This window comes from Roseateles sp. T103, assembly GCF_057219915.1.
Map to the genome: position 1 here is coordinate 1,244,981 of NZ_JBXVVS010000001.1, position 208,325 is coordinate 1,453,305.

At 68.0% G+C, this 208,325-nt stretch carries 196 protein-coding genes and 3 tRNA genes (1 of these 199 cut by a window edge); 96 read left to right on the top strand and 103 right to left on the bottom strand.

Annotated features, from left to right (window positions below; translation table 11 throughout):
- A protein-coding gene (gene ompA, locus AC2EBS_RS05450; RefSeq protein ID WP_484727572.1) for an outer membrane protein OmpA crosses the window boundary here: on the bottom strand, positions 1–78 show its 5' portion. Its footprint begins 576 nt before the window's first position; 78 of the gene's 654 nt are visible here — the first part of the coding sequence; its start codon is at positions 76–78; the stop codon falls past the left edge of the window.
- A gap of 267 nt (positions 79–345) precedes the next feature.
- On the opposite strand from ompA, the gene gyrA reads away from it, so the two are divergent.
- The 12 genes from gyrA to AC2EBS_RS05510 all read left to right on the top strand — a co-directional run bounded on the left by gyrA (position 346) and on the right by AC2EBS_RS05510 (position 14,402).
- The gene (gyrA, locus tag AC2EBS_RS05455; RefSeq protein WP_484727344.1) at positions 346–2,985 is read left to right on the top strand and encodes a DNA gyrase subunit A; all 2,640 of its coding nucleotides are present in this window, start codon (positions 346–348) and stop codon (positions 2,983–2,985) included.
- A gap of 2 nt (positions 2,986–2,987) precedes the next feature.
- Positions 2,988–3,575, top strand: coding sequence for a DUF2059 domain-containing protein (locus tag AC2EBS_RS05460; RefSeq protein WP_484727345.1), 588 nt, complete (start codon positions 2,988–2,990; stop codon positions 3,573–3,575).
- Between the two features lie 54 nt (positions 3,576–3,629).
- Positions 3,630–4,745: a 3-phosphoserine/phosphohydroxythreonine transaminase gene (gene serC, locus AC2EBS_RS05465; RefSeq protein WP_484727346.1), complete on the top strand. Its 1,116-nt coding sequence runs from the start codon at positions 3,630–3,632 to the stop codon at positions 4,743–4,745.
- A complete protein-coding gene (pheA, locus tag AC2EBS_RS05470) occupies positions 4,738–5,856 on the top strand; it encodes a prephenate dehydratase (RefSeq protein WP_484727347.1) in 1,119 nt (372 codons plus the stop codon). The genes serC and pheA overlap by 8 nt, the downstream gene beginning before the upstream one ends.
- A gap of 25 nt (positions 5,857–5,881) precedes the next feature.
- The gene (locus tag AC2EBS_RS05475) at positions 5,882–6,772 is read left to right on the top strand and encodes a prephenate dehydrogenase (RefSeq protein WP_484727348.1); all 891 of its coding nucleotides are present in this window, start codon (positions 5,882–5,884) and stop codon (positions 6,770–6,772) included.
- Positions 6,773–6,821: 49 nt separating this feature from the next.
- Entirely contained in the window at positions 6,822–8,837 is a 2,016-nt protein-coding gene (locus tag AC2EBS_RS05480) for a bifunctional 3-phosphoshikimate 1-carboxyvinyltransferase/cytidylate kinase (protein ID WP_484727349.1), read from the top strand.
- Between the two features lie 171 nt (positions 8,838–9,008).
- Entirely contained in the window at positions 9,009–10,697 is a 1,689-nt protein-coding gene (gene rpsA / locus AC2EBS_RS05485) for a 30S ribosomal protein S1 (protein WP_484727350.1), read from the top strand.
- 139 nt (positions 10,698–10,836) lie between these two features.
- A complete protein-coding gene (locus AC2EBS_RS05490; RefSeq protein ID WP_484727351.1) occupies positions 10,837–11,157 on the top strand; it encodes an integration host factor subunit beta in 321 nt (106 codons plus the stop codon).
- A 40-nt stretch (positions 11,158–11,197) separates the two neighbouring features.
- Positions 11,198–11,491 carry a LapA family protein gene (locus tag AC2EBS_RS05495; protein WP_484727352.1) on the top strand — a complete coding sequence of 98 codons (294 nt, stop codon included), beginning with the start codon at positions 11,198–11,200 and terminating at the stop codon, positions 11,489–11,491.
- Positions 11,481–12,629 (top strand): lipopolysaccharide assembly protein LapB, encoded by a 1,149-nt coding sequence (gene lapB / locus AC2EBS_RS05500; protein WP_484727353.1) that lies wholly within the window; start codon positions 11,481–11,483, stop codon positions 12,627–12,629. The genes AC2EBS_RS05495 and lapB overlap by 11 nt, the downstream gene beginning before the upstream one ends.
- Positions 12,629–13,390: a glycosyltransferase gene (locus AC2EBS_RS05505; RefSeq protein ID WP_484727354.1), complete on the top strand. Its 762-nt coding sequence runs from the start codon at positions 12,629–12,631 to the stop codon at positions 13,388–13,390. The genes lapB and AC2EBS_RS05505 overlap by 1 nt, the downstream gene beginning before the upstream one ends.
- 4 nt (positions 13,391–13,394) lie before the next feature.
- Entirely contained in the window at positions 13,395–14,402 is a 1,008-nt protein-coding gene (locus AC2EBS_RS05510) for a glycosyltransferase family 2 protein (RefSeq protein ID WP_484727355.1), read from the top strand.
- Here the strand turns inward: AC2EBS_RS05510 and AC2EBS_RS05515 are convergent.
- Positions 14,360–15,154, bottom strand: coding sequence for a glycosyltransferase family 25 protein (locus tag AC2EBS_RS05515; protein ID WP_484727356.1), 795 nt, complete (start codon positions 15,152–15,154; stop codon positions 14,360–14,362). The two genes, AC2EBS_RS05510 and AC2EBS_RS05515, sit on opposite strands and share 43 nt — an antisense overlap.
- 301 nt (positions 15,155–15,455) lie before the next feature.
- Here AC2EBS_RS05515 and msbA point away from each other — a divergent pair, with 301 nt between their 5' ends.
- The 9 genes from msbA to AC2EBS_RS05560 all read left to right on the top strand — a co-directional run bounded on the left by msbA (position 15,456) and on the right by AC2EBS_RS05560 (position 27,437).
- Positions 15,456–17,192: a lipid A export permease/ATP-binding protein MsbA gene (msbA, locus tag AC2EBS_RS05520; RefSeq protein WP_484727357.1), complete on the top strand. Its 1,737-nt coding sequence runs from the start codon at positions 15,456–15,458 to the stop codon at positions 17,190–17,192.
- An 83-nt stretch (positions 17,193–17,275) separates the two neighbouring features.
- The gene (locus AC2EBS_RS05525; RefSeq protein WP_484727358.1) at positions 17,276–17,548 is read left to right on the top strand and encodes a helix-hairpin-helix domain-containing protein; all 273 of its coding nucleotides are present in this window, start codon (positions 17,276–17,278) and stop codon (positions 17,546–17,548) included.
- A 9-nt stretch (positions 17,549–17,557) separates the two neighbouring features.
- Entirely contained in the window at positions 17,558–18,280 is a 723-nt protein-coding gene (locus AC2EBS_RS05530) for a pseudouridine synthase (protein ID WP_484727359.1), read from the top strand.
- Positions 18,281–18,485: 205 nt separating this feature from the next.
- Complete coding sequence (locus tag AC2EBS_RS05535; protein WP_484727360.1) at positions 18,486–20,327, top strand: ATP-binding protein; 1,842 nt, start codon at positions 18,486–18,488, stop codon at positions 20,325–20,327.
- A gap of 30 nt (positions 20,328–20,357) precedes the next feature.
- Positions 20,358–21,380: a bifunctional riboflavin kinase/FAD synthetase gene (locus tag AC2EBS_RS05540; RefSeq protein ID WP_484727361.1), complete on the top strand. Its 1,023-nt coding sequence runs from the start codon at positions 20,358–20,360 to the stop codon at positions 21,378–21,380.
- A 105-nt stretch (positions 21,381–21,485) separates the two neighbouring features.
- On the top strand, positions 21,486–24,344 hold the full coding sequence (gene ileS, locus AC2EBS_RS05545; RefSeq protein WP_484727362.1) for an isoleucine--tRNA ligase: 2,859 nt from the start codon (positions 21,486–21,488) through the stop codon (positions 24,342–24,344).
- 2 nt (positions 24,345–24,346) lie between these two features.
- The gene (gene lspA, locus AC2EBS_RS05550) at positions 24,347–24,844 is read left to right on the top strand and encodes a signal peptidase II (RefSeq protein WP_484727363.1); all 498 of its coding nucleotides are present in this window, start codon (positions 24,347–24,349) and stop codon (positions 24,842–24,844) included.
- 75 nt (positions 24,845–24,919) lie between these two features.
- Complete coding sequence (locus tag AC2EBS_RS05555; RefSeq protein ID WP_484727364.1) at positions 24,920–25,768, top strand: DUF2189 domain-containing protein; 849 nt, start codon at positions 24,920–24,922, stop codon at positions 25,766–25,768.
- Between the two features lie 103 nt (positions 25,769–25,871).
- Positions 25,872–27,437 (top strand): sensor histidine kinase, encoded by a 1,566-nt coding sequence (locus tag AC2EBS_RS05560; RefSeq protein WP_484727365.1) that lies wholly within the window; start codon positions 25,872–25,874, stop codon positions 27,435–27,437.
- Here the strand turns inward: AC2EBS_RS05560 and AC2EBS_RS05565 are convergent.
- Positions 27,417–28,358, bottom strand: coding sequence for a quinone oxidoreductase family protein (locus AC2EBS_RS05565; RefSeq protein WP_484727573.1), 942 nt, complete (start codon positions 28,356–28,358; stop codon positions 27,417–27,419). The two genes, AC2EBS_RS05560 and AC2EBS_RS05565, sit on opposite strands and share 21 nt — an antisense overlap.
- A gap of 140 nt (positions 28,359–28,498) precedes the next feature.
- On the opposite strand from AC2EBS_RS05565, the gene AC2EBS_RS05570 reads away from it, so the two are divergent.
- The gene (locus tag AC2EBS_RS05570) at positions 28,499–29,404 is read left to right on the top strand and encodes a DMT family transporter (protein ID WP_484727366.1); all 906 of its coding nucleotides are present in this window, start codon (positions 28,499–28,501) and stop codon (positions 29,402–29,404) included.
- On the opposite strand, the gene AC2EBS_RS05575 is transcribed toward AC2EBS_RS05570, so the two are convergent.
- From AC2EBS_RS05575 to AC2EBS_RS05585, 3 genes are all read right to left on the bottom strand, one after another.
- Positions 29,379–31,739 (bottom strand): penicillin acylase family protein, encoded by a 2,361-nt coding sequence (locus AC2EBS_RS05575; RefSeq protein WP_484727367.1) that lies wholly within the window; start codon positions 31,737–31,739, stop codon positions 29,379–29,381. The two genes, AC2EBS_RS05570 and AC2EBS_RS05575, sit on opposite strands and share 26 nt — an antisense overlap.
- Before the next feature lie 115 nt (positions 31,740–31,854).
- Positions 31,855–32,643: an SDR family oxidoreductase gene (locus AC2EBS_RS05580; protein ID WP_484727368.1), complete on the bottom strand. Its 789-nt coding sequence runs from the start codon at positions 32,641–32,643 to the stop codon at positions 31,855–31,857.
- A gap of 12 nt (positions 32,644–32,655) precedes the next feature.
- On the bottom strand, positions 32,656–33,576 hold the full coding sequence (locus tag AC2EBS_RS05585; protein ID WP_484727369.1) for a DMT family transporter: 921 nt from the start codon (positions 33,574–33,576) through the stop codon (positions 32,656–32,658).
- Positions 33,577–33,745: 169 nt separating this feature from the next.
- On the opposite strand from AC2EBS_RS05585, the gene AC2EBS_RS05590 reads away from it, so the two are divergent.
- Positions 33,746–34,783 carry a GGDEF domain-containing protein gene (locus AC2EBS_RS05590; RefSeq protein WP_484727370.1) on the top strand — a complete coding sequence of 346 codons (1,038 nt, stop codon included), beginning with the start codon at positions 33,746–33,748 and terminating at the stop codon, positions 34,781–34,783.
- A 92-nt stretch (positions 34,784–34,875) separates the two neighbouring features.
- Positions 34,876–36,423 (top strand): sensor histidine kinase, encoded by a 1,548-nt coding sequence (locus AC2EBS_RS05595; protein WP_484727371.1) that lies wholly within the window; start codon positions 34,876–34,878, stop codon positions 36,421–36,423.
- Between the two features lie 32 nt (positions 36,424–36,455).
- On the opposite strand, the gene AC2EBS_RS05600 is transcribed toward AC2EBS_RS05595, so the two are convergent.
- The 10 genes from AC2EBS_RS05600 to AC2EBS_RS05645 form a co-directional block, all read right to left on the bottom strand.
- Positions 36,456–36,659, bottom strand: a complete 204-nt coding sequence (locus AC2EBS_RS05600; RefSeq protein ID WP_484727372.1) for a hypothetical protein — start codon at positions 36,657–36,659, stop codon at positions 36,456–36,458.
- Positions 36,660–36,737: 78 nt separating this feature from the next.
- Positions 36,738–37,655 carry a PfkB family carbohydrate kinase gene (locus tag AC2EBS_RS05605; RefSeq protein ID WP_484727373.1) on the bottom strand — a complete coding sequence of 306 codons (918 nt, stop codon included), beginning with the start codon at positions 37,653–37,655 and terminating at the stop codon, positions 36,738–36,740.
- A 110-nt stretch (positions 37,656–37,765) separates the two neighbouring features.
- A complete protein-coding gene (locus AC2EBS_RS05610) occupies positions 37,766–39,457 on the bottom strand; it encodes an MFS transporter (protein WP_484727374.1) in 1,692 nt (563 codons plus the stop codon).
- Positions 39,458–39,661: 204 nt separating this feature from the next.
- Positions 39,662–40,327, bottom strand: a complete 666-nt coding sequence (locus AC2EBS_RS05615) for a DsbA family protein (protein WP_484727375.1) — start codon at positions 40,325–40,327, stop codon at positions 39,662–39,664.
- Positions 40,324–40,569, bottom strand: coding sequence for a DUF1289 domain-containing protein (locus tag AC2EBS_RS05620; protein ID WP_484727376.1), 246 nt, complete (start codon positions 40,567–40,569; stop codon positions 40,324–40,326). The genes AC2EBS_RS05615 and AC2EBS_RS05620 overlap by 4 nt, the downstream gene beginning before the upstream one ends.
- Positions 40,566–41,108 carry a YbaK/EbsC family protein gene (locus AC2EBS_RS05625; RefSeq protein ID WP_484727377.1) on the bottom strand — a complete coding sequence of 181 codons (543 nt, stop codon included), beginning with the start codon at positions 41,106–41,108 and terminating at the stop codon, positions 40,566–40,568. The genes AC2EBS_RS05620 and AC2EBS_RS05625 overlap by 4 nt, the downstream gene beginning before the upstream one ends.
- A 55-nt stretch (positions 41,109–41,163) precedes the next feature.
- On the bottom strand, positions 41,164–41,634 hold the full coding sequence (locus AC2EBS_RS05630; protein WP_484727378.1) for a hypothetical protein: 471 nt from the start codon (positions 41,632–41,634) through the stop codon (positions 41,164–41,166).
- A gap of 69 nt (positions 41,635–41,703) precedes the next feature.
- On the bottom strand, positions 41,704–42,414 hold the full coding sequence (locus AC2EBS_RS05635) for a riboflavin synthase subunit alpha (RefSeq protein WP_484727574.1): 711 nt from the start codon (positions 42,412–42,414) through the stop codon (positions 41,704–41,706).
- Positions 42,415–42,504: 90 nt separating this feature from the next.
- The gene (locus AC2EBS_RS05640) at positions 42,505–43,707 is read right to left on the bottom strand and encodes an ammonium transporter (protein WP_484727379.1); all 1,203 of its coding nucleotides are present in this window, start codon (positions 43,705–43,707) and stop codon (positions 42,505–42,507) included.
- A 170-nt stretch (positions 43,708–43,877) separates the two neighbouring features.
- Positions 43,878–44,225, bottom strand: coding sequence for an ArsC family reductase (locus AC2EBS_RS05645; RefSeq protein ID WP_484727380.1), 348 nt, complete (start codon positions 44,223–44,225; stop codon positions 43,878–43,880).
- Between the two features lie 50 nt (positions 44,226–44,275).
- Here AC2EBS_RS05645 and aat point away from each other — a divergent pair, with 50 nt between their 5' ends.
- Positions 44,276–45,052 carry a leucyl/phenylalanyl-tRNA--protein transferase gene (gene aat / locus AC2EBS_RS05650; protein WP_484727381.1) on the top strand — a complete coding sequence of 259 codons (777 nt, stop codon included), beginning with the start codon at positions 44,276–44,278 and terminating at the stop codon, positions 45,050–45,052.
- A complete protein-coding gene (locus AC2EBS_RS05655; protein ID WP_484727382.1) occupies positions 45,049–45,801 on the top strand; it encodes an arginyltransferase in 753 nt (250 codons plus the stop codon). Before aat ends, AC2EBS_RS05655 begins: the two co-directional genes overlap by 4 nt.
- Before the next feature lie 33 nt (positions 45,802–45,834).
- Here the strand turns inward: AC2EBS_RS05655 and AC2EBS_RS05660 are convergent, their stop codons facing one another.
- Positions 45,835–46,965, bottom strand: coding sequence for an NAD(P)/FAD-dependent oxidoreductase (locus tag AC2EBS_RS05660; RefSeq protein ID WP_484727383.1), 1,131 nt, complete (start codon positions 46,963–46,965; stop codon positions 45,835–45,837).
- Between the two features lie 37 nt (positions 46,966–47,002).
- Positions 47,003–47,812: an NUDIX hydrolase gene (locus tag AC2EBS_RS05665; RefSeq protein ID WP_484727384.1), complete on the bottom strand. Its 810-nt coding sequence runs from the start codon at positions 47,810–47,812 to the stop codon at positions 47,003–47,005.
- Positions 47,813–47,895: 83 nt separating this feature from the next.
- On the opposite strand from AC2EBS_RS05665, the gene amrB reads away from it, so the two are divergent.
- On the top strand, positions 47,896–49,308 hold the full coding sequence (amrB, locus tag AC2EBS_RS05670; protein ID WP_484727385.1) for an AmmeMemoRadiSam system protein B: 1,413 nt from the start codon (positions 47,896–47,898) through the stop codon (positions 49,306–49,308).
- Positions 49,305–50,408: an AmmeMemoRadiSam system radical SAM enzyme gene (gene amrS / locus AC2EBS_RS05675; RefSeq protein WP_484727386.1), complete on the top strand. Its 1,104-nt coding sequence runs from the start codon at positions 49,305–49,307 to the stop codon at positions 50,406–50,408. The genes amrB and amrS overlap by 4 nt, the downstream gene beginning before the upstream one ends.
- 11 nt (positions 50,409–50,419) lie before the next feature.
- Here amrS and cysQ read toward each other — a convergent pair whose 3' ends face one another.
- From cysQ to AC2EBS_RS05705, 6 genes are all read right to left on the bottom strand, one after another.
- A complete protein-coding gene (cysQ, locus tag AC2EBS_RS05680; RefSeq protein WP_484727387.1) occupies positions 50,420–51,199 on the bottom strand; it encodes a 3'(2'),5'-bisphosphate nucleotidase CysQ in 780 nt (259 codons plus the stop codon).
- 94 nt (positions 51,200–51,293) lie between these two features.
- A tRNA-Val gene (locus AC2EBS_RS05685) sits at positions 51,294–51,368 on the bottom strand.
- Between the two features lie 35 nt (positions 51,369–51,403).
- A tRNA-Val gene (locus AC2EBS_RS05690) sits at positions 51,404–51,478 on the bottom strand.
- A 94-nt stretch (positions 51,479–51,572) separates the two neighbouring features.
- Positions 51,573–52,286 (bottom strand): DNA polymerase III subunit epsilon, encoded by a 714-nt coding sequence (gene dnaQ / locus AC2EBS_RS05695; RefSeq protein ID WP_484727388.1) that lies wholly within the window; start codon positions 52,284–52,286, stop codon positions 51,573–51,575.
- 1 nt (position 52,287) lies between these two features.
- A complete protein-coding gene (gene lgt / locus AC2EBS_RS05700; RefSeq protein ID WP_484727389.1) occupies positions 52,288–53,097 on the bottom strand; it encodes a prolipoprotein diacylglyceryl transferase in 810 nt (269 codons plus the stop codon).
- Between the two features lie 75 nt (positions 53,098–53,172).
- Positions 53,173–53,454 carry a TIGR04438 family Trp-rich protein gene (locus AC2EBS_RS05705; RefSeq protein ID WP_484727390.1) on the bottom strand — a complete coding sequence of 94 codons (282 nt, stop codon included), beginning with the start codon at positions 53,452–53,454 and terminating at the stop codon, positions 53,173–53,175.
- A 106-nt stretch (positions 53,455–53,560) separates the two neighbouring features.
- Here AC2EBS_RS05705 and AC2EBS_RS05710 point away from each other — a divergent pair, with 106 nt between their 5' ends.
- Positions 53,561–53,875: a c-type cytochrome gene (locus AC2EBS_RS05710; protein WP_484727391.1), complete on the top strand. Its 315-nt coding sequence runs from the start codon at positions 53,561–53,563 to the stop codon at positions 53,873–53,875.
- A 202-nt stretch (positions 53,876–54,077) separates the two neighbouring features.
- Here the strand turns inward: AC2EBS_RS05710 and acs are convergent, their stop codons facing one another.
- On the bottom strand, positions 54,078–56,039 hold the full coding sequence (acs, locus tag AC2EBS_RS05715; protein ID WP_484727392.1) for an acetate--CoA ligase: 1,962 nt from the start codon (positions 56,037–56,039) through the stop codon (positions 54,078–54,080).
- Between the two features lie 162 nt (positions 56,040–56,201).
- On the opposite strand from acs, the gene AC2EBS_RS05720 reads away from it, so the two are divergent.
- Positions 56,202–56,825, top strand: a complete 624-nt coding sequence (locus AC2EBS_RS05720) for a TIGR00645 family protein (protein ID WP_484727393.1) — start codon at positions 56,202–56,204, stop codon at positions 56,823–56,825.
- 29 nt (positions 56,826–56,854) lie between these two features.
- Here AC2EBS_RS05720 and AC2EBS_RS05725 read toward each other — a convergent pair whose 3' ends face one another.
- Genes AC2EBS_RS05725 through AC2EBS_RS05750 form a run of 6 tightly spaced genes read right to left on the bottom strand, consistent with a single transcriptional unit; the run spans position 56,855 to position 62,812 of the window.
- Positions 56,855–57,196 carry a Na+/H+ antiporter subunit G gene (locus AC2EBS_RS05725; RefSeq protein WP_484727394.1) on the bottom strand — a complete coding sequence of 114 codons (342 nt, stop codon included), beginning with the start codon at positions 57,194–57,196 and terminating at the stop codon, positions 56,855–56,857.
- A 7-nt stretch (positions 57,197–57,203) separates the two neighbouring features.
- Positions 57,204–57,494: a K+/H+ antiporter subunit F gene (locus AC2EBS_RS05730; RefSeq protein ID WP_484727395.1), complete on the bottom strand. Its 291-nt coding sequence runs from the start codon at positions 57,492–57,494 to the stop codon at positions 57,204–57,206.
- Positions 57,491–58,018, bottom strand: coding sequence for a Na+/H+ antiporter subunit E (locus tag AC2EBS_RS05735; protein WP_484727396.1), 528 nt, complete (start codon positions 58,016–58,018; stop codon positions 57,491–57,493). The genes AC2EBS_RS05730 and AC2EBS_RS05735 overlap by 4 nt, the downstream gene beginning before the upstream one ends.
- A gap of 2 nt (positions 58,019–58,020) precedes the next feature.
- On the bottom strand, positions 58,021–59,646 hold the full coding sequence (locus AC2EBS_RS05740; RefSeq protein WP_484727397.1) for a monovalent cation/H+ antiporter subunit D: 1,626 nt from the start codon (positions 59,644–59,646) through the stop codon (positions 58,021–58,023).
- A complete protein-coding gene (locus AC2EBS_RS05745) occupies positions 59,643–59,981 on the bottom strand; it encodes a Na+/H+ antiporter subunit C (RefSeq protein WP_484727575.1) in 339 nt (112 codons plus the stop codon). The genes AC2EBS_RS05740 and AC2EBS_RS05745 overlap by 4 nt, the downstream gene beginning before the upstream one ends.
- A gap of 8 nt (positions 59,982–59,989) precedes the next feature.
- Positions 59,990–62,812, bottom strand: coding sequence for a monovalent cation/H+ antiporter subunit A (locus AC2EBS_RS05750; protein WP_484727398.1), 2,823 nt, complete (start codon positions 62,810–62,812; stop codon positions 59,990–59,992).
- 192 nt (positions 62,813–63,004) lie between these two features.
- Between AC2EBS_RS05750 and AC2EBS_RS05755 the strand changes: the two genes are divergently transcribed.
- Both AC2EBS_RS05755 and ahr read left to right on the top strand, forming a co-directional pair.
- The gene (locus tag AC2EBS_RS05755; RefSeq protein WP_484727399.1) at positions 63,005–64,531 is read left to right on the top strand and encodes a fumarate hydratase; all 1,527 of its coding nucleotides are present in this window, start codon (positions 63,005–63,007) and stop codon (positions 64,529–64,531) included.
- Positions 64,532–64,658: 127 nt separating this feature from the next.
- Positions 64,659–65,687 carry an NADPH-dependent aldehyde reductase Ahr gene (gene ahr, locus AC2EBS_RS05760; protein ID WP_484727400.1) on the top strand — a complete coding sequence of 343 codons (1,029 nt, stop codon included), beginning with the start codon at positions 64,659–64,661 and terminating at the stop codon, positions 65,685–65,687.
- Positions 65,688–65,700: 13 nt separating this feature from the next.
- Here the strand turns inward: ahr and AC2EBS_RS05765 are convergent, their stop codons facing one another.
- From AC2EBS_RS05765 to AC2EBS_RS05775, 3 genes are read right to left on the bottom strand one after another with little or no spacing between them, the layout of a single operon-like run.
- Complete coding sequence (locus AC2EBS_RS05765; protein ID WP_484727401.1) at positions 65,701–67,224, bottom strand: methyl-accepting chemotaxis protein; 1,524 nt, start codon at positions 67,222–67,224, stop codon at positions 65,701–65,703.
- Between the two features lie 55 nt (positions 67,225–67,279).
- A complete protein-coding gene (locus tag AC2EBS_RS05770) occupies positions 67,280–68,566 on the bottom strand; it encodes a mechanosensitive ion channel family protein (RefSeq protein ID WP_484727402.1) in 1,287 nt (428 codons plus the stop codon).
- A complete protein-coding gene (locus AC2EBS_RS05775) occupies positions 68,567–69,502 on the bottom strand; it encodes a histone deacetylase family protein (protein ID WP_484727403.1) in 936 nt (311 codons plus the stop codon). It lies immediately after the preceding gene.
- A gap of 67 nt (positions 69,503–69,569) precedes the next feature.
- On the opposite strand from AC2EBS_RS05775, the gene AC2EBS_RS05780 reads away from it, so the two are divergent.
- From AC2EBS_RS05780 to AC2EBS_RS05795, 4 genes are all read left to right on the top strand, one after another.
- Positions 69,570–70,517 carry an AAA family ATPase gene (locus AC2EBS_RS05780; RefSeq protein ID WP_484727404.1) on the top strand — a complete coding sequence of 316 codons (948 nt, stop codon included), beginning with the start codon at positions 69,570–69,572 and terminating at the stop codon, positions 70,515–70,517.
- 6 nt (positions 70,518–70,523) lie between these two features.
- The gene (locus AC2EBS_RS05785) at positions 70,524–71,510 is read left to right on the top strand and encodes a DUF58 domain-containing protein (RefSeq protein WP_484727405.1); all 987 of its coding nucleotides are present in this window, start codon (positions 70,524–70,526) and stop codon (positions 71,508–71,510) included.
- A complete protein-coding gene (locus tag AC2EBS_RS05790) occupies positions 71,507–73,603 on the top strand; it encodes a transglutaminase TgpA family protein (RefSeq protein ID WP_484727406.1) in 2,097 nt (698 codons plus the stop codon). The genes AC2EBS_RS05785 and AC2EBS_RS05790 overlap by 4 nt, the downstream gene beginning before the upstream one ends.
- A 189-nt stretch (positions 73,604–73,792) precedes the next feature.
- The gene (locus AC2EBS_RS05795; protein ID WP_484727407.1) at positions 73,793–74,530 is read left to right on the top strand and encodes a PEP-CTERM sorting domain-containing protein; all 738 of its coding nucleotides are present in this window, start codon (positions 73,793–73,795) and stop codon (positions 74,528–74,530) included.
- Positions 74,531–74,686: 156 nt separating this feature from the next.
- Here AC2EBS_RS05795 and AC2EBS_RS05800 read toward each other — a convergent pair whose 3' ends face one another.
- Positions 74,687–75,556 (bottom strand): IclR family transcriptional regulator, encoded by an 870-nt coding sequence (locus AC2EBS_RS05800; protein ID WP_484727408.1) that lies wholly within the window; start codon positions 75,554–75,556, stop codon positions 74,687–74,689.
- Between the two features lie 215 nt (positions 75,557–75,771).
- Between AC2EBS_RS05800 and AC2EBS_RS05805 the strand changes: the two genes are divergently transcribed.
- The 7 genes from AC2EBS_RS05805 (at position 75,772) to mltB (ending at position 85,926) form a co-directional block, all read left to right on the top strand.
- Positions 75,772–78,006, top strand: coding sequence for a TonB-dependent receptor (locus AC2EBS_RS05805; protein ID WP_484727409.1), 2,235 nt, complete (start codon positions 75,772–75,774; stop codon positions 78,004–78,006).
- 30 nt (positions 78,007–78,036) lie between these two features.
- Positions 78,037–79,224, top strand: a complete 1,188-nt coding sequence (locus tag AC2EBS_RS05810) for a thiolase family protein (protein WP_484727410.1) — start codon at positions 78,037–78,039, stop codon at positions 79,222–79,224.
- Positions 79,221–80,204, top strand: a complete 984-nt coding sequence (locus tag AC2EBS_RS05815; RefSeq protein ID WP_484727411.1) for an NAD(P)H-dependent flavin oxidoreductase — start codon at positions 79,221–79,223, stop codon at positions 80,202–80,204. The genes AC2EBS_RS05810 and AC2EBS_RS05815 overlap by 4 nt, the downstream gene beginning before the upstream one ends.
- A gap of 52 nt (positions 80,205–80,256) precedes the next feature.
- On the top strand, positions 80,257–81,741 hold the full coding sequence (locus tag AC2EBS_RS05820; RefSeq protein ID WP_484727412.1) for a carotenoid oxygenase family protein: 1,485 nt from the start codon (positions 80,257–80,259) through the stop codon (positions 81,739–81,741).
- Positions 81,738–82,985 (top strand): acetyl-CoA acetyltransferase, encoded by a 1,248-nt coding sequence (locus AC2EBS_RS05825; RefSeq protein ID WP_484727413.1) that lies wholly within the window; start codon positions 81,738–81,740, stop codon positions 82,983–82,985. The genes AC2EBS_RS05820 and AC2EBS_RS05825 overlap by 4 nt, the downstream gene beginning before the upstream one ends.
- A complete protein-coding gene (locus AC2EBS_RS05830; RefSeq protein WP_484727414.1) occupies positions 82,982–84,697 on the top strand; it encodes a class I adenylate-forming enzyme family protein in 1,716 nt (571 codons plus the stop codon). The genes AC2EBS_RS05825 and AC2EBS_RS05830 overlap by 4 nt, the downstream gene beginning before the upstream one ends.
- Before the next feature lie 95 nt (positions 84,698–84,792).
- Complete coding sequence (gene mltB, locus AC2EBS_RS05835) at positions 84,793–85,926, top strand: lytic murein transglycosylase B (RefSeq protein WP_484727415.1); 1,134 nt, start codon at positions 84,793–84,795, stop codon at positions 85,924–85,926.
- 6 nt (positions 85,927–85,932) lie between these two features.
- Here the strand turns inward: mltB and AC2EBS_RS05840 are convergent, their stop codons facing one another.
- From AC2EBS_RS05840 to AC2EBS_RS05850, 3 genes are all read right to left on the bottom strand, one after another.
- The gene (locus AC2EBS_RS05840) at positions 85,933–86,739 is read right to left on the bottom strand and encodes a DUF2145 domain-containing protein (protein WP_484727416.1); all 807 of its coding nucleotides are present in this window, start codon (positions 86,737–86,739) and stop codon (positions 85,933–85,935) included.
- Positions 86,740–86,804: 65 nt separating this feature from the next.
- Positions 86,805–87,278: a hypothetical protein gene (locus AC2EBS_RS05845; RefSeq protein WP_484727417.1), complete on the bottom strand. Its 474-nt coding sequence runs from the start codon at positions 87,276–87,278 to the stop codon at positions 86,805–86,807.
- Between the two features lie 70 nt (positions 87,279–87,348).
- On the bottom strand, positions 87,349–89,874 hold the full coding sequence (locus AC2EBS_RS05850; protein WP_484727418.1) for a DNA internalization-related competence protein ComEC/Rec2: 2,526 nt from the start codon (positions 89,872–89,874) through the stop codon (positions 87,349–87,351).
- 126 nt (positions 89,875–90,000) lie between these two features.
- Between AC2EBS_RS05850 and AC2EBS_RS05855 the strand changes: the two genes are divergently transcribed.
- The 5 genes from AC2EBS_RS05855 to AC2EBS_RS05875 all read left to right on the top strand — a co-directional run bounded on the left by AC2EBS_RS05855 (position 90,001) and on the right by AC2EBS_RS05875 (position 95,165).
- Positions 90,001–90,477: a RidA family protein gene (locus AC2EBS_RS05855; protein ID WP_484727419.1), complete on the top strand. Its 477-nt coding sequence runs from the start codon at positions 90,001–90,003 to the stop codon at positions 90,475–90,477.
- Between the two features lie 36 nt (positions 90,478–90,513).
- Positions 90,514–91,017, top strand: coding sequence for a disulfide bond formation protein B (locus AC2EBS_RS05860; RefSeq protein WP_484727420.1), 504 nt, complete (start codon positions 90,514–90,516; stop codon positions 91,015–91,017).
- Between the two features lie 113 nt (positions 91,018–91,130).
- Positions 91,131–92,318 carry a 5-demethoxyubiquinol-8 5-hydroxylase UbiM gene (ubiM, locus tag AC2EBS_RS05865; protein WP_484727421.1) on the top strand — a complete coding sequence of 396 codons (1,188 nt, stop codon included), beginning with the start codon at positions 91,131–91,133 and terminating at the stop codon, positions 92,316–92,318.
- A 74-nt stretch (positions 92,319–92,392) separates the two neighbouring features.
- A complete protein-coding gene (locus AC2EBS_RS05870) occupies positions 92,393–93,019 on the top strand; it encodes a hypothetical protein (RefSeq protein WP_484727422.1) in 627 nt (208 codons plus the stop codon).
- A 91-nt stretch (positions 93,020–93,110) separates the two neighbouring features.
- Positions 93,111–95,165, top strand: coding sequence for a hypothetical protein (locus AC2EBS_RS05875; protein WP_484727423.1), 2,055 nt, complete (start codon positions 93,111–93,113; stop codon positions 95,163–95,165).
- Between the two features lie 10 nt (positions 95,166–95,175).
- Here AC2EBS_RS05875 and AC2EBS_RS05880 read toward each other — a convergent pair whose 3' ends face one another.
- From AC2EBS_RS05880 to AC2EBS_RS05895, 4 genes are all read right to left on the bottom strand, one after another.
- The gene (locus AC2EBS_RS05880) at positions 95,176–96,573 is read right to left on the bottom strand and encodes a DUF1501 domain-containing protein (protein ID WP_484727424.1); all 1,398 of its coding nucleotides are present in this window, start codon (positions 96,571–96,573) and stop codon (positions 95,176–95,178) included.
- The gene (locus tag AC2EBS_RS05885) at positions 96,570–98,288 is read right to left on the bottom strand and encodes a DUF1800 domain-containing protein (protein ID WP_484727425.1); all 1,719 of its coding nucleotides are present in this window, start codon (positions 98,286–98,288) and stop codon (positions 96,570–96,572) included. Before AC2EBS_RS05885 ends, AC2EBS_RS05880 begins: the two co-directional genes overlap by 4 nt.
- Before the next feature lie 174 nt (positions 98,289–98,462).
- Positions 98,463–99,101: a CoA transferase subunit B gene (locus AC2EBS_RS05890; protein WP_484727426.1), complete on the bottom strand. Its 639-nt coding sequence runs from the start codon at positions 99,099–99,101 to the stop codon at positions 98,463–98,465.
- Between the two features lie 18 nt (positions 99,102–99,119).
- The gene (locus AC2EBS_RS05895) at positions 99,120–99,824 is read right to left on the bottom strand and encodes a CoA transferase subunit A (protein ID WP_484727427.1); all 705 of its coding nucleotides are present in this window, start codon (positions 99,822–99,824) and stop codon (positions 99,120–99,122) included.
- 104 nt (positions 99,825–99,928) lie between these two features.
- Here AC2EBS_RS05895 and AC2EBS_RS05900 point away from each other — a divergent pair, with 104 nt between their 5' ends.
- The gene (locus AC2EBS_RS05900; RefSeq protein WP_484727428.1) at positions 99,929–100,336 is read left to right on the top strand and encodes a PaaI family thioesterase; all 408 of its coding nucleotides are present in this window, start codon (positions 99,929–99,931) and stop codon (positions 100,334–100,336) included.
- Between the two features lie 68 nt (positions 100,337–100,404).
- Positions 100,405–100,956: a helix-turn-helix transcriptional regulator gene (locus AC2EBS_RS05905; protein ID WP_484727429.1), complete on the top strand. Its 552-nt coding sequence runs from the start codon at positions 100,405–100,407 to the stop codon at positions 100,954–100,956.
- Positions 100,957–101,059: 103 nt separating this feature from the next.
- On the opposite strand, the gene AC2EBS_RS05910 is transcribed toward AC2EBS_RS05905, so the two are convergent.
- On the bottom strand, positions 101,060–101,344 hold the full coding sequence (locus AC2EBS_RS05910; protein WP_484727430.1) for a hypothetical protein: 285 nt from the start codon (positions 101,342–101,344) through the stop codon (positions 101,060–101,062).
- Between AC2EBS_RS05910 and AC2EBS_RS05915 the strand changes: the two genes are divergently transcribed.
- Positions 101,343–101,519: a hypothetical protein gene (locus AC2EBS_RS05915; RefSeq protein ID WP_484727431.1), complete on the top strand. Its 177-nt coding sequence runs from the start codon at positions 101,343–101,345 to the stop codon at positions 101,517–101,519. The two genes, AC2EBS_RS05910 and AC2EBS_RS05915, sit on opposite strands and share 2 nt — an antisense overlap.
- Here AC2EBS_RS05915 and AC2EBS_RS05920 read toward each other — a convergent pair.
- The 4 genes from AC2EBS_RS05920 to AC2EBS_RS05935 are packed head-to-tail and all read right to left on the bottom strand — an operon-like array spanning position 101,498 to position 104,660.
- Positions 101,498–102,739 carry a cyanophycinase gene (locus tag AC2EBS_RS05920; protein ID WP_484727432.1) on the bottom strand — a complete coding sequence of 414 codons (1,242 nt, stop codon included), beginning with the start codon at positions 102,737–102,739 and terminating at the stop codon, positions 101,498–101,500. The genes AC2EBS_RS05915 and AC2EBS_RS05920 overlap by 22 nt on opposite strands.
- Before the next feature lie 26 nt (positions 102,740–102,765).
- Positions 102,766–103,188: an acyl-CoA thioesterase gene (locus tag AC2EBS_RS05925; RefSeq protein WP_484727433.1), complete on the bottom strand. Its 423-nt coding sequence runs from the start codon at positions 103,186–103,188 to the stop codon at positions 102,766–102,768.
- Positions 103,185–103,865 (bottom strand): YceH family protein, encoded by a 681-nt coding sequence (locus tag AC2EBS_RS05930; protein ID WP_484727434.1) that lies wholly within the window; start codon positions 103,863–103,865, stop codon positions 103,185–103,187. Before AC2EBS_RS05930 ends, AC2EBS_RS05925 begins: the two co-directional genes overlap by 4 nt.
- Before the next feature lie 12 nt (positions 103,866–103,877).
- On the bottom strand, positions 103,878–104,660 hold the full coding sequence (locus AC2EBS_RS05935) for an SDR family oxidoreductase (protein ID WP_484727435.1): 783 nt from the start codon (positions 104,658–104,660) through the stop codon (positions 103,878–103,880).
- Between the two features lie 230 nt (positions 104,661–104,890).
- On the opposite strand from AC2EBS_RS05935, the gene AC2EBS_RS05940 reads away from it, so the two are divergent.
- Complete coding sequence (locus AC2EBS_RS05940; RefSeq protein WP_484727436.1) at positions 104,891–106,573, top strand: electron transfer flavoprotein-ubiquinone oxidoreductase; 1,683 nt, start codon at positions 104,891–104,893, stop codon at positions 106,571–106,573.
- Positions 106,574–106,647: 74 nt separating this feature from the next.
- Here AC2EBS_RS05940 and AC2EBS_RS05945 read toward each other — a convergent pair whose 3' ends face one another.
- The 8 genes from AC2EBS_RS05945 to cysS form a co-directional block, all read right to left on the bottom strand.
- Positions 106,648–107,280 carry an FMN-binding negative transcriptional regulator gene (locus AC2EBS_RS05945; protein ID WP_484727437.1) on the bottom strand — a complete coding sequence of 211 codons (633 nt, stop codon included), beginning with the start codon at positions 107,278–107,280 and terminating at the stop codon, positions 106,648–106,650.
- A gap of 54 nt (positions 107,281–107,334) precedes the next feature.
- Positions 107,335–108,405 carry an extracellular catalytic domain type 1 short-chain-length polyhydroxyalkanoate depolymerase gene (locus AC2EBS_RS05950; protein ID WP_484727438.1) on the bottom strand — a complete coding sequence of 357 codons (1,071 nt, stop codon included), beginning with the start codon at positions 108,403–108,405 and terminating at the stop codon, positions 107,335–107,337.
- Positions 108,406–108,566: 161 nt separating this feature from the next.
- Positions 108,567–108,659, bottom strand: a tRNA-Ser gene (locus AC2EBS_RS05955).
- A 71-nt stretch (positions 108,660–108,730) separates the two neighbouring features.
- Positions 108,731–110,002, bottom strand: coding sequence for an aspartate kinase (locus AC2EBS_RS05960; RefSeq protein ID WP_484727439.1), 1,272 nt, complete (start codon positions 110,000–110,002; stop codon positions 108,731–108,733).
- A gap of 98 nt (positions 110,003–110,100) precedes the next feature.
- Positions 110,101–111,468, bottom strand: a complete 1,368-nt coding sequence (tilS, locus tag AC2EBS_RS05965; RefSeq protein ID WP_484727440.1) for a tRNA lysidine(34) synthetase TilS — start codon at positions 111,466–111,468, stop codon at positions 110,101–110,103.
- A complete protein-coding gene (locus AC2EBS_RS05970) occupies positions 111,437–112,408 on the bottom strand; it encodes an acetyl-CoA carboxylase carboxyltransferase subunit alpha (RefSeq protein ID WP_484727441.1) in 972 nt (323 codons plus the stop codon). The genes tilS and AC2EBS_RS05970 overlap by 32 nt, the downstream gene beginning before the upstream one ends.
- Before the next feature lie 73 nt (positions 112,409–112,481).
- Entirely contained in the window at positions 112,482–113,138 is a 657-nt protein-coding gene (locus AC2EBS_RS05975; RefSeq protein WP_484727576.1) for a DNA-3-methyladenine glycosylase family protein, read from the bottom strand.
- Positions 113,135–114,523 carry a cysteine--tRNA ligase gene (gene cysS, locus AC2EBS_RS05980; protein WP_484727442.1) on the bottom strand — a complete coding sequence of 463 codons (1,389 nt, stop codon included), beginning with the start codon at positions 114,521–114,523 and terminating at the stop codon, positions 113,135–113,137. The genes AC2EBS_RS05975 and cysS overlap by 4 nt, the downstream gene beginning before the upstream one ends.
- 188 nt (positions 114,524–114,711) lie before the next feature.
- Between cysS and AC2EBS_RS05985 the strand changes: the two genes are divergently transcribed.
- The 5 genes from AC2EBS_RS05985 to AC2EBS_RS06005 are packed head-to-tail and all read left to right on the top strand — an operon-like array spanning position 114,712 to position 117,955.
- Positions 114,712–115,266 (top strand): tetratricopeptide repeat protein, encoded by a 555-nt coding sequence (locus AC2EBS_RS05985; RefSeq protein WP_484727443.1) that lies wholly within the window; start codon positions 114,712–114,714, stop codon positions 115,264–115,266.
- A gap of 44 nt (positions 115,267–115,310) precedes the next feature.
- Entirely contained in the window at positions 115,311–115,868 is a 558-nt protein-coding gene (locus tag AC2EBS_RS05990; RefSeq protein ID WP_484727577.1) for a peptidylprolyl isomerase, read from the top strand.
- Entirely contained in the window at positions 115,865–116,371 is a 507-nt protein-coding gene (locus tag AC2EBS_RS05995) for a peptidylprolyl isomerase (RefSeq protein WP_484727444.1), read from the top strand. Before AC2EBS_RS05990 ends, AC2EBS_RS05995 begins: the two co-directional genes overlap by 4 nt.
- Entirely contained in the window at positions 116,364–117,176 is an 813-nt protein-coding gene (locus tag AC2EBS_RS06000; RefSeq protein ID WP_484727445.1) for a UDP-2,3-diacylglucosamine diphosphatase, read from the top strand. The genes AC2EBS_RS05995 and AC2EBS_RS06000 overlap by 8 nt, the downstream gene beginning before the upstream one ends.
- Positions 117,170–117,955 (top strand): M90 family metallopeptidase, encoded by a 786-nt coding sequence (locus tag AC2EBS_RS06005; RefSeq protein WP_484727446.1) that lies wholly within the window; start codon positions 117,170–117,172, stop codon positions 117,953–117,955. The genes AC2EBS_RS06000 and AC2EBS_RS06005 overlap by 7 nt, the downstream gene beginning before the upstream one ends.
- 22 nt (positions 117,956–117,977) lie before the next feature.
- On the opposite strand, the gene AC2EBS_RS06010 is transcribed toward AC2EBS_RS06005, so the two are convergent.
- Both AC2EBS_RS06010 and AC2EBS_RS06015 read right to left on the bottom strand, forming a co-directional pair.
- Entirely contained in the window at positions 117,978–118,769 is a 792-nt protein-coding gene (locus AC2EBS_RS06010; protein ID WP_484727447.1) for a LytR/AlgR family response regulator transcription factor, read from the bottom strand.
- 40 nt (positions 118,770–118,809) lie between these two features.
- Positions 118,810–119,928 carry a sensor histidine kinase gene (locus AC2EBS_RS06015; RefSeq protein ID WP_484727448.1) on the bottom strand — a complete coding sequence of 373 codons (1,119 nt, stop codon included), beginning with the start codon at positions 119,926–119,928 and terminating at the stop codon, positions 118,810–118,812.
- 142 nt (positions 119,929–120,070) lie between these two features.
- On the opposite strand from AC2EBS_RS06015, the gene argH reads away from it, so the two are divergent.
- The 3 genes from argH to AC2EBS_RS06030 all read left to right on the top strand — a co-directional run bounded on the left by argH (position 120,071) and on the right by AC2EBS_RS06030 (position 123,111).
- Positions 120,071–121,501, top strand: coding sequence for an argininosuccinate lyase (gene argH, locus AC2EBS_RS06020; protein ID WP_484727449.1), 1,431 nt, complete (start codon positions 120,071–120,073; stop codon positions 121,499–121,501).
- A gap of 65 nt (positions 121,502–121,566) precedes the next feature.
- Positions 121,567–122,046 (top strand): bacteriohemerythrin, encoded by a 480-nt coding sequence (locus tag AC2EBS_RS06025; RefSeq protein WP_484727450.1) that lies wholly within the window; start codon positions 121,567–121,569, stop codon positions 122,044–122,046.
- A 75-nt stretch (positions 122,047–122,121) separates the two neighbouring features.
- Positions 122,122–123,111: a hypothetical protein gene (locus AC2EBS_RS06030; protein ID WP_484727451.1), complete on the top strand. Its 990-nt coding sequence runs from the start codon at positions 122,122–122,124 to the stop codon at positions 123,109–123,111.
- 87 nt (positions 123,112–123,198) lie between these two features.
- Here AC2EBS_RS06030 and AC2EBS_RS06035 read toward each other — a convergent pair whose 3' ends face one another.
- Entirely contained in the window at positions 123,199–123,660 is a 462-nt protein-coding gene (locus AC2EBS_RS06035) for an Lrp/AsnC family transcriptional regulator (protein WP_484727452.1), read from the bottom strand.
- Between the two features lie 120 nt (positions 123,661–123,780).
- Between AC2EBS_RS06035 and AC2EBS_RS06040 the strand changes: the two genes are divergently transcribed.
- Positions 123,781–125,343 carry an aminotransferase class V-fold PLP-dependent enzyme gene (locus tag AC2EBS_RS06040; protein ID WP_484727453.1) on the top strand — a complete coding sequence of 521 codons (1,563 nt, stop codon included), beginning with the start codon at positions 123,781–123,783 and terminating at the stop codon, positions 125,341–125,343.
- A gap of 9 nt (positions 125,344–125,352) precedes the next feature.
- On the opposite strand, the gene AC2EBS_RS06045 is transcribed toward AC2EBS_RS06040, so the two are convergent.
- Genes AC2EBS_RS06045 through AC2EBS_RS06060 form a run of 4 tightly spaced genes read right to left on the bottom strand, consistent with a single transcriptional unit; the run spans position 125,353 to position 129,717 of the window.
- On the bottom strand, positions 125,353–126,522 hold the full coding sequence (locus tag AC2EBS_RS06045) for an ABC transporter permease (protein WP_484727454.1): 1,170 nt from the start codon (positions 126,520–126,522) through the stop codon (positions 125,353–125,355).
- 21 nt (positions 126,523–126,543) lie between these two features.
- Positions 126,544–127,704 carry an ABC transporter permease gene (locus tag AC2EBS_RS06050; protein ID WP_484727455.1) on the bottom strand — a complete coding sequence of 387 codons (1,161 nt, stop codon included), beginning with the start codon at positions 127,702–127,704 and terminating at the stop codon, positions 126,544–126,546.
- A gap of 22 nt (positions 127,705–127,726) precedes the next feature.
- Positions 127,727–128,437 carry an ABC transporter ATP-binding protein gene (locus AC2EBS_RS06055; RefSeq protein ID WP_484727456.1) on the bottom strand — a complete coding sequence of 237 codons (711 nt, stop codon included), beginning with the start codon at positions 128,435–128,437 and terminating at the stop codon, positions 127,727–127,729.
- Positions 128,434–129,717 (bottom strand): efflux RND transporter periplasmic adaptor subunit, encoded by a 1,284-nt coding sequence (locus AC2EBS_RS06060; protein WP_484727457.1) that lies wholly within the window; start codon positions 129,715–129,717, stop codon positions 128,434–128,436. The genes AC2EBS_RS06055 and AC2EBS_RS06060 overlap by 4 nt, the downstream gene beginning before the upstream one ends.
- A gap of 134 nt (positions 129,718–129,851) precedes the next feature.
- Between AC2EBS_RS06060 and dinB the strand changes: the two genes are divergently transcribed.
- On the top strand, positions 129,852–131,105 hold the full coding sequence (gene dinB, locus AC2EBS_RS06065) for a DNA polymerase IV (RefSeq protein WP_484727458.1): 1,254 nt from the start codon (positions 129,852–129,854) through the stop codon (positions 131,103–131,105).
- A gap of 9 nt (positions 131,106–131,114) precedes the next feature.
- On the opposite strand, the gene AC2EBS_RS06070 is transcribed toward dinB, so the two are convergent.
- Complete coding sequence (locus AC2EBS_RS06070; protein ID WP_484727459.1) at positions 131,115–131,555, bottom strand: YbaN family protein; 441 nt, start codon at positions 131,553–131,555, stop codon at positions 131,115–131,117.
- Positions 131,556–131,651: 96 nt separating this feature from the next.
- Between AC2EBS_RS06070 and AC2EBS_RS06075 the strand changes: the two genes are divergently transcribed.
- Both AC2EBS_RS06075 and AC2EBS_RS06080 read left to right on the top strand, forming a co-directional pair.
- Entirely contained in the window at positions 131,652–132,587 is a 936-nt protein-coding gene (locus AC2EBS_RS06075; protein WP_484727460.1) for a LysR substrate-binding domain-containing protein, read from the top strand.
- A 203-nt stretch (positions 132,588–132,790) separates the two neighbouring features.
- Positions 132,791–133,945 carry an alpha-hydroxy acid oxidase gene (locus tag AC2EBS_RS06080; RefSeq protein ID WP_484727461.1) on the top strand — a complete coding sequence of 385 codons (1,155 nt, stop codon included), beginning with the start codon at positions 132,791–132,793 and terminating at the stop codon, positions 133,943–133,945.
- A 29-nt stretch (positions 133,946–133,974) separates the two neighbouring features.
- Here AC2EBS_RS06080 and AC2EBS_RS06085 read toward each other — a convergent pair whose 3' ends face one another.
- The 12 genes from AC2EBS_RS06085 to AC2EBS_RS06140 form a co-directional block, all read right to left on the bottom strand.
- The gene (locus AC2EBS_RS06085; protein WP_484727462.1) at positions 133,975–135,756 is read right to left on the bottom strand and encodes a GGDEF domain-containing protein; all 1,782 of its coding nucleotides are present in this window, start codon (positions 135,754–135,756) and stop codon (positions 133,975–133,977) included.
- 152 nt (positions 135,757–135,908) lie between these two features.
- Positions 135,909–137,972 (bottom strand): phenylacetic acid degradation bifunctional protein PaaZ, encoded by a 2,064-nt coding sequence (paaZ, locus tag AC2EBS_RS06090; protein WP_484727463.1) that lies wholly within the window; start codon positions 137,970–137,972, stop codon positions 135,909–135,911.
- A gap of 191 nt (positions 137,973–138,163) precedes the next feature.
- Positions 138,164–139,327, bottom strand: coding sequence for an ABC transporter substrate-binding protein (locus AC2EBS_RS06095; RefSeq protein WP_484727464.1), 1,164 nt, complete (start codon positions 139,325–139,327; stop codon positions 138,164–138,166).
- An 85-nt stretch (positions 139,328–139,412) separates the two neighbouring features.
- Positions 139,413–140,042, bottom strand: coding sequence for a TetR/AcrR family transcriptional regulator (locus AC2EBS_RS06100; protein ID WP_484727465.1), 630 nt, complete (start codon positions 140,040–140,042; stop codon positions 139,413–139,415).
- 7 nt (positions 140,043–140,049) lie between these two features.
- The gene (gene paaE / locus AC2EBS_RS06105; protein ID WP_484727466.1) at positions 140,050–141,129 is read right to left on the bottom strand and encodes a 1,2-phenylacetyl-CoA epoxidase subunit PaaE; all 1,080 of its coding nucleotides are present in this window, start codon (positions 141,127–141,129) and stop codon (positions 140,050–140,052) included.
- A gap of 12 nt (positions 141,130–141,141) precedes the next feature.
- Positions 141,142–141,663: a 1,2-phenylacetyl-CoA epoxidase subunit PaaD gene (paaD, locus tag AC2EBS_RS06110; RefSeq protein WP_484727467.1), complete on the bottom strand. Its 522-nt coding sequence runs from the start codon at positions 141,661–141,663 to the stop codon at positions 141,142–141,144.
- Between the two features lie 7 nt (positions 141,664–141,670).
- A complete protein-coding gene (paaC, locus tag AC2EBS_RS06115) occupies positions 141,671–142,471 on the bottom strand; it encodes a 1,2-phenylacetyl-CoA epoxidase subunit PaaC (protein WP_484727468.1) in 801 nt (266 codons plus the stop codon).
- A 17-nt stretch (positions 142,472–142,488) separates the two neighbouring features.
- Positions 142,489–142,782, bottom strand: coding sequence for a 1,2-phenylacetyl-CoA epoxidase subunit PaaB (gene paaB / locus AC2EBS_RS06120; RefSeq protein WP_484727469.1), 294 nt, complete (start codon positions 142,780–142,782; stop codon positions 142,489–142,491).
- 130 nt (positions 142,783–142,912) lie between these two features.
- Positions 142,913–143,914: a 1,2-phenylacetyl-CoA epoxidase subunit PaaA gene (gene paaA, locus AC2EBS_RS06125; RefSeq protein ID WP_484727470.1), complete on the bottom strand. Its 1,002-nt coding sequence runs from the start codon at positions 143,912–143,914 to the stop codon at positions 142,913–142,915.
- A gap of 13 nt (positions 143,915–143,927) precedes the next feature.
- Positions 143,928–145,241, bottom strand: a complete 1,314-nt coding sequence (gene paaK, locus AC2EBS_RS06130) for a phenylacetate--CoA ligase PaaK (RefSeq protein WP_484727471.1) — start codon at positions 145,239–145,241, stop codon at positions 143,928–143,930.
- Between the two features lie 3 nt (positions 145,242–145,244).
- A complete protein-coding gene (paaI, locus tag AC2EBS_RS06135; protein ID WP_484727472.1) occupies positions 145,245–145,691 on the bottom strand; it encodes a hydroxyphenylacetyl-CoA thioesterase PaaI in 447 nt (148 codons plus the stop codon).
- Position 145,692: 1 nt separating this feature from the next.
- A complete protein-coding gene (locus AC2EBS_RS06140; protein WP_484727473.1) occupies positions 145,693–146,505 on the bottom strand; it encodes an enoyl-CoA hydratase-related protein in 813 nt (270 codons plus the stop codon).
- Between the two features lie 170 nt (positions 146,506–146,675).
- Between AC2EBS_RS06140 and AC2EBS_RS06145 the strand changes: the two genes are divergently transcribed.
- The 6 genes from AC2EBS_RS06145 (at position 146,676) to AC2EBS_RS06170 (ending at position 151,535) form a co-directional block, all read left to right on the top strand.
- The gene (locus AC2EBS_RS06145; protein ID WP_484727474.1) at positions 146,676–147,287 is read left to right on the top strand and encodes a phenylacetic acid degradation protein PaaY; all 612 of its coding nucleotides are present in this window, start codon (positions 146,676–146,678) and stop codon (positions 147,285–147,287) included.
- 89 nt (positions 147,288–147,376) lie between these two features.
- The gene (moaA, locus tag AC2EBS_RS06150; protein WP_484727475.1) at positions 147,377–148,534 is read left to right on the top strand and encodes a GTP 3',8-cyclase MoaA; all 1,158 of its coding nucleotides are present in this window, start codon (positions 147,377–147,379) and stop codon (positions 148,532–148,534) included.
- 8 nt (positions 148,535–148,542) lie between these two features.
- Positions 148,543–148,899 carry a hypothetical protein gene (locus AC2EBS_RS06155; protein ID WP_484727476.1) on the top strand — a complete coding sequence of 119 codons (357 nt, stop codon included), beginning with the start codon at positions 148,543–148,545 and terminating at the stop codon, positions 148,897–148,899.
- Positions 148,886–149,509, top strand: coding sequence for a molybdenum cofactor guanylyltransferase MobA (mobA, locus tag AC2EBS_RS06160; protein WP_484727477.1), 624 nt, complete (start codon positions 148,886–148,888; stop codon positions 149,507–149,509). The genes AC2EBS_RS06155 and mobA overlap by 14 nt, the downstream gene beginning before the upstream one ends.
- A gap of 48 nt (positions 149,510–149,557) precedes the next feature.
- Positions 149,558–150,841 (top strand): molybdopterin molybdotransferase MoeA, encoded by a 1,284-nt coding sequence (gene moeA / locus AC2EBS_RS06165; protein WP_484727478.1) that lies wholly within the window; start codon positions 149,558–149,560, stop codon positions 150,839–150,841.
- Positions 150,842–150,920: 79 nt separating this feature from the next.
- Positions 150,921–151,535 (top strand): DUF2242 domain-containing protein, encoded by a 615-nt coding sequence (locus AC2EBS_RS06170; protein ID WP_484727479.1) that lies wholly within the window; start codon positions 150,921–150,923, stop codon positions 151,533–151,535.
- A 45-nt stretch (positions 151,536–151,580) separates the two neighbouring features.
- On the opposite strand, the gene ispD is transcribed toward AC2EBS_RS06170, so the two are convergent.
- Positions 151,581–152,297 (bottom strand): 2-C-methyl-D-erythritol 4-phosphate cytidylyltransferase, encoded by a 717-nt coding sequence (gene ispD, locus AC2EBS_RS06175; protein ID WP_484727480.1) that lies wholly within the window; start codon positions 152,295–152,297, stop codon positions 151,581–151,583.
- An 86-nt stretch (positions 152,298–152,383) separates the two neighbouring features.
- Between ispD and AC2EBS_RS06180 the strand changes: the two genes are divergently transcribed.
- Complete coding sequence (locus AC2EBS_RS06180; protein ID WP_484727481.1) at positions 152,384–153,436, top strand: RNA methyltransferase; 1,053 nt, start codon at positions 152,384–152,386, stop codon at positions 153,434–153,436.
- An 87-nt stretch (positions 153,437–153,523) separates the two neighbouring features.
- Positions 153,524–155,317, top strand: a complete 1,794-nt coding sequence (locus tag AC2EBS_RS06185; RefSeq protein ID WP_484727482.1) for a glutamine--tRNA ligase/YqeY domain fusion protein — start codon at positions 153,524–153,526, stop codon at positions 155,315–155,317.
- Positions 155,318–155,911: 594 nt separating this feature from the next.
- Here the strand turns inward: AC2EBS_RS06185 and dbpA are convergent.
- The 4 genes from dbpA to AC2EBS_RS06205 are packed head-to-tail and all read right to left on the bottom strand — an operon-like array spanning position 155,912 to position 159,496.
- Positions 155,912–157,342 (bottom strand): ATP-dependent RNA helicase DbpA, encoded by a 1,431-nt coding sequence (dbpA, locus tag AC2EBS_RS06190; protein WP_484727483.1) that lies wholly within the window; start codon positions 157,340–157,342, stop codon positions 155,912–155,914.
- Positions 157,343–157,364: 22 nt separating this feature from the next.
- The gene (locus tag AC2EBS_RS06195) at positions 157,365–158,318 is read right to left on the bottom strand and encodes a tRNA dihydrouridine synthase (RefSeq protein ID WP_484727484.1); all 954 of its coding nucleotides are present in this window, start codon (positions 158,316–158,318) and stop codon (positions 157,365–157,367) included.
- Positions 158,315–158,815 carry a M48 family metallopeptidase gene (locus tag AC2EBS_RS06200; RefSeq protein ID WP_484727485.1) on the bottom strand — a complete coding sequence of 167 codons (501 nt, stop codon included), beginning with the start codon at positions 158,813–158,815 and terminating at the stop codon, positions 158,315–158,317. The genes AC2EBS_RS06195 and AC2EBS_RS06200 overlap by 4 nt, the downstream gene beginning before the upstream one ends.
- Positions 158,816–158,818: 3 nt before the next feature.
- Positions 158,819–159,496, bottom strand: coding sequence for a DUF502 domain-containing protein (locus AC2EBS_RS06205; protein ID WP_484727486.1), 678 nt, complete (start codon positions 159,494–159,496; stop codon positions 158,819–158,821).
- A 43-nt stretch (positions 159,497–159,539) separates the two neighbouring features.
- On the opposite strand from AC2EBS_RS06205, the gene AC2EBS_RS06210 reads away from it, so the two are divergent.
- From AC2EBS_RS06210 to AC2EBS_RS06220, 3 genes are all read left to right on the top strand, one after another.
- Positions 159,540–159,920: a 2Fe-2S iron-sulfur cluster-binding protein gene (locus AC2EBS_RS06210; RefSeq protein ID WP_484727487.1), complete on the top strand. Its 381-nt coding sequence runs from the start codon at positions 159,540–159,542 to the stop codon at positions 159,918–159,920.
- Between the two features lie 94 nt (positions 159,921–160,014).
- On the top strand, positions 160,015–160,605 hold the full coding sequence (locus tag AC2EBS_RS06215; protein ID WP_484727488.1) for a 1-acyl-sn-glycerol-3-phosphate acyltransferase: 591 nt from the start codon (positions 160,015–160,017) through the stop codon (positions 160,603–160,605).
- On the top strand, positions 160,602–160,856 hold the full coding sequence (locus AC2EBS_RS06220; RefSeq protein ID WP_484727489.1) for a VF530 family protein: 255 nt from the start codon (positions 160,602–160,604) through the stop codon (positions 160,854–160,856). The genes AC2EBS_RS06215 and AC2EBS_RS06220 overlap by 4 nt, the downstream gene beginning before the upstream one ends.
- 34 nt (positions 160,857–160,890) lie before the next feature.
- Here the strand turns inward: AC2EBS_RS06220 and minE are convergent, their stop codons facing one another.
- The 3 genes from minE to minC all read right to left on the bottom strand — a co-directional run bounded on the left by minE (position 160,891) and on the right by minC (position 162,899).
- On the bottom strand, positions 160,891–161,151 hold the full coding sequence (minE, locus tag AC2EBS_RS06225; protein WP_484727490.1) for a cell division topological specificity factor MinE: 261 nt from the start codon (positions 161,149–161,151) through the stop codon (positions 160,891–160,893).
- 14 nt (positions 161,152–161,165) lie between these two features.
- Positions 161,166–161,981: a septum site-determining protein MinD gene (gene minD / locus AC2EBS_RS06230; RefSeq protein ID WP_484727491.1), complete on the bottom strand. Its 816-nt coding sequence runs from the start codon at positions 161,979–161,981 to the stop codon at positions 161,166–161,168.
- A gap of 84 nt (positions 161,982–162,065) precedes the next feature.
- A complete protein-coding gene (minC, locus tag AC2EBS_RS06235) occupies positions 162,066–162,899 on the bottom strand; it encodes a septum site-determining protein MinC (RefSeq protein ID WP_484727492.1) in 834 nt (277 codons plus the stop codon).
- Between the two features lie 696 nt (positions 162,900–163,595).
- Here minC and metG point away from each other — a divergent pair.
- Complete coding sequence (metG, locus tag AC2EBS_RS06240; RefSeq protein WP_484727493.1) at positions 163,596–165,641, top strand: methionine--tRNA ligase; 2,046 nt, start codon at positions 163,596–163,598, stop codon at positions 165,639–165,641.
- Between the two features lie 85 nt (positions 165,642–165,726).
- Here the strand turns inward: metG and AC2EBS_RS06245 are convergent, their stop codons facing one another.
- Positions 165,727–167,274, bottom strand: a complete 1,548-nt coding sequence (locus AC2EBS_RS06245) for a methyl-accepting chemotaxis protein (RefSeq protein ID WP_484727494.1) — start codon at positions 167,272–167,274, stop codon at positions 165,727–165,729.
- Positions 167,275–167,634: 360 nt separating this feature from the next.
- On the opposite strand from AC2EBS_RS06245, the gene AC2EBS_RS06250 reads away from it, so the two are divergent.
- Both AC2EBS_RS06250 and AC2EBS_RS06255 read left to right on the top strand, forming a co-directional pair.
- The gene (locus tag AC2EBS_RS06250; protein ID WP_484727495.1) at positions 167,635–167,838 is read left to right on the top strand and encodes a DUF3460 family protein; all 204 of its coding nucleotides are present in this window, start codon (positions 167,635–167,637) and stop codon (positions 167,836–167,838) included.
- An 89-nt stretch (positions 167,839–167,927) separates the two neighbouring features.
- Positions 167,928–168,725, top strand: a complete 798-nt coding sequence (locus AC2EBS_RS06255; protein WP_484727578.1) for a segregation and condensation protein A — start codon at positions 167,928–167,930, stop codon at positions 168,723–168,725.
- A 32-nt stretch (positions 168,726–168,757) separates the two neighbouring features.
- Here the strand turns inward: AC2EBS_RS06255 and AC2EBS_RS06260 are convergent, their stop codons facing one another.
- The 3 genes from AC2EBS_RS06260 to AC2EBS_RS06270 all read right to left on the bottom strand — a co-directional run bounded on the left by AC2EBS_RS06260 (position 168,758) and on the right by AC2EBS_RS06270 (position 170,731).
- Positions 168,758–169,507 carry a response regulator gene (locus AC2EBS_RS06260; RefSeq protein ID WP_484727496.1) on the bottom strand — a complete coding sequence of 250 codons (750 nt, stop codon included), beginning with the start codon at positions 169,505–169,507 and terminating at the stop codon, positions 168,758–168,760.
- A gap of 129 nt (positions 169,508–169,636) precedes the next feature.
- A complete protein-coding gene (locus tag AC2EBS_RS06265; protein WP_484727497.1) occupies positions 169,637–170,089 on the bottom strand; it encodes a MaoC family dehydratase in 453 nt (150 codons plus the stop codon).
- Between the two features lie 9 nt (positions 170,090–170,098).
- Positions 170,099–170,731, bottom strand: coding sequence for a ParA family protein (locus AC2EBS_RS06270; protein WP_484727498.1), 633 nt, complete (start codon positions 170,729–170,731; stop codon positions 170,099–170,101).
- Between the two features lie 88 nt (positions 170,732–170,819).
- On the opposite strand from AC2EBS_RS06270, the gene AC2EBS_RS06275 reads away from it, so the two are divergent.
- Complete coding sequence (locus AC2EBS_RS06275; RefSeq protein WP_484727499.1) at positions 170,820–171,251, top strand: DUF1841 family protein; 432 nt, start codon at positions 170,820–170,822, stop codon at positions 171,249–171,251.
- 84 nt (positions 171,252–171,335) lie between these two features.
- Here the strand turns inward: AC2EBS_RS06275 and AC2EBS_RS06280 are convergent, their stop codons facing one another.
- The 3 genes from AC2EBS_RS06280 to flgA all read right to left on the bottom strand — a co-directional run bounded on the left by AC2EBS_RS06280 (position 171,336) and on the right by flgA (position 173,038).
- The gene (locus AC2EBS_RS06280) at positions 171,336–171,749 is read right to left on the bottom strand and encodes a hypothetical protein (protein ID WP_484727500.1); all 414 of its coding nucleotides are present in this window, start codon (positions 171,747–171,749) and stop codon (positions 171,336–171,338) included.
- Between the two features lie 74 nt (positions 171,750–171,823).
- Complete coding sequence (gene flgM / locus AC2EBS_RS06285; RefSeq protein WP_484727501.1) at positions 171,824–172,153, bottom strand: flagellar biosynthesis anti-sigma factor FlgM; 330 nt, start codon at positions 172,151–172,153, stop codon at positions 171,824–171,826.
- A 141-nt stretch (positions 172,154–172,294) separates the two neighbouring features.
- Positions 172,295–173,038, bottom strand: a complete 744-nt coding sequence (gene flgA, locus AC2EBS_RS06290) for a flagellar basal body P-ring formation chaperone FlgA (RefSeq protein ID WP_484727502.1) — start codon at positions 173,036–173,038, stop codon at positions 172,295–172,297.
- Positions 173,039–173,222: 184 nt separating this feature from the next.
- Here flgA and flgB point away from each other — a divergent pair, with 184 nt between their 5' ends.
- From flgB to AC2EBS_RS06360, 14 genes are all read left to right on the top strand, one after another.
- Entirely contained in the window at positions 173,223–173,636 is a 414-nt protein-coding gene (gene flgB, locus AC2EBS_RS06295; RefSeq protein ID WP_484727503.1) for a flagellar basal body rod protein FlgB, read from the top strand.
- 20 nt (positions 173,637–173,656) lie between these two features.
- On the top strand, positions 173,657–174,073 hold the full coding sequence (gene flgC, locus AC2EBS_RS06300; protein WP_484727504.1) for a flagellar basal body rod protein FlgC: 417 nt from the start codon (positions 173,657–173,659) through the stop codon (positions 174,071–174,073).
- A gap of 28 nt (positions 174,074–174,101) precedes the next feature.
- Positions 174,102–174,761 (top strand): flagellar hook assembly protein FlgD, encoded by a 660-nt coding sequence (locus AC2EBS_RS06305; RefSeq protein ID WP_484727505.1) that lies wholly within the window; start codon positions 174,102–174,104, stop codon positions 174,759–174,761.
- A gap of 62 nt (positions 174,762–174,823) precedes the next feature.
- On the top strand, positions 174,824–176,200 hold the full coding sequence (gene flgE, locus AC2EBS_RS06310) for a flagellar hook protein FlgE (RefSeq protein ID WP_484727506.1): 1,377 nt from the start codon (positions 174,824–174,826) through the stop codon (positions 176,198–176,200).
- Between the two features lie 28 nt (positions 176,201–176,228).
- The gene (gene flgF / locus AC2EBS_RS06315) at positions 176,229–176,954 is read left to right on the top strand and encodes a flagellar basal-body rod protein FlgF (RefSeq protein WP_484727507.1); all 726 of its coding nucleotides are present in this window, start codon (positions 176,229–176,231) and stop codon (positions 176,952–176,954) included.
- A gap of 20 nt (positions 176,955–176,974) precedes the next feature.
- On the top strand, positions 176,975–177,757 hold the full coding sequence (gene flgG, locus AC2EBS_RS06320; RefSeq protein WP_484727508.1) for a flagellar basal-body rod protein FlgG: 783 nt from the start codon (positions 176,975–176,977) through the stop codon (positions 177,755–177,757).
- A 9-nt stretch (positions 177,758–177,766) separates the two neighbouring features.
- Positions 177,767–178,441 carry a flagellar basal body L-ring protein FlgH gene (locus tag AC2EBS_RS06325; protein ID WP_484727509.1) on the top strand — a complete coding sequence of 225 codons (675 nt, stop codon included), beginning with the start codon at positions 177,767–177,769 and terminating at the stop codon, positions 178,439–178,441.
- Positions 178,442–178,484: 43 nt separating this feature from the next.
- Positions 178,485–179,603 (top strand): flagellar basal body P-ring protein FlgI, encoded by a 1,119-nt coding sequence (locus tag AC2EBS_RS06330; protein ID WP_484727510.1) that lies wholly within the window; start codon positions 178,485–178,487, stop codon positions 179,601–179,603.
- A complete protein-coding gene (gene flgJ, locus AC2EBS_RS06335) occupies positions 179,603–180,484 on the top strand; it encodes a flagellar assembly peptidoglycan hydrolase FlgJ (RefSeq protein WP_484727511.1) in 882 nt (293 codons plus the stop codon). Before AC2EBS_RS06330 ends, flgJ begins: the two co-directional genes overlap by 1 nt.
- A 34-nt stretch (positions 180,485–180,518) precedes the next feature.
- Positions 180,519–182,528 (top strand): flagellar hook-associated protein FlgK, encoded by a 2,010-nt coding sequence (flgK, locus tag AC2EBS_RS06340; protein WP_484727512.1) that lies wholly within the window; start codon positions 180,519–180,521, stop codon positions 182,526–182,528.
- A gap of 34 nt (positions 182,529–182,562) precedes the next feature.
- Positions 182,563–183,774, top strand: coding sequence for a flagellar hook-associated protein FlgL (gene flgL, locus AC2EBS_RS06345; protein ID WP_484727513.1), 1,212 nt, complete (start codon positions 182,563–182,565; stop codon positions 183,772–183,774).
- 6 nt (positions 183,775–183,780) lie between these two features.
- Positions 183,781–184,965 (top strand): EAL and HDOD domain-containing protein, encoded by a 1,185-nt coding sequence (locus AC2EBS_RS06350; protein WP_484727514.1) that lies wholly within the window; start codon positions 183,781–183,783, stop codon positions 184,963–184,965.
- Positions 184,966–184,986: 21 nt separating this feature from the next.
- The gene (locus AC2EBS_RS06355; RefSeq protein WP_484727515.1) at positions 184,987–188,703 is read left to right on the top strand and encodes a PAS domain S-box protein; all 3,717 of its coding nucleotides are present in this window, start codon (positions 184,987–184,989) and stop codon (positions 188,701–188,703) included.
- 90 nt (positions 188,704–188,793) lie between these two features.
- The gene (locus tag AC2EBS_RS06360; RefSeq protein ID WP_484727516.1) at positions 188,794–189,396 is read left to right on the top strand and encodes an ANTAR domain-containing response regulator; all 603 of its coding nucleotides are present in this window, start codon (positions 188,794–188,796) and stop codon (positions 189,394–189,396) included.
- Between the two features lie 21 nt (positions 189,397–189,417).
- Here AC2EBS_RS06360 and AC2EBS_RS06365 read toward each other — a convergent pair whose 3' ends face one another.
- Complete coding sequence (locus tag AC2EBS_RS06365) at positions 189,418–191,136, bottom strand: sensor histidine kinase (protein WP_484727517.1); 1,719 nt, start codon at positions 191,134–191,136, stop codon at positions 189,418–189,420.
- Between the two features lie 186 nt (positions 191,137–191,322).
- Here AC2EBS_RS06365 and AC2EBS_RS06370 point away from each other — a divergent pair, with 186 nt between their 5' ends.
- The 3 genes from AC2EBS_RS06370 to AC2EBS_RS06380 are packed head-to-tail and all read left to right on the top strand — an operon-like array spanning position 191,323 to position 195,844.
- Positions 191,323–191,721, top strand: coding sequence for an Hpt domain-containing protein (locus tag AC2EBS_RS06370; protein WP_484727518.1), 399 nt, complete (start codon positions 191,323–191,325; stop codon positions 191,719–191,721).
- Positions 191,718–193,964: a putative bifunctional diguanylate cyclase/phosphodiesterase gene (locus AC2EBS_RS06375; RefSeq protein ID WP_484727519.1), complete on the top strand. Its 2,247-nt coding sequence runs from the start codon at positions 191,718–191,720 to the stop codon at positions 193,962–193,964. The genes AC2EBS_RS06370 and AC2EBS_RS06375 overlap by 4 nt, the downstream gene beginning before the upstream one ends.
- Positions 193,965–193,972: 8 nt before the next feature.
- Positions 193,973–195,844 carry a GGDEF domain-containing protein gene (locus AC2EBS_RS06380; protein ID WP_484727520.1) on the top strand — a complete coding sequence of 624 codons (1,872 nt, stop codon included), beginning with the start codon at positions 193,973–193,975 and terminating at the stop codon, positions 195,842–195,844.
- A gap of 141 nt (positions 195,845–195,985) precedes the next feature.
- Here AC2EBS_RS06380 and AC2EBS_RS06385 read toward each other — a convergent pair whose 3' ends face one another.
- The 12 genes from AC2EBS_RS06385 to AC2EBS_RS06440 all read right to left on the bottom strand — a co-directional run.
- Complete coding sequence (locus AC2EBS_RS06385) at positions 195,986–197,236, bottom strand: methyl-accepting chemotaxis protein (RefSeq protein ID WP_484727521.1); 1,251 nt, start codon at positions 197,234–197,236, stop codon at positions 195,986–195,988.
- A 164-nt stretch (positions 197,237–197,400) separates the two neighbouring features.
- Positions 197,401–198,114, bottom strand: a complete 714-nt coding sequence (locus tag AC2EBS_RS06390) for an RNA polymerase sigma factor FliA (RefSeq protein ID WP_484727522.1) — start codon at positions 198,112–198,114, stop codon at positions 197,401–197,403.
- Between the two features lie 20 nt (positions 198,115–198,134).
- Positions 198,135–198,941 (bottom strand): MinD/ParA family ATP-binding protein, encoded by an 807-nt coding sequence (locus AC2EBS_RS06395; RefSeq protein ID WP_484727523.1) that lies wholly within the window; start codon positions 198,939–198,941, stop codon positions 198,135–198,137.
- Between the two features lie 17 nt (positions 198,942–198,958).
- The gene (gene flhF / locus AC2EBS_RS06400; RefSeq protein ID WP_484727524.1) at positions 198,959–200,572 is read right to left on the bottom strand and encodes a flagellar biosynthesis GTPase FlhF; all 1,614 of its coding nucleotides are present in this window, start codon (positions 200,570–200,572) and stop codon (positions 198,959–198,961) included.
- Positions 200,569–202,674: a flagellar biosynthesis protein FlhA gene (gene flhA, locus AC2EBS_RS06405; protein ID WP_484727525.1), complete on the bottom strand. Its 2,106-nt coding sequence runs from the start codon at positions 202,672–202,674 to the stop codon at positions 200,569–200,571. The genes flhF and flhA overlap by 4 nt, the downstream gene beginning before the upstream one ends.
- Positions 202,671–203,858 carry a flagellar biosynthesis protein FlhB gene (gene flhB, locus AC2EBS_RS06410; RefSeq protein ID WP_484727526.1) on the bottom strand — a complete coding sequence of 396 codons (1,188 nt, stop codon included), beginning with the start codon at positions 203,856–203,858 and terminating at the stop codon, positions 202,671–202,673. The genes flhA and flhB overlap by 4 nt, the downstream gene beginning before the upstream one ends.
- Before the next feature lie 285 nt (positions 203,859–204,143).
- The gene (locus AC2EBS_RS06415) at positions 204,144–204,773 is read right to left on the bottom strand and encodes a protein phosphatase CheZ (RefSeq protein ID WP_484727579.1); all 630 of its coding nucleotides are present in this window, start codon (positions 204,771–204,773) and stop codon (positions 204,144–204,146) included.
- Positions 204,774–204,800: 27 nt separating this feature from the next.
- Positions 204,801–205,193, bottom strand: a complete 393-nt coding sequence (gene cheY, locus AC2EBS_RS06420; protein ID WP_484727527.1) for a chemotaxis response regulator CheY — start codon at positions 205,191–205,193, stop codon at positions 204,801–204,803.
- Positions 205,194–205,220: 27 nt separating this feature from the next.
- Positions 205,221–206,174, bottom strand: coding sequence for a flagellar motor protein MotB (motB, locus tag AC2EBS_RS06425; protein ID WP_484727528.1), 954 nt, complete (start codon positions 206,172–206,174; stop codon positions 205,221–205,223).
- 93 nt (positions 206,175–206,267) lie between these two features.
- Complete coding sequence (motA, locus tag AC2EBS_RS06430; protein WP_484727529.1) at positions 206,268–207,125, bottom strand: flagellar motor stator protein MotA; 858 nt, start codon at positions 207,123–207,125, stop codon at positions 206,268–206,270.
- A gap of 236 nt (positions 207,126–207,361) precedes the next feature.
- Positions 207,362–208,138 carry a class I SAM-dependent methyltransferase gene (locus AC2EBS_RS06435; protein WP_484727580.1) on the bottom strand — a complete coding sequence of 259 codons (777 nt, stop codon included), beginning with the start codon at positions 208,136–208,138 and terminating at the stop codon, positions 207,362–207,364.
- Positions 208,139–208,182: 44 nt separating this feature from the next.
- Positions 208,183–208,325: FlhC family transcriptional regulator (locus AC2EBS_RS06440; RefSeq protein ID WP_484727581.1), on the bottom strand; the 143-nt coding region annotated here is incomplete at its 5' end.

Genomic DNA, 208,325 nt, shown 5'->3' on the forward strand with positions numbered 1-208,325 from the left:
AACGGTCTGAGCAAAGGCGCCCGAAGCAGCAACAGCAGCGACTGCGAAGAGCGATGCCACACGATTCAGTTTCTTCATGATTCTCCTCTCGAGGAAGGCCGCAGTTGCCCTGCGAGTATCCAAAAACCGCAACAAAACCCTCAGATGAAATCTGTAGCGACTGCTCACCTGGGGACCAAATCATTGTGCCATAGGCCAACGGGACCGATGGATTCTCATCGCAGCGCAAGCGAGGCTCCGCCTCATTGTTGCGAAGGAACTACAAGCCGCGCCACTTAGAATTCACGCTTTCCGCACATCCGACGAGCCGGCCGTTCAGCCTGCGAGTCCAGACCACAGCGCAGCATGACCCAGTTCGCAAAAGAGACACTGCCAATCAGCCTCGAAGAGGAGATGCGCCGCTCCTACCTCGATTACGCGATGAGCGTGATCGTGGGTCGGGCCCTGCCGGACGCGCGCGACGGCCTCAAGCCGGTGCACCGTCGCGTGCTGTTCGCGATGCACGAGCTGAACAACGACTGGAACAGGCCGTACAAGAAGTCGGCACGTATCGTCGGCGACGTCATCGGCAAGTACCACCCGCACGGTGATACCGCGGTGTACGACACCATCGTGCGCATGGCCCAGGATTTCTCGCTGCGGCACATGCTGGTCGATGGTCAGGGCAATTTCGGCTCGATCGACGGCGACAACGCCGCGGCGATGCGGTACACAGAAATCCGCCTCGACAAGATCGCGCACGAAATGCTCGCCGATATCGACAAGGAAACCGTCGATTTCGGACCGAACTACGACGGTTCGGAAAAAGAACCGCTGGTACTGCCGACCAAGCTGCCGAATCTGTTGGTCAACGGCGCGGCGGGTATCGCCGTGGGTATGGCGACGAATATCCCGCCGCACAACCTCAACGAGGTGGTGGACGCTTGCCTGCACACGCTGAAGAACCCCGACTGCTCGATCGACGAGCTGATGGAGATCATTCCGGCGCCTGACTTCCCGACCGCCGGCATCATCTACGGGGTCTCGGGCGTGCGCGATGGCTACCGTACCGGTCGCGGCAAGGTGGTGATGCGTGCCAAGGTCCATTTCGAGGACATCGACCGCGGCCAGCGCCAGGCGATCATCGTCGACGAGATCCCCTACCAGGTGAACAAGAAGACCCTGCTGGAGCGGATCGCCGAACTGGTGCAGGAAAAGAAGATCGAAGGCATCAGCCACATCCAGGACGAGAGCGACAAGTCCGGCATGCGGGTGGTCATCGAGCTCAAGCGCGGTGAAGTGCCCGAGGTGGTGCTGAACAACCTGTACAAGCAGACGCAGCTGCAGGACACCTTCGGCATGAACATGGTGGCGCTGATCGACGGTCAGCCCAAGCTTTGCAATCTGAAGGAACTGGTCACGGTCTTCCTGGAGCATCGCCGCGAGGTGGTGACCCGACGTACCGTGTTCGAGCTGCGCAAGGCCCGCGAGCGCGGCCATGTGCTGGAAGGCCTGGCCGTCGCGCTGGCCAACATCGACGAGTTCATCGAGACGATCAAGAGCTCGCCCACGCCGCCGGTGGCCAAGGCGGCGCTGATGAACAAGAGCTGGGACAGCTCGCTGGTGCGCGAGATGCTGTCGCGCGCCGAGGGCGGCGCCCAGGCCTACCGCCCCGAAGGCCTGTCGCCGAATCTGGGCCTGCAGCCCGATGGTCTCTACCGCCTGTCTGAAGACCAGGCCGGAGAGATCCTGCAGATGCGCCTGCAGCGCCTGACCGGCCTGGAGCAGGACAAGATCGTCGGCGAGTACAAGGACGTGATGGCGCAGATCGCCGACCTGCTGGACATCCTGTCCAAGCCCGAGCGCGTCACCGTCATCATTGGCGAGGAACTGCTCGCGCTGAAGCAGGAGTTCGGCCAGACCAAGCTCGGCGCGCGCCGCAGCCTGATCGAGCACAACGCGCAGGAGCTCGGCACAGAGGATCTGATCACGCCCACCGACATGGTCGTGACGCTCTCGCACACCGGCTACATCAAGAGCCAGGCGCTCAGCGAATACCGCGCGCAGCGCCGCGGCGGCCGCGGCAAGCAGGCCACGCAGACCAAGGAAGACGACTGGATCGACCAGCTCTTCATCGCCAACACGCACGACTGGATCCTGTGCTTCTCCAACCGCGGCCGCGTCTACTGGCTCAAGGTCTGGGAAGTGCCGCAGGGCTCGCGCGCTTCGCGCGGCAAGCCCATCGTCAACATGTTCCCGCTGCAGCAGGACGAGAAGATCACCGTCGTGCTGCCGCTGACGGGCGAGTTCCGCGCCTTCCCCGAGGATCACTACATCTTCATGGCTACGGCCCTTGGCACGGTCAAGAAGACCTCGCTGAAGGACTTCAGCAACCCGCGCAAGGCCGGCATCATCGCGGTGGACCTGGACGAAGGCGACTACCTGATCGGCGCCGCACTGACCGACGGCAAGCACGACGTCATGCTGTTCAGCGACGGCGGCAAGGCGGTGCGCTTCGATGAAGACGACGTGCGGCCGATGGGCCGCCAGGCGCGCGGCGTGCGCGGCATGATGCTCGAGCCCGACCAGAGCGTGATCGCGATGCTGGTCGCCGAGGACGAGACGCAGAGCGTGCTCACCGCCACCGAGAACGGCTACGGCAAGCGCACCTCCATCGTCGAGTACACCCGTCACGGCCGCGGCACCAAGGGCATGATCGCCATCCAGCAGAGCGAGCGCAACGGCAAGGTCGTCGCCGCGACGCTGGTGCGACCCGAGGACGAGATCATGCTGATCACCGACAAGGGCGTGCTGGTGCGCACCCGTGTGGCCGAGATCCGCGAGCTCGGCCGCGCCACCCAGGGCGTGACGTTGATCGCGCTGGATGACGGCGCCAAGCTTTCCGGCCTGCAGCGCATCGTCGAGAACGACGCCAACGACAGCAGCGCCGGCGAAGCGGCGAACGCCGATCCCAGCAATGACGGCGATGCAGCCGCGAAGGAGTGATCTTGAACATCCGCACCATGATCGCCGCAGCCGCACTGCTGGCTGGCAGTCAGGCCGCCCTGGCGCAAGCCGCTGCTCCGGCGGCCAGTAGCAGCCCGGCGAAGAAGGAGCTGGTTGCCAAGTTGGTGCAGTTGCATCAGCCCCTCTTCGATGGCATGGGGCGCGGTCTGCTGCAGGCGCCCGTTGGCAACCTGATGCAGGCGGCGGTGCAAGCGCTGCAGCAGTTGCCGCCCGACAAGCGCGAGGCAACAGCAAAGGCGATCGAGGCAGACATCAAGAAGTTCGTCGACGAGACCGCACCGGTCATCTCGGCCCGCGCCACCAAGGTCGGCCCGGATACCGCCGCCAAGCTATTCGACGAGCGCTTCAGCGAGGACGAACTGCGGCAATTGCTGACCTGGCTGGAGTCGCCGGTGAACAAGAAGTACGCCCAGTTCGGCAGCGAGTTGCAGAAGCAGGTCACCGAGAAAGTGGTTACCGACAACCGCAGCATGATCGAGCAGCGGCTGCGCACCCTGGAGCAGTCCGTGAGGAAGCACCTGGGCATCCAGCCTCCTGCAGCGCCGGCAGCCGAGCCAGGCAAGAAGTAGGCTCAAGTTCACAACTCACCCCAGTTCCACGCCAGCCGCCAGTCGCCCAGTTTCATGCAGCGCCCATTCAATTTCTCGGCCGGACCGGCCGCCCTGCCCGAAGAAGTGCTGCGTCAGGTCGCGGCGGAGATGCTGGACTGGCACGGCTCGGGCATGAGCGTGATGGAGATGAGCCACCGCGGCAAGGAGTTCATCTCCATCGCCGAGGCGGCCGAGGCCGATCTGCGCGAACTGCTGCAGGTGCCCAAGGAGTTCCACATCCTGTTCATGCAAGGCGGCGGGCTGGCCGAGAACGCCATCGTGCCGATGAACCTGGCCGGCCGTGGCGGACACGGCAAGGTGGATGTGGTGGTCACCGGCTCCTGGTCGCGCAAGAGCGCGCAGGAAGCCAAACGCTATGCCGACGTGCACATCGCTGCCGATGGCGCGGGCGATCGCTACACCCGCCTGCCCGATCCCGCGAGCTGGAAGCTGAGCAAGGACGCGGCCTATGTGCACATCTGCAGCAACGAGACCATCGACGGTGTGGAGTTCCACGCGCTGCCCGACCTGAAGGCGCTGGGCTGCGACGCGCCGCTGGTGGCCGACGTGTCCTCGCACCAGCTCTCGCGTCCGATCGACTGGAGCAAGCTTGGCCTGGCCTTCGGCGGCGCGCAGAAGAATATCGGCCCGGCCGGACTGACGCTGGTCTTCGTGCGCGAGGACCTGCTCGGCCATGCGCAGCCGGTCTGCCCCTCGGCCTTCGACTACAAGACCGTGGCCGCCGCGCAGTCCATGTACAACACGCCGCCGACCTTCGGCATCTATGTGGCCGGCCTGGTGTTCAAGTGGCTGAAGAAGTTCAGCTATGCCGGCAAGACCGGCCTGGCCGCGATCGAGCAGCGCAACGTCGATAAGGCGCGCCTGCTCTATGCCGCGCTGGACGAATCCAATCTCTTCGAGAACCGCGTCGCGGCCGACTGCCGCTCGCGCATGAACGTGCCCTTCTACCTGAAGGACGAGTCTCTCAACGACGCATTCCTGTCCGGCGCCAAGGAGCGCGGACTGCTGCAACTCAAAGGCCACAAGTCCGTTGGCGGCATGCGTGCATCGATCTACAACGCCATGTCGCTGGAGGGCGTGCAAGCCCTCGTGGCATACCTGAAGGACTTTGAGGCGCAATATGGCTGATGGAGCCCCGTTGACTCCACCCCCTGTCGACCCGGCGCTGCTGGCGCTGCGCGACCAGATCGACGCAGTCGACCGCGAACTGCTGGACCTGCTGAACCGCCGCGCGGCGCTGGCCGGCGAGGTCGGCGAGATCAAGAAGAAGGAAGGCTCGGTGGTTTTCCGCCCCGAGCGCGAAGCCCAGGTCATCGACGGTCTGAAGGCGCGCAACCCCGGACCGCTGAAGAACGACAGCGTCGCGCCGATCTGGCGCGAGATCATGTCGGCCTGCCGCGCGCTGGAGACGCCCACACGCGTGGCCTACCTGGGCCCGGCCGGCACCTTCAGCGAACTGGCCGCGTTGGGCTTCTTCGGCAGCTCCATCGTGCAAGTGCCCTGCGCCAGCATCGACGAGGTGTTCCGCGTCACCAGCACCGGTGCGGCCGACTTCGGCGTCGTGCCGGTGGAGAACTCGACCGAAGGCGTGGTCGCGCGCTCGCTGGACCTGTTCCTGACCACGCCGCTGTTCATCATCGGCGAGACCAGCCTGTTCGTGCGCCACAACCTGCTACGCCGCGAGAACTCGCTGGACGACATCCAGGCCGTCTGCGCGCATCCGCAGGCGCTGGCGCAATGCCATGGTTGGCTGTCCAACCACTTGCCGCATGCCGAGCGCCGCCCGGTGGCGAGCAACGCCGAAGGTGCGCGCCTGGCCTCGCTGGACAAGCGCCTGGCGGCCATCGCCAGCGAGCGCGCCGGCAGCGAGTACGGCCTGCATGTGGTGGCGCCGGCCATCCAGGACGATGCGCACAACCGCACGCGCTTTGCCATCGTCACCCATCCGGACCGCCATCCTGCACCGGGCGCTTCGGGCCACGACTGCACCAGCCTGGTCGTCTCGGTGATCAACAAGCCGGGCGCAGTGCACGACATGCTGGTGCCGCTGAAGGTGCACGGCGTATCGATGACGCGTTTCGAGTCGCGCCCGGCGCGTTCGGGCCAGTGGGAGTACTACTTCTTCATCGACCTGCAGGGCCATCCGGACGAGCCGCATGTGGCCCAGGCCATGCGCGAACTGCGCAGCGTCTGCGCCTTCTTCAAGGTGCTGGGCACCTATCCGCTGGACACCCACTGAGCTGTTGGCAGGAAGGCAGCAAGCGATGTTCAATCAACTCGGCGTGATCGGCTGCGGCCTGATGGGCGGCTCCTTCGCGCTGGCGCTGAAGAAGGCCGGCCTGGTCAAGCGCGTGGTCGGCTACAGCAAGTCCCCGTCCACCACCGAGACCGCCAAGCGCCTGGGCGTGATCGACCAGGCGGCGGAGTCCGCGCTGCTCGCCGTGTCCGGCTCAGACATCGTGTTGCTCGCGGTGCCGGTGGCGGCGACCGAAGCCACACTGAAAGCGGTGCGCCATCTGGTCTCGCCGGACGTGCTGTTCATGGACGTGGGTTCGACCAAGTGCGACGTGGTCGATGCCGCCAGGCGCACGCTGCGCGATCGGCTGCCCAGCTTCGTGCCGGCCCATCCGATCGCGGGCAAGGAGTCCAGCGGCGTGCAGCACGCCGATGCCGCGCTCTACCAGGGCAAGCAGGTCATCCTCACGCCGCTGCCCGAGACCAACGGCACGCTGGTGCAGCGTGCCACCGATGTCTGGTCGGCGCTGGGCGCCCGGGTGTTGAAGATGACGCCGGAAAACCATGACGCGGCGTTTGCCGCGGTCAGCCATCTGCCGCATCTGCTGGCCTTCGCTTTCTTCGAGGGCGTCGCCAGGCAGCCCGCCGGCCGCGACTATCTGAGCCTGGCCGGCCCGGGCTTTCGCGACTTCACGCGCATCGCCGCCAGCGACGCGGCGATCTGGCGCGACATCCTCGTCGCCAACAAGGCCGAGGTGCTGGCGCAGTCGCAGCTCTTCCGAGCAGCGCTCGACGAACTCGAGGCCCTGGTGCGCGACGGCGATGCTGCCGGCCTCGAAGAGCGTCTGCGCAGCATCGCCGAAGGCCGCGCGCACTGGCATATGGGTCACCCTGGCGGCACGACGCGCACAAGGCGCTGACCTTCTCGACTGACCGCCGCCTCGCCCAGCGCCCTTATTCCTGCCCTCGATGTTCAAGATCCCCTTCCTCGACCTGCCGCCGCTGCGCGAAGCCGCCGGCATCGTGCGCCTGCCCGGCTCCAAGAGCATCTCCAACCGCGTGCTGCTGCTCGCCGGTCTGTCCGAAGGCCAGACCCTGGTGCACGACCTGCTGGACTCCGACGACACCGCGGTGATGCTCGCCGCGCTGAAGGAACTCGGCTGCACGCTGGAGCAGCAGCCTGGTGGCGCGCTGAAGGTCACCGGCATCGGCGCGCGCCTGGGCCGCAAGCAAGCCAAGCTCTTCCTCGGCAACGCCGGCACGGCGATGCGCCCGCTGACCGCGGCGCTGGCGCTGCTTGCCGCCACGCAGGGGGGCGAGTTCGAGCTCAGCGGCGTGCCACGCATGCACGAGCGGCCGATCGGCGACCTGGTCGATGCGCTGCGCGGCCTGGGCTGCGCCATCGACTGCCTGGGCAACGAGGGCTACCCGCCGTTGCTTTTGCGCGGTCCTGCGGCGCTGAAGCTCGACGAGCCGGTGCGCGTTCGCGGCGATGTCTCCAGCCAGTTCCTCACGGCGCTATTGCTCGCACTTCCCTTGGTCGCCGAGCGGGATGTCGTGATCGAGGTCGTCGGCGAGCTGATCTCCAAGCCCTACGTGCACATCACGCTGGAGCTGCTCGCGCGCTTCGGCATCACGGTGGTCAACGACGGCTGGCAGCGCTTCACCATCCCCGCCGGCAGCCGCTACCGCTCGCCGGGCGAGGTGCATGTCGAGGGCGATGCCTCCTCGGCCAGCTATTTCGTCGCGCTGGGCGCGATCGCCGGCGTCGATGCCCCGGTGCGTATCGAAGGCTGCGGCTCGGCCTCGGTGCAGGGCGATGTGCGCTTCGTCGATGCCGCCATCGCGATGGGCGCCCGGGTCGAGATGGGTCCGAACTGGATCGCGGTGCGTCGCGGCGCCTGGCCGCTGAAGGCGCTGGATCTGGACTGCAATCACATCCCCGACGCCGCGATGACGCTGGCGGTGATGGCGCTCTATGCCGACGGCCCGACGACGCTGCGCAACATTGCCAGCTGGCGCGTTAAGGAGACCGACCGCATCGCTGCCATGGCCTGCGAGCTCCGCAAGCTCAGTGCCGACGTCGAGGAAGGCCCGGACTGGCTGCGCGTGCATCCGCTGCGCGCCTGGCAGGCTGCAGCAATCCATACCTACGACGACCACCGCGTGGCGATGTGCTTCTCGCTGGCGGCCTTCAACGGCCTGCTCGGCACCCCTGCTGTGGGCGTGCGCATCCTCGACCCCGGCTGCGTGGCCAAGACCTTCCCCGATTACTTCGAGACCCTGTTCGATGTGGTCAGCGCCCGCGTCGAGGACATCCCGGTGATCACCATCGACGGCCCGACCGCCTCCGGCAAGGGCACCTTGGCCGACGAAGTCGCCAAGCAACTGGGCTACCACGTGCTCGACTCCGGCGCGCTCTACCGTGCCACCGGCCTAGCCGCGAGCCGGCAAGGCATCGACCTCGACGATGCGACTGCCGTCGCGCGTGTCGCCGCGACGCTGGAGCTGCGCTTTGCCGATGGCCGGGCGTACCTGGCCGGCGAGGACATCAGCGACGCGCTGCGCGAGGAAGCCACCGGGCTGATGGCTTCGCAGGTGGCAGCCCATGGCGCGGTGCGCCATGCCCTGCACCAGCTGCAGCTCGACTTCCGCCGCCTGCCGGGCCTGGTCGCCGACGGGCGCGACATGGGCTCCACGGTCTTTCCCTCGGCAGCGCTGAAGGTGTTTCTCACCGCCAGTGCCGCCACGCGCGCGGAACGGCGCTATAAGCAATTGATTTCCAAGGGAAAACCGGCTAATATCGCGGACTTGCGTGCGGATCTTGAAGCGCGCGACGCTCGCGACAAGGGTCGCACCGCGTCGCCTCTGCAGGCCGCCGCAGATGCGCAGCTGCTCGACAACTCGGCGCAGACCATCGAGGAATCTCGTGATCTGGTGCTGTCTTGGTGGGCAGAACGCGGGCCGCTGAACGATCGGCGTTGATCGGAAAGCGGTCCAGGATCTCTGGGCCTGCCTGGAGTTCCGCATGGGCCCGCCGCCCTTCCCTCCGGACGTCAGTCCATCGAGGGTGGCGATCTCTACAACCTAACCCCGCAAGCTTGCTTGCAACACCGCCGCTCAGTGAACGCCACGCCGACCGGTACAGGAATCACCATGTCCCAAGAATCTTTCGCCGCCCTCTTTGAGGAATCGCTGCAGCGCTCCGACATGCGCGCCGGCGAGGTCATCTCTGCTGAAGTCGTTCGCATCGAGCACAACTTTGTCGTCGTGAACGCCGGCCTCAAGTCCGAGGCTTATGTGCCCATCGACGAGTTCAAGAACGACCAGGGCGAAGTGGAAGTTCAGGTCGGCGACTTCGTGTCGGTGGCCATCGACGCCATCGAAAACGGCTACGGCGACACCATCCTGTCGCGCGACAAGGCCAAGCGCCTGGCCTCGTGGCTGGCTCTGGAGAACGCGCTGGAGTCCGGCGAGTTCGTCACCGGCACCGTGTCGGGCAAGGTCAAGGGCGGCCTGACCGTGCTGGTCAACGGCATCCGCGCCTTCCTGCCGGGTTCCCTGCTGGACACACGTCCGGTCAAGGACATGAGCCCGTTCGAGGGCAAGACCATGGAGTTCAAGGTCATCAAGCTGGACCGCAAGCGCAACAACGTCGTGCTGTCGCGCCGTGCTGTGGTCGAGGCTTCGATGGGCGAAGAGCGCGCCAAGCTGCTGGAAACGCTGTCGGAAGGCGCGATCGTCCACGGTGTGGTCAAGAACATCACCGAGTACGGTGCCTTCGTTGACCTCGGCGGCATCGACGGCCTGCTGCACATCACCGACATGGCATGGCGCCGTGTCCGTCACCCGAGCGAAGTGGTGACGGTGGGTCAGGAACTGACGGCCAAGGTGCTGAAGTTCGACGCCGAGAAGAACCGCGTCTCGCTGGGCCTGAAGCAACTGGGCGACGACCCCTGGTTCGGCGTTTCGCGTCGCTACCCGGCCAACACCCGCCTGTTCGGCAAGGTCACCAACATCGCCGATTACGGTGCCTTCGTCGAGATCGAGCCGGGCATCGAAGGTCTGGTGCACGTCTCCGAGATGGACTGGACCAACAAGAACATCGCCCCCAGCAAGATCGTCTCGCTGGGCGACGAAGTCGAGGTCATGGTGCTGGAGATCGACGAAGAGAAGCGTCGCATCTCGCTGGGCATGAAGCAGTGCAAGGCCAACCCCTGGGAAGAGTTCGCCGAGAACGTCAAGCGCGGCGACAAGGTCAAGGGCCCGGTCAAGTCCATCACCGACTTCGGCGTGTTCGTGGGCCTGGCCCAGGGCATCGACGGTCTGGTGCACCTGTCCGACCTGAGCTGGAACGAGCCGGGCGAGACTGCCGTGCGCAACTACAAGAAGGGCCAGGAAGTCGAAGCCATCGTGCTGGCCGTGGATGTCGAGCGCGAGCGCATCTCGCTGGGCATCAAGCAACTGGACGCCGACCCGTTCACCAGCTACACCTCGATCAACGATCGTGGCCAGACCGTGACCGGCAAGGTCAAGACGGTTGACGCCCGCGGCGCGGAGATCGAGCTGGCTGACGACGTCACCGGCTACCTGCGCGCTTCGGAAATCTCCCGTGACCGCGTGGAAGACGCCCGCAACGTGCTGAAGGAAGGCGACGAAGTCACCGCGATGATCGTCAACGTCGACCGCAAGACGCGCAACATCCAGCTGTCGATCAAGGCCAAGGACAGCGCTGACCAGCAGGAAGCCATGCAGCGCCTGTCGGCATCGAGCGAGCGTGAGAACGCTGGCACGACCAGCCTGGGCGCCCTGCTGCGTGCCAAGCTGGACAACCAGCAAGGCTGATAGCTCAGGAGGCGCGCGCAACGCGCCGCCTCCAGGGTCCGGCGCCCGTGGCGTCCGGACTACAGTGGCAGGCTCGCTACTCTACCGGGGGCGAGCCTGTTCTACTCTCTGCCACTAGAACATCAAGAATTCCCACGTCATGACCCGCTCCGACCTCGTTGCCCGGCTCGCCGAACGTTTCGGCCAGCTCAACCAGCGCGACACCGAGTTCGCGGTCAAGACCATCCTCGACGCGATGTCGGATGCGCTCGCACGCGGCCACCGCATCGAGATTCGCGGCTTCGGCAGCTTTTCGATCAACCGCCGTCCGCCCCGCATGGGCCGCAATCCGCGCAGCGGCGCGCAGGTGCTGATCCCCGAGAAACTCGTGCCGCACTTCAAGCCCGGCAAGGCGCTGCGCGAGGCTGTCGATGCGCAGTTGCCGGTGAGCGACGACGCGCCGGCAAGCCGGCCCGAGTGAGGCCGCGCGCCGCTCGGCTCGCAGCCTAGAATCCGCGCTGATGCGCCTCCTCGTCTGGCTCTTCCGGGCCTTCCTCTTCTTTGCCCTCTTCGCCTTCGCGCTGAACAACAGCCAGGAGGTGCAGGTGCGCTGGTTCTTCGGCCACGACTGGCGGGCGCCGCTGGTCATCGTCGTGCTGATCGCCTTTGGCCTCGGTTGCGCACTCGGCGTGCTGGCCATGGTGCCGGCCTGGTGGAAGCACCGCCGCGATGCGCAGCGCCTGAGCGACCCGCAATTGCCGGCCAAGGCAGCCGACCCCGCCGTGCCCGCCAACCCGATACGCGATGGACTTTGAGCTGAGCTGGTTGCTGATCGCCCTGCCGATGGCCTTCGCCCTCGGCTGGCTGGCCTCGAAACTGGACGCGCGGCAGTGGAAGCGCGAGCAGCGCGATGCACCCAAGGCCTACTTCAAGGGTTTGAACCTGCTGCTCAACGAACAGCAGGACAAGGCCATCGACGCTTTCATTGAGGCGGTACAGGCCGACCCCGACACCTCCGAGCTGCACTTCGCGCTGGGCAATCTGTTCCGCCGCCGTGGCGAATACGAGCGTGCGGTGCGCGTGCACCAGCATCTGCTGCAGCGCGGCGACCTGCCGCGTCGAGAACGCGAGCGCGCCCAGCATGCGTTGGCGCAGGACTTCTACAAGGCCGGCCTCTTCGACCGTGCCGAAGAGGCCTTCGCCCAGCTGCGCGGCAGCGCCTTCGAGAGCGAAGCCGAGCTGGCACTGCTCAATCTCTACGAGCGCACCCGCGACTGGGCCAAGGCCGCCGAAGTGGCGCGGCATTTGGAATCCTCCGGCACCGGCTCCTTCGCGACTCGCATTGCCCACTACCTGTGCGAGCAGGCGCTGGAAGCACAGGCCCGCGACAAGCCCGAGGACGCGCTACGCCTGCTCGCCGAGGCGCGGCAAACCGCGCCGCAGGCCGCGCGAGCCCATGTGCTGAGCGGCCAGATGCTCGCCCGCCAGGGCCGACACGAGGCCGCGATGGCCGCCTACGCCGAACTGCTGGCGCAGCAGCCCGAAGCCTTCAACCTGGTCGCCAAGGACTATGCCGAGGCGGCCCGCGCGTGCGGCGCCACCGCCAAGGCGCTACAGACGCTGCAGGCACAGTACCAGCGCAGCCCCGGCATGCACCTGATCCTGGCGATGGCTCAGCTCGAGACCGAGGCCGATGCCCAGCGCCAGCGCCTGCTCGATCATCTGCGCCAGGAGCCCAGCCTGTCGGCCACGCGATTGCTGCTCGGGCAGAACAAGTGCCCGCTGGGCGAGGACGAGGCCAAGCTGGTCAATGCCGCGCTGGACCGCGCGGTGCGCCCGCTTCAGCGTTACCGCTGCGCGGCCTGCGGCTTCGAGGCGCAGCACTATTTCTGGCAATGCCCCGGCTGCCTGGGCTGGGACACCTATCCGCCTCGCCATGTCGAGGAACTCTGATGAACCTTGAAGCAGCTCGCCAGGCCGGCGCGGACGACGATCGCGTCATCCTTTGCATGAAGTGGGGCACGAAGTACGGCCCCGAATACGTCAACCGCCTCTATGCGATGGTCGCGCGCCATCTGCGCGGCCCCTTCCGCTTCGTCTGCCTGACCGACCGCAGCGAAGGCATCCGCCCCGAGGTGCAATGCCTGCCGATCCCGCCGCTGGCGCTGCCGCCAGGCATCCCTGAGCGCGGCTGGACCAAGCTGACCACCTTCGAGGCTGACCTGCACGGCCTGAAAGGCACGGCGCTGTTCCTCGACCTGGACGTGGTCATCGTCGACGACATCACACCTTTCTTCGAGGTGCCGGGCGAGTTCCTCATCATCCACGACTGGAAGCGCCCCTGGCGCATCACCGGCAACTCCTCGGTCTATCGCTTCCGCATCGGCGCGCATGCCGACGTGCTGGCCAAGTTCCGCCGCGAGTTCGAGAGCATCCGCGGCCAGTTCCGCAATGAACAGGCCTATCTCTCCGACGAGATGCACAAGAAGGGCCTGCTGAAGTACTGGGACGCCCAATGGTGCGCCAGCTACAAGTACCACTGCATCCCGACCTGGCCGACGAACTACTGGCGCGATCCGATCATTCCCAAGGGTGCGCGCATCCTGATCTTCCACGGCGTGATGAACCCGCCCGACGCGCTGGTGGGTCGCAGCAATGGCAACTGGCGTTATGCGAAACCGGCGCGCTGGATCGCGGAGCACTGGCAGGAATGAACTGATGCAATCGCCTTGGCTGTCGATTTGCATTCCGGTCTACAACGTCCGGCAGTACTTGGAGGCCTGCATCGAGTCGGTCCTGAGTCAGCCCCTGCAAGGCGTAGAAGTCCTGCTGCTGGACGACTGCTCAACGGACGGCAGTGCAACCGTCGCCGAGCAATTCGCAAGCCAGTACTCGGCAAACCTGCGCCTGTTGCGCCACCCGCGCAACCAGGGCATCTCGGCCGTACGCAACTCTCTGCTCGACGCGGCGACGGGCACCTATGTCTGGTTCCTGGACAGTGACGACATCCTGATGCCGGGGGCCATCAAGGGCTTGGCCGAGACCGTCGAGCGCCACAGGCCGGATCTTGTGCTCTGCGACTTCTACGACATGCGCGACAAGGTGCGGCTCAAACACCGGCTGCGTCGCGAACATCACCGTCGCACCTTTCCAGGGCCGGCCAACACGCTTTTGCATGACCGAAATGCGCTCTGGGATGGACTGCTCCGCCAGGGACACATGCACGTCTGGAGCAAGATCGCCCGGCGCGAACTCTGGGGCACCGATCTCCGATTCCCGGTGGGCAGGACCTTCGAAGACATGGCAGTAGCGCCATTTCTTGCCCTGCGGGCACGCAGCTACGTCTACGTCGACCGGATCTGGATCGGCTATCGCAAGCGTCCTGGCAGCATCGTCGCGTCACAAAGCGAGGGCAAGCTCGACGATATGCAGGCAGCCACAGCATCTTTGCCCGCGCTGACCGCCAACCTCACACCAGCGCTGAGCGCAACCGGCCGCTTCTATGCGTCCTGGATGGCAGCGAAGAACTTCATCGCCGCCGCACGTTTCGATGTGAGTCAGGGAAAGAACCTGCGACTGGCTCAGCGACTGGCAGTGTTCGAGCGCAGTTGCCTGATTCCGCCGCGAGATGTCGTCGCCGGCTGCGTCAGGCGCGGCTGGCTGTGGCGTGCGCTCAAGCTGAGCTACTGGCTGCGACGCTCAAGGAACCACTCCCTCAGACCGTAGGCAACGCGGTTCAGCTCATTGACGATGCGGAATCCATAGGCAGGAAACCTGCGAAGCCAGAAGAACTTTCGCGAAGGCGCATTCGCGGCATGGTTGATCGTAGAGGGCGCTTCGTGATGATCGCAGGGCGGCGGCGTCAGCAGCCGCACCTTGATGCCGAAGTTCCAGCCCTGATCGAATACATGGTCGTAGGGCAGGCGCATTGGCAGCAGCCCCTGCGCATAGGACGAAGCTGCTCGCCGGTTGATCAGATATGCACTGGAGCCGGTGCACTTGCTCAACATCACTGACAGCCACTGCCCCGGCGACACCTCCAGATAGCGCTGCGGCGTCCCGGAGTGCACGGCGGACAACTTGACCATGTCCCAGCGCGACGGATGGCGCATCAGTCCCGCAAGCGCGGCAGGCAAGCGATCCGAGAGAACCACGTCGTCCTCCAGCACCAACGCAGCCTCAGCCTTGCTCGCGTGGAAGCGGCGAATGACCTCCACATGGGAGAGGTAGCAGCCCAGTTCACCCGGCAAGGACGTCATGCCATGCCGCCGCCTGAAGCCTGCCTCATCCAGCAGCGCCAGCTGTGCCTCGGTCAGGGCACGAGCGTCAACCGCGGGCAGACGCTCGAAGCAGAGGTTCAGGGATTGCAGACGTGCGCTGATCGCGGCCCAACGCTCGGGCGACCTGTCGAGGTTGATAACCCAGATACAGAGTCCCTCGGGATTGCCGGCGGGCTGAGAATTGGACGGGAATGACATCGGGGCGCAAGTATATTGGAGGGTATCGAGCACGATCCGAGCCCCGGCAGCTCGTCAGCGCGTACGCCGCTCTCCAGCCATTGCGCTCGGCAGCGACCCGGCCCGTCTCTGCCATCGCCACATGCCAAGGGCGGTCGGCAGTGCAGCGAACAGCTGGCGCAGCGGCACGGACAACCCTGCTCGCCACCCACAGCGCTTGAGCGGAGCGCCTCATCGGGCAGGCCTGCGCCGCGTACCAGGACCCCATCTGACAGACAAAGGCTGACAATCGGACGCTGCCAGCCAGAAGAAGAACACAACCGTGACTGAAACCCTGCCGGATCTCAAGACCACCGCACGCCGCGTGCTGCGCTTCGTGCGCCCGCACCGCTGGGGCGTGGTGTTCACCCTGCTGGCCTATCTTGGCGCGGCGGCTACCGAGCCGCTGATCCCGCAACTGATCCGCACCGTGTTCGGCGACGGCTTCAAGCCGGATGCCTTCGCGGTCTGGTGGGTTCCCGTGGTGCTGATCACGCTGTTCGCGCTGCGCGGCCTGTTCAGCTTCCTGGGTCAGTACCTGCTGAACTGGACCAGCTCGCGCACCGTGCTCGACATGCGCCGCGCCCTGCTCGATGCGCTGCTCAAGGCCGATGCCTCGGTCTTCACCAGTCTGCAACCCGGCACCGCGGTGAGCAAGGTCGTCAACGACCCGCAGCAGGCGATGCAGCAGCTGTCCGGCACGCTGATCGTGCTGCTGCGCGACGGCCTGCCGGCCGCGGCCATGCTGGGCTACCTGCTCTACCTGAACTGGCAGCTGACGCTGCTGTCCATGGTCACCACGCCGCTGCTGGCCTTCGTCGTCAAGCGCATCAACCGCCGCGTGCAGCGCATCGGCACGCGCAGCTACGACGCGCAGATGGCGCTGTCCGCCAAGGTGGACGACCTCACCCGCGCCTGGCGCGTGGTGCGCAGCTTCGACGCCGGCGACTACGAGCGCGAGCGCTTCGGCCATCTGACCAAGGAGGCCCAGCGTCAGGCGCTGAAGACCGCCGCCACCAACGCCATGATGCAACCGCTGTCGCAGTTGGTGGCCAGCCTGGGTCTGTCGCTGATCATCACGCTGGCGCTGCTGCAGGCCCGCCAGAACAACACCGGCGTCGGCGAGTTCGCCGCCTTCGTCACCGCGCTGCTGCTGCTGACCTCGCGGCTGCGTCACCTCACCGAGCTGTCGCAGCCCATCATCAACGGGCTGGTGGTGGCGCGTGGGTGCTTCCAGCTGCTGGACCTGCCACAGGAGCCCGACCCTGGACAACACGAGCTGCACAGCTGCCGCGGCGACATCGCGCTCGAGGCGGTCACGCTGCGCTATCCCGGCGCCGAGACCGATGCGCTTCAGCAGCTCAGCCTGCGCATCGCCGCCGGCCAGACCACCGCGCTGGTCGGTGCCTCAGGCTCCGGCAAGAGCTCCATCGTCAGCCTGCTGCTGGCCTTCGCACGGCCGCAGTCGGGCCGCATCACGCTCGATGGCGAGCCGATCGACGGCTTCACCCGCGCCGCGCTGCGCCAGCAGTTCGCCGTGGTCTCGCAGGACATCGTGCTCTTCGACGCCTCGGTGGCCGACAACATCGCCTATGCCCAGCCGCGCGACGATGTGCGCGTCGAGAAGGTCTTGCGCGCCGCCCATCTGTGGGACTTCGTGCAGGGCCTGCCGCAGGGGCTGGACACCCATGTCGGCGCCAACGGTTCCCGGCTGTCCGGCGGCCAGCGCCAGCGCCTGGCCATCGCCCGCGCGCTCTACAAGGATGCGCCGGTCTGGGTGTTCGACGAAGCCACCTCGGCACTGGATACCGAGAGCGAACGGGCGGTGCAGCTGGCGCTGGAGGAGTGGCACGGCCGCAAGACGCTGATCATCATTGCGCACCGCCTCTCCACCGTGCGCAGCGCCGACACCATCCATGTGCTGCGCGAAGGCCGGCTGCTGGAGAGCGGCAGCCATGCCCAGCTGCTTGCCGCTGGTGGCGCCTATGCTGCGATGGTCCAGGCGCAGGCCGGTGAATGAGGCTCTCGGCTTGGTCAAGCATGAATAGGCGCGCGCTGCTCGCCCTGCTCCCGGTACTTGCAGCGCTGCCGCCGTGCCACGCCGTGGATGCCCGCCTGGAGCTCAACACCGCCAGTCGCGCCGAGCTGGAGTCACTGCCCGGCATCGGCCCTGATCTCGCAGCACGGCTGCTTGCCGCGCGCGCGCAAGCGCCCTTCGCGGACTGGACCGAACTGCGCCGGCGTGTCCAGGGCATAGGCGAGGCCAGCGCCCGCCGCCTCTCTGCGCATGGCCTGCGCATCCAGGGTCAAGCCTATGACCCGCTTGCACCGGCCATCGGCGCCAGTGCGCCGACCGCCTCATCTCAACGCCACTGATCCCCACCGATGCGTCTCGCCCAGATCCTCTTCTCCCAAGGCTTCGGCACCCGGCGGCTGTGCGCCGGCCTGATTCAGCATGGCGAAGTCCGCGTCGCCGGCGAGCGGGTCGACGATCCCGATGCCGACTTCGACACGGATGGCCTGGTGTTCGAAGTCTCCGGCAAGACCTGGCCCTATCACGAGAAGGCGCTGATCCTGCTCAACAAGCCGGCCGGGTACGAGTGCTCGCAAAAGCCCAAGCACCATCCCAGCGTGCTGAGCCTGCTGCCCGAACCGCTGCGCGAGCGCGGCGTCCAGCCTGTCGGTCGGCTGGACGAAGACACCACCGGCCTGTTACTGCTGACCGACGACGGCGCGTTGATCCACCGTCTCACCAGCCCCAAGCACCATGTGCCCAAGGTCTACGAGGCGCGCTGCAAGCACCCGTTGACTGCAGACCAGGTGCAGCGCCTGGTCGATGGCGTCGAGCTGCGCGAGCCAGAGCTGCCGGGCAAACGGCCTCGCCCGCCCGAGCTGGCCCGTGCGGAAGCTGCCGCGGCCCTCGGCGAGCACACGCTCAGCCTCACGCTGACCGAAGGCAAGTATCACCAGGTCAAGCGCATGATCGCCGCGGTCGGCAACCGCTGCGAAGCGCTGCATCGCTCGCAGATCGGCCAGTTGCACCTCCCGGCCGATCTGGCGCCCGGACAGTGGCGCTGGCTGGACGATCCGGCACAGGTCGGCGGCTGAGGCGCGGTGCCGAAGGCGCCGGCCCTGAGTCGGCTGGGCGCCACGTTTGCGGGTTGTTCCTAGGGCGATGGGCGGGCCGCAGCGCGCGACACTGCGCGCAACGCGGAGGAGGAGGCTGCTGGCCTCGATATCGCGCGAGAACAAAGAACCACACCGTCGTTGGAAGTCCAGCGGGCCGCGCACCTCGCCACGCGGCCCTCAACACATGATCACCGAGAGCCTATTGCCGGCCGGACCAGGCACGCATGGTCCCGACGCGGCCGTCACGGATGTGGCAGCCGAGGTGGCCGCCGCACGCCTGTCCATGCTGCATGAGGCCACCATGCTGCCCGCGGCGATCGGCCTGCTGTTCTGTCTGCTGCCGGTGGCGTTCCTGTGGTCGCAGGCGCCGCTGCTGGTGCTGCTGGGCTGGCTGGGCTTGCGGGCCCTGATGGTCGCGCTGCGTTGCATAGACACGCTCGACTACCGACGCCGCCCGCCGTCGCATGAGCACACCGCCCGCAGCGAGCGGCGCTATCTGGTGCTGCTGACGCTCGATGGCCTGAGCTGGGGCGGTATGGCGCTGCTGGCCGGCTTCACCAGCGCGCCAGGCTTCATTGGCAGCGTGTTGGCCACGCTGATCGGCGTCTGTGCCATCGCGCTGCTCACCTGCAACACCAGTGCCCGAGCCTATGCCCTGTTCGCCGCAGGCGTGCTGACGCCGCTGCTGCTGCAGCTGCTGAGCACCGACATGCCGCTGAAGGACTTCAGCATCCCCGGACTGCTGTTGTTCGGGCTGCTTTCGCTGCTCGAATCGCGCCGCATCGAGGGCCGCAGCCTCGAACTGCTTCGGCTGCGCTTCGAGTTCGCCCACCAGGCCGAGGCGCGCAGCGCAGCCTTGCAGCAGGCGCAGCGACTCGCCGAGGACAAGCGCCAGATCGTTGCGACGCTGAGCCACGAGATCCGCACGCCGCTCAATGGCATGCTGGGCATGGCGCAGCTGCTGGCCCGCTCCGATCTGAACGCCCAGCAGGCCAGCCAGCTGGCACTGATGCAGCGCTCCGGCCGCCATCTGCTCGATCTCGTCAACGACATGCTGGATCTCGCTCACATCGAGTCGGGCAAGCTGCGTATCGACCGGCAACCGCTGCCGCTGCGCGAGGCGATCGACGAGGTCTGCCAGCTGCTCGGCGGTCGGGCCGCCGAAAAGGGCCTGCGCTTCGAGCGCCAGCTGGCTCCGGACCTGCCGGGCTGCATCGTCGGCGACGCTGCGCGCATCAAGCAGGTGCTGCACAACCTCATCGGCAATGCGATCAAGTTCACCGACCTGGGCCATGTGCGGGTGAGCGTCGGCATCGATGCGCGAGCGCAGGCCTTGAGCATCGCCGTGCAGGACACCGGCCTGGGCATCGCGGCCCACGAGATCGAGCGCATCTTCATGCCCTTCGAGCAGGCAGGCGGCGAGCGCATGCGGCGGCGCGAAGGCACCGGACTGGGTCTCGCGATCTCACGCGAGCTGGCCCGTGCCATGGGCGGCGAACTCGGCTGCACATCGCTGCCTGGACAAGGCTCGGTCTTCACCTTTACCCTGCCCTGCATCCCCTGCGCGGTGCCCGACCCCGGCGCGATACCCGAGCCGCCGGCGCTGGCCCTGCTGCCCCAGCTGCAGGGCCGTGTGCTGCTGGTTGAGGACTGCCCGGTCAATATGCTGGTCGCCGCGACCATGCTGGAGCGCTGCGGCCTGCAGGTGACACGCGCCGAGGACGGCGCCCAGGCGGCGCAGCGTTTGGCTGCCGAGCGCTTCGACCTGATGCTGCTGGACTGCCAGCTGCCGGATGTCGATGGCCTGGAGCTGTGCCGGCGCTGGCGCGCCGAAGAACGACGGCTGGGCGCAACGCCGGCCTTGCCCATCGTCGCGCTGACCGGCAGCGTCGGCGCAGACGAACGTGCGCGCTGTCTGGCCGCCGGCATGAACGAGCATCTGCCCAAGCCCTTCGCACACGAGGACCTGCTGGCGACGGTGCAGCGCCATCTGCGCAGCACGATGCCCACAGCTGAGCCGCGCTAGCGCCGACGCGCGCCGGGGATAATGCCGGTCATGCAGGTCTTTCGCGGCTTCCACCATCCCGGCATCGCCAGCGCCTGTGCGCTGACCATCGGCAACTTCGACGGCGTGCATCGCGGCCACCAGGCCATGCTGGCGCTCTTGCGCTCGGAGGCCCGCCATCGCGGCCTGCCCTCCTGCGTACTGAGCTTCGAGCCGCATCCGCGCGACTACTTCGCCGCCAAACTGGGCAAGCCCGAGCTGGCGCCGGCGCGCATCGCCACGCTGCGCGACAAGCTTGGCGAACTGGAGCGCTGCGGCATCGACCAGGCGGTCGTGCTGCGCTTCGACGAGCGCTTCGCCGCGCAGACGCCGCAGCAGTTCATCGACCAGGTGCTGCGCCAAGGCCTGGGCGCGCGCTATGTGCTGGTCGGCGACGATTTCCGCTTTGGCGCCAAGCGCATGGGCGACTACGCCACGCTGGATGCCGCCGGCGCCCGCCACGGCTTCGACGTGGCGCGCATGATGAGCTACGAGGTGCACGGCCTGCGCGTCAGCAGTTCGGCGGTGCGCGAGGCGCTGGGCCAGGGCCGCATGGACGATGTGACCCGGCTGCTCGGCCGGCCCTACTCGATCTCCGGCCATGTGGTGCATGGCGCCAAGCTGGGCCGCAGCCTGGGTGAGAGCTCGGAAGGCAACGGCGACGGCTTCCGCACGCTGAACCTGCGCTTCCCGCACGACAAGCCGGCGGCGATGGGCATCTTCGCGGTACGCGTCTGGGGCCTGGGCGTTGAGCCGCTGGACGGCGTGGCCTCGCTGGGCAAGCGCCCCACGGTGGACGACAGCGGCCGCGTGCTGCTGGAGGTGCACTGCCTGGACTGGCCGGCCTCACTGGGCCGCGAGGGGGCCTACGGTAAACTCGTGCGCGTGGAACTGCTGCACAAACTTCGCGACGAAGCCCGCTACGACGGGCTAGACGCCCTGACGGCCGCGATCCGCCAGGACGTGGCCCAGGCGCGCGAGTACCTCTCCACCCACGCCGCACTGCGTCGCCAGACCACGCGCGACCGAATTTGAAGGGCTGAGCCCTGCCCTCAGCCCGGCGTGCCTGGAGCGCGCCGACCCTTTCTGCAGGCCACCGACATCCAAGCCGGTCTGCTGCTGCCTGAATTGCCGCCCGCCATGAGCAACGACACCAACAAGCCCGATTCTTCTGCGACGGACTACCGCGCCACGCTGAACCTGCCCGACACGCCCTTCCCGATGCGCGGCGACCTGCCCAAGCGCGAGCCGGGCTGGGTCAAAGAGTGGGAGCAGCACGGCGTCTACAAGAAGCTGCGCGATGCGCGCTGCGGCGCGCCGAAGTTCGTGCTGCACGACGGCCCGCCCTATGCCAATGGCCAGATCCACATCGGCCACGCGGCGAACAAGATCCTCAAGGACATGATCGTCAAGGCGCGCCAGCTCAAGGGCATGGACGCGGCCTATATCCCCGGCTGGGACTGCCACGGCCTGCCGATCGAGAACCAGATCGAGAAGACCCACGGCCGCGGCCTGCCGCGCGACGAGGTGCAGGCCAAGAGCCGTGCCTACGCCACCGAGCAGATCGCGCAGCAGATGGCCGACTTCAAGCGCCTGGGCGTGCTCGGCGAGTGGGACCATCCCTACAAGACGATGAATTTCGCCAACGAGGCCGGCGAGATCCGCGTGCTCAAGCGCCTGTTCGAGCGCGGTTTCGTCTACCGCGGCCTGAAGCCGGTCTACTGGTGCTTCGACTGCGGCTCCTCGCTGGCCGAGTTCGAGATCGAGTATGCGGACAAGCAGAGCCCGGCGGTGGACGTGGCCTTCCTGGCCGCCGATCCGGCCAAGCTGGCCGCGGCCTTCGGCCTGGGCTCGCTGGCCAAGGATGTGTTCACGGTGATCTGGACCACCACGCCCTGGACCATCCCGGCCAACCAGGCGCTCAACCTGAACCCGGCGCTGAGCTATGCGCTGGTCGACACCGACAAGGGCCTGTACGTCGTGGCCGAGGCCCTGGTTGAGAAGTGCCTGGCGCGCTGGAAGCTCGAAGGCCAGGTGATCGCCACCACGCTGGGCAAGCAGCTCGGCGGGCTGGAGTTCAAGCACCCGCTGGCCCATGTCGACGCGGCATATGACCGTGTGAGTCCGGTCTATCTGGCCGACTACGCCACCGCCGAGGATGGCACTGGCGTCGTGCACTCGGCGCCGGCCTATGGCCTGGACGACTTCCAGAGCTGCGTCTCGCACGGCCTGGCCTTCGACGACATCCTGAACCCGGTGCAGGGCAACGGCGCCTATGCGCAAGACCTGGCCCTGTTCGGCGGCCAGCACATCTGGAAGGCCAACCCGGTGGTCGCGCAGGCGCTGGACGACGCCGGCCGCCTGCTCTCGCATAACAAGATCACCCACAGCTATCCGCACTGCTGGCGCCACAAGACGCCGGTGATCTACCGCGCCGCCGCGCAGTGGTTCGTGCGCATGGACGAGGGCGTGGGCCTGTTCGCCACCGAGAAGCCCGCGCAGAGCCTGCGCCAGACCGCGCTGGCTGCAATCGACGCGACCGGTTTCTATCCCGAGAACGGCCGCGCCCGTCTGCGCGACATGATCGCCAACCGGCCCGACTGGTGCATCTCGCGCCAGCGCAGCTGGGGCGTGCCGCTGCCGATCTTCCTGCACAAGGATTCGGGCGAGCCACATCCCAACACGCTGGAGTTCATCGAGCGTGCCGCGCAGCTGGTCGAGGCCGGCGGCATCGAGGCCTGGGCCAAGCTGGACCCGGCTGAATGGCTGGGCGCCGAGGCCGCGAGCTACACCAAGGGCCAGGACATCCTCGACGTCTGGTTCGATTCGGGCTCGACCTTCCAGCACGTGCTCAAGGGCAGCCATGCCGGCGCCGCGCACGACAGCGGCCCCGAGGCCGACCTGTATCTCGAAGGCCATGACCAGCACCGCGGCTGGTTCCATTCCTCGCTGCTGATCTCCTGTGCGATCAACGACCGCGCGCCCTACCGCGGCCTGCTCACGCATGGCTTCGTCGTCGACGGCCAGGGCCGCAAGATGAGCAAGTCGGTCGGCAACGTCGTCGCACCGCAATCGGTCAGCGACAAGATGGGCGCCGAGATCCTGCGTCTGTGGACCGCGGCCACCGACTACTCGGGCGACCTGGGCATCGACGACAAGATCCTCGCCCGCGTGGTGGACGGCTACCGCCGCATCCGCAACACGCTGCGCTTCCTGCTCGCCAACGTCTCGGATTTCGATGCCAAGACGGATGCCGTGCCGGCCGAGCAGCTGCTCGAGGTGGACCGCTACGCGCTGGCCCGCGCCGCCGAGCTGCAGGCCGAGATCCTCGAGCACTTCGAGCGCTACGAGTTCCACCCGGTGGTGGCCAAGCTGCAGGTCTACTGCTCCGAGGACCTGGGCGCCTTCTATCTGGACGTGCTGAAGGACCGCCTCTACACCACCGCGCCGAAGAGCCTGGCGCGTCGCTCGGCGCAGACCGCGCTGTGGCAGATCACGAACGCGATGCTGCGCTGGATGGCGCCCTTCCTCAGCTTCACCGCCGAGGAGGCCTGGAAGGTCTTCGCTGGCGCCAAGCCCGGCGACAGCATCTTCACCGAGACCTACTGGCAGTTCGCCGCCCCCGATGCCGCCCTGCTCGCCAAGTGGGCGCGCGTGCGCGAAATCCGCGAGGCGGTCAACAAGGCGATCGAGGATGTGCGTGGCACGGGTGCCATCGGCGCCTCGCTGCAGGCCGAGGTGGACCTGGGCCTGCCCGCCGACGATCTGGCCCTGCTGCAGAGCCTGGGCGAGGACCTGCGCTTCGTGCTGATCACCTCGGCCGCCCGCATCGCGCCGGCGACCGAGCTGACGGTGAAGGTCAGCGCCTCGGCGCACCAGAAGTGCGAGCGCTGCTGGCATTACCGCGAGGATGTCGGCAGCGTTAGCGCCCATCCGACGATCTGCGGCCGCTGCGACAGCAATCTGCACGGCGCGGGCGAAACCCGCAAGGTGGCCTGAGCATGGGCGCTCGCAAAGGCAGCGGTGCCGGCCTGACGATGACGCAGTGGCTGCTGCTGGCCGCGCTGATCGTCATCGCCGACCAGTTCACCAAGGTGCTGATCCTCTCCAGCTTCAGCTACGGGGACAGTCGCTACGTCACCAGCTTCTTCAACCTCGTGCGCGTGCACAACACCGGCGCGGCCTTCAGCTTCCTGGCCGGGGCCTCGGGCTGGCAGCGCTGGTTCTTCATCGGACTGGCAGCGGCGGCGACCGTCTTCATCACCGTGATGCTGCGCCGCCACGGGCACCAGACGCTGTTCGCGCTGGCGCTGACGCTGATCCTCGGCGGTGCGGTGGGCAACGTCATCGACCGCCTGCTGCATGGTTATGTGGTCGATTTCATCCAGCTGCACTGGCGCAACTGGTACTACCCGTCCTTCAACGTCGCCGACAGCGCAATCACCCTGGGCGCGATCCTGCTGATCTGGGACGAGCTGCGACGGGTCCGCCGCGGCTGACTGCCTGACAGCGGCCTGATCGAGGCTAAGGAAAGTCCGCTGTTGCTCGGCGCCAGACTGACCTAGTCTGGCGCCATGAGCGCCACACACAGCGATCGGGAGCATGAGCCCGGCATCGAGACGAGCAGCGCCGCGTCCTCGACCGACGCTGCCCCGCAGAACGCCAAGCCGCCCGAGAACCTCTCGGTCTTCGACATCAAGCTGCGCCCGCTGCGCTTTGCGCAGCCGCTGGGCTGGATCGCCGCCGGATGGCGCGACTTCCTGCGTGCGCCAGGCATTGGCATCTTCTACGGCCTGTGCTTCATGGCCATGGGCTGGGGGCTGCTGAAGGTCTACCAGAACGCGCCGGCCTACACGCTGGCCCTGTCGGCCGGCTTTCTGCTGATGGGGCCCTTCATGTGCCTGGGTCTCTATCAGGTCAGCATGCGGCTGGAGCGCGGCGAGAAGCCCGACCTGGGCGATTCGCTGACCGCCTGGGACACGCGCATGGGCCAGCTGGCCATCTTCGGCGCGGTGCTGCTGGTGCTGGAGATGCTGTGGGGCCGCGCCTCGCTGGTGGTGTTCGCGGTCAGCTTCGATGGCATGCCCGACTTCGGCGGCTCGCTGACCAAGCTGCTCGACCCCGAGAACATCGGCTTCATCGTCACCTATCTGGCGGTGGGCGCGGTGTTCGCCGGCCTGATCTTCGCCGTCAGCGTGATCTCCATCCCGATGCTGCTGGACAAACCCGTGGACGCGATCACCGCCGGCCTGACCAGCATGCGTCTGGTGCTGACGCAGACCGGCGTGATGCTCTTCTGGGGCTTCCTGATCACGCTGCTGGTGGTGCTGGCCCTGCTGCCCTGGTTCGTCGGGCTGCTCGTCGTGGGTCCGGTGCTGGGCCATGCCAGCTGGCATGCCTACCGCGCCGCAGTTGCCGACTAATGCATGGGCAGCGCCAAAATCTTCACGGGAACACGGGTCGGCCGAGCCAAAATGCCGGACTGAATTTCGCTCGCGGCACCCCGCCGACGCCCTGCGCCTGTCCATGCTCGACTATTCCTGCCTGACGCACTATGAGTGGCTCGATATGCCCGTCTGGGTGTTCGACCACGATCGTCGGCGCAATCTCTGGGCCAACTCCGCCGCGCTGAGTTTCTGGAAGGCGGAGAGCGCCGAGGAATTCCTCGCCTCCGAGCTGGCCGACATGAGCGAGATGGTGCGCGAGCGCCTGGCCGTCACCGCCGCCGACCATGCCCAGGGCAAGATCGTGCGCGAGCAGTGGACGCTGTTCCCCAAAGGCCAGCCGACCACGGTGATGCTGGCCTCGCGCGGCCTGCGCACGCCGGACCGGCGCCAGGTGATGCTGTTCGCTGTCGAGGGCCTGCGCGAAGGCGCCGACAAGTCCATGCTGCGTGGCGTGGAGGCGCTGCAGCACACCTCCGTGCGCATCATGGTCGTCAGCCTGAAGGATGGCAGCATCCTGATGCGCAATGCCGCGGCCTCGGCGGCCTTCGGCGTGCTCAGCGGCCGGCGCGGGCCCCACGACTGGCTGGCGATGTTCGCTGCGCCCGAACTGGCGCAGCGCATCCTGGCCCAGGTGCAGCGCGGTCAGACCTTCAGCGCCGACCTGGAGCTCAAGACCACCGCCGGTCAGCGCTGCCACGCGGTCGATGCGCGACCGATGCGCGACCCGGTGACCGGCGATCTGGTGATGCAGTTCAACGCCCGCGACATCGCCGACCTGAAGGCCACGCAGCTGGCCCTGGTCGCCGCGCGCGAGGCGGCCGAGGCCGCCAGCCAGGCCAAGAGCAGCTTCCTGGCCAATATGAGCCACGAGATCCGCACGCCGATGAACGGCGTGCTGGGCCTGACCGAGCTGGTGCTGCAGACCGAGCTCAGCGATCGGCAGCGCAAGTTCATCGAACTCGCGCACAAGTCGGCCAAGGGCCTGATGGTGATCATCAATGACCTGCTGGATGTGGCCAAGATCGAGGCCAACCGCGTGGTCATCGAGCAGATTCCCTTTGCGCTGCACGACTGCCTGCGCGAGGCGCTGCAGCCGCTGCTGCTGCATGCGCACGAGAAGGGCATCACCTTGCAGGCACGGGTGCAACCAGGCGTGCCGCTGCGCCTGGTCGGCGACCCCTTGCGTCTGCGCCAGGTGCTGGTGAATCTGGTCGGCAATGCGCTGAAGTTCACCGAGAAGGGCGAGGTGCGCCTGGAGGTGCAGCGCCTGGACGAGGGCGCCTCACAGGCCGGCGGGCCGGCACGGCTGCGCTTCTCGGTGCACGACACCGGCATCGGCATGACCAAGGAGCAGATCGCCCAGGTCTTCGCGCCCTTCACGCAGGCCGACGGCAGCATCACGCGCCGCTACGGCGGCACCGGGCTGGGGCTGACCATCGTGCAGCGCCTGGTCGCGCTGATGGGCGGCGAGGTGCGGGTGGAGAGCCAGCCCGGCACCGGCAGCTGCTTCAGCTTCGAACTCTTGCTCGAAGCTGCCCCGGAAGAAGCCGCGCCATCGCCCGCAACCGCAGCGCCGCAAGCCGCCGCAGCAGCGGCGACGGCCACCCCGGCCAGCGCAGCCGCCTCAGGGGATCAGCACGCTTGATCCGGTGGTGCGCCGCGACTCGAGGTCGCGGTGCGCCTGCGCCATTGCGGCGAGGCCTTCGTAGCGCTGGTCGACGCGGATCTTCACCTGGCCGCTGCTGACCATCGCGAACAGATCGTCCGCCATCGCCTGGCTGCTCTCGCGCGTGGCCAGGTGGGTGAACAGTGTCGGTCGGGTCAGATAGAGCGAACCCTTCGCCGCCAGCGTGCCCAGCGCCACCGGAGGCACCACGCCAGAGGCATTGCCGAAGCTGACCATCAGGCCCAGAGGCGCCAGGCTGTTCAGCGAGCCTTCCCAGGTGTCCTTGCCCACCGAGTCGTAGACCGCCTTCACGCCCTTGCCGCCGGTGATCTCGCGCACGCGCGCGGCGAAATCTTCCTTGCGGTAGTTGATCGCATGGCTGGCGCCGCTGGCCAGCGCCAGCGCGCATTTCTCGTCGCTGCCGGCAGTGGCGATCAGCTGCAGGCCCATGGCCTTGGCCCACTGGCAGGCAATGAGGCCGACGCCGCCAGCGGCGGCGTGCCAGAGCACGAAGTCGCCCGCGGCCAAGCCTCCCTGCGGCAGCGTGCGGCGCAGCAGGTACTGCACCGTCAGGCCCTTGAGCATCATCGCCGCGCCAGTCTCGAAGTCGATCGCGTCCGGCAATCGCACGACGCTGCGCGCCGGCATCACGCGTGCGGTGCAATAGGCGCCGGGCGGCTGGCTCGCATAAGCGGCACGGTCGCCGACCTGCAGATGCGAGACGCCCTCGCCGACCGCCTCGACGATGCCGGCGGCCTCCATGCCCAGCGCAGCGGGCAGCGGCAGCGGATAAGTGCCGTCGCGGTGGTAGACGTCGATGAAGTTGAGGCCCAGCGCCTGATGGCGGATGCGGATCTCGCCAGGGCCAGGCGCACCGACCTGGACCTCGACCACCTCCATCACGTCCGTCCCGCCCTGGGTGGCGATACGGATGGCGCGCTCGCTGCTGCTGCTCATGTCTGATGTCTCCTTCGTACAAGCGTTGACCGTGCAATTCCGCTATCGTGCCAGCCTTTGCGAATCGCTGCCCCCTGCGACCGATGCTGACACCACGCCTTGCCTTGCTGCTGACCCTGCCACCGCTGATGTGGGCGGGCAATGCCGTGGTGGGGCGCATGCTGGCACCCAGCGTGCCGCCGCTGCTGCTCAACGCGCTGCGCTGGACGCTGGCGCTGCTGATCCTGCTGCCGCTGGGGCGGCATCTGCTGGGCGATCTGCGCCCACTGCTGCGGCGCTGGCGCTACTTCGCGCTGATCGGCCTGCTCGGCATGGGTTGCTACAACGCGCTGCAGTACCAGGCACTGCGCTCGTCGAACGCGCTCAACGTCACGCTGATCGCCGCCAGCCTGCCGGTGTGGATGCTGGCCGTGGGCGCGCTGTTCTACAGGATCCAGCCGACCCGCCGCCAGCTGATCGGCGCCCTGCTCTCGCTGACCGGCGTGCTGTTTGTCATCGCGCGCGGCGACCCGGCCCTGCTCGCCCAGGTGCAGTTCGTGCCCGGTGATCTGCTGATGCTGCTGGCTGTGTTCAGCTGGGCGATCTACAGCTGGCTGCTCGCCAAGCCGCCCGCGCACATGCAGGGCGAGCAGCGGCCGCAGTGGAACTGGGCCGAGATGCTGCTCGCGCAGACCCTGTTCGGTCTGGCCTTCGCGCTGCCGATGGCCGGCATCGAGCAGGTCTACACCGCGCAGCCCGTGGTCTGGGGGCCAGGTCTTGCCCTGGCCCTGGTCTATGTGGCTGTCGGCCCCTCGCTGATCGCCTACCGCTGCTGGGGCCTGGGCGTCGCCGAGGCGGGCCCGACCGTGGCGTCCTTCTTCGGCAACCTCACACCGGTATTCGCTGCACTGATGTCGGCCGCGCTGCTCGGCGAATGGCCGGCCTGGTACCACGGCGTGGCCTTCGCGCTGATCGCGCTGGGCATCACCGTGTCGTCGCTGCGGCGTTGAGCGTCAGCGTCTGCACCGTCGCGCCAGGCAGGAAGGGCAGTGGCTCGCCCTTCAGCCAGGCCTCGTGATCGGCACGATAGTAGGGCGAGAGCGGATGGCCGCTCTGCCCGCCCGGCACGGCGAGGATGCCACGCGCCTCCTGCCCCGGCGCCACGACCATGCGCTGCGACTGGCCATGCACGCTGAGCTGCACGCGCGGCATGTGGCGGTCGCCGGCCAGCGGCGTGTCCGGCATGTCCAGCCAGCGTGCCAGCCAGGACGGCAGCGCACTGCTCAGCGGATGACGGATCGCCGCACGGTTCTGCTCGCCCCAGGCCAGCGACGCGATGCGCCCGTCAGGCGTGGTCTTCAGCAAGGCCTCGCGGCTGTCGAGCACGGCCTGCTGCAGCAGCGCCGGCCATGAGGCTGCGCCCTCCGGCAGCGTGTCGGCGCGGCGCGCCTGCAGCATGGCCCAGCCGGGCGTTTCGGTAGCGAGCTTCAGGTCGCGCAGCTTCAGCTGGCGCGCCTCCAGCTCGGCCGCCAGCGGCGCGAAGAGCCGCTCCAGCACGCGCTCGCGCCAGGCGCGCAGCAGCCGATAGCCCACCGCCTGCGGCGCGGCAGCATCGGCGCTGCGCTCTATGGCCTCGCGGTAGTCGGCCAGCCCATGCTGGCGCACGAAGTCCGGCGTCAGCACCTCGCTGAGCAGCAGCTTGCGCCAGCGCTGCAGGAAGAGCGCGCGATGGTCGAGCTGGATCTCGTGCAGCGCCGCCTCGTCGAAGCGCTGCCGTGCCAGCAGGCCGTCGCGGATCTGCTGGCCTCGTGCGCCGAGGTCGTAGCCGCCATCGCCGATCAGCGCCAAGGCCTCGCCGCCGACCGAACGCGCATTGGCGGTCCACAGGCGCCCGTCTACCGGTTGCGCGACGGTCGGCCAGGCCGGGTCGTCCGCCGACAGCCAGCCGGTCCAGCCCTGGCGGCCGTCGCTCCAGTCCTGTGGCAGGTCCAGGCTGGCGAGCTGCCGCTTCGGAATCGCGCCGATCAGCGTCCAGCCGATGCGGCCCTGCGCATCGCCGACCACCAGGTTCTGCGCCGGCATGCCCGCGCCGCGTGCCAGGCGCAGCGCCTGCTCGGTGCTGTCTGCGGACTCGAGGTCCAGCGTGCGCATGTTCAGCCCCTCGGGCGCATGCGCCACCCAGCGCAGCGCGTACTGCGCGAACGGCGGCTCCAGCAGCGGCCCCCACTCGGTCTCGCGCACCTCGTGCTCGACCGTGCTGCCGTCGGCCAGCTCGATGCGCTCGACATGGCGTTGCAGCGGCTGCTCGCCCTTGGGGCCGAGGTAGCGCTGGCCGTCGGCGCTCAGGCGCAGCTTGACCAGATCGGCCCAGTCCGCAGTGCTGTTGGTGAAGCCCCAGGCGACTCGCCCATTGCTGCCGGCCACCACCGTGGGCGTGCCGGGCAAGGTAACGCCGGCGACGCTGCGCGGCTGCCCCGCAGCATCTCGCCAGGACAGCCGGGCCTTGAACCAGGTGCCTGGCACGCGCAGGCCCAGATGCATATCGTCAGCGACGATGGCGGCGCCGCCAGCGGCGCTCAGGCTGCCGGCAACGGCGAAGTTGTTGCTGCCGCGGTCGCGGTGGCTCTCGTCAGCCTCGCCCGCCTCACGGCTGCCCAGCTGCGCGGTCTTCACGCGGCGCAGCGCCTCGGGCCACGCCGCATCAGGCAAGGGCCGAGGCTGTGCCTGGCTGCCGTCCAGCGCAGCCTGCCAGTCGGCGCTGTGCTGGGTCAGGAAGGCATACCAGTCCGGGCCGACCAGCTCGTGCAATGCCTGCATTGCCAGATCGTCGCGGCCCTGAGAGCTCTGCAGGTCCAGATACATGCTCAGCACCACCAGCAGCGAATCGCTCGGCTGCCAAGGCTTGGGTGACTGGCGCAGCATCCAGTACTCGAAGGGCCGCGAGCCCAGCGCATCCAGGCCGGCATTGACGCCGGCGGCATAGGCCTGCAGCAGCTCGCGATGCGCGGCGGGCAAGGCCGCCAGCGCCGCGTCGGCCCGCGTGCGGAAGCGGTGCAGGCGGCGCGACTTGTCCAGTGGCAGTGCCTTGGGCCCGACCAGCGCCGCGAGCTCGCCCGCGGCATTGCGCCGCAGCAGGTCCATCTGGAAGAAGCGTTCCTGCGCATGGGCAAAGCCCAGCGCGCGTGCTGCATCGGCGCGGCTGGCGGCCTCCACGCTGAGGTAGCCGCGCTCGTCGCGGCTCAGCGTCGCAGATGCACTCAGGCCCGGCAGCGCGCGTTCGCCTTCGTATTGCGGCAGGCTGCCGCGCAGGCCCAGCGTCGCCACCGCGGCGAGCAACAGCGTCAACAGCAGCAGCGCAAGGACAAGCCGCCGCGCCCATTTCCCAATCCTGCGAGCCATGCGCGCTCCCCGCGTGCAGTGATAACGCGGCGATTGTGGCGGCGAGTGGCGGCGCCGGGGCTCAGAAGGTTCCCGGGTAGGCGCCGCCGTCGAGCAGGATGTTCTGGCCGGTCAGATAGCCGGCCTGCGCGCTGCAGAGCATGGCGCAGATGGCGCCGAACTCCTCGGCCGTGCCGAAGCGCTGCGCCGGGATGCCGGCACGGCGCTTGGCGGCGATCTCGTCGATGCTGCCGCCACCCTTGGCTGCGCCGGCGGCCATGGTCTTCTGCAGGCGCTCGGTATCGAAGGCGCCGGGCAGCAGGTTGTTGATCGTCACATTGCTGGCGGCAATCGCGCGCTGGCGGGCCAGGCCGGCGACGAAGCCGGTCAGGCCGGTGCGCGCGCCGTTGGACAAGCCCAGCACGTCGATGGGCGCCTTCACCGCGCCGGAAGTGATGTTGACGATGCGGCCGAAGCCGCGCGCGGCCATGCCATCCACGGTCGCCTTGATCAGCTCGATCGGGGTCAGCATATTGGCGTCCAGCGCGGCGATCCAGTCCTCGCGGTTCCATTGGCGGAAGTCGCCAGGCGGCGGACCGCCGGCGTTGTTGACGAGGATGTCGACCTGCGGGCAGGCGGCCAGCGCGGCGGCGCGGCCTTCGGCCGTGGTGATGTCGCCGGCCACCGTGCGCACTTCGACGCCAGGATAGGCGGCACGGATCGCGGCGGCCGTGGCCTCCAACGTCTCGGCGCCGCGCGCGGTGATCACCACGTTGACGCCCTCTCCTGCCAACGCCTCGGCGCAGCCGCGACCCAACCCCTTGCTCGCCGCACAGACCAGCGCCCAACGGCCACGAAGTCCAAGATCCATTGCCATCTCCTTTTACCTGTAACGTGTCAGCAGCCAGACGCCGGCCAGCACCAGCGCGGTGCCAGCCAGCAAGGTGGGCGTGAAAGGCTCGTCCAGCAGCCACACGCCCATCAGAATCGTCGACATCGGCCCGATCATGCCGGTCTGCGCCGCCAGCGTGGCGCCCAGCCTCTCGATCGCCATCATCACCATCAGCACCGGCGCGAAGGTGCAGGCCGTCGCGTTGAGCAGCGACAGCCACAACACCGGGGTCGCCACCTCGGCCAGCGCGCCAATCGGCCGCAGCAGCAGGTACTGCGCGATACACAGCAGGCAGGCCACACTGGTGGCCAGGCCGGTCAGACGCAGCGCGCCCAGGCGCTTGACCTCCTCGCCGCTGTAGACGAGATACAGCGCGTAGCTGACCGCGCTGCCGAAGACCAGCGCCGCACCGAGCGCCACATCGGTGCCCTGCAGCTGCAGCTCATGGCCGAACACCACCAGCACGCCGGCGTAGCTGACGCTGAGCGCGCCGAGCTGACGCAGCGTCACCGGGCGGCCGAACAGCACCCGACCGAGCAAGAGCACCAGGGTCGGATTCAAGTAGAGGATCAGCCGCTCGAAGCTGGCCGAGACATAGGCCAGGCCGGCAAAGTCGAGAAAGCTGGCCAGGTAGTAGCCGCAGAAACCCAGGCCGCAGATCGCCAGCCAGTCGCGCCGCGTCAGTGCCGGCTGGCCCCGGCCCGCCCACCAGGACAACAGCAGGAACAGCGGCAGTGCGAAGAGCATGCGCAGCATGATCAGCGTCACCGCATCGACGCCATGACGGTAGGCAAGCTTGACGATGATGGCCTTGCCGGAGAACGCGATCGCCCCACCCATGGCAAGCAGCAATCCGGGCCAGAGCGGACGGCCGATGTCGGCGGACTGTGGGCTGAAAGCTGCATCGCTCATGGACCGACTCATTCTAGTTAGGGGGATACCCGCAGCGAAGCGTGAACAGTTGCCGGCAAAGCCTGTTCGCCGCATGCCGGTGCGCTCATCGCCCTGCAGCAGCAATGGTTTGCGCCGATAGCATGGCGGTCGAAATCCGACAAACAGCCGCGCGCAGAGAGAACTTCTGATGCAGTACCCGGAGAGCGTCGTCAAGAGTGCCGAATACCTGCGGCAGGCCCTGCCTTTGATGACGCGCCAGCGTGCAGCCCTGCATCCGCTGTCCTACGCGGTCTGGTACGAGCATGTGTCGGGCTGCAACGTCGCGCTGAGCCGCGAGATCCACGTGCTGACCGAGCGCGGCCAGACCTTGGACGACGCACAGACCCGCACCCTCTACAGCCGCCATATCGGCGACGCACGCTCCATCGACGAAGCCAGTGCCAGACGCATAGGCGATGCGCTGGCGACGCTGCTGCGCGACATGGCCGGCTCGGCCGATGAAGCCGGTGCTGCCAGCGATCGCTTCGGCGCAGTGCTGGAGAGCTGTGCGCGCGAACTGGCCGAACGCGGCGCCGGCCTGCCGCTGCGCGAGCTGCTGCTGGGCACGCAGGAGATGCGCGAGCAGATGCACAAGCTGCGCCGCCGGCTCGACACCAGCCAGCAGGAGATCGAGCAGCTGCGCGAACAGGTCGCCCAGGCACGCGGCGAGGCCCTGGTGGACGCACTGACCGGTCTGGCGAACCGGCGCGCCTTCGACCGCGAGTTGCAGCAGTGCCTGCAGCAGGAAGAAGCCGGCACGCCGACCAGCCCCTGCCTGATCTTCGGCGACATCGATCACTTCAAGCGCATCAACGACAGCCACGGCCACGCTGCCGGCGACGAGGTGCTGCGCATCGTGGCGCAGGCACTGCGTAGCGTGGCGCACAGCCACCATCTGGCCGCGCGCATCGGCGGCGAAGAGTTCGCCATCCTGATGCCCGGCGCAGGCTTGCACGAGGCGGTGATGCTTGCCGAGGCGCTGCGCGAGCGCGTCGCCGCACAGGACCTGCCCCCGACGGTGCGGCAGGCCGAACGCGTCACCATCTCGCTGGGTGTCACCCAGCTCGCCATCAGCGATGCGGTGCCGGAGTTCCTCGGCCGGGCCGACCAGGCGCTCTACAGTGCCAAGCATGGCGGACGCAACCGCGTCGTCGTGCTGCCGCCACCGCAACGCCGCGCCGCCTGAACCGGCGGCTGGCCGCCGGCCTTAGGCTACAGTTGGCGCAGGCTGTCGGCCCACACCGGCAGCGATAGGAAGTCCCTGCCCTGAAGACCTTCATGCTCCAGACCTCGCTTCGCGCCGCTGTTGTTGCGGCCCTCGCCCTGGGTCTGCTGGTCCCGACCGGCGCCTTGCTGCTCTACGAGGGCCAGCAGAACCGCCGCGTGGCCATGACAGAGCTGGAGCGCGACCTGCAGCGCATCAGCGAGGTACTGGCACTGTCGCTGTCCGAGCCGATCTGGCAGGTCTCGCCCGAGCTGGCCGAGCCGATGATCAAGGCGCAGATGGACGACCCGCGCTTCGTCTCGGTGCTCATCGTCGAGCCCGGCGCGGCGCGACCCTTCCTGGAGTTGCGTCGCCCTGTCGGGCAGGCCAGCCTGGTGCTGTCGCGGGTGCGGCCGGTGCTGCGCGACGGACGCGAGATCGCCACGCTACGACTCGAGATGAGTGCCGCACCGCTGATCGCCCAGCGCCAGGCGGACATGCTGCGCTCGCTGTGGCGTGCGGGACTGACGCTGACGCTGTCGGCACTGCTGATCCTGTTGGTGCTGCAGCGACGCGTGCTGCGCCCCATGGACAAGCTCAGCCAGGCGGCGGCACGGCTGGCCGCAGGGCAGTTCGACGTGCCCTTGAAGCTGGAAGCCGGCAATGACGAGATCGCTCAGGTCGGCCTGGCGATGGACCGCATGCGGCTGGCGCTGCTGAAAGCCTTCGAGGAACTGCGCGGGCATGCCAACACGCTGGAGTCGCAGGTGGCCGAGCGCACTGCCGAGCTCACCGCGGCCAATGCCGAGCTGACGCAGGCGCTGCAGACGCTCAGGACCGCACAGCGCGAACTGGTGGAGTCGGAGAAGTTGGCCTCGCTGGGCCGGCTCGTCGCCGGCGTGGCGCACGAGCTCAACACGCCGCTGGGCAACGCGCTGACCGTGGTTTCGGCCCTGGAAGATCGCTGGGGCGAGCTCGATGAGCTGCTGTCCTCGGCCACGCCGATGCGCCGCAGCGTGCTGGTGGAACTGGTGAAGGACACGCGTCGCGGGCAGGACATCCTGCATCGCAATGTCGCGCGTGCCGCCGAGCTGGTGCGCGACTTCAAGCAGGTGGCGATAGACCAGACCAGCGACACGCGCCGCGACTTCGATCTGGCGCGCGTCATCGAGGACGTGCTGACCATGGTCGAACCCAGCTACAAGCACACGCCCTATCAGGTCCACACCGAGCTGGAAACCGGCTTGGCGATGAACTCCTACCCCGGCGCACTAGGTCAGGTGCTGACCAATCTGCTGATGAATGCCCTGGTGCATGCCTTCGAAGATCGGCAGCAAGGCCAGGTTCGCGTGCGCTGCCGCTCGCTCGACGCGGATCAGGTCGAGCTCAGCGTCAGCGACGATGGCAAGGGCATGGACGAGAGCGTGCGCCGACGCATCTTCGACCCCTTCTTCACCACACGGCTGGGCACCGGCGGCTCCGGCCTGGGCATGCACATCGTGCACAACATCGTCACCCAGGTGCTAGGCGGCCAGATCGAGGTGACCAGCACCCCGGGTCAGGGCACGACGATGACGGTGCGCCTGCCGCGCGTGGCCCCGCAGGCAGCTGCGGCGGACTGAAGCGCCCGCCACGCTATATCGACTCCCGCGCTTTACTGCGACGCAGCCGATGCAGGCTGCACGGCCGATGCGGCAGAGGCCGACGGGGCAGCTGCGGAGGCTGCCGAGGCGGCATGATCGCTGCCATGCGAGGCGATGCCGTGCTGCTCACCGCCCATCTCGATATCGCCTCCGCGGCTGAGGATGAACAGCGCCAGCGCGGCGAAGACGAAGAAGCCCAGAAGCAGTTTCCACATGATGGCGTTATCTCCAAGATTGATGCCGGGCATTCTCGGGCGCCAGCCTGACGCGATGCTGGCGGCTGGGCCGCCGCGCTAACGGTGCAGCGCCGCGCGCCACGGCGCGTAGAAGCGATCTTCCGGCGGAACAGGCCCGCGCACACCGCAAATCGCCGCTGCAAAGCGGTTGGCCAGCGCCATCGCCGCGACCGGCGTCAGACCGCGCAGACTGGCGGCCAGCAGCATCGCAGTGAAGGCATCGCCTGCGCCTACGGTATCGACCAGCTCGGCTTGCGACAGCCCCGCCTCGTCGGCCAGGCACTCGCCAGCAGCACCGTAGGCGGCACTACCGCGCGAGCCACGCGTGAGGATCAGCCGCTGCAGGCCGAAGCGCCGCACCAGATCCGCCGGACCGCCCAGGCCGAAGCGATCGAGCAGCCAGGCGAGTTCCTCCTCGTTGACCTTGAGCCAGTCGGCCTGCTGCAGGCTCGGCAGCAGGCAGGACTCGACGGCGATGCCGGGGCGCAGATTGAGGTCCAGATAGCAGATCGTTTCCGGCGGGCAGCGCGCCAGCAGGGCTAGCACCGTCGCGCGCGATGCGGCGCAGCGCTGCGCCAGTGTGCCGAAGTACAGAAGAGCGGGGCCCTGGCTGCGCAGCAGCGCCTCGATCGGGTCGAACTCGAGCCAGTCCCAGGCCGCATCAGCAGCGATGCGGAAGCGGTGCTGCCCGGCATCGAGCTCCTCGATGCACACGCGTCCGGTCGGATGCAGTGCATCGCGCTGCACACCGCGCTCGTCCATGCCGAGCCGGCGCATCTCGGCCAGCAGCATCGCCGCACCCGCATCAGCTGCACCGATGCGGCTGAGCAGCAGGGCGCCCTGCCCCAGCGCCACCAGCGAGCGCGCCACGTTGAAGGGCGCACCACCCGGCACGGTGGCCGACGCGAATTCATCGAGCAAGGCCTCGCCGATCAGCCAGATGGACGGTGACGCGACGCTGGGTTCACTGGACATATGGCGGCGCATTGTGTCGCAGACAAAAAAAACGGCCCCATGCGGGGCCGTCCTCATCGTGCTCATCGGACTGAAGGGCAGGCGCGCCAGGCGCCCGCCCTGCTCGAGGATCAGTCGTGGGCGTAGATGTCGCGATCCTTGGTTTCGCGAACGAACAGCATGCCGATCACGAAGGTGATCGAAGCGATGATGATCGGGTACCACAGGCCGTAGTAGATGTTGCCGTTCTGGGCCACCATCGCGAAGGCGATCGTGGGCATCAGGCCACCGAACCAGCCGTTGCCGATGTGGTACGGCAGGCTCATCGAGGTGTAGCGGATGCGGGTCGGGAACAGCTCCACCAGCATGGCGGCGATCGGGCCGTAGACCATGGTCACGTAGATGACCAGGATCGACAGGATGGCGACGATCTTCCACCAGTTGGCCGACAGCGGCTTGATCGGATCAGCCTTGGCCGGATAGCCGGCGGCCTTCATCGACTCGGCAACTTCCTTCTTGAAGGCAGCGATCGCCTTGCCCGACGCTTCGTCGAACTTGTGGCCGCCAGCGGTCAGCACGCCGGTGGGCACGTCGATGACCTTCTCACCGATCTGCACCTTGGCGTTGGCGCCCGGCGTTGCCACGGTCTCGTAGCTGGCCGATTGCTGTGCCAGCGAACGCTTGGCGATGTCGCAGCTCGACGTGAAGTCCACGTCGCGCGAGATCGGGCTGCCCTGGAACGAGCACTGGGCCGGATCGACGGACACGGTGATCTTGGCGTTCACCTGCGCAGCAGCCAGCTTGGGGTTGGCAGCTTCGGTCAGCGCCTTGAACAGCGGGAAGTAGGTGACGATCGCCAGCAGCAGACCCGCCATGATGATGGGCTTGCGGCCGATCTTGTCCGACAGGGTGCCGAAGACCACGAAGAAAGGCGTGCCGATGATCAGCGAGACCGCCACCAGGATGTTGGCCGTGGGACCGTCAACCTTGAGCACGTTGGCCAGGAAGAACAGCGCATAGAACTGGCCCGAGTACCAGACCACGGCCTGACCGGCGACGAGACCGAACAGCGCCAGGATCACGATCTTCAGGTTCTTCCACTGACCAAAGGATTCGGACAGCGGCGCCTTGGAGGTCTTGCCCTCGGACTTCATCTTCTGGAAGGCGGGCGACTCGTTCATCGACAGGCGGATCCAGACGCTGATGGCCAGCAGCAGGATCGACACGATGAAGGGCACACGCCAGCCCCAGGCGGCGAATGCATCCTCGCCGATCAGGGTGCGGGTACCCAGAATCACCATCAGCGACAGGAACAGGCCCAGAGTCGCGGTGGTCTGGATCCACGCCGTGTAGGCGCCGCGGCGGCCATGCGGCGCATGCTCGGCCACATAGGTGGCGGCACCGCCGTACTCACCACCGAGAGCCAGGCCCTGCAGCATGCGCAGCACGATCAGGATCACCGGAGCGGCCACGCCGATCGACGCATAGGTCGGCAGGATACCGACGACGAAGGTCGACAGGCCCATCAGCAGGATGGTGACCAGGAAGGTGTACTTGCGGCCGATCATGTCGCCCAGACGACCGAACACCAGTGCACCGAAGGGGCGCACGATGAAGCCCGCGGCGAAGGCCAGCAGCGCGAAGATGAACGCCGCCTGAGGGTCAAGACCCGAGAAGAACTGCTTGGCGATGATCGCCGCCAAGGAACCATAGAGGTAGAAGTCGTACCACTCGAACACCGTACCGAGCGAGGAGGCGAAGATGACCTTCTTCTCCTCCGCGGTCATCGGCGTGTTAGCCGCCGCCGCAGTTGTTGTCGCCATTGCATGTCTCCGTCATTGCTGGGCTGACTGCATCGCCCGATGCAGCCTTCTGATGTGACTATCAAGGCGCGCTCTGACCAGGCTCTGACGCCAGACTGAACCCTGGCTGACAAACCCCGTGAGAACCCGCACAAGTGCTTTCTCATTGCGGGATTCGAGCGAGACAGAGGGAAAGCCCCAGTGGGCCGCCCGCCGGTGCCGTCCTCAGTGGCGACGCTGCACAGCGGGACGCCGCGCCGCGGCCGCCTCCCAGGCGCCGCTGGCGAACCACGGGTCGCCACGCAGATAGGCCGCCAGCATCGGCAGCGCATCCTGGCCCCAGAACAGATGACCATCGACCTCGATCGTGGGCACGCCGAACACGCCCCGCGTCAGCGCCTGCTCGGTCGCATCGCGCAGTTCCTGCTTGACGGCTTCGCTGCCCGGGTCGCGCACCGGCTTGAGCTGCGCGCTCAGCGCCTCCAGGCGGGCTGCATCGGTCGCATCGGCACCGCCGCTGCGCCAGACGAAGTCGAACAGCTGCTCGACCACATGGCGGCTCGGGGTGGCACCCGGCGCCTGCGCGGCCAGAGCCAGGCGCAGCAGCGGCAAGGGATTGAAGGGATGCTGAGCCGGCAGGTCCAGCGCAACGCCGGCCTGGTAGGCCAGCCAGCTCACCTGACGATAGGTCCAGGCTCGCTTGCCCGCGATCTCTGCGGGGCCCTTCTGGCCCAGCGCCTGCAAGAAGGCGGCAAACAGCACCGGCCGGTAGTCCACCACATAGCTCAGCCCGGACAGCGCCTCGGGCAGCTTGGCAAAGGCCAGCGCCGCATAGGGCGAGACCGGATCGAAATAGAACTGCAGGCGCTTGAGCGCCGGGGGCGAACTCATCCCAGTGTCTCCTCGCTGTTCAAGGCCAAGGCCGGACCGGCCCAGACGCCCAGCTCCCGCAGCTGTCGCCGACGTTGCGGCAGGCGCGCCAGCACGATTCGGCGCGCCGCGTCGTCGCTGCCGCCCCAGCTGGCAATCTCGTCGATGCTGCGTGCGCAGCCCTCGCACCAGCCAGTGCCGGCATGCATGCGGCACACATTGACACAGGGTGAGGCCACACCGCCACGTGCGCCGCCGCTCATGGCTGCTGCACCACGTCGATCACCGGCGCGCCGGTCAGCGTCACCAACTCGTCCGGCGCCATGCGAAACACACCGTTGGGATGGCCCGCCGCAGCCCAGATCAGCTCAAAGCGGAACAGCTCGCGATCGACGAAGAGCAGCGGCATCTGCTGTCCATCGGCCGGGGCGTAGCCCAGCGGCGAGACGCCACCGATCGAGAACCCGGTGCACGCCTTGACGTAGTCGGCATCGGCGCGTCCCAAGGGGCCGGTGTGCTCCTTGAGCCTTTTCTCGTCGATGCGGCGGTCGCCCGAGGCGATCACCAGCACCGCGCGATCATCAGCCTTGCGACGAAAGACCACCGATTTGGCGATCTGGCCCAGGCTGACACCCAGCGCGTCGGCCGCCTCCTGCGAGGTGCGGGCTGCCACCTCAAGCCACAGCGGCTGGTGCGGGTGGCCGCGCTCGGCCAGCGCGGCGCTGACGCGGCGAAAGCCCTCGGGGCGCCCGGCGCCCGGTGCGGCTGCAGCGCCCTCGGTCTCGATATCTTCTGTGTGCATGCCGCCATTTTCGCCCAGCGCAGCTGAGAAGGCCGATCAGGGTGCTCTTGCTCAGTCAGTCGCGGCCATGACCGTGGCCATGGCCGCGGCCGCGTTCATCGCGCCAGTCCTCACGGCGTCCGTCACGCCAGTCGTCCCGCCTGTCATGGCGATAGTCGGGATGACGGTGGTGGTAGTGCGGGACATAGACGCGTTGGTACCAGTCGTCACGCACGAAGTAGACCGGCCGGCCGCAGGCTTCGTAGCGGTGGCAGTGCTTGCGCCAGTGGCGCTCATGGCCAGGCGGCACGCGCAGATAGACCGGCTCGTAGATCACACGAGGCGGCGGCCGGCTGATGATCAGCGGCTCGGCGTAGATCAGCCGCGGGCGCGGCGCATCGCCGATATCGATGCGCCCGTAAAAGCCGGGCTGGCCGATCTGCACGGACACTCCGACATCAACATCTCGCGCCTGGGCAGGCTGCACCATGGCCGCAAGGGCGAGAGCGGCGGCAAGCGGCCAGCCCTTCATGCTCGTGTTCTTCATTGGCGGAAACTCCTTGACGTGCAAGTTCAACGTCAAGCCCGGCCGCCCGTGGACAGCCGTCACCAATGTTTACAAGCCGCGTGTCGTGCCGCTCGTTGAGGGAGGCGCGAGCAGGTCGACGCCCTGCTGGGCCAGCAGCTTCTCCAGCGCCGGCAGCAGCGGCCCCAGCTTCTCTTCCACCGCGTCACGCACCGTATCGACGAACACCTGCGTCTGCCGCTCGATCTCGATGTTCAGGCGCGCACCGACGTCCTTGTCGCCAAAGGTGGTCATGCGCAGCGTCTCGGGGATCAGCCAGACCTCGAACCAGCCGGCCTTGCGGTCGGCTTCGGCCACCGTGAGGCTGGCGCCGTTGATGGCGATATAGCCCTTGGCGAAGACATAGCGCATCCAGGGCTCGGGCACCTGGATGCGGATCACGTGGTTGTTCTCGGGGCGGCGAATCGCCGCCACCGTGGCGGTGAAGTCGATGTGGCCGGACAGCGGATGGCCGCCGATTTCGGCGCCGTCCTTGGCGGCACGTTCCACGTTGAGGCGGCTGCCCGCCTTCAGATCGCCCAGCGTGGTGAGCGCCAGGCTCTGCTGCATCACGTCGAAGTCTGCCTGCTCAGGCCCCTTGAGCGCCGTGACAGTCAGGCACACGCCATCGCAGGCCACGCTGGCGCCGATCTCCAGACCGGTGCAGAAACCTGGCGGGAACTGCAGCGTGAAGCTGCGCAGCCCCGGACGGTCGGTGATGGCGGCGACGGTGGCGACGCCCTGGACGATGCCTGTGAACATGGGCAAAAGAAAGACTGAAAGCTGGAATGTGGAAAGCAAAGAAGCGGCGCCCAGCGCCGCTTCTCTTGTCATGCGGTGTCGGTCCGCAGCTTACCAGCTGACCTCGCGGTCGGGCGTCGCGCCGATCTTGTGGATGCTCAGGTCGGCGCCTTCGTACTCCTCCTCGGGGCTCAGACGAAGGCCGGCCACCTTCTTGATCACGCCGTAGACGACGAAGCCACCCGTGAAGGCCCAGGCCACGCCAGCCAGCGTGCCCAGCAGTTGCGCCATGAAGCTCACGCCGCCGATGCCGCCCAGCGCCTGCTGGCCGAAGATGCCCGCGGCGATGCCGCCCCAGGCGCCGCACAGGCCGTGCAGCGGCCAGACACCCAGCACGTCGTCGATCTTCCAGCGGTTCTGCGTCAGCGTGAACATCAGGACGAAGATCGCGCCGGCCACACCACCGACCACCAGCGCGCCCACCGGATGCATCAGGTCCGAACCCGCGCACACAGCCACCAGGCCGGCCAGCGGGCCGTTGTAGGCAAAGCCGGGGTCGTTGCGGCCCATCAGCACCGCCACCAGCGTGCCGCCGACCATGGCCATCAGCGAATTCACCGCGACCAGGCCGGAGATCTTGTCCAGGGTCTGCGCGCTCATCACGTTGAAGCCGAACCAGCCCACCGCCAGCACCCAGGCGCCCAGCGCCAGGAAGGGAATGCTGGAGGGCGGATGCGCGCTCATGCCGCCATCCTTGCGGTAGCGGTTGTAGCGCGGGCCCAGCAGCAGCACTGCGGCCAGGCCGATCCAGCCACCCACCGCGTGGACCACCACGCTGCCGGCGAAGTCGTGGAACTCGGCGCCGAAGCTGGCCTTCAGCCAGGCCTGGAAGCCGAAGGCCTGGTTCCAGGTGAGGCCCTCGAACAGCGGGTAGATGAGGCCAACGATGACGGCAGTGGCCATCAGTTGCGGGCCGAAGCGCGCGCGCTCGGCGATGCCACCGGAGACGATGGCCGGAATGGCCGCCGCGAAGGTCAGCAGGAAGAAGAACTTGACCAGCTCGTAGCCGTTCTTTTGCGCCAGTGTCTCGGCACCGATGAAGAAGTGCGTGCCGTAGGCCACGCCGTAGCCCACCAGGAAATAGACGACGGTGGACACGGCGAAGTCCACCAGGATCTTCACCAGCGCATTGACCTGGTTCTTCTTGCGCACCGTGCCCAGCTCCAGGAAGGCGAAGCCGGCATGCATCGCCAGCACCATGATGGCGCCGAGCAGGATGAAGAGCGCATCGGCGCCCTGCTTGAGAGTCTCCATTGCAGTCCTTGAGAGTGTTCTCGGGCCGGGCCGCACCGCCCTGACCAACGACGCACCAGGATTGCAAGAAAGATGCCCACAAAAGGGCGCGACGCACCGGCATGGAACGCACCAAGGTGCGACCAACTGCACCACCTTGGCACAGCATGCGCACCAAGTCAGCTCAAAACTCAGGCCTGGGCCGCAAACAGCTCTGGCGAGAAGCCCACGCTCAATGCCCCGCTATCCCACTGCACTACCGGGCGCTTGATCACGCTGGGCTGGGCCTGCATCAGCGCGGCGGCACTGGCGGCGTCGACCACCGCAGCCTTCGTGGCATCGTCCAGCTTGCGCCAGGTCGTGCCGGCGCGGTTGAGCAGCTTCTCCCAGCCCAGCTCGGCCAGCCAGCGCTGCAGCTGCTCGGCCGGCACGCCGGCCTTCTTGAAATCGTGGAACTGGTAGGCGCGGCCCTGGCCGTCCAGCCAGGCGCGGGCGCGCTTGACGGTGTCGCAGTTGGGAATGCCGTAGACGGTGATCATCGTGAACTGGATCGAAATTTCTGAAGCGGCCGCCACGCTACCATGAGCCGATGATCGACTGGATCAACGAAGCTGCGCTGCTGTTCCCGCCCACCTCGCGCGCCCTGCCCGCAGGCAGCGAGGCGCCGGGGCTGCTGGCCGCCGGCGGCGACCTGAGCCCGGCGCGGCTGCGCGCCGCCTATTCGCGCGGCATCTTTCCCTGGTACAGCGAGGGCCAGCCCATCCTCTGGTGGTCGCCGGACCCGCGCATGGTGCTGCAGACACGGCACTTCAAGCTCAGCCGCTCGCTGCGCAAGACGATTGCCCGCTTCATCGCCACGCCCGGCTGCGAGATCCGCGTCGACAGCGCGCTGCACGAGGTGCTGAAGGCCTGCGCCAGCACGCCGCGCGAAGGCCAGTCCGGGACCTGGATCCTGCCCGAGATGCAGGCTGCCTACGAGCGCTGGGCCAAAGAGGGCGCGGTCCACAGCGTCGAGACCTGGATGGACGGCGAACTGGTCGGCGGGCTCTACGGCATCAACCTGGGCCGCATGTTCTTCGGCGAGTCGATGTTCATGCGCCGCAGCGATGCCTCCAAGATCGCGCTTGCGGCGCTGATCTGCCTGTGCCGCGAGCATGGCATCGAGTGGATCGACTGCCAGCAGAACACCCGCCATCTGGCCTCGCTGGGCGCTTTCGAGGTGCCGCGCGCCGAGTTCGAGGCGCACCTGTCGCGAACTGTGACGCAGCCTGCCCCGTCCGCTTGGGTTTTCCATCCCGGCCTGTGGCGGCATCTGCAGGCAGAATCGGCCACAGCACCGCAGCCCAGCCCAGACGCCCACCCGTGACCCACCCCAAAGAGCTTCCGCTAACCCAGCTGCAGTTCTATGCGACGGCGCCCTACCCCTGCAGCTATCTGCCGGATCGGATGGCGCGCTCGCAGGTGGCCACGCCCAGCCACCTGATCCATGCCGATGCCTACTCGGCGCTGGTCGACGCGGGCTTCCGGCGCAGCGGTATGTTCACCTACCGGCCCTATTGCGACGGCTGCCGTGCCTGCGTGCCGATGCGCATTCCAGTGGCGCGTTTCGAACCCAGCCGCAGCCAGCGCCGCGCCTGGCGCCAGCACGGCGATCTGCAGGCCCGCGTGATGCGGCTGGAGTACAGCAACGAGCACTACCAGCTCTACCTGCGCTACCAGGCCGGCCGCCATGCCGGCGGCGGCATGGACCAGGACAGCGTCGACCAGTACGCGCAGTTCCTGCTGCAGAGCCGGGTCAATTCGCGGCTGGTTGAGTTCCGCACACCGGCTCCCGATGGCGATTCGGGTGAACTGGGCACGCTCAAGATGGTCTCCATCCTGGATGTGCTCAGCGACGGGCTCTCGGCCGTCTACACCTTCTACGAGCCCGAGGACGGTGCCAGCTACGGCAGCTACAACGTGATGTGGCAGATCGAGCAGGCCCGCCAGGTGGGCCTGTCGCACCTCTACCTGGGCTATTGGATCGCGCAGAGCCCTAAGATGGCCTACAAGGCGCGCTTCCGGCCGCACCAGTTGCTGATCGACGGGGACTGGCGCGAGGTCGCGGCCGACTGAGGCGACAGAACAGGGCGGTCCAGGGCCGCCGGCTCACAAGGCGAGCCGTGCAGCTACCTCCTCGGCGATGGCCAGGCTGCTGGTCAGCCCCGGCGACTCGATACCCAGCAGATTCACCAGTCCAGCGATGCCATGCTCGGCCGGCCCGTCGATGCGGAAGTCCGGCGCCGGCTCGCCCGGCGCGTGGATCTTCGGCCGCACGCCGCTGTAGGCCGGCTGCAGCGATCCATCCGGCAATCCCGGCCAGTAGCGGCGCACATCGGCATAGAAGCCCTCGGCACGCGACGGGTCCACCTGGTAGTCGATCTGCGTTGGCTCGCTCACCTCGTCCAGCCACTGCGCATCGGGGCCGAAGCGCGCCTGCCCGCCCAGATCCAGCGTCAGGTGCACGCCAAGCCAAGCATCCTGCGGCAGCGGATAGACGAGACGCGAGAACGGCGCCCGGCCCGCCAGCGAGAAATAGCAGCCCTTGCTGAAGTGCGCCGTCGGCGCGAAGCGTGGCGCCAGCCCTTGCGTGGCGGCGGCGACAAAGGGTGCCCACAGCCCCGCAGCGTTGACCACATGGCGGGCGCGCAGCACCAGCTCGCTGCCCTCGCTGTCCACCACCACGCGCAGCGCATCGCCGGCAGGCACGATCTCGCGCACTGTCGAGGCCAGCGCCACCGCACCGCCGGCGGCCTCCAGATCGCCCTGCAGCGCCAGCATCAGGCCATGGCTGTCGACGATGCCGGTCGACGGCGAGAGCAGCGCCGCCTCGCAGGCCAGCTCCGGCTCCATCGCCAGCGCCTCCTCGCGGCTCAGCCAGCGCAGATCGTCCACGCCGTTGCGCGCCGCCTTGGCCGCCAGTGCCTTGAGTCCGTCGAGCTGTGCGGGCGAGGTGGCGACGATCAGCTTGCCGCAGCGCCGGTGATTGACGCCATGGCTTTCGCACAACGCATAAAGCAGCTGCTTGCCGCGTACGCACAGCCGCGCCTTCAGCGAGCCCTCGGGGTAGTAGATGCCGGCATGGATGACCTCGCTGTTGCGTGAACTCACGCCGGTGCCGATCGCGGTCTCGCGCTCCAGCACCAGGGTTTCCAGGCCGCGCTGCGCGAGCGCGCGCCCGACGGCGAGGCCGACGACACCGGCCCCGACGACGACTGCATCGACGGTTTCTTCTTGCATGCCGGCATTGTGGCGCGGGTCGCGCGCCAGCCCGGCGCTATGCGCCCGCGTGCCGGCTGCCTTGATCGAGTCCAAAGCGGATCACCGCCTCGGCATCGGGGCTGAATTCGCCGGCAGCGAGGCGCTGCTGCAGCTCGGCTGGTGCCAGACAGAGGAACTCGCTGACCTCGCCATCGCGGTTGGCCGGCATGAAGCCGTCCGGCAGCTGCAGCGCATAGATGTGCAGCACCTCGTCGTGCAGGCCTTCGGGCTCGATGCGCCGCGTGCGGATCGCGCCGCAGGGCTGCAGCGCGGCCGACAGCTCGGGCGGCACGCCGGCCTCTTCCCACAGCTCGCGCCGCGCGCAGTCCAGCAGATCCTCACCCGCCGGCAGGCCGCCGGCGGCCAGGTTGTCGAGCCGTCCGGGATCGGTGGCCTTGTGCAGCGCCCTGCGCCCGCAGCACATGCGGCCGTCAGGCAGCCAGGCGTTGATGTGCACCGCGCGGCTCATCAGACCGAAAGGCCGGAAGGCGGCGCGCTCCAGGCGAAACAGCTCCAGGCCGCGTTCGTTGCACGGGTCGGCCACCGGCTGCTCGCAGGCATAGGCCTCGTCGCGCCAGCCGTGGATCTCGCCCTGCTCGCGCAGCTGCTGCGCCGCCAGCCTGAGCTGCTCACCCAACAGCGATGCCGCACCCGGCCAACGCAGCGCGCCAGGCATTGGCTCCAGCTCGGGCAGCAGCGACGCCAGCCGCGCCGCCCGGGCCGGGCTCAGCCAGCCCAGGCCCAGCCCGCCGAGCCGCAGCGCCAGCCAGCCCTCGGCAGGCGCCGACGACGGCAGAAAAGGGCTTGGCGCGGCGAAACTAGACATGGCTCTCCATTGTCGCGACCCCGGCCTTGCAGTTCGGTGACATGCAGCCAAATAGGACGCTTGGAGACCGAGGAGGACCTGAGATGTCTGGAGTCCGCCCCGCTGCCGTCGCCGGCAGCTTCTATCCCGATGAGCCGCGCGCGCTGCAACGCAGCGTGGCCGACTACCTCGCGCAGGTGTCCGCTGCCGCGCAGCCCGGGCCCTGCCCCAAGATGCTCGTCGTGCCGCACGCGGGCTACATCTATTCCGGCCCGGTAGCCGCGCATGCCTATGCGCAGCTGGCGCCGCACCGCGCGCGCATCCGCCGCGTGGTGCTGCTCGGCCCGGTGCACCGCGTGCCGGTGCGCGGGCTGGCGGCGCCCAGCGTCGAGGCCTTCGACACTCCGCTGGGCCGCGTACAGCTGGATCGCGCCGCGCTGGCCGGTCTGGCCGATCTGCCGCAGCTGCTGGTCTCGGACCGTGCCCATGCGGTCGAGCATTCGCTGGAAGTACAACTGCCCTTCCTGCAGCAGGTGCTCGGCAGCGACTTCCGCCTGGTGCCGCTGGCCGTCGGCGACGCCAGTCCCGCTCAGGTCGAACAGGTGCTGGAGCGGCTCTGGGGCGGCGACGAGACGCTGATCGTGATCAGCTCCGATCTGTCCCACTACCTGCCCTATGCCCAGGCCCGCGAGCGCGATGCCGCGACGCTGGCGCGCATCGCCGGCTTCGCTACCGATCTGCATGGCGAGGAAGCCTGCGGCGCATCGCCGCTCAACGGGGCATTGCGCGCCGCGCGGCGTCATGGGCTGCAGCCGCGTGTGCTCGATGTGCGCAACTCCGGCGACACCGCCGGCAGCCGCGATCGCGTGGTCGGCTATGCATCGCTGGCCTTCCTGCCGCCCGAGACTGCCGACCGCGAACGTGATGCCGAAGGCGCGAACGAGGAGCCGTCATCCGGGTCGGCTTCAGCGCTGGGCAGCGCGCTGCTGGCCACCGCCCGCGCGTCGATTGCCGGCGCGCTGGGCCTGGCCGCACCGCGCGTGCCGGCGCATCCGACACTGCTTCAGCTCGGCGCGAGCTTCGTCACGCTGCACGACCTGAACCGCGAGCTGCGCGGCTGCATTGGCCAGCTGGAAGCGACGCGCCCGCTCGGCGAGGACGTGCACGCCAATGCCCGCGCCGCGGCCTTCCGCGACCCGCGCTTCGCGCCGGTCAGCGCCATCGAGTTCGACAGCCTGCAGTTGGAAGTCTCGGTCTTGAGTCCGATGCAGGCCTTGGCGCCCGCAGCCGACCTGACCAGCGCCGCCGCGCAGCTGCGCCCGGGCATAGACGGCGCGCTGCTGCATTGGCGCGGCCGGCGCGGCACTTTTTTGCCGCAGGTCTGGTCGCAGCTGCCGCAGCGCGAGGACTTCATGCGCGCGCTGCTGCGCAAGTCCGGGCTGCCGACCGACTTCTGGGCGGCCGACGTGCAGCTGTGGCGCTACCAGGTCCAGGCGTTCGAGGAGGCACCGGCATGAAGCGCGAGCCCTTGCCCACCGACAGCGGCACCGTGCCGGCACGCTGGTGGCACGCGCTGCCCGATGGTCGCCTGCAATGCGATCTCTGCCCGCGCGACTGCAAGCTGCACGAGGGCCAGCGCGGCCTGTGCTTCGTGCGCGCCCGCGAGGGCGATCGGATGGTCTTGACCACCTACGGTCGCAGCTCGGGCTTCGCAATCGACCCGATCGAGAAGAAGCCGCTGAACCACTTCCACCCGGGCTCGGGCGTGCTGTCCTTCGGTACGGCGGGCTGCAATCTGTCCTGCAAGTTCTGCCAGAACTGGGACATCTCCAAGAGCCGCGAGATGGACCGCCTACAGGACCAGGCCTCGCCCGAGGCGATCGCCGCGGCGGCGCGTGCCGCCGGCGCCGCCAGCGTGGCCTTCACCTACAACGACCCGGTGATCTTTGCCGAGTACGCGATGGATGCGGCCGATGCCTGCCATTCGCTGGGCGTGAAGACGGTGGCGGTGACGGCCGGCTATATGCATGCCGCGCCGCGCGCCGAGTTCTACGCCAAGATGGATGCGGCCAACGTCGACCTGAAGGCCTTCAGCGACAAGTTCTATGTCGAGCAGACCGCCTCGCATCTGGCGCCGGTGCTGGACACGCTGCAGTACATCGTCCACGAGACAGGCTGCTGGCTGGAGATCACCACGCTGCTGATCCCCGGGCTCAACGACAGCACGGCCGAGTTGGAGGCGATGTGCCGCTGGATCGCCGAGCAGCTGGGCACCGAGGTGCCGCTGCACTTCACTGCCTTCCACCCCGACTACAAGCTCATTGACACGCCGCGCACGCCGACCGAGACGCTGCAGCGCGCCTGCCGCATCGCCCGTGATGCCGGGCTGCGCCATGTCTACACCGGCAATGTGCACGACAGCGACGGCGGCACCACGCGCTGCACCGGCTGCGGCGAGGCGCTGATCGTGCGCGACTGGCATGCGCTGCTGCGCTACGAGCTCGACGCGCAAGGCGCCTGCCCGCACTGCCACACGCCGCTCGCTGGCCGCTACGGCGCGAAGCCCGAAGGCACGCTGGGCCGGCGCCGCATCCCGATGCGCGTGCGCATGGACTGATTGAGCGCGTTTCAGACCGTCGACGCGACGAAGTGCGGGTTGTCCAGGCCGGGCTTGCCGTAGCGCAGCTCCTCGCCGGCCAGCGTGCGCACATGGCCGCCGGCGGCGCGCAGCACCGCATGGCCGGCAGCAATGTCCCACTCCATCGTGCGGCCTAGACGCGGATAGAGGTCGGCCTGAGCGGCGGCCAGCAGGCACAGCTTCAGCGAGGAGCCAATCGCGACCGTTTCGGCCACCGGCTTGCCGGCCAGAAAGGCGTCCAGCGCGGCGGCATCGCCGTGCGAGCGGCTCGCTACCACGGTGAGGCCGGCTGACGGCACAGCGCGGCAGCGCAGCGGCAGGCGTGGTCCGCTGCCCTCGACGACGAAAGCCTCGGCGCCATCGTCGCCAATGCGCCCGGCATAGAGACGCTGCAGCGCCGGCGCCAGCACCACACCCAGCACCGGCAGGCCCTGCTCGATCAGCGCGATGTTGACGGTGAACTCGCCGTTGCGCGCGATGAACTCCTTGGTGCCGTCCAGCGGATCGACCAGCCAGAAGCGCTCGGTGACCGCCGGCACGCGGCCCTGGCTGGCCGCCTCTTCCGAGATCACCGGCACGCCGGGGCTGAAGCGGGCCAGCTCGGCGAGGATCAGCGCCTCGGCGCGCTCGTCGGCCTCGGTCACCGGCGACGCATCGTCCTTGCCGCGCACGGCAAAGTCGGTGGCATAGACCTCGAGGATGGTTTGGCCCGCCTGCGCTGCAGCAGCGATCACCTTTTCAAGCAATTCGGCGGTGGCGAGCGACTTCATGGACTGGCTCCTCCCGTGTGTCATTCAAGTGGCGATTTGGAGTGTAGAAACGAAAAACCCCGCGAAGCCTGCGCTTCGCGGGGTTTTCGTTTTCTGGTGGGCGGTGCAGGGTTCGAACCTGCGACCCCTGCCGTGTGAAGGCAGTGCTCTACCGCTGAGCTAACCGCCCGGTATCGGGACCGGGTCCACTATGTGCAGCAACCTTGGTGGGCGGTGCAGGGTTCGAACCTGCGACCCCTGCCGTGTGAAGGCAGTGCTCTACCGCTGAGCTAACCGCCCGGTCTGTCGGCTGCTGCGACGATCCATTTCTGAATCGCCAACCGGGAAGCCCGCGATTATGCCATCGTTTTTGGCCTCGCCAAGCCTTCGAGTGTCAGGCGTCCTGCCAGATGCGCTTGCCGCCGCTGGCCTTGTCGAGATCGGCCAGCGCGGCGGCATGCGCCGCGAGCTCGGCCTCGCCCGCGGCGATGACGGGCAGCACATAGCGGCTGAAGTCGATGCTCTCGACGGCGAGTTCGCTGCCGGCATTCGCGTTGCTGCTGCTCGAAGCCTCGTCGATCACCAGTGAGTCCTGGCCGCGCGTCAGCCGGATATAGACCTCGGCCAGCAACTCGGCATCGAGCAGCGCGCCGTGCAGCGTGCGGCTGGAGTTGTCGACCTCCAGGCGTTTGCACAGCGCGTCCAGCGAGTTCGCCTTGCCGGGGAACATGTCGCGCGCCATCAGCAGCGTGTCGCGCACGCCGCCGACGATGTGCGTGATCGGCGGATGGCCCAGGCGCTTCAGTTCGGCGTTCATGAAGCCGATGTCGAAGGCCGCGTTGTGGATCACCAGTTCGGCGTCGCGCAGGAAGGCGAGCAGCTCGTCGGCCACCTCGGCGAACTTGGGCTTGTCGGCGAGGAACTCGTCGGTTAGGCCGTGGATGCGCACCGCGTCCGGGTCGCTGGGCCGTTCCGGGTTCAGGTAGAGGTGCAGCTTGTTGCCGGTGAGCTGGCGGTTGACCATCTCCAGGCAACCGATCTCGATGATGCGGTCGCCGGCCTCGGCACGCAGGCCGGTGGTTTCGGTGTCGAAGAAGATCTGGCGCATGTCAGGACTTTGCGGTTGCGTGGCGCGATGCCAGCCACCAGATGAGCAGGCCCGCCGCGATCATCGGCAGGCTCAGCCACTGTCCCTGGCTGAGGCTCAGCGCGCGCAAGCCAAGGAAGCTGTCGGGCTCGCGGAAGTACTCGGCCGCGAAACGGAAGAAGCCATAGCCGATCAGGAACATGCCCGACACTTGGCCAGTCGCGCGTGGCTTGCGCGCATAGAACCACAACAGCACGAAAAGCAGCAGGCCCTCGCCGAGGAACTGGTAAAGCTGCGAAGGATGCCTCGCGATGCCGCCGTCCTGAGCCTGCGGAAACACCATCGCCCAGGGCAGGCTAGCGTCGGCAGGTCGCCCCCACAACTCACCGTTGATGAAGTTGCCGATGCGCCCGGCGGCCAGGCCCGTGGGCACGCAAGGCGCGATCAGATCGGTGACCTCGAAGAATCGCCGGCCGCGCAGGCGCGCAAAGAGCGCCATCGCGACGATCACGCCCAGCAGGCCGCCGTGAAAGGCCATGCCGCCCTGCCAGACCGCGAAGGCCTCCAACGGATGCTCCAGGAAATAGCCAGGCTTGTAGAACAGCACATAGCCCAGCCGGCCGCCCAGCACCACGCCGAGCACGCCAAAGAACAGCAGGTCGTCGACGTCACGCCGACTCCAGCCGGCAGCGGCATAGCTCGGCTGCGCGATGCGCTTGGTGGCCAGCCACATGAACAAGCCGAAGGCCGCCAGGTATGTCAGGCCATACCAATGCACGGCCAGCGGGCCGATCTGCAGCGCGATCGGATTGAACTGGGGGTGGACCCACATGAGGCTAGTCGCAGAGAAGTTCGAAGGCGCGCATCATAGTAGGCCGCTGCACCGAAGCCGCCTGGGCTGCGGCGCTCACTTGCGGCGCTGCTCGCCCTGCCCGAGCGCCTCCATCGCCTTCTTTCGCCTCTGCTCCTTGCGTTCGTCCAGGCGCTGCATGGCCTGGCGCTGGGTCAGGCCCGACTTGTCGGCCCAAGCCCACCACAGCACGGCCAAACCAAAGGGAATGAGCACGATGAACCAGCTCCAGCCCGCGACCGGCGCCACGCCGGCGAGCTTGAGCACCACCAACAGCGTGCCAATCAACACGAACCACATGCTTGCTTGCTCCTGTCTGATGCCGACGAATGCGGTCAACCGTACAATCCCGCGCAGCGTTGTCGCAGGGACTGCGCTTCATCGAATGTAGTGCAGTTTTTCTGTCCTCTCGTCGCTCTCCCACCTCTCGTCTCGAAAGGAAGTCATGAAGTCCTCCGCCGTGTTCGCCCTGGCCGCTCTGGCCGCCGCCTTCGCCGCCCCGGTCGCGCAAGCCAGCGCCGATCTGGCCCAGAAGAAGAACTGCATGGCTTGCCATGCCGTCGACAAGAAGCTGGTCGGCCCTTCGTACAAGGATGTCGCCGCCAAGTACGCCAAGGACAAGGATGCTGTCGCCAAGCTGGCCGACAAGATCGTCAAGGGTGGTTCGGGCGTCTGGGGTCCGGTGCCCATGCCGGCCAACCCGCAGGTCAGCGCCGACGAAGCCAAGCAATTGGCTGCCTGGGTGATGGCCACCAAGTAAGGCCCTCCGAAGCAGTCCGCTGCTTCACATAAAAGAACAGGCCCTGGGGGGCCTGTTCTTGTTTGAGGCGGCGCTTTAGCAAGCCTGCCGCAGCTGTTCAAGGATGGGCGGCTTCTGGTGCGCACGTCACGCCGCTGCTCGGCATGAATGCACCCAATATCCGGCCCGCGCCAAGTGGTTCAGCTGGCCGGCCCGATCTGGATCAGTAGGCTTGCCCCAGCTGTTCCAAGATCGCCGGATTTTCCAGCGTGCTGGTGTCCTGCGTAACGGCCTCGCCCTTGGCGACCGAGCGCAGCAGGCGGCGCATGATCTTGCCCGAGCGGGTCTTGGGCAGGTTGTCGCCGAAACGGATGTCCTTGGGCTTGGCGATCGGGCCGATCTCCTTGGCCACATGGTCGCGCAGCTGCTTGGCAATCGCCTTGGCCTCGTCGCCGGTGGGGCGCGGACGCTTGAGCACGACGAAGGCGCAAATCGCCTCACCGGTCGTGTCGTCGGGACGCCCCACCACCGCTGCTTCGGCCACCAGCTCGGTGCAGCTGACCAGGGCCGACTCGATCTCCATCGTGCCCATGCGGTGGCCGGAGACGTTCAGCACGTCGTCGATGCGGCCGGTGATGGTGAAGTAGCCGGTCTCGGCATCGCGGATCGCGCCGTCGCCCGCCAGGTAGTAGCCCTTGAGCTCGCTGGGGTAGTAGCTCTTCTTGAAGCGCTCCGGATCACCCCAGATGGTGCGGATCATCGACGGCCAGGGCTTCTTGACGACCAGGATGCCGCCCTGCCCGTTGGGCACGTCGTTACCCAGCTCATCGACGATGGCCGTGGTGATGCCCGGGAAAGGCAGCGTGCACGAGCCCGGCACCAGCGGCGTCGCGCCCGGCAGCGGCGTGATCATGTGGCCGCCGGTCTCGGTCTGCCAGAAGGTGTCGACGATGGGGCAGCGGCCGCCGCCCACATTCGCGTGGTACCACTCCCAGGCGGCCGGGTTGATCGGCTCGCCCACCGAGCCCAGCAAGCGCAGGCTGCTCAGGTCGTAGTTCTTCGGATGCACTGCCTCGTTGGTCTCGGCCGCCTTGATCAGCGAGCGGATTGCCGTCGGCGCGGTGTAGAAGATCGTGACCTTGTGCTTGGCGATCATCTGCCAGAAGCGGCCGGCATCCGGATAGGTCGGCACGCCTTCGAAGACGATCTCGGTGCCACCCAGCGCCAGCGGGCCGTAGGTGATGTAGGTGTGGCCGGTGACCCAGCCGATATCGGCGGTGCACCAGAACACATCGTCGGGCTTGAGGTCGAAGGTCCACTTGGTGGTCAGCGCCGCATGCAGCAGATAGCCGCCGGTGCTGTGCTGCACGCCCTTGGGCTTGCCGGTGGAGCCGCTGGTATAGAGCAGGAACAGCGGATGCTCGGCCTCCACCCACTCGGGCTCGCAGCTGGTCGCCTGGCCCTGCACCACCTCGTGCAGCCACAGGTCGCGGCCGGCCACCCAGGGGATGCTGCCGCCGGTGCGCTTGTAGACGATCACGTCCTTCAGCGTCGGGCAGCTGTTGTCGGCAAGCGCCTCGTCGACGATGGTCTTCAGCGGCAGATGCTTGCCTCCGCGTGCCTGCTCGTCAGCCGTGATGACCATCACCGCGCCGGCATCCTGCACCCGGTCGCGCAGCGACTGCGCCGAGAAGCCGCCGAACACCACCGAGTGCGTGGCACCAATGCGAGCGCAGGCCTGCATCGCGACCACGCCCTCGACCGACATCGGCATGTAGATGACGACGCGGTCGCCCTTCTTCACGCCGCGCGCCTTCAACGCGTTGGCCAGCTGCGCCACCTTGGCCAGCAGCTCGGCATAGCTGACCCGCGTCACGGCACCGTCATCGGCCTCGAAGATGATCGCGGTCTTGTCGCCCAGGCCGGCTTCGACATTGCGATCCAGGCAGTTGTAGGAGACGTTCAGGCGACCGTCCTCGAACCACTTGAAGAACGGCGCATCGCTGCTGTTGAGCACCTTGGTGAACGGCGTCTTCCAGCTGATCAGCTCGCGCGCCAGACGGGCCCAGTAGCCTTCGTAGTCGCGCTCGGCCTCGGCCACCAGCGCCTTGTACCCGTCCATGCCCTTCACGTGGGCCTGTGCCGTCCATTCGGGGCTCGGCAGGTAGAGCTTGTTCTGACTCATGAAGTGTCTCCTCGGTCGACCCGGTTGCTTGTAGGAATGAATCGGGCGCAACTGTGCGCGTGGTCTCTGACGAACCGCTTACTCTGCACCCGTGCCGGCCTACCGGCCGCAGCCGCCTAGAATCGCAGCCCCGACCCCATTCGCCGAACCCGGACTAACCCTATGCAGGACCACAACCGACCGCTGCGCCCGCTTCCCAACCTGATCTTTGCCAGCCGCTGGCTGCAGCTGCCGCTGTATCTCGGACTGATCCTGGCCCAGGGCGTCTATGTGTTCCAGTTCTGGACCGAGTTGGTGCATCTGGTCGAGGCCGCCTTCGGCAACCAGGACGCGCTGGCCCTGCTGGTCAAGAGCATCGGCTACAAGGCCACGCCGATCAAGGACGCCGCCGGCGCCATCATCGGCTACGAGCCGATCGCCAAGCTCAACGAGACCATCCTGATGCTGGTGGTGCTGGGCCTGATCGACGTGGTGATGATCTCCAACCTGCTGATCATGGTGATCGTCGGCGGCTATGAGACTTTCGTCTCGCGCATGCACCTGGAGGGGCACCCCGACCAGCCCGAGTGGCTCAGCCATGTGAACGCCTCGGTGCTCAAGGTCAAGCTGGCCACCGCGATCATCGGCATCTCGTCCATCCACCTGCTGAAGACCTTCATCAACGCCGACAACTACACCGAGAAGGTGCTGCTGTGGCAGACGGTGATCCACATCGCCTTCCTGTTCTCGGCGCTGGCCATCGCCGCGGCCGACCGCCTGATGCACCCGGCGGCCGACAAGCACTGAGCAAGCCGACGCCAGACGGCCGCGCCCGCTCAGGGCTGCGGCTGGTCGGGCGGCACCGGCGCCTTGGAGCGCAGGCGCAGATGCAGCGCGGCCTGCGCCAGCAGATTGGCCGACACCGGTGCGGTGACGAACACGAACAGCGTGATCAGCAGCGCCTGCAGGCCCGTGCGACCCTGCGCCCAGTCCAGCACCAGGCTGGCCAGCAGCACGCCGCCGACGCCCAGTGTGCTCGCCTTGGTCGGCGCGTGCAGCCGCATGTAGAAGTCGCGAAAGCGCAGCATGCCGACGGCGCCCACCAGCGCGAACACGCCGCCCACCACCAGCAGTGCCGCCGCCAGCAGCTGAATCGTCCAGTGCAGGTCCTCAAGCATCGTCACCTCACTCGATCACATCGCCACGGCTGAGATAGCGCGCCAGCGCCACCGTGGAGGCAAAGCCCAGCAGCGCGATGATCAGCGCCGCCTCGAACAGCAGCTCGGTCCGCCAGCGCAGCCCGAGCAGCACCACCAGCGCCAGCGCATTCACGTACATGGTGTCCAGCGCCAGCACGCGGTCGGTCGCTTCCGGCCCGCGCAGCAGGCGCCAGCCACACAGCAACAGGGCCAGGCCCACGGCGACGGTGGCGAAATCCAGGGCCCAGGGCAGAACCTGACTCAAAGAGGCGCTCATCCGAAGATCTCCAGCAAAGGCTGCTCGTAGCGCGCCTTGATCTGCGCGACCAGCGCCGCGCCGTCCTCGCAGTCCAGCGCATGCACCAGGATCTGCTGCGCGGTCTCGTCGACCACACAGGACACCGTCCCCGGCGTCATCGTGATGATGCTGGCCAGCAGCGTGATCGCGCCCGGATGGCGCAGCTCCAACGGCACCGGCACCCAGGCCGGATGCGGGTCGGCGCTTGGCGACAGCACCAGCTTCGCCACACTGAGGTTGGACACCACGATGTCCCACAGCACCACCATGGTCAGCCGCAGCGCCAGGCCGGGCCTGCGCAGCCGGGCTGCCGGGCCGAGAAAGCCGCGCAACAGGCGCGGCAGCAACAGTGCGAACACCAGGGCCGACAGCAGCTGCGGCAGGCCCGCGCTGCCCTGCAGCAGCAGCCAGACCACGGCCAGCAGCACCGACAGTGCCGGATGGTCCAGCCAGCCGGCGGCCGCGGGCCGGGCTTCAAGCTGTTTGCCGTCGCGATCGCTCATGATCAGCGCTCCTGCTCAGGGTGGCCGATGCGGCCGTCGTAGGGTCGAATGCTTCGTGCGGCCTCGCCACCGCCGGGCGCCGCCAGCACCGCCGCGGCATAGGCCGCGCGGTCCTGCAGCTGGGCCGCAGCCGCCGCGCAGAAGCGCTGCAGCGGCGCCGCACCCAGGCTCATCAGCACGCTGGCGGCCAGCAGTGCGCCAGTTGCAGCCAGCAGACTGACGCTGTGGCCCGCGGCTGCGCTGGCCGGGCGCTGCTCGCTGACATGCCAGAACAGGATGCTGCCTGCGCGCGCCAGACCCACCAGGGTCAGGAAGCCCACGCCCAGCAGCACCGCCCAGACGCCGGCCGCCCAGGCATGCGTGCTGGCGGCTTCCAGCAGCATCAGCTTGCCGATGAAGCCCGGCAGCGGCGGCAGGCCCGCCACCGAGGCCGCGGCCAGCAGCAGCATCAGGCCCAGCACCGTAGGCTGGGCCACCGGCGAGGCCGGCTCCAGCCGCCCCTCGGCCGCGCCGCGCTGGGCGGCCACCAGCTCGGCCAGCAGGAACAGCGCCGCGATCACCAGCGTGCTGTTGATCATGTAGTACAGCGCCGCCCCCCAGGCCTCGCTGCCGAACAGGCCGATGCCCGCCAGCACCGTGCCGACCGAGGCCACGGTGAGCCAGGCCACCAGACGCGCGAGCGTATGCGCCGCCAGCGCACCCAGCACGCCGACCACGCTGGTCGCCAGCGCCAGCGGCAGCAGCACCGGCTGCACCGTCAGCGCGCTGGCCCCGGCGCCATCGCCGAACACCACGCCATGTACGCGCAGGATCGCGTAGACGCCCACCTTGGTCATGATCGCGAACAGTGCCGCCACCGGCGCGCTGGCGGCGGCGTAGGTATTGGGCAGCCACATTGCCATCGGCATCAGCGCGGCCTTGAAGCCGAACACCACCAGCAGGATCAGCGCCGCAGCGCGCAGCACCGCCGCGTCCGGCTCGGCCACCTCGGGCACGCGCAGCGCCAGGTCCGCCAGGTTCAGCGTGCCGGTCTTGGCATAGACCAGGGACACGCCGATGAGGAACAAGGCCGAGGCCAGCAGGTTCAGCACCACATAGTGCAGGCCGGCTTTCAACCGCGCCCCGCCCTGCCCGTGCAGCATCAGCACATAGCTGGCGATCAGCAGCACCTCGAAGAAGACGAAGAGGTTGAACAGGTCTCCGGTCACGAAGGCGCCGTTCAAGCCCATCAGCTGGAACTGGAACAAGGCATGGAAGTAGCGCCCATGCGCATCCCAGCCGCCGCTGGCATACCAGAGCACCGGCAGCGCCACGCAGGCCGACAGCAGCAGCATCAACGCGCCCAGACGATCCACCAGCAGCGCGATGCCGAAGGGCGCCGGCCAGTCGCCGACGCGATAGACGATCAGCTCGCCCGCATCGGCACGCTTCAGCAGGGCCAGCGCCACCAGCAGGCCCAGCAGCGCCGCGCCCAGCGACAGCCAGCGCGCCCAGCGCAGCTTGTGGTGGCCATGGCCGCCATGGCTGTCGCCGCCGTGGTCGCCGAGCAGGAGCAGCAGCACGGCGCACAGCGCCGGCAGCAGCACCGGAAGCACCGGCAGATGGGTGTGCAGCAGATTCGCGATCATCGCTGCGGCTCCCGCGGCTCGGCGCCGTCCACATGGTCACTGCCGTTGTCATGGCGGCTGCGCAAGGCCAGCTCGATGACGAAGCCGGTGGTGGCGAAGCCGATCACGATCGCGGTCAGCACCAGGGCCTGCGGCAAGGGATCGGCGAGCAGCTCGCCCTGCCCGAGGATGGGCGCCGCCGAGGACCACAGCCGACCCATCGCGAAGATGAAGATGTTCACCGCGTAACCCAGCAGCGACAGCCCCAGCACCGCGCTGAAGCTGCGGCCGCGCAGCAGCAGATAGACACCGCAGGCCGTCACCAGGCCGATGCCGCTGGCGAGCAGGAATTCCATCGAGATCGTCATGTTGCGCTCCGCACGCCTTCCTTGCTGGCAGCACCCAGCACCGAGAGCATCAGCATCGTCGAGCCGACCACGGTGATGTAGACGCCCAGATCGAACAGCGCCGCAGTCGCCAGCGGCAGCTCGCCGAGCAAGGGCACGACCGGATGGCCGAAAGCGCTGGTCAGGAAAGGCCGACCGAACAGGAAGGCGCCCGCCCCGGTGAGCCAGGCGATGCCCAGGCCCAGGCCTATCCAGCGCACATAGCGCCGTCCGGCAGCCGCGCGCATCAGCTGCTCGGTCGCCTGCTGGCCGCGCGCCATGTACTGCAGCACCAGCGCCACTGCCGTCACCAGGCCGGCGATGAAGCCGCCGCCGGGCAGGTTGTGACCGCGCCAGAAGATGTAGGCGGAGAGCAGCAGCGCCAGCGGCAAGACCAGCGGCGCCACGGTGCGCAGCATCAGCGGCTCCTGCGCATAGCTCCAGCGGCGTCCTGCCTCATCCAGCGCCGGGCGGCGTGTCCGCAGGCCGTCCAGCAGCGCCAGCACGCCCAATGCGGCGATGCCCAGCACGGTGATCTCGCCGAAGGTGTCGTAGCCGCGGAAGTCCACCAGGATCACATTGACGGTGTTGGTGCCGCCACCCTGCGTCAGCGCGTTCTGCAGGAAGTACCAGGAGATCGAGTCATGCGGACGGGTCAGCATCAGCCAGGCCAGCCAAGCCACGCCGCCGCCGCAGGCCAGCGCGATCAGCGCGTCGCGGCCACGGCGCAGCGCCGAGCTCTCGCGCGGGCTGGTCTGCGGCAGCAGGGCCAGGCCCATCAGCAGCAGCGCGGTGGAGACGATGTCCACCGAGAGCTGGGTCAGCGCCAGATCCGGCGCCGATAGCGCCAGGAAGGCCAGCGAGCACACCAGACCGACACCACCGGCCAGGATCACCGCCAGCAGGCGCTGGCGATGCAGCAGCAACAGGCCGCCGCACAGCGCCAGCAGCAGCAGCCACACGGCCAGCGCCAGCGGCGGCGCGGGCAGCAGCGGGCGCTCGCCGGCCTGCAGGGCGGCGCCCTGCTGCAGCAGCGGCCAGGCCGCCAGCGCCAGCGCCAGCAGCAGCATCCAGGCGATGTAGCGCTGCAGCGAGCCGTTCTCCAGCGCCGCGGTGAAGCGGCCGGCCAAGCCGAACAGCCCGTCGATCAGCGACTCGAACACCCGCTTGCCGCTGAAGGCCGCGCTCTCGTGGCGATGCAGGCGCGCGCCGCGGCGCAGCGTTGCATAGAGCAGCGCGCCGCCGGCGATCGCCAGTGCGCTCATCAGCAAGGGTAGATTCAGTCCATGCCACAGGCCCAGCGAGAACTCCGGCGCCGGCGCGCCCAGCATGCTGGACGCCGCCAGGCGCACCAGTGGCCCGGCCAGCAGCATCGGTGCCAGGCCGACGGCCAGCGCCACGCCGACGAGCAGCAGCACCGGCGCCTTCATGCCCCAGGGCGGCTCATGCGGATGCGGCTGCGGCAGATCGCGCGGCGGCCCGCCGAAGAAGGTGTCATGCACCAGGCGCGTCGAATAGGCCATCGAGCACAGACCGCCCAGCGTGGCCAGCAGCGGAATGGCCCAGGAGGCGCTGCCCCAGAAATCGGCCTGCAGCGCCTGTTCCAGCATCATCTCCTTGGAGATGAAGCCGTTGAAGGGCGGCAGGCCGGCCATGGCCGCCGAGGACAGCAAGGCCAGCGAGCCGACCCAGGGCATCAGCGCGAACAGGCCGCCCAGCCGGCGCATGTCGCGGGTGCCGGTCTCATGGTCGACGATGCCCGCGCTCATGAACAAGGCTGCCTTGAAACTGGCGTGGTTGAGCACATGGAACACCGCCACCACCGCCGACATCGGGCTGCCCAGCCCAATCAGGAAGGTGATGAAGCCCAGGTGACTGACCGTCGAATAGGCCAGCAGCCCCTTGAGGTCGTGCTTGAAGATCGCCACGAAGGCGGCGAACACCATGGTCAGCAGACCGACGCTGGCCACCAGGGTCTCGAACAGCCCCGGCCCGCCGATCACCGGATACAGGCGCATCAGCAGGAACAGCCCGGCCTTGACCATGGTGGCCGAGTGCAGATAGGCCGACACCGGCGTGGGCGCGGCCATGGCCTGCGGCAGCCAGAAATGGAAGGGCAGCTGCGCGCTCTTGGTGAAACAGCCCAGCAGGATCAGCACCAGCGCGAGCGGATAGCGGCTGTCGGCACGCACCGCATCGCCCCGCTCCAGCAACACCGAGAGCTCGTAACTGCCGCCGATCTGGCCGAGCACGATCACGCCGGCCAGCAGAGCCAGTCCGCCGCCGCCGGTCACCGCCAGCGCCATGCGCGCGCCGCTGCGTGCCTCCTCGCGGTGCCCCCAATAGCCCACCAGCAGGAAGGACGAGATGCTGGTCAGCTCCCAGAACACCACCAGCAGCAGCAGGTTGTCCGACAGCGCAATGCCCAGCATCGCCGCCATGAAGAGCATCAGCAGCGCGAAGAACTTGCCCGGCGGATCCTCGCGGTGCAGATAGAAGGCGGCATAGAGCACCACCAGCAGGCCGATCGCGCTGATCAGCGCCGCGAACATCCAGGCCAGGCCGTCCAGGCGCAGGCCCAGGTTCAGGCCTATGGCCGGCACCCAGTCGGCATGGAAGCGCAAGACCTGACCCTCGAACACCGCCGGCGCCGCCCACAGAAGCAAGCCCAGCACCAACGCGGTCGTCAGGCCCGCGGCCCAGGCCGGCGCCTGGCGCAGCCCGGACTGGCGGCCGAGCACGGCACAGGCAAGCGTACCGAGCAGCAGCGGGAGCAGAACCACCGAGACGAGCAAATTCATCGAGTCGATTCCAGGCGTAGAGAGACAGCGCGCCAATTCGCGGGCGGCCGATTCTAAGCACAGGCCACAACACCGCCGGCGCCACGGCAAATGCGTTCCGACGCGCGGCAGCGCCAAAGGTCCGCGCAAGCTTGCCTCAGTAGAATCGAAGCCGCTTTCAGCCACCCTCCTTCCCGCTCCTCGGGTTTCGCCATGACCACCACCATCAAGCACGACGACCTTGTCGAGAGCATCGCTGCCGCGCTGCAGTACATCAGCTACTACCACCCGGCCGACTACATCGCCCACCTCGCCCGCGCCTATGAGCGCGAGGAAAGCGCCGCCGCCAAGGATGCGATCGCCCAGATCCTGACCAACAGCCGCATGTGCGCCGAAGGCCGCCGTCCGATCTGCCAGGACACCGGCATCGTCAACGTGTTCCTGAAGATCGGCATGGATGTGCGGTGGGAGGGCTTCCCCGGTTCGATCCAGGACGCCATCGACGAAGGCGTGCGCCGCGGCTACAACAACCCGGACAACAAGCTGCGCGCCTCGGTGCTGTCCGACCCCATCTTCGAGCGCAAGAACACCAAGGACAACACGCCGGCCGTGGTGTTCATGGAAGTCGTGCCCGGCGACAAGGTGGACGTCATCGTCGCCGCCAAGGGCGGCGGCAGCGAGAACAAGAGCAAGGTCTACATGCTCAACCCCAGCGACAACATCGTCGACTGGGTGCTCAAGACCGTGCCGACCATGGGTGCCGGCTGGTGCCCGCCCGGCATGCTGGGTATCGGCGTCGGCGGCACGGCCGAGAAGGCGGCGCTGCTGGCCAAGGAAGCGCTGATGGACGACATCGACATGTACGAGCTGCTGCAGCGCGGCCCGCAGAACAAACTCGAGGAACTGCGCATCGAGCTGTACGAGAAGGTCAACGCGCTGGGCATAGGCGCGCAGGGCCTGGGCGGCCTGACCACGGTGCTGGACGTCAAGATCAAGACCTACCCGACGCACGCCGCCAGCAAGCCGATCGCGATGATCCCCAACTGCGCGGCCACCCGCCATGCGCACTTCGTGCTCGACGGCTCGGGTCCCAGCTACCTGACGCCGCCCAGCCTGGACCTGTGGCCCGACGTGCACTGGGCGCCGGACTACAACAAGAGCAAGCGCGTGGACCTGAACACGCTGACGCCCGAGGAAGTGGCCAGCTGGAAGCCCGGCCAGACCCTGCTTCTCAACGGCAAGATGCTGACCGGCCGCGATGCCGCGCACAAGCGCATCCAGGACATGCTGGCCAAGGGTGAGCAGCTGCCGGTGGACTTCACCAACCGCGTCATCTACTACGTCGGCCCGGTCGATCCGGTGCGCGACGAGGTCGTCGGCCCGGCCGGCCCGACCACGGCCACGCGCATGGACAAGTTCACCGAGATGATGCTGGCCCAGACCGGCCTGATCGCGATGATCGGCAAGGCCGAGCGCGGCCCGGTGGCGATCGAGGCGATCAAGAAGCACAAGTCGGCCTACCTGATGGCCGTGGGCGGCTCGGCCTATCTGGTGTCCAAGGCGATCAAGCAGGCCAAGGTGGTGGGCTTCGAGGATCTGGGCATGGAAGCGATCTACGAGTTCGACGTGGTCGACATGCCGGTCACCGTGGCGGTGGACAGCGGCGGCACCAGCGCCCATATCGAAGGACCCAAGACCTGGCAGGCCAAGATCGGCAAGATCCCGGTCAGCGTGGCCTGAGCGTCAACACGCTGAAGCGCAGAAGCCGCCCTCGGGCGGCTTCTTTGCTTTCGGCGAGCGCTGCAGCGCAGGTGACAGCCGCGGCGTCGCGCCGTGCTTAGCATCGGGCTCAAGGAGACACCAGCCCATGAGCAATACCCCATCGACCATCCGCGCCTACGCGGCGCTCACCCAGGGCGGGCCGCTGCAGCCCTTCAGTTACGAGCCCGGTCCGCTGGCCGACGAGGAAGTGGAGATCCGCGTCGAGCACTGCGGCATCTGCCACAGCGACCTTGCGCTGGTGGACAGCGAATGGTTCCCGTCCAACTATCCGGTCGTGCCCGGCCACGAGGTGGTCGGCGTGATCACCGCGGTCGGTCCGCGCGCCAAGGGCCGCAGCATCGGCCAGCGCGTGGGCATCGGCTGGCACAGCGCCAGCTGCTGCCACTGCAGTCACTGCCTGGGCGGCGAGCAGAACCTCTGCGCGCAACGCCAGCCGACCATCGTCGGCCGCCATGGCGGCTTTGCCGAGCGGCTGCGCGCGCACTGGAGCTGGGCGATTCCGATTCCCGATGCGCTGGACCCGGCCGCGGCCGGCCCGCTGCTGTGCGGCGGCGGCACGGTGTTCCTGCCCTTCGTGCTCAAGGAGGTCTCGCCGACCGAGCGCGTCGGCGTGGTCGGCATTGGCGGCCTGGGCCACTTGGCGGTGAAGTTCGCGCGCGCCTGGGGCTGCGAGGTGACGGCCTTCACCTCCTCCGCCGCCAAGCGCGAGGAGGCGCTGGCGCTGGGCGCGCATCGCACCATCTCCAGCGTCGACCGCGCCGAGCTCAAGGCCGCCGCGGGCAGTCTGGACTTCCTGCTTGTCACCGCCGGCGCCAGCCTGGACTGGGACGCGCTGATCGGTACGCTGGCACCCAAGGGCCGCCTCCATCTGGTCGGCGTGGTCACCGAGCAGATGAAGCTCAGGAGCGGCGGCCTGCTGAGCTGGCAGAAGAGCCTGTCGGCCTCGCCGACGCCCTCGCCCACCATGCTCTCGCGCATGCTGGACTTCGCCGCCCGCCACCAGGTGCTGCCGCAGGTCGAGCGCTTCGCTATGAGCCGCGTCAACGAGGCGGTCGAGCACCTGCGCAGCGGGCGCGCGCGCTACCGCGTCGTGCTGGACGCGGACTTCAGCTGAACCGGGGCCAGGCTCAGGCGACGCGGAAGACGCGCACCAGATTCGTCAGCCGCTGCGCCTGCTCGCTCAGGCTGTGCGAGGCAGCCGAGCTTTCCTCGACCAGCGCGGCGTTCTGCTGCGTCATCTGGTCGAGCTGGGTCACCGCCTGACCGACCTGCTGGATGCCATTGCTCTGCTCGCCGGTGGCCACCGAGATCTCGCTGATCAGGCCGGTGACGCGCTGCACCTGGGCGACCAGCTGTTCCATGGTCTGGCCGGCCTGCGCCACCTGCGCCTCGCCGGCGGCAACCTTCTCGACATTCTCGGCAATCAGGCTCTTGATCTCGCGCGCCGCCTGCGCCGAGCGTTGTGCCAGCGAGCGCACCTCGGAGGCGACGACGGCGAAGCCGCGGCCCTGTTCGCCGGCCCGTGCCGCCTCCACCGCCGCATTCAGCGCCAGGATGTTGGTCTGGAAGGCGATGCCATCGATCACCGAGGTGATGTCGGAGATCTTGTGGCTCTGCGTGCTGATCGCCTGCATGGTCTGCACCACCTGACTCACCGCCGTGCCGCCATCGCTGGCGATGCGGCTGGCGTCCGTCGCCAGCTGCGTGGCCTGACGGGCCGACTCCGCGTTGTGCTGCACGGTGGAGGACAGCTCCTCCATCGACGAGGCCGTCTGCTGCAGATTGCTGGCCTGGCCCTCGGTGCGGTTGGACAGATCCTGGTTGCCGGCGGCGATCTCGCCGCAAGCCTGCTCGATCGCCAGCGCCGCCGTGCCCACATCGCCGACCAGGCGGCGCAGGCTGTCGCGTGTGCGGCGCAGCGCCGCCATCATGCTGTAGTCGTCGCCGCCGGCCACCGGCACTTCGACGACCAGGTCGCCTCCGGCCACCTGCTCGAGCACGCGGCGCGCGACGGCTGGTTCTCCCCCCAGCTCGCGCCGGATGCAGCGGCGCAGTTGCAGCACGCTGAGGATGCTGGCGATCACGCTGAGCGCGGCGACGGCCAGCACGATCCAGCGCGCGCGGCTCATCGCCGCGGCTGCCTCTGCGGCGGCGGCGTCCTTGGCCTCGCCGCTGGCCTTCTTCAGTTGCAGGAGCTCGCCACGCAGCTCGCGCCAGGTCGGCGTTTCCTGCTTGTTCAGCACCGCCGCAGCTTCGTTCATGTCGCGCTGCGCCAGCTCCTTCACCTTGCTTTGCAATTCGGCCAGCTTGGCCCGCGTGGCACCCATCGCTTCGAGCTTGGTCCGCACCTCAGGAGAAGCCGCCGCTCGCGCCGCCTTCTCGGCCTCGTCATAGGCCTTGGCGGCGTTGTCGAGATTCTCGTAAGCCCGCTTGTTCTGCGGGTCGAGCACGATGTTGCGCAGCGCCTGACCCATCTGCAGGCCCTGGGCATACATCTCGCTGATGTCTTCCGCCAGCTCATCTTCATGGGTGAAGTAACTGGCGAAACGCTGCTCCATCGTCGCGGTGCCGACGCCGACACCGACACCCACCAGCACCAGCAATCCGGCCGGTACCGCGACCGACAACATCACCCTTTGCATGAACCTCATGGACATCTCCGTCGCTGCCATACACAACCAGAAACGGGATGCTAGGGGTTAATGCCTAGCCACCCGTGGCGACACTGCTGCCTGCCGTGAACTGGTGCACGACACGCTGCGGAAAAGGTATCTCTATCTGCAGTTTGCGCAACAGCCGCAACACCGCGAGATTCACGTCAGAGCGAACACCCAGCACGCCTTGACCGGGATCCTCAACCCAGAAGCCGATCACCAGGTCCAGCCCGTCGGCACCGAAGTTGCGCAGTTGAACTCCCGGCGCGGGATCAGCCAGCACTCGCGGCACTTGTAGCACGGCCTCGATCAGTTGTGGAAAGAGCGCGTCGAGATCGGTGTCATAGCCCACCTGCACCTGGGTGGACACAGCGACGCGCGCATCGGCCAGCGACGCGTTCTCGACCCGCTGCGTGATCAGCAAATCGTTCGGCACGACGGACTCGCGACCGTTGAGCGCACGGATCACCGTGTAGCGGGTCTTGATGTCGCTGATGCGGCCCTCGAAGCCGTCAACCATCACCAGGTCGCCGATGCGCAGCGAGCGCTCGGCCAGGATCACGAAGCCGGATACATAGTTGGCCGCCAGCTTCTGCAGGCCCATGCCAATGCCCACGCCCACCGCGCCGCCCAGCACGCCCAAGGCGGTGAGGTCTATGCCCGCTGCGGTCAACGCAATCAGCAGGCCGACGAAGATCAGCAGCGAGCGCGTCAGGTTGACGCCGATCTTGCGCAAGGACAGATCGGTGGTGACGTTGCGCAGCAAGCGCGCTTCGATCACCGAGGAGATCCACAGCGCGATCACCATCACCAGCACCGCGCTGAGCCCGCCCTCGAGCATCGCGCGCAGCGTCACGCGACTGCCGCCCATCTTCCAGGAGATGCTCTCCATCTCCTCGAGCAGCACGGGCAGCAGGCCGGCGATCCACAGCACCGAACCGGCCCAGGCCAGCCAGGACACACTGCGCTCAACCAGGCGCACCCAGCCCGACTGCGGCAAGGCTGCGCTGAGCACGCGCACCGTCAGGCGGATCACCGCCAGCGACACCAGCACCGGGATCACCAGCCTGAACACCGCCGGCCGAATGTCGAGCAGCGGCAGGCCGCGCAGCGCCAGCCAGGCAAAGGCCAGCGACAGCAGCGGGAACAGCACACCGTCCACCACATGCTCGCCGAACAGCACCGACAGCGGCCGCTCCTGCCGGCCGCGCATCAGCCGCACGACGAGCCAGGCCAGGCCCAGGCAGGCCAGCGCCAGCGCCAGTTCAATCAGCGCCGAGGGTTTGAGCAGGGAATTCCAGAGCTTGAGCAGCTCGTCGAAGGTCAGGGGCTGGGTCATCTATACGCCGGCCAGCACACGCAGATGCGCACCCACGCTGCGCGCCAGAGCACTCAAGGAGTAGCCGCCCTCCAGGCAGGAGACGATGCGTCCCTGCGCATGACGGTCGGCGATGTCCTTGATACGCATCGTGATCCATTCGTAGTCGGCCTCGACCAGGCCGAGCTGGGCCATATCGTCCTCGCGGTGCGCATCGAAGCCGGCGGAGATGAAGATCATCTCGGGCTTGAAGCGCTCCAGCGCCGGCATCCACATCGCCTCGATCATCTCGCGCACCTCGCCGCCGCGCGTATAGGCGGGGATGGGCACATTGCACATGTTCTCGCCCTTGGGCACGGCACCGTCGTACGGGTACAGCGGGTGCTGGAAGATGCCCACCATCAGCACGCGATCGTCGCCGGCAAGGATGTCCTCGGTGCCGTTGCCGTGGTGCACATCGAAGTCCACCACCGCAACGCGCTGCAGCCCGCGCACGTCCAGTGCATGGCGTGCGGCGATGGCCACATTGTTGAAGAAGCAAAAGCCCATGCTCTGCTCGCGCGTCGCATGGTGGCCAGGCGGGCGCACCGCGCAGAAGGCGTTCTCGGCCTGACCGTCGATCACCATGTCGGTGGCCTGCACCGCCGCGCCGGCGGCGCGCAGCGCAGCGGCCCAGGTGTGCGGGCAGGCGATGGTGTCAGGATCCACCGCACGCGATTCGCCGGTGGCCGCCAGACCTTCGAGCAGGTCGCGCATCTCCACCACGTAGCGGTGCGTGTGCGCCAGCTCGATGTCGGAGAGCTTGGCGTTGCGCGCATCGTGCCGGCTCAGCGCGATGTCCAGGCCAGAGGCGATCAGCCAGTCTTCGATGGCGTCTAGCCGTTGCGGGCACTCGGGATGGCCGTGCCCCATCTCATGGCGGCGGCAGTCGGCGTGGCTGATATAGGCGGTGGACATGGCTTGTCTCGTAACCGGCAGTTCCCTGGTCCGGCTTGTCTTCGATTTTTGCGCTAAGGTGCTTCGCATGACGCCACAGCACGACCCATCCCGTCTCCGGCTCGCCGAGCAACTGCAGCGCCTGCAGCGCCAGATTAGCACGATCATCAAGGGCAAACCCGAACAGGTGCGCGATTGCATCGCCTGCCTGATCGCCGGCGGCCATCTGCTGATTGAAGACCTGCCCGGTGTGGGCAAGACCACGCTGGCGCATACGCTGTCGGTCAGCCTGGGCCTGCGCTTTTCGCGCGTGCAGTTCACTGCCGACCTGATGCCGTCGGACCTGCTGGGCGTGAGCATCTACGAGCGCGCCAGCGGCGAGTTCGTTTTCCACCCCGGCCCGGTGTTCGCCCAGGTCTTGCTGGCCGACGAGATCAACCGCGCCGGCCCGAAGACACAAAGCGCACTGCTCGAGGCGATGGAGGAGCAGCAGGTCAGCGTCGACGGTCGCACGCACGCCCTGCCCCAGCCCTTCTTCGTCATCGCCACGCAAAACCCCAGCGAACAGCTCGGCACCTACCCGCTGCCCGAGTCGCAGCTGGACCGCTTCCTGATGTGCCTGTCGCTGGGCTATCCGGACGCCGCTGCCGAGCGCGAACTGCTGCTCGGCCAGGACAGCCGCGAGGCGATCCGCGAACTGCAGGCAGTAATGACGCCCGAGGAACTGCTGCAGGCACAGGCTGTGGTGCGCAGCATCCATGCCGCGCCGGCCTTGCTGGACTATCTGCAGGCGCTGATCGCCGCGACGCGCTCCGGCCAGTGGTTCGTCGAGGGTCTGAGCCCGCGCGCGGGCCTCGCGGTGCTGCGCGCCGCGCGGGCACGCGCATTGCTGGAGCAGCGCGACTATGTCTCGCCCGACGACGTGCAGGCCATCCTGCCGCAGACCATCGCGCACCGCCTGCGCCCGCGCGCCGGCGCCGGCCGCGGCGCGCGCGAACAGGTGCGCGCGATGATCGAAGCGGTGCCCATCCCTTAAGCTGAGATGCGACAGGCATTGCGCCGACGCTGGCAGGCCTGGTGGGATGCGCGCCATCCGGCGCGCGACACGCACCAGATGGGCCAGCACAACATCTACATCCTGCCCAGCCGGCCAGGGCTGTTCTTCTGCGCCACGCTGCTGGTGCTGCTGATCGCATCGATCAACGACCAGCTCAGCCTGGGCTATGCGCTGACCTTCCTGCTCGCCGGCGCGGGATTCGCATCGATGCATGCGACGCACGGCAATCTGCGCGCCCTGAGCCTGGACCTGAAGCCGCCGCCGCCCGGCTTCGCCGGCAGCGATCTGGAGATCGAGGTGCGTCTGCACAACAGCGGACGCGCGCGCTATGGCATCGGCCTGGCAGTGCAGCATGACGGCGCGGCCCGCGATGAACTCGCCTGGTGCGACGTGCCGGCGCGCGGCCATGCGATCGTGCACCTGCGCTATCCGGCGCAGCGCCGCGGGCTGCATGCGGTGCCGACGCTGCACATCGAGACGCGCTTTCCGCTGGGCCTGTTCCGCGCCTGGAGCATCTGGCGGCCGGCAGCGCGGGCCTGGGTCTATCCACGGCCCGAGGAGCCGGCGCCCGCCCTGCCCAGCGGCAGCGCCGACAGCAGCGGCGAAAGCAGCCCTGCGGCCCTGCGCCTGCCCGGTCCCGACTTCGAAGGCGTGCGCCCCTACCAGCGCGGCGACACGCCGCGCCAGGTGCTGTGGAAGAAGGCTGCACAGAGCGCGCACGCCGAGGCACCGCTGCTGGTGCGCGACACGCAGGCGCCGGCCGGCCGGCGGCTATGGCTGGACATCGCCGACACCGCCGGCCTCGATTGGGAAGCGCGGCTGTCGCGGCTGACCGCCTGGGTGCTGGCCGCCGAGCAACGCGGCCTGCCCTACGGCCTGCGCCTGCCTGCCAGCGAACTGCCACCGGACCAGGGTGCCGTGCAGCGCCAGGCTGCGCTGGAACTGCTGGCCAGCGCGGAGCCGTCGCGATGAACGGCCCGGCCACGTCAACAGGTGGGCACGCCAGTGCCTGGCGCGACCGCGTCGCCCATCTGCCGCGCGAGACGCGCGACACCTTCTTCCTGCTCTTCGCGATCGCCGCCGCGGCAGGCCCGCATGCCACCCACCTGCCGTTGTGGTGCAGCGCGCTGACCGTGGCGATGCTGGCCTGGCGCGGCTGGCTGGCCTGGCGGGGTCAGGTCTTGCCCGGCCGCTGGAGCCTCACCGCCATCCTCGTGCTGGTCGCGGCGCTGACCTTCGCGACCCACCGCACGCTGCTCGGCCGCGAGGCCGGCGTCACCATGCTGGTGATGCTGATGGCGATGAAGACGCTGGAACTGCGCGCGCGGCGCGACGCCTTCGTCGTGTTCTTCCTCGGCTTCTTCCTGGTGCTGACGCAGTACCTGTACTCGCAGTCGCTGCTCACCGGGCTGTGGACCTTGCTGTCCATCTGGGCACTGCTCACCGCGCTGGTGCTGGCGCAGATGCCGATCGGCCAACCCAGCCTGAGACAAGCTGCCGGCCAGGCGCTGCGCAGCGTGGCCATAGGACTGCCGCTGATGGCGCTGCTGTTCCTGCTCTTCCCGCGTATCGCGCCGCTGTGGGGCGTGCCCAGCGACGCGATAGGCCGCACCGGGCTGTCCAACGAGCTGCAGTTCGGCGCAATGGCCGAGATCGCCAACGACGAGAGCGTGGCACTGCGCCTGCGCTTCGTCGACGGCGCAGCGCCGCCGCCACCGCAAACGCTGTATTTCCGCGGCCCGGTGCTGGCCGACTTCGACGGCCGGCGCTGGCGTGCACTGGCCTCGCCGCCACCGGGCCGCCAAAGCGCGCTGACCCCCCAAGGCCCGTTGAGGCGCTATGAGCTGACGCTGGAGCCCTTGCGCATCAAGGTGCTGCCGCTGCTGGAGATGTCCCCCGAGCCGGCCGGTGCGCTGCTGCCGCTGGACGGCGGCCTGATGCTGCGCCGCGGTGCCGAACTGCAATGGATAGCGCCGCGGACCATCACCGAGCGGCTGCGTCTGACCGGCAGCGCCGCGCTGGACTACAAGGCCGGCGCGCAGGCCACGCCGCTGTCCCTTCAGCCCTATCTCGAGCTGCCACAGGGACGCAATCCGCGCACCCTGGCCTGGGCCGCAGCGCTGAGCCAGGAAGCGCGCTTCGCCGGGCTGGAGGGTCAAGCGCTCGCCGAAGCACTGGTGAACGCGGTGCTGCAGCATCTGCGCAGCAACGAGTACATCTACACGCTGACGCCCGGCCGCTACGGCCAGGACAGCGAGCACCTGATCGACGAGTTCTGGATGGACCGGCGGCTGGGCTTCTGCGAGCACTTCGCGTCGGGCTTCGCGGTGGTGATGCGCGCACTGGGCATACCGGCGCGCATCGTCACCGGCTTTCAGGGCGCCGACCGCGAGCTGCAGGACGGCTACCTGGTCGTGCGCCAGTCGCAGGCCCATGCCTGGAACGAAGTCTGGATCGCCGGCCGCGGCTGGCTGCGAGTGGATCCCACGGCGGCCGTAGCCCCCGAACGCATCGCCAGCAGCCTCACGCTAGAGCCGGCGCCGGGCGTGCTCGCCGGCGCGCTGGGCCAGGTCAACCCGGCGCTGTGGCGCAGCCTGCGCCGCGGCTGGGAGATGCTGGAGAACCGCTGGCAGCAGTCGGTGCTGAACTACTCGCGCGGCGACCAGTTCGACCTGCTCAAGCGCCTGGGCTGGAACAGCCCCGACTGGGCCGCGCTGGGCCAGCTCAGCGCCGGCGTGATCGCCGTGCTGACGCTGGCCGGCCTGCTCGCCCAGGCCTGGCGGCGCCGTCCGCACGATCCTTGGCAGCGCCTGCAAACGCGTTTGTTGCGCAGCCTTGCACGAATCGGCGTCTATGCGCAGCCCTACCAAGGTCCAAGGCATTGGGCCGCACTGCTGGAACAAGCCCATGGTCCGCAAGCGGCTGCCGATCTGCTGCGCGCGCTCGATGCCGCTCGCTATGGACTTGCCAGTTCGGCGTTCGACGCCGCCCAGTGCCGGCGATGGCTAACGAAGATCGAAGGCGCGTTGCCTGCCGCTCCGGCCTCTGTCGACCGGCGGCGATGAACCGCTCTGGTCCATGCACGGTCTGTCTGCCTCGACAGAAGCATGTCGAGCAACCTTACAGGCACCCCTTGCCAGCAGCCGACTTTGGCCCTGATGGCAAGCCGTGCCAACGACTTGCGAACGCTGGCACATCATTTGCTCCTCAGTAGATCAGCACTATTGCTGTCATCGTTGTTAATAGGAGTACTGATGTCCAAACTGCCCAAGCTCGCCCTGGCTCTTGCTTCAGCGGCCCTGCTTTCCGTGGCGCAGGCAGCGCCTACCACCTTCTTTGGCGAGGACCTGAACGGACCGCCGAATCGCGACCCCAACCCGGTCGCAGCACGCACGAACTCCGATGCGGCACGCGCGAGCTTCTTGAACAAGCTCTCCGGTGTCGGCACCGAGAACTTCGAAGGCTTGGCCGTCGGCACCACCCCGCCGCTGGCACTGACCTTTCCTGGTGCCGGTACCGCGACCTTGACAGGCGGCGAGGGCATTCAGAGCGGCAATGACGAGGCCGGTCGCTATCCGATCTCGGGCAACAAGTACTACTTCGCTGGCACCAACGATTTCAACATCGCCTTCAGCTCGGCGATCGCCGCCTTCGGTTTCTACGGCGTGGACATCGGCGACTTCGGCGCCGATCTGGTGCTCTCGCTGACCGACACCAATGACATCGTCACGCAGATCAATGTGCCCTTGACACGCAGCACTGAGGGCCAACTGAGCGGCTCGGTCTTCTACTTCGGCTTCTACGACACCGTCACCCAGTACAAGAACATTGCTTTCGCCCGTACTGTCGGCGGCGGCGACAACTTCGGCTTCGACGACATGACCATCGGCAGCCTGGAGCAGATCAATGAGACGCCGGAGCCGGCCTCGCTGGCGCTGGTCGCTGCCGCCCTGGCTGGCGTGGGCGTCGTGACGCGCCGTCGAAAGGCTTGAGCGCGCTTTCCTCCTGAGCCACCCTCTCGGGCAGGAGGAACCCCAATAGGCGAATTCACCGCCATGCGGGTCCGGTCACGTGCGTGCCGGACCCGTTACGTCTACGCCCATGCCTCCAGGCCGCATGAGCATCAGGGCCAAGGACGTGCAATACGCTCAAACATGCCGGCCCTCGCGCAGCAGCCGCACCATCTGCAGCAGCTTAGGGCCCACGGTCTCGCGCAGCCAACTGCCGGCTTCGGTTTCCGCTGCGGGCAGCGGCCCCTGGAAGGCGCAGTTGAAGGCGACCAGCTCGCCATTGCTGATGCGCCCATAGGGCACGGCCACCGCGTGGATGTCGGTGAGCAGATCGCCCTCGATGACACAGAAGCCCTGCTGGCGCACCTCGAGCAGCGAGCGCTTCATCGACTTCTCGAAGCGCTGCCAGTCCTCGGGTGACTTGACGCGGATCTCGTTGAGCAGCGCGGCGCGCGTCGCCTCGTCGCAGCCGGCCAGGTAGGCGCGGCCGATGCCGGTGCCGGCGATCGGCACCGACAGGCCCACATCGGCCATCGGACCGGCCAGCTGCATGCGGCCGCGCTTGCGGCTGCGGCTGGTCTCCACCAGCACGATGTTGAGCCGGTCGCGTATGCCCATCGAGACCTCGCCGCCGGTCTCGTCGGCGAGCTTCTCCATGAAGGGCCGCGCATGCTGGCGCAACCCGATCGAAGCCATCAACGGATAGGTCGCCGCGAGCAGCGCCGAGCCCAGCTGGTACTTGCCGTACTTCGCGCTCGGGCGCAGATAGCCCAGGATCACCAGCGTGTAGGTCAGCCGCGAGATCGTCGGCCGCGGCAACCCGGTGCGCTCGGCCAGCTCGGCGTTGGACAGCATGTCCTCGCCGGCGCTGAAGCAGCGCAGCAGCTCGATGCCGCGCGCCAGCGTGGTGGCGAACTGGCGGTCGCCGGCGTACTCCTCGTAGCCCAGCGGCACGCGGTGCGGTTCGTTGCGCAGATAGCGCGCGCGGTCCGGGTCTACCCTAGTCATGTGCTTGCATATCGAAACGTTCGTCGGAATATCGAAATTCTGACTGCGCGTTTGACGGAGCGCAACCTAGACTGGATCGCACCTGAGGAACAGCGCCCAGGGCCGGTCAGATCAAGCCGGACCCGCGCTGGCCCGGGTGACGGTCCGGCGCCACGCAGCAGGCGCCGCACCGGGCAGGCAGACACGACAAGAACCACATCTGGAGACAAGCAAGCATGAGCAGAACTCATCGTGGGCAGCGCTTTGCCCGCTCACTGGTCGCCCTGGCCGCAGCCGGCCTCTGCGCCCATGCGCTGGCGCAAAGCGCCGACAGCAGCGACAAGAAGAACGACGCCGCCGACAAGGATGCCGGCAAGAGCACCGCCAGCCTGGAGCGCATCGTCGTCACCGCGCAGAAGCGCGCCGAGCCGCTGCAGGAGGTGCCCATCCCGGTCAGCGCCTTCGACGCCCGCGCGCTGGAGAAGACCGGCGCCGCCGACGTGCGCGACATCGCGGTGCGCGCCCCCGGCTTCACGATGACCAACTACAACGTCGCCGAGCCGCAGTACGCGATCCGCGGCATGACCTCCAACTCCGACTCCGCCGCCGGCGACGCCACCGTCGCGGTGTTCGTCGACGAGGTCTTCATGGGCCGTCCAGCCGGCGCCAACTTCAGCTTCCTGGACCTGGAGCGCGTGGAGATCCTGCGCGGCCCGCAAGGCACGCTGTTCGGCCGCAACACCTCGGGCGGTGCGATCAGCGTCACCACCGCCCGGCCCGGCCAACAGAACTACAGCAAGCTGTTCACCTCGGTGGGCAACTACGGCAGCTTCGAGGCCGCGGCGGTGCTGAACCGCGCGCTCAGCGACAACGCCAAGCTCAAGGTCGCGCTGGGCCATCGCGAGCACGACGGCTACTCGCACAACATCCGCACCGGCGCCAGCCTGGACGGCGGCCGCAACGACAGCGCGCGCGTGCAGCTGCTGCTGGACCTCGCGCCGAGCACCACGCTGCTGCTCAGCGGCGATGCCTCGCGCGACCGCGCCGACGGCTTGGCGCGCGTGCCCTATCCGGTGTTCAGCAACACCGCCACTGCGCCGCTGATCAACAAGCTCTACCCGCCTGGCACGAACCTGCGCCTGTCCTACTCGGACCCGGCCTCCTACCAGCACCGCGACGTGCACGGCTTCAGCGCGCGGCTCGAGCATGAGTTCGGCTTCGCCGCGCTGACCTCGATCACCGCCTACCGCAACACGCGCATCAACCATTACGAGGACCTCTCCGCGCTGCCCGCGCCCTGGGTGCTGAAGAACCTCGACAAGGTCAAGGAAGGCGCCGAGCAATGGAGCCAGGAGCTGCGCCTGGCCAGCCTGCCGGGCAGCCGTTTCAACTGGGTGGGCGGCGTGTACTTCTTCGACGAGAAGGTGCTGCGCAACGAGAGCTTCGAGACCACCTTCTCGCTGATGCCCGCCGCCGGCGGCAAGGTGCAGTTCAACCAGGACGTGCGCAACCGCAGCGCCGCGCTGTTCGGCCAGGTGGACTACCCGCTGGCCAAGGACCTGAACCTGAGCTTCGGCCTGCGCGAGACCTTCGACCGCAAGAATGCCGACCAGTCGGCCGTCAACCTCGACCCCGCCGACACCACGCCGGGCATCCCGCTGTTCCCCGGCCAGCCCTACCACGTCGTCGCGTCCAAGAGCTGGAACGCGCTGACCGGCAAGCTGGGCGCCGACTACAAGCTCTCGCGCGAGCAGATGGTCTATGCCTCGCTGAGCCGCGGCTACAAGTCCGGCCTCTTCCCGAGCCAGAACAACTCGGTGCAGAGCGTCGGCGTGCCGCTGGAGCCCGAGAAGGTCTGGAACTACGAGGCCGGCATCAAGAGCGAGTGGCTGGACCGCCGGCTGCGCGTCAATGCGAACGTCTTCAAGTTCGACTACAAGGACATGCAGCAGTACAACCTGACGCCGCAGCTGGTGCTGGTGGCCTTCAGCGTGGACGCCAAGGCCCGTGGCGCCGAGCTTGAGCTGCAGGCCGCGCCCGCCGACTGGCTGACGCTGGGCGCCACCGCCGCCTATCTGGACAGCGAGGTCACGCGCGGCAACTTCAACGGCGCCAGCCTGGTCGGCAACCGCCTGGCGCGTGCGCCCAAGCAGACCTACAGCGTCTATGCCGAGGCGACGCGCGACTTCGAGATCGGCCGCGTCTCCGGCCGCATGGAGTACGCACGCAAGGGCAGCTACTACATCGAGGCAATCAACTCGGCGATCGGCCTGATCCCGTCATACGGCCTGTTCGATGCCCGGCTGAGCTACCGCGCCAACCCCAAAGCGCCGGAGATCGCGCTGTGGGGCAAGAACCTGGGCAACACGCTGTACCAGGCGCACATCATCAGCTTCCTCGGCAACGGCTTCTCGACCTTCGGGCCGCCGCGCACGGTGGGCATCTCCGCCACCTGGACGCTGAAGGACTGACGGGCCGACGAGACGACAACGAAGGACGCGATGACCGAGGTCTATCTCTACGACGCGCTGCGCACACCGCGCGGCAAGGCGCGGCCCGATGGCGGCCTGGCGGCCACAAGCCCCCAGGCCCTGGTGAGCCAACTCGCCGCTGCGCTCCACCAGCGCAGCGGTGCAGCACCAGACCATTGCGAGGCGCTGCTGCTGGGCTGCGTGGGCCAGCTGGGCAGCCAGGGCGGCCATCTGGCACTGGTCAGCAAGCTGCACGCCAGCCTGCCTGATGACTGCACCGCACTGACGCTGAACAACTACTGCGTATCGGGCCTGAGCGCGGTGATCCATGGCGCAGCGCAGATCGCCACCGGCCAGGCGCGGCAGCTGCTGGCCGGCGGCGTGGAGATGATGTCCCAGGTCGGCTTCATGGCCGACCGCGCTGCCTACTACCAGGACCGCAGCCTGCCGCCGCGCAGCCGCTACCTGCCGGTGGCGCTGGCGGCCGACCGGCTGGCGGCGCGGCGCGGCATCACGCGCGCCGAACTCGACGCCGCGGCGCTGGACTCGCAGCAGCGCGCCGCGGCGGCCGAGTCCGACGCGGCGCTGCAGCGTTCGCGCCTGAGCCTGCCGCGCGCCGACGGCTCGCTGTTCGCCAGCGACGAATGCATCCGCGCCAAGACCAGCGCCGAGGGCCTGGCGGCGCTGCCGCCGGCCTTCGGGGCGCTCGCCGCCGAATGGGCCGAGGCGCTGGGCGGCGACGAGCCCTTCGCGCCGCTGCACACGATCTCGCATGCGCCGCCGATGTGCGATGGCGCGGGCCTGGCGCTGCTCGGCACGGCCGGCATCGCCGACGCAAAGCCGCGCGCGCGCATCGTCGCGATGGCCGAATGCGGCGCCGACGCGTCGGACAGCCTCACCGCCGGCTTCGCGGCGATGGAGCGGGTCTTGCAGCGCGCGCAGCTGCGCCTGCAGGACCTCGATCGCATCGAATTCATGGAGTCCTTCGCGGTCACGCAGGCGCTGTTCCTGCGCGAACACGCCGCCGGCATAGCCCCCGAGCGCATCAACCCCGCCGGCGGCCACCTGGCCAAGGGCCATCCGCTGGGCGCCTCGGGCGCGATCCTGCTGTCCACGCTGCTGGACAACCTGGACGCCTGCCAGGGCCGGCTGGGCCTGCTGGTCTGCACCGGCGCCAGCGGCGTCGGCGCGGCGATGATCGTGGAGAGACTGGCATGAGCACGGTCCAGCAAGACCTGACCCCACCGGTGCTGACGCCCAGGCTGCCGCTGATCGCGGCGCCGATGTTCCTGATCTCCGGGCCCGAGCTGGTCGTCGCCGCCTGCCGCGCCGGCATCGCCGCGGCCTTCCCGACGCCCAATGCGCGCGATGCCGCCCAGCTCGAAGACTGGATGCGCTGCATCACCGAGGGCCTGGCGCGCGCCGCCGACGAGCAGCCGCCCTCGACCATGGGCGCCTGGTGCGCCAACCTCGTCACCCACCGCAGCAACACGCGTCTGGCCGAGGACCTGGCCCTGGTGGCGCGCTACCGGCCGCCGCTGGTGGTCACCGCGCTGGGTGGACCGAAGCCGGCCATCGAGGTGGTCCACGGCTACGGCGGCAAGGTCTTCGCCGACGTCACCACACCGGCGCTGGCGCGCAAGGCGGTGGAGGCCGGCGCCGACGGCCTGGTCTGCGTCTGCGCCGGTGCAGGCGGCCATACCGGGCAGATCAGCCCCTTTGCCTTCGTCAACGCGGTGCGCGAATTCTTCGCCGGCCCGGTGGTGCTGGGCGGCGGGCTCAGCGACGGCGCGGCCATCGCCGCTGCGCTGGCGGCCGGCGCCGACTACGCCTATATGGGCACGCGCTTCATCGCCACCACCGAGAGCCTGGCCGCGCCGGCCTACAAGCAGATGCTGGTGGACAGCGGCGTCGAGGACCTGGTGGTCAGCGCCGCGATCACCGGCACTCCGGCCAGCTGGCTCAAGCCCTCGCTGCGCGCTCAGGGGCTGGACCCGGACGCGCTCGCCGGCGCCGCGCCGCCGCGCGACTACGACAGCGCCAAGAGCCCGGCCAAGCGCTGGTCGCAGCTCTGGGCCGCCGGCCAGGGCGTCGGCGCGGTGCAGACGATCGAGCCGGTGGCCGCGCTGGTCGAGCGCCTGGTCGATGAATTCGCTGCGGCGCGGCAGCGCGTCGCGCGCTGGCCGCTGAAGAACTGAACGAACAAACGAACAAGACAAGCACCCTCCACCCTCAACGAGGAGACACCCGATGAACGACAGAGCCACCCCACAGGCATTTCCGATCGACGATCTGCAACCCTTCGGCGAAGACTACGGCCCCGGCCTGTGCGGCCCCTTCGCGCCGCTGGCCGACGAGTCCACGCTGACCGATCTGCCGCTGCTCAAGGGCGAGCTGCCCAAGGACCTGAACGGCGTCTATATGCGCGTCGGCCCGAACCCGCGCTTCGCGCCGCAGGGCCGCTACCACCCCTTCGACGGCGACGGCATGATCCACGCGGCCGAGTTCCGCCAGGGCCGGCTGACGGTGCGCAACCGCTGGGTCCGCACCGAGGCCTGGCAGCGCGAGGACGCCGCCGGCAAAGCCACGCACTGGGGCATTCGCGAGACCCTGGTCGGCCGCGAGGACAAGCCGCTGCGCGATGCCGCCAACACCGATATGGTCGGCCACGCCGGCAAGGCGCTGTCGCTCTGGTACATGAGCGGCGACGCCTACGTGATCGACCCGCTGACGCTGGAAACGCTGGGCAAGCAGAACGCGATCGCCTCCACCGGCGGCAAGGTCTCGGCCCACGCCAAGGTGGACGAGATCACTGGCGACCTGCTGTATTTCGACTACGGCAACGAGTACCCCTACATGCACTACGGCGTGCTCGGCCCGGACGGATCGCTCAAGCACCATGTGCCGATCGCGCTGCCCGGCCCGCGCCTGCCGCACGATATGGCGGTCACCGAGCATTACTCGGTGCTGCACGATCTGCCGCTGTTCCACGACCACGAGGCACTGAAGCTGGGCCGCCACAAGGTCGACTTCCATCCCGAGCTGCCGACGCGCTTCGGCGTGATCCCGCGCTTCGGCCAGCCCGAGGAGCTGCGCTGGTACGAGTTCAGCCCCTGCTTCGTCTACCACGTCGTCAACTCGTGGGAGGACGGCGACTGGATCGAAATGGTCGGCTGCCGCTACATGCCGGCCACGCGCGCCGACGGCAGCATCGACGCGCAGCGCACCGCGAAGAATGTCGCCGAGCTGGTGATGGTCGCGCGGCTGTGGCGCTGGCGCATGAACCTCAAGACCGGCGAGGCGCAGGAGCAATGCCTGGACCCACGACGCAACGTCGAGTTCCCGACCTACAACGGCGCGCTGACCGGCCGCCGCACCAGCTTCGGCTATCTGGTCGACCATAGCGAGACGCAGACGCTGCAGTGGTACGGCCTGCGCAAGTACGACCTCGACACCGGCGCATCGCTGTCGTCCTGGAGCGATGACCCGGCGCACAGCTACTACTCGGAACCCTGGTTCGCCGCCGCCGACGCGCCGCAGTCCGAGGACCACGGCTATGTGATCGCCTTCCAGTTCAATGCCGCCACCAAGCGCCAGACGCTGGACATCTTCGACGCCCGCGACCTGGGCCGCGGTCCGCTGGCGCAGGTGCTGATTCCGCGTCACATCCCGACCGGCTTCCACGGCTGCTGGATCGCGGCGACGCGCATCGACGGCTGGAGCGCAGCAGCATGAGTGGAGCCAAGTTCACTTTTATCCTCGGCGGCCATCAGACCGACTTCGCCAGGGCCTGGTCGCGCCAGGGCCAGGACCTCTCGGACATGATGCGCGAGAGCGTGCTGGGTGCGCTGGCCGATGCGCGCGTCGAGCCGGCGCAGGTGCAGAGCATCCATGTCGGCAATGCCTTCGCCGAACTGCAGAGCCGCCAGGCGCATCTGGGCGCGATGGTCGCGCAGGTCGTGCCCGAGCTCTGGGGCGTGCCGGCGATGCGCCACGAAGGTGCCTGCGCGTCCGCCTCGCTGGCCGTGCTGACCGCCATGGCCGAGATCGAGGCCGGCCGCTACGACTGCGTGCTGGTCGTCGGCGCCGAGGAGCTGAAGAACCTGCCCGGCGACCAGTCCTCGCAGAACCAGAACGCCGCCGCCTGGCAGGGCCATGAGGACATTGACTGCCGCTTCATGTGGCCGGCCGCCTTCGGCCTGCTGGCGGCCGAGTACGAGCGCCGTTATGGGCTGGACCGCCGCCATCTCAACCGCATCGCCGAGCTGAACTACGGCAATGCGAAGCGCAACCCGCTGGCGCAGACGCGCGCCTGGCGCTTCGAGCCCGGCGCCTTCAGCGACGACGACGAGCTCAACCCCGTCATCGAGCCCGGCACGCGCCGCCAGGACTGCGGCCAGATCACCGACGGCGCCTGCAGCCTGCTGCTCGCGTCGCCGGCCTTCGCCGCCGCGCATGCGCAGCGCCTGGGCCTGAGCCTGGACGCGCTGCCGCGCATCAGCGGCTGGGGCCACCGCAATGCCGGCCTGCGCCTGAAGGACAAGCTCGCGCGCAGCGCCGATGCGCCGCTGGTCTTCCCGCATGTGCGCCAGGCCATCAGCGAGGCCTGGCAGCGCGCCGGCATCGCCGGCGTGCAGGCGCTCAGCGGCATCGAGACCCACGACTGCTTCACGATGACCGAGTACATGGCGATCGACCATTTCGGCCTGACGCCGCCGGGCCAGAGCTGGCAGGCGGTGGAGGACGGCCGCATCGCCCGCGGCGGCAGCTGCCCGATCAATATGAGCGGCGGCCTGATCGGCGGCGGTCATCCGGTGGGCGCCACCGGCGCGCGCATGCTGCTGGACGCGGCGCGCCAGGTGACGGGCCGCGCCGGCGACTGCCAGATCGAGGGCGCGCGCCGGATGCAGACGCTCAATATCGGCGGCTCCTGCGCCACCGTGCTCAGCTTCGTCGTCGAAAGCGGCTCCCCGTCATGATCCTCTGCAGCCAAGCACGCATCGCCCGCATGATCGGCGCGGGCCACTGGGGCACGCGCACGGTCTGGGACATGTTCGTCGCCAATGTCGAGCGCTGCCCGCAGGACGAGGCGGTGGTCGATCCGCCCAACCTCGCCGAGCTGGCCGGCATCGCGCCGCGCCGCCTGTCCTGGCAGGCGCTGTTCGACGAGGTCGAGCGCCTGGCCGCGCTGCTGCATCGCGAGGGCCTGCGGCGCGACGACATCGTGCTGCTGCAGCTGCCCAACTGCAGCCTGCAGGTGGCGCTGTACCTGGCCTGCCACCGGCTGGGCCTGGTGATCACGCCGGTGCCGGCGGTCTATCGCGAGCACGAGATCGAGCATGCGCTGGAAGTCACCGAGGCCAAGGCCGTCGTCACCACGGCGCATATCGGCAAGCACGCGCATGCCGAGATGATGGCCGCGCTGCTGCCGCGCCATGCACGCGTGCGGCGGCTCTTCGTCGCCGGCGGCGAGCAGCCCGGCGCGGTGTCCATCGACGCGGCGCTGGCCGCGCCCGAGGCGCTGCCGCTGGAGCAGATGCGCGTGCAGGCCGCGGCGATCGCGCTATCGGCCGACGACGTGCTGTCGATCTGCTGGACCTCGGGCACCGAGGCCAGCCCCAAGGGCGTGCCGCGCAGCAGCAACGAGTGGGTTCAGCAGGCCAAGGGCACGGTGGAGTCGGCCGGCCTCGCGCCCGGCATGCGCCTGCTGAATCCCTTCCCGCTGGTGAATATGGGCGGCATGAGCACCGGCTTCGTCGGCTGGCTGCTCAAGGGCCTGACGCTGGTGCAGCACCATCCCTTCGACCTGGCGGTGTTCCTGCAGCAGCTGCGCGAGGAGCGCATCGACTACACGGTGGCGCCGCCGACCATCCTGATGCGCCTGCTGCACAACGAGGCGCTGCTCGAAGGCATAGACTTCAAGCGCCTGAAGCGCATCGGCTCGGGCTCGGCGCCGCTGCCGCCGGCGATGATCGAAGCCTGGGCGCAGCGCCACGGCGTCGAGGTACTGAACTACTTCGGCTCCAACGAGGGCGCGGCGATGTGCGGCAACGCCGCCGACGTGCCCGACCCGGCGGACCGCGCGACGCTGTTCCCGCGCCCGCCGCGCAACGGCGAGCGACGCTGGGCCACGACGATCAACAACCTGGTCAGCACGCGGCTGGTGGCGCTGGACGGCAGCCACGACATCGAGGCGCCGGGCGAGACCGGCGAGCTGCGCATCGCCGGGCCGACGGTCTTCGGCGGCTACTACCGCTCGCCCGAGCTGAATGCGCGCAGCTTCGATGCGCAGGGCTTCTTCCGTACCGGCGACCTGTTCGAGATCGCCGCCGACCCGCGCTATCTGCGCTATGTCGGCCGGGTCAAGGACCTGATCGTGCGCGGCGGCATGAAGATCTCCGCCGAGGAGGTGGAGTCGCTGATCGTCGCGCACCCGGCGGTGGCCGACGCCGCGGTGATCGGCCAGCCGCATGCCGAGCTGGGCGAGACGCTGTGCGCCTGCGTGGTGACGCGCCCGGGCATGAGCCTGGACCTGGCGGGACTGGTGGGCTTCCTGCGCGACGAGAAGAAGCTCGCCCCCTTCAAGCTGCCGGAGGCGCTGCGCCTGATGGACGCGCTGCCGCGCAATGCAGTGGGCAAGGTGCTGAAGCGCCAGCTGCGCGAAGCGGCCGTGGTCGACGCGCAGGGCTGAGCGCGAACAGCGGCGCGCGATGCAAGCAGTTCCGTGACTCGCTTCCGCTGGCCAGGCCTTATGCTGGGAACCGTCAGCCGCCGCTTCCTGCTCCGATGCCGTCACCCGCCTGCCGCCCCGCCACCGTCCTGATACTGTCTGCCGCGCTGGCGCTCGGCTTTGCAGCGTTGCCAGCCTGGGCCAAGGCCGACAAGAACGCCAAGGCCCTTGTCAAAAGCGGGAAGGCCCCTGCCAAGCACGTCAAGGCCAGCACCTCGGCCGGCAAGCCCTTCGGCGAACGCGAGAGCATCGAGGCCTTCGTCAAGGAGCTGAGCGCCAACGAGGGCTTCGACGAAGCCGCGCTGCGCAAGACGCTGGCGCAGGCGCGCTCGCTGCCGCTGGTGCAGAAGCTGATCATGCCGCCGCCGGCCGGTACCGCGAAGGACTGGGCCGCCTACCGCGCCCGCTTCGTCGAGCCGCGCCGGCTGCAGGCCGGGCTGGCGTTCTGGGAACAGCACGAGGCGGCGCTCGCGCGTGCCGAGGCGCAGTACGGCGTGCCGGCCGAGCTGATCGCCGGGTTGATCGGCGTCGAGACTTTCTACGGCCGCATGACGGGCGGCTTCCGCGTCATCGACGCGCTGGCCACACTGGCCTTCGACTTCCCCAGCGGCCGCCGGGATCGAAGCGCCTTCTTCCGCAGCGAGTTGGCCGAATTCCTCAAGCTCTGCCGCCGCGAAGGACTGGATCCGCTGACGGTGAAAGGCTCCTTCGCCGGCGCGATGGGCTGGCCGCAGTTCATGCCCGGCAGCTGGAACCGCCATGCGATCGACTTCGACGGTGACGGGCGCGTGGACCTGGTGGGCAGCCCCGTGGATGCGATCGGCTCGGTGGCGCATTTCCTCGTCCAGCATGGCTGGCAGCCGGGGCTGCCGACGCACTTCGGCGTGGCGCCGCCGGTCGACACATCGGAGCGTGCCCGACTGCTGCAGCCCGACATCCTGCCCAGCTTCAGCGCAGCGCAGTTCGCCGAGGCCGGGGCCGAACTCGCCGAGGCCGGCCGCGCGCATGCCGGTCCGCTGGCCCTGGTCGAACTGCAGAACGGCGCTGCCGCGCCCAGCTATGTGGCTGGCACGAGCAACTTCTATGCGCTGACGCGCTACAACTGGTCGGCCTACTACGCAATGGCGGTGCTGGACCTCGGACGCGAACTCAGCCGCCTGCGCGGCACTGCGCCGGCCGCCGGCGACTGAGTCGCATCAGGGCCGGCAGTCATCGGGCAGGGACGCCCAGCCCTCACGCTGATGAATGCCGTCCTCGCGCAGGCAGAACTCATGACGTTGCGCCTGCGGCCAGCGCTGGCGCACGAAGCGCTCGATCGAACTAGGCAGGCTGGTCTGCCACAGCCCCTGGGCCCAGGCCGGCTGGCCGTCCGGGCTCACCCAGGGCAGAAAGGGCTGGGCCAGGGCCAGCAGGCCCGGGCGCAGCTGTGCCGGCTGGTAGCCCTGCGTGCGCAACCAGTCCTGCGCTTCGGCGCGCCGTGGCGCGGCCAGATCACCCCATGCCAGGGCCAGCATCTCCACCAGCCACTGGTTGCAGTTCTGGTCGCGCAGCGAGAAGGCATAGCTGCCGGCGTTGTAGCGTGGCTCGAGCAGCGCCCTGGCCTGCACCTCGTCCAGCGCCGCCCGGGCCAGCGCAGCGTCCGCCTCGGGCGGCAGCAGCAGCACCGAGACGAATCCCAGCGCAGGATCGGACAGATCCTGGACAAAGGCCGGCAGACCCTGGTCGAAGAGCCTGGCTGCGCGCTCCTCACAGGCAAAGAAGAGCTGGCGCACCGCCCAGGGTGCCAGCGGGTTGTCGCGCAATGCCAGGCCGGCATGCGAGTAGCGCTCGCCCAGCCAGCTCAGCGCGGTGCCCGAGCGCGCCACCACGGCCACGCGCCCAGGCTGTGCCTGCAGCAGGTCCTGCACGGCCACCGCCAGGCGCAGCAGGCGATCCTGCTGCGCGGCGTCCAGCGACACCGCCCGGCTGCACCAGCCGGCCGGCATGCCTGCCTTCGCGGGCATAGGCGCCAGCATGAGCAGCAGCGGCAGGCACAAGCAGGCCCGGCGCAGCCAGGCGACGGCCATGGTCACAAGGCGCGGGTCTGCAGGCCGCGCCAGCGCATGTCGTCGAGCAGCAGAAAGAAAGCTTGCGAGGTGGCCGCGCTATGCCACTGCAATCCATAAGGTCGGGCCTCGGCACGCACCAGGCCCTCGGGCGCCAGACGCCCTGCGGCCACAGCGGAAGCCGGCAGCAGCAGAGCCAGTGCCTCGCGCGCGCCCTCACCCTCGCCTTCGGCAAGGGGCTGCAGGCTCACGCGCACCCGGCCATCGGCCGTGGGTGCCAGCGCGAGGATGCGGTACTCACCCTGAGCCTTGCGCACGTCGCGCTGCGAGCTGCCACTGGAGCCCTGCAGTGAATCCGACAGGCTGCTCGCCGCCGAAGATCCGGCCGAGGAGGCCGAGCTGACCAGGCTTTCCGCCCGGGCGGACGCCACGGCCACCAGCGCCAGCAGCACGGAGCAGGACAGAAGACGGCGCGGCGAAACAGCGGGACGAGACATCGAGACACTCCGAGACAGGGCGAGATGCGGAGATTTTGCCCTGCAGCCGGCGCACCGCCGGCCGAGGCGTTCAGGGCGACGCCGTAAGGACGTCGGCCGCGCTATCCATGGCGGCATCCGAGCCCAGCTCGGGCCCGGCATCGCCCGATGCCGCAGCCCCGAACCAAGGCAGGCGCCGCCAGTAGCGCTGCTGCTGCTGGCGCCAGCAGCTCGGTGACTCGGCGGCGCTGTCCCAGCGCAATGCGCCGCAGTCGGCAGAGGTGTGCAGCACCACGCCCATGGCCTGCAGGCGCGCGCGCGCCGCCAGCGCCGGATGGCCGAAGCGATTCAGGTAGCCGGCCTGGGCCAGCGCCCAGCGCGGCGCCACCGCCTGCAGCAAGGCCGCCGACGAGGAGCCCGCACTGCCATGATGCGGCAGCAGCAGCCACTCGCTGCGCAGCGCTGCGCGGCCGTGTTGCAGCAGTTCGGCCTCCTGCGCCGCGGCGATGTCGCCGGTGAGCAGCGCCGCCCGCCCATCGGCGGACACGACGCGCAGCACGCAGGACAGCGCATTCGCCTCGCGCATGCGCTCATAGTCGCTCGCGGCTGGATGCATCACCTCGAAGGCCACCCCGTCCCACTGCCAGGACTGCCCGCGCTCGCAGCGCCGCTGCCGGCCGGCCATGGCCTGCAGCACATGCGTGGCCGGCAGCGAAGACAGCAGCTCATCGGCTGGCAGCTGCTGCAGCAGCCGGGCAGCGCCGCCGATATGGTCCTGATCGCCATGACTGAGCAGCAGCATGTCCAGGCGCGCCAGGCCAAGGCCGCGCAGCAGCGGCAGCAGCACGCGCTCGCCGGCATCGACGCCGGGCGCGTACTGCGGTCCGGCGTCGTAGAGCAGGCTGTGGCGCGCGGTGCGTATCAGCACCGCCGAGCCCTGGCCCACATCCGGCGCATGCAGCTCGAACTGTCCCGGCGCCGGCGCCGGCACCGCCGGCCACAGCAGCGGCGCCAGCAGCAGCGGCCCGAGCACGCGCAGCTGAACCGGTAGCGGCAGCACCAGCAGCGCCGCACCCAGCAGCCCGGCCGCCTGTGCCCAGGCCGGCGCCACCGGCAGGAACCACAGCGCCCAAGGCAGCGCGGCCAGCGCGCCCAGGCCCCAACGCAGCGCGTCGATGCACAGCGCGGCCAGCTCCCACAGCAGCGGCAGTACCGCCCCTGCCAGTGCCAGCGGCGTGATCAGCAGGCTGACCAGCGGAATGGCCACCAGATTGGCGAGCAGGCCGACGGCCGAGAGCTGCTGGAAGAACAGCAGCGACAGCGGCGCCAGGCCCAGGGTCGCAACCCACTGGTTGCGCAGCGCCGCGCGCAGCTGCGCAGCCGGACGAAGCGGCGCATGCCCGTCGCCGCTGCTGGCCATCAACAGCGCCACCGCGACAAAGCTGAGCCAGAAGCCGGCCTGCGTGATCGCCCAGGGATCGATCGCCGTCACCACGCAGGCCGAAGCCAGCAGCGCCAGCGGCCAGGGCCAGCGCAGGCCCAGCTGACGCAGCAGCGCCAAGCTGGCCAGCATCCACACGGTGCGCTGCGCCGGCACACCCCAGCCGGCAAAGCCCGCATACAAGGCCGCGCAGGCCACGCCGGCCCACAGCGCCGCCGTGGGCGCCGGCAGCCACAGACAGGCCCGCGCGCTGCGCCGCCACAGCGCCGCCGCCAGCGCCGCCGCGCCCCAGGCGAACATCGTGATGTGCAGGCCGCTGATCGCCATCAGGTGCGCCACGCCGGTGGCGCGGAACAATGCCCAGTCGGCCGGGCGTATCGCCGCCTGCTCGCCCAGGCTGAGCCCGGTGATCACGCCGGCTGCGGCGCCGCCGTCGTCGCGGCCACCCAGCTGGCGCGCGATCGCGTCGCGCATGCGCAGCCGCCAGCGGTCCAGGTTCAGCCATGCCGCCATCCAGCCGCCGTCGTCGATGCGCTCGGCGCTGCGCAGCACGCCGGTGGCACGCAGGCCCCGCTCGAACAGGTGCAGCTCGTAGTCCCAGCCCTGCGGGTTGGCCCCGCCGTGCGGCTGGCGCAGCCGCGCCACCAGCACCCAGCGCTCGCCGGGCTGCCAGCGTGGCGCGGGGCGTCCGGCTTCGGCACGAACATAGCTGCTCAACAGCAGGCGCTGCGGCACGCGCGGCGGCGTGGCCATGCCAGCGTCCGGCACGGCGCCCGCGTCCCGCGCCTGCTCGACGACGTACTCGAAACGCCAGCCCGGCAGCCCGCCCTGCCCCGCCACCCGCTGCGGCAGCGAATCGATGCGTCCGACCAACTGCAGATCGCGCCCTTCCCAGGCCGGGTCGAGCGCGTCTGCCAGCCGCAGCTCGGCGCGCCAGGCGCCCTGCGCAAAGGCGGCAAGCGCCACGGCCAGCACCAGCGCCATGCCGCGCCAGCCTGCCGGCAGCCACCGCCACCGCGAGGCCGCGAACAGCGGCACGGCCGCAGCCAGCAGTTGTAGCGGCGCGGCAGGCAGCCGGGCGAACTGATGCAAGGCCGCCAGCCCGAGCAACCAGGCCAGGCCCGCTGCCGCCCAGCAGGCCATGGGCAGCGGCTTGGGAACGGCAGTTGGGACCATGCATGCTCCTCGACGTGGCGCGCCACCGTCGGGCGGCGGCGCAGCGCGGTGTAGGATGCCCGCCGCGGCCCGCCGGCCGCATCCCCTGTCCAACAGACTGCCGTCGACTTCTTCCCCGCCAAGACCATGAGCACTCCCACCCACCCGGTCTATCAACGCCTGCAAGCCCTCGGCATCAGCCTGCCTCCGGTGGCGGTGCCGGCCGCTGCCTATGTGCCCTTTGTGCAGAGCGGCAATCTGCTCTTCCTCTCTGGCCACATCGCCAAGAAGGACGGCAAACCCTGGGTGGGACAGCTGGGTCGCGACACCGATACCGCCACCGGCCAGGCCGCAGCGCGTGCTGTCGCCATCGACCTGATGGGCACCCTGCAGGCCGCGGTGGGCGACCTGGGCCGCATCAAGCGCATCGTCAAGGTCATGAGCCTGGTCAACAGCACGCCCGATTTCACCGAGCAGCATCTGGTCACCAATGGCTGCTCCGAGCTGCTGGGCGAAGTCTTCGGCCCCGAGGTCGGTGCGCATGCGCGCAGCGCCTTCGGCGTGGCGCAGATTCCGCTGGGCGCCTGCGTGGAGATCGAGCTGATCGCCGAGATCGCGGCCTGAGGCCGCTGCCAGCCCCTGCCCAAGCGCCCACGATTCATGTTCCTGCAAACCACGTCCAAGTGGCCCGCCCGCGTGCTGGCCTTCATCTGCCTGGGCAGCCTGGCCACGCTGGGCATCGCGCTGGTCGCGCAGCACCAGTTCGGCGTCAAGCCCTGCCCCTGGTGCGTGATGCAGCGCGGCATCCACCTGCTGCTCGCCGCCGTGGCCGCGCTGGGCTGGCTGCTGCAGCGCTGGCGCCCGCTGCGCGCCGGTGCGCTGCTGCTGACGCTGGCGCTCGCGCTGGCCGGCATCGCGTCGGCCTACTACCAGCACGAGGTGGCCGCGCAATCGGCCTCCTGCGCGATGACGCTGGCCGACCGCATCGTCACTCAGCTCAATCTCGAAGAGCTGTGGCCGCCGGTCTTCATGGTCACCGCCAACTGCGCCGAAGCGGCCGCCTACCGGCTGCTGGGCCTGCCCTACGAGGCGTGGAGCGGCGCCTTCTACCTGATCGTCGCGCTGGCCAGCCTGTGGGCGCTGGGGCGCAACCGCCGACGCTGAGGCAAGGCCCGTCGGGCTGAGTTGCATCAAGGGGCCGCAGCCCGCCGGCGCGTACGCTGCGCGGGTCTGTGTCTTCCTCGCTGGCTGTCGCTGTTGGCAGCGGGCTCGCCTCCATGTCCCACTGTCCCTCCCCTGTGCTCATCGTCGGCGGCGGCCCCGCCGGCCTGGCTATGGCCTGCGCGCTGGCCGATGCCGGCATCGCCAGCACCGTGCTCGAAGCCGCGCCCGAGGCGCAGCTAGCCGACCCGCCCGAGGACGGCCGCGAGATCGCGCTGACCCACCGCGGCATGGCCATCCTGCAGCAGCTCGGTTCCTGGCAAGACCTGCCCCCGGAAGCGATCTCGCCGCTGCGCCAGGCCCGCGTCTTCAACGGCAGCGCATCGCAATCGCTGCACTTCGCCGATGCCAGCAGCCCGCTGGGCGCGCTGGTGCCCAACCACTGGCTGCGCCGCATCGCCTGGCTGGGCGTGCAGCGCCGGCCGCTGGCCCGGGTACGCGCCGACGCCCGCGTGAAGACGCTGAGCCTGGACGGCCCGCTGGCCGCGCTGACGCTGGACGACGGCGAGCGCCTCGAGGCGCCGCTGGTCATCGCCGCGGACAGCCGCTTCTCGACGCTGCGCCGCCTGGCGGGCATCGGCGCCGAGATGCGCGACTTCGGCCGCTCGGTGCTGCTGGCGCGCATCGAGCACGAGAAGCCGCACGAGGACCAGGCGCTGGAATGCTTCCACCACGGCCACACCATGGCCTGGCTGCCGCTGGGCGGCATCTCGCCGCACTTGAGCTCGCTGGTGCTGACGCTGCCCACCGACCAGGCCGAGCTGCAGCGCGGCTGGGACGATGCCACCTGGCTGGCCTGGGTGCAGCAGCACAGCCAGGGCCGCCTGGGCCAGCTGCGCATCGCCGGGCCGCGGCACCACTACCCGCTGGTGGCGACCTATGCGCACCGCTTCGCCGCGCGCCGCTTCGCGCTGGTCGGCGACGCGGCGGTGGGCATGCATCCGGTCACTGCGCACGGCTACAACTTCGGCCTCTACGGCGTGCAGCGCCTGGCCGCCGAGCTGGCCAAGAGCCGCGACGCGCTGGGCGCCGACGCGCCGCTGCTGCGTTATGCCGCCGGCCACCGCCGCGACACCTGGACCATCTACCAGGGTACCAATGCGGTGGTGAAGCTGTTCACCGACGAGCGCGCGCCGGCCCGCCTGCTGCGCCATGGCGTGCTGCGCCTGGCCCAGGCCCTGCCGCCGCTGAAGGCGGCGATCGCGGCGCAGCTCACCGAGAAACGCGATCTCGTGCAGGGCTAGAACCGGCGCCGCGACGGCACATAGCGAGGGCGGTGTAGCATGATGCGCACCGCCGACTCGTTATCTGCCGACCCATGAGACTGACATCCTCGCTGCTGCGCAACGTGTCGCAGCTGCTTGCCCTGGCACTGGGCATGACCTGGGCCACTGCCCCGTGCCGCGCGCAGGGCAACGAACTCCTGCAACAGATCGGTGACTGCATCGCTGGCGGCAGTCTCAAGCTGGCCGAACGATCGAGCCTGCCGGCCAGCGTTCGCTCGCGGAGTGTCGACACCGAGCAAGGACCGCGCGAAGTCAGCCTTGACGGCGGCCAGCGCCTGATCCTGCTGACCGAGCAGGGCGAGCCTTTCATCAATCTCAAGGTCGAGCAGTCACGCGAGGGCCGTTTCGATGGCGACCGCGCGGCCGTTACCGCACAGATGCAGCACATGCATCGCAGGTCCGGCGGCACCGCCAGCCTTGTCACCGGCACGCGTGGCAGTGAAGCCGTGCTGCTGGGCTTGAACAATCCCACGCTGGACGCGCGCATCATCAGCTTCTACAGCCTCTTCGAGCCCAAGCGCGCGCTCATCGCCACAGCCTACTTCCTGAACCAGAAGCCGGAGCGAAGAGCCTTCGCGACGATGGAGGACTTCGCCGCCCTGCGCGACAAGGCCTTGCGTGAGATGCAAGACTGCCTCGCGCCAAGCGCAGCAGCCTGACTCACCAAAGGGCAAGAAGCTGGCAAGAGGCGGCCAGGCACGCCCAAGTACAGAACTGATCCAACGCATCCGTCAGCACCGGGCCCACACGATGAGCCGCTACCTGCACTTCCCTCTCCGCTCCGCGAGCCGCCGTTCGCTGGCACGCCGGATGGCGCCATTCCTGCTGGCAAGCCTGCTTGCCGCCTGCGGCGGCGGTGGCGGCGACGCCGGCGCGCCACCGACCCAGCCGACGCCGACGCCTGCCGCGCTGACGCAGCAGTGCGATGCCGGCGCACCGGCCCGGCTGGCGTACGAGGCCGAGCCCGTGGTCGGCCAGGCCACCGAGCTGAGCCTGCTTTCCTGCGGCGCTGGCAACAGCCTGAGCGAGCCGCTGTGGGTCCAGCTCGACGGGCCGTCCGTCGCGCTGATGTCGGCCCGCTCTGGCGCACTGAGCGTGGAACTGCCAGCGGCAGGCAGCTATCGCTTCAGCGTCAGCGTGGCAGCAGCGAACGGCACGCGGCACAAGGGCGAGATCACGCTTCGAGCCCGCGATGAGGCCTCGCTCGCCGGGCTGACGGTGCGCGGCGAGCCCTCGGTGTGGGGCGGCGGCAAGCTCTCGCTGCGCGCCTGGCCGCGCGGCCTGGATGCCGCGGCGCTGAGCGGCGCACGCCATGCCTGGCACGTGATCAGCGGACCTGCGCCCAGCCTGGACAAGAGCGACGATGCCGCACTGATCTTCACCGCACCGGCGGTGAGCAGCGACAGCCTGCTGCGCTTGCGCGCCACGCTGACGCTGATCGATGGCCGCAGCTTCAGCGACGAGTTCGCGCTGCTGGTGCAGCCGGCGCCGGTCCTGGCGGCCAATGCGCTGTTCGACGCCGATCGGCCTGCCAGCCGCGTCTATCCGTACCTGGCCGACAGCCCGCATGCAGCGGCGCTGCGCGACTGCATCTACCACCCCGGGCTGAGCAGCTCGCCGAACAATCTGTGCACGCTGGGCCGCCTGCCGCTGCTGGGCCAGCAGACGCTGGGCGACGCGCCCACAGTGGAACAAGTGATGCAGCGCGTGCTGGTCTCCAACGACTGGATGGGTCAGGTCTTCGAGCGCTTCCTGCGCGAGCAGGACCCGCATGGCGACTTCCGCCGCATGCTGGCCTCGACCACAGCCGTCGTGATCGGCTCGCGCGTGCGGCCGGCCTTCTACTGGAGCGCCACCGGCGCGATCTATCTGGACGCCGCCTATCTGTGGCTGACGCCGCAGCAGCGCGACACGCTCAGCGAATCGCCCGACCCGCGCAGCGCCTACGGCAAGACGCTCAGCTACAGCACGCCCTGGCGCTATGTGCTGAACAACAGCTATGCGGCACGCAGCTATCCGCTGGCCGCGCGCGGCAGCCGGGACATCGCCGAGATTGCCTACACGCTGGGCCCGCTGCTCTACCACGAGCTGGCCCATGCGGCGGACTTCCTGCCGCCGCGCGTGCATGCGGCGCTGCCGGGCAACCGTCGCGTCTACGAGGCGGTGCCCGAGCTGACCGCATCGCAGCAGCTGCAGCAGCAACTGCCCTTCTTCTCGCAGGAGATGGTGGCCTTGGGCCGGGTGCTGTTCTTCGGCGCCGCCGCCAGCGTCCAGCAGGAGGCCTACCGGCCCGAGGACATCGTGCACTTCTTCAGCCGCGACCGTGTCAGCGACGACTACAGCTACTCGCTGCCGGCCAGCCAGACGGTGCCGCGCGAAGACACGGCCATGCTGGTGGAGGAAGCGATGATGCAGCTGCGCTATGGCGTGCTGCGCGATTTCGCGATCACGCCGCGCCTGCAGGAGGGTGCCGCCAGCGCAGACCTGCCCGTCGTCTGGGGCCAGCGCGGCCGCATCGGCGAGGCAGCAATCAAGCCGCGCGTGGCGCTGGTGTTGGCCGAGTTGATGCCCTGGGTGGGCGCGAGCGCAGTGGACAGGCTGGCCGCGCCGGTGCTGCTGCGCCCGGGCCTGAGCTGGGGCCAGAACCTCGACCAGGCCGCCATCGCCACCGGCAGCCCGCGCGCGCTCAGCGCAGCCGAGCGTGCGATAGACGCAGCACTTCAGGACGAGCAGTTCGGCCGTCAGGAGCAGGCGCGCCGCGCCAAGGCCGCGTCGCTGCGCGGCCTTGATCCGGCCGCGCGCTGAGGCTGCGCGCTCAGCCGAAGAAGCCGATGTCGCGGCGGCTGTAGTTGCCGATCTGCGGCACCACCAGCGGCATCTCGCTGTCGCTGACGCCCAGCCAGCGCGCCAGCGTGGCGGCGAGCTGGTCGACCGAGGTGGTGGGCAGCAGTCGGCCCTGGCCCACGTCGTTGGCGCCATTGACGCTGACCTCGGGCGCCTCGCCCCAGAAGCGTCCGCCGCGCACCGCGCCGCCCATCACGAAGTGGTGGGCGCCCCAGCCATGGTCGGAGCCATCGCCGTTGCTGCTCAGCGTGCGGCCGAAGTCGGAAGCGGTGAAGCTGGTCACCTGGTTGGCCACGCCCAGCTCCACCATCGCCGCGTCGAAGGCGGCCATCGCATCGCCGATATTGCTCAGCAAGCCCGGATGCTGGGTGAGCAGGAAGTCGTGCAGGTCGAAGCCGCCGATGGAGACGAAGAAGACCTGGCGCTTGGCGCCCAGCGTGTTGCGCGCGGCAATCAGCTTGGTGACCAGGGCCAGCTGGCTGGCCAGGCTGTTGTTGGCCGGGAACTGGGTGCTCAGCGTCGGTGCGCCGGCCAGGGCGGTGCTGACGCTGGACTGTGCCGTCACCGAGCGGTTGATCACACGGTTGAGCTCCTGCTCCATCCAGTGGCTGCGTCCGTCGGTGACCAGGCTGCGCAGCGCCTGCGAGCAGGCCGCCGAGCCGAACAGCGTGCCGCGCGTGATGCCGTTCACCGCGACCGCGCCGCTGTTGGAGATCTGGTATTGCAGCGCCTGCTCGCCGGACATGAACACCGCATTGCCCGAGACATTGATGCAGGTGAACACGCTGGTCGCGTTGGAGCCGAGGAACAGGTCGCCGATGCGCCCGCCCCAGCCGTTGATCGCGCCCTCGGGCTTGGACGACTGCCAGATGCTCTGCTGGTCGTTGTGCGAGAAGAGCTTGGGCGGCAGCGGCACGCTCTTGGCCTTGTACTGCGCCACCGTGGTGGGCTGCACCAGCGGACCGATGTTCAGCAGCACGCCCAGCCGGCCGGCATCGAAGACCCGCTTCAAGCCGGTGAGCTGCGGCGCTAGCGCCATCTGCCGGCCGTCGGGCAGCGCCACGCTCGGATTCAGCGCCGTGGCCGCCAGCTGATCGCGCGGCGTGGCCAGCGTCTGGCGTATCGCCGCGTAGGCGTTGTAGCCCGCCGCGTCGTAAGGGATGACGGTGTTGCCGTGGTCGTTGCCGCCGTAGAGGAAGACGCAGACCAGGGCCTTGTAGTCGGTGGCGGTGGCCGCGGCGGCCTCGCCCATCGCGGCCAGGTTCAACGCCCAGGGAGCGGCACCACCGGCAATGCCGAGCGCGCCGGCACGGCGCAGGAATTCGCGGCGTTGCAGCGATTTCAGTTTCAGGCTGCTCGTGTTCGTCATTTCTGCACCAGGTAGTCAGGCGTGGCCATGATCAGCAGGATCGCGGCCTGGATGCGGTTCAGGCGCCGGGCATCGCTGGTGGCGGTGATGCTGTTCACCGCGTTGACGATGGTCGTGCGCGTCGTGGCGCTCAGCTGGTTGGCGGCCAGCAGCAGCTCGTAGTGCGCCACCAGCGCGGCGGCGTCGTTGGCCAGCGTGAGCTGGGCCGTGTGGTCGGGCTTGAGTTCGCCGATGCCGCTGGCGATCACCGTCTGCATGAAGTTCAGATAGCCCGCCACCGAGGTTTCGTTGCAGAGCTGGAACTCCGGCGCAGTGATGCCGGATGTGCCCAGCTGCGAGTTCGGCGGCACATAGCCCGGGCGAAAGAAGTTGAACACCGAGGGCGCACGCAGCGGGCTCTGGCCCAGGCGCGTCGCCGGGTCGGAGAGATTGCCCACGTTCCACAGCTCGGTGGGCGACGTCAGGCCCACCGTGCGCGCCCATTGCACGAAGCGCAGCATGGGCTCGCGCAGCTTGCCGCCGGAAGGGCTGCTCTGCACGCTGCGCGCCTCGGGGTCCAGCAGCACCGCGCGGATCACCGCCTTCATGTCGCCGCGCTGGCCGCTGCCGTTGTTGGCGAAGGCCGCGGCCACGCGCTGCACATAGGCGCTGCTGGGGCTGGAGCAGACCAGGCGCTGGATCAGCTGCCGGCCGATGAAGGGGCCGACATTGGCATGGTTGGCCAGCGTGTCCAGCGCGATGCCCAGCGCCGTGGGGCCATCCGCGGTGGCGGGGACGTCCACGTTGAGCACCTTCTTCGCGCCGGTGGAGAAGCGGCTGGCGATATGGACCATGGGCCGGCGCGCATGGCCGGGATCATCCTGCAGCTCGTTGTCGAACTCCCAGCCGGTGAACACGCGCGCCAGCTCGCTGATCTGCGCCTGCGTGTAGCTGTCGATGGGCTTGCCGTCGGCGCCCAGGCGCGGCGTGCCGTCGGCATTGAGCTCGACCAGGCCGATGGTGAACAGCTGCATCACCTCGCGCGCATAGTTCTCGTCGGGCACGCGGCCGGTCTTGGGCTCTTCCTTGCGATTGCCGCGCATGTTCAGGTAGGTGCCCATCGCGGCGGACAGCGTCACGCCCTCGAGCAGCGCGCGGAAGGAGCCGAAGCAGCGCTCCTCCAGCATGTCCAGATAGGCGGCGGCGACGAAGCCGCGCCAGTTCACCGGCAGGCCGCTCATCGAGACGACGAAGATCTCGGACAGCGCCAGCACCACGCGCTGGCGAAGCTGGTCGGGCGAGGAGATCAGCTTGCGCCAGATGCTGTTGTCCACCCCGTTGAAGTTGCTGCGATTGCCCTCCACCGCGTAGCCCTTGGCCACCATCCAGTCGTAATGCGACTGGCTGCGCGGCGCGGCGAACTGCGCGTCAAGCCAGCTGGCATAGCCCTGGGCCTTCAGCGTGCCGATGTCGGCCGTGGTGGCCGCAAGACCGGCCTGGGCCAGGAAGCGCGCCGCCTCGCCATCGCTGGGCGGCGTGACGGGCACGCCTTCAGGCACGGCAGTGCCGCCGGCCGAGTCGCCCCCTCCGCCACCGCAGGCAGCCAGTGCAGCGCTGGCCAGGGCCGACACGGCCAGCGCGCCAGGACGCAGCGGCCCGGTCGCCTCGGCCTGGGCCACCTCGTTCATCGTCTCCTCGCGTTCGCGCAACGCGACAGCTCCGTCTTCGTCGTTCACGACTTGCTCCTCCAAGTTGGCGGCAATCTAGCGACGCTGCGCGCTGCAGCAAAGCGATTTGATCTTTGCTTACACCTGTGACACGACAGACTCTTACGGCAATCCCGAGGCGCAGACCCTGAAAAACAAAGGGCCGGCGCAAAGCCGGCCCTTGAAAGCAGACGAAAACCCGCTTCAGATCAGCGGCACGCCCGTCTTGCTCTGAATGAACTCGCGCGTCACACCGTCGGCCAGTTCGACCAGCTTCAGGCCCTCGGGCGTCACGTCCATCACGCCCAGGTCGGTAATGATGCGGTCGACCACGGCCTTGCCGGTCAGCGGCAGCGTGCACTCGGGCAGGATCTTCAGGTCCTCGGTGCCGTCCTTCTTCTTGGCCACGTGTTCCATCAGCACGATCACGCGCTTGACGCCGGCCACCAGGTCCATGGCACCGCCCATGCCCTTGACCATCTTGCCGGGAATCATCCAGTTGGCCAGGTCGCCGCGCGGGTTGACCTGCATCGCGCCGAGGATCGACAGGTTGATCTTGCCGCCGCGGATCATCGCGAAGCTGTCGTGACTGCCGAAGATCGACGAGCCCTTGATCGTGGTGACGGTCTGCTTGCCGGCATTGATCAGGTCGGCATCCACCTCGTCCTCATACGGGAAGGGGCCGATGCCCAGCATGCCGTTCTCGCTCTGCAGCCAGACCTCGATATGGTCGGGCACGAAGTTGGCCACCAGCGTCGGGATGCCGATGCCGAGGTTCACGTAGAAGCCGTCCTGCAGCTCCTGGGCCGCGCGTGCGGCCATCTGGTCTTGGGTCCAGGGCATGTTCTGTGTCTCCTTCGCTCAGACTTTGCGCGCGCGGGTGGTGCGCTTCTCGATGCGCTTCTCGGGCGTGGGGTTGTGCACGATGCGGTGCACATAGATGCCCGGCAGGTGCACATCGTCCGGCGCGATCTCGCCGGTGGCGACGATGCGCTCGACCTCGACGATGCAGAGCTTGCCGGCCATCGCCGCGGCCGGGTTGAAATTGCGCGCCGTCAGGTTGAAGCGCAGATTGCCCGAGCGGTCGGCCACATCGGCCTTGACCAGCGCGATGTCGGGCACAAGCGCGCGCTCCATCACATAGGTCTCGCCGTCGAAGTCGCGCAGCTCCTTGCCCTCGGCGACGATGGTGCCCACGCCAGTCTTGGTGAAGAAGGCCGGGATGCCCGCACCGCCGGCGCGGAGCTTCTCGGCCAGCGTGCCCTGCGGCGTGAACTCCAGCTCCAGCTCGCCAGCCAGGTACTGGCGTTCGAACTCCTTGTTCTCGCCCACATAGCTGGAGATCATCTTCTTGATCTGGCGCGTCTCCAGCAGCTGGCCCAGGCCGAAGCCGTCGACGCCGGCGTTGTTCGAGATCACGGTCAGGTCCTTGACGCCGCTGTCGCGCAGCGCGGCGATCAGCGCCTCGGGAATGCCGCACAGCCCGAAACCGCCGACCGCCAGCAGCTGGCCGTCCTTGACCACATCCTTCAGCGCCTCGGCGGCGCTGGGGAATACCTTGTTCATGAGCTTGTCTCCGTGGATTCGTCGGAAGTGCCAGAGCGTAGCGCCGCGGCACTACGTAGTCGATTACGTAGAATCGCCTAAACAATGCCCCGGAGAGACAAGCGATGAGCCTCAGCGCCGAGCAGTTGCAAGCCCAGATTCCCGCGATCTTCGCGCCCTGGATCATCGCGATGGACCTGCAGGTGCTGGAGGCCGGCAAGGGTCAGGTCTTGCTGAAGATGCCGATCAAGCGCGACTACGTTCATGTGGGCGGCGTGATGTGCGGCCAGGCCGCGATGGCGGCGGCCGACACCGCGATGGTGCTGGCGATGATGGCCGAGCTGGGCGAGTTCCGCCCCATGACCACGGTGCAGCTGCAGACCAGCTTCCTGCGCCCGCTCTCGGCCGACCATTGCCTGGTGCGCGCCACCGTGCTGCGCAGCGGCAAGAGCCTGGCTTTCGGCAGCATCGATATCGAGAGCGCAGACGGCCGGCTGGCGGTGCAGGCCACCACCACCTACGCGCTGCTCTGAACTGAGGCGGCACTCACGCGCGCCGCCGGTCGTAGCCACCAGCCAGTCGTCTATCCAAGCAGCCAGTCATGGACCTCGACTACCGCACCGCCTTCGAGATGGCGCCCATAGGCCTGGTGATCTCGGAGCAGCGCCGCATCCTCGACTGCAACCGCCATGTGCTGGCGATCTTCGGCGCCGAGCGCGAGCAGCTGATCGGCCAGAGCTTCGCGCTGCTCTACCCCAGCCCGGCCGAGTTCGAGCGCACCGGCGCGCGCATCGTCGCCAGCCTGGACAAACAGGGCTTCTACGCCGACGAGCGCGTGATGCGCCGCGTCGGCGGCCCGGAGGCCGGCCAGCTCTTCTGGTGCCATGTCTCCGGCCGCGCGCTGGACCCGGCCGACCCGCATGCGAAAGGGATCTGGAGCTTCGAAGACCTCTCCGCCCGCCGCCAGCTCAAGGCCGAGCTGACCCCGCGCGAACGCGAGATCGCCGCGCTGCTGATCGAAGGCCTGACCAGCAAGCTGATCGGCAAGCGCCTGGCGATCAGCCACCGCACCGTGGACGTCTATCGCGCGCGGCTGATGAAGAAGTACGGCGCGGCGACGACGCCGGAGCTGGTGAACAAGCTCTTGGCCTGAGGTGCAGTGGTGCTGGGCTAGGCGGCTGTCCTCCAGAACGGGCCAACCACATGTATTCAGACATACGCGTCCGTTCGATCACGCCCGGCGACGATGAGCGGCGTCAGGCGCTGCTGCCGCCGGCCTTGCCGACCGTGTAGTCCAGGCATTGATCGATGGCCTGACGGTCGACCACCTCGCCCGGCTTCGGCGTGAGCGTGATCTCCACGCCGTCTCCCTTCGCCGAGATCTCGATGGCCTGCAATTGCTCGTACTGATTCGTCGGGCAGGTGCAGCGGCCTTCGGCGCATTCCTGCAAGGCTTCGAGCACACGATCCTTGCGATCGCCGACCTGCTCGATCGCAATGTGCAGCTGGTCCGCGTCCTGGGTGATGCTGGTCTTGGGCATGTTGAACCTCGCGGCGTTCTCGCCGTCCGAAGGCAATCTAGCGCGCCTGCGCAAGGCCCTGTTGCGCTCCATCAATGCCGCTGGCGTCAGCCGGAGCCCGAAGGCATCGCTGCCGGCAAACGATGGTGTTCTGCTGCAAGCGGTGCCGAAGGCTCACTGCGGCAAAGCGCCTTGAACATCGATCCGCAGCCGCTCCACGCTATACCCCGGCCGCCCGTCCGCGCCGGCGCTGCGCCAGACGCGTGTCTGGTCATCGCGGATCAGCCTGAACTCGAAGGACGGTGGCGGCGCGGCACTTGCCACCGGCGCTGTAGCGCTCGCACCTGAAGCCGCTGGCGCTGCGGACACGGCTGCAGCTCGGCTCACCGCCACCAGGCGATGCGCGCCGCTGTCCAGCAAAGTCCACAAGGCCTTGCTCACGCCACTGTCCGCCAGCAGATCCGGGCCCGCGACAGGCCCGGCCAGTGGATCTGCCGGCGCCGCGTTCATCGGCCGTTTGCCCGCCGCGATCGTGGTCACCGCGCGCTTCAGGCTGTGCCGGTCGCCGGCCTCCAGATAGCTCAGTCGAGCGCCCTGCAGATTGAAGCCCGGCAGCGCGGGGTCGCGCCTCGCGTCGCGCAGATCGACGAGCAAGGCACCGGTCTCGCCCAGCACTTCGAGCTCGCCATCGGGATGGATCAGCACCGCGCTGTTGTCGGCCACACCCAGCCCCAGCGGGAAGCCGGCGCGCTGCATCATCGGCAGCATGCGGCCCAGGCGGCCGCGCTTGAGTACATGCTGGTCAATGAAGAGATCGTCGGGCACGAAGCCCAGGCCGCGGTCGATCTCCTGGCCGGGACGTAGCTGGCCGGCCAGCACGTCGAGCACGCGCGGTGCGTCGCGGAACATCTGGCGGCTGAGGATGGCGGCGCCGGCGCTGGTGCCGGCGATCAGGCCGCCGCGGGCGAGCACACCGCGTATCGCCTGCAGCATGGGTGTGGGCTCGCCGCCCGGCTGCAGCAGGTCGACGATGCGGCCCTGGCTGCCGCCGGTGAAGAACACCGCGTTGGCCGCGGCGATGCGGGCGACTTGCGCCGGATCGTCGCGCACGGCCTGGGCATCGAGCCCCGGCCAGTTCGGTGCCAGCGGGATCAGCTCGGCGCTGGCACCATGCATGCGCAGCATCTGCAGCACCTGCTCGCCGCGCTGCTGCGGGATCTCCGAAGCCGTGGGCAGGATGACGAAGCGCGCCTTGTCGGGGCCGCCAGCGGCTTCGACGAGGCGCTGCCAGACCGGGGTGTTGTCGTAGCGCAGACCGCCACCGATGGCGGCCACCGTCTGCGCGAGCCCCGCCAGCGGCTGGACACACAAGCAGGCCGCCAGCAAGGCTATGCGGACTGCGCGCTGTATCGCCATGGCTGTTCGTGCCGCCTGCCTCGTGCTCAGTCGCTGACCAGCTGGCGCAGCCAGTCGGGCATGGTCACGGACTTCTGCGCCGGGAAATCCATCCACACCGCGGTGGCGCCGCCGGCTGCATGGATCAGGCCCGGCTGGTCGGCGCGCTCCAGCGTGATCCAGGTGTCGAAGCTGGAGCGGCCGGGCGCCGACACATACTGGCGCGCCAGCACATCGCCGGGGTACTCGAGCTGCTTGTAGAAGTTGCAGAAGGCGTTGACGATCAGCGGCCCCTCGCCAGAGGGGTTGAGCAGCGCGCCGATCTTCTCGAACCAGTCCACGCGCACGATCTCCATGTAGCGGAAGTAGATCGTGTTGTTCACATGGCCCATCGCATCCATATCGCCCCAGCGGATGGGGATGCGCATCTCGTAGACCAGCTTCTTCTGCTCGGGGATGTCCAGCTTCATGGCAGGGGTGGTGTCGTCTTGTCGGTGCCGGGCTCGTCGGTCAGGCCCAGCTCGTTCATCAGCCGCGCCACCTGGCGCTTGAGCAGCTCGACCTCGGCGCGCAGCCGGGCGATCTCTTCGTCGTCGCGGGGCATCGCGACCGATGCTGCATCGCCGCCAGCCGCTGCGGACGAGGGCAGCGCCGGCTCGCCGCTGAGCAGGTGCGCCCAGCGCGACTCGCGCGCACCCGGGGCGCGCGGCAGCTTGACGACCATGGGCGGGCTGCGCCCGGCCAGCTCGTCGAGGAAGCCCTCGACCGAGGAGATATCGGCAAAGCGGTGCAGGCGCTCGGTATGCAGGCGCAGCTCGGCCGCGGTCTGCGGGCCGCGCAGCATCAGAAGAGTCAGCAGCGCCAGCGCTGCGCCGGGCACGGTGAGCACGCGCGCCGCGTTGTGCTCGAAGCGCACCACGCGGCTGCCGCTGACCTCGAAGACCAGACTCATGCTCTTGAGCTCGTCCAGGGCCTGCAGCACCTCGGATTCGCTGAGGTTCATCACCGGCTCGCGCGCGGTCTTCTGGTTGCAGCCCAGCGTCAGCGCGTTCAGCGACATCGGATAGCTGTCGGGCACGGTGTGCTGCTTCTCCACCAGCACGGCCAGCACGCGGGCTTCGCCCGGGGTGAGGTGTCGGATTGCCATCGACTGACGAGATCAGACGCCGAAGCCGTCGTCGGCCTGGATGATGGCGCCGTTGATGAAGTGGCTCTCATTGGCGCACAGCATCAGCAGCGCGGTGTCCAGATCCCTGGGCTGGCCGACGCGCTTGCGCGGCAGCATCTCCACCAGCTTCTTGCCCGCGTCGGTGCTCCAGTGGTGATGGTTGATCTCGGTATCGATATAGCCGGGGCAGATCGCGTTGACGTTGATGCCGTACTTGCCCCACTCCAGCGCCATCGCGCGGGTCATGTGGATCACCGCGGCCTTGCTCATGCAGTAGACGCCGATCTGGCCGAGCACGCGCAGGCCGGCCATCGACGCGATGTTCACGATGCGCCCGCCGGTATAGGTGCCCGGCGCCGCGCCGCGTGCGCGGGCCACCATGCGCTTGCCCACCTCCTGCGCGACGAAGAAGGCGCCGCGCACATTGGTGTCCATCACGAAGTCGTAGTCGTTCTCGGTGACGTCGGTGAGCTTCTGCGTGGTGCTGACGCCGGAGTTGTTGATCAGGATGTCGATGGTGCCCATCTCGGTCTCGGCATGGGCGACGGCCGACTTGATGCTGTCCACGTCGGTGACGTCGAGCTGCACCACATGGGCATCGCCGCCGGCGCCTTCGATCTCAGCGCGCAGCGTCTTCAGCCGCTCGATGCGGCGGCCGGCCAGCACCACGGCGGCGCCGGCCTGCGACAGGGTCTTGGCAAACTGCTCGCCCAGGCCGCTGGAGGCGCCGGTCACCAGGGCCACGCGGCCCGACAGGTCAATGCTGTAGCTCATGAACGATCTCTCTTACTGACGAATCTCTGTTGTGACTTTGAGCCTGCTAATCCAGGCGCTCGGGCGACGATAGCATGCAGCCCCGCGGCGCCCTGTCGCCTGCGCAGCGGCTGGCGCAGAAAAATAGCACGACCGTTCGAAAATCAGCCTGGCCTCGGTAGAATGCCGCGCAATCCCAGTGCGCAGACCGCCCTGCCCGCTCAGAAAACCAGAGACTCACAAGGACCCCCATGAGCCCCGAAGAACTTGTTGCCCAGTTCGGCCCGCGCGAGAGCATGGAGTACGACGTGGTCGTCGTTGGCGCCGGCCCCGCCGGTCTGGCCGCGGCCATCCGCTTGAAGCAGCTGGCCGCCGCCAAAGGCCAGGAGATTTCGGTCGTGGTGCTGGAAAAGGGCTCGGAGCCCGGCGCGCACATCCTCTCCGGCGCGGTGATGGATCCGATCGCGATCACCGAGCTGTTCCCGAACTGGAAGGAACTGGGTGCCCCGCTGAACCAGCCGGTCAGCGGCGACGAGGTGCTGTTCCTCAACGAGGCCGGCGCCAAGCAGACGCCGCACTGGCTGATCCCCGAGTGCTTCCACAACCACGGCAACTACGTGATCTCGCTGGGCGCGGTCACCAAGTGGCTGGGCGAGCAGGCGGAAAGCCTGGGCGTGGAGATCTTCCCCGGCTTCACCGCGGCGGAGATCGTCTACGGCGATGACGGCTCGGTGCGCGGCGTGGCCACCGGCAATATGGGCATCAGCAAGGAAGGCGAGCCGACCGACAACTTCCAGCTCGGCATGGAACTGCTGGGCAAGTACACCATCTTCGCCGAGGGTGCGCGCGGCCACCTGGGCAAGCGCCTGATCAACAACTTCAAGCTCGACGCCAACAGCGACCCGCAGAGCTACGCCATCGGCATCAAGGAGCTGTGGGAAGTGCCGGCCGACAAGGCCCAGCCCGGTCTGGTGGTGCACACCGCCGGCTGGCCCATGGATGGCGAGACCTATGGCGGCGGCTTCCTCTACCACCTGGAAGGCAACAAGGTGACGCTGGGCTATGTGGTCGGCCTCGACTACAAGAACCCCTGGCTGAGCCCCTTCGAGGAAATGCAGCGCTGGAAGACCCACCCCAGCATCCGCAAGCACATCGAGGGCGGCAAGCGCATCGGCTACGGCGCCCGCGCGATCACCGCCGGTGGCATCCTGAGCCTGCCCAAGACGGTGTTCCCGGGCGGTGCGCTCGTGGGTTGCGACGCCGGCTACCTGAACGCCGCACGCATCAAGGGCAGCCATGCCGCGATCAAGACCGGCATGCTGGCTGCGGAAGCCGCCTTCGAGGCCGTCACCGCTGGCCGCCAGCACGACGAGCTGTCGGCCTACCCGGCCGCCTTCGAGCAGAGCTGGCTGAACGCCGAGCTGCAGCGCTCGAAGAACTTCAAGCAGTGGTTCAAGAAGGGCAACACCGTCGGCGCGCTGATGACCGGCATCGAGCAGTGGTTCCTGCCCAAGCTCGGCGTCAAGGTGCCGCCCTGGACCATCCACCGCACGCTGCCCGACCACGTCTATCTGAAGCCCGCCGCCGAGTGCGCCAAGATCGACTATCCGAAGCCGGACGGCAAGCTGACCTTCGACCGCCTCTCCTCGGTGTTCATGTCCAACACCAACCACGAGGAGAACCAGCCGGCTCACCTGACGCTGAAGAACGCCGAAGTGCCGGTGAAGGTGAACCTCGCCAAGTTCGCCGGCCCCGAGAGCCGCTACTGCCCGGCCGGCGTCTACGAGTTCGTGCAGAAGGACGGCGCCGACCAGCTGGTGATCAACGCGCAGAATTGCGTGCACTGCAAGACCTGCGACATCAAGGACCCGACGCAGAACATCGTCTGGGTCACGCCGGAAGGCAGCGGCGGACCGAACTACGCGGGCATGTAAGAGCCCGCCGCAGGCATGAACAGGAAGAAGCCCGCACATGGCGGGCTTCTTGCCTTGTGGACGGGCAGATTCAGTCAGGCCAGACCGAGCCGCCCCATCCAATCGGCCAGCGCCCGTTCCTCCGGCGTGCCTTGAGCCTGGTGCGCCGCGATGCGCGCGCGCTCGACCGCGCTGCGGTTCTGGCTGAGCTTGGCCTTGGCCTCGACGCGCTGCACGCGGATGCGGAAGCCGACGATGGCGGCAAGCATCTTGCTCTGGAAGTCCTCCGACAGGCCGCGCCACTGCGCCGCATAGGCGGGCTCGTGCTGCGCGATCAGGCGCTTGAGCAGCGCGTCCTTGTCCTCGGGCGATTCGACCAGCTCGAGCTTGCCATGCACATGCAGCGCGAGATAGTTCCAGGTCGGCACCGCCTGCGTCGTCTCGTAGTGGCTGGGCGAGACATAGGCATCAGGCCCGCTGAAGACCACCAGCAGCTCGCGCTGCGCGGCGAGCCAGCCCCAGTGCGGATTCGCCTTGGCCATATGGCCTTCAAGCCACCAGTCGTCCTGCACGTCACCGTTGCCCGCCGCCACCCGCACCAAGGGCACATGGGTGACGAAGCTGTGGCCCTGGCCATCCGGGCCGATCAGCAGCGCGAAGGGATGCTCGTCGATCAGGCGCTGCGCGAGCTGCGCATCGTTCAGTTCGAAATGCCGGGGCGTGTACATGGCGGCTCGCGGAAATTGCAGTGGTGCGACGAAAGCATGCTAACCGGCGCAGCTTCAGGGCAGACGATGGCGGCTGAAGAAGTCCCAGATCGTCTCGCCGGCGTCGAGGGCCTGCGAAGCGCCCGGCTTGCCCCGGCGTGTCTTCTCGGTACCCGGCCAGGAATGGCCGCCAGTCTCGGTGACGCACAGCTGCAACTCGGCGCCACCGGCACAAGCTTCCCAGCGATCGCAGTAGGCGCCGGGTCTGTCGAGCACACGACGCGGGTCTGCACGGCACTGGTCGCGCCTGGTCCAGCGCAGCATCGTTTCGGAGACGGAGACGAAATCCATCACCTGGCTGCGGTCGCGGAAGGCGTCCTTGCCGGCACCGCCATCGAAGAGCACGTGGCTGTCGTCGCGCGCATGGATGTGCAGCACCGCAATCGGCCTCGAGGGCTGGCAAGGGCTCGTCGCGTCCGTGCCGGCCACCGCAGCCACCGCGGCGAAAAGATCCGCCGCCTCGCAGGCCAGGCGATGGCTCATCATGCCGCCGTTGGACATGCCGGTCGCGTAGATGCGGCGGGCATCGATGCTCAGCTGGGCCTGCAGCCGCTTGACCAGCACGCGCACGAAGCCGACATCGTCGACCTGTTTGTCGCGCGCATCGCCGCAGCAGCCGCCAGCGTTCCAGGTCGCAAAACGACCACCGGGCAGCTTGCTGTAGCCGTTGGGGAAGGCCACGATGAAACCATGCTGCTCGGCAGCGGAAATCAGGCCATAGCGCTGGTCGTCTGCCATGTACTCGGCATGACCGCCACCGCCATGGAAGGCCAGCACCAGCGGCACCGGCTGCCCGGCACGGTAACTGGCCGGCACATGCACGAGGGCCTTCCGCTCCAGCCCATCGTGGCGCAGCTTCAGGCTGTGGTAGCCGGCGCCGAGCCGGGCATCGCTTTCGATCGCAGCAGTCTTGCCGTCACGGGCCTGCTGGCGCTGCTCAATCTGCTCGGTAATGCGTTCGCGCAGCGTCGCGCGGTGTGCACCTAGCGTCTCGCCCTGGGCATGGACGGCAGCCGTCGCAGCGATCAGACATAGCGACACCAGCGCCAGACGGGCCGCACTCGACAAACGCTCGTTCAAGTCCATCCACAGCCTCGCCATCTTGCGTGCGGCGTGATGATCGTCGATGCACAGCGCAGCCGCATGTCACTGCCGACAGTGACGGCGCGAAGCGTAAGAAATGGCAACACCCGGCCTGGTGCAGCAGCAATGAAAAACGGGCCGCTAGGGCCCGTTCTCATGTGTGCTGGCGGAGACGGAGGGATTCGAACCCTCGATGCAGGTTTTGCCCACATACTCCCTTAGCAGGGGAGCACCTTCGGCCTCTCGGTCACGTCTCCAACAGAGCTGCGCATTCTAGCAGCGTTTTCTCCGCCTCAGAGAAAAAACGCGGCGAGATTGCCACTCAGATTCAGGCCGCGACTTCCTGGTCCAGGTCGAAGGCCTTGTGCAGCGCACGCACAGCCAACTCCATGTACTTCTCATCAATCACCACCGAAGTCTTGATCTCGCTGGTGGTGATCATTTGAATGTTGATGCCCTCTTCGCTGAGCGCGCGGAACATCTTCGACGCGATGCCCACATGCGAACGCATGCCGATGCCGACGATGGAGACCTTGCAGATGCGCTGGTCGCCCATCACCTTGGCGGCCTGCACGGCCGGGCCCACGGTCTTCTCGAGCAGTTCCATGCAGCGCTGGTAGTCGTTGCGATGCACGGTGAAGGAGAAGTCGGTCTTGCCGTCGTGCGAGACGTTCTGGATGATCACGTCCACATCGATGTTGGCGTCGGCCACCGGGCCCAGGATCTGGAAGGCGATGCCCGGCTTGTCCGGCACGCCCAGCAGGGTCACCTTGGCTTCGTCGCGGTTGAAAGCGATGCCCGACACGACGGCTTGTTCCATTTTCTCGTCCTCTTCAAAAGTGATCAGGGTGCCGGACTTGGCTTCCTCGTTGATATCGATGTCCCAGGGCGTGAAGCTCGACAGCACGCGCAAAGGCACGCGGTACTTGCCGGCGAACTCCACCGAGCGGATCTGCAGCACCTTCGAGCCCAGCGAGGCCATCTCCAGCATCTCTTCGAAGCTGATGGTCTTCAGACGACGCGCCTCGGGCACCACACGCGGGTCGGTGGTGTAGACGCCATCCACGTCGGTGTAGATCAGGCACTCGTCCGCCTTCATCGCAGCAGCGATGGCCACAGCAGAGGTATCGGAGCCGCCACGACCCAGCGTGGTGATGTTGTTGGCTTCGTCCACACCCTGGAAACCGGTGATCACCACGACCTTGCCTGCCGCAAGATCGGCACGCACGCGCTTGTCATCGATGCTCTCGATGCGCGCCTTGGTGTACGACGAATCGGTCGCCACCGGCACCTGCCAGCCGGTGTAGCTGACGGCGTCGATGCCTTCGGCTTGCAGCGCGATGGCCAGCAGCCCCACGGAAACCTGCTCTCCGGTGGAGGCGATCATGTCCAACTCGCGATTCAGCGCGGCGCTGCTCGATGCGGGCGACAGCTCCTTGGCCAGGCCCAGCAGGCGGTTGGTCTCGCCGCTCATGGCCGAGGGCACGACCACAATCTGATGCCCGGCGCGAACCCATTTGGCCACGCGCTTGGCGACGTTGCGGATACGGTCGGTCGAGCCCATCGAGGTGCCGCCGTACTTGTGAACGATCAATGCCATGGAAATCTGCTTGCTTGCTGTTTGCGCGGATTTTGGGAGGGGTTTGCGCCGCGATCGCAGCCGGCAATTCTAGCTGCTGCGCCGCAGCAAGCCTGAGCTCAGGCTGACAGCGCCGGGAGCCAGTCCAGCACCAGCTGCGGTTCGCCGGCCTTTGCGCAAAACCGCGCATCGAAGCCAAGCCCTGGCACCCAGAGCAAGCGGCCATGCGCGTCGAACACCAGCGGGCCGAGGCGATCACCGACGTCGACTCCGGCGGCCTGCCAGCACTTCTTCAGACTGCGCGGCACGCCGCGCGCGTCGGCCTGGAACTGCTCACCGCCTTGCCGCGCACGCAACTCGACGCGCGTCAGCAGCTCCGGCGGCACCCCACCCTGACTCGCCCTGCGCACCGCCAGGCGCCCAGCCCAGGGCGAACAGGCCTGCTCGCCGTGCCGACTGAGGTCCAGCCACAGGGCAGCATCGGAATCGGGGACCTCGGGTGCAGGCAGCGACCAACGCAGGACGCCGCGGTAGAGCCTGAGCTGACGCCCTTCCGGCGCCGGCCAACTTGAACTGCTGGCACCAGGCAGCTCGTCAAGCAGCCGCTGAACCAGCGAGGCAGGTGCCGGATGCCCGAGCCCGCGCTGCAGCCAGGCACGCAACAGATTGCTGGCACGCGCAGCGGATAGCGCGTCCAGCGCTCCCTGCTTCAGATCACCACGCTCATCGCACCAGCACTGCAGATCCGCCTCGGCCAGTTCGTCGGCCAGGGCCAGAGCCTGCTGCGACCAGACGGCCGACTGCGCCAGCGCCGCCTCAGCCGATGGGAAGGCCTGCGTCAAGGCCGGCCACAGCTCCAGGCGCAGGCGATTGCGCGCATAGCGTGCATCGGCATTGCTCTCGTCCTCGACATGCTGCAGGCCATGTGCTGCGACATAGGCCTCGATGCATTCGCGCGGATGATCCAGCCAGGGCCGCGCCCAGACCAGCCCTTCGCGCATCTGCTGGCGCGGCATGCCGGCCAATCCGGCAACGCCAGCGCCGCGCAGCGCCTGCAGCAGCCAGGTCTCGGCCTGATCGCGCCGGTGATGGGCCAGCAGCAGCAACGAGCTGCCAGCCTCATGGGCCATCTCGGCGAGCGCAGCGTAGCGGCCGGCGCGAGCCCAGGCTTCGATGCTTTCCCCTGCTGATGGTGCGCCGGCGAGGCGGCGATGCAGCAAGCCAACCGGCAGGCCTTCGGCAGCCCATCGGCAGCACTGCTGTTCGCAATGCGCCAGCCAGTCATCGGCCCGGCGGCTCAAGCCATGATGTACATGCAAGCCGACCACGCGCAGCGGCAGACCCCGTGCTTGCGACATCCGCGCCGCGACGGCGGTCGCGTGCAGCAAGGCAGTGGAATCGCGGCCGCCGCTGTACGCGACGGCCACGGTCAGAGACGAAGACTCGGCCGAGGGCTCAGCGGTTCTTGGTGTCGCTGAAGCGGCCATAGGCCTGCAGGCGCTGGTAGCGGCGCTCCAGCAGTTCCTTGGGCTCGAGATCGCTGACCTGGCGCAGCGCGTCGGACAGCGCGCGCTTCAGGTTGGACGCCATCTGCTTGGTGTCGCGGTGCGCGCCGCCCACCGGCTCGTTGACGATCTTGTCCACCAGGCCCAGCGCCTTGAGTCGATGCGCGGTGATGCCCAGCGCCTCGGCGGCCTCGGAGGCACGCTCGCTGGTCTTCCACAGGATGGAGGCGCAGCCTTCCGGCGAGATCACCGAATAGGCCGAGAACTGCAGCATCAGCACCTGGTCGGCCACGCCGATGGCCAGTGCGCCACCCGAGCCGCCCTCGCCGATGACGGTGGCGACGATGGGCACTTCCAGCTGCGCCATCTCGAAGATGTTGCGGCCGATCGCCTCGGACTGACCACGCTCCTCGGCACCGATACCGGGATAGGCACCCATCGTGTCGATGAAGGTGAAGACCGGCAGGCCGAACTTCTCGGCCAGCTTCATCAGGCGCAGCGCCTTGCGGTAGCCCTCGGGGCGCGGCATGCCGAAGTTGCGCAGCGCGCGCTCCTTGGCGTCGCCGCCGCGCTGGTGGCCGATGACCATGCAGGCTTGGCCGTTGAAGCGCGCCAGGCCGCCGACGATGGCGGCGTCATCGGCGAAATGACGGTCGCCGTGCAGCTCCTGGAACTCGGTGAAGACATCGGCGCAGTAATCCAGCGTTTGCGGACGCTGCGGATGCCGGGCGATCTGGTAGACCTGCCAGGGCGCGACGCTGGAATAAATGTCCTTGGTGAGCTGCTGGCTCTTCTTGGAGAGGCGGTCGATCTCTTCGGAGATGTCGACTGCGGACTCGCTCTGCACGTAACGCAGCTCTTCGATCTTGGTTTCGAGCTCGGCGATGGGCTGCTCGAATTCGAGGAAGTGTTTCTTGCTCATCCTGGCGTCTGTTCAGTGTTGGATGATGGGGCGCGCGGCGATCCCGAGGGGACGGGACAGGCGAGGCGCTTGCTCAGTAGTCCACCGGCAGCGGATCAAGACTGCGCCAAATGTACCATGTGGCCACCGAGCGAAATGGCGCCCAGGCCTCGCCGACCTCGCGCGCCTCGGCCCGCGAGACCGGCTCGCTGGAGAAGTAGTTGACGCTGATGCCCTTGAGCAGACCCAGGTCGTCGAGCGGCAGCACATTGGGGCGCATCAGGTGGAAGATCAGAAACATTTCCGCCGTCCAGCGGCCGATGCCGCGGATCGCCACCAGCTCTTCGATGATGGCTTCGTCGTCCATCTGCGTCCATTGCTTGACATGGACGGTGCCGGCCTCGAAGTGGCGGGCCAGATCGTTCAGGTACTCGACCTTGCGTGCCGACAGGCCAGCTGCACGCAACTCGTCCACCGGCGTGGCCAGTACGGCGGCGGGCTGGATGCGCGTGGCCGGGCCGGGCAACAACGCCGCGAAGCGGTCCCACACCGACTGCGCCGCCTTCACCGAGATCTGCTGGCCGACGATGGATCGGGCCAGCGTGGTGAAGGCATCGCCACGGCTTTGCAGCCGCGCCTCGCCGAACTGCGGGATGAGCTTCTTCATCACGCGGTCGCGCTTGGCCAGATGGCGGCAGGCCTCGTCCCAGTAATCGGGGGTCACCCCGGCAGGCTGTCGCACCACGGTCAGGCCTTGCTTCCGGTGTTGACCCAGGTCGTCCCGGTGGGCGCATCCTTGAGCTCGATGCCGGCCGCAGCCAGTTCGGCGCGGATGCGGTCAGCCTCGGCGAAGTTGCGTGCGGCCTTGGCGGCCGCGCGCGCGGCGATCTGCGCCTCGATCGCGCCGGTATCAAGACCCGACCCCGCCTGCAGATAGGCGCGCGGCTCCTGCTGCAGCACGCCCAGCACGCCGCCTAGGCTCTTCAGCAGGGCAGCATCCGCCGGCGAGCGGCTGCGATTGAGCTCGCTGGCCAGATCGAACAACACCGCCAGCGCAGCCGGCGTGTTGAAGTCGTCGTCCATCGCCGCCTTGAAGGCGGCAGCGGGGCCGCTGCTCCAGTCGATCGCCTGTGCCTCGGCCGTCGCCACGCCGTCCAGCGCGGTATAGAGCCGGCGCAGCGCGGTGCGCGCGTCGTCCAGCGTCGCGTCGCTGTAGTTGATCGGGCTGCGGTACTGCGTGCGCAGCATGAAGAAGCGCAGCGTCTCGCCGTCGTACTTCTTCAGCACGTCGGCAATGGTGAAGAAGTTGCCCAGGCTCTTGGACATCTTCTCGTCGTCGACGTTGACGAAGCCATTGTGCATCCAGGTGTTGACGAAGCGCTGGCCCGTCGCGCCCTCGCTCTGCGCGATTTCGTTCTCGTGGTGCGGGAACTGCAGGTCCATGCCGCCGCCATGGATGTCGAAATGCTCGCCCAGCAGCGCGCAGCTCATCGCCGAGCATTCGATATGCCAGCCGGGGCGCCCCTCGCCCCAGGGGCTGGCCCACTTGGCCTCGGCGGGCTCGTCTGCCTTGGCCGACTTCCACAGCACGAAGTCCAGCGGATCGTGCTTGTCGCTGTGTACCGCCACGCGCTCGCCGGCGCGCAGCTGGTCCGGCGACTTGCCGCTCAACTTGCCGTAGCCCTGGAACTTGCGCACCGCGTAGTTCACGTCGCCGCCCTCGGCTTGGTAGGCCAGGCCCTTGGCTTCGAGCCTGCCGATGATGTCCAGCATCTGCGGCACATAGTCGGTCGCGCGCGGCTCGTGCGTGGGCGTGGCGATGCCCAGGGCGCCGAAGTCGCGGTGCATCGCCGCGATCATCTCGTCGGTCAGCGCGCGGATCGTGACGCCGCGCTCGAGCGCACGCTTGATGATCTTGTCGTCGATGTCGGTGATGTTGCGCACATAGGTGACCTTCAGCCCGCTGGCGAGCAGCCAGCGATAGACCACATCGAAGGCCACGTTCATCCGCGCATGCCCCATATGGCACAGGTCGTACACGGTGATGCCGCACACATACATGCGCACATGACCGGGTTCGATAGGGACAAAAGGCTCGACCGCGCGGGTCAGCGTGTTGTAGATGCGCAAGGACATGGATAGGAAGGTGGCAAGCCCGGCGTCGAAGGTCTGGCAGCATGGTGCCACGCCGCGCTGCGTGAGCTTTGCTTGATATCAGCTTACCCGCCGCAGTCTGCGGCAAGTACCGGGGTGGACCCGTAGAATCGCGCGCAGTATAGCGGCTGACCCACCCCGGGTCAGGCCGGCCTCCAGTACCGGACACCATGCATCACCCCTCCCCTTACAACCCGTTTCGCGGCCGGCTCGCAGTCGTCTGCCTGGGTGCGCTGCTGCTGATGCTGTCAGGCCGCCAGTCGCTGGCGGCCGGCGAACTGGAGAAGGCGCAGGCCCTATGGATGCAAGGTCAGCGCGACACGGCCCAGCAGATGGTGCGCAGCGCGCTGAGCAGCAATCCCAACGATGCGCGGCTGCGCTTCGCACTGGCCACGATGCAGATGGAGCAAGGCCAGCTGGCCGAGGCCGAACGTGCGCTGATCGCCCTCACCCAGGACCACCCCGACCTCGCCGACCCCCTCAATAACCTGGCCGTCATCCGCGCCGGCCGCGGCGATCTCGAAGCCGCGCGCGACGCGCTCGAGCAGGCGCTGCGCCTGCAGCCCGAGCATGCCGCCGCACTGGAGAATCTCGGCGACGTGCTGGTGCGTCTGGCGACCCGTGCCTACGAACGCGCGCTGCCGCTGGCCAGCGGCGACAAGCAGACCTTGAGCCTGAAGCTGCAGCGTAGCCGCGCCATCGTCAATCTCAAACCGTCCTCATGATCGATACCGCCATGACGAGTCTCCGTTCCGCCGCCATCCAGCCGCTGACACGCGGTCTGCTCGCCGCCGCATTGGCGCTCGGCGCCCTGCCGGCCCTGGCCCAGGTCGTCAAGCTCAGCACCAGCGAAGGCGACATCCGCATCGAACTCGACGCCGAGAAGGCGCCGAAGTCGGTCGACAACTTCGTCAAGTACGTCAAAGCCGGCCATTACGACGGCACCATCTTCCACCGCGTGATCGAGAGCTTCATGATCCAGGGCGGCGGTTTCACAACCAAGATGGAACAGAAGCCCACCAGGGCGCCGATCCCGCTGGAGAGCCGCAACGGCCTGAACAATGTGCGCGGCACTGTCGCGATGGCGCGCACCGCCGACCCCAACTCGGCCACCGCGCAGTTCTTCATCAACGTGGTCGACAACGCCTTCCTCGACGCCGCCAATGCCCGCGACGGCAATGGCTATGCCGTGTTCGGCCGGGTGATCGACGGCATGGACGTGGTCGACAAGATCCGCACCAAACCGACGGGCAATGTGGGCATGTACCAGAACGTGCCGCTGCAGCCCGTCCTCATCAACAAGGCCATCGTGGAGCCCAAGAAATGACCATCAAGACTGTTGAACTCAAGACCAACCATGGCCTGATCCGCCTCGAACTCGACGCCGCCAAGGCGCCAGCGACGGTGGAGAACTTCCTCTCCTATGTGCGCAAGGGCCACTACGACGGCACGATCTTCCACCGCGTGATCAAGGGCTTCATGATCCAGGGCGGCGGCTTCAGCGCCAAGATGGAGCAAAAGCCCACCGACGCGCCGATCCAGAACGAGGCCAACAACGGCCTGACCAACGATCACTACACGATCGCGATGGCGCGCACCAATGCGCCGCACTCGGCCAGCGCGCAGTTCTTCATCAACACGACGAACAACGGCTTCCTGAATTTCAAGTCCGAGAGCCCCAGCGGCTGGGGCTATGCGGTGTTCGGCAAGGTCGTCGCCGGCCAGGACGTGGTGGACGCGATCGAGAAGGTCAAGACCGGCCGCTCTGGCTTCCACGATGACGTGCCGCTGGAAGCGGTGGTGATCGAGAGCGCGACCGAAGTTGCCTGAGGGTGCATCGGCACGGGCAGCGACGCCGTCGCTGCCTGATCCGCTCTTCACGCTGAGCGCGCCGCCGCACTGGCGCGCGATCGACTTTCTCTCCGACCTGCATCTCGCGCCCGGCATGGACGCGACGCTGGAGGCGCTGCAGGCGCATCTGCGCGACACGCCGGCCGATGCCGTCGTGCTGCTGGGCGACATCTTCGAGGTCTGGGTCGGCGACGACGCGCGCCAGGACGAGTTCGAGCAGCGTTGTTGCAGCCTGCTGCGCGAGGCCTCGTCGCGGCTGCAGCTCTTCTTCATCGCCGGCAACCGCGACTTCCTGCTCGGCGAGGCGATGGCCGCCGACTGCGGCCTCACGCTGCTGCCCGACCCCTGCTGCCTGCAGGCCTTCGGCCGGCAGCTGCTGATCAGCCATGGCGACGCGCTGTGCCTGGACGATGTGGACTACCAGCGCTTCCGCGCCGAGGTGCGCCAGCCGCTGTGGCAGCAGCGCTTCCTCGCCCAGCCGCTGGCGCAGCGCCGCGAGATTGCGCGTCATCTGCGCGCCGAGAGCGAGGCCCGTAAGCGCAGCCAGACGCCCGAGCAATGGTCGGACCTGGACGCGGCTGCCTGCCGCGCCTGGCTGGCCGGATCCGGGTGTCAGGTCTTGTTGCATGGCCACACGCACCGCCCGATGGTGCATGAACTCGGCGACCGCTTGCAGCGCTGGGTGCTGTCCGACTGGGATCTCGATGCCGCCACGCCGCGCGGCGACGTGCTGCGCCTGGGCGCCACCGGCCTGCAGCGCATCGCCATCACCGCACCATGCTAGGCCGGCTGTTGAGCGGCTGGCAGCGTGCTCGCGAGGAACGCGCGCTGCGCCGTCATGCGATCCCCGAGCCGCTGTGGCAGCTGACGCTGGCGCGCTATCCCTTCCTCGCCGCGCGCAGCGACGCGGACCTGGCCGAGCTGCGCCGGCTGTGTTCGCTGTTCCTCGCCGAGAAGGAATTCCACGGCGCGGCCGGCTTCGTCGTCAGCGACGAGGTCGCGCTGGCCGTCGCCGCGCAGGCCTGCCTGCCGGTGCTGCGCCTGGGCCTGGCGCCCTACCGCGGCTTCGTCGGCATCGTCATGCATGCCGGCGAGGTGCTGGCGCCGCGCGAGGTGATGGACGATGACGGCATCGTCCACCAGTACGACGAGCGCCTGGCCGGCGAGGCGATGGAAGGCGGGCCGCTGATGCTGGCCTGGAGCGAGGTCGAGTACGGGGCCGACCCGGCCGCCGGTCTCGACAGTGTCTACAACGTGGTGATCCACGAGTTCGCCCATGTGCTGGACATGGCCGACGGCATCGCCGACGGCGTGCCGCTGCTGCCCGACGCCGCGGCGCGTCGCGCCTGGCTGGCGGTGATCGAAGCCGAATGGCAATGGTTCTGCACGCAGGTCGACGAGGGCCATGACACCCTCGTCGATCCCTACGGCGCCGAAGGCCTGGAGGAGTTCTTCGCCGTCGCGGTGGAGGCTTTCTTCGTGGCGCCGCGGGAACTGCGCGAAGAGCAGCCGGCGCTGTATCGCTTGTTGGCCGACTTCTTCCTGCAGCAGCCGGCCGGCTGAGCGACTGGCGCCGCCGCCCTATTCAGGCGTCGGCGGCCAGCGCCTCGCGCACCGCCGCCACCTGGCGACGCGACACAGCCAGCCACTCGTCCACATGGGCGATGCGCACTGCCCAGCCGGGCTCGCCGGCTTCTCCAGCCTCTTCGCCGGCGATGGCATGGCGCTCGAGCTCGCGTACCGCGCTCTTTGCCACCAGCGCATTGCGGTGCACGCGCAGGAAACGCTCGCCCAGTCGTTGCTCGTAGTCGGACAGACTGCCGTCCATCAGATAGCTGTGCGTCGCGGTGCGCAAGGTCAGGTACTTCAGCTCGGCCTTGATGTACAGGACCTCGGGCAGCGGGATGCGCAGCAAGCGGCCGCGGTCGTTGATGGTGATCACTGGCGTGTCGCCCTCTTGGGCCTCGCGCTGATTCTGCACAGCGTTGCGCTCCGCCAGACGTTGGGCCGTGCGGGCCAGCGCCGACTGCAGCCGCTCCCGGCGCACCGGCTTGGTCAGATAGTCCAGTGCCTCCAGCTCAAAGGCCCGAAGCGCATGTTCGGCATGTGCGGTGACGAAGACCAGCTCCGGCCTCATCGGCCGCGCTCGCAGAGCTTCCGCGAGCTGCAAGCCGTCCGGACCGGGCATGGCCACGTCGAGCAGGATGAGATCGCAGCCATGATCCTTCAGCCAGGCCTGCGCCTGCGAGGCACTGCCCGCCTCCGCCACGACTTCGGCCCGCGGCTCGACACAAGCCTCGACCAGCCCGCGCAATCGCATCCGGGCGAGCGGCTCGTCATCGACGATCAGGACTGTCAGTGCTGCTTGGGTATGCATCGTGGGATAGAGCCTAGCAAACTCGTCGCGACATTGCGCCTCATCGCGGCACGACGATGCGCACCTGGAAGCTGCCATCGCCCGGCTCGATGTCGAAGCGTGCCGCGACGTCATGCATCAAGCGCAGGCGCTGACGCACATTGCGCAGCGCCATGCCGTGGCCGCGCTGGCGGGTAGGCGCACCGACGCTGTTGCGCACGACGATCTCCACCTCGGTGCCGCGGCTGCGCGTCGTGATCTCGATGTCGCCGCCGGCGTCGTTGGGCTCCACGCCGTGACGCACCGCGTTCTCCACCAGCGGCTGCAGCAGCAAGGGGGGCACGCGCGCGAGGCCGGCCGCTGGGTCGAGCCGCCAGTGCAGGCGCAGCCGCTCGCCGAAGCGCAGCTGCTCGATCGCCAGGTAGCGCCGCGCCAGCTCCACCTCGGCATCCAGCGTTACTGCGGTGCCGTTCTCCTCCAGCGCGACGCGAAACAGCTCGGCCAGATCCTCCAGCACCGTCTCGGCGCGCTGCGGGTCGATGGCCACCAGCGCGGTCGCAGTGTTCAGCGTGTTGAAGAGGAAGTGCGGGCGTATGCGCGACTGCAGCTCGACCAGCTGCGCCAGCACGTCGGCCGGGCGGCGCGAGCGCTCGCGCAGCTTCAGCCAGTACAGCAGCGCTGCCGCCACCGCCGCGCCGGCGGCAGCCAGGCTCAGCAACCGGAAACTGCCGCTCGGCTCATCGCTGGCGATGTTCAGCAGCTGCCAGCCCAGCAGCGTGCAGGCCGCACCGAGCGCGAGCACCAGCAGCCACTGCAAGGGCTCGGCCAGAGCCGCCAGCGCGCGCTTGCCGGCGCACAGCAGCAGCAACCACAGCAGCACGGCGGTGAGGCTGACCACGGTGCCGCTGGCCATCCAGAACATCCATTGAGCCAGGCCCTGCGCCGCCAGGGCCAGGCCCAGCGCCAGCAGCAGCTGCACCCCCAGCACTGCGCGCAGCACCAGGCCGACATGGCAGACATCGAAGACGCGGGCGGGATCGAACAGTGGCGCACTGTCGTTCTCCAGCGCCGCTGGCGGCGGCGCCAGACCGAGCAGGCTGCTGAGACCGCTGCTGTCGGCCCAGTCGCGATCCTGGCCTTTCGACTTCTCGCTGCTGCTGCTACTGCGCGCTCCCGCCATGCCCGTGCGGCCCCCCGATAGAATTCGTGCCTAGTCGATGCGGCCCCGAGGGCCGCGATCGATCCGCATTGTGATCCCTGGCCCTGCCCTGCCCGCCATGGCGAGGCCCATCCCCCAGCGACGCCGTCGCGCCCACGCCACCATGTCCTCCTCCAGCAGCAGCTCCAAGCCCGCCGACAACCAACTCGCCAACAAGGCCCAGGCCTGGTCCGCGCTCTTCTCCGAGCCGATGAGCGAGCTGGTCAAGCGCTACACCGCCAGCGTGTTCTTCGACAAGCGCCTGTGGGCCGCCGACATCCAGGGCAGCCTGGCGCACGCCGAGATGCTGCACGCGCAAGGCATCCTCAGTGACGAGGACCACGCCGCCATCCAGCGCGGCATGGCGCAGATCAAGGGCGAGATCGAGGCCGGCGACTTCGAGTGGAAGCTGGACCTGGAGGACGTGCACCTGAACATCGAGGCGCGGCTGACCGAGCTGGTCGGCATCGCCGGCAAGCGCCTGCACACCGGCCGCAGCCGCAACGACCAGGTCGCCACCGACGTGCGCCTGTGGCTGCGCGGCGAGATCGACGAGATCGGCGCACTGCTGCAGGCGCTGCAGCTGGCGCTGGTCGACGTGGCCGAGAAGAACGCCGAGGTCATCCTGCCCGGCTTCACGCACCTGCAGGTGGCGCAGCCGGTGAGCTTCGGCCACCACCTGCTGGCCTATGTGGAGATGTTCGCGCGCGACGCCGAGCGCCTGGTGGACGCCCGCAAGCGCGTCAACCGCCTGCCGCTGGGCGCGGCCGCGCTGGCCGGCACCAGCTACCCGCTGGACCGCGAGCGCGTCGCGCGCACGCTGGGCATGGAGGGCGTGTGCCAGAACAGCCTGGACGCAGTCTCGGACCGCGATTTCGCGATCGAGTTCAGCGCCGCGGCCGCGCTGATCATGGTGCACGTCTCGCGCCTGTCCGAAGAGCTGATCCTGTGGATGAGCCAGAGCTTCGGCTTCATCGACCTGGCCGACCGCTTCTGCACGGGCTCGTCGATCATGCCGCAGAAGAAGAACCCCGACGTGCCCGAGCTGGCGCGCGGCAAGAGCGGCCGCGTGGTCGGCCATCTGATCGGCCTGATCACGCTGATGAAGGGCCAGCCGCTGGCCTACAACAAGGACAACCAGGAGGACAAGGAGCCCTTGTTCGACACGGTGGACACCTTGAAGGACACGCTGCGCATCTTTGCCGAGATGGCCGCCGGCATCACGGTGAAGCCCGAAGCGATGGAGCGCGCCGCGCTCAAGGGCTATGCCACCGCCACCGACCTGGCCGACTACCTGGTCAAGAAGGGCCTGGCCTTCCGCGATGCGCACGAGATCGTCGCCCATGCGGTGAAGACCGCCATCGCCCAGGGCGTGGACCTGTCGCAGCTGCCGCTGGCCGAGTTGCAGAAGTTCGACGCCCGCATCGGCGAGGACGTGTTCGATGTGCTGTCGCTGCGCGGCTCCCTGAACGCCCGCAACATCCTCGGCGGTACCGCGCCCGCCCAGGTGCGCGCCCAGGTGGCCCGTCATCGCGCGCGCCTGGCCTCCGCCTGAGGCCGCTCCGCCGCTTTGACGCCAAGCAAAACCCCACAACCCAGCGCTCGCTAATCTCGCCGCCCATGACAGTCCTCGCCTGGAACGATTCGCTGGTGCTGAACCTGCCCCAGCTCGACGACACCCACCACGAGATGGTGGACCTGCTCAACGAGCTGGAAGCGGTGCTCGCCACCGGGACCGACCCGCTGCCGACCTTCCAGCGCCTGCTCGATCACACGACCGAGCATTTCGGCATGGAAGAGCGCTGGATGGCCGCCACCGGCTTCGCGCCCGAGAACTGCCACAGCAGCCAGCACAAGATGGTGCTCAATGTGCTGCACGAGGTGGTGCGCCATGCCACCGAGTTGCAAGACCTGGAACCGATGCGCATCGTCGTCGACGAACTGGCCAAGTGGCTGCCGGCGCATGCCGAGATGATGGATGCGGCGCTGGTCTACCACATGGGTCAGGTCGGCTACGACCCGGCGACCGGTAGCATCGACAAGCCGCTGGCCACCGAGGCATCAGGCATCAGCTCCTGCGGCAGCAAGAGCTGCAACTGAAGCACCACGCCCCAGCACGGCTGGGTGAAGTCCCGCACTGACGCCGCGCCGGCCTTGGCCTAGCATGGCCCCGCCATGGACCGCGACGCCTGCAACCGCCCCCGCTTCGTCCCCGACGCAGACCTGGGCCATTACGAGAGCTGGTTCCAACGCGCCAACCATCCGACGCGGCCGCTGGCCTTCTGGATCCGCTACACGGTCTTCAGCCCCAAGGCGCGGCCCCAGGATGCGGTGGGCGAGCTCTGGGCCATCTGGTTCGACGGCGAGCACCGCCGGCATCTCGCCCTCAAGCGCGAACTGCCCATCGCGGCCTGCCGCTTCGCCCCGCAGGGCCTGCACCTGCACATCGGCGATGCCTTGCTGCAAGACGGGCATCTGCACGGCGCGATCGAAGGCGAGGCCCGCGGCTCGCTGCGCTGGGAGCTGGACTATGCCGATGGCCAATCCCCGCTCTTGCTGCTGCCCGAGCGTCTCTATGCCGGCGGCTTTCCGAAGGCCAAGGTGCTGGTCGGCACGCCCAATGCCCGATATCGGGGCGCGCTGTGGGTTGATGGACAGCGCATCGATATCGATGGCTGGCAGGGCAGCCAAAACCACAACTGGGGCAGCCGCCACACCGACCGCTATGCCTGGGGCCAGGTGGCCGGCTTCGACGACGCCCCCGAGGCCTTCCTCGAATGCTCGACCGCGCGGCTGAAGATCGGCCCGCTGTGGACGCCGCCGCTGTCGGTGGCGGTGCTGCGCCTGGACGGCGAGGAATACCGCTTCGACAGTCTTGCGCGTTCCTGGCGGGCCGAGGCGCGCTTTGAGCTGGGCCACTGGACGCTGCGACACCGCGCGCCAGGGCTCGAGCTGACCATGGAAATGCGCGCACGGCGCGAGGACTTCGTGGGGCTGGCCTACGCCAACCCACCGGGGGGCGTGAAGACCTGCCTGAACAGCAAGCTGGCCGATTGCCGCGTGACGCTGACGCGCAAAGGCACTGCCACCCGCGAACTGCGCTGCAGTCGACGCGCCGCTTTCGAGATCCTCGGCGACGAGGCGCTGTTGCCCCACGCCTGCTAGGCGGCTCACGCGCGCCGTGGGTCGATTGACGGGGCTTGCAATCACATCATCGAACGCGCGACTGGCGATCGCCGACATCCGCGGCGCTCAAACCAGATCCAGCGGCAGCACTGTGCTGCTCTTGATCTGCTCCATCGAGAAGGCTGAGGACACGGCGCGGAACTCCGAGACCGCGATCAGCTTCTTGTAGAACAGGTCGTAGCCCTCAATGCTGGTGGTCACCACCTTGAGCAGATAGTCCACGTCACCGCTCATGCGGTGGAACTCCTGCACCTCGGGCATGTCGGCAATCAGCGCAGCGAAGCGCTGCAGAGACGCCTCGTCATGGCTGGCGATGCGCAGGCTGACGAACACCGTGACCGGCAGCCCCACCTTCTTGCGATCGACCAGAGCCACGCGCCTGGTCAGCAAGCCCTCGTCCTCCATGCGCTTGATGCGTTTCCAGCACGGCGTGCTCGACAGCCCAACCCGCTCGCCCAGCTGCGCGACCGACAGCGAGGCGTCGCGCTGAAGTTCCGCAAGAATCAGCCGATCTATACGATCCAACATCTCATTTCTCGCTTTCGTAGAAATTTCTTCTCTTGTTTCGAGTTTATAGGAGAGATATGAAACGCCATTCCCGTCACCAGTCAATAGACTGTCGCGGCTTCTCCCCATAGGACTGCTGCCGTGACGACCTCTCTGTTCCTGGACTCCAATGCCACCACCCGCTGCTGTCCGGCTGCGCGCGATGCGGCGCTGCTGGCCATGGATGTCAGCTTTGGCAATCCCAGCAGCAGCCACAGCGAGGGCCTGCGCGCGCGCCAACTGCTGGAGCGCGCGCGGGCTGCGGCAAGCCGCTACCTCGCCACAGGTGCCGGGCGTTGCGTCTTCACCAGCGGCGCGACCGAGGCCATCCACACCGCCATGTTCAGCGCGCTGCTTGCGCTGCGCCAGCGCCGCGAGGCCGGCGAAGCGATCGCACCCTGGCTCGTGGTCGGCGCCACCGAACACAAGGCCGTGCTGCAGGCGGCCCAGCACTGGAACACGCAACTGCAACTCGGTCTGCAGCTGCGCAGCCTGCCGGTGGACGCCAGCGGCAGGCACGACCTGGCCCTGCTGCAAGGCTGGCTGCCGCATACCGCCCTGCTCTGCACGATGGCGGCCAACAACGAAACCGGCGTACTCAGCGACCTGGCCGGCATCGAGGCCTTGCTGCACGGCAACCCCACGCTGTGGCTGGTGGACAGCGTGCAGGCAGTGGGCAAAATGCCGCTGCGCCTGAGCCAGACGCGCATCGACTACGCCAGCTTCTCGGGTCACAAGCTCTACGCACCCAAGGGCGTGGGTCTGCTCTATGTGCGCGAAGGCAGCCCGTACACGCCGCTGATCGTCGGCGGCGGCCAGGAGTCTGGCCAGCGCTCCGGCACCGAGAACCTGCCCGGCATTGCTGGCTTCGGCGCGGTGTTCGAAGCCCTGGAACGCGGCACCGTCTTTGCCGATGCGAGCACCTTGCTCGCCCACCGCGAAGCCTTGGTACATGCGCTGCACGAGGCCTTCCCCGGCCTGGTCTTCAATGCGCCGCTGGAGCACTGCCTGCCGACCACGCTGAACTTTGCCGTGCCCGGCGCCAGCAGCAAGCAGCTGATGAACCTGCTCGATGCGGCGGGCATCCAGGTCAGTGCCGGCAGCGCTTGTTCGGCCGGCAGCACCGCGGGGAGCCATGTGCTGGACGCGATGGGGCGCCCGGACTGGGCCAGCCAAGGTGCGATCCGCCTGTCCTTTGGTCCGTTGGACAGCAGCGCCTTCATCGCCGAAGCCTGCGCGGCCTTGCGGCGCTGCGGTGAAGTCTGGGCACGCCGCAAGACCAGCGATGCCAAGGCCGGCAGCGCAAGCGCGCTGCTGACTCCGTCGCTGGATATGCAGCCCGCCATCGACCTGCACTGGCATGAGCTAGCCGCCTATCGGCGCCGCCAGCCGGATGTGCTGCTGATCGATGTACGCGAGGCCTATGAGCAGGAAGCCGGCGAAGCACTGGGCACAAGCGCCGCCCCCGCCCTGAGCGTTCCGCTGTCGGGCTTCGCGCAGTTCTGCGCCAGCCACCCGGAGCTGCTGCGCCGGCCGGTGCTGCTGCTGTGCCGCAGCGGCAAGCGCAGCAGGGAGGCGGCGCTGCACCTGCTGGCCCTGGGTCACCCCGAGGTGCGACAGCTCACCGGAGGCCTGGCCCTGCGCCCCGCCGAAGCCCTGGCCTGAGGCCAGGCCTCAGGCCTCGCGCAGACAGTCGACGATCTTCAGCCGCGCCGCCCGCCAGGCCGGGATGAAACCGCCGACAAAGCCCATGAACAGCGCGAACAGCAGCGTCTTCCAGACGATGGCCGGCGTCAGCTTGAACTGGAAGGCCAGTTCGGCAAAGGTCTGGAAGTTGGTGGTGCTGATGTTCACCGTCTGCATCAGCGCTGCGGCCGCCAGGCCGATAACGCCGCCCACCAGCGACAGCAGCATCGACTCACCCAGAAAGGCCAGCAGCACTGCGCCACGCCGGAAGCCCAGCGCGCGCAAGGTGCCGATCTCGCCGATGCGCTGCGCCACCGCGGCGAACATGGTGATCATCGCGCCGACGATGGCGCCGATCGAGAAGATCACCGACAACGAAGTGCCCAGGATGCTGATGAAGGTGGCCAGCGCCTCGCTCTGCTCGGCGTAGAAGCGCACCTCGGGCTTGGCCTCCAGCTGCAGGCGCGGATCGGACTCGACGGCCGCCTTCAGCGCCTCGAACTGCGACGCGTCCTGCAGACGGAACACCACGCTGGAGAAGGCATCGCGGCGGAAGGCCTGCAGCATCTGCTCGGCATCGCCCCATATCTCCGAATCGAAGCCGCTGCCGCCGGCGTCGAACACGCCCACCACGGTCCAGTCGCGCCCGGCGAAACGCAGCGTCTCGCCCAAAGCGGCGCCCTGGAATCCCTGCGCCACCGAGCGGCCGGTGACGATCTCCGAACTGCCGGCGCGGAACATGCGCCCTTCCAGCATGCGCACCGCGGGCCGCAGCTGCAGGCCCAGCTCCGAGGTGCCGCGCACCGTCACATTGCTGGGCTTGCCGCTGCCGCGCTTGGGCAGGTTGTTCAGCACCACCGGCTCCTTGCTGACCAGCGGGCGGCCCAGCACGTCGGTGGCAATGCCCGGCAGGCTCTCGACGATGGCGGCCTGGCTGCGCGCGATGCCGCTGTTGATCTCGGCGCCCGCGCCCTTGCGCAGCACGATCACGTTGTCAGCCTGCCCGGTGGCGACCAGCGTGTTGCGTATGCCCTCGCTCATCATCAGCACGGTGGCGAACACATAGATCACCAGCGCCATGCCACCAGCAGTCAGCAAGGTGGTGACACGACGCACCCAGAGATTTCTGGCGATATAGCTCAGCGGCACCGCCCTCATCGCCCACTCCCGGCAACGGATTCAGGCCACATGGCGCAGCCCCTGCACGATGTCGATGCGGCTCATCTTCCAGGCCGGCCAGGCGGCAGCGACCGAGCCGACAACTAGCGCCGCCAGCAGCTGCAGCGCCATCGTCAGGCCCGAGACCTGGAACATCGGGAACAGCGTGCCTGCCGCATTCGCGAAAGCCGCCGCCATCGGCAGCGTCAGCGCCACGCCCAGCACACCGCCCGCCAGCGCGATGGCCAGGCTCTCGCCGAACAGCAGCTTGACGACAAAGGCGGGCGGGAAGCCCAGCGCCTTCAGCGTCGCGTACTCGGCCAGGCGCTCGCGCGCCGTCATCGTCATGGTGTTGGCCATCACCGCCATGATGATCAGCACGATGATGTAGCTGACCGCCTGCACCGCCACCAGGATGGCCTCGCTCATCGACACGAAGCTGAGCTGGAAGGCGCTCTCGGTCTCGGTCAGGGTCTCGGCGAGCGAATTCTTGAACTGCGCGTCCACCCGCTGCGAGACCTGGGCGGCGTTCTGCGGATCGTCGATGCCGATGATGTAGACGCCGACGAAGTCCGCGCGCTTGCCATAGCGCTTGCGCAGGTTCTCGTTGATCAGCCCCCAGTGGACCAGCATCTGGCTCTCGTCGGTCTTGGCCTCGGCGCCGTCCCAGATGCCACGCAGCGTGAAGGTCCAGGTGCCCGGGTAGATGGTGCCGCGCAGCGGAATCTGGTCGCCGATCTTCCAGCCGAACTTGTCGGCCAGCTTGCGGCCGACGATGGCGCCTTGCCTGTCGCGGATGAAGGCCAGGCGTTCCTCATCGCTGAGCCGGTACTCCGGATAGAGCGCCAGATAGCTGGCCGGCTCGACCGCGAACTGCGGGAAGAAGTTGCGCTCGGTGATGTAGATGCCGCCGAACCAGTTGGCCCAGGACACGCTGCTGACGCCCTCCACCGCCTTGAGCCGCTGCGCATAGGACAGCGGCAGCGGGAAGGTCAGCGAGATCGCGCTGCGCGACACCAGGCGCGTGCTGCTGCTGGCCTCGACGCCGGCGTACCAGGCATCGACGATGGTGCGCAGCAGGCCGAAGGCCGACAGCGCCACCACCAGGCCCACCATCGTCAGCACCGTGCGCAGCTTGTGCCGGAAGGCGTTCTTCAGCAGCAGCTTCAGCAGGAAGGGCATGTTGCGCGAACCTAGCGAGAACTCAGTGCTTGTCGGCAATCGCCTCATCCGGCACCAGCACGCCCTTCTCCAGATGAATCAGGCGCCGCGCCCGCGCAGCGGCCTTGGGGTCGTGCGTCACCATCACGATGGTCTTGCCGAGCTTGCGGTTCAGGTCCTCGAGCAGGTCCAGCACTTCCTGGCCGGTGACGCGGTCCAGGTCGCCGGTGGGCTCGTCGGCCACGATCAGGCTGGGGTCGCTGACCAGCGCACGGGCGATCGCCACGCGCTGCTGCTGGCCGCCGGAGAGTTCGTTGGGATAGTGGTCCATGCGATCCGCCAGCCGCACCATGGCCAGCGCAGCCTCGGCATGTTCGCGGCGCTGACGGGCCGACAAGCCGGTCAGCAGCAGCGGCAGCTCGACATTCTCGAGTGCGTTGAGCACCGGCATCAGGTTGTAGAACTGAAAAATGAAACCCACATGTGCGGCGCGCCAGTCGGCCAGCGCGCCCTCGCTGAGCGTGGCGATGTCGACGCCGCCGATCACGATGCGGCCGCTGCTGGGCTGGTCGATGCCGGCGATCAGATTGAGCAAGGTGCTCTTGCCCGAACCGCTGGGCCCCATCAGCGCGACGAATTCGCCGGCCTGCACCTCCAGCGACACATCCAGCAGCACCGGGATGTCCTGCTGGCCGCGGCGATAGGCCTTGGACAGCGACTCGATGCGGATCAGGGCTTGCTCGGCACTGCTCATGGCTTGGCCGACACTGTCACGCGTGCGCCGCCGGCCAGCTTGGGGCCGGGCTCCAGCACCACGCGGTCGCCGGACTTCAGCCCCTGGGCCGAGACCTCCAGCAGATCGCCCAGCGTGCGGCCCTTCTTCGCCTCCAACGCCTCCAGCACCTCGGCATCACCCTCGCGCTTGACGCGCAGCAGCCAGGTCTTGCCGTCCCTCTCCTGCAGCGCCTTGGGGTTGACTGCCAGCACCGCCTGCAGTTCGTCTGCCGCGGGCTTCTTGGACAGGAACACCACCTTGGCGCTCATCTCCGGCAGGATGCGCGCATCCAGCTGGTCGAAGCGCACCTTGGTCATCACCGTGGCCTTGGCACGGTCGACGGTCGGCACGATGCCGGCCACCTGGCCCTGGAAGCGCTGGCCCGGCAAGGCATCGAGGGTAATCTCCACCGGCTGCCCTGGCGCCACCTTGGCCAGGCTGGACTCGGAGACGTCGGCCTCGACCTCCAGCGTGCCCAGATCGGCCATGGTCACCACTGCGCCCTGCGAGCCGGCGGCATTCGAGAAGGGCGTGATGATGTCGCCCACATTGGCGTTCTTCACCAGCACCACACCGTCGAAAGGCGCGCGGATCTCGGTGAAGTCTCGATTGACCTGCTGCAGCGCCAACTGGGCCTGGGCCTGCTGCACCGCTGCCTGCGCCGAGCCCACGCCGGCCTGGGCCGACGCGAAGCCGGCCCGCGCCGCATCCAGCCGCCGCTTGGCCGCATCCAGCGCCTGGCTGGAGACAAAACCCTGGGCCTGCAGGCTCACGCTGCGCTGATGCTCGGCCTCGGCGTTGGACAGCTCCACCTGCGCCTGCTGCACCGCGCTCTGCGCCTGGCGTGCGCTGGCCTCGGCCAGCCGCACGCCGGCTGCGGCAGCGCCGATAGAGGCCTGCACGTCGGACGCGTCGATGCGGGCGATCAGCTCGCCCTTCTTCAGCACCGAGCCTTCGCGCACCGTCAGCTCGACCAGCCGTCCGCTGGCCTTGGACGCCACCGCGGCGCGGCGCTGCGCGACCACATAGCCCGAGGCGGTGAGCTGCGCATACTGCGCGGCAGGCGTGCTCTGCAGCACCGAGCTGACACGCACCTCGGCCGGCCGCGGCGCCAGCGCGACCCCGGCCACGACCAGCAGCAGCAGGCCGCCGATGATCCAGCGCCAGGGCAGGCGGCGCCGGCCCGGGGACTTCGATTGCGGCGACTGCCGGTCGATCTTCAGCTGCGTCAGGCCGGCGGCGGGAGAGGATTCAGCCATATGTGTGGAGCGACGTTGAAATTCTGCCCTTGGGTGGGCCAGCGGATTGTGCATGCTCTGTGTGACACCGCAGCCTGCCAGGACTCTGGCTGCTGCCAAGCGATGGCAAGAGTGGGCGCCACAATGTCGACACCATGGCCGCCGTCAACGCCACCGCCGCACCTCTGCCCGAGCGCCTGATCGCGCACCTGGACATGGACGCCTTCTATGCCTCGGTCGAGCTGCTGCGCTATCCGGAGCTCAAGGACCTGCCGGTGGTGGTGGGCGGCCGCCGCGCGCATGCGCCGGTGATGCGACCCGACGGCACGCGCGAGTTCGCCCGGCTGCGCGACTACACCGGCCGCGGCGTGGCCACCACCTCCAGCTATGCCGCGCGCCGGCTGGGCGTGTTCTCGGCGATGGGGCTGATGAAGGCCGCGCTGCGCGCACCCGACGCGATCCTGCTGCCGGCGGATTTCGAGGCCTACCGCCACTACTCGCGCCTGTTCAAGGCCGCGGTGGCCGAACTCGCGCCGGTGATCGAAGACCGCGGCATCGACGAGATCTACATCGACCTCAGCGAGGTGCCTGGCATCCGCGAGCCGGTGGGCCACGACCCGCTGGGTGGCGTGCGCGCGGTGGCTCGCGAGATCAAGAACTCGGTGCTGCGCGCCACCGGCCTGAGCTGCTCGATCGGCATCACGCCGAACAAGCTGCTCGCCAAGATGGCCTCGGAGATGGACAAGCCCGACGGCATCACCATCCTCACCGAGGCCGACATCCCGACGCGCATCTGGCCGCTGGAGGTGCGCAAGATCAACGGCATCGGGCCCAAGGCCAGCGCCAAGCTGGCCACGCTGGGCATAGCGACCATAGGCCAGCTCGCCGCTGCCGACCCTTTGATGCTGATCGCGCAGTTCGGCAAGAGCTACGGCGCCTGGCTGCATGAGGCCGCGCACGGCCGCGATCGCCGTCCAGTCGTCACTCACAGCGAGCCGGTGTCGATCAGCCGCGAGACCACCTTCGAACGCGATCTGCATGCGATGCACGACCGCGAGCAGCTCTCGGCCATCTTCACGCGGCTGTGCGAGCAGGTCGCGGCCGATCTGGCGCGCAAGGGCTACGAGGGCCGCACCATAGGCCTGAAACTGCGCTTCGAGGGCTTTCACACGGTGACGCGCGATGTGACGCTGGACGCGCCGGTCGCCGATGCGAAGGCGATACGCCGCGCCGCCGGCTCCTGCCTGAAGCGCGTGAATCTCGACAAGCGCATCCGCCTGCTCGGCGTGCGGGTGGGCAATCTCTCGCGGCCGGGCGAGCCGCCCCAGGCCGCGGCGCACAGGAAACGCAGCGCCGCGCTCCCCGGCGGCGTGGCCGAGCCGGTACCCGAGTCGCTGGACCTGTTCTGAGGCCGGGGATCAGCGCCGCGTCGGCAGCCTGTACATCCAGTAAGCCACTGCCGCGCAGCAGGCCGCCGGCACCCAGCACCAGCGCAGCGGCAGCAGCCAGCCAGCCCACAGCGAGCCGATGGCCATCATGCCCCAGGCCAGCTGCTTGACGCGCCAGGGGATCGAATGGTTCGCGCGCCAGTCGCGCACCATCGGGCCGAACACGCGATGGTTGAGCAGCCAGTCCTCGGCACGACGGCTGCCGCGCGAGAAGCAAAAGGCCGCCAGCAGCACGAAAGGCACGGTAGGCAGCACGGGCAGGAAGGCGCCGACGATGCCCAGCACCAGGCTGGTCACGCCGGCCAGCGCCCACAGTCCGCGCTGCCACAGCGGGCGGCGCGGCGGGTCCAGATGGACCAGGGGAACGACAGACTTGGCCGGGGAGGCAGACGTAGGTTCGGACGTGGCCATGCTCGCCAGTGTAGGCGCCGCGCAAAGACCGACCAGGCGCCATGGGGCGAGCACCGATCAGCGCCCGCGCGGGCAGCCGCTACAGTGCGAGCCAGCATGTCTTCATCCACCGAGCCGCAAGCACAAGCGCTGCGCTTCCCTTCGATCGAAGGTCTGCGCGCCTTCGAGGCCGCAGCCCGTCTGGGCAGCCTGGAGCGCGCTGCCGAGGCCCTGTGCATCACCGCCAGTGCAGTGTCCAAGCGCATCTCCACGCTGGAAGAACTGCTCGGCGCGGCACTGCTCTCGCGCAGCGCCGCCAAGCCCTTGGCGCTGACGGCTGCCGGCAAGGAGTACCTGCCCCAGGTGCGCCAGGTGCTGGACGCGATGGCCGCCATCCCGCTGCACCGCCGCGCATTGCAGCGCGGCGTCGAACGGCTGCGCATCGCCGCACCGCCGACCTTCGCCAGACAAATCCTCGTGCCAGCGCTTCCCGGCTTCACCGCGGCGCATCCCGAGATCGAACTGGAACTGCTGCTGTCCACGCCCTTCCTGGACGAAGCCGCGCCAGAGGCCGAGGTGGAGATAGGCAATCTGCCCAGCAGCGAGCTGGCAAGCTCCGGCGCCGAGGCCCAGGTTTTGATGCTCGACGAGGTGACCCCCATGGCCGCGCCCGCGCTGCTGGACCGGCTGCAGGCCGCCGGCACCCCGCTGCGCGAACCGGCCGACCTGCGCCACGCGCCGCTGCTGCGCACGCCCATCGAGCCCTGGACGCCCTGGCTGCGCGCCGCCCATCTGGACTGGCCCGAGCCCGGTCACGGCACTCGATTCGTGGACCTGGGGCTGACGCTGGAAGCGGCAGCCTGCGGCCAGGGCGTTGCGCTGGGCCGGCCCAGCCTGGCCGCCGCCTGGTTGAACAGCGGCGCGCTGCGGCGGCTGTTCCCGCTGAGCGTGCCGGCGCAGACGGCCTATGTGCTGCGCCTGCATGCAGCACAGAGCGAAGCCGCACGGCGCTTCGGTGCCTGGCTCGCCGCGCGATGCGCCGAGCTGCGCTGAAGCGCAAGGCTGCTGTCGAAAGCGCAGGAGCCATGCAGGCTGCCGACGGAAGGAAGTTCAGGGCAGCGTTGAATCTCTTTCCTGCTGCGCCCCGCCTGCCTGACCTAGCATGCTTCGCGAGCTGAGCGCCGGCTGGGGCGGCCATCCACCGACAATGCGCGCCTGGCCATAGAAACAATCGACCCGACGTCCGGAGACAAGCCATGCCCGTCATCACCTGCATCGAAGACCTGCGCGTCCTCGCTAAGAAGCGCGTGCCGCGCATGTTCTACGACTACGCCGATTCGGGCTCCTGGACCGAGAGCACCTACCGCGCCAACGAGAGCGACTTCCAGAAGATCAAGCTGCGCCAGCGCGTGGCGGTGAACATGGAGAACCGCAGCACCGCCACGCAGATGGTCGGCGTGGACGTGAAGATGCCGGTGGCGATCGCGCCCACCGGACTGACCGGCATGCAGCATGCCGATGGCGAGATCCTGGCGGCCCGCGCGGCCGAGGCCTTCGGCGTGCCCTTCACGCTGTCGACGATGAGCATTTGCTCGATCGAGGACATCGCTGCGCACACCAAGGCGCCGTTCTGGTTCCAGCTCTATGTGATGCGCGACCGTGGCTTCATCGAGCGCCTGATCGACCGCGCCAAGGCCGCCAATTGCGGCGCGCTGGTGCTGACGCTGGACCTGCAGATCCTCGGCCAGCGCCACAAGGATCTGAAGAACGGCCTGTCGGCGCCGCCCAAGCCGACGCTCGCCACGATGCTGAACCTGATGACCAAGCCGCGCTGGTGCCTGGGCATGCTGGGCACCCAGCGCCGCCAGTTCGGCAACATCGTCGGCCATGTCTCGGGCGTGGGCGATATGGGCTCGCTGGCCGAATGGACGGCCAAGCAGTTCGACCCGCAGCTGAACTGGGGCGATGTGGAGTGGATCAAGAAGCGCTGGGGCGGCAAGCTGATCCTCAAAGGCATCCAGGACGTGGAGGACGCGCGCCTGGCGGTGGACTCGGGTGCCGATGCGCTGATCGTCAGCAACCACGGCGGCCGCCAGCTCGATGGCGCCGAAAGCAGCATCCACGCCCTGCCCCGCATCGTCGACGCGGTGGGCTCGCAGATCGAGGTGCACATGGACGGCGGCGTGCGCTCGGGCCAGGACGTGCTGAAGGCCTGGGCCCTGGGCGCCCGGGGCACCTATATCGGCCGCGCCTTCCTCTATGGCCTGGGCGCGATGGGACAGGCCGGCGTGACCAAGGCGCTGGAGATCATCCACAAGGAGCTGGACCTGACGATGGCCTTCAGCGGCCACACGCAGCTGAAGAACGTCACGCGCGAGATCCTGCTGCCAGGCACCTACCCGACCGCCTGAGCGGCTCGAGCGCGGACCGGGCGCGCAGCTCAGTCCGCGCAGACGCGATCGCGCCCGGCCGCTTTTGCCCGGTACAGGCGTTCATCGGCAGCAGCGAGCAGAGCGGCGAGATCGGCAGACTGCGCGTTGCTCACCACACCGGCGCTGAAGCTGACCCGGCGCAGCTCTGGATGGACGCGCTCCCAGGCGAACTCGGCCAGGCGCTGGCGCAGCAGTTCGCAGGTCTGCAGCGCGCGCTCGAGCGGCGTTTCCACCAGCAGCAGCACGAACTCCTCGCCGCCATAGCGCCCGACCAGGTCGGACTGGCGGCAGCCGTCGCGCAGCAGCGCGGCGACGGCACGCAGCACCTGATCGCCGACCTGATGGGTGAAGCGATCGTTGATGGACTTGAAGTGATCCAGGTCCAGCATCACCAGGCTCAGCGGATGGCCGAAGCGGCGTGCGCGCTCGAATTCGCTGGCCAGTTGCAGGTCCAGCCAGCGGCGATTGGCCACACCGGTCAGCCCGTCCTCGCGGCTGAGCTGCTGAAGCATCTCAGTCTGTGCCGCCAGCTGTTCGAGCAGGCGCTGCTTCTCCTGCTCGGCGCGGCGCGCGGCGTCAAGCTCGTTGGCCAGGTGCTGGCTGCGCTGGCGCTCACCCTCGGCCTCGCGCGCCAGGTCGCGGCGCGCGCCGCGCAGCAGGAAGCCACGGAGCTGCCCTTGCACGCGCTCGCCGTGCTGCTGGTGACGCAGGCCGTGAAACTGTCGGACATGCGCCAAGGCCGCCCTGAAGTCCCCCCGCGCCTCCGCCAGCTCGCCGAGCGTCTCGTGCGCTTCGGCACGCAGCGCGATGTCCTTGCCGAGCTCGGCCAGCTGCAGCGCAGCCTCCAGGCGCGGCATGGCCTCCTCATACCGACGTTGACCCAGCAGCATCCGGCCCAGTGCCAGCTGCACCGCGCCCTGGCGCCACAGATCGTCGGTCTGATGCGCCAGCGCGAACGCCTCGTTCAAGGACAGGTCGGCCGCGGCCTCCTCGCCTTGGACCAGCTGGACCTTTGCGAGGCCCAACAAGGCGTCGCAGAGGTCGCGATGGTTGCCCGTCCGCCGCGACAGCGTGACCGCCGTGCACAGATGCTCTGCGGCCAGCATTGGCTCGCCTTGGCGCAGCAGGATCCGGCCGAGCTGGAGGTGGGTGGTCGACTGCCGCGCCAGGTCCAGCCCCGAACTGTCTATCGCCAGGCTCATCTGCAGCGCACGCAAGGCATCCTCATAGGCGCCCAGCTCGCCCATCACCTTGCCCTGGTTGGCCAGCGCATAGGCCTGCCCGAGCACATCGTTCAGCCGCTCGCACAGCTCCAACGAACGCTGCAACAGCTCCAATGCCTCGGGATAACGCCCTTCGGCCTGGTGCTCCATCGCCAGGTTGGTCAGTGCCTTGGACAGCCGGCGTTCATCGCCAGCCTGCTCGGCCAGCGCAGCGCATTCAAGGAAGAGCTCGACAGCCGCATCGCGCCGGCCTTCGGCGGACAGCTGCAGCGCTCGCACGTTCAGCGCGTCGAACTGCGTCGGGCCATCGTCCAGGGCTTGCGCCAAGGTGGCGGCTGACTGCAGCCGGCCATGCACCTCAGCCGCGCTCGCGCCGACGATGAAGCCGCACACCCCCCAATGCAGCAGCGCCGCACCGACACCACGCTGATAGTCGATCTGCAGCGCCAGCGCATGCGCTTGCTGGCTCAGCGCCAGCGCCTGGCGCGCGTCCTGGTGACGCAGCGCGTGGGCGTCCGCCAGCAGCGCATCGACCTGTCCTGGGCTCGGCAGCACCTCGGCGCTCATGAGCAAAGCAGGCGCGCCGCATCGGCGCAGCCGCGCCCCAACCCTCGCCCTGGCTCACGCGGCATGTCAGGCTCCCGTCCTTGAACTGGACGCGAGCATATCGCAGCGCCGCTGGACGCCCGCCCAGGCGCCTGCGCCTGGGCGGACGCTGCTCAGCCCTGGGGCTTCTTGGCGACCAGCGTGAGGATGTCGTAGCTGGCCACCAGTTCGCCACGCTGGTTGGTCACCTGCACGTCCCAGGCCACCACGCCCTGCGGCGGCTGGTCGGGGCGGTTGCCACGGTCGATACGGCGCTTGCAGGTCAGCCGTGCCTGGATGGTGTCGCCGATGGCCACCGGGTTGACGAAGCGCAGCGTGTCCAGGCCGTAATTCGCCAGCACCGGGCCCGGCGCCGGCGAGACGAACAGGCCCGCCGCGGCCGAAAGCACGAAGTAGCCATGCGCGATGCGCTTGCCGAACTGCGTCTCCTTGGCGGCGATCTCGTCGAAGTGCATGTAGAAGTAGTCGCCCGAGATGCCGCCGAAGTTGACGATGTCGGCCTCGCTGACGGTGCGACGGTGCGTCAGCAGCGAGTCGCCGATCTGGATCTCTTCGAAGTACTTGCGGAAGGGGTGGACCACGTCTTCCTTCACCGCAGCGCCGCGCTGGTACTCGCCGGTGATCGCGGTGACCATGGTCGGCGAGCCCTGCACCGCGCAGCGCTGCAGGTAATGCTTGACGGCGCGGATGCCGCCCAGCTCCTCGCCGCCGCCGGCGCGGCCCGGGCCGCCATGCTTGAGCATGGGCAGCGGCGAGCCGTGGCCGGTGCTTTCCTTGGCGGCCTCGCGGTCCAGTACCAGGATACGGCCGTGGAAGGCGGCGGCCTGGTAGACCGCCTCGGCGGCGATGGCCGGGGTCTTGGTGACCACCGAGCCGACCAGGCTTCCGCGGCCCTTGGCGGCCAGCTGCATCGCCTCGTCCAGCGTCTCGTAAGGCATCAGCGTGGACACCGGGCCGAAGGCCTCGATGTTGTGCACCGCCTCGTTGGCAAAGCCGTCGCGGCACAGCAGCAGGCTGGGCGCGAAGAACGCACCGTCCTTGACGCCGTCGCCCACTGGCGCGAAACCATCCTTGGCGCCATAGACCAGCTCGTTGCCCTGGCTCAGCAGCGCCAGGCGCTCGGCCACATCGGCTTGCTGGGCCATCGAAGCCAGTGCGCCCATGCGCACCCCCTCCACCGCCGGGTCGCCGATCTTGATCTTGGCCAGGCGTTCGCGCAGCATCGCCGCCACCGCGTCGATGTGCTGGGCAGGCACGATGGCGCGGCGGATCGCCGTGCACTTCTGGCCGGCCTTGGCGGTCATCTCGCGCTGGATCTCCTTGACGAAGAGCTCGAACTCGGGATCGTCCGGCGTCACGTCGGGGCCGAGGATGGCGCAGTTCAGGCTGTCGGCCTCGGCGTTGAAGGGCACGCTGCGCTGGATCAGGTTGGGCGTGACGCGCAGCTGCGCGGCGGTGTCGGCCGAGCCGGTGAAGGTCACCACATCGGTCTCGAGCAGGCGGTCCAGCAGGTCGCCGCTGGAACCGATGATCAATTGCAGGCTGCCGGCCGGCAGCAGGCCGGATTCATGCATCAGGCGCGCGGCGGCCTCGGCCACATAGCTGGTCGCGGTGGCCGGCTTGACGATGCAGGGCATGCCGGCGAGGAAGCTGGGCGCAAATTTTTCCAGCATGCCCCACATCGGGAAATTGAAGGCGTTGATGTGCACGGCCACGCCGCGCTTAGGGACGAGCACATGCGAGCCGATGAAGTGCCCCTCCTTGCCCAGCTGCTGCGCCGGGCCTTCGTGCACGATGTTGGCTGAGGGCAGCTCGCGCCGGCCCATGCTGGCGTAGGCGAACAGCGTGCCGACACCGCCCTCGATGTCGATCCACGAATCAGGCCGTGTTGCGCCGGTGTGGGCCGAGATCGCATAGAGCTGTTCCTTGCGCTCCATCAGGTAGGCGCCCAGCGCCTTGAGGATGGCGGCGCGCTGCTGGAAGTCCAGCTTCAGCAGCGTGGAGATGCCGATGCGCCGCGCATGCGCCAGGCTCTCGCCGAAGTCGATGCTCTCGGCATGAGTCAGCGCCACCTCGCGGCCGTTCACCGCGCTGTGCAGCGCGCGTGCGGCCGTGTGACCGACCCAACGATCGGCAATCAGACTCTGCAGGACATGGGGAGTGGTGGTGGCGCTCATGCGGAGGACCTCAAATAACTCGAAAAAATGGCCCGCGAACGGGCCGGATCTACTACGGAATTACGCCCAGTTGGGGTGCGAGGGGCGTCACGAGCCGGTCGAGGTCGGGCTCGGGACGCACAGCCGTACTCCCGTACGGCGAGCATCCAGAGCCCGAGATCGGCCGGCGCAGTAGCCCAGCGCGGCCCAACTCAGGGTTGGTACTTCCAGGTGCCGTTCTCAATCTTGACCATCACGCGGGCGCGCTGGTCCAGACCCAGGTGGTCGTTGGGCGACATATTGAACACGCCATGGGCACCGGGCAGTTCCTTCACGCCTTCCAGCGCGTCGCGCAGCGCGGCGCGGAACTCCGGCGTGCCGGGCTTGGCCTTCTTCAGCGCCGCCGGTGCAGCCGCCTGCAGCAGCAGGCCGGCATCCCAGGCATGTCCGCCGAAGGTGCTGACCGAGCCCTTGCCGTGCGCGGCCTCGTACTTGGCGATATAGGCCAGCGCACTCTTCTTGACCGGATGGTCATTGGGCAGCTGCGCGGCCACCAGCACCGGGCCGGACGGCAGGAAGGTGCCTTCGACGTCCTTGCCACCGACGCGCAGGAAGTCGTTGTTGGCCACGCCGTGAGTCTGGTAGAACTTGCCGGTGAAGCCACGCTCCTTCAGCGTCTTCTGCGGCAGCACGGCCGGCGTGCCCGAGCCGCCGATCAGCACCGCATCGGGCTTGGCCGCCATGATCTTGAGGATCTGGCCGGTGACCGAGGTGTCGTTGCGGTTGTAGCGCTCGTTGGCGACGATGGTCACGCCCTTGGTGCTGGCGATCTTCTGGAACTCCTGGTACCAGCCCTCGCCGTAGGCGTCGGCGAAGCCGATGTAGGCCGCGGTCTTCACGCCCTGCGAAGCCATATGGCTGGCGATCGCCAGAGCCATCATGATGTCGTTCTGCGGCGTCTTGAAGACCCACTTCTTCTTGCCCTCGACCGGCTCGACGATGCGCGCCGAGGCGGCCATCGAGATCATCGGCGTCTGGCTCTCGGCCACGGCATCGATCATCGCCAGCGAGTTGGGCGTGGTGGTCGAACCGATGACCACGTCCACCTTGTGCTCGGTGATCAGCTTGCGCGTGTTGGCCACGGCGGTGGTCGTGTCCGAGGCATCGTCCAGCACGATGTAGTTGACCTTCTGATCGCCGATCTTGGTCGGCATCAGCGCGATCGTGTTCTTCTCCGGAATGCCCAGCGAGGCTGCCGGTCCGGTGGCCGAGACCGTGACGCCCACGGTGATGTCGGCCAGCGCATTGCCCATCAGCGCCGCGCCGGCGGCCAGCGCCAGCAGCGACTTGCCGAGCAGCTTGTTCATCTTTGTCATCGCTTGTCTCCTCTTGTTGAAAAACCGTTGGGTTTGGGGGTGGGTGAAGGTGATGGGTAGCCAGGGCTCGGCGGATGCTCCGCCTTCAAGCCTTCGCGAGACTTTCAGCGGCAGCGGCCGACGCCTCCACGGCCCCGAGGCCGCCGAAGAACAGATCCGCGACCATGGGCGCCATCGCCTCATAGGTCAGCTCGCCGTCGGGCTTGAGCCAGGTGAAGGTCCAGTTGATCATGCCGAACAGCAGCATCGTCAGAGGTTTGTGCAGACGCGCGGCCTGGAGCTGAGGGCGCACCGCGGCGATGGCGTCGGCAAAAGCCCCGACCACCTGCCGTTCGATGTCCAGCAGCCTGCCGCGATCTTCGTCGTTCAGGAACTTCACGTCCTCGGTCAATACCCGATGTTCGTTCTGCGCGGCCCCATAGGTCTGCACGAAACGCTCGATCAGCGCGCGCAGGTGCGGCTGCGGCGCCAGCCCCAGCGAACGCACCTCCTCGACTTCGGCAGCCAGCCCGCGCACATGTCCCTCGCAGATCTGCATCAGCAGCTCGTGCTTGTCGCGCACATAGTGGTAGAGCGTCGGCTTGGACACCTCGCAGGCCTCGGCCACCTGATTCATCGACGTGCCCGAGTAGCCCTGCTTGGCGAACAGCCGGGCCGCCTGGGCCAGGATCTGTTCACGGGTGGCATCGAAACCAGGGGCGCGTCCGCGGGCCATCAAACACTCATCTTTCGTCGAAGGAAATCACCACACGAGGCGTCAGGGCGTGCGCCTGGCAGCTCAGGATGAACCCGGCCTCGACCTCGTGCTTCTCGAGGGCGAAATTCTTATCCATCCGGACCTTGCCTTCGACCAGCTTGCAGCGGCAGGTCGAGCAGACGCCGCTCTTGCATGAGTACGGCATTTCCAGGCCGGCGCGCGCCGCGGCGTCGAGCAGGCTGGGATCGCTCTTCGTAAAGGCGAACTCGCGCGACAGGCCGTCGCGGATCAGCACCACGGTGGCGGCCTCGGCGTCCTCGGGGCGCACTTCGTGCGGTGCGGGCTTGCCCTGCTGCATCTCGGCGGTGCCGAAGCGCTCGATGTGGATGGCCTCGGGCTTGACGCCAGCGGCCAGCAGCGCGGCCTCGGCCTCGTCGTTCATCTGGTAGGGGCCGCAGATGAAGGCGTGCGAGATGCTCGCCGGTTCGACCAGCGTGCCAAGGAACTCGGCGATCTTCTCGCGGTTCATGATGCCGGCCATCAGCGGCGAGTCGACGATCTCGTCGCTGAACACATGGTGCAGCGACAGGCGCGTCAGGTACTCGTTCTTCAGGTCCTCGATCTCTTCCTTGAACATGGTCGAGGCCTGGCGGCGGTTGCCGTAGATCAGCGTGAAGCGGCTCTTGGGCTCCTTGGCCAGCACCGTCTTCATGATCGACAGGATGGGCGTGATGCCCGAGCCGCCGGCGATGCCCACATAGTGGCGCTCGGCAGCCGGATCGACCGGCACGAAGAAGCGACCCTGCGGCGGGAAGACCTGGATGGTGTCGCCGGCCTTCAGCTGGCTGTTGACCCAGTTGCTGAACTTGCCGCCGTTGACCTTGCGCACGCCGACACGCAGCTCGCCATCGTCAACGCCGGCGCAGATCGAATAGGAGCGGCGCAGATCCTCGCCGCCGACCTCGGCGCGCAGGGTCAGGTATTGCCCCTGGGTGAAGCGGAAGGTCTCGCGCTGATTGGCAGGCACATCGAAGCTGACGATCACGGCCTCGTCGGTGTCAGGACGGACCTCGCGCACGCGCAGCGGATGGAAGTTCAGGCTCATGGTCTTGCTTGCCTAAATGGGTTTGAAGTGTTCAAAGGGCTCGCGGCAGCTCAGGCAGCGATACAGCGCCTTGCATGCGGTGGAGCCGAAGGCCGAGAGCTTCTCGGTCTGCTCGGAGCCGCAACGCGGGCAGGCGAGCTTGGTCAGCGAGGCGCGGTGCACCAGCCGGATCGGCTGGCCCTGCTCGGGGTTGGCCGGGCCGGGTGGCGCGATGCCGTAGTCCTTGAGCTTGCGGCGACCCTCGTCGCTGATCCAGTCGGTGGTCCAGGCCGGCGCGCGCTGCATGGTGATCTGCACCTCGCCGAAGGCCTTGAGCGCGTCGCGCACGTTGTCCTGGATCAGCTCGGTGGCCGGGCAGCCCGAATAGGTGGGCGTCAGCACCACCTCCAGGCCAGCGGCGGTTTCCTTCAGGTCGCGCACGATGCCCAGCTCGCACAGCGAGATCACCGGCACCTCGGGGTCGGGGATCTGGCGAAGCACTTCCCAGGCCGCCTCCAGGCGACCACAGGTGTTGGCCATCGGCAGCTCGCTCATCGCTCGCTTACCAGACACCGCCGGGATAGGCGCGCTGCAGATACTGCATCTCGCCCAGCATGTGGCCCAGGTGCTCGCTGTGCACGCCGACGCGGCCGGTGGAGACATAGGGGCTGGTCTTGGGCGTGGCGAGGCCCGCCTCGGCGAAGACCGACTCCATCGCCGCGGTCCAGTCGGCCTTGAGCTCGCTCCAAGCCGGACCCAGGCCGGTCTTCACCGCCTGCGCATCGATGGCGTCGTCGACGAAGAGCTCGTTGACGTAGGGCCACATCTGCTCGATGCCGGCCTGCATGCGGCGCTTGGATTCGTCGGTGCCGTCGCCCAGGCGGATCACCCAGTCGGCCGCGTGCTGCTGCTGGTAGCGCGCTTCCTTCACCGCCTTGGCGGCGATGGCGGCGACCTCGGCATCGCTGGAGGCCTGCAGGCGCTGCCACATCAGCATCAGCCAGGTGGCGGCAGCCAGATTACGACCCACGGTGAAGGCGAAATCGCCGGGGCGGCCCGGGCCGTTGGGGCCATTGGGCAGCTCCATCAGCACCGGGTTGTAGTACTGGCGCTCGTCGCGCAGGAAAGCCAGCTGGTCTTCGTCGAAGCCCTGGCCGTCGAGTTCACCGGCGCGGGTCAGCAGGCCGCGGGCCTGGCCGATCAGGTCCAGCGCCATATTCGTCAGCGCCAGGTCTTCCTCGATGATGGGGCCGTGGCCGCACCACTCGCCCAGTCGCTGCGAGAGCACCAGGCAGCCATCGGCGACGCGCAGCAGGTAGCGCACCTCGGGCTTGTCGCCGACCTTGATCGATTGTTGTGCCATGTCGATCTACCTGCCCATTACATGTGGTTGACCGATTCCGGCAGCTCGTAGAAGGTCGGGTGGCGGTACACCTTGTCTTCCATCGGGTCGAAGTACATGCCCTTCTCGCCCGGGTCCGAGGCGACGATGTGGCTGGACTGCACCACCCAGATGCTGGTGCCTTCCTGGCGGCGGGTGTAGACCTCGCGGGCCAGCTGCACGGCCATCTTGGCGTCAGCCGCATGCAGGCTGCCGCAGTGCTTGTGATCCAGGCCCGCCTTGCTGCGCACGAACACTTCCCACAGCGGCCATTCGTTCTTCGTCGTCGTCATCGCGTACTCCTTCGTACAGATTTACCGAACCCGTCACGCTGCCCGAGCGGAGCCCGAGGATCCGGCTTTGCCGGGCCTGCGGGCTCGCCCCCTGGAGGGGGCGCGCGCAGCGCGTAGGGGGTGGGCTAATTCAAGCAGCTTGGGCCTTGGTGGCCTGCTTCTTCGCATAGGCCATCGCGGCCTCGCGCACCCATTCGCCTTCGTCCCAGGCGCGCACGCGCGCGGCCAGACGCTCCTTGTTGCAGGGGCCGTCGCCACCGACGACGCGCCAGAACTCGCTCCAATCGATGGGGCCGAAGTCGTAGTGGCCGCGGGCTTCGTTCCACTTCAGATCGGGGTCGGGCACGGTGATGCCCAGCACCTCGGCTTGCGGCACGGTGGCGTCGACAAACTTCTGGCGCAGGTCGTCGTTGCTGATGCGCTTGATGCCCCAGCGCATCGACTGCTCGGAGTGCTGCGAGTCCTTGTCGTGCGGGCCGAACATCATCAGCGACGGCCACCACCAGCGGTTCACCGCGTCCTGCACCATGGCCTTCTGCTCGGGCGTGCCTTTTTGCATCATCACCAGCAGGCTCTCGTAGCCCTGGCGCTGGTGGAAGCTCTCCTCGCGGCAGATGCGGATCATCGCCCGCGCGTACGGCGCATAGGAGCAGCGGCACAGCGGCACCTGGTTCATGATCGCCGCGCCGTCGACCAGCCAGCCGATCACGCCGATGTCGGCCCAGTTCAGCGTCGGGTAGTTGAAGATCGAGCTGTACTTGGCCTTGCCGGTGTGCAGCGCGTCGAGCAGCTGATCCCGGCTGACACCCAGCGTCTCGGCGGCGGAGTACAGGTAGAGACCGTGGCCGCCCTCGTCCTGGATCTTGGCCAGCAGGATCGCCTTGCGCTTGAGCGTCGGTGCGCGTGTCACCCAGTTGCCCTCGGGCAGCATGCCGACGATCTCGGAATGCGCGTGCTGGCTGATCTGGCGCACCAGGGTCTTGCGATAGTGCTCGGGCATCCAGTCCTTGGGCTCGACGAACTCGCCTTCGCCGACGCGGGCCTCGAAGGCCGCTTCCTTGGCAGCCTCCTCGGCGGTCTTGATCTTGGCGCTCGTTTCCTGAGGGCCGATGCTCATTGCCTGGGTGTACATCTCTTGCTCCTGCTTAGGACTTGGGTCGCTGATCAACGACGCGGCGGGCCTTGCCGACCAGCGTGCGCTCGATCGAATCGGGCGGGCCGATCACCACCTTGGTGGACACGCCGATCAGCGTCTTGATGCGGTGCTGCAGATGGCGCGAGATCTCGCCGACATTGGCGCTGGCCACCGCGCTGGGCTGCAGCTCGCAGCGCACCTCGACGGCGTCGAGATGGCCGTCGCGGCTGACGACGATCTGGTACTGGCCGGACAGCGCCGGTTCCTGCAGCACCAGCTCCTCGATCTGCGTGGGGAACATATTGACGCCGCGGATGATCAGCATGTCGTCGCTGCGGCCGACGATCTTGCCCATGCGGCGCATGCTGCGCGAGGTCGGCGGCAGCAGGCGCGTCAGGTCGCGGGTGCGGTAGCGGATCACCGGCAGCGCTTCCTTGCTCAGCGAGGTGAAGACCAGCTCGCCCTCCTCGCCATCGGGCAGCACCTCGCCGGTCTCGGGGTCGATGATCTCGGGGTAGAAATGGTCTTCCCAGATCGTCGGGCCGTCCTTGGACTCGATGCACTCGTTGGCCACGCCCGGGCCCATCACTTCCGAGAGGCCGTAGATGTCCACCGCATCGATCGCCGCCTTGTGTTCGATCTCACGACGCATCGCCTCGGTCCAGGGCTCGGCGCCGAAGATGCCGACCTTCAGCGAGCTGTCGCGTGCGTCCAGGCCCTGGCGAGCGAACTCCTCGATGATCACCTGCATATAGCTGGGCGTGACCATGATGATGTCGGGCTTGAAGTCCTGGATCAGCTGCACCTGTTTCTCGGTCTGGCCGCCGGACATCGGGATCACGGTGCAGCCCAGGCGCTCGGCGCCATAGTGCGCACCGAGGCCGCCGGTGAAGAGACCGTAGCCGTAGGCGATATGGATGATGTCGCCAGGGCGGCCGCCCGAGGCGCGGATCGAGCGCGCCACCAGGTTCGCCCAGGTGTCGATGTCCTTGGCCGTGTAGCCCACCACCGTCGGCTTGCCGGTCGTGCCCGAGGAGGCATGGATGCGCGAGACCTGCTCGCGCGGCACCGCGAAGAGACCGAAGGGATAGTTGTCGCGCAGGTCCTTCTTGGTCATGAAGGGGAACTTCGCGAGGTCCGACAGCTGCTTCATGTCGCTGGGATGCACGCCCTTGGCGTCGAACGCGGCCTTGTAGTGCGGCACGTTGTCGTAGGCGTGCTGCAGCGTCCACTTCAAGCGCTGCAACTGCAGCGCCTGCAACTCGTCGCGGCTGGCCTTCTCGATCGGCTCCAGGTCGCCGGGCGCGGGTGTCTTGACGGTCATTCCTTAAGTCTCCTGATTGGCCAGTTCCGGCACGACGTAGCGGCCCTTGAGCCGGTAGGACTTGCCGCGGAACACGGCGACCAGCTCATTGCGCTGGTTCTTGATCGTGATGTCGTAGACGCCGGTACGGCCGGCAAGCGAGACCTCGCGGCCCTCGGCGGTGAGCACGTCGCCCAGCCGGGCGGGTGCCACGATGTCGATGCCGAAGCCCTGGGCCACGGTCATGTGGTTGTGCGAATTGCAGGCGAAGGCGAAGGTCGAATCGGCCAGCGTGGTGATGAAGCCGCCATGGCAGATGTCGAAGCCGTTGAGCATGTCCTCGCGCACCGTCATGCGGATGGTCGCGCTGCCGGGGCCGATGGCGGTGATCTCCATGCCCAGACCCTTGGAGGCGCGGTCATTGGCGAACATGCCGTCGCGTACGGCCTCGGCGATTTGCTGGGGAGTCATCTCAGCGGTCCTTGAACTGCGGCGTGCGCTTCTCGAAGAAGGCCTGCGCGCCTTCGCGGTAGTCGTCGGCATAGCCCAGCTGGCTCTGCACGCGGGACTCGAGCTTGAGCGCCTCGTCGAAGCGCAGGTCCATCGCCTCGTCGATCAGGCGGCGCGTCTCGGCCAGCGCCCGGGTCGGCAGCGCCGCCAGCTTGACCGCGGTGGCATGCGCAGTGGCCATCAGCTCGGCGTCGGGCACACAGCGCGCGATCAGGCCCAGCTGCGCGGCCTCCGCCGCCGGCAGCTTTTCTCCCAGCATCGCCAACTGCAACGCCTTGGCGCGCCCGACCAGGCGCGACAGCAGCCAGGTGCCGCCGCAGTCCGGAATCAGGCCGATCTTCGAGAAGGCCTGGATGAAGCTGGCCGACTCGGCCGCGATCACGATGTCGCAGGCCAGCGCCACGCTGGCACCGGCGCCCGCGGCCACGCCGTTGACCGCGCAGACCACCGGCACCGGCATGGCACGCAGCTGCAGCGCCATCGGGATGTAGTACTGGTCCAGCAGGTGGCCGATGTCCTTGGGCTGGGCGTTCTCGCCGAACTCCGGGCTGATCATCGGGTCGCTGAGGTCCTGGCCGGCGCAGAAGCCGCGGCCGCTGCCGGTGATCAGCACCGCACGCACGCTCTGGTCGCGCGCCGCCTCGGCCAGTGCCTCACGCAGCTGGGCCAGCAGTGCCGTGGTGAAGGCATTCAGCGCGGCCGGCCGGTTCAGCGTGAGGAAGCGCACCGCGCCTTCCTGCGAGACGAGCAAAGGCGCTTCGTTGGGTTGCGACATGGGCGACTGTCTCCTCGAAATCGAGCGTTGTTCGAACGGCTGGAAATATTCTTGACCGACCGGTCGGTAGATCGTAAGTTCACGCTTGACTTGGCGCAAGCCACTCTGAGTCACATCAAGATCAGGGAAATCCCCTAATCGATCTGGAACCCAAGAACGGAGACCACCCCATGCCCTGCTATGCGATCGACGGCGTCATTCCCGTGGTGCACCCCAGCGCCTATGTCCACCCCACTGCCGTGCTGATCGGCGACGTCATCGTCGGCCCCGGCGCCTACATCGGCCCCTGCGCCTCGCTGCGCGGCGACTTCGGCCGCATCGTGCTGCAGGAGGGCGTCAACGTGCAGGACACCTGCGTGATCCATGGCTTCCCGGCGTCCGAGACCGTCGTCGAGACCAACGGCCATATCGGCCACGGCGCGGTGCTGCACGGCTGCGTGGTGCGCCACGACGCGCTGGTGGGCATGAACGCCGTGGTGATGGACGAGGCCGAGGTCGGCGCCTACACCATCGTCGCCGCCAGCGCCTTTGTGCGCGCGGGCCTCAAGTTGCCGGAGAAGTCGCTGGTGGCGGGCGTGCCAGCAAAGGTGATGCGCGAACTCAGCGAGGACGAGATGCGCTGGAAGCTCGAGGGGACGCGAACCTACCAGGAACTCAGCCGCCGCTGCCGCGCCAGCATGGTCGAAATCCAGCCACTGGCGCAGATCGAGCCCGACCGCCCCACTCTGCAGACCGCCAAGGATGGCCAGGTCAAGCCACTGGTGGCAACGCGACGTGGTTGAGGATGGGCAGATGACTTAGCGCAAGTCCCTGTCTGTGCGATACGCCTAGCGCGCAGCAGGTGACAAGCAGGCAGGCACAATCAAGCGCCATGACAGACCGCGTCATTCCGCTGATTGCCGACCGCACGCCATCGCGCCCGCAGGGGCTGCCGGTGGCCGTGCCGGAACGGGGGCTGGACGCCACGGGCCTGCTGTCCGATGCGCTGGGCCGGCCGCTGCGCGACCTGCGCATCTCGGTCACCGACCGCTGCAACTTCCGTTGCAGCTACTGCATGCCCAAGGAGGTCTTCGACCACTACCACCAGTTCCTGCCGCATGCCGATCTGCTGAGCTTCGAAGAGATCACGCGGCTGGCACGCATCTTCGCCGCCCATGGCGTGCGCAAGCTGCGCCTGACTGGCGGCGAGCCGCTGCTGCGCAAGCATCTGGAGCGGCTCATCGAGATGCTGGCCGAGTTGCGCACGCCCGAGGGCGAGCCGCTGGACCTGACGCTGACCACCAACGGCTCCTTGCTCGCGAAGAAGGCCCGCGCGCTGAAGGATGCTGGCCTGCAGCGCATCACCGTCAGCCTGGACGGACTGGACGACGAGGTCTTCCAGCGCATGAACGACGTCGGCTTCCCGGTGGCCGAGGTGCTCCGCGGCATCGAGACCGCGCAGGCCGTCGGCCTGGGGCCGGTGAAGGTCAACATGGTCGTCAAGCGCGGCGTCAACGTGGACCAGATCCTGCCGATGGCGCGCTATTTCCGCGACCACTACCGCGGCGCCATCGTGCTTCGCTTCATCGAGTACATGGACGTGGGCGCCACCAATGGCTGGCGCATGAACGAGGTGCTGCCCTCCAGCGAGGTGCTGCAGTTGCTGCGCAGCGAGTTCGGCCTGCATGCGCTGGACCCGACCGCGCCAGGCGAGACGGCCGAGCGCTGGGCCTACGACGACGGCCGTGGCGAGATCGGCCTGATCTCCAGCGTCACACAGGCCTTCTGCGGCGACTGCAACCGCGCCCGCCTGTCCACCGAAGGCAAGCTCTACACCTGCCTGTTCGCCCACCAGGGCCACGACCTGCGCAGCCTGCTGCGCCCCGGCGACGGCCGCAGCGTCAGCGATGAGCAGATCGGCGCGGCGCTGGCTGGCATCTGGGGACGGCGCGACGACCGCTACTCGCAGCTGCGCAGCGCCGAAACCCCTGAGATGGCCAGCAGTGCGAGCGCGCCGCGCCGGGTGGAAATGCACTACATCGGCGGATGAGGTCGCGCATGGCCGATGATGAGCAAGCCGCCACGCCCGCCGAGCAGCTCGGCGGCGCCATGACGCGCTGGTTCACACCCCAGGTCCGCCGCCGGCTGGTCTACGCACTGATCGCCAGCTTCGCCCTGCCCTGGCTGGTCGGCGAATTCGCCAAGCAGTTCGTGCAGCCGGGCCTGCACAACGACGCCGTGCGCAGTGCGCTGCTGATCGACTACATGGTCATCGGCGCCGTGCTCTTCGCGCTGACGCTGGTGATGACCTGGCTGATCGGCAGCTGGATCACCGCGGTGATGAAAGGACCCTCCGTGCAGGCGGACAGCTTCCCGGTCGACGCGCCACGCCCCGGCAGCGATGAGCGCGACTGAAGCCAAGGCACCGATCACCGGCCTGGTGCTCGCCGGCGGCCGCGGCAGCCGCATGGGCGGCGTGGACAAGGGCTTGCAGCCTCTGCGGGGCCGGCTGCTGGTGGCCCATGTGCTGCAGCGCCTGACCCCGCAGGTCGGTCCGCTGCTGATCAGCGCCAATCGCAACCTCGAGCAGTACCGCGCCTTCGGCCACCCGGTGCTGCCCGATGCGAATGGCGAGTTCAACGGCCCGCTGGCCGGTCTGCTCGCCGGGCTGCAGGCCTGCGCGACGCCCTGGCTGCTGGCCGTGCCCTGCGACTCGCCGCTGCTGCCTATGGACCTGGGCGCGCGATTGCTCGCCGCGGCCGAGTCTGCCGGCGTCGAACTTGCCCTGCCCGAGTGCGCCGAAGCCCCGGGCGCTGCGCCGCGCCTGCAGCCCGTGTTCTGCCTGCTGCGCACCAGCCTCGCCTCAGGCTTGGCGGACTATCTGGCGCAGGGCGGGCGCCGGCTGGAAAGCTGGATGCGCGCGCAGTCGCATGTCGTCGTGCCCTTCGAGCGGCCGGACGATGTGCGCGCCTTCTTCAACGCCAACACCAGGGACGAGTTGGCCACGCTGGAGCAGCCGCGCTGAGTGCCGCGGCCGCTCTGACCGGCGCCGCTCGCCGACAATGCGCACACCATGAGCAAGCTGCAAGACATCGCCTCCTGCCTGTCGGGCTATGACCCGCAATCGATGCGCGTGGACGTGGCGCGCGAGTTCATCGCCAGGCTGCTGCCGCGCGTGGCCACCGTCGAAAAGCTGGCGCTCAGAAGCAGTCTGGGCCGCGTGCTCGCCAGCGACATCGTCTCGACTATCAATGTGCCGGCTGCCGACAACTCGGCGATGGACGGCTATGCGCTGCGCGGCAGCGAGCTGAACGCCGACGCCGAGACCCGGCTGCGCGTCGCCGGCACCAGCCTCGCCGGCGGCTCCGCCGCGCAAGACCTGCCCCCCGGCCACTGCCAGCGCATCATGACCGGCGCGCTGATGCCGCCTGGGCTGGACACCGTCGTGCCGCAGGAGTTCACCCGCCTGGACGGCGAGGTCGTCGTGATCCCGGCCGGCGCGGTGCGCGCCGGCGACAACCGGCGCCTGGCCGGCGAAGACCTGGCCGTCGGCCAGGTCGCGCTGGCCGCCGGCCGCGTGCTGCGCCCGGCCGACCTGGGCCTGATCGCGTCGCTGGGCATGGCCGAGGTGCCGGTGCGCCGGCGCCTGCGCGTGGCCATTCTCTCGACCGGCGACGAGTTGCGCTCCTTGGGCCAGCCGCTGGACGCCGGCTGCGTCTACGACAGCAACCGCTACACGCTGTGGGGCCTGCTGCAGCGCCTGGGCGTGGAAATCATCGACCTGGGCACGGTGCGCGACGACCCGCAGGCGCTGGCCGAGGCCTTCAGCCAGGCGGCGGCCAGCGCGGACGCGATCATCAGCTCGGGCGGCGTCAGCGTCGGCGAGGCCGACCACACCAAGAAGGTGATGGCCGAGCTCGGCGAGGTGCTGTTCTGGAAGATCGCGATGCGGCCGGGCCGGCCGATGGCGATCGGCCGCATCCCTAGTGGCGGACATCAGGCCATGCTCTTCGGCCTGCCGGGCAATCCGGTGGCGGTGATGGTGACCTTCTACGCCTTCGTGCGCGAGGCGCTGCTGGCGATGGCCGGCGCCACGCCGCAGCCGCTGCCCACTGTGCGCGCCGCCAGCGCCCGGCCGCTGCGCAAGAAGCCCGGCCGCACCGAGTTCCAGCGCGGCATCCTCACCCTCGCGCCGGATGGCCGTGGCTGGCAGGTGGAGATCACCGGCAACCAGGGTTCGGGCATCCTGTCGAGCATGAGCCACGCGCATGGCCTGGTGGTGCTCGGCCATGAGCAGGGCGATATCGCGGCAGGCGAGCTGGTCGACGTGCAGCTCTTCGAAGGACTGCATGGCTGATCGACCGGGGCCGGCACGCAGCTTCATCACACGGGCTGGCGATAATCGCCACTGTTCACGCTCTCGTCTCCTGCTGCCCATGTCGATGCGCTCCCCTGCCGGTATCGCCACGCTGCTGCTCGCTGCCCTCGCGCTGAGCGGCTGCGGCAGCCTGCTCGGGCGCGGTCAGCCCGCGGGCAAACAGGCGCAGGACAAGTTCTCCGTCTACCAGCACGAGCGCTTCGAGGCCGACGAGACCTACTCGCGCATGTTCGACGCCTCGGTGCAGGACACCTGCGAGGCGGCGCGCCGCGCGCTGCTCAGCCAGGGCTACGAGCTGACGCTGACCAGCGCCGACAAGCTCAAGGCGGTGAAGCGCTTCCAGCCCGAGGGCGAGCTGCATGTGGAGATCGGCTTCACCGTGGTCTGCGTGCCCGAAGGCGGCGCGAACAAGCTCGCCACCGCCTACGTTTCTGCGGTGCAGGACCGCTACGTGGTCAAGAAGAGCAGCACCTCGACCAGCGTCGGCGTCAGCGCGATCGGCTCGATCTCGCTGCCCACCTCGTCGACGCTCGACTCGCTGGTCAAGGTCGGCTCCGAGACCATCCCCGCCGGCCGCTTCTACGACCGCTTCTTCGGCCTGATGCAGAGCATCCTCAAGGACCAGGGAGAGATCGCCGCATCGGCGGCTCAGCCGGCCGCGAGCACGCCCTGACCGGGCTGCCACAAGATCCTCCACAAAGGCGCGACGCGCACTCGATCAGGAGCGGCTCTTCAGCAAGCGCTCGGCCAGCGCAAAGTCTGCCGGCCAGGTGACTTTGAAGTTCTCCAGCGGGCTCTCCACCAGCAGCGGCCGATGGCCCAACGCCTCGATGGCGCTGGACTCGTCGGTCACGGCGGCGCCGGCGGCGGCCAGCGCCGGGCGCAGCAGGCCGAGACGGAACATCTGCGGCGTCTGTGCGGCCCATTTGCCGCGGCGGTCCACGGTGGCGGCCACCCGGCCCTGCGCATCGGCCTCCTTCAGCGTGTCGGCCACCGGCAGCGCGAGCAGGCCGCCGACCTCGTCGTCGGCGCAGGCCTGCATCAGCCGCTCGACCCATTCCGGGCGCAGCAGGCAGCGCGCCGCGTCGTGCACCAGCACCCAGTCGTGCGGCTGCGCGCCGCGGGCCAGCAGCTCGACGAGGCCATTGGCCACGCTCTCGGCTCGCGTGGCGCCGCCGCAGCGCGCCACCCAGCCGCGCTCACCGGCGAAGCCGGGCACGGCAGCCTCGAACTGATCGTCTTCGGGCGACAGCACCACCAGAGTGGCGGCAAGACCTGGCACCGCCAGCAGCGCCTCCAGCGTGTGGGCCATCATCGCGCGCCCGGCGATGGGCACGTACTGCTTGGGGCGGTCGGCGCCGGACCGTGCACCGACGCCGGCGGCCGGCACCAGCGCGTAGCAGCGCGGTGTCAGGCCAATGGGAAAATCGCTCATGGGCGCCGATTCTAGGGACCGGCACCCGGCCCCTCCTACACTGCGCGCCCCGGCGGATCGCCGCCCCTCAGAACAACGCCTTCGTCATGCAGATCTCCATCCTCCGCCAACGCCTGCGCAGCCTCGGTGCCGGCCCCCGGCACGAGCAGCGCCTGCTGCGCGACTGGGTGATGGCGCTGCCGCACGAGCAGGGGCGACGCCGGCCCGAGCACTTCCTGCCCTTGTCGATACGCGAGGCACTGCCGCAGCTGGATGCCGAGCTGCAGGGCCTGGCGCGCCTGGTATCCGAACATCCCGGCGAAGACGGCTCGGCACGCCTGCTCGTCGCGCTGGCCGACGGCCAGATGGTGGAAAGCGTGCTGCTGCCGCGCGACGGCCTGTGCGTCTCGTCCCAGGTGGGCTGTGCGGTGGGCTGCGTGTTCTGCATGACCGGCAAGGACGGGCTGATCCGCCAGCTTGGCAGCGCCGAGATCGTCGCCCAGGTGGCGCTGGCTCGGCGGCGGCGTGCGGTGAAGAAGGTGGTCTTCATGGGCATGGGCGAGCCGGCCCACAACCTGGACGCGGTGCTCGAGGCGATCACGCTGCTGGGCACCGTGGGCAATATCGGCCACAAGAATCTGGTGCTCTCCACCGTCGGCGATCCGCGCGTGTTCGAGCGCCTGCATGCGCTGGGTGCGGGCGAGGTGAAGCCGGCGCTGGCACTGTCGCTGCACACCACGAAGGCGGCGCTGCGAGAGGAACTGCTGCCGCGCGCGCCGCGGCTGACGCCCGAGCAGATCGTCGAGGCCGGCGAGGCCTATGCGCGCTTCAGCGGCTACCCGATCCAGTACCAGTGGACGCTGATCGAGGGCGTCAACGACGGCCCCGAGGAAATGGATGGCATCGTCCGCCTGCTCAAGGGCAGGTACGGCGTGCTCAACATGATTCCCTACAACAGCGTGCCCGAGCTGCCCTACCGCCGCCCCAGCTGGGACCAGGCCCGCGCCATCGCGCGCGAGCTGCACCAGCGCGGCGTGCTGACCAAGCTGCGCGACTCGGCCGGGCAGGATGTGGATGGCGGCTGCGGCCAGCTGCGCGCGCGCGCGGCCAGCGATGCAGGCGTCCGGCCGATCCGGCTGCAGCCGCGGCCAGCCGTCTAGACACGGTTTGGCGCCTCTCGCTGACCGATAAAATCGGCGGCTTGTCCAGACTCCCCTGACAGCGCCCAAGCCGACGCTGCCCCATCGATGTCCAACGCCCACGACGCCGAAGCTCTCAAGCCCAACAACTTCCTGCGCGCCATCATCGAGCGCGACCTGGAGCCGGCCGAGCAGGCACGACAGGGCGAGCGCCGTTTCGCGGGCAGCCCGGGCGATGCCGCCCACCATGCAGCCGGCCCGCTGGACCCGGCGAAGATCCGCACCCGCTTCCCGCCCGAGCCCAATGGCTATCTGCACATCGGCCATGCCAAGAGCATCTGCCTGAACTTTGGCCTGGCGCGCGACTACGGCGGCATCTGCCATCTGCGCTTCGACGACACCAACCCCGAGAAGGAGGAGCAGGAGTACGTCGACGCCATCAAGGAGATGGTCGCCTGGCTGGGCTGGAGCTGGGACGCGGGCGGCACCTCGCACCTGTTCTACGCCAGCAACTACTTCGACTTCATGTACCGCGCCGCCGAGTACCTGATCTCGGCGGGTCTGGCCTATGTGGACGAGCAGACGGCGGAGGAGATGCGCGCCAACCGCGGCGACTTCGGCACGCCGGGCAAGAACAGCCCTTTTCGCGAGCGCTCGCCCGAGGAGAACCTGCTGCGCTTCCGCGAGATGCGCGACGGCAAGCATGCCGACGGCGCGATGGTGCTGCGCGCCAAGATCGACATGGCCTCGCCCAACATCAATCTGCGCGACCCGACCCTCTACCGCATCCGCCGCGCCACGCACCACAACACCGGCGACCAGTGGTGCATCTACCCGATGTACACCTATGCGCACCCGATCGAGGATGCGCTGGAGCGCATCACCCACTCGATTTGCACGCTGGAGTTCGAGGACCAGCGGCCCTTCTACGACTGGCTGCTCGAGCACCTCGCCGACGGCGGCCTGCTGGCCCGTCCGCTGCCGCACCAGTACGAGTTCGGCCGCCTCAACCTCAGCTATGTGGTTACCAGCAAGCGCAAGCTGCGCCAGTTGGTGGAGGAGAACCATGTCACCGGTTGGGATGACCCACGCATGCCCACGCTGGTCGGCATGCGCCGCCGCGGCTACACGCCGGAGAGCATTCGCGCGATGGTGGACAGCACCGGTGTGACCAAGCAGAACGCCTGGATCGACTACTCGGTGCTGGACGGCTATCTGCGCGCCGACCTGGAAGGCAAGGCCGCGCGGGCGATGGCCGTGATCGAGCCGCTGAAGCTCAAGCTCACCAACTGGGCCGAGCTCTTCGGCAGCGCCGAGCACCGCGAGCCCTGCAGTGCACCGGCACACCCGCAGCTGCCCGAGCTGGGCCAGCGCCACTTCAGCCTCGGCCCCGAGGTGTGGATCGAGCAGGAAGACTTCATGGAGGTGCCCGCCAAGGGCTATCACCGCCTCTACCCCGGCAACAAGGCCCGGCTGAAGTACGGCTATGTGATCGAGTGCACCGGCTGCGAGAAGGATGCCGAGGGCAAGGTCACCGCGGTGCTGGCCACGGTGGTGCCCGACACCAAGAGCGGCACGCCGGGCGCTGATGCGGTGAAGGTCAAAGGCGTGATCACCTGGGTGGGCGCGCACGAGGGCGCGGCCGCCGAGGTGCGGCTGTACGACCGGCTGTTCACGGTGCCGCAGCCGGGGGCTGGCGACGCTGACTTCCTCAGCGAGATCAACCCGGCCAGCTGCCGCATCGTGCAGGCCTGGCTGGAGCCCTCGCTGGCGGGCGTGGCGGCAGAGACGCGCTTCCAGTTCGAGCGGCATGGCTACTTCATTGCCGATCGCAAGGATCACCGGGCTGATCGGCCGGTGTTCAACAAGATCACCGGGTTGAAGGACGGGTGGGGGAAGTGATTCCCTGAAGGCATTCTTGGTGCCGCTATTCGCTGTCTGCGCTTGGTTCCTTCGATAGAGCGCGCCGGGATTTCTCCCCGGCGGGCGACTCCCTTTCTTTGCTGGTGCAAAGAAAGGAAGCAAAGAAACACCTGGAACAGCCGATTTGACCGAGCGGCACGCTCGCTGCGCTCGGAACGCTCACTTGCCCGAGGCACGGTCCGGGCGGCTCCAGCGCTCACTTGTTAAGTCGCTCGCCGGGTACGGCTCGACTCCAGATCGCATGCATGCCGGCATCGAGAAGCAAATGAACTTTGTGCCCTGCCATCGAGCGCCGGCGGCAGCATCGCGCCATCCAGCAATGTGGAGTCGAGCCGTACCCGGCGAGCGACTTAGCTAGCCAGCGTTTGAACGTCCCGAGCCTGTCCTCGTGGCATTGCGCGAGCCGAGCGCAGCGAGCGATGCGCTCGGTCGAATCGGTCTTCGGGTGCTTCTTTGCCTACTTTCTTGCACCAGCAAGAAAGTAGGTCGCCCGCCGGGGCGAAATCCCGGCGCGCTCTGACAAAGCACCACCAGACCCACCCGCGGATAGCGGCACGCAACCTGCCGAGCGGCTCAGAGCTCCGCCAGATCTGCCATCCTGCGCACCTTCACCTTCCGCCCCTTCAGCTTCCCAGTCGAGAGCCGCATCACCGCCTCCCGCGCAACGCCCCGCTCCACCGCCACATAACTGTGGAAGTCCGTGACCTTGATCTTCCCGATCTGCGTCGCAGAAAAACCCGCTTCACCAGTCAGCGCGCCGAGGATGTCCCCCGGCCGGATCTTCTCCTTACGCCCGCCGAGGATCTGCAGCGTGTCCATCGGTGGCTGCAGCGGCCCGCCACCAGCAGGCGTCAGGCTCGCCAGCGGCTGCCACTGGAACTCGCGCCCCAGCGCCTGCTCGATGCGGCCGATGCGGCCCATCTCGTCCAGGCTGGCAAAGCTCAGCGCCAGGCCTTCAGCGCCAGCGCGGCCGGTGCGGCCGATGCGATGCAGATGCACCTCGGCGTCGGGCGTGATGTCCACATTGATCACGCATTCCAGCTGCGCGATGTCCAGGCCGCGCGCCGCCACGTCGGTGGCCACCAGCACCGAGCAGCTGCGGTTGGCGAACTGGATCAGCACCTGGTCGCGCTCGCGCTGCTCCAGGTCGCCATGCAAGGCCATGGCGACGAAGCCCTGCGCCGTCAGCACCTCGACCAGGTCGCGGCACTGCTGCTTGGTGTTGCAGAAGGCCAGCGTGCTCTCGGGCCGGAAATGGTTCAGCGCCAGCGACACCGCATGCAGCCGCTCGGCCTCGGTCACCTCGTAGGCGATCTGGCGGATCTGCACCGGCGCATCCGTCGTGCCCTCGGCGGCGCGGGCAGCCTGCACCTTCACGGTCCTGGGCTCGCGCATGAAGCGCGCGGCCAGGTCGGCGATGCCGTCGGGGTAGGTGGCCGAGAACAGCAAGGTCTGGCGCGTCTTCGGGCATTGCTTAGCCACCGCGACGATGTCGTCGAAGAAGCCCATGTCCAGCATGCGGTCGGCCTCGTCCAGCACCAGGCTGCGCAAGGAACCCAGCGTCAGCGTGCCGCGCTCCAGATGGTCCAGCAGCCGGCCCGGCGTGCCGACCACGATGTGCGCGCCATAGGCCAGGCTCTCGGCCTGCGGCTTGAACGGCGAGCCGCCGGTCAGCACCAGCACCTTGGTGTTGTCGATCGCGCGGGCCAGGCGGCGGATCTCCTGCGCCACCTGCTCGGCCAGTTCGCGCGTGGGACACAGCACGAGCGACTGCACGTCCGGCTGCCCAGCATCCAGGCGCTGCAGCAGCGCCAGGCCGAATGCAGCGGTCTTGCCGCTGCCGGTCTGCGCCTGTGCGATCAGGTCCTGGCCCAGCAGCGCCAGCGGCAGGCTCGCTGCCTGGATGGGCGTCATCTGCGTGTAGCCCAGCCGGGCCAGATTGGCCTGCATGGCGGGAGCCAGCGGCAGCTGGGCGAAAGATGGGTCTGCGGCAGAGGGGTTCATCGACGGATTATCCCCGCCTGCCTCAAGCCCCCTGCTCCAGCTCGAGGGCACGGCCGAAGAAAACCTGCTCCAGCTCCAGCGGCGCGTTGATCGTGCGCACCCGCTGGTAGGCCTCCTCGGCCTCCGGGTAACGCCGGCGCAGATAGTGCAACCATTGCTTGAGCCTACCGGCCTGATGCCGCGTCGCCACGAGCTGCCGCACCTGGGCCCAGAAGGTCTGCATCAGCGGCAGCAGTTCGGCCCAGCTCAAACCAGACCGGCCCGGCTGGGTGATCGCCAGCGCCAGGCCGGGATCGGCCACCATGCCGCGACCCAGCATCAGGTCCGCACAACCGGACTCCTCGATGCAGCGCTGCGCGTCAGTCGCTGTCCAGATCTCGCCATTGGCCACCACGGTGATGGACAGCGACTCGCGCACCGCCTGAATGCGGTCCCAATAGGCCGGAGGACGGTAGCCATGTGCCTTGGTGCGCGCATGGATCACCAGTTCCTCGGCGCCCGCCGACTCGATGGCCTGCGCGCACTCCAGTGTGCGCGTCTCGTCCATATAGCCCAGACGCATCTTGGCCGAGACCGGCATCTCGGGCGGCACTGCGCGGCGCACCGCAGCAACGATCTGGTGGATCAGCTCGGGTTCGTCCAGCAGCACCGCACCGCCGCGATGGCGATTCACGCACTTGGCCGGGCAGCCGAAGTTCAGGTCTATGCCTGCCGGCCCCAGCGTGGCCAGCTTCGCGGCGTTCTCGGCCATGCACTGCACGTCAGACCCCAGCAGCTGCGCACGCACCGGCACGCCCGCAGGAGTGCGACCGCCATTCAGCAGCTCGGGCACGATGCGGGTGAACACGCGCTTGGGCATCAGCATGTCGGTGATGCGGATGAACTCGGAGACGCAGCGATCCACGCCGCCGACGCGCGTCAGCACGTCGCGCAGCATGTGGTCGAGCAGGCCCTCCATGGGGGCAAGGATGATCATTGCTGCAGCGATTCCTGGTGCAAGAGCCACAGCCGCAGATCGAACTCCAGCTGGCCATAGTCCGGCTCCATGTGCACGCAGAGCTGGTAGAAGGCCTTGTTGTGCTCGAGTTCGCGCAGATGCGCCAGCTCGTGGACCACGATCATGCGAAGGAAGTCGGCCGGGGCCTCCTTGAAGAGCGTGGCCACGCGGATCTCCCGCCGCGTCTTCAGCCGCGCGCCCTGCACGGTGCTGGCCCGCGTGTGCGTGCCTAACGCGTGCTGGATCACCTTCAGCTTCGCATCGAAGCAGACCTTGGCCAGCGGCGCGGCATTGCGCATGTAGCGAGTCTTGAGTTCCTGCGTGTAGTCGAACAGCGCCTTGTCGCTGCGCACCTCATGCGCATCCGGATGGCGACGCTGCAGATAGTCGCCCAGTCGCCCTTCGTCGATCAGCGTGCGCACCTGAGCCTGCAGAGAGGGCGCATAGCCGGCCAGGTACTTCAGCGAAGGCTCCACCACTCAACCTCTGCGCCCCAAGACCTCGGGGGTCGTGACGCCCATGGACACATACAGGCTGGTCAGTCCCTCCATGCCGATGTCGGCCGGCTTGATCCAGGCCCGCGGCAGATAGAAGAGCCCGCCGCCGACCGGCACCGGTGCCGTGGGCACGATGACGGCCATGTACTCGACATCGTCGATGAGCACCGGCTCCGGGCTGGACAGCAGGCCCAGCACCAGCGCGCCGCCCTCCGGCTTCACCCCCCCGAAATGACACCACACCGGCGCCATCGCGCGCACGCCGGCCTCGTCGCGCTTGGACATCATCTCGATCATGCGCTTGAGCAGATCGTAGACAGTACTGATCACCGGAATGCGCGCGATCAGCGACTCCACCAGAGCCTTGACGCGGCGTTGCAGCTGCGTCTCGACCAGCAGCCCCAGCAGGTAGACGACGATCAGCACCAGCCCAATGCCGATCAGGTAGGCGGCCAGCGGCGACTCGGTCAGGCGCAGACCCAGACGGGCCAGCCATTGGCCGGACAGGCTGCGCGGCCCCAGGTAGTCGAGCACCAAGGAAGTGACCCAGCCCAGCAGGACCAGGGTGGCCACCAGGGGCAACACGGTCAGCAGACCGGTGACGAAGGTGCGCAACACATGGCTGCGGGCCTTGGCGGCGAAAGGTTTGACGACGGGCATGGCGTGGCGTTGGCGCAGCGGCAAAAGCCGGCATCATGCCAGCATGAGCACGGACTGCAGCGCCGACGCGCACCACATCATCACCCTGCTGCCCCAAGGCTGGGAGTTTGTCTGCGCCAGCCAGCAGACCGTGCTACTTTCTGCGCTGCAGTCCGGCCTGTCGATGCCCCACTCCTGCCGCAACGGCAGCTGCCGCGCCTGCATGTCGCGCCTGATCGAGGGCGAGATCCGCTACCGCATCGAATGGCCGGGGCTGCTGAGCGAGGAAAAGGCCGAGGGCTGGATCCTGCCCTGCGTCGCCGAGCCGCGCAGCGCGCTGACGATCGAGCAGCCGGAGGCGTGTCAGCAGCCCCCGTCCGCCTCATCCCCAGCGGCTGTGGACAAGTCCGTGCACAGCCTGCCGACGGCAGCAACAAGTGATTGATTTGGCACGCCTATCGTCTCCGTGCCAGAAAAAGCAGCAGTGGGCGGGCAGCCGGCGCAGACAATGGCGGACCTCGTTTTCGGCAGTCCCCCTCATGCACCGCACCATCTTCAGCACGCCCGGCGTGAACACCCTCCTGCGAGCCTTCTCGGTCGGCTTCCTCAAGCTGACTGGCTGGAAGCTGGACGGCGCCCTGCCAGCCGAACAAGGCAAGTGCGTGCTGATCGCCGCGCCACACACCAGTAACTGGGACCTGCCCTACACGCTGATGGTGGCCTTCGCACTGCGGCTGAACATCTACTGGATGGGCAAGCGGCAGATCTTCAACTGGCCGTTCGGCGCGCTAATGCGCTGGCTGGGCGGCATCCCGGTGAACCGCGAGCAGTCCAGCAATCTGGTCGCCGCATCGGCCGCGGCGCTGCGTGCGGCCGACGGGCCGGTGCAGCTGATCGTGCCGCCGGAGGGCACGCGCAGCAAGACCCGCTACTGGAAAACCGGCTTCTACTGGATCGCGCACGAGGCACGGGTGCCCATCGTGCTGGCTTATATGGACTATGAGCGCAAGCTCAGCGGCCTGGGCCCGGTGTTCCAGCCCACCGGCGACGTCGAGGCCGACATGGCGGCCATCAAGCGCTTCTACGCGCCCTTCAAGGGCAAGAACCACGCGCAGTTCGACCACCAATGAGCACAGGGGAAATCACCGGCAAGGCGGCCAAGGACCCGCTGCATGGCATGACGCTGGAAGCCATCGTCACGGCGCTGGTCGACTACTTCGGCTGGGAAGAGCTCGGGCAGCGCATCGAGATCCGCTGCTTCCAGAGTGATCCCAGCGTGGCCTCGAGCCTGAAGTTCCTGCGCAAAACGCCGTGGGCGCGCGCCAAGGTCGAGAGCCTGTATCTGTTCATGCGGCGCGAGCAGGCCCGCGCCGCACGCTGACGATTCAAGTCAGCGGCACCGATCAGCGGCGCCTTTAGCGCCGCGTTTCGGGCAGCTCGATCTTGACCTCCAGCACCTCCAGATCGTCCTGGCGTTCCATATGGACCTTGATGTCCTCCGGACTGATGGAGACGTATTTGGAGATCACCGCCACCAGCTCGCGCTGCAGCTGCGGCAGATAGTCGGGGCTGGTGCTGCGGCCGTTGCGCTCATGCGCCAGGATCAGCTGCAGACGCTCCTTGGCGACACTGGCTGAACTCTTTTTCTCGCCGAGAAAGAAGGAGAGGAAGCCCATGGTCTGTCATCCCCTCACTTGCCGCCGAAAAGGCGCTTGAAGAAGCCCTTCTTCTCGGCCTCAATGAAGCGCATCGGCTTGTCCTCGCCCAGGAAGCGCGCCACCACGTCGGCATAGGCCTCGGCCACATCCGAACCCTTCATGTGGATCGCTGGCGTACCCTGGTTGGAGGCCTGCAGCACGATCTCGCTCTCGGGGATCACGCCGATCAGCGGCGTGCGCAAGATCTCGTGGATGTCCTCCAGCGAGAGCATCTGGCCGCCTTCGACGCGGTTGGGGTTGTAGCGCGTGATCAGCAGGTGCTCCTTGATCGGCTCCTTGCCCTCGATGGCGCGCTTGGTCTTGCTGTTGAGCATGCCCAGGATGCGGTCCGAGTCGCGCACCGAGGAGACCTCGGGGTTGGTCACCACCAGGGCCTCGTCGGCATAGTGCATGGCCATCAGCGCGCCGGTCTCGATGCCGGCCGGCGAGTCGCAGACGATGTAGTCGAACTCCATGGCCTTGAGCTCGTCGAGCACGCGCTCCACGCCCTCCTGCTTCAGCGCGTCCTTGTCGCGGGTCTGCGAGGCGGCCAGGATGTAGAGCTTGTCGAGCTGCTTGTCCTTGATCAGGGCCTGGGCCAGCTTGACCTCGTCGTTGATGACGTTGATCAGGTCGTAGACCACGCGACGCTCCACGCCCATGATCAGGTCGAGGTTGCGCAGGCCGACGTCGAAGTCGATCACGCAGGTCTTGTAGCCGCGCAGCGCCAGCCCGGTTGCAAAGCTGGCGCTGGTGGTGGTCTTGCCGACACCACCCTTGCCCGAAGTCACCACGACGATCTTGGTCATCGATCCATTCCTTCCAATCAATTCAGCGGAGTGCCCCGCTCATGCCGCGGGGCGCGTTCTTTCGTTCGAGATTCCTGCGTCGGCTCAGTACTGCAGCGGCTCCATCACCAGCTTCTCACCGTCGAGCCGCACCTGCGCCGGCTTGCCTAGCACCGTGTCAGGCAGCGGGTTCTCGGTGGTGCGGTAGATGCCGGCGATGGCGATCAGCTCGGCCTCCAGGCTGGCGGCGAAGATGCGCGCATCGGCATTGCCGCGCGCGCCGGCAATCGCCTTGCCACGCAGCGGCGCGTAAACGTGGATGCTGCCATCGGCAATCACCTCGGCACCGTGGTTGACCAGCGCGAGCACGACCAGATCGGCGCCCTTGGCATAGACCTGCTGCCCGGAGCGCAGGGGCTTGTCGACGATCACCGTCTTGGCCGCCTCGGCGGCCACCGGCACCTGGCGCTCGACGACGACCTCGCGCACCACCTCGACCTCGCGCACCGATGTCGCACCCAGCTCGCGCATCGGCGGCAGATCGGCGGCTTCGACCAGGCCTTGCGCCTTGGCCTGGGCCAGCAGCTCCGGGGAGGCTCCGGTGATGGCCACAGGCTGCAGCCTATGCTGGCGCAGCAGCTGCAGCAGGCGCGGCAGATCAAGCGTCGCCGGTTCGCAAAGCAGGCCGAGCTGCGGGGAGTCGTCCGCCTCCGCAGCCTGCTGCGGCAGCTGCGTGCAATCGATGAGCAGGGGATCCTGGTCGAACACCTGGGGCGTATCGCCCAGGCGCTGCGCCAGCTCCTCGGCCAGTTGCTGCAGATCGGTGGTCTTCAGCACCAGAGCCAGCACACTGAGGGACGCGCTCTTGAGTTCGAAAACCTCGCCCGCGCGAGACGGCGATTTGCCGGACTTCTGTTTACCCTCGGTTGCTTGGGCCATTGCTTTGTTCGATGATATTCAGAGTGCAATTTTAACGGTCGGCCAGCCCCCTTCCCCTCGGGCGAAACACGCAAGTGCACAAAACGCAGGCACGCCAGGCTGGGTTCAACAAGATCAACGACTTGCAACGGATATCGAGAATCCACTCACAAGCTTGTCCACAAATAGCGTGGAAATCTCGCACTGGCGGCGCCGTAGAAATGCTATTTTTTTGTTTCGAAGCCTTGACTTATCCCCACTTCTTTGCCAACGAGCCGACTCAGGGCCAGCGGATGCATGCATGCTGCACCGCGTCTGCTCGTTTCCCCGAAATCGCGCCAAGTCATTGATTCGTATAGAACCCGCCGCCCTGCACATTTTTTCGGCAGGCCAAGGCGAGGGCCGATGGATCAAGCATTTACGGGCCGTGGAACCGGCTTTTCAACAAAGTTATCCACAGTCTCGGTGGATACTCGCCAAGTCTTTGAAGAATCAAGGCCTTAGCGCTGAACGCTGAGGCGAACTTGAGGTTCAGTCGCTAAAGCGATGTTGGCCCAAGACGCTACCGGGCTGAGATGCCTGCCATCGGGTCTGCAGGCCCGATGGCAGGCATCGCGCGCCCCACGACGCCGCCTAGAATCACGCTCCCGCGTGATGCAGCCAGGCTTGGCGACACGTCGCCCCCTTGTTGTTGCTCGATCCGATCACTCTTCGACCATGACCCGCAAGCTCTTCGTCACCACCGCCCTGCCTTACGCCAATGCGAATTTCCACATTGGCCACATCATGGAATACACGCAGGCCGACGTGTGGGTGCGCTTCCAGCGCATGCGCGGCAATGAGGTGCACTTCGTCGGCGCCGACGATGCGCATGGCGCGCCGATCATGATTGCCGCTGAAAAGGCAGGCAAGACGCCGCAACAGTTCGTCGCCGACATCGCCGCGGGCCGCAAGACCTACCTCGACGGCTTTCACATCAGCTTCGACAACTGGCACTCGACCGACGGCCCGGAGAACCATGAGCTCTCCAAGGAGATCTACAAGGCCTTGCGCGCCAACGAGCTGATTTCGGTGAAGACCATCGAGCAGTTCTTCGACCCCGAGAAGGCGATGTTCCTGCCGGACCGCTTCATCAAGGGCGAGTGCCCCAAGTGTGGTGCCAAGGACCAATACGGCGACTCCTGCGAGGTCTGCGGCGCGGTCTACACGCCCACCGAGCTGAAGAACCCCTTTTCGGTGCTGACCGGTGCGACGCCGGTGATGAAGAGTTCGGAGCACTACTTCTTCAAGCTCTCCGATCCGCGCTGCGTCGAGTTCCTCGAGCAGTGGACGCAGACGCCGGGACGCCTGCAGAGCGAGGTGATCAACAAGATCAAGGAGTGGTTCGCCAAGGACGAGAACGGCCAGGGCGGGCTCGGCGACTGGGACATCAGCCGCGACGCGCCCTACTTCGGCATCGAGATCCCCGACGCGCCGGGCAAGTACTTCTACGTCTGGCTGGACGCGCCGATCGGCTACCTGGCCTCGCTGAAGAACTACTTCGGCAAGAAGGGCTGGGACTACGAGGCCTTCATGGCCGACGCGTCGGTGGAGCAGATCCACTTCATCGGCAAGGACATCACCTACTTCCACACGCTTTTCTGGCCGGCGATGCTGCACTTCAGCGGCCGCAAGACGCCCAACCATGTCTTCGTGCACGGCTTCCTCACCGTGAACGGCGGCGAGAAGATGAGCAAGAGCCGCGGCACCGGCCTGGACCCGCTGAAGTACCTGAAGCTGGGCATGAATGCCGAGTGGCTGCGCTACTACATCGCTGCCAAGCTCAACAGCAAGGTCGAGGACGTGGACTTCAACCCGGACGACTTCGTCGCCCGCGTCAACTCCGACCTGGTCGGCAAGTACATCAACATCGCTTCGCGCGCCGCCGGCTTCCTGTCCAAGCGCTTCGACAACCGGCTCTCGGCCGACCTGGGCGTCGAAGGCCGCGCGCTGCTCGACGGCCTGCGCGCTCACAGCGCCACCATCGCCGAGCTCTACGAGGAGCGCGAGTTCGGCAAAGCGTTGCGCGAGATCATGCTGCTGGCCGACCGCGTCAACGAGTACGTGGACCAGAACAAGCCATGGGAACTGGCCAAGCAGGAAGGCATGGACGCGGTGCTGCACGATGTCTGCAGCGTCTGCATCGAGGCCTTCCGCCTGCTGACGATCTACCTGAAGCCGGTGCTGCCGGCGCTGGCGGCCAAGGTCGAGCAGTTCCTGAAGATCGAGCCGCTGCAGTTCGCCGACGCCGCGCGCGCGCTGGGCGCCCACCAGATCGGTGCCTACGAACACCTGATGCAGCGTGTCGACCCCAAGCTGCTGGAAGCGCTGTTCGAGCCGCCCGCCGCACCCAAGCTCGTGCCCGGCGGCGAAGAGCTGGCCCCCGAGATCAAGATCGACGACTTCAGCAAGGTCGACCTGCGCATCGCCAAGATCGTCAAGGCCGAACATGTCGAAGGCAGCGACAAGCTGCTGCGGCTGACGCTGGACGTGGGCGAAGGCAAGACGCGCAATGTCTTCAGCGGCATCAAGAGCGCCTACAAGCCTGAAGACCTGGAAGGCAAGCTCACCGTGATGGTGGCCAACCTGGCGCCGCGCAAGATGAAGTTCGGCGTCAGCGAAGGCATGGTGCTGGCCGCCAGCCACGCCGACGAGAAGACCAACCCGGGCATCTTCGTGCTCGAGCCCTTCCCCGGCGCCCAAGCCGGCATGCGCGTGCGCTGAGCCCGGCGGCAGACACAAAGGGAAAGGCAGGGCAAGGCCCGGCCTGTCGGATGGCGGCTCGCCGCGAGGATGCGCGAGCCCTTGTTCAGTGCAGGCGGTAGGCGCTGACCACACCAGACAAGCGCTGGGCCTGATCCTTCAAGCTCTCGGCAGCTGCCGTGCTCTCCTCGACCAGCGCCGCGTTCTGCTGTGTCATCTGGTCAAGCTGGGCGACGGCAATGTTCACCTGGCCGATGCCGCTGGACTGCTCACTGGCCGCGGCGCTGATCTCGCCAATGATGTCGCTGACGCGCTGCACGCTGGCGACGATCTCGCTCATCGTGCTGCCGGCATCTTGAACCAGCCGCGAGCCGCTCTCCACGCGTTCGACACTGGCGCCAATCAAGGACTTGATCTCCTTGGCCGCCTCGGCGCTACGCTGCGCCAGCGAGCGCACCTCGGATGCCACCACCGCGAAGCCGCGACCCTGCTCACCCGCGCGGGCGGCTTCGACGGCCGCATTCAGCGCAAGGATGTTGGTCTGAAAGGCGATACCGTCGATCACGCCGATGATGTCGCTGATCTTCTTTGAGCTGGCATTGATCTCGTCCATGGTCGCGACCACTTGGGAGACCACAGCGCCACCGCGCTGGGCCACAGCGGCGGCCGAATGCGCCAGCTGATTGGCCTGTGCTGCGGACTCCGCGCTCTGGCGAACGGTACCGGTCAGCTCCTCCATGGAACTGGCGGTTTCTTCCAGGCTGGAGGCGGTCTGCTCGGTTCGGGCACTGAGGTCCTGGTTGCCGGTGGCGATCTCTGCGCTGGCGGTGGAGATGCTTTCGACGACGCCTCGCACCTCCTGCATCGAGCGGTGCAACGCGCTGCGCATGCTGTCCAGGGCACGCAGCAGATGGCCGGTCTCGTCGTCGGTGTAGGCGCCCTGAGTCTGGCCGGTCAGGTCCATCGCGGCGATCGACTGGGCCATCTGCTCAGCCTGCTTGAGAGGCGTCGTGATGCTGCGCGACACGCTCCAGGCAAGAGCCACACCGATGGCCAGCGACGCCACGCTGCCGATCACCAGCATCAGGCTGGCACGGTCGCGCATCGCCTCGGTGTTCTTCACTTGCTCATCGAGTTGCCCGCGCTGGGCTTCAACCAGGCCGCGAACGGCTTGCTGGTAGGCCTGGGCTGTCGGCAGGAATCGCTGCTGCAGCGCGCTGGCCGCGGCCTCGGCCTGCCCATCCTGTTTGAGCTTGTTGATCTCGCCGCGGACAGCCAGGTAGGACTTGCGCAGCTCGCCGATCTTGGCGTACATGTCACGCTCGGCCGGCGTATCCAGCAACGGCTCCATGCGTTTCTGGATCTCGGTCGTCTCCTTGATCGCCTTGGCGGTCTCAGCAGCGAACAAATCGACGAGACTGGGATCGCTGCTCTTAGCGGTGGCCGTCGCCCGCTGGATTCCCCCATAGGTGTTCAGATACCAGTCGCTGGCCAGCCTCTCCACCTGGAGGTTCTCCTCGGTCATCTTGCGAATCTCCGCCCCCAGGCGCTGAAACTGCCAGAGCGCGATGACACTGCCCAGCAAAGACAAGCTGAGTACCACGCCCAGCACAAGAGCCAGGCGCTTGCCGATGGATGAATTGCGAAGAATCATGAACGCACTCCGATGCAGACAGCGCGAAGGAGGCGCTTGCCGGCATTGATTGCGGCAAGCGCCTGTCGCTACTCCTTCCATCGGCTGCCCGGCCTGAAAACTGAGGGTGGATTCAAGGATCTGCGTGCCAAAGAGACTGTGTCGCCCGCCATCCGTGGCCCATGCCGCACCGGCTGCGCGTCGACCCGGGCGCATTGGTCGCATGGACACACCGAGAGCCCTAAGGCGCCGCTGCACCCCGCTCACCGATTCATGGCCCGGCCGACTGCCGCCTGGTCTGGAGTCAGCAAGCGGCGGGGTCAGGGCCTGTAAAATCGAGCCTCCAAGCCCACAGTCAACCCTTCTGCCGAATCGCGCGCCATGCCTCTGTTCTGGAAGCCCTACAAGTCCGACGTCACCCAGTTCATCGAGGAGCTGAAGGCCAAGAAGCCCACGCTCGAAGCCGAGCAGCGCGCCGGCCGTGCCCTGCTGTGGGATAAGCCCATCGACCGCAGCGCCCAGCAGGACTACAGCCAGGCGCGCGTCGCCCAGCAAGCCTACGTCTACCAGACCAAGAGCGACTGAGTCGCCTGCCCGGAGCCTCGCGCTTGACTGAGACCAAGCCCGACGTCGCCGAGGCTCTGGCGGGCGCGACGCCCGGCAGCGAGCACGCGATGCCCGAGACGGTGGACGGCATCGCCGTCGCGCGGCTCTATGGCGAGCCACTCTTCCAGCTGCCGCAGGATCTCTACATCCCGCCCGATGCACTGGAAGTCTTCCTCGAGGCTTTCGAAGGCCCGCTGGACCTGCTGCTCTACCTGATCCGGCGGCAGAACTTCAACATCCTCGACATCCCGCTGGCCGACGTCACGCGCCAGTACCTCAGCTATGTCGAGCAGATCCGCAGGCATAACCTTGAGCTGGCTGCCGAGTACCTGCTGATGGCGGCGATGCTCATCGAGATCAAGTCGCGCATGCTGCTGCCGCCCAAGAAGAACGAGGACGGCCAGGAGCCCGAGGATCCTCGCGCGGAACTGGTGCGCCGCCTGCTCGAGTACGAACGCATCAAGCTTGCCGCACTCAAGCTCGACCAGTTGCCGGTGCTGGGGCGGGATTTCCTGCGCGCCCAAGTGCATATCGAGCAGGCGCTGCAGCCCAGCTTTCCCGAGGTGTCAGTGGACGATCTGCGCGAGGCTTGGCGCGAGCTGCTCAAGCGCGCCAGGCTGAACCAGCATCACAAGATCAGCCGTGAGCAGCTCTCGGTGCGCGAGCACATGAGCATCGTGCTGCGCCGCCTGCAAGGCCGGCGCTTCGCGCTGTTCGAGGACCTGTTCGAGGTAGAGCGTGGTCCGGCGGTGCTGGTCGTCACCTTCATCGCGATGCTGGAACTGGCCCGCGAACACCTGCTTGAGATCACCCAGGCCGAGGCCTTCGCGCCTATCTACGTGCGTTTGTCCTACGCAAGCAGCTGATCAGGCCTTGGTGCAGTACCGGTCCCGGTAGCTCAGCCGTGCTGCGCAGCGCGCCAGGTCGAGAAGGATTCCTCGGGATGACGCTGCACCATCTGGCTGACTGCCAGCACGGCCTGCGTGCGCGAACTCACGCCCAAAGCCTTGAGCACGGCGGCCACATGATCCTTGACCGTTTCCACCGAGACGCCTAGTTCGCGTGCAATGATTTTGTTGGGCTTGCCCTGCAGCAGCAGCGCCAGCACGTCGGTCTGGCGCGGTGTCAGCGCCAGGCTCTCCAGACCCGTGTTCTGCTGATAGCCCGAGCCCATCGCGGCCTGCTGGATCTGCTGCAGGCGGGACTGGCGCGCTCCCTCGACGCTCCCAGCCGCAGGACGCTGCGCATCCTCGTTGCCCAGCGACATCGGCGGCACATAGATGCCCCCCGACATCACCAGACGGAGCGCCTGCGCGAGCATCTCGGTGCTGGTGCGCTTGGGAACGAAGCCCATCGCCCCCTGGTCAATCGAGCGGATCACATCGCTGGCCCGATCGGAGGCAGAGATCACCACCACCGGCAGGCCGGGATAGGCAGCGCGGAACTCGTCGAGCACATCGAATCCACTGGCATCGCCTAGCTGCAGATCGAGCAGCACCAGATCGAAATCGGAGTGCTCCTTCAGCCGGCTGCGTGCCGCCGCCGCGCTGTCGGCACCGACGACCTCGACCTGTTCGTCGAGCCCCTCGATCACCGTCTTCAGCGCGGACAGGATCAACGGGTGATCATCGACCAGCAACACCTTCATCCAAATGCCTCCGCGGGCATCTGCTGCCCTGATGGGCGGCCATGATAGCGATCACCCTATAGTGCAGCACTCCCCCAAGGGGGGTAGGCAATCAGGCTTGGCGTTCGCGGGGTGTTCGCCTCCCGACGCTCAGACCAGGCGGCGGCTGACTGTCTCGGCGACCATCACCGGCTTGTCACCGCCTTCGCGCTCCACGACGCACTCGGCCACCATCTGCGCGCCGCCAGGAATTGCCTGGAACTCGGTCAGGCGAAAGCGCGCCCGCAGTCGGCTGCCGACCGGCACGGGTGCGGGAAAGCGCACCTTGTTGAGCCCATAGTTCAGGCCCATGCGCACGTCGCCGATGGTGAACGAGGTCTCGAAGAAGTGAGGCACCAGCGAGAGGGTGAGGAAACCGTGCGCCACGGTCGTGCCGAACGGGCCCTGCGCCGCAAGCGCCGGGTCGGTATGAATCCACTGATGGTCATCGGTGGCGTCGGCAAAGCGGTCAATGCGCGCCTGGTCGATGATGACCCAGTCGCTGACGCCGATCTCGCTGCCGACCAGGCCGGCCAGATCAGCGAGCTTCTCGAAATGACGCATAGCGTGTTCTCAGTCCTGCTCAAGCCACGCGGCCAGCGCTTGCCACTGCAGCAGGTCGCGCTCGACCCGGCCGGGCGCCACATCCCACAGCGTCAGCCCGCGGGCCGCCAGTTGCACATAGTTCTGCGTGTCGCGCAGCATGGTCAGCACCTCCATGCCCAGCCCCTGCACGAACTGCTGCAGTTGCTGGCTGGACAAGGTGGCCTCCCGTGCGCGCATGCCCACCAGGGCAAGACGCGGCGCGCGCCCCGCATCCCGCTGCAGATCTTGCAGGGTTTGCAGGAAGCTGTATGTCGCCTGGATGTCAAACAGGCTGGGCTGCAGCGGCACGACGATCTTGTCAGCCAGTCGGAACAGGGTCTGCAGCCGCTTTCCATGCAGCCCTGCAGGGCTGTCGAGCACGATATGGCTGACGTCGCGCGGCGGCCGCACCGCGGTCTTGCCATCGCCCAGTTGCTCCCAGGCGCGGATCCGCGGCAGCTGGGGCGGTCGTTGCGCCAACCATTGCTGGCTGGACTGCTGAGGATCGCTGTCGCCCAGCATCACCGCATGACCTCGATGGGCCAGATAGCCGGCAATATTGCTGGACAGCGTGCTCTTGCCGACCCCTCCCTTGGGGTTGGCCACCAGGATCACGGGCATGAGGGCATCCTCCATTGGACTGGGGCGCCGCATCGTAGCCCTGTGCCGGCGACGGCGGCAATTCGGGTTCGCAGCGACAATCGGCACCATGTTCGCTCCCTCCCAACTCGATGTCCGCCGCTTCTTCTGCAGCACTTACCGCAAGCTGCGCGCCGGCCAACCGCTGATCCCCATGGAGGCGCTCGCCGCGCAGTGGATCGATGAGCATCCGGAGTACCACGCGGAACTGGCCGACGAGCAAACGGCGCTGGCGAGCACCTATGCAGTCGAGGACGGGCGCAGCAACCCCTTTCTGCACCTGGCCATGCACCTCACGCTGTCGGAGCAGCAGTCGATCGACCAGCCCACGGGCGTGCGCCAGGCCCTGGAGCTGCTGGCCGCCCGACGGCAATCGCTGCATGAGGCCCACCACGAGGCGATGGAGTGCCTGGGCCAAATGATCTGGACCTCACAGCGCAGCGGTCTGCCACCTGACGGCCACGCCTATCTGGACTGCGTGCGCAGCCGCGCCACCCGTTGAGCCGGGCTCCGGGCCAAGGCCGAAAAGACAAAGGCCACGCGAAGGCGTGGCCTGATCTGGCATGAAGAACTGCCGCAACGGCGCTCAGGCCTGGTAAGAGCCTCCGCCCAGTCCGCTGCGCTCGGCCTTGCCGTAGGAGGAGTACAAGCCGGTGCTCTCGGCAGGCATCAGCACATCGATGGCCCGATCCAGCGCAGCCGTGGCTCGTGCCAGCGACTCCCGCTGCGCGGCCACGCGGCCACCAGCCATCACCAGGCGGTGGCGCAGATTCGGAGGCACATTCCCCGCGCGGGCCGCTTCGCCAAAGGCAGCGATGGCCTCGGCCAATGCCTTGTGCAGCGCACTGGCATGCATCTCGATGGCCTGGCTGTCGCGGCGCAGCAGCGCCTCGCCCAGCTGGTTGAGGCAGCCCTCGACGGCGAGCAGCGGACGCTCGAGTTCCTGGCTGATGCCGGATTCGGCAGGGTTGTGGAGTTCGTTCGGAGGCAGAGCTTGCATGGCGGTACCCGCCGCGAGGCGTGTGAATTGGTTCGGCGCGCTTGTCGATAGGCCGGCCGGAGCCGGCGAAGGCTTCAGTGCGGCGAGGCGCGGCTGAGCATCTCCTGCGCGTTGCTGATCAGCTTGTCGGCGATCGCTTCGGCGTTGATGCTGAACTTGCCCTCGCTGATCGCCTGCGTGATGCGCTGCACCTTTTCGGCATCGAAGCTGCCTTCATCGGCGACACCCGACATCAGCTTGCTGGCATTCGACGATAGCTCGATGCGCGCACTGGCCTCAGGCGTCTTACCGACGGCACCGGACGAAGGCGTGCCGCCCTGCGCGCGACCGGCATCGGCCGCACCGGATCGCTCCGTCGCGACCGGCAGCGCACTTTTCGCTTCTGGGCTGTTACCGATTTTCATGCTGTTCTCCATGGGTGGAGCCATTGGCCCAACCCGTCCAGGTTTCCGGTGTATCGACCCATACCGGCGCGACTTGAGGAAATTCTAGTCCCCCGACCTCGGGGATACCCGCAGGCCCACCATGAATCGGGCGGCGGGTGCTCACAGCAGCACCTCCACCCGACGCTTGCCGATCGCGCGGCCGGTCACCGTCCGGCCGTTCTCGAAACGCACCCGCACATCCCGGCCTTCCAGCCCGGGCTCGAGTGCCTGCCCTTCACCCGAGATCGCGAAGCCGGCGCCGGCAACCAGCACCTGCACGCGGTCTCCCGCGACGAACCAGCGACGTGCACGCAGATCGTGGCTGCGCAGGGCCTCGCCTGCGCCAACCGGGCTCTGCAGCACGCGGCCGAGCAGTTGCGCAGGATCGGTGAACACCGCCCCGCTCTCGGCCGCAAGATCTATTTCGGCCGTTTGCAGATGGGCTGCAGTCAGCTCCACCCCGGCCGGCAGCGCCTCGGCGCTGACCAGGGCTTTGGCGAACACCTGCACCGTCACCGGCAGGCTGACGTTCCAGCGCGCCGAGCCATCGACACAGCGCAGGCCAATCCGCGTGCGCCCCCAGGCGCGCTGGCCCGGCGGCAGATAAGGCTGGATCTGACCGCAGCTCGCCAGGCGCAGCCGCGGGTCCAGCTGCCCGAGCTGCACTTCGACCCTTGCGCCGGCCGGCGCTCCGGCACGCGCGCCGGCAGTGGCCAGCGCTTGCACGCGGCTGAGCACCTCGCCAGGGATGGTTTGGGAAGGCTGCTGAGCCTGGGCCACGCCGACGCCCAGCCACGCCAGCAGCACCACGCAGGTGGCGCGCAGGCAGCGAGCGGCAGAGGGAGCACGGGCCTTTTGAAGCATGGGGGGCACTTTAGGCCCGAGCCGGTGGCGGCTGAGCGCTGAAATGCGCGCCAAAGCCCGCTCTATTCGCGCTAAAGATTTCCGGGCTGCCCAACACAATGCCTGCCATACGGGTAGCAAAGGGTCGCCACAGGTCATCCGCCGCCACTCGACGCTAAAGCCAGGCTGCCCGGAGGGCAAGACCATGATCAACCGACTGACCGATTCGCTGAACTTCCAGACCGAGGCGCTCAAGCTGCGCTCGGAACGTCAGCGCCTGCTTGCCAGCAATATCGCGAATGCCGACACGCCGGGCTACCAGTCGCGCGACTTCGACTTCTCGCGGGCCCTGCGTGAAGCCACCGGCGATCTCGCCACCCGCGGCGCGATGAGCGCCACCCAAGGCGGCCACATGGCCCCACTGGCCGGCGCGCGCAGCGATGCGCAGAAGCTCTACGGCGCCGCGGCGCAGACCAGCCTGGACAGCAACACCGTGGACATGGACCGCGAACGCGCCAGCTTCGCTGACAACGCGGTGAAGTATGAAGCCACGCTTCGCTTCATCAACGGCAGCGTGCGCACCACGCTGGATGCGATGAAGTCGCACACCTCGCCCTGAGCGACTGACAGGAGAACGCCATGTCGATGTTTCAGATCTTCTCCGTCTCGGGCAGCGCGGTCAGCGCGCAGAGCCAGCGCCTCAACGTGGTGGCCAGCAATCTGGCCAACGCCGACACCGTGGCCGGACCCGACGGGCAGGCCTACAAGGCGCGCCAGGTGGTGTTCCAGACTCATCTGGTCGGCGCCGGCAACGACCTCGGTGCCGCGGGCGTCAAGGTCTCGCAGATCACCGAGGACCAGACCCAGGGCCGCCGCGTCCACGATCCCAAGCATCCACAGGCCGACGCCGAGGGCTATGTGACCTATAGCAACGTCAACAGCGTGGAGGAGATGGTCAACATGATCTCGGCCTCGCGCTCCTACCAGAACAACATCGAAGTCATGAGCACGGCCAAGAGCCTGCTGCTCAAGACCCTGCAGCTCGGCCAGTCCTGAGCCCTGACCCGAACGCGAAGGAAACGCCATGGACTACAGCGTGCTCAACAGGACCAGCAGCTCGAGTGGCACCGGCACGGGCAGCAGCAGCTCGGCGTCGAAGAACGCTGCCGACACGCAGGACCGCTTTCTCAAGCTGCTGGTCGCGCAGATGCAGAACCAGGACCCGATGAATCCGATGGACAACGCCCAGGTGACCAGCCAGATGGCGCAGATCCAGACGGTCTCGGGCATCGCCACGCTGGACAAGTCCATCCAGTCGCTGTCCAGCCAGTTCAGCCAGATGCAGACGCTGCAGGGAGTCTCGCTGGTCGGCCGCGACGTCAGCATCGAAGGCAACAAGATGGTCATCGCCGAGAACCGTGGCCAGGGCGCCTTCGAGCTCAGCGGCCCGGCCGACAAGGTCAAGCTCGAGGTGCTCAGCCCTGCCGGCGCGGTGCTGGACACCATCGACATGGGCGCACAAGGCGCCGGCCTGCACCAGTTCGACTGGTCGGCCGAGAAGAGCAAGGGCTACACCCAGGTGAACTTCCGCATCACCGCCACCAGCGGCACCGCGGCAGTCGGCACCACGCTGTATTCCACCGACAAGGTTGCGTCCGTCAGCACCAGCAGCAGCGGCAAGCTGCAGCTCCAGCTCGAGAAGCTCGGCCAGGTGGACTACAGCAGCATCAAGGCCATCGATTGAAGAACCCCGTCGCTGCCCGTCGCGGGCACGCAAGTCACGACCGTCCCGCTTAAGGAATCACCATGAGCTTCCAACAAGGTCTCTCCGGTCTGAACGCCGCCAGCAAGAACCTGGAAATCATCGGCAACAACATCGCCAATGCCAACACCTATGGCAGCAAGTCCTCGCGAGCCGAGTTCTCCGACCTCTATGCCGCCTCGCTGAGCGGAGCGGGCAGCGGCACCATCGGCATCGGCACCAAGCTGTCCACCGTGGCGCAGCAGTTCACCCAGGGCAACATCACCATCACCGAGAACCCGATGGACCTGGCGATCAACGGCGGTGGCTTCTTCCAGCTCAGTGATAGCAAGAACCCCACCTTCTACAGCCGCAATGGCCAGTTCAAGGTGGACAAGCAAGGTTTCATCGTCAACAACGACCAGCTCAAGCTGCTGGGCTATCCCGCCGACGGCACGGGCAAGATCACGCCCGGCCTGGCGCAGCCACTGCAGCTGCCCACCAAGGGCATCGATCCCAAGGTGACCAACGACATCAATATGGAGTTCAACCTCGACTCCCGCGCCAGCCCGACGGCGCCGATCGATGCCGGCGGCAACGAGATCACCGGCATGTCGCTCACCGACCCGAGCACCTACAACAACGCCACCTCGATGACGGTCTATGACAAGAAGGGGCAGCCGATCGCGGTGACGATGTACTTCCAGCGCACCAAGACGCCCGATCCGGGCGGCAGCGGCGGCACGGTGTGGAACGTCTACATCACCGCCAACGACAAGCCGCTGGATCAGGCGGCGGACGGCAGCACGATCACGCCGGCCGATCCGCAGGCACCGGTGCTGCCCTACACGCAGCTGATCTTCCCCAAGGAAGGCGGCTCGCCGCTGCAACCGCTGGTGGCGCTGGACCTCTATATCCCCGAAGGCGTCAATGCAGGCGGCGCCTCGACGCTGAGCATCCCCTTCGATCCGGCCACCGCCGACCCGAACAATCCCGACAACCGCGCGATCCGCCTGGACTTCACCTCCGCCACCGAGAACGGCTCCAGCTTCGCGGTGACCGACCTGACACAGGACGGCTACGCCCCTGGCCAGCTCACCGGCATCCAGGTGGAAACGAACGGCATCGTCACCGCGCGCTACTCGAACGGCCAGTCCAAGGCCGCAGGCCAGGTGGAACTGGCGACCTTCCGCAACAACCAGGGCCTGCAGCCCATGGGTGGCAATGTCTGGGCGCGCTCCAACGCCTCGGGCGAGCCGGTGGTCGGCGTGCCCGGCGACGGCAACCTGGGCGTGCTCTCGCCCGGATCGCTGGAAGAGTCGAACGTCGACCTCACCGGCGAGCTGGTGAATATGGTCACCGCGCAACGCGTCTACCAGGCCAATGCGCAGTCGATCAAGACGCTCAACGACGTGCTGCAGACCCTCGTCAACCTGCGTTGATGCTGGACTGAACTGACCGGAGGCCTGCATGGACCGCATGATCTACCTGTCGATGGCCGGCGCGAAGGCGGCCATGCAGCGCCAGGACGTGCTGGCCAACAACCTGGCCAACGTCTCGACCAACGGCTTCCGCGCCGAGCTGCAGGCCTTCCGTTCCGTGCCGGTGCGCGGCGACGGCGCCAGCACCCGCGCCTATGCGCTGGAAACCACCATCGGCTACAACGATGCCGCTGGCCCGATCACGCAAACCGGCCGCAATCTGGACGTGGCCATGCAGGGCAGGTCCTGGCTGGCGGTGCAGAGCCTGGACGGCACCGAGGCCTACACCCGCGCCGGCGGCCTGGAAGTCAATGCCGAAGGCTTGCTGGCCTTGCGCAACGGGCTGCCGGTGCTCGGCGACGGCGGCCCGATCAATGTGCCGCCCAACTCCGAGCTGCTGATCGGCAACGACGGCACCATCTCCGCCAAGGGACCGACCGGCCGCCCGACCGCGATAGGCCGGCTCAAGCTCGTCACGCCCGAAGCGCCGCTGACCCGCGGCACCGATGGCCTGTTTCGCGCCGCCGACGGCGACCTGCCGGCCGACCCGGCCGCCCGCCTGCAGGACGGCGCGCTGGAAGGTTCCAACGTCAGCCCGGTGGAGACCATGGTCAGCATGATCGCCGCGGCCCGCCAGTTCGAGCAGCAGATGAAGCTGCTGCAGATCGCCCAGACCCAGGGCCAGCAGTCCGCCAAGCTGCTCGGCACGACCTAAGCCCATCAAAGGACACCGCCATGCTTCGCTCCCTGTGGATTGCCAAGACCGGCATGGAGGCCCAGCAGACCCAGCTGGACACCATCTCGCACAACCTCGCCAACGTCGCCACCAACGGCTTCAAGCGCTCGCATGCGGTGTTCGAGGACCTGATCTACCAGAACCTGCGCCAGACCGGCGCAAACACCACCGAGCAGACCCAGCTGCCCACCGGTCTGCAGGTCGGCCTGGGCGTGCGCCCGGTGGCCACCGCCCGCGTGTTCAGCCAGGGCAATCTGCAGCAGACCACCAACAACCTGGATCTGGCGATCAAGGGCAGCGGCTTCTTCCAGATCCAGATGCCCGATGGCACGACCGCCTACACCCGCGACGGCAGCTTCCAGCTGGACGCCAACGGTCAGATCGTCACCAACAACGGCTACACGCTGCTGCCCGGCATCACCGTGCCGGCCAATGCGCAGAGCCTCACCGTGGGCCAGGACGGCACGGTCAGCGTGACCGTGCCCGGCCAGGCCGCGCCGCAAACCGTGGGGCAGATCCAGCTGGCCAGCTTCGTCAACCCGGCCGGCCTGGACCCGCGCGGGCAGAACCTGTTCGCCGAGACCGCCTCCTCCGGCACGCCCAACGCTGGTGCACCCAATGCCAACGGCATGGGCGCGCTGCAGCAGGGCTTCGTCGAGACCTCCAACGTCAACGTGGTCGAGGAGCTGGTGCAGATGATCCAGACCCAGCGCGCCTACGAACTGAACTCCAAGGCCGTACAGACCTCGGATCAGATGCTGCAGAAGCTCGGCCAGATCTGAGGCAAGACCATGAAGAACCTGCGTTCACTGACGGCCCTGACCGTGGCGGGCTTGCTCGGCGGCTGCGCCGCGCTGGACACGCCGCGGGTCGAGATGCCGAACATGCCGGTGGTGCAGCTGCCGCAAACGCCCCAGCCCCTGCCCGTCAACGGCTCGATCTACCAGGCGGTCAGCTACCGCCCGCTGTTCGAGGACCACCGGGCGCGCATCGTCGGCGACACCGTCACCGTGCAGATCACCGAAAGCATCTCCGCCACGCAGAGCTCCAGCAGCGCGCTGGACAGGAAGGGCGAGCTGGCCGGCGCGATCACCGCCCTGCCCGGCATCGCTGCCAATTCCTTCGGCCGCGCCAGCGCCGGCGCCACCGCGGCAACGACCAGCGCCGGCAAGGGCAGCAATGCCAACAGCAACACCTTCTCCGGCACCATCACCGCGGTGGTCATCGCGGTGCTGCCCAACGGCCACCTGATGATCAGCGGCGAGAAGCAGATCGGCGTCAACGAGAACGTCGACGTGCTGCGCTTCACCGGCCAGGTGGATCCGCGCTCCATCCAGCAGGGCAACGCCGTGCCATCCACCGCCGTGGCCAACGTCCGCGTCGAGCAGCGGGGCCGGGGCAGCTATGCACAAGCTCACGGAATAGGCTGGTTGTCGCGCTTCTTTTTGAGTCTTTCGCCGACTTAAGAATGCCCAGAATCGGTCGACAGGAGCCTCCCCGTCGACCGCCATGCACACCCGCCTCAATTCCCTGCTCAAGCCGCTGCTGTTCGCGGCCCTGGCCATGGCCGCCGTCCTGCCCACGCAGGCGGCGCGCATCAAGGAAGTGGCCAGCGTCGCCGGCGTGCGCTCCAACCCCCTGACCGGCTACGGCCTGGTTGTCGGCCTGGACGGTACCGGCGACCAGACCACCCAGGCCCCCTATACCGGGCAGAGCCTGCAGGCCATGCTGCAGCAGTTCGGCGTGATCCTGCCGCCGGGCGTGACCATGCAGCCGCGCAATGTCGCCGCAGTGATGGTGACCGCCCAGCTCCCCGCCTTTGCCCAGCCGGGCCAGCAGCTCGACATCGCCGTGTCCTCGATCGGCAATGCCAAGAGCCTGCGCGGCGGCACGCTGATCGCCACGCCGCTGCGCGGTGCCGATGGCCAGGTCTATGCGCTGGCCCAGGGCAATCTGATCGTCGGCGGCGCCGGCGCCTCGGCCGGCGGCTCCAAGGTGCAGATCAACCACCTGAGCGCTGGCCGCATTCCCAGCGGTGCCACCGTCGAGCGCAGCGTGCCCACACCGCTGCAGATGGGTGACAGCATCCAGCTCGACCTGAACGCCGCCGACTTCGCCACCGCCCGCGCCGTGGCCCAGGCCATCAACGCGGCCAAGGGCGCCGGCACCGCCCAGGCGCTGGACGGCCGCGTCGTGCGCGTGAAGGCTCCGACCGATGCCAATGCCCGCGTCGGCTTCCTCGCCGACCTGGAGAACCTGTCGCTGGACCTGGCCACGCCGGCAGCGCGCATCGTCGTCAATGCGCGCACCGGCTCGGTGGTGATGAACCAGGCAGTGACGCTCAAGCCCTGTGCTGTCGCGCACGGCAGCCTGTCGGTGACGATCAGCTCGACACCGCAGGTCAGCCAGCCGGGCCCGCTGTCCGGCGGCCAGACCACGGTGACCGAAAAGACCGACATCTCGCTGCGCCAGGAACCCGGCGCGCTGATCCAGATGCCCGAAGGCGCCAAGCTGTCCGACGTCGTCAAGGCGCTCAACGCGCTGGGCGCCACGCCGCAGGACCTGCTGGCCATCCTTCAGGCCATGAAGGCCGCCGGCGCGATCTCGGCGGAACTGGAGGTGATCTGATGAGCAGCAAGCCCTTCGCCCTCGTCAGCAGCCAGACGCTGAACACCGACACCCGCTCGGTCGAAGCGCTGCGCGCGGCGGCGGCGCGCGACCCCAAGACCAGCATCCGCGAGGCCTCGCGCCAGTTCGAGGCGCTCTTCATGCAGGAGGTGATGAAGAGCATGCGGGCCTCGACCATGTCGTCCGGCCTGATGGAGAACTCCGCCACCCAGCTCGGCACCGACATGCTCGACACCCAGTACGCCGCCAAGCTGACCGGTCTGCCCGGCGGCCTGTCCGAGGCGATTGCACGCCAGCTGCAGCGCCAGATGGGCATCAAGGACGACAAGAGCGCGGCGGGCATCACCGCCGGCAAGACCGTCGAGCCGCTGCCCGCGCTGGCGAAGAAGAACGTCGCACCCCATGTGCAAAGCTTCATCCAGCAGCACGATGGCGCCGCCAAGGCCGCCGAGGCCGCCACCGGCATTCCGGCCAGCTTCATGATCGCGCAGGCCGCACACGAATCCGGCTGGGGCAAGCGCGAGATCAAGATGAAGGACGGCAGCACCAGCCACAACATTTTCGGCATCAAGGCGACCGACAGCTGGAAGGGCCCGGTCGCCGAGGTGCAGACCACCGAATACATCGACGGCAAGGCGCAGAAGGTCACCGCGAAGTTCCGCGCCTACGCCAGCTACGACGAGGCGTTCAAGGACTATGCGCGTCTGCTGGGCAGCAATGCGCGCTATGCCGACGTCGTCGCCAAGGCGCAACAGGGCGCCGGCGCGCAGACCTTCGCGATGGGTCTGCAAAAGGCCGGCTATGCCACCGACCCCGAATACGCCAGCAAGCTGGCCCGAGTGATCAACACCACGGTGCGCGTGCAGCGCGCCATGGCCTGAGGCCGCACGGGCCGCCTAGCAAGGACCAAGCGCCATGGGAACCTCCGCACTGCTATCGCTGGGTATGCGCGCCATGTTCGCCAACCAGGCGGCGCTGCAGACCATAGGCCAGAACATCGCCAACGCGAACACGCCTGGCTATTCGCGCCAGCAGGTCGAGTTCAGCACCACCGGCGGCCAGTTCACCGGCGCCGGCTTCTTCGGCAAGGGCGTCCAGGTCGAGACGGTGACCCGCTCGTACAACGCCTTCCTGACCCGTGACGCCGCCGATGCGAAGTCGCTGTCCGCGATGGACTCGACCCGCCTTGCGCAGCTGCAACAGATCGAAAAGCTCTTCCCGCCGGGCGAAAGCGGCATGGGCTATGCCGCCAACCAGCTGTTCAACGCGATGGTGGACGTGTCGGCCAATCCCGCCGACCCGTCGGCACGTCAGGTGGTGCTGGGCCGCGCACAGGAGCTGGCGGCCCGCTTCTCGGCGGCCGGGCAGCAGATCGCCGACCTGCAGACCGGCGTGGTCAGCGACCTGAAGGCCAATGTGGACGTGGTCAACCAACTGGCCCAGCAGATCGCCAAGGCCAACGACCAGATCGCCCGCGTGACCGGCTCCGGCCACACGCCCAACGACCTGCTCGACCAGCGCGACCAGCTGGTTTCCGAGCTGAGCCAGTACGTCAAGGTCAGCACCCTGCCCTCGGACGACGGCACCATGGGCGTGTTCATCGGCGGCGGCCAGCGCCTGGTGCTGGGCTCGATCGCGCAGCAGCTGGCGGTCAGCACCGACCCCTACGACAGCTCGCGCGCCCAGCTCAGCATCGTCGAAGCCGCGGGCAACCGCGTGCTCGACGAGTCGGTGCTCACCGGCGGCTCGATCAGCGCGCTGCTGGCCTACCAGAACAAGGATCTGCAGGACGCACGCAACCTGCTCGGGCAGATGGCGATGGCCTTCTCCGAGCGCGTCAACAAGCAGCAATCGCTGGGCCTGGACCTGTCCTCGCCTTCGGGCCTGGGTGTTGCCATGTTCGAGACCGGCGAGCCGCGCGCCCTGCCCGCGCGCACCAATGCACGCAACCCGGACGGCAGCTTCGTGACCACGCTGGACGTCACGATCACCGACGCGACGCGCCTGCCCGCAGCCAGCTTCGAGCTGCGCAGCGACCCGACCTCGGGCGGCTTCCAGCTGACCCGTCGCCCCGACGGCCAACCGGAGATCCTCAGCGCGGCCGACATCGAGACTCGCTATGGCTTCAGCGTCACCGTCGGCGGCGGCGCAATGGCGACGACCGACAGCTTCGTCATCGAGCCGGTGGGCCAGGCTGCCGTGGGGATGCGCCGCGTGCTGGACAACCCCAACGGCATCGCCGCGGCCGCGCCCGTGACCGCCTACACCTCGATCAACAACACCGGCACCGTCAGTGTGGAGTCGCTCTACGCGGTCAACAGCAATATCGCTGCCACCGTGGATACCGCCGCGCCGCGCGTGCCGCTGCAGATCGTCTTCGGCACGGTGAACCCGGACAACAGCATCAACTACACCGTCACGCTGGCTGACGGAACCGTCATCACCGATGAATGGAGTTCGGGCGAAAAGATCGGCAACTTTCCGCTCGCCGGCATCGACCTGGGCTTCGAGCTGCGTCTGAACGGCATTCCGCGCGACGGCGACGTGATCGACGTGACCAAGACCGAGTTCCCGGCCGCCAACAACGGCAATGCCAAAGCCTTCCTGAACATGCAAAGCGAGCCCTTCGTGGGCCGCACGGTGCAGCCGGACGGCAGCGTGATACGCGGTTCCAGCATCACCGACGCCTATGCCGCGGCGATGTCCGACATCGGCTCGCGCGTGCAGGGTGCCGAGTACCTCAGCGGCGTCTCCCGTGCCGTTGCCAACGACGCCGAGCAGGTACGCAGCGGCAGCGCCGGCGTCAACCTCGACGAGGAAGCGGCCCGGCTGATGCAGTTCCAGCAGGGCTACCAGGCGGCGGCCAAGGTGCTGCAGGTCGGCCAGACCATCTTCGACGAACTGCTCAAGCTCTCGCAGCGCTGAGCTGCCATCGCACTGAACGCCCAGGAGCCCGGCCATGCGCATCAGCACCGCCAATATGTTCGATTCCAGCGTCGCGCAGCTGCAGCAGCGTCAGCAGCAGATGCAGGACTCGCAGATGCGCCTCACCTCTGGCAAGCGCATCCTCAAGGCCAGCGACGACCCGACCTCGGCCGCGCGGGCCGAGCGCGCGCTGGCCTCGATCGGCCGCGTGGACGCCAACCAGCGCGCGCTGGAGGCCAGCCGCAACAGCCTGCGCCTGGCCGAGTCGGCGCTTGGCGACGCCAGCGAACTGCTGCAGCAGATCAGCGAATCGCTGGTCGCCGCCGGCAATGCCAGCTACAGCGACGCCGAGCGCAAGAGTCTCGCCAGCAAGCTCGCCGGCCTGCGCACCCAGCTGCTGTCCATCGCCAACCGCAGCGACGGCTCTGGCGGCTACATCTTCGGCGGCCAAGGCTCCAACGATGCCCCCTTCCTCGACCTGCCCGGCGGCGTCAAGTACATGGGCACGCCCGGCTCGGTGCAGACCGGCACGATGGAGAGCTTCTCGCTGAACGTCGACGGCCGCGCTACCTGGATGCAGGCGCGCACCGGCAACGGTACCTTCGTCACCGCATCGGCGCCCAACGCCATCACCGCGCAGCCGGCCAAGAGCTGGATCGACGCCGGGCGCGTGACCAACCCCGCACTGCTGACCGGCCACGACTACCAGATCCAGATCGTCGGCAGCGGCCCCGGCGCCACCTACAACGTCATCGACCAGACCCTGGGCAGCACGGTCGCCTCAGGCAGCTTCATGTCGGGCAAGGCGATCGAGTTCGACGGCATGGCCGTCAACCTCAGCGGTGTCGCCGAGGACGGCGACACCTTCGACATCACCCCCTCGCAGCCTGGCTTGTCGGTGTTCGACGTGATCGACCAGGCCGTCGCCGAGCTCAACACCGACCAGCGCAGCCCCATCGAGATCGCGCAGACCAATGCGGGCCGGCTGCGCGACATCAACGCGGTGATGGGCAATCTGCAGAACGTCCGCAGCCAGGTGGGCGAGAAACTCAACAACCTGGACGGCAGCGAAAGCCGCATGGCCGACAACAAGCTCTACAGTCAGCAGGAGCGCGCCGCCGCAGAGGATTTGGACATGGTGCAGGGCATCTCCGACTTCCAGAACCAGCAGTCAGGCTACGATGCGGCTCTGAAGACCTATGCGATGGTGCAGAAGATGTCGCTGTTCCAGTATGTCAACTTCTGATTCTTGATGACCCAGATCCACAGCATCCTCGGCACGCTTGCCCTGGGCTACGCGCCCCTTTTCGACGCCCAGCACCAGGTGCTGGCCACGCGGCTGACTGCAATTCCGCTGCGACCCGATGCCCGGCCCGACGCCGGCGAACTCCTGGCCGCACTCGCCGAGGTGTGGCCTGCTGGCGGCAAGCCCTATGTGCTCAGCGCCCTCAGCGAAAGCCTGCTCGAAGGCCTGCTGCAGAGCGAAGCGGGCAGCAATCTGATGCTGGAGCTGCCCGCCTTCATGCTCAATGACGAGCGACTGTCTGCGCTGCAGGCCTTGCACAAGCGCGGCGTGACGCTGCTGCTCAAGGGCCGGCCGCTGGCGCCGTTGAGCCCCGCGCTGCAGGCCTGCTTCAAGAACGCGGTGTTGGATCTTGCCGACGAGCGCGGCAATCCGGGCAGCGCGTCGCCACTGCCCAAGCTGATCAGCGGCGTGCGCGGCAGCGCGGACGTCCGCGACGGTTTCAAGAGCGGCGCGTCGGCGGTGATCGGCTGGACCGTTGAAGGTGCCTACGAGTCGCCGGACGACGCGGCCAGAACCGAGGTGCAGACCGACCTGCAGGTCATCATGCAGCTGATGGCCCAGCTCGATCAGGGCGAGGACATCGAGAAGCTCGAGGCCACGCTCAAGCGCGACCCCAGCCTGGCCTTCAAGCTGCTGCGCTACCTGAATTCGGCCGCCTTCGGCCTGGCCGTCGAGGTCTCCTCCTTCCGCCACGCCATCATGCTGCTGGGCTATGCGCGCCTGAAGCGCTGGCTGGCCCTGCTGTTGGCCACGGCGAGCAAGGATCACGCCATGCGGCCGGTGATGTTCGCTGCGCTGCGCCGCGGGCTGTTGATGGAAGAGCTCTCGAAGACGCTGGGCGACAGCGAGGCACGCGACGAGATGTTCATCTGCGGCCTGTTCTCGCTGCTGGACCATATGCTCAAGCAGCCTTTCGCCAAGCTGCTGCAGTCCATCCCGATGCCGGAGCGGGTGCGCCAGGCCCTGGTCGAAAGCAGCGGCCCCTTCCAGCCCTATCTCGAGTTGGTGCGCGCGATCGAGGCCGAGTCGGTGTTCGACTACCGGCAGGCCGCCGAGCAGCTGATGCTGGAGCCGCTGGAGATCAATCACGCGGTGCTGCGCGCGCTGGCCAAGGCCAATCAGCTCGAATAGTCGGCCGCTACACTGCGGACCGTGCCTCACACACCGCCCCACGCACCTGCACAGCTGCCCCTGCTGACCCATGATCTGGCCGCGCTGCGCGGCCTGATGGGGCAGCTCAGCGACCCGCTGTTGCTGCTCGATGGCGGACTGCATGTGCTCGAGGCCAATGCCAGCGCCTACCGGCTTCTCGGCCTGCCCGCCGATGGCAGCCTGCTGGCGCTGCGCACTGGCAGCGGCAGCCGCCTTCAGGACTGGCTGCGCCAGAGCACGCAAGCCAGCGAAGCCGGACGGCGAGGTCCGCCCGCCCCCACCTTGGCCCTGGCCGACGGCAGCCGTGCGCAGATCAGCCTGCTGGCGCTGCAGGGTGACGAAGCCGCGCGCTGGCTGCTCCATGCTCAGCCGGTGGCGCCGCGCAGCGCGCGCCCCGCGGGCCGCGCCGTCGAAGCACCCGCGTCGCCGCCAGGCGAGCCCTCTGTACCGCCCGCCAACGACGTGGCCCCCTGGGCCGCCGAGCTGCTGCAGATCTTCTGGTCTTCGCCCTTCCCCGCCTTCGTGCTCGATGCCCGGCTGCAGCTGCTGGCGGTGAATGCAGCCTTTGCCGAGCTGTGCGGACACAGCGCCGAAGCACTGCGCGGCCGCGCCCTGGGGGAACTGCTGGGTGGCGCAGAGCGCAACCGGCTGCTTGCCGCCTCGCGGCCGGCCGCCGTGCCGGCGGAGTTCAGCCTGCGCGATGCCCAGGGGCACGAGCGCACGATGCGCTGCACCCAGCACCTGATCACCGATGCCGGCCAGCCCGTGCAACGGCTGTGCGTGCTGCAGGACTGCACCGCGGAACTGGCCGCGCGCGAGCAGGCCGAACGCGCGCAGGCCGAGATGGAGCAGTGGTTCGCCCTGAGCCCGCAACCCATGGTGCTGTTCGACGACAACGGTCTGCTGCTGCGTGCCAACAGCGCCTTCACCGCGCTGAGCCTGAGCCCGCTGGCCACGCTGCACGATGCGTCGGCAGAGCTGCAGCAGCTGCTCGCCTGGAGCGATGGCCGGCCAATCCCGGCGCTGCAGCAGGCCCAGCCCGCCGGCCAGGCGCTGCTGACCCAGGCGATGCTGGTCGAACCCGGTGGCCGCACGCGCTGGCTGCAGGGCCGGCTGCGCCCGGTGGCCAGCCTCGGCGGGCGCCAACGCCGCTACATGGCGGTGCTCGAGGACCGCAGCCTTGAGCAGGAGCGCGATCTGGCCCATCAACAGCTCGATGCGCTGATGGACACCGCCGGCGTGGGACTGGCGACCTTCCAGCAGGATGCCGGCTGGCTGCGCCCGCGCGCACTGAAGTCTGGCGGCGGCACCGGCCGCAACACGCTGGCCGGCCTGCAGGGCATCAGCCGCGACATCGTCGAGCCCTCATCGCTGCCCGAGTTCGAGCGCTTGCAGAAGGCCTTGAAGAGCGGCGAACGCATCGAGGTGCGCTATGCGGTGCGCCATCCCGAACTGGGCCGGCGCTGGCTGCTGACCCGCGTCGAGCCAGGCCGGCTGAGCACAGGCCAGCGCACCACCTCGGTGGTGACGCTGGACCTGAGCGCCCAGCACCAGGCCGAGCGGCGCAGCGAGCAGCTGCTGCGCGAGCTCACCACCATCATGGATGGCGCCAGCCTGGGCCTGGCCTACCTGCGCGGTGCGCAGCTGCTGCGCAGCAACCGCGGCTTTGCCGAGATGCTCGGCTTGCCCGACGACACGGCGCCGGGCACGCCTGTGGCGCAGCTCTTCGCCGCCGTGCCCGAGCTGCGCCGCCAGGTGCTCAATGCCCTGCCCCGGCTGGCGGACAAGCCTTTCGAGACCGAGTTCGTGCAAGTCGGCAGCCCGCGCTGGCTCTCGCTGAGCCTGCGCCCGGTGGCCGTGGCCGCCGATGAGCAGCCCGAGACCATCGTCGTGATCAGCGACATCAGCCGGCTCAAGGCCCAGCAAGCCGAGCTGGAGACCCTGGTGCAGGACCGCGAGCTGATGTTCAACCTCTCCGATGTCGGCATGGCCATCCTGCGCCAGGGCCACATCGAGCGAGCCAATCAGGCACTGGCCAGCATGAGCGGCTACCGCATCGACGAGCTGGACAAGCTGGATCACCGCGCGCTGTTCGAGTCCGGCTCCGCCTTCGAGCAGCAGCAGTCGGTGATGCAGGCCGCTCTGGCCGAGGGCGGCCTGTGGCGCGGCGAGCGCCGCCTGCGCCGCCGCGACGGCAGCTTGCTGTGGGTGCAGGTGAGCAAGCGGGTCATGCGCCCCGGCGTGCCGGACGCCGGCGTGATCGCCACCTATGTGAACGTGGACGAGCGCTGGCGCGCCCAGCAGTCGCTGATGCTGCAGACCGAGCGCGAGCGCGCCGTGCTGGACTCGGTGCTGGTGGGCATCGTCACCGTGGGCCGCAGCGGCATTGAATGGATGAACCGCTCCGCCCGGCGCATGTTCGGCGGCGACCTCGTCGAGTTCCTCGGCCAGCCGATCAGCACGGTGGCGACCGACGCGGTCGACCATCCCTTCCGCAGCCGGCACTTCGACGAACTGGTCGAAGGCCAGGCCGAGACCTTCGAATGCCGGCTCAAGGCGCGCGACGGCCGCGAGTTCTGGGTCATCGGCAATGCGGTGGCAACAAGCACCGAAGCCGCCGACCGGCAGATCACCTATGCACTGCTGGACATCGAGCGCCGCCGCCAGGCCGAGGCGCAGAGCCAGCAGGCCCAGGCCAGCCTGCGGCGCATCATCGCCACTGCGCCGCTGGCGATCGCGCTGTTCGACGCGCAGACCCTGCTCACCGAGCAGGTGAACCATGCGGTCATGGCGCTGACCGGGCGCGGCGAACACGAACTGCTCGGTGCCACGCCCGAGCTGCTGTTCGGCGCCGCGCAAGGCGCGGAGCTGCGCCGCGACCTCGAGGCTGCGCTGCAGACCGAGGCCGTGATGCAGCGCGAGTACCGCGTGGAGATAGCCGGTCAGGCAAGGCTGTGGGATGTGCGGCTGCTGCACCTGGCGGGCATTGCCGATGCCAGCGGCCAGGCCGAGCCCGAACAGGTGCTGCTGGTGGCCAGCGACGTCACCGAGCAACGTGCCGCCGCCGACGCACGCCTGGCCGCCGCGATCGCGCAGCGCGAACTGCTGGTCAAGGAAGTGCACCATCGCATCAAGAACAATCTGCAGGGTGTGGCGGGGCTGCTGCAGCAGATCGCTGCGCGCCGCCCCGAAGTGGCCGGTGTGATCGGCGAGGCCGTCAGCCAGGTGCAGGCGATCGCCCAGGTCTACGGCCTGCAGGTCGGCTCCTCCGGACCGCTGCGTGTGAAGAGCGTGGTGGAGGCCATCGTCGGCTCGGTGCAACGCGCCAGCGGCCAGCCGATACGTCTGGAGGTGCAAAGCGCGCTGCCCCGACTGGCTCATCAGTGGGCCCTGCCCGAGGCCGAGTCCATCCCGATCGCGCTGACGCTCAACGAGCTGCTCGGCAATGCCATGAAGCACAGCGGCCACGGCGGCGGCGAGGTCAGCTGCACGCTGATTTGCGAGCAGGAACGCGTGACGCTGAGCATCTGCAACGAGGGTCAGCTGCCTGCGGGCTTCGATCTGGCGCAGGTGCGCGGTGGCGTCTCCGGCCTAGGGCTGGTGCGGGCGCTGCTGCCGCGACGCAGCGCCAAGCTCAGCCTGGAGCAGCACGGCACACAGGTGCACAGCAGCATCGAGCTGCGCCCGCCGAGCATCACGCTGCTCGAACCGCTATGAACCGAAACAGACGCTTGACATGTTTCGGCGACAATGAGCGCAACAACACGCCGGCCTGAGCAAGGCCGGCAGCTGGCCGGGGGAAACGCTTTGAGCACGAAGGGCAAGATTCTCGTCGTCGACGATGACCGGCTGGTGCTGGCGACACTGGTGCATGGCCTGGCGCAGGCCGGCTTCGAGGTGATCGACGCCGACAATGGCGACGATGCCATCCTGCTGGCGCGCGAGCATCGTCCCGATCTGGCATTGCTGGACATCCGCATGGAAGGCATGAGCGGCTTCGACGTTGCTGCCTACCTGCGCGAGTACCTGCATGTGCCGTTCATGTTCCTCTCCGCCTTCGCCGACGAGGAGACGGTGGCCAAGGTCAAGGAACTCGGCGCGGTGGCCTATCTGGTCAAGCCGCTGGACATCCACCAGATCGTGCCCGCCGTCGAGGCTGCGTTCGCGAACCGGCCGGCGCGGCCGGCGGTGCCGGCCAGCCCGGCCGAGCGTCTGGCCGGCAGCGCGGAGCATGCGCTGAGCCAACTGGTGCCCATTGCGGTCGGCGTGCTGATGCACCGCTACTCGCTGTCGCGCCAGGAGGCGCTGCAACGCCTGGGAAAGCTCGCCGAGACCGAGGGGCGCAGCCTGAGCGAGGCCGCCGAGCGTCTGGTCGACGCCGTCGAGCTGCTGGCGATTCCCGGCCGCTGAACAACCCGGCCGGCGCACACGCTAGCGCAGGGTGAAATAGAAGCGCGCGCCCTTGCCGACCTCGGCTTCGGCCCAGATCTCGCCGCCGTGGCGGTGCACGATGCGGCGCACCGAGGCCAGGCCCACGCCAGTGCCCTGGAAGTCGCTGGCGCTGTGCAGGCGCTGGAACACGCCGAACAGGCGCTCGGCAAAACGCATGTCGAAGCCGGCGCCGTTGTCGGCCACCACATAGACCAGATCGGCCCCCTGCTGCTGGCGCTCGAAACGGATCTCGGCCTGCTCCACCTTGGCGCTGTACTTCCAGGCATTGCCCAGCAGGTTCTCCAGCACGATGCGCAGCAGCGTGGGGTCACCCTGCACCACCATATCCGGCTGGATCTGCACGCTGACCTGGCGCTGCGGCGCGTTGCGCCGCAGCTCCTCGATGACCAGCTCGGCCAGCTGAGACAGCGGCACCGGCTGGCGCTGCAGCGGCTGCGAGGACAGCCGGCTCAGCGCCAGCAGCGCATCGATCATGCTGTTCATGCGCGCGGCGGCGCCCATCACGCGGTCGAGATGGTCGTTGCCGATGCGATCGAGCAGGCGGCCGTAGTCCTCCTTGAGGATGCGGGCAAAGCCCTCGACCACACGCAGCGGCGCACGCAAATCGTGCGATACCGTGTAACTGAACGATTCCTGCTCGGCGCGGGCAACCTCGGCCGCATTCGAGGCCAGCGCTGCCGGCACGGTATCGAGCGCACCCTGCGGCCACAGACTCAGCAGCTGAGCGCCACCCGGCACCGGCGTCAGGCACAGCCACCAGTTGCCGCAGGCCATCCCTTGGGACGCGCCCGGCGCGCTGGCCGCCGCCGCAATGTCGGCCGGCAGGGCATCCAGACAGGCCAGCCAGGGCTGGCCGCGCAGGTGTTCCGCGGCGCCGCCCATCATCTGCAGCGCGGCAGCGTTCAATTCGATGAGCTGGGAGCCTTGGCCCGGCTCCTCTGCAAACAGCCAGGCCGGCCCGGGCAAGGCATGCAGCCACGCCGTGCGAGACGCCGCCTCGGGCTCACTGTCCACGCCATGCTGACGCGCCAGCGTTGCGGCCTGACCGGCCACCTTGCCTGCCATCGGACTGCCAGCCAGGGCCTGGTCACCCGGCATCGCCGGCCGAGCCGTGCCGATGAAGCCGGCAAAGCGCCCGCTGCCATCCAGCCGCGCGATGCCGCGCAGCCACCAGTGGCCGGAAAACTGCGCAGCCGCACCGCCGTCGGCGCGGCCATGGACCAGCACCTCGCCAAAGCCTGCCTGCTCCTCGAGCCGCTGCAGCAGTGAGGCGTTGCTGCCGTCGGCCAGGACAAATCGCTCCCACAGCGCCTGGGTGGCGGCAACGCCGACCCAGGTCGAGGCCGGCGCCGCCTGCGGGGCCTGCCAGCGCACGAGGTGGTGCCCGGCATCGGTTTGCCACAACCAGTCGTCCTGCAGCTGCGTGAGCAGCTGCTGTTGCATGCGCGACTCGCGCAGCGCTTCGCCCAGCTGGGCCCGCGTGAGACGCACCCCCAGATGCCAGCCGGCAGCTGCGAAGGCCAGCAGCAGCAGCCCGATGCACAGCGCCGCCAGCAGCATTGCCCAGACCGGCAGCGTCGATGCCTCGATGTTCCAGCCCAGCGCAAGCAACAAGGGCAGCGCCAGCAGCAGCGCGATCGCACCGATCCAAGATCGGCGCCGGGCATTGCCCGGGCGGGCGTCGCTGAGGCTATTCATGCGGACGATTGTAAGGACGCGAAATGAGCCGACCGCCGGGCTGCCGGCACCCTGCGGCGACCGGGGCGCAGAACTGCGTCGCTGGATTGCCGCATTTGCACGTCGGGGCCAGCTGGACGGCGGCAATAATGCAGGCTTGGCAGTACGGTTCACCGAACGATATCCGGCACGCACCGAGCCCAGTCCATGTCCATACAGCCCGACCTCACCGCCAGCGCCCCCGCCACCACCGTACTGGACGCGCAGGCGCTGCAACACCTGCGAGATCTCGACCCGCAGGGCGGCACTGCCCTGCTCGCCCGGGTGGTGCAGGCCTTCGAGAAGTCTCTCGACCGGCTGCTGCCCGAGCTGGCCCAGGCGCGCGGCAGCCAACCCAATCTGGCGGTGGTGCGGCACGTCTGCCATACGCTGAAGTCTTCGACCGCCAGCCTGGGGGCGCTGGAGTTGTCGCGACGTTGTGCACAAATCGAGGCCCAGGCCCGCGACGGCCGCGCAGAAGGTTTGGACAAGCTGCTCGACGCCATGCATGATGAGCTGGCGCGCGTACGTGTCGCGCTGGCCGCGTTGTTAACCCAGTCTGCATGAAACCCGACTCCGCCGACCTCGACGTCGATCTGCCCGAACAGCCACGCGTGCTGCTGGTCGACGACGACGAAGTCAATCTGCTGCTGACCGCCATCGCGCTGCGCGAGCGCGGCTTCGACATCACCGAGGCGAGCAGCGGCGAGCAGGCCCTGGCCCTGATGTCAGAGCGCTGCCCGGACGTCATCGTGCTGGACGCGCTGATGCCCGAGCTCGACGGCTTCGAAACCTGTCTGCGCCTGCGCGCCACGCCGGGCTACGAATCCACCCCGGTGCTGATGCTCACCGGCCTGGACGACGAGGCCTCGATCAACCGCGCCTACCAGGTCGGCGCGACCGACTTCTTCGTCAAGTCCAATCAATGGAGCCTGCTGGCCGGGCGCTTGCGCTACCTGTTGCGCAGCGCGCGCATCCGCCAGGAGCTGGAGCGCAGCAAGGCCAAGCTGGCGCGGGCGCAAGATCTGGCGCGCATGGGCAGCTTCGAGTGGCACCGTGGCTCGGGCGGATTCAAGCTGGCTGCCGAGGCCCTGCGCGTGTTCGGTTTGGGTGCCGACGCATCGCTGGACTTCATCAGCGCGATGCGCATGGTGCCGCGCGAGGAACGCAAGCTTTTCCTGCATCTGCTACGCGATGTGCTGACCCACAACTCGGTGCTGGTCACCGACCTGACGGTGCAGCTGATCGACGGCCGCACCCGCGTCATCCATATCGAGGCCGAGCCGGAGTTCGACGAGCAGGGCAACACCAGCGGCTACACCGGGGTGCTGCAGGACGTCACCGACCGGCGCCTGGCCGAGGACAAGATCCGCCAGCTGGCCAACTTCGACTCGCTCACCGGCCTGCCCAACCGCCGCCAGCTGATCTGGCGCACCGAGCGTGCCATTGAGCAGGCGCGCCGCATGGGCCATGAGGTCGGCCTGCTGCTGATCGACCTGGATCGCTTCAAGGTCATCAACGACACGCTGGGCCACGCCGCCGGCGACGAGCTGCTGGTCGAGGTGGGCCGCCGACTGCGCGGCTGCGTGCGCCACTCGGATCAGGTCATCGAGGGCATGCTCGAATCGGTGGGCGGCCGCTCGCACCGCACGCTGGAGGCCGTCGGCCGCCTGGGCGGCGACGAGTTCGTCGCGCTGCTGCCCGAGGTGGCCGATGAGCGCGACGCCGAGCGTGTCGCTGAGCGCGTGCTGGAGGCGCTGCGCGAGCCCATGTTCATTGCCGGCCAGGAGTGCTTCGTCACCGCCAGCGTGGGCATCGCGATCTATCCGCGCGACGGCCTGACCACCGCCGAGCTGCTGCGCAATTCGGACGTCGCGATGTATGCGGTGAAGACCCAGGGCCGCAATGCCTCGGCGCTGTACACGCCGATGCTCTCGGGCCGTGGCCGCGAGAACCTCGAGCTGGAAAGCGCGCTGCACAAGGCGATCGAACGCGGCGAGCTGGTGCTGTACTACCAGCCCAAGATCGACGTGCGCAGCGCGCGCATGGTCGGCGCCGAGGCGCTGATGCGCTGGCAGCGGGGCAACACGCTGGTGCCGCCGGGCGACTTCATCCCGCTGGCCGAGGAGACCGGCCTGATCGTGCCGCTGTCCGAGTGGGCCCTGAAGGAAGCTGCCCGCCAGGCCAAGGTCTGGCAGCTGAATTTCGGCTTCTCGGATTCGATCGCGGTGAACCTGCCGAGCCGGCTGTTCGAACGCTCGGACCTGGTCGAGCATATTCACCAGTGCGTCAGCAGCTACGGGGTGCCACACCGTTCGATCCAGCTGGAAATCACCGAGACTGGGCTGATGAAGGATCTGCAGAGCGTGATCCCGGCGCTGCACCGGCTCAACGAAGTGGGTGTCGAGGTCTCGATCGACGACTTCGGTACCGGCTACTCCTCGCTGGCCTACCTGACCACGCTGCCGATCGCCGAAGTGAAGATCGACCGCAGCTTCGTGCGCGACCTGGGCATCACGCCGCAGAGCTCGGCCGTGGTGACCGCGATCATCGCGTTGGCACGCTCGCTGGGCCTGCGTGTCATTGCCGAGGGCGTGGAGACGCTGCGCCAGATGGAGGAGCTGCACCGCCTGGGCTGCGGCATCATGCAAGGCTTTTTGTTCAGCCGCCCGCTTCTGCCCGACGATCTGGAGCGCTGGCTGTCGCAGACCGTGCTGCCCCGCAAGGCGCCCTGGATCGTCCAGGCTGGCGATCAGTCGCTGGATAGCCGTGGCGCCGGAGAGGCGCGACCGACCGGCAGCCCGCGTTGAACGACACCATGGACGACAAGCAGCACCCCTCCCGACCCGGCGCCCTGCCGCCGGCACAGCTGGCCAAGGCCGCACTGCGCCGTCTGGCGCTGAACAAGCAGGAACCGACGCCGGAGAACTATGCCGCCGCCTATGCGCTGGAAGCGGGCGGCACGCCTGCCAGTGCCGATGCGGCGTTGCCCGAGCGCGCGCAGGCGGTGATGGCGCGGCTGACGACCCTGGCCGTCGGCGAGGTGCAAGCACGCACCGAGATCAGCGCGATGCTGCGCGAGGGTCGCTTTGACGACGCGCTGCGCCGGCTCGAGACACTGCAGTCCGGCGCAGCCAGCCAGGGCGAGGCCCTGGCTGGTGCGGTCGAACGACTGGTGCGCGGACTTGAACGCGGTGGGCGCCAATGGACGGTAGCGCGCAAGAAGGACGGCCTGCAGCGCGTGCTGGAGAGCAACCGCAGCGATGTGCAGCGCCTGGTGAACCGCCTGCAGCAACTGGTGCAGAGCTGGGACAGCGACACGGCCGACGCCAACATCGCCACGCTCAGCAGTGACGAGGACACTGGCGGTCCGCCCAGCCAGTTCTTTACCGATACCGAGCTGGCGGCGGACCTCGAGCAGCGGGCCAGCCAGCTTCCCGACGCCGAGGCCGCCGCCCGCTCCGCCTCAAGCGACCCACGCGCCTGGAGCGCGATCAGCGACAGCCTGCAGGGCACCGTCGGACACGCGCTGCGCAGCCCTCAGGCCGGCGCCTCACCGGACAGCCTGGTCGACGACCTGCTGACCGAACTGGCCAATGCGCAGACGGAGCTTGCCAGCCAGGGCGCCACTTCACAGCGTGCCGCCGCCATGGCCGCCCTGTGTCAGCGGGCGCGCCAGCTGCTGGACCATCGTCACCACCTGTTCGGCGAGCTGGGCCAGCTCTGCCGCGAACTCAGCGCCAGCCTGGTCGATCTGTCCGAGGACGACTCCTGGGCACGCGGCCAGTGCGAGGCGATGAACCAGACATTGGAGACCGGTCTGTCGGCGCGCGGCGTACGCAGCGTTTCCGAGCTGCTCAGCAACACCCGCGAACGCCAGCGCAGCCTGCGCGAGGAACGTTCACGTGCGCGCGACTCGCTGAAGTCGCTGATCCACAAGATGCTGGCCGAGTTGGGCGAGCTCGGTGCGCACACCGACCGTTTCCAGCACAGCGTCGGTCGCTATGCCGATGTCATCGAGAAGGCGGATTCGCTGGAAAGTCTGGCCGGCGTGGTGCGAGAGATGGTCGAGGAAAGCCGCTCGGTCCAGGCCCTGGTACGCGAGACGCAGTCGCGTCTGACTGCTGAGCACGAGAAGGCCAGCCAGCTCAGCGACCGGGTCAACGAGTTGGAGAAGGAACTGCGCCGGCTGTCGGACGAAGTTCACACGGACCAGCTCACGCAGATTGCCAACCGTCGCGGCCTGATCGCTGCCTTCGGCATCGAGCAGGCCAAGCAGGAGCGCGAAGGCTCGCGCATGGCGCTGGCGCTGCTGGATATCGACAACTTCAAGAAGCTCAACGACACGCTGGGCCATGCCGCTGGCGACGAGGCGCTGAAGTCGCTGGCTGCGCGCGTGACACAGATGCTGCGCCCCGGCGACATGGTGGCGCGCTATGGCGGCGAGGAGTTCGTGCTGATGCTGCCGGCCACGCCGCTGGACGAAGCGCAGTCGGTGCTGACACGGCTGCAGCGCTCGCTGTCGGCGGCGCTGTTCATGCACGAGGGCAAGGACGTGTTCGTCACCTTCTCTGCTGGGGTCACGCTCTATCGGCCGGGCGAGACGCTGGAGCAGGCACTGGACCGCGCCGATGTGGCCCTGTACGAGGCCAAGCACACGGGGAAGAACAAGGCGTGCGTGGCGCCTTGAGCTTGTTGTGTTCTTCCGCTTGGGTGGGTCTTGGTGCCGCTGATCGGGCTTGATCACTTTGTGAGAGCGCGCCGGGATTTCGCCCCGGCGCGCTTCATCCAGCACTCAAACCGAGCACCAAACGACCACGCCGACAAGCGATCAGAACTTGAACGCGATGCGCAACCCGCCCCAGTGCCGGCCGCCGACCATGATCGGCGCCGAGGCCTCCTTGAGCAGCACGAACTTGCCGCCGCCCATGTCGCGCCGGTAGGTTTGCAGCAGAAAAGGCCGCTGGTTGCGCGCCGAAGCCAGGCCGGTGCGGTCGTTGAAGATGCGACGGTAGCGGCTGTTCGCGGTGTTCCACACCACGTCGCCAGCCCGCTGCGGGTGGCAATAGGCACGGTTGTGCGTGGGCACATAGCCGTTGCGATCGACCGCGATGCAGAACACCACCTTGTCACTGAGCGTCAGCACCTTCTCCTGAACCTGCGGGAAGAGGCGATCGGCAAGCTCGACGAAGGCAGTCTGGTACTGCTGCGGATTGGTGCCCTGCATCGGGCGGTAGTTCTCGTCGAAGAGCTGCTCCAGCCGGATCTGACCCTGGGCGACGGCGGATTCCAGCAATGCGGCAATCTCGCCGGCAGCCTGCTGCGCCATGCGCAGGAAAGGCGAGTCCTCCACCTCGACGCCGGACTCGGCGATCTGCTCGATCAACTCCTCGGACAGCTTGAGAAAGCGATCGCTGCAAGCGAAGGCCGTGCCCAGGCCGCTGATGACCTGACGCACCTCGGACTCCAGCGCGGCGGCGCGCTCGTTGAGACTGGCACTGGTGGCGCGGCTCTGCTCGGCGGACGCCGCAATCAGCCGTACGTCGTCTTCGACCGCAGCGAAGGCCGTGTGAATGCTGCTCTTGGAGCTGCCTGCTCCCTGCCCGTCGCTGCGCAGTTCGCGGCTGAAGGCATCGACGCGCGTGTCCAGCGCCTTCACCGAGGCCACGATGGCCTTGGACGAGGCCTCGACCTTGGCGGAAAGGTCCTTCACCGCGTCGGCAACCACGCCGAAGCCGCGGCCAGCCTCGCCGGCACGCTTGGCCTCGACCGAGGCGTTGAAGGCCACGAGCCGGGTCTGCAGCGCGATCTGCGTGATCGCAGCGGCAGCCTCGGACACTTCGCGCAGTGTCTGCACGATGCCGCCGACTTCGCTGCCGACGTTGTCCAGCGCACCACGCGCGGTGGCCACGGCCTCGCGCGTCTTGCCGGTGGCCGCACCGATGGACTGCTGGGCCCGCTGCACCTCGGACAGCTGCTCGGCCAGCGCATGCATGGCCTGCCCCTGGGATTCGACGGCTTTCTGGGTATCTTCGAGAACGCCGCGCACCTCGGCCGCATCTCGGCCGAGCGTGGACACCATGCGCGACAGTGTCTTGACGGTATTGAGTGCTGTGCTGTCCGCCTCCGCCCGGCTTGTGGTCGGCGGCGTGCGGACGGGCCCCTCTGGGCCGCGACGGCGCAAGAAGCTATCAAGCATGGGATTGTTTGTCTCCTGTGCAGCTCTTATGGCTGCTACTGGTGGCCTCACCAGTCGCGAAGCTTAACTCTCAATCTCGCGATGGCTTGACTGTGCAATTGACAAACCCGTGACTCTGTCACTTTTAGCACAGCGGCAATCTCTTTCAGGTTCATGTCATGTTCGTAATACATGGACATGACGTACTGCTCGCGCTCGGGCAGGTTCTTGATCGCCGCGACCAGCGCTTGGCGCATGCGATGGTCCTGCAGCAGCGCCATGGGGTTGGCGCCGTCGTCAGCCACATGGCGGTCGAGATAGTCCTCGTCGCCATCGTCGCCGCTCATGTCCTCCAGGAACACCAGCTGCGTGCCGCGCACCTTGGACAGCAGGTCCTGATACTCAACGAGACTGATGCCCATTTCCTTGGCGATCTCGCTCTCCTGCGGCGGACGGCCCAGGCGCTGCTCGAGCTTGTGCACGGCCGTCTCGATCTCGCGCTGCTGGCGGCGCGTGCCGCGGCTCATCCAGTCTCCCCCGCGCAACTCGTCGAGCATCGCGCCGCGGATGCGCTGGGTGGCAAAGGTTTCGAACTGCACGCCCTGCGTTGCATCGAAGCGTGCCAGCGCATCGGTCAGGCCGATCAGGCCGACCTGGATCAGGTCGTCCAGCTCCACATTGGCCGGCAGCTTGGCGATCATCTGATGCGCGAGTCGTCGCACCAGCGGGCTGTGCTGGCGGATCAGCGAGGAATTGTCGAGGCGACCTTTGGCGGTGTACATGATCGGCTCCAGCGGCTTGATCAGAGGGCGGCGGCAGCGTGGTGGCGGCTCGGCAGCGGGCGCAGCGGCATCGCGTCAGCGGGCGCTTCGAACATCGCTCCGGGCGGCGCCGCCATCAGCAGCTCGCGCGCCAGGTAGCGCAGCTCGGGCGCCATCGGCGCAGAGGCCGGCTGGCGCGGGTCCATGCAGGCCCAGTCACGTAGCACGGCGCCGAGGAAGCCTTCGGCGCAGCTGCTGAGCTGCTGGGCGATGCGTTCGGCCAGGCGCAGCTGCGGCGGGCAGGCCAGCAGCAGGCTGTAGACCATCAGCCCGGCGCGCTGCGTCAGCCACTTCATGCCGGCATAGGCATGGGTGACGCTCTGCACATCGGTGTCGGCCAGCAGCACCGGACGCAGTTCGCGGCTGGCGACCATGCGTGCCAGCTCGGCAGCGCCGGCATGCAGCAGCACCACATCGGCCTGCGGCGCGGCATCGGCGACCACCTCAAGGAACTGCGCGGCCGAGCCATTGGCATTGATATGGCGCAGCGGCAGGCCGCGTGCGGCGAGATACGAGACATGCTCGGACAGCGGCTCCACGCAGGCGGCCAGATCGACCTGGGCCAGCTCGGAAGGCTGCGGCGACATCTCGCCGGCATCAACGACCAGCGTGTGCAGGCCCAGCTCGGCGAATGCAGCGCACAGACCTTCGAGCAGCACGCCGGCGCTCAGCACATGCGGGTTGCTCAGCACCGGGATGAAGCGCACGCGCGAGCTGGCGAAGAGGCGGCGCAGACCGTCGGCCTGGTCCTGCACGCGGGGGTTGTAGCGATTGAGGTCGCGCATCATGGTGTCGATCTGTCGTTTCAGTGCGCGCCCAGTGCCGAAGGCTGGGCCACAGCCAGCGCAGGTCCGCCGGCGAAGATCAGGTTGATGTCCGAGCTGTCCATGCGCCAGGCTGGCGTCGCGGCGCTGCGCAGCGCGCGCTGCACCAGGGCCGGGGCCGACAGGCGGTGCCAGTCCTCGGGCACGCGCTGGCCGTTGGTGACGCCCAGCACCTTGAGCTTGTGGCGGATCACGCAGTCCAGCGCCGGGGCGAGCTTTACCGCCTCGTCGATCTTCGACAGCACCACGCCCATGCACTCGCTGCCGCGCCAGGCCATCGCCACGTCCTCGATGGTCTCGCCCTGCTGGGCGGCATCGAGCACCAGGATCTTGCGCAGGCTGGGGTGGCGCAGCATGTCGAGCAGCTCGCCGGTGCGGCTGTCGCGCTGCGCCATGCCGGCGGTGTCGATCAGCACCATCTTCTTGGCCGACAGCAGGTCCAGCAGGTCTTCCAACGAGGTGCGGTCGTGGGCGGTATGCACCGGCACGCCGAGGATGCGGCCGTAGGCGCGCAGTTGCTCATGGGCGCCGACGCGGTAGGCGTCCAGCGTGATCAGTCCCAGCTGGCCGGCACCATACTTGGTGGCAAAGGCTGCAGCGATCTTGGCCGTGGTGGTGGTCTTGCCGACCCCGGTGGAGCCGATCAAGGCCAGCACACCGCCCTGGTCTTCCAGTGCGGGCTCGGCCTCACCGGTAAGCAGGTTGCGCGCCAGCACATTGGCCGCCCAGGCGGTCTCGTCGGTGGCCATCTGCTTGTAGTCGGCCGGCAGGCTCTCGGCCAGCTTGCGCACCAGCGCGGGCGAGAAGCCAACCTCCAGCAGCTTTTGCGTCAGGCGGGCCTGGGCCGGCTGGCGTTGCAGCTTCTCCATGAAGGCCAGCGCGCCGAAGCGTTCCTCGATCAGGCCCTTCATCGAGCGCAGTTCGTTGATCATGTCCTGCTGCTCGCGACGGCTGGCGGCCAGCGCCAAATCGGGCAGCGGCGCGGCCGCCTGCGCCACGCGGATCTCGTCGCGCAGCACTGGCGGCACCGGGCGCGGAGCGGCGGCAGGTGCCGGCTGGCTGGTCGGGCGGCGCGGCGCCATCGCGGCCATCGCGGCCTCGGCGCGCTGCTTGCGCATGGCGGACAGCGAGGCCACGCCCTCGGCCGTCTGCGGCTCGGGCTTGGCGAAGCTGGGCTCTTCCAGCAGCGGATCGGTGCGACCCTGCAGTTCGGCCTGGCGGCGCTTGAGCATGCGCTCGCGCACATAGTCCTGGAAGGACAGCGTGCTCATCGCCAGCTGCTGCACGTCCTGATCGACGCCGGGCTCTGCACCCATCTGCGGCATCTGACGTGCGGCACGTTCGGCCAGACGGCTGCTGCCGCCCTGCGGCGCACTGGCAGCCGGACGGGCCTGCACGCGGCTGGGCGCGCTGACCTTGGGCGCCTGCGCGGCGACCTTTTCGATCTGGGCCATGCCCTCGGGCGCCATCGCCAGCACTTCCACGCCTTCGGCGCAGGGCTTGTTCGACAGCACGACGGCGTCGTCGCCAAAGGCCTGGCGGACCAGGGCCATCGCCTCGCGGTTGGTGCGGGCGGTGAAGCGCTTCACGTTCATGCTGTGCCTCCGATGATCGAGCCGATCCGGATGGTGTGGGTTTCAGGAATTTCGCTGTGTGCCAGCACCTTCAGGCGCGGTGCGGCACGCTTGAGCAGACGGGCCATTGGCGCGCGGATCACGTCGGGTACCAACAGGCAGGCCGGCACGCCGCGGTCTTCCTGCGACTGGCTCTGTTCGGCGGCGCTGCGGGCCAGCGTGTCGGCCACGCCGGGGTCCAGCGCTGCGCCATGGGGGGAATTCAGCGCCTGGGTGACCAGACGCTCGAGCTCGGGCTCCAGCGCGATCACATCCAGCTCCTTCACCGGGCCGTAGATCTGCTGGACGATGGCCGGCGCGATATGGGTGCGGATGCGGCGGGCCAGCTCGGCCGGGTCGGAAACCACGGCGGCGTTCTCGGAGATCGACTCGACGATGGAACGCATGTCGCGGATGTGCACGCCCTCCTCCAGCAGGAACTGGAGCGTGCGTTGCAGTGTGGCGATGCCGACCATCTTGGGTATCACGTCTTCGATCAGTTGAGGTGCCTGCTTGGTGATGTGTTCCACCAGCTGCTGAACCTCCACCCGGCCCAGGAGACGGGCCGCGTGGACTTGCATCAAGTGTGAAAGATGGGTGGCAATGACGGTCGAACAATCAACCACGGTAAATCCGGCCATTTGGGCCATATCCCGCTGGCGCTCCTCGATCCACACCGCCGGCAGGCCGAAGGCCGGATCGGTGGTGGCGGTGCCGATGAGCTTCTGGGTGGCATGTCCGGGGTTGATCGCCAGCCACATGCCCGGATAGGCCTCGGCCTCGCCGATCACTGCGCCGCGCAGCGTGATGCGGTACTGGCTGGGGCGCAGGTCCAGGTTGTCGCGGATGTGCACCGGCGGCGGCAGGAAGCCCACCTCCTGGGCGAACTTGCGCCGCACACCCTTGATGCGCGAGAGCAAATCGCCCTCCTTGTTCTTGTCCACCAGCGTGATCAGCCGGTAGCCGACTTCCAGGCCCAGCGTGTCCACCGGCACCAGATCGTCCCAGCTGGCCTCGACGTTGGCCTCGGGCGCGGCGGTGGGCAGCGGCGGCGCCTTGGCCGCCGCTTCGGCCGCCTGCTGGCGACGGCGCAGCCACCAGGCGGCATAGCCCAGAGCCGAGGCGATGCTCAGGAAGATCAGGTTGGGCATGCCCGGGATCAGGCCCAGCAGGCCGATCACACCGGCCGTGATGGCCAGCGCCTTGGCGGAGCCAAAGACCTGGCGACCGATCATCGAGCCGACATCCTTGTCCTTGCCGACGCGCGACACCACCATGGCCGCAGCGACCGAGATCAGCAGCGCCGGGATCTGCGCCACCAGCGCATCGCCGATGGCCAGCAGGATGTAGGAGTCGGCCGCCTGGCTCGCGGTGAGGCCGTGCTGGGCCACGCCGATGATGAAGCCGCCGACGATATTGATGACCAGGATCAGGATGCCGGCGATCGCATCGCCGCGCACGAACTTGCTGGCACCGTCCATCGAGCCGAAGAAGTCCGCTTCGTCGCTCAGCTCGGCGCGGCGGCGCTTGGCTTCCTTCTCGTCGATCAGGCCGGCGTTCAGGTCGGCGTCCACCGCCATCTGCTTGCCGGGCATCGCATCCAGCGTGAAGCGCGCGCCGACCTCGGCGATGCGCTCCGCGCCCTTGGTGACGACGATGAAATTGATCACCACCAGGATGGCGAAGACGATGATGCCGACGGCGAAGTTACCGCCGATCAGGAAATGGCCGAAGGCCTCGATCACCTTGCCGGCAGCACCGGTGCCGGTATGGCCCTCCATCAGCACGACGCGGGTGGAGGCGACGTTCAGCGACAGCCGCAGCAGCGTGGTCAGCAGCAGCACGGTCGGAAAGGCGGCGAAGTCCAGCGGACGCACCATATTGGCCGCGACGATCATCACCATCACCGCCATCGCGATGTTGAAGGTGAAGAACAGATCCAGCATGAAGGGCGGCAGCGGCAGCACCATCATCGACAACACCAGCACCACGCCCAGCGGGGCGCCCAGCGCGGCCAGCACGGCGGCGCGCGGGCCGAACAGGGCCTGCACCTGGGTCTGCATACGGGCCATCAGCTCGTTCATGCGGATTCACCTTCTTCCAGGAAGTCTTCGTCGTCGTCGCGGCGCGCGACCGGCTTGTTGTGCGGATCCAGTTCGGGCGGCACCGGCGGATTGGGCATCGTCGGCGTCGCGGCGCGGCCGGCCATGGCGGCGCGGAGCTGGTAGACATAGGCCAGCACCTGGGCCACCGCGGCGAACAGCGCCGCCGGGATCTCCTGATCCAGCTTGGCGTGGGCGTAGAGCGCACGGGCCAGCACCGGCGACTGCAGCACCGGCACCTTGGCATCCTTGGCGATGTCGCGGATCTTCATCGCCAGCAGGTCGGCGCCCTTGGCGACCACCTTGGGTGCAGACATCCGACCTTCCTCGTAGCGCAGCGCCACCGCATAGTGGGTCGGGTTCATCACCACCAGGTCGGCCTGCGGTACCGCGGCGAGCATGCGGCGCTTGGCCATCTCGCGCATCTTGGCGCGCACCTTGGCCTTGACCTCGAGATTGCCCTCCTGCTCCTTCAGCTCCTTCTTCATCTCCTCACGCGACATGCGCAGGCGCCTGAGCCAGAGCTGGCGCTGCAGCGGCACGTCGATGACCGCAAACACCGCGAGGGTCAGCCCGACCAGGGCCAGGCCGGCGCTCAGCTGCCGGCCGGCATAGGCCAGCGCCGCGGGCAGCGGAACGCTCATGATGCCGACGAAGTTGGAGATGCGGTCGCGCAGCACCAGCGCGCCGACCACGCCCAGCAGCAGCGCGAGCAGGCAGGCCTTGAGCGCCTGACTGAAGCCCTGCCAACCGAACAGGCGGCCCAGCCCGGTGAGCGGATTCAGATGCGAGAGCTTCGGCGCCAGCGGCTTGAAGGTCCAGTTCCAACCCCCTGCCGCCAGATTGCCGGCCACGGCCAGCAGCATCAGCACGCTGCCGACCAGCAGACAGAACAGCAGGCCGCGCAGCGTCAGATCAGACAGCCGCTCGGTCATGAAGCCGGGCGTGGCGAGCATCTGTGCATCGAAGCGCAGGCTGGCGGCCAGCAGTCGCTGCAGCCAGTCCACCGCCTCCGGACCGAAGGCGGTCAGCAATGCACCGCCGCCCAGCATCACGGTGAAGTGAGGCAGGTCGCGCGAACGCGGCAACTGGCCTTCGGACCGAGATCGCTCGATCTTTTTGGCTGATGCCGGTAAGTTGCGGTCCTGTGAGTCCTGGTCGGCCATGGCAATGGGGACGCCACGATTGGCGTCCGGCCATTGTTGGCCGCGGGGTGCGGAAACTTAAGCGAGATAAGGCAGGCAAAACCAGCCGTCATTCCCGCACACGCCACCCCAGAACGAACAGACCCGCCATCGGCGGGTCTCGTTCACATCCAGCGCAGCCCGAGGATCCGGCTCCGCCGGTCCTACGGGCTGGCCGATCGGCAAGCATGCCGCTCGGCCCTCGACAGGCGAAGAGCAGTCCGCAGGGACTGCTCTTGTCCGGTCTCGGCCCCCTTGAGGGGGGCCTTAGAACCCGAGGCTGGCTAGCAGGTCGTCCACTTCGCTCTGGTTGGCCACCACGTCGGTGCGACCTTCCGGGTTGACCACCGGCCCCTGCAGGATGTTGGGATCAACCTTCTCGCGCTGCTCGGGCGGCACGATCTGCACCAGCAGCTTGACCAGACTGTCTTCGAGATCGTTGGCCAGCGTCACCACCTTGGCCACCACCTGGCCGGTCAGGTCGTGGAAGTCCTGGGCCAGCATGATGTCGGTGAGATGCTGGTCGATCTTCTCCGTCGAGGCCTCGACATCCTTGACGAAGTTGAACACCGCGCCGGTCGCCACCGCCTTGACCGGGTCGGCGGTGATCGCCTTGGCCATGTCGCGCGTGGCCTGCGAGATGTGTGCGTGTTCGGTCTTGGCCTGATCCACCGAGTTCAGCACCTTGTTGGCGGCGTCGGCGGTCTTGTTGGCGATATAGGTCAGGCGGCTGCGTGCATCGGGCAGGCCGTCAGTGGCCACCTGCAGCTTGGGCATCACGCCAAGCTGCTGCATCGTGTCATGAAGCACACGAGTGATCGTACCGAGTTGCTGAAACACCTCAGGCGAGACGGTCAGCGGCTCGTTGCCTTGGCCCAGCTTGGCGAGTTCTTCCATTGACGACATGGGGTACTCCTCGCTCGATCAGGCTGCTGCAGCCAGTTTCTGCATGATCTTCTGGACCTTTTCCTCCAACGTCGCCTTGGTAAAGGGCTTGACGATGTAGCCGGCCGCACCGCTCTGCGCTGCCAGCACGATGTCCTCTTTGCGCGCTTCGGCCGTCACCATCAGCACCGGCAGGTGCTTGAGGTTCGGATCTTCCTTGATCGCCTTGAGCAACTCGAAGCCCGTCATATTGGGCATGTTGATGTCGCTGACGACGAAGTCGAACTTCGACTGGCGCAGCATGTTCAGCGCCTCGACGCCGTCCTCGGCTTCTTCGCAGTTGTTGTAGCCGATCTCCTTGAGCAGACCGCGCACGATGCGGCGCATGGTCGAGAAGTCGTCGACAACCAAGAATTTCATGTCAGTGCTCATGGGCATTCCTCGCAGGTCTGATGCATCTTATCGGCCGCTGCCGGCCGTGCTAGTGGGCGGTGTCGTTTTTTGCGCCGGGTCCGTGTCGGATTGCTCAGGCTCGGACGGTGGCAGGTCCTTCAACACGGCATCCTCGGCGTCACGGTTCATCACGATGATGCTGATGCGGCGGTTCAGCGGGCTCTCCGGCGCTGCCGGATCGAGCAGCTTGCTCGCCGCCAGCCCCTGCACCCGCAGCATGCGCGACTCGGACAGCCCGCCGGCCACCAGCTCGCGGCGCGAGGCATTCGCGCGATCGGCCGACAGCTCCCAGTTGCTGTAGCCCCGGTTGCCGGCAGAGAACTGCTGCGCGTCGGTATGGCCTTCGATGGTCAGCCGGTTCGGCACCTCGGTCAGCACCGCGCCGAGTTCCTGCAGCAGCTCGCGCATGTAGGGCTTCACCACGGCGCTACCGCTGTCGAACATCGGCCGATTGCCCTCGTCGACGATCTGGATGCGCAAGCCCTCTGCCGTCATGTCCAGGCGAATCTGGCCGCCCAGGGAGGCCAGGCGCGCGTTCTGCTGCAGCACGCGCTCTACCTTGTCCTTGAGCTGCTCGAGCCGCGCCTTCTCGGCGCGACGTTGCTCTTCCTTGAGGGCGCGCAGGTTGTAGTGCGCCTTGGGCACGTCGACATCGCCTTCCTTGACCTGGCCGGTCTGGCGCGACAAGTCCTTGCCGCCGCCCTTGATGATGCTGGATGCGTCACCCGCGCCCGAGCCGCCCAACATCGCCACCTTCAGCGGCGAGGCGAAGTACTCGGCGATGCCCTTCTTGTCGCCTTCTGTGGTGGAGCCCAGCAGCCACATCAGCAGGAAGAAGGCCATCATCGCCGTCACGAAGTCGGCATAGGCGATCTTCCAGGCGCCGCCATGCGCAGCATGGCCGCCTTTCTTGACCCGCTTGATGATGATGGGCTGCAGCTTCTTGGCGTCACCAGCCATGGCCAGCCTCCATCAGCGGCAGCGCCGATCGACAGCAGGCCCGCGAAGCGGGCGCTAGCGAAGCAATGTGAAAGTCCATCGTGACTGCTATGGCTACTTCTTCTTCACATGGCCTTCGAGTTCGGCGAAGGTCGGCCGCTCCGTAGAGTACAGCACCTTGCGGCCGAATTCGATGGCCACCTGCGGCGCGTAGCCCTGCATCGAAGCCAGCAGCGTGGTCTTGATGCATTGCAGTTCCTTACCGGCCTCGTCCACCTTGCCTTCCAATGCACCAGCCAGAGGTTCAGCAAAGGCATAGGCCAGCAGAATGCCCAGGAAGGTACCGACCAGCGCGGAGCCGATCATGCCGCCCAGCACCGCCGGCGGTTGACCCACCGAGCCCATGGTGTTCACCACGCCCAGCACTGCAGCCACGATGCCGAAGGCCGGCAGACCGCCGGCCAGACGCTGCAGGGCCTGCACGGCCAGGAAGGCTTCATGGTGATGGGTGTCGATCTCGGCATCCATCAGCGACTCGATCTCATGGGCGTTGAGGTTGCCCGAGACCATCATGCGCAGATAGTCGGTGACGAACTCGGTCACATGGTGATCGTGGCCGACGGTGGGGTATTTCTGGAACAGCGGCGAGTTGTGCGGATCCTCGACGTCCTTTTCGATGGACATCAGGCCTTCCTTGCGCGCCTTCTGCAGGATGTCGTAGAGCAGCGCGAGCAGCTCCATATAGCGCGCCTTGGTGTACTTGCTGCCCTTGAAGCACTCGCCCAGGCCCTTCATCGTGGCCTTCATCACCTTGGGCGGATTGGTTGCGATCATGCCGCCGATGGCAGCACCGAAGATGGTGGTCATCTCGAAGGGCAAGGCCTTGAGGATCACGCCGATGTTGCCACCGTGCGCGATATACACACCGAAGATGCAGGCCAGGGCGACGACCCAACCGATGATGACGAACATTGAAGCTAAACCTGTTGTTGCGCTGGTCTTGAGTGGAGAGCACTAGCAGGGCCTGCTCACCTCGTCCATATCGGCGCTTTCGCTCAGGTCTTGAGTGTCGCGCGCCCGCGCCGACGACAAGCGCCACAACAGCGGCACAAACCCGGCACAAAAAGAAGCGGCGGGGCCTCGTCCTGCGAGGTCACCGCCGCAAGGCACCTTCCGGGTGCCAGGAGGAGACACAATCGAAACCAAGTCTAGGAGCTTCCTTTCGCCGCTGCGGCGAAAGGCTTGCGATAGATCATCAATCGATGCGGAGATGCCAGCGGCACCACCGCGACCGGCAGGACGCCGGGCAGTTCGAAATCGAGGCTGGCCAGCCAGGCACCGGCAGCAAGCTCGGCCTCGGCCTTGGTCAGCGCGCGGCCCATGCTCTCGGGGCGCTGAAACAGATAGACCAGATCGAAGCCTGCCCAGGATTGAGCCCACATATCGCCGCGCCGCACCTCGGCCCAGGGGCAGCGCCAGGCGGCCAGCCGCGCCAGCAGCGCACTCCATTCAATGCCTTCCAGGCGCGCCAGCGGGTAGGCGGCGCGCAGCTCGCGCAGGCCGTGACCCAGGCCGCAGCCGGCATCGAGCACGCGGGCGTCAGGCCGCAACGGCGCCAGCCGCGCCAGCTCGGCCAGCGCGCCGCGCGGCGTCGGGAACAGCGGAGCGTCATGCCAAGCGTGGCGGGGATAGGCCAGCAGCAGCAGCGCCAACGGCAGCAGCCAGGCCCACGAGGGCACGCTCGCGGCATGGCCGGTGAGCAACCAGGACAGCGGGAACCCGCCAGCCACGATCAGGCGCCGCCAGCGATTGCCCTGCGTCAGCGCAAGCGCCAGGCCAAGCCCGGCTGCCGGCAGCAGCGACCACAAAGGCCCCAGCCCCAGGCGCTGGCCCAGCAGATAGGCGAACCAGGCGAGCGTCCAGCTCAGCAGCGCCGGCAGCGGCCAGCGCAGCAGGCGACGCCGCAGGGTCGTCGGCTTGCTCATCACCGGCAGGGCAAAGGCCTGAGGCACGCCAGCACCCGGCATCATCAGTGCATCTGCAGCGCGCCGGCGGCGCGGCCCTTGCCGGCGCGTGCCGGCGGATTGCACATGCCGCACACGAAGTGCCGCGCGATCTCATGCGGATGCGTCACGAAGTGACCATTGCACTTGCTGCACTTGGTCATCGTCA

Bases quoted from the DNA above. Each gene is read 5' to 3' on its own strand.
- AC2EBS_RS05970 (WP_484727441.1), bottom strand. From the start codon at position 112,408: ATGAGCAAGAAACACTTCCTCGAATTCGAGCAGCCCATCGCCGAGCTC.
- AC2EBS_RS06095 (WP_484727464.1), bottom strand. From the start codon at position 139,327: ATGACAAAGATGAACAAGCTGCTCGGCAAGTCGCTGCTGGCGCTGGCC.
- AC2EBS_RS05635 (WP_484727574.1), bottom strand. From the start codon at position 42,414: ATGTTCACAGGCATCGTCCAGGGCGTCGCCACCGTCGCCGCCATCACC.
- AC2EBS_RS06365 (WP_484727517.1), bottom strand. From the start codon at position 191,136: ATGAATAGCCTCAGCGACGCCCGCCCGGGCAATGCCCGGCGCCGATCT.
- metG (WP_484727493.1), top strand. From the start codon at position 163,596: ATGACCCGCAAGCTCTTCGTCACCACCGCCCTGCCTTACGCCAATGCG.
- AC2EBS_RS05725 (WP_484727394.1), bottom strand. From the start codon at position 57,196: ATGCTTGAGGACCTGCACTGGACGATTCAGCTGCTGGCGGCGGCACTG.
- AC2EBS_RS05615 (WP_484727375.1), bottom strand. From the start codon at position 40,327: ATGAGTTCGCCCCCGGCGCTCAAGCGCCTGCAGTTCTATTTCGATCCG.
- moaA (WP_484727475.1), top strand. From the start codon at position 147,377: ATGACAGACCGCGTCATTCCGCTGATTGCCGACCGCACGCCATCGCGC.
- AC2EBS_RS06010 (WP_484727447.1), bottom strand. From the start codon at position 118,769: ATGCATACCCAAGCAGCACTGACAGTCCTGATCGTCGATGACGAGCCG.
- minC (WP_484727492.1), bottom strand. From the start codon at position 162,899: ATGGCCCAAGCAACCGAGGGTAAACAGAAGTCCGGCAAATCGCCGTCT.
- AC2EBS_RS05540 (WP_484727361.1), top strand. From the start codon at position 20,358: ATGCAGGTCTTTCGCGGCTTCCACCATCCCGGCATCGCCAGCGCCTGT.
- flhA (WP_484727525.1), bottom strand. From the start codon at position 202,674: ATGAACGAGCTGATGGCCCGTATGCAGACCCAGGTGCAGGCCCTGTTC.
- AC2EBS_RS06045 (WP_484727454.1), bottom strand. From the start codon at position 126,522: ATGAGGGCGGTGCCGCTGAGCTATATCGCCAGAAATCTCTGGGTGCGT.
- AC2EBS_RS05840 (WP_484727416.1), bottom strand. From the start codon at position 86,739: ATGCCCGCGAAGGCAGGCATGCCGGCCGGCTGGTGCAGCCGGGCGGTG.
- AC2EBS_RS05730 (WP_484727395.1), bottom strand. From the start codon at position 57,494: ATGAGCGCCTCTTTGAGTCAGGTTCTGCCCTGGGCCCTGGATTTCGCC.
- AC2EBS_RS06390 (WP_484727522.1), bottom strand. From the start codon at position 198,114: ATGTACACCGCCAAAGGTCGCCTCGACAATTCCTCGCTGATCCGCCAG.
- AC2EBS_RS05505 (WP_484727354.1), top strand. From the start codon at position 12,629: ATGAACCTTGAAGCAGCTCGCCAGGCCGGCGCGGACGACGATCGCGTC.
- paaC (WP_484727468.1), bottom strand. From the start codon at position 142,471: ATGGCACAACAATCGATCAAGGTCGGCGACAAGCCCGAGGTGCGCTAC.
- dnaQ (WP_484727388.1), bottom strand. From the start codon at position 52,286: ATGCGCCAGATCTTCTTCGACACCGAAACCACCGGCCTGCGTGCCGAG.
- dinB (WP_484727458.1), top strand. From the start codon at position 129,852: ATGGCCGCCGTCAACGCCACCGCCGCACCTCTGCCCGAGCGCCTGATC.
- AC2EBS_RS06395 (WP_484727523.1), bottom strand. From the start codon at position 198,941: ATGATGCGCGACCTCAATCGCTACAACCCCCGCGTGCAGGACCAGGCC.
- lgt (WP_484727389.1), bottom strand. From the start codon at position 53,097: ATGTGGGTCCACCCCCAGTTCAATCCGATCGCGCTGCAGATCGGCCCG.
- moeA (WP_484727478.1), top strand. From the start codon at position 149,558: ATGAGCAAGCTGCAAGACATCGCCTCCTGCCTGTCGGGCTATGACCCG.
- AC2EBS_RS05600 (WP_484727372.1), bottom strand. From the start codon at position 36,659: ATGTGGAAACTGCTTCTGGGCTTCTTCGTCTTCGCCGCGCTGGCGCTG.
- AC2EBS_RS05605 (WP_484727373.1), bottom strand. From the start codon at position 37,655: ATGTCCAGTGAACCCAGCGTCGCGTCACCGTCCATCTGGCTGATCGGC.
- AC2EBS_RS06435 (WP_484727580.1), bottom strand. From the start codon at position 208,138: ATGAGCAAGCCGACGACCCTGCGGCGTCGCCTGCTGCGCTGGCCGCTG.
- AC2EBS_RS05595 (WP_484727371.1), top strand. From the start codon at position 34,876: ATGCTCCAGACCTCGCTTCGCGCCGCTGTTGTTGCGGCCCTCGCCCTG.
- AC2EBS_RS05825 (WP_484727413.1), top strand. From the start codon at position 81,738: ATGAGTGGAGCCAAGTTCACTTTTATCCTCGGCGGCCATCAGACCGAC.
- AC2EBS_RS06370 (WP_484727518.1), top strand. From the start codon at position 191,323: ATGTCCATACAGCCCGACCTCACCGCCAGCGCCCCCGCCACCACCGTA.
- AC2EBS_RS06015 (WP_484727448.1), bottom strand. From the start codon at position 119,928: ATGGCGGGAGCGCGCAGTAGCAGCAGCAGCGAGAAGTCGAAAGGCCAG.
- AC2EBS_RS05740 (WP_484727397.1), bottom strand. From the start codon at position 59,646: ATGATCGCGAATCTGCTGCACACCCATCTGCCGGTGCTTCCGGTGCTG.
- AC2EBS_RS05745 (WP_484727575.1), bottom strand. From the start codon at position 59,981: ATGGAATTCCTGCTCGCCAGCGGCATCGGCCTGGTGACGGCCTGCGGT.
- AC2EBS_RS05750 (WP_484727398.1), bottom strand. From the start codon at position 62,812: ATGAATTTGCTCGTCTCGGTGGTTCTGCTCCCGCTGCTGCTCGGTACG.
- paaE (WP_484727466.1), bottom strand. From the start codon at position 141,129: ATGAGCCTGAACTTCCATCCGCTGCGCGTGCGCGAGGTCCGTCCTGAC.
- paaK (WP_484727471.1), bottom strand. From the start codon at position 145,241: ATGACCGTCAAGACACCCGCGCCCGGCGACCTGGAGCCGATCGAGAAG.
- flhF (WP_484727524.1), bottom strand. From the start codon at position 200,572: ATGAACGTGAAGCGCTTCACCGCCCGCACCAACCGCGAGGCGATGGCC.
- AC2EBS_RS05795 (WP_484727407.1), top strand. From the start codon at position 73,793: ATGTCCAAACTGCCCAAGCTCGCCCTGGCTCTTGCTTCAGCGGCCCTG.
- AC2EBS_RS06170 (WP_484727479.1), top strand. From the start codon at position 150,921: ATGTCGATGCGCTCCCCTGCCGGTATCGCCACGCTGCTGCTCGCTGCC.
- AC2EBS_RS06255 (WP_484727578.1), top strand. From the start codon at position 167,928: ATGCCCGAGACGGTGGACGGCATCGCCGTCGCGCGGCTCTATGGCGAG.
- AC2EBS_RS06060 (WP_484727457.1), bottom strand. From the start codon at position 129,717: ATGGCTGAATCCTCTCCCGCCGCCGGCCTGACGCAGCTGAAGATCGAC.
- AC2EBS_RS05810 (WP_484727410.1), top strand. From the start codon at position 78,037: ATGACCGAGGTCTATCTCTACGACGCGCTGCGCACACCGCGCGGCAAG.
- AC2EBS_RS05585 (WP_484727369.1), bottom strand. From the start codon at position 33,576: ATGAGCGATGCAGCTTTCAGCCCACAGTCCGCCGACATCGGCCGTCCG.
- AC2EBS_RS05625 (WP_484727377.1), bottom strand. From the start codon at position 41,108: ATGCACACAGAAGATATCGAGACCGAGGGCGCTGCAGCCGCACCGGGC.
- paaZ (WP_484727463.1), bottom strand. From the start codon at position 137,972: ATGAGCGCCACCACCACTCCCCATGTCCTGCAGAGTCTGATTGCCGAT.
- flgC (WP_484727504.1), top strand. From the start codon at position 173,657: ATGTCGATGTTTCAGATCTTCTCCGTCTCGGGCAGCGCGGTCAGCGCG.
- AC2EBS_RS05515 (WP_484727356.1), bottom strand. From the start codon at position 15,154: ATGTCATTCCCGTCCAATTCTCAGCCCGCCGGCAATCCCGAGGGACTC.
- AC2EBS_RS06075 (WP_484727460.1), top strand. From the start codon at position 131,652: ATGTCTTCATCCACCGAGCCGCAAGCACAAGCGCTGCGCTTCCCTTCG.
- AC2EBS_RS06145 (WP_484727474.1), top strand. From the start codon at position 146,676: ATGCCCTGCTATGCGATCGACGGCGTCATTCCCGTGGTGCACCCCAGC.
- AC2EBS_RS05960 (WP_484727439.1), bottom strand. From the start codon at position 110,002: ATGGCATTGATCGTTCACAAGTACGGCGGCACCTCGATGGGCTCGACC.
- AC2EBS_RS05895 (WP_484727427.1), bottom strand. From the start codon at position 99,824: ATGAACAAGGTATTCCCCAGCGCCGCCGAGGCGCTGAAGGATGTGGTC.
- AC2EBS_RS05905 (WP_484727429.1), top strand. From the start codon at position 100,405: ATGGACCTCGACTACCGCACCGCCTTCGAGATGGCGCCCATAGGCCTG.
- AC2EBS_RS06155 (WP_484727476.1), top strand. From the start codon at position 148,543: ATGGCCGATGATGAGCAAGCCGCCACGCCCGCCGAGCAGCTCGGCGGC.
- AC2EBS_RS05590 (WP_484727370.1), top strand. From the start codon at position 33,746: ATGCAGTACCCGGAGAGCGTCGTCAAGAGTGCCGAATACCTGCGGCAG.
- AC2EBS_RS05765 (WP_484727401.1), bottom strand. From the start codon at position 67,224: ATGAGGTTCATGCAAAGGGTGATGTTGTCGGTCGCGGTACCGGCCGGA.
- AC2EBS_RS05790 (WP_484727406.1), top strand. From the start codon at position 71,507: ATGAACGGCCCGGCCACGTCAACAGGTGGGCACGCCAGTGCCTGGCGC.
- amrB (WP_484727385.1), top strand. From the start codon at position 47,896: ATGTCTGGAGTCCGCCCCGCTGCCGTCGCCGGCAGCTTCTATCCCGAT.
- AC2EBS_RS05770 (WP_484727402.1), bottom strand. From the start codon at position 68,566: ATGACCCAGCCCCTGACCTTCGACGAGCTGCTCAAGCTCTGGAATTCC.
- AC2EBS_RS05915 (WP_484727431.1), top strand. From the start codon at position 101,343: ATGTTGAACCTCGCGGCGTTCTCGCCGTCCGAAGGCAATCTAGCGCGC.
- AC2EBS_RS05860 (WP_484727420.1), top strand. From the start codon at position 90,514: ATGTTCCTGCAAACCACGTCCAAGTGGCCCGCCCGCGTGCTGGCCTTC.
- AC2EBS_RS06140 (WP_484727473.1), bottom strand. From the start codon at position 146,505: ATGTCGCAACCCAACGAAGCGCCTTTGCTCGTCTCGCAGGAAGGCGCG.
- flgG (WP_484727508.1), top strand. From the start codon at position 176,975: ATGCTTCGCTCCCTGTGGATTGCCAAGACCGGCATGGAGGCCCAGCAG.
- AC2EBS_RS05950 (WP_484727438.1), bottom strand. From the start codon at position 108,405: ATGGACTTGAACGAGCGTTTGTCGAGTGCGGCCCGTCTGGCGCTGGTG.
- AC2EBS_RS06220 (WP_484727489.1), top strand. From the start codon at position 160,602: ATGAGCACAGGGGAAATCACCGGCAAGGCGGCCAAGGACCCGCTGCAT.
- AC2EBS_RS05815 (WP_484727411.1), top strand. From the start codon at position 79,221: ATGAGCACGGTCCAGCAAGACCTGACCCCACCGGTGCTGACGCCCAGG.
- cheY (WP_484727527.1), bottom strand. From the start codon at position 205,193: ATGAGCACTGACATGAAATTCTTGGTTGTCGACGACTTCTCGACCATG.
- AC2EBS_RS05775 (WP_484727403.1), bottom strand. From the start codon at position 69,502: ATGTCCACCGCCTATATCAGCCACGCCGACTGCCGCCGCCATGAGATG.
- AC2EBS_RS05640 (WP_484727379.1), bottom strand. From the start codon at position 43,707: ATGGAGACTCTCAAGCAGGGCGCCGATGCGCTCTTCATCCTGCTCGGC.
- flhB (WP_484727526.1), bottom strand. From the start codon at position 203,858: ATGGCCGACCAGGACTCACAGGACCGCAACTTACCGGCATCAGCCAAA.
- AC2EBS_RS06305 (WP_484727505.1), top strand. From the start codon at position 174,102: ATGGACTACAGCGTGCTCAACAGGACCAGCAGCTCGAGTGGCACCGGC.
- AC2EBS_RS05870 (WP_484727422.1), top strand. From the start codon at position 92,393: ATGAGACTGACATCCTCGCTGCTGCGCAACGTGTCGCAGCTGCTTGCC.
- acs (WP_484727392.1), bottom strand. From the start codon at position 56,039: ATGAGTCAGAACAAGCTCTACCTGCCGAGCCCCGAATGGACGGCACAG.
- AC2EBS_RS05850 (WP_484727418.1), bottom strand. From the start codon at position 89,874: ATGGTCCCAACTGCCGTTCCCAAGCCGCTGCCCATGGCCTGCTGGGCG.
- flgM (WP_484727501.1), bottom strand. From the start codon at position 172,153: ATGAAAATCGGTAACAGCCCAGAAGCGAAAAGTGCGCTGCCGGTCGCG.
- AC2EBS_RS06025 (WP_484727450.1), top strand. From the start codon at position 121,567: ATGACAGTCCTCGCCTGGAACGATTCGCTGGTGCTGAACCTGCCCCAG.
- ileS (WP_484727362.1), top strand. From the start codon at position 21,486: ATGAGCAACGACACCAACAAGCCCGATTCTTCTGCGACGGACTACCGC.
- AC2EBS_RS05995 (WP_484727444.1), top strand. From the start codon at position 115,865: ATGACCATCAAGACTGTTGAACTCAAGACCAACCATGGCCTGATCCGC.
- AC2EBS_RS05535 (WP_484727360.1), top strand. From the start codon at position 18,486: ATGATCACCGAGAGCCTATTGCCGGCCGGACCAGGCACGCATGGTCCC.
- motB (WP_484727528.1), bottom strand. From the start codon at position 206,174: ATGGCTGGTGACGCCAAGAAGCTGCAGCCCATCATCATCAAGCGGGTC.
- lapB (WP_484727353.1), top strand. From the start codon at position 11,481: ATGGACTTTGAGCTGAGCTGGTTGCTGATCGCCCTGCCGATGGCCTTC.
- AC2EBS_RS05880 (WP_484727424.1), bottom strand. From the start codon at position 96,573: ATGACGAACACGAGCAGCCTGAAACTGAAATCGCTGCAACGCCGCGAA.
- AC2EBS_RS05660 (WP_484727383.1), bottom strand. From the start codon at position 46,965: ATGCAAGAAGAAACCGTCGATGCAGTCGTCGTCGGGGCCGGTGTCGTC.
- mobA (WP_484727477.1), top strand. From the start codon at position 148,886: ATGAGCGCGACTGAAGCCAAGGCACCGATCACCGGCCTGGTGCTCGCC.
- AC2EBS_RS06205 (WP_484727486.1), bottom strand. From the start codon at position 159,496: ATGCCCGTCGTCAAACCTTTCGCCGCCAAGGCCCGCAGCCATGTGTTG.
- AC2EBS_RS06215 (WP_484727488.1), top strand. From the start codon at position 160,015: ATGCACCGCACCATCTTCAGCACGCCCGGCGTGAACACCCTCCTGCGA.
- AC2EBS_RS05930 (WP_484727434.1), bottom strand. From the start codon at position 103,865: ATGGCAATCCGACACCTCACCCCGGGCGAAGCCCGCGTGCTGGCCGTG.
- AC2EBS_RS06005 (WP_484727446.1), top strand. From the start codon at position 117,170: ATGCTAGGCCGGCTGTTGAGCGGCTGGCAGCGTGCTCGCGAGGAACGC.
- flgL (WP_484727513.1), top strand. From the start codon at position 182,563: ATGCGCATCAGCACCGCCAATATGTTCGATTCCAGCGTCGCGCAGCTG.
- amrS (WP_484727386.1), top strand. From the start codon at position 49,305: ATGAAGCGCGAGCCCTTGCCCACCGACAGCGGCACCGTGCCGGCACGC.
- paaI (WP_484727472.1), bottom strand. From the start codon at position 145,691: ATGACTCCCCAGCAAATCGCCGAGGCCGTACGCGACGGCATGTTCGCC.
- flgE (WP_484727506.1), top strand. From the start codon at position 174,824: ATGAGCTTCCAACAAGGTCTCTCCGGTCTGAACGCCGCCAGCAAGAAC.
- AC2EBS_RS06055 (WP_484727456.1), bottom strand. From the start codon at position 128,437: ATGAGCAGTGCCGAGCAAGCCCTGATCCGCATCGAGTCGCTGTCCAAG.
- paaD (WP_484727467.1), bottom strand. From the start codon at position 141,663: ATGAGCGAGCTGCCGATGGCCAACACCTGTGGTCGCCTGGAGGCGGCC.
- AC2EBS_RS05910 (WP_484727430.1), bottom strand. From the start codon at position 101,344: ATGCCCAAGACCAGCATCACCCAGGACGCGGACCAGCTGCACATTGCG.
- AC2EBS_RS05580 (WP_484727368.1), bottom strand. From the start codon at position 32,643: ATGGATCTTGGACTTCGTGGCCGTTGGGCGCTGGTCTGTGCGGCGAGC.
- AC2EBS_RS05735 (WP_484727396.1), bottom strand. From the start codon at position 58,018: ATGAGCGATCGCGACGGCAAACAGCTTGAAGCCCGGCCCGCGGCCGCC.
- AC2EBS_RS06030 (WP_484727451.1), top strand. From the start codon at position 122,122: ATGGACCGCGACGCCTGCAACCGCCCCCGCTTCGTCCCCGACGCAGAC.
- dbpA (WP_484727483.1), bottom strand. From the start codon at position 157,342: ATGAACCCCTCTGCCGCAGACCCATCTTTCGCCCAGCTGCCGCTGGCT.
- AC2EBS_RS05495 (WP_484727352.1), top strand. From the start codon at position 11,198: ATGCGCCTCCTCGTCTGGCTCTTCCGGGCCTTCCTCTTCTTTGCCCTC.
- AC2EBS_RS06380 (WP_484727520.1), top strand. From the start codon at position 193,973: ATGGACGACAAGCAGCACCCCTCCCGACCCGGCGCCCTGCCGCCGGCA.
- minD (WP_484727491.1), bottom strand. From the start codon at position 161,981: ATGACCAAGATCGTCGTGGTGACTTCGGGCAAGGGTGGTGTCGGCAAG.
- AC2EBS_RS05875 (WP_484727423.1), top strand. From the start codon at position 93,111: ATGAGCCGCTACCTGCACTTCCCTCTCCGCTCCGCGAGCCGCCGTTCG.
- AC2EBS_RS06180 (WP_484727481.1), top strand. From the start codon at position 152,384: ATGCAGATCTCCATCCTCCGCCAACGCCTGCGCAGCCTCGGTGCCGGC.
- AC2EBS_RS05855 (WP_484727419.1), top strand. From the start codon at position 90,001: ATGAGCACTCCCACCCACCCGGTCTATCAACGCCTGCAAGCCCTCGGC.
- rpsA (WP_484727350.1), top strand. From the start codon at position 9,009: ATGTCCCAAGAATCTTTCGCCGCCCTCTTTGAGGAATCGCTGCAGCGC.
- motA (WP_484727529.1), bottom strand. From the start codon at position 207,125: ATGTTCGTCATCATCGGTTGGGTCGTCGCCCTGGCCTGCATCTTCGGT.
- AC2EBS_RS06100 (WP_484727465.1), bottom strand. From the start codon at position 140,042: ATGGCCCGCGGACGCGCCCCTGGTTTCGATGCCACCCGTGAACAGATC.
- AC2EBS_RS05475 (WP_484727348.1), top strand. From the start codon at position 5,882: ATGTTCAATCAACTCGGCGTGATCGGCTGCGGCCTGATGGGCGGCTCC.
- AC2EBS_RS06275 (WP_484727499.1), top strand. From the start codon at position 170,820: ATGTTCGCTCCCTCCCAACTCGATGTCCGCCGCTTCTTCTGCAGCACT.
- AC2EBS_RS05480 (WP_484727349.1), top strand. From the start codon at position 6,822: ATGTTCAAGATCCCCTTCCTCGACCTGCCGCCGCTGCGCGAAGCCGCC.
- AC2EBS_RS05805 (WP_484727409.1), top strand. From the start codon at position 75,772: ATGAGCAGAACTCATCGTGGGCAGCGCTTTGCCCGCTCACTGGTCGCC.
- AC2EBS_RS06185 (WP_484727482.1), top strand. From the start codon at position 153,524: ATGTCCAACGCCCACGACGCCGAAGCTCTCAAGCCCAACAACTTCCTG.
- argH (WP_484727449.1), top strand. From the start codon at position 120,071: ATGTCCTCCTCCAGCAGCAGCTCCAAGCCCGCCGACAACCAACTCGCC.
- pheA (WP_484727347.1), top strand. From the start codon at position 4,738: ATGGCTGATGGAGCCCCGTTGACTCCACCCCCTGTCGACCCGGCGCTG.
- AC2EBS_RS05800 (WP_484727408.1), bottom strand. From the start codon at position 75,556: ATGACTAGGGTAGACCCGGACCGCGCGCGCTATCTGCGCAACGAACCG.
- lspA (WP_484727363.1), top strand. From the start codon at position 24,347: ATGGGCGCTCGCAAAGGCAGCGGTGCCGGCCTGACGATGACGCAGTGG.
- AC2EBS_RS05720 (WP_484727393.1), top strand. From the start codon at position 56,202: ATGCAGGACCACAACCGACCGCTGCGCCCGCTTCCCAACCTGATCTTT.
- AC2EBS_RS05665 (WP_484727384.1), bottom strand. From the start codon at position 47,812: ATGTCTAGTTTCGCCGCGCCAAGCCCTTTTCTGCCGTCGTCGGCGCCT.
- AC2EBS_RS05985 (WP_484727443.1), top strand. From the start codon at position 114,712: ATGCATCACCCCTCCCCTTACAACCCGTTTCGCGGCCGGCTCGCAGTC.
- AC2EBS_RS05530 (WP_484727359.1), top strand. From the start codon at position 17,558: ATGCGTCTCGCCCAGATCCTCTTCTCCCAAGGCTTCGGCACCCGGCGG.
- AC2EBS_RS05710 (WP_484727391.1), top strand. From the start codon at position 53,561: ATGAAGTCCTCCGCCGTGTTCGCCCTGGCCGCTCTGGCCGCCGCCTTC.
- AC2EBS_RS05560 (WP_484727365.1), top strand. From the start codon at position 25,872: ATGCTCGACTATTCCTGCCTGACGCACTATGAGTGGCTCGATATGCCC.
- AC2EBS_RS06050 (WP_484727455.1), bottom strand. From the start codon at position 127,704: ATGCCCTTCCTGCTGAAGCTGCTGCTGAAGAACGCCTTCCGGCACAAG.
- AC2EBS_RS05935 (WP_484727435.1), bottom strand. From the start codon at position 104,660: ATGAGCTACAGCATTGACCTGTCGGGCCGCGTGGCCCTGGTGACCGGC.
- AC2EBS_RS06350 (WP_484727514.1), top strand. From the start codon at position 183,781: ATGACCCAGATCCACAGCATCCTCGGCACGCTTGCCCTGGGCTACGCG.
- ubiM (WP_484727421.1), top strand. From the start codon at position 91,131: ATGTCCCACTGTCCCTCCCCTGTGCTCATCGTCGGCGGCGGCCCCGCC.
- AC2EBS_RS05490 (WP_484727351.1), top strand. From the start codon at position 10,837: ATGACCCGCTCCGACCTCGTTGCCCGGCTCGCCGAACGTTTCGGCCAG.
- flgA (WP_484727502.1), bottom strand. From the start codon at position 173,038: ATGCTTCAAAAGGCCCGTGCTCCCTCTGCCGCTCGCTGCCTGCGCGCC.
- AC2EBS_RS05510 (WP_484727355.1), top strand. From the start codon at position 13,395: ATGCAATCGCCTTGGCTGTCGATTTGCATTCCGGTCTACAACGTCCGG.
- AC2EBS_RS06415 (WP_484727579.1), bottom strand. From the start codon at position 204,773: ATGGAAGAACTCGCCAAGCTGGGCCAAGGCAACGAGCCGCTGACCGTC.
- flgF (WP_484727507.1), top strand. From the start codon at position 176,229: ATGGACCGCATGATCTACCTGTCGATGGCCGGCGCGAAGGCGGCCATG.
- AC2EBS_RS06330 (WP_484727510.1), top strand. From the start codon at position 178,485: ATGCACACCCGCCTCAATTCCCTGCTCAAGCCGCTGCTGTTCGCGGCC.
- AC2EBS_RS05610 (WP_484727374.1), bottom strand. From the start codon at position 39,457: ATGGCGACAACAACTGCGGCGGCGGCTAACACGCCGATGACCGCGGAG.
- serC (WP_484727346.1), top strand. From the start codon at position 3,630: ATGCAGCGCCCATTCAATTTCTCGGCCGGACCGGCCGCCCTGCCCGAA.
- AC2EBS_RS06325 (WP_484727509.1), top strand. From the start codon at position 177,767: ATGAAGAACCTGCGTTCACTGACGGCCCTGACCGTGGCGGGCTTGCTC.
- AC2EBS_RS05630 (WP_484727378.1), bottom strand. From the start codon at position 41,634: ATGAAGAACACGAGCATGAAGGGCTGGCCGCTTGCCGCCGCTCTCGCC.
- AC2EBS_RS06375 (WP_484727519.1), top strand. From the start codon at position 191,718: ATGAAACCCGACTCCGCCGACCTCGACGTCGATCTGCCCGAACAGCCA.
- minE (WP_484727490.1), bottom strand. From the start codon at position 161,151: ATGGGCTTCCTCTCCTTCTTTCTCGGCGAGAAAAAGAGTTCAGCCAGT.
- AC2EBS_RS05920 (WP_484727432.1), bottom strand. From the start codon at position 102,739: ATGGCGATACAGCGCGCAGTCCGCATAGCCTTGCTGGCGGCCTGCTTG.
- mltB (WP_484727415.1), top strand. From the start codon at position 84,793: ATGCCGTCACCCGCCTGCCGCCCCGCCACCGTCCTGATACTGTCTGCC.
- AC2EBS_RS05755 (WP_484727399.1), top strand. From the start codon at position 63,005: ATGACCACCACCATCAAGCACGACGACCTTGTCGAGAGCATCGCTGCC.
- AC2EBS_RS05620 (WP_484727376.1), bottom strand. From the start codon at position 40,569: ATGAGCGGCGGCGCACGTGGCGGTGTGGCCTCACCCTGTGTCAATGTG.
- aat (WP_484727381.1), top strand. From the start codon at position 44,276: ATGATCGACTGGATCAACGAAGCTGCGCTGCTGTTCCCGCCCACCTCG.
- ahr (WP_484727400.1), top strand. From the start codon at position 64,659: ATGAGCAATACCCCATCGACCATCCGCGCCTACGCGGCGCTCACCCAG.
- AC2EBS_RS05845 (WP_484727417.1), bottom strand. From the start codon at position 87,278: ATGTCTCGTCCCGCTGTTTCGCCGCGCCGTCTTCTGTCCTGCTCCGTG.
- tilS (WP_484727440.1), bottom strand. From the start codon at position 111,468: ATGGCCGCTTCAGCGACACCAAGAACCGCTGAGCCCTCGGCCGAGTCT.
- AC2EBS_RS05780 (WP_484727404.1), top strand. From the start codon at position 69,570: ATGACGCCACAGCACGACCCATCCCGTCTCCGGCTCGCCGAGCAACTG.
- AC2EBS_RS05820 (WP_484727412.1), top strand. From the start codon at position 80,257: ATGAACGACAGAGCCACCCCACAGGCATTTCCGATCGACGATCTGCAA.
- AC2EBS_RS05785 (WP_484727405.1), top strand. From the start codon at position 70,524: ATGCGACAGGCATTGCGCCGACGCTGGCAGGCCTGGTGGGATGCGCGC.
- cysQ (WP_484727387.1), bottom strand. From the start codon at position 51,199: ATGAAGTCGCTCGCCACCGCCGAATTGCTTGAAAAGGTGATCGCTGCT.
- AC2EBS_RS06085 (WP_484727462.1), bottom strand. From the start codon at position 135,756: ATGAGCGCCGAGGTGCTGCCGAGCCCAGGACAGGTCGATGCGCTGCTG.
- AC2EBS_RS05555 (WP_484727364.1), top strand. From the start codon at position 24,920: ATGAGCGCCACACACAGCGATCGGGAGCATGAGCCCGGCATCGAGACG.
- AC2EBS_RS05570 (WP_484727366.1), top strand. From the start codon at position 28,499: ATGCTGACACCACGCCTTGCCTTGCTGCTGACCCTGCCACCGCTGATG.
- AC2EBS_RS05830 (WP_484727414.1), top strand. From the start codon at position 82,982: ATGATCCTCTGCAGCCAAGCACGCATCGCCCGCATGATCGGCGCGGGC.
- AC2EBS_RS05565 (WP_484727573.1), bottom strand. From the start codon at position 28,358: ATGGAGGTGGTCGAGGTCCAGGTCGGTGCGCCTGGCCCTGGCGAGATC.
- ispD (WP_484727480.1), bottom strand. From the start codon at position 152,297: ATGAGCGATTTTCCCATTGGCCTGACACCGCGCTGCTACGCGCTGGTG.
- AC2EBS_RS05945 (WP_484727437.1), bottom strand. From the start codon at position 107,280: ATGTACACGCCCCGGCATTTCGAACTGAACGATGCGCAGCTCGCGCAG.
- AC2EBS_RS06070 (WP_484727459.1), bottom strand. From the start codon at position 131,555: ATGGCCACGTCCGAACCTACGTCTGCCTCCCCGGCCAAGTCTGTCGTT.
- AC2EBS_RS06195 (WP_484727484.1), bottom strand. From the start codon at position 158,318: ATGATCATCCTTGCCCCCATGGAGGGCCTGCTCGACCACATGCTGCGC.
- AC2EBS_RS06270 (WP_484727498.1), bottom strand. From the start codon at position 170,731: ATGCCCGTGATCCTGGTGGCCAACCCCAAGGGAGGGGTCGGCAAGAGC.
- flgJ (WP_484727511.1), top strand. From the start codon at position 179,603: ATGAGCAGCAAGCCCTTCGCCCTCGTCAGCAGCCAGACGCTGAACACC.
- AC2EBS_RS06280 (WP_484727500.1), bottom strand. From the start codon at position 171,749: ATGCAAGCTCTGCCTCCGAACGAACTCCACAACCCTGCCGAATCCGGC.
- AC2EBS_RS06210 (WP_484727487.1), top strand. From the start codon at position 159,540: ATGAGCACGGACTGCAGCGCCGACGCGCACCACATCATCACCCTGCTG.
- AC2EBS_RS06260 (WP_484727496.1), bottom strand. From the start codon at position 169,507: ATGAAGGTGTTGCTGGTCGATGATCACCCGTTGATCCTGTCCGCGCTG.
- AC2EBS_RS06080 (WP_484727461.1), top strand. From the start codon at position 132,791: ATGCCCGTCATCACCTGCATCGAAGACCTGCGCGTCCTCGCTAAGAAG.
- AC2EBS_RS06265 (WP_484727497.1), bottom strand. From the start codon at position 170,089: ATGCGTCATTTCGAGAAGCTCGCTGATCTGGCCGGCCTGGTCGGCAGC.
- AC2EBS_RS06385 (WP_484727521.1), bottom strand. From the start codon at position 197,236: ATGGTGTCCACGCTCGGCCGAGATGCGGCCGAGGTGCGCGGCGTTCTC.
- AC2EBS_RS06035 (WP_484727452.1), bottom strand. From the start codon at position 123,660: ATGTTGGATCGTATAGATCGGCTGATTCTTGCGGAACTTCAGCGCGAC.
- AC2EBS_RS05940 (WP_484727436.1), top strand. From the start codon at position 104,891: ATGAGCCCCGAAGAACTTGTTGCCCAGTTCGGCCCGCGCGAGAGCATG.
- paaB (WP_484727469.1), bottom strand. From the start codon at position 142,782: ATGACGACGACGAAGAACGAATGGCCGCTGTGGGAAGTGTTCGTGCGC.
- AC2EBS_RS05890 (WP_484727426.1), bottom strand. From the start codon at position 99,101: ATGCCCTGGACCCAAGACCAGATGGCCGCACGCGCGGCCCAGGAGCTG.
- AC2EBS_RS05925 (WP_484727433.1), bottom strand. From the start codon at position 103,188: ATGAAGCTGGACATCCCCGAGCAGAAGAAGCTGGTCTACGAGATGCGC.
- flgB (WP_484727503.1), top strand. From the start codon at position 173,223: ATGATCAACCGACTGACCGATTCGCTGAACTTCCAGACCGAGGCGCTC.
- AC2EBS_RS06245 (WP_484727494.1), bottom strand. From the start codon at position 167,274: ATGATTCTTCGCAATTCATCCATCGGCAAGCGCCTGGCTCTTGTGCTG.
- cysS (WP_484727442.1), bottom strand. From the start codon at position 114,523: ATGTCCTTGCGCATCTACAACACGCTGACCCGCGCGGTCGAGCCTTTT.
- AC2EBS_RS05900 (WP_484727428.1), top strand. From the start codon at position 99,929: ATGAGCCTCAGCGCCGAGCAGTTGCAAGCCCAGATTCCCGCGATCTTC.
- paaA (WP_484727470.1), bottom strand. From the start codon at position 143,914: ATGTACACCCAGGCAATGAGCATCGGCCCTCAGGAAACGAGCGCCAAG.
- flgK (WP_484727512.1), top strand. From the start codon at position 180,519: ATGGGAACCTCCGCACTGCTATCGCTGGGTATGCGCGCCATGTTCGCC.
- AC2EBS_RS05645 (WP_484727380.1), bottom strand. From the start codon at position 44,225: ATGATCACCGTCTACGGCATTCCCAACTGCGACACCGTCAAGCGCGCC.
- gyrA (WP_484727344.1), top strand. From the start codon at position 346: ATGACCCAGTTCGCAAAAGAGACACTGCCAATCAGCCTCGAAGAGGAG.
- AC2EBS_RS06250 (WP_484727495.1), top strand. From the start codon at position 167,635: ATGCCTCTGTTCTGGAAGCCCTACAAGTCCGACGTCACCCAGTTCATC.